213 protein-coding genes, 8 tRNA genes and 1 pseudogene (2 of these 222 only partly in view) are annotated in these 228,773 nt (G+C 56.3%); 84 read left to right on the forward strand and 138 right to left on the reverse strand.

Translation table 11 applies throughout. The annotated features are described in order from the left end of the window. On the forward strand, window positions 1-643 hold the 3' portion of the coding sequence (locus PUP35_RS05070) for an inosine/guanosine kinase (RefSeq protein ID WP_045909745.1). 662 nt of this gene lie to the left of the window's left edge; the window shows 643 of its 1,305 coding nt (coding positions 663-1,305); its start codon lies beyond the left edge, outside the window; it ends in the stop codon at window positions 641-643. A gap of 92 nt (window positions 644-735) precedes the next feature. Here PUP35_RS05070 and ybaL read toward each other — a convergent pair whose 3' ends face one another. Next, window positions 736-2,412 carry a YbaL family putative K(+) efflux transporter gene (ybaL, locus tag PUP35_RS05075; RefSeq protein ID WP_045909744.1) on the reverse strand — a complete coding sequence of 559 codons (1,677 nt, stop codon included), beginning with the start codon at window positions 2,410-2,412 and terminating at the stop codon, window positions 736-738. Window positions 2,413-2,642: 230 nt separating this feature from the next. Next, window positions 2,643-3,851: an MFS transporter gene (locus PUP35_RS05080; protein WP_274242243.1), complete on the reverse strand. Its 1,209-nt coding sequence runs from the start codon at window positions 3,849-3,851 to the stop codon at window positions 2,643-2,645. A gap of 169 nt (window positions 3,852-4,020) precedes the next feature. Here PUP35_RS05080 and ushA point away from each other — a divergent pair, with 169 nt between their 5' ends. Next, on the forward strand, window positions 4,021-5,673 hold the full coding sequence (ushA, locus tag PUP35_RS05085) for a bifunctional UDP-sugar hydrolase/5'-nucleotidase UshA (RefSeq protein ID WP_143344776.1): 1,653 nt from the start codon (window positions 4,021-4,023) through the stop codon (window positions 5,671-5,673). Window positions 5,674-5,763: 90 nt separating this feature from the next. Here ushA and ybaK read toward each other — a convergent pair whose 3' ends face one another. From ybaK to copA, 3 genes are all read right to left on the reverse strand, one after another. Continuing rightward, complete coding sequence (gene ybaK / locus PUP35_RS05090; RefSeq protein ID WP_248172712.1) at window positions 5,764-6,243, reverse strand: Cys-tRNA(Pro)/Cys-tRNA(Cys) deacylase YbaK; 480 nt, start codon at window positions 6,241-6,243, stop codon at window positions 5,764-5,766. A 199-nt stretch (window positions 6,244-6,442) separates the two neighbouring features. Further along, complete coding sequence (locus tag PUP35_RS05095; protein ID WP_274242244.1) at window positions 6,443-7,237, reverse strand: TraB/GumN family protein; 795 nt, start codon at window positions 7,235-7,237, stop codon at window positions 6,443-6,445. A gap of 50 nt (window positions 7,238-7,287) precedes the next feature. Next, window positions 7,288-9,786 (reverse strand): copper-exporting P-type ATPase CopA, encoded by a 2,499-nt coding sequence (gene copA, locus PUP35_RS05100; protein WP_274242245.1) that lies wholly within the window; start codon window positions 9,784-9,786, stop codon window positions 7,288-7,290. A 108-nt stretch (window positions 9,787-9,894) separates the two neighbouring features. Here copA and cueR point away from each other — a divergent pair, with 108 nt between their 5' ends. Further along, window positions 9,895-10,305 carry a Cu(I)-responsive transcriptional regulator gene (cueR, locus tag PUP35_RS05105; RefSeq protein WP_021241620.1) on the forward strand — a complete coding sequence of 137 codons (411 nt, stop codon included), beginning with the start codon at window positions 9,895-9,897 and terminating at the stop codon, window positions 10,303-10,305. Here the strand turns inward: cueR and PUP35_RS05110 are convergent. Genes PUP35_RS05110 through PUP35_RS05120 form a run of 3 tightly spaced genes read right to left on the reverse strand, consistent with a single transcriptional unit; the run spans window position 10,302 to window position 12,561 of the window. Then, window positions 10,302-10,754: an NfeD family protein gene (locus PUP35_RS05110; protein ID WP_032656590.1), complete on the reverse strand. Its 453-nt coding sequence runs from the start codon at window positions 10,752-10,754 to the stop codon at window positions 10,302-10,304. The two genes, cueR and PUP35_RS05110, sit on opposite strands and share 4 nt — an antisense overlap. Continuing rightward, window positions 10,751-11,665: an SPFH domain-containing protein gene (locus tag PUP35_RS05115; RefSeq protein WP_008499312.1), complete on the reverse strand. Its 915-nt coding sequence runs from the start codon at window positions 11,663-11,665 to the stop codon at window positions 10,751-10,753. Before PUP35_RS05115 ends, PUP35_RS05110 begins: the two co-directional genes overlap by 4 nt. 44 nt (window positions 11,666-11,709) lie before the next feature. Next, on the reverse strand, window positions 11,710-12,561 hold the full coding sequence (locus tag PUP35_RS05120) for a hypothetical protein (RefSeq protein ID WP_274242246.1): 852 nt from the start codon (window positions 12,559-12,561) through the stop codon (window positions 11,710-11,712). A gap of 143 nt (window positions 12,562-12,704) precedes the next feature. Here PUP35_RS05120 and fetA point away from each other — a divergent pair, with 143 nt between their 5' ends. Together fetA and fetB are read left to right on the forward strand one after the other, a co-directional pair. Continuing rightward, entirely contained in the window at window positions 12,705-13,376 is a 672-nt protein-coding gene (gene fetA, locus PUP35_RS05125; protein ID WP_274242247.1) for an iron efflux ABC transporter ATP-binding subunit FetA, read from the forward strand. Then, window positions 13,369-14,151 (forward strand): iron efflux ABC transporter permease subunit FetB, encoded by a 783-nt coding sequence (gene fetB, locus PUP35_RS05130; RefSeq protein WP_115874387.1) that lies wholly within the window; start codon window positions 13,369-13,371, stop codon window positions 14,149-14,151. Before fetA ends, fetB begins: the two co-directional genes overlap by 8 nt. Window positions 14,152-14,202: 51 nt before the next feature. Here the strand turns inward: fetB and PUP35_RS05135 are convergent, their stop codons facing one another. Genes PUP35_RS05135 through tesA form a run of 3 tightly spaced genes read right to left on the reverse strand, consistent with a single transcriptional unit; the run spans window position 14,203 to window position 16,538 of the window. Further along, on the reverse strand, window positions 14,203-15,057 hold the full coding sequence (locus PUP35_RS05135) for a co-chaperone YbbN (protein ID WP_023310624.1): 855 nt from the start codon (window positions 15,055-15,057) through the stop codon (window positions 14,203-14,205). A gap of 58 nt (window positions 15,058-15,115) precedes the next feature. Next, window positions 15,116-15,886: an SDR family oxidoreductase gene (locus tag PUP35_RS05140; RefSeq protein ID WP_023617270.1), complete on the reverse strand. Its 771-nt coding sequence runs from the start codon at window positions 15,884-15,886 to the stop codon at window positions 15,116-15,118. 28 nt (window positions 15,887-15,914) lie between these two features. Beyond that, window positions 15,915-16,538 (reverse strand): multifunctional acyl-CoA thioesterase I/protease I/lysophospholipase L1, encoded by a 624-nt coding sequence (tesA, locus tag PUP35_RS05145; RefSeq protein WP_032661743.1) that lies wholly within the window; start codon window positions 16,536-16,538, stop codon window positions 15,915-15,917. Between tesA and ybbA the strand changes: the two genes are divergently transcribed. The 3 genes from ybbA to PUP35_RS05160 all read left to right on the forward strand — a co-directional run bounded on the left by ybbA (window position 16,509) and on the right by PUP35_RS05160 (window position 20,936). Beyond that, window positions 16,509-17,195, forward strand: a complete 687-nt coding sequence (gene ybbA, locus PUP35_RS05150) for a putative ABC transporter ATP-binding protein YbbA (protein WP_149366094.1) — start codon at window positions 16,509-16,511, stop codon at window positions 17,193-17,195. The two genes, tesA and ybbA, sit on opposite strands and share 30 nt — an antisense overlap. Then, window positions 17,192-19,606, forward strand: a complete 2,415-nt coding sequence (ybbP, locus tag PUP35_RS05155; protein ID WP_274242248.1) for a putative ABC transporter permease subunit YbbP — start codon at window positions 17,192-17,194, stop codon at window positions 19,604-19,606. Before ybbA ends, ybbP begins: the two co-directional genes overlap by 4 nt. Window positions 19,607-19,790: 184 nt before the next feature. After that, the gene (locus tag PUP35_RS05160; protein ID WP_274242249.1) at window positions 19,791-20,936 is read left to right on the forward strand and encodes a porin; all 1,146 of its coding nucleotides are present in this window, start codon (window positions 19,791-19,793) and stop codon (window positions 20,934-20,936) included. Window positions 20,937-21,023: 87 nt separating this feature from the next. Here the strand turns inward: PUP35_RS05160 and mnmH are convergent, their stop codons facing one another. The 6 genes from mnmH to ppiB form a co-directional block, all read right to left on the reverse strand. Further along, window positions 21,024-22,094, reverse strand: coding sequence for a tRNA 2-selenouridine(34) synthase MnmH (mnmH, locus tag PUP35_RS05165; RefSeq protein ID WP_274242250.1), 1,071 nt, complete (start codon window positions 22,092-22,094; stop codon window positions 21,024-21,026). A gap of 85 nt (window positions 22,095-22,179) precedes the next feature. Next, a complete protein-coding gene (purK, locus tag PUP35_RS05170; protein ID WP_115874393.1) occupies window positions 22,180-23,247 on the reverse strand; it encodes a 5-(carboxyamino)imidazole ribonucleotide synthase in 1,068 nt (355 codons plus the stop codon). Further along, the gene (gene purE / locus PUP35_RS05175) at window positions 23,244-23,753 is read right to left on the reverse strand and encodes a 5-(carboxyamino)imidazole ribonucleotide mutase (RefSeq protein WP_252002517.1); all 510 of its coding nucleotides are present in this window, start codon (window positions 23,751-23,753) and stop codon (window positions 23,244-23,246) included. Before purE ends, purK begins: the two co-directional genes overlap by 4 nt. 171 nt (window positions 23,754-23,924) lie before the next feature. Next, window positions 23,925-24,134: a YdgH/BhsA/McbA-like domain containing protein gene (locus PUP35_RS05180; RefSeq protein WP_111963370.1), complete on the reverse strand. Its 210-nt coding sequence runs from the start codon at window positions 24,132-24,134 to the stop codon at window positions 23,925-23,927. A 138-nt stretch (window positions 24,135-24,272) separates the two neighbouring features. Beyond that, on the reverse strand, window positions 24,273-24,995 hold the full coding sequence (lpxH, locus tag PUP35_RS05185; RefSeq protein ID WP_127729838.1) for a UDP-2,3-diacylglucosamine diphosphatase: 723 nt from the start codon (window positions 24,993-24,995) through the stop codon (window positions 24,273-24,275). A gap of 3 nt (window positions 24,996-24,998) precedes the next feature. Beyond that, on the reverse strand, window positions 24,999-25,493 hold the full coding sequence (gene ppiB, locus PUP35_RS05190) for a peptidylprolyl isomerase B (RefSeq protein WP_111963369.1): 495 nt from the start codon (window positions 25,491-25,493) through the stop codon (window positions 24,999-25,001). Between the two features lie 174 nt (window positions 25,494-25,667). Here ppiB and cysS point away from each other — a divergent pair, with 174 nt between their 5' ends. Continuing rightward, entirely contained in the window at window positions 25,668-27,053 is a 1,386-nt protein-coding gene (gene cysS / locus PUP35_RS05195; protein WP_127729843.1) for a cysteine--tRNA ligase, read from the forward strand. A gap of 86 nt (window positions 27,054-27,139) precedes the next feature. Here cysS and PUP35_RS05200 read toward each other — a convergent pair whose 3' ends face one another. The 5 genes from PUP35_RS05200 to folD form a co-directional block, all read right to left on the reverse strand. Next, the gene (locus PUP35_RS05200; RefSeq protein ID WP_127729846.1) at window positions 27,140-27,661 is read right to left on the reverse strand and encodes a metal-dependent hydrolase; all 522 of its coding nucleotides are present in this window, start codon (window positions 27,659-27,661) and stop codon (window positions 27,140-27,142) included. Window positions 27,662-27,734: 73 nt separating this feature from the next. Next, the gene (gene malI, locus PUP35_RS05205; RefSeq protein ID WP_274242251.1) at window positions 27,735-28,751 is read right to left on the reverse strand and encodes a Mal regulon transcriptional regulator MalI; all 1,017 of its coding nucleotides are present in this window, start codon (window positions 28,749-28,751) and stop codon (window positions 27,735-27,737) included. Between the two features lie 83 nt (window positions 28,752-28,834). Beyond that, entirely contained in the window at window positions 28,835-30,334 is a 1,500-nt protein-coding gene (locus PUP35_RS05210; RefSeq protein WP_024906880.1) for a PTS transporter subunit EIIC, read from the reverse strand. Window positions 30,335-30,568: 234 nt separating this feature from the next. Next, window positions 30,569-30,781, reverse strand: a complete 213-nt coding sequence (gene ybcJ, locus PUP35_RS05215) for a ribosome-associated protein YbcJ (protein WP_023334767.1) — start codon at window positions 30,779-30,781, stop codon at window positions 30,569-30,571. A gap of 1 nt (window position 30,782) precedes the next feature. Continuing rightward, window positions 30,783-31,649, reverse strand: a complete 867-nt coding sequence (gene folD / locus PUP35_RS05220) for a bifunctional methylenetetrahydrofolate dehydrogenase/methenyltetrahydrofolate cyclohydrolase FolD (RefSeq protein ID WP_008499332.1) — start codon at window positions 31,647-31,649, stop codon at window positions 30,783-30,785. 310 nt (window positions 31,650-31,959) lie between these two features. On the opposite strand from folD, the gene fimA reads away from it, so the two are divergent. The 6 genes from fimA (at window position 31,960) to sfmF (ending at window position 37,971) form a co-directional block, all read left to right on the forward strand. Then, on the forward strand, window positions 31,960-32,523 hold the full coding sequence (gene fimA / locus PUP35_RS05225) for a type 1 fimbrial major subunit FimA (protein WP_023310641.1): 564 nt from the start codon (window positions 31,960-31,962) through the stop codon (window positions 32,521-32,523). 68 nt (window positions 32,524-32,591) lie between these two features. Beyond that, a complete protein-coding gene (fimI, locus tag PUP35_RS05230) occupies window positions 32,592-33,137 on the forward strand; it encodes a type 1 fimbrial protein subunit FimI (RefSeq protein ID WP_111963365.1) in 546 nt (181 codons plus the stop codon). Between the two features lie 34 nt (window positions 33,138-33,171). After that, window positions 33,172-33,864 carry a type 1 fimbria chaperone FimC gene (gene fimC, locus PUP35_RS05235; protein ID WP_115874399.1) on the forward strand — a complete coding sequence of 231 codons (693 nt, stop codon included), beginning with the start codon at window positions 33,172-33,174 and terminating at the stop codon, window positions 33,862-33,864. A 14-nt stretch (window positions 33,865-33,878) separates the two neighbouring features. Continuing rightward, the gene (locus tag PUP35_RS05240; RefSeq protein ID WP_143344780.1) at window positions 33,879-36,440 is read left to right on the forward strand and encodes a fimbrial biogenesis usher protein; all 2,562 of its coding nucleotides are present in this window, start codon (window positions 33,879-33,881) and stop codon (window positions 36,438-36,440) included. Then, the gene (fimH, locus tag PUP35_RS05245) at window positions 36,433-37,440 is read left to right on the forward strand and encodes a type 1 fimbria D-mannose specific adhesin FimH (protein ID WP_115874401.1); all 1,008 of its coding nucleotides are present in this window, start codon (window positions 36,433-36,435) and stop codon (window positions 37,438-37,440) included. Before PUP35_RS05240 ends, fimH begins: the two co-directional genes overlap by 8 nt. Window positions 37,441-37,449: 9 nt before the next feature. After that, window positions 37,450-37,971: a fimbria assembly protein gene (gene sfmF, locus PUP35_RS05250; protein ID WP_115874402.1), complete on the forward strand. Its 522-nt coding sequence runs from the start codon at window positions 37,450-37,452 to the stop codon at window positions 37,969-37,971. 51 nt (window positions 37,972-38,022) lie between these two features. Here sfmF and fimZ read toward each other — a convergent pair whose 3' ends face one another. The 3 genes from fimZ to PUP35_RS05265 all read right to left on the reverse strand — a co-directional run bounded on the left by fimZ (window position 38,023) and on the right by PUP35_RS05265 (window position 40,906). Continuing rightward, window positions 38,023-38,655, reverse strand: coding sequence for a fimbria biosynthesis transcriptional regulator FimZ (gene fimZ, locus PUP35_RS05255; protein ID WP_008499339.1), 633 nt, complete (start codon window positions 38,653-38,655; stop codon window positions 38,023-38,025). 799 nt (window positions 38,656-39,454) lie between these two features. Continuing rightward, the gene (locus PUP35_RS05260; protein ID WP_274242252.1) at window positions 39,455-40,183 is read right to left on the reverse strand and encodes a helix-turn-helix transcriptional regulator; all 729 of its coding nucleotides are present in this window, start codon (window positions 40,181-40,183) and stop codon (window positions 39,455-39,457) included. Window positions 40,184-40,207: 24 nt separating this feature from the next. Next, a complete protein-coding gene (locus tag PUP35_RS05265) occupies window positions 40,208-40,906 on the reverse strand; it encodes an EAL domain-containing protein (protein WP_274242253.1) in 699 nt (232 codons plus the stop codon). A 278-nt stretch (window positions 40,907-41,184) separates the two neighbouring features. On the opposite strand from PUP35_RS05265, the gene PUP35_RS05270 reads away from it, so the two are divergent. The 8 genes from PUP35_RS05270 to pheP all read left to right on the forward strand — a co-directional run bounded on the left by PUP35_RS05270 (window position 41,185) and on the right by pheP (window position 50,482). Next, window positions 41,185-41,261, forward strand: a tRNA-Arg gene (locus PUP35_RS05270). Window positions 41,262-41,363: 102 nt separating this feature from the next. Next, window positions 41,364-42,194 (forward strand): CPBP family intramembrane glutamic endopeptidase, encoded by an 831-nt coding sequence (locus PUP35_RS05275; protein ID WP_274242254.1) that lies wholly within the window; start codon window positions 41,364-41,366, stop codon window positions 42,192-42,194. Between the two features lie 354 nt (window positions 42,195-42,548). After that, window positions 42,549-43,565 carry an iron ABC transporter substrate-binding protein gene (locus PUP35_RS05280; protein ID WP_133293927.1) on the forward strand — a complete coding sequence of 339 codons (1,017 nt, stop codon included), beginning with the start codon at window positions 42,549-42,551 and terminating at the stop codon, window positions 43,563-43,565. Window positions 43,566-43,589: 24 nt separating this feature from the next. Beyond that, window positions 43,590-45,164 (forward strand): ABC transporter permease, encoded by a 1,575-nt coding sequence (locus PUP35_RS05285; RefSeq protein WP_274242255.1) that lies wholly within the window; start codon window positions 43,590-43,592, stop codon window positions 45,162-45,164. Window position 45,165: 1 nt separating this feature from the next. Beyond that, on the forward strand, window positions 45,166-46,197 hold the full coding sequence (locus PUP35_RS05290; RefSeq protein WP_271367014.1) for an ABC transporter ATP-binding protein: 1,032 nt from the start codon (window positions 45,166-45,168) through the stop codon (window positions 46,195-46,197). 149 nt (window positions 46,198-46,346) lie between these two features. Continuing rightward, on the forward strand, window positions 46,347-46,622 hold the full coding sequence (gene yahO / locus PUP35_RS05295) for a DUF1471 family periplasmic protein YahO (protein WP_023310654.1): 276 nt from the start codon (window positions 46,347-46,349) through the stop codon (window positions 46,620-46,622). A 184-nt stretch (window positions 46,623-46,806) separates the two neighbouring features. After that, window positions 46,807-48,990, forward strand: coding sequence for a TonB-dependent receptor (locus PUP35_RS05300; protein WP_274242256.1), 2,184 nt, complete (start codon window positions 46,807-46,809; stop codon window positions 48,988-48,990). 103 nt (window positions 48,991-49,093) lie between these two features. Next, entirely contained in the window at window positions 49,094-50,482 is a 1,389-nt protein-coding gene (gene pheP / locus PUP35_RS05305; protein ID WP_115874408.1) for a phenylalanine transporter, read from the forward strand. Window positions 50,483-50,568: 86 nt separating this feature from the next. Here the strand turns inward: pheP and PUP35_RS05310 are convergent, their stop codons facing one another. Both PUP35_RS05310 and PUP35_RS05315 read right to left on the reverse strand, forming a co-directional pair. Further along, window positions 50,569-51,813 carry a mechanosensitive ion channel family protein gene (locus PUP35_RS05310; protein WP_115874409.1) on the reverse strand — a complete coding sequence of 415 codons (1,245 nt, stop codon included), beginning with the start codon at window positions 51,811-51,813 and terminating at the stop codon, window positions 50,569-50,571. A 65-nt stretch (window positions 51,814-51,878) separates the two neighbouring features. Beyond that, complete coding sequence (locus PUP35_RS05315; protein ID WP_274242257.1) at window positions 51,879-53,315, reverse strand: MFS transporter; 1,437 nt, start codon at window positions 53,313-53,315, stop codon at window positions 51,879-51,881. Window positions 53,316-53,422: 107 nt separating this feature from the next. On the opposite strand from PUP35_RS05315, the gene PUP35_RS05320 reads away from it, so the two are divergent. Then, window positions 53,423-54,292, forward strand: a complete 870-nt coding sequence (locus PUP35_RS05320) for a helix-turn-helix transcriptional regulator (RefSeq protein ID WP_111963351.1) — start codon at window positions 53,423-53,425, stop codon at window positions 54,290-54,292. A 30-nt stretch (window positions 54,293-54,322) separates the two neighbouring features. On the opposite strand, the gene PUP35_RS05325 is transcribed toward PUP35_RS05320, so the two are convergent. The 6 genes from PUP35_RS05325 to PUP35_RS05350 all read right to left on the reverse strand — a co-directional run bounded on the left by PUP35_RS05325 (window position 54,323) and on the right by PUP35_RS05350 (window position 61,878). Then, window positions 54,323-54,931, reverse strand: coding sequence for a helix-turn-helix domain-containing protein (locus PUP35_RS05325; RefSeq protein ID WP_274242258.1), 609 nt, complete (start codon window positions 54,929-54,931; stop codon window positions 54,323-54,325). Between the two features lie 397 nt (window positions 54,932-55,328). Further along, a complete protein-coding gene (locus PUP35_RS05330; RefSeq protein WP_407719097.1) occupies window positions 55,329-56,993 on the reverse strand; it encodes a ShlB/FhaC/HecB family hemolysin secretion/activation protein in 1,665 nt (554 codons plus the stop codon). A gap of 94 nt (window positions 56,994-57,087) precedes the next feature. Then, window positions 57,088-59,745, reverse strand: coding sequence for a filamentous hemagglutinin N-terminal domain-containing protein (locus PUP35_RS05335; protein WP_274242260.1), 2,658 nt, complete (start codon window positions 59,743-59,745; stop codon window positions 57,088-57,090). A gap of 410 nt (window positions 59,746-60,155) precedes the next feature. Then, window positions 60,156-60,809 carry an oxygen-insensitive NAD(P)H nitroreductase gene (gene nfsB, locus PUP35_RS05340; RefSeq protein WP_021241586.1) on the reverse strand — a complete coding sequence of 218 codons (654 nt, stop codon included), beginning with the start codon at window positions 60,807-60,809 and terminating at the stop codon, window positions 60,156-60,158. A gap of 120 nt (window positions 60,810-60,929) precedes the next feature. Further along, window positions 60,930-61,298 carry an MmcQ/YjbR family DNA-binding protein gene (locus tag PUP35_RS05345; protein WP_274242261.1) on the reverse strand — a complete coding sequence of 123 codons (369 nt, stop codon included), beginning with the start codon at window positions 61,296-61,298 and terminating at the stop codon, window positions 60,930-60,932. Further along, window positions 61,288-61,878: a TetR/AcrR family transcriptional regulator gene (locus PUP35_RS05350; protein ID WP_133293937.1), complete on the reverse strand. Its 591-nt coding sequence runs from the start codon at window positions 61,876-61,878 to the stop codon at window positions 61,288-61,290. Before PUP35_RS05350 ends, PUP35_RS05345 begins: the two co-directional genes overlap by 11 nt. Before the next feature lie 190 nt (window positions 61,879-62,068). Between PUP35_RS05350 and PUP35_RS05355 the strand changes: the two genes are divergently transcribed. Together PUP35_RS05355 and PUP35_RS05360 are read left to right on the forward strand one after the other, a co-directional pair. After that, window positions 62,069-63,172 carry an MBL fold metallo-hydrolase gene (locus tag PUP35_RS05355; RefSeq protein ID WP_274242262.1) on the forward strand — a complete coding sequence of 368 codons (1,104 nt, stop codon included), beginning with the start codon at window positions 62,069-62,071 and terminating at the stop codon, window positions 63,170-63,172. A gap of 32 nt (window positions 63,173-63,204) precedes the next feature. Then, complete coding sequence (locus PUP35_RS05360; RefSeq protein ID WP_047650664.1) at window positions 63,205-63,546, forward strand: RamA family antibiotic efflux transcriptional regulator; 342 nt, start codon at window positions 63,205-63,207, stop codon at window positions 63,544-63,546. A 56-nt stretch (window positions 63,547-63,602) separates the two neighbouring features. Here PUP35_RS05360 and PUP35_RS05365 read toward each other — a convergent pair whose 3' ends face one another. After that, on the reverse strand, window positions 63,603-63,851 hold the full coding sequence (locus PUP35_RS05365; RefSeq protein WP_013097677.1) for a DUF1158 domain-containing protein: 249 nt from the start codon (window positions 63,849-63,851) through the stop codon (window positions 63,603-63,605). 479 nt (window positions 63,852-64,330) lie between these two features. Here PUP35_RS05365 and PUP35_RS05370 point away from each other — a divergent pair, with 479 nt between their 5' ends. The 3 genes from PUP35_RS05370 (at window position 64,331) to PUP35_RS05380 (ending at window position 71,408) form a co-directional block, all read left to right on the forward strand. Beyond that, the gene (locus PUP35_RS05370) at window positions 64,331-67,039 is read left to right on the forward strand and encodes a cation-transporting P-type ATPase (protein WP_274242263.1); all 2,709 of its coding nucleotides are present in this window, start codon (window positions 64,331-64,333) and stop codon (window positions 67,037-67,039) included. Window positions 67,040-67,178: 139 nt separating this feature from the next. Continuing rightward, entirely contained in the window at window positions 67,179-68,243 is a 1,065-nt protein-coding gene (locus PUP35_RS05375; RefSeq protein ID WP_115874420.1) for an efflux RND transporter periplasmic adaptor subunit, read from the forward strand. Between the two features lie 9 nt (window positions 68,244-68,252). Further along, a complete protein-coding gene (locus PUP35_RS05380) occupies window positions 68,253-71,408 on the forward strand; it encodes an efflux RND transporter permease subunit (RefSeq protein WP_274242264.1) in 3,156 nt (1,051 codons plus the stop codon). Here PUP35_RS05380 and PUP35_RS05385 read toward each other — a convergent pair. After that, a complete protein-coding gene (locus PUP35_RS05385) occupies window positions 71,338-72,459 on the reverse strand; it encodes a YbdK family carboxylate-amine ligase (RefSeq protein WP_274242265.1) in 1,122 nt (373 codons plus the stop codon). The genes PUP35_RS05380 and PUP35_RS05385 overlap by 71 nt on opposite strands. Before the next feature lie 104 nt (window positions 72,460-72,563). Here PUP35_RS05385 and PUP35_RS05390 point away from each other — a divergent pair, with 104 nt between their 5' ends. After that, window positions 72,564-73,454 (forward strand): oxidoreductase, encoded by an 891-nt coding sequence (locus PUP35_RS05390; protein WP_274242266.1) that lies wholly within the window; start codon window positions 72,564-72,566, stop codon window positions 73,452-73,454. Here the strand turns inward: PUP35_RS05390 and PUP35_RS05395 are convergent. Next, window positions 73,451-73,552, reverse strand: a pseudogene (locus PUP35_RS05395) (AraC family transcriptional regulator); the annotation flags it as partial. The gene PUP35_RS05390 and the pseudogene PUP35_RS05395 overlap by 4 nt on opposite strands. A 166-nt stretch (window positions 73,553-73,718) precedes the next feature. Here PUP35_RS05395 and PUP35_RS05400 point away from each other — a divergent pair. Further along, window positions 73,719-73,988 carry a DUF6678 family protein gene (locus PUP35_RS05400; RefSeq protein WP_274242267.1) on the forward strand — a complete coding sequence of 90 codons (270 nt, stop codon included), beginning with the start codon at window positions 73,719-73,721 and terminating at the stop codon, window positions 73,986-73,988. 115 nt (window positions 73,989-74,103) lie between these two features. Here the strand turns inward: PUP35_RS05400 and PUP35_RS05405 are convergent, their stop codons facing one another. From PUP35_RS05405 to PUP35_RS05435, 7 genes are all read right to left on the reverse strand, one after another. Beyond that, entirely contained in the window at window positions 74,104-74,403 is a 300-nt protein-coding gene (locus PUP35_RS05405; protein WP_274242268.1) for a hypothetical protein, read from the reverse strand. A gap of 230 nt (window positions 74,404-74,633) precedes the next feature. Then, the gene (locus PUP35_RS05410) at window positions 74,634-75,137 is read right to left on the reverse strand and encodes a DUF2569 domain-containing protein (protein WP_274242269.1); all 504 of its coding nucleotides are present in this window, start codon (window positions 75,135-75,137) and stop codon (window positions 74,634-74,636) included. Window positions 75,138-75,418: 281 nt separating this feature from the next. Beyond that, window positions 75,419-76,009, reverse strand: coding sequence for a hypothetical protein (locus tag PUP35_RS05415; protein WP_115874426.1), 591 nt, complete (start codon window positions 76,007-76,009; stop codon window positions 75,419-75,421). A gap of 110 nt (window positions 76,010-76,119) precedes the next feature. Continuing rightward, window positions 76,120-76,530 (reverse strand): Imm63 family immunity protein, encoded by a 411-nt coding sequence (locus PUP35_RS05420; protein ID WP_115874427.1) that lies wholly within the window; start codon window positions 76,528-76,530, stop codon window positions 76,120-76,122. 69 nt (window positions 76,531-76,599) lie between these two features. Next, window positions 76,600-77,019 (reverse strand): helix-turn-helix domain-containing protein, encoded by a 420-nt coding sequence (locus PUP35_RS05425; RefSeq protein ID WP_115874428.1) that lies wholly within the window; start codon window positions 77,017-77,019, stop codon window positions 76,600-76,602. Beyond that, on the reverse strand, window positions 77,016-77,327 hold the full coding sequence (locus tag PUP35_RS05430) for a type II toxin-antitoxin system HigB family toxin (RefSeq protein ID WP_115874429.1): 312 nt from the start codon (window positions 77,325-77,327) through the stop codon (window positions 77,016-77,018). The genes PUP35_RS05425 and PUP35_RS05430 overlap by 4 nt, the downstream gene beginning before the upstream one ends. A 325-nt stretch (window positions 77,328-77,652) precedes the next feature. Next, entirely contained in the window at window positions 77,653-78,549 is an 897-nt protein-coding gene (locus PUP35_RS05435) for a LysR family transcriptional regulator (protein ID WP_274242270.1), read from the reverse strand. 129 nt (window positions 78,550-78,678) lie between these two features. On the opposite strand from PUP35_RS05435, the gene PUP35_RS05440 reads away from it, so the two are divergent. Then, window positions 78,679-79,251: a flavin reductase family protein gene (locus PUP35_RS05440; protein WP_115874431.1), complete on the forward strand. Its 573-nt coding sequence runs from the start codon at window positions 78,679-78,681 to the stop codon at window positions 79,249-79,251. Between the two features lie 183 nt (window positions 79,252-79,434). Here PUP35_RS05440 and PUP35_RS05445 read toward each other — a convergent pair whose 3' ends face one another. From PUP35_RS05445 to PUP35_RS05485, 9 genes are all read right to left on the reverse strand, one after another. Beyond that, window positions 79,435-79,890, reverse strand: coding sequence for a hypothetical protein (locus PUP35_RS05445; protein ID WP_115874432.1), 456 nt, complete (start codon window positions 79,888-79,890; stop codon window positions 79,435-79,437). A gap of 231 nt (window positions 79,891-80,121) precedes the next feature. Further along, window positions 80,122-81,153 (reverse strand): C45 family autoproteolytic acyltransferase/hydolase, encoded by a 1,032-nt coding sequence (locus PUP35_RS05450; RefSeq protein WP_115874433.1) that lies wholly within the window; start codon window positions 81,151-81,153, stop codon window positions 80,122-80,124. A gap of 21 nt (window positions 81,154-81,174) precedes the next feature. Beyond that, window positions 81,175-81,897, reverse strand: a complete 723-nt coding sequence (gene glnQ / locus PUP35_RS05455) for a glutamine ABC transporter ATP-binding protein GlnQ (protein ID WP_024906944.1) — start codon at window positions 81,895-81,897, stop codon at window positions 81,175-81,177. 2 nt (window positions 81,898-81,899) lie between these two features. Then, complete coding sequence (gene glnP / locus PUP35_RS05460) at window positions 81,900-82,556, reverse strand: glutamine ABC transporter permease GlnP (protein WP_024906945.1); 657 nt, start codon at window positions 82,554-82,556, stop codon at window positions 81,900-81,902. Window positions 82,557-82,606: 50 nt separating this feature from the next. Then, complete coding sequence (glnH, locus tag PUP35_RS05465) at window positions 82,607-83,359, reverse strand: glutamine ABC transporter substrate-binding protein GlnH (RefSeq protein WP_111964458.1); 753 nt, start codon at window positions 83,357-83,359, stop codon at window positions 82,607-82,609. A gap of 125 nt (window positions 83,360-83,484) precedes the next feature. Further along, window positions 83,485-84,039: a carboxymuconolactone decarboxylase family protein gene (locus tag PUP35_RS05470; protein WP_181574023.1), complete on the reverse strand. Its 555-nt coding sequence runs from the start codon at window positions 84,037-84,039 to the stop codon at window positions 83,485-83,487. Further along, window positions 84,036-85,364, reverse strand: coding sequence for an aspartate aminotransferase family protein (locus tag PUP35_RS05475; protein WP_274242272.1), 1,329 nt, complete (start codon window positions 85,362-85,364; stop codon window positions 84,036-84,038). Before PUP35_RS05475 ends, PUP35_RS05470 begins: the two co-directional genes overlap by 4 nt. 127 nt (window positions 85,365-85,491) lie before the next feature. Then, window positions 85,492-86,349: a MurR/RpiR family transcriptional regulator gene (locus PUP35_RS05480; RefSeq protein ID WP_274242273.1), complete on the reverse strand. Its 858-nt coding sequence runs from the start codon at window positions 86,347-86,349 to the stop codon at window positions 85,492-85,494. Between the two features lie 228 nt (window positions 86,350-86,577). Beyond that, window positions 86,578-87,459: a LysR family transcriptional regulator gene (locus PUP35_RS05485; protein WP_274242275.1), complete on the reverse strand. Its 882-nt coding sequence runs from the start codon at window positions 87,457-87,459 to the stop codon at window positions 86,578-86,580. 105 nt (window positions 87,460-87,564) lie between these two features. On the opposite strand from PUP35_RS05485, the gene budA reads away from it, so the two are divergent. The 4 genes from budA to PUP35_RS05505 all read left to right on the forward strand — a co-directional run bounded on the left by budA (window position 87,565) and on the right by PUP35_RS05505 (window position 91,433). Continuing rightward, window positions 87,565-88,344 carry an acetolactate decarboxylase gene (budA, locus tag PUP35_RS05490; protein WP_115874438.1) on the forward strand — a complete coding sequence of 260 codons (780 nt, stop codon included), beginning with the start codon at window positions 87,565-87,567 and terminating at the stop codon, window positions 88,342-88,344. 13 nt (window positions 88,345-88,357) lie between these two features. After that, entirely contained in the window at window positions 88,358-90,037 is a 1,680-nt protein-coding gene (alsS, locus tag PUP35_RS05495) for an acetolactate synthase AlsS (protein WP_223581518.1), read from the forward strand. A gap of 20 nt (window positions 90,038-90,057) precedes the next feature. After that, window positions 90,058-90,828 (forward strand): (S)-acetoin forming diacetyl reductase, encoded by a 771-nt coding sequence (locus PUP35_RS05500; protein ID WP_023618768.1) that lies wholly within the window; start codon window positions 90,058-90,060, stop codon window positions 90,826-90,828. Between the two features lie 131 nt (window positions 90,829-90,959). Beyond that, a complete protein-coding gene (locus PUP35_RS05505; RefSeq protein ID WP_111964451.1) occupies window positions 90,960-91,433 on the forward strand; it encodes a cold-shock protein in 474 nt (157 codons plus the stop codon). A gap of 60 nt (window positions 91,434-91,493) precedes the next feature. Here the strand turns inward: PUP35_RS05505 and PUP35_RS05510 are convergent, their stop codons facing one another. The 5 genes from PUP35_RS05510 to PUP35_RS05530 all read right to left on the reverse strand — a co-directional run bounded on the left by PUP35_RS05510 (window position 91,494) and on the right by PUP35_RS05530 (window position 96,526). After that, window positions 91,494-92,198 (reverse strand): ABC transporter ATP-binding protein, encoded by a 705-nt coding sequence (locus PUP35_RS05510; protein ID WP_115874440.1) that lies wholly within the window; start codon window positions 92,196-92,198, stop codon window positions 91,494-91,496. Continuing rightward, on the reverse strand, window positions 92,185-93,021 hold the full coding sequence (locus PUP35_RS05515; protein WP_274242282.1) for an ABC transporter ATP-binding protein: 837 nt from the start codon (window positions 93,019-93,021) through the stop codon (window positions 92,185-92,187). The genes PUP35_RS05510 and PUP35_RS05515 overlap by 14 nt, the downstream gene beginning before the upstream one ends. After that, window positions 93,014-93,847, reverse strand: coding sequence for an ABC transporter permease (locus tag PUP35_RS05520; protein ID WP_274242284.1), 834 nt, complete (start codon window positions 93,845-93,847; stop codon window positions 93,014-93,016). Before PUP35_RS05520 ends, PUP35_RS05515 begins: the two co-directional genes overlap by 8 nt. Beyond that, window positions 93,847-94,860, reverse strand: a complete 1,014-nt coding sequence (locus PUP35_RS05525; protein WP_111964447.1) for an ABC transporter permease — start codon at window positions 94,858-94,860, stop codon at window positions 93,847-93,849. The genes PUP35_RS05520 and PUP35_RS05525 overlap by 1 nt, the downstream gene beginning before the upstream one ends. Window positions 94,861-94,957: 97 nt before the next feature. Then, entirely contained in the window at window positions 94,958-96,526 is a 1,569-nt protein-coding gene (locus tag PUP35_RS05530; RefSeq protein ID WP_274242287.1) for an ABC transporter substrate-binding protein, read from the reverse strand. Between the two features lie 201 nt (window positions 96,527-96,727). On the opposite strand from PUP35_RS05530, the gene PUP35_RS05535 reads away from it, so the two are divergent. After that, window positions 96,728-97,426, forward strand: coding sequence for a GNAT family N-acetyltransferase (locus PUP35_RS05535; protein ID WP_274242289.1), 699 nt, complete (start codon window positions 96,728-96,730; stop codon window positions 97,424-97,426). A 33-nt stretch (window positions 97,427-97,459) separates the two neighbouring features. Here the strand turns inward: PUP35_RS05535 and PUP35_RS05540 are convergent, their stop codons facing one another. The 8 genes from PUP35_RS05540 to betI all read right to left on the reverse strand — a co-directional run bounded on the left by PUP35_RS05540 (window position 97,460) and on the right by betI (window position 105,912). After that, a complete protein-coding gene (locus PUP35_RS05540; RefSeq protein WP_274242291.1) occupies window positions 97,460-99,154 on the reverse strand; it encodes a thiamine pyrophosphate-binding protein in 1,695 nt (564 codons plus the stop codon). A 33-nt stretch (window positions 99,155-99,187) separates the two neighbouring features. Further along, window positions 99,188-99,928 carry an SDR family oxidoreductase gene (locus PUP35_RS05545; protein WP_274242293.1) on the reverse strand — a complete coding sequence of 247 codons (741 nt, stop codon included), beginning with the start codon at window positions 99,926-99,928 and terminating at the stop codon, window positions 99,188-99,190. 273 nt (window positions 99,929-100,201) lie between these two features. Continuing rightward, on the reverse strand, window positions 100,202-100,849 hold the full coding sequence (locus PUP35_RS05550; protein ID WP_274243230.1) for an anti-sigma factor: 648 nt from the start codon (window positions 100,847-100,849) through the stop codon (window positions 100,202-100,204). Continuing rightward, window positions 100,846-101,400 carry an RNA polymerase sigma factor gene (locus tag PUP35_RS05555; protein ID WP_115874447.1) on the reverse strand — a complete coding sequence of 185 codons (555 nt, stop codon included), beginning with the start codon at window positions 101,398-101,400 and terminating at the stop codon, window positions 100,846-100,848. Before PUP35_RS05555 ends, PUP35_RS05550 begins: the two co-directional genes overlap by 4 nt. Before the next feature lie 43 nt (window positions 101,401-101,443). Continuing rightward, complete coding sequence (locus tag PUP35_RS05560) at window positions 101,444-102,007, reverse strand: fasciclin domain-containing protein (RefSeq protein ID WP_274243232.1); 564 nt, start codon at window positions 102,005-102,007, stop codon at window positions 101,444-101,446. A 153-nt stretch (window positions 102,008-102,160) separates the two neighbouring features. Then, window positions 102,161-103,825 carry a choline dehydrogenase gene (gene betA / locus PUP35_RS05565; RefSeq protein WP_274242295.1) on the reverse strand — a complete coding sequence of 555 codons (1,665 nt, stop codon included), beginning with the start codon at window positions 103,823-103,825 and terminating at the stop codon, window positions 102,161-102,163. Between the two features lie 13 nt (window positions 103,826-103,838). Further along, the gene (gene betB, locus PUP35_RS05570) at window positions 103,839-105,311 is read right to left on the reverse strand and encodes a betaine-aldehyde dehydrogenase (RefSeq protein WP_274242296.1); all 1,473 of its coding nucleotides are present in this window, start codon (window positions 105,309-105,311) and stop codon (window positions 103,839-103,841) included. A 13-nt stretch (window positions 105,312-105,324) separates the two neighbouring features. Beyond that, window positions 105,325-105,912, reverse strand: a complete 588-nt coding sequence (betI, locus tag PUP35_RS05575; protein WP_115874451.1) for a transcriptional regulator BetI — start codon at window positions 105,910-105,912, stop codon at window positions 105,325-105,327. A gap of 128 nt (window positions 105,913-106,040) precedes the next feature. Between betI and betT the strand changes: the two genes are divergently transcribed. Then, window positions 106,041-108,074, forward strand: a complete 2,034-nt coding sequence (betT, locus tag PUP35_RS05580; RefSeq protein ID WP_029741651.1) for a choline BCCT transporter BetT — start codon at window positions 106,041-106,043, stop codon at window positions 108,072-108,074. 111 nt (window positions 108,075-108,185) lie between these two features. Here the strand turns inward: betT and entD are convergent, their stop codons facing one another. Next, the gene (gene entD, locus PUP35_RS05585) at window positions 108,186-108,842 is read right to left on the reverse strand and encodes an enterobactin synthase subunit EntD (RefSeq protein ID WP_274242297.1); all 657 of its coding nucleotides are present in this window, start codon (window positions 108,840-108,842) and stop codon (window positions 108,186-108,188) included. 114 nt (window positions 108,843-108,956) lie between these two features. Beyond that, window positions 108,957-111,206, reverse strand: coding sequence for a TonB-dependent siderophore receptor (locus tag PUP35_RS05590; RefSeq protein ID WP_274242298.1), 2,250 nt, complete (start codon window positions 111,204-111,206; stop codon window positions 108,957-108,959). Between the two features lie 144 nt (window positions 111,207-111,350). On the opposite strand from PUP35_RS05590, the gene fes reads away from it, so the two are divergent. The 3 genes from fes to entF are packed head-to-tail and all read left to right on the forward strand — an operon-like array spanning window position 111,351 to window position 116,627. Further along, window positions 111,351-112,550, forward strand: coding sequence for an enterochelin esterase (gene fes, locus PUP35_RS05595; protein WP_274242299.1), 1,200 nt, complete (start codon window positions 111,351-111,353; stop codon window positions 112,548-112,550). A gap of 10 nt (window positions 112,551-112,560) precedes the next feature. Beyond that, window positions 112,561-112,773 carry an MbtH family protein gene (locus PUP35_RS05600; protein ID WP_274242300.1) on the forward strand — a complete coding sequence of 71 codons (213 nt, stop codon included), beginning with the start codon at window positions 112,561-112,563 and terminating at the stop codon, window positions 112,771-112,773. Then, complete coding sequence (gene entF, locus PUP35_RS05605) at window positions 112,770-116,627, forward strand: enterobactin non-ribosomal peptide synthetase EntF (protein ID WP_274242301.1); 3,858 nt, start codon at window positions 112,770-112,772, stop codon at window positions 116,625-116,627. The genes PUP35_RS05600 and entF overlap by 4 nt, the downstream gene beginning before the upstream one ends. A gap of 82 nt (window positions 116,628-116,709) precedes the next feature. Here the strand turns inward: entF and fepC are convergent, their stop codons facing one another. From fepC to fepD, 3 genes are read right to left on the reverse strand one after another with little or no spacing between them, the layout of a single operon-like run. Further along, window positions 116,710-117,504 (reverse strand): iron-enterobactin ABC transporter ATP-binding protein, encoded by a 795-nt coding sequence (fepC, locus tag PUP35_RS05610; RefSeq protein WP_274242302.1) that lies wholly within the window; start codon window positions 117,502-117,504, stop codon window positions 116,710-116,712. Continuing rightward, window positions 117,501-118,490 (reverse strand): iron-enterobactin ABC transporter permease, encoded by a 990-nt coding sequence (fepG, locus tag PUP35_RS05615; protein ID WP_274243234.1) that lies wholly within the window; start codon window positions 118,488-118,490, stop codon window positions 117,501-117,503. The genes fepC and fepG overlap by 4 nt, the downstream gene beginning before the upstream one ends. Beyond that, on the reverse strand, window positions 118,490-119,494 hold the full coding sequence (gene fepD / locus PUP35_RS05620; protein WP_274242303.1) for a Fe(3+)-siderophore ABC transporter permease: 1,005 nt from the start codon (window positions 119,492-119,494) through the stop codon (window positions 118,490-118,492). The genes fepG and fepD overlap by 1 nt, the downstream gene beginning before the upstream one ends. Window positions 119,495-119,602: 108 nt before the next feature. On the opposite strand from fepD, the gene entS reads away from it, so the two are divergent. Further along, window positions 119,603-120,850 carry an enterobactin transporter EntS gene (gene entS, locus PUP35_RS05625; RefSeq protein ID WP_274242304.1) on the forward strand — a complete coding sequence of 416 codons (1,248 nt, stop codon included), beginning with the start codon at window positions 119,603-119,605 and terminating at the stop codon, window positions 120,848-120,850. A 46-nt stretch (window positions 120,851-120,896) separates the two neighbouring features. Here the strand turns inward: entS and fepB are convergent, their stop codons facing one another. Continuing rightward, a complete protein-coding gene (fepB, locus tag PUP35_RS05630) occupies window positions 120,897-121,856 on the reverse strand; it encodes a Fe2+-enterobactin ABC transporter substrate-binding protein (protein WP_274242305.1) in 960 nt (319 codons plus the stop codon). A 188-nt stretch (window positions 121,857-122,044) separates the two neighbouring features. On the opposite strand from fepB, the gene entC reads away from it, so the two are divergent. The 7 genes from entC to PUP35_RS05665 all read left to right on the forward strand — a co-directional run bounded on the left by entC (window position 122,045) and on the right by PUP35_RS05665 (window position 129,431). Continuing rightward, the gene (entC, locus tag PUP35_RS05635) at window positions 122,045-123,220 is read left to right on the forward strand and encodes an isochorismate synthase EntC (protein WP_143344813.1); all 1,176 of its coding nucleotides are present in this window, start codon (window positions 122,045-122,047) and stop codon (window positions 123,218-123,220) included. A 9-nt stretch (window positions 123,221-123,229) separates the two neighbouring features. Next, entirely contained in the window at window positions 123,230-124,840 is a 1,611-nt protein-coding gene (gene entE, locus PUP35_RS05640; protein WP_274242306.1) for a (2,3-dihydroxybenzoyl)adenylate synthase EntE, read from the forward strand. Window positions 124,841-124,850: 10 nt separating this feature from the next. Then, the gene (locus PUP35_RS05645; protein WP_274242307.1) at window positions 124,851-125,705 is read left to right on the forward strand and encodes an isochorismatase; all 855 of its coding nucleotides are present in this window, start codon (window positions 124,851-124,853) and stop codon (window positions 125,703-125,705) included. Then, a complete protein-coding gene (gene entA, locus PUP35_RS05650; RefSeq protein WP_127729975.1) occupies window positions 125,705-126,460 on the forward strand; it encodes a 2,3-dihydro-2,3-dihydroxybenzoate dehydrogenase EntA in 756 nt (251 codons plus the stop codon). The genes PUP35_RS05645 and entA overlap by 1 nt, the downstream gene beginning before the upstream one ends. After that, window positions 126,461-126,874, forward strand: a complete 414-nt coding sequence (gene entH, locus PUP35_RS05655) for a proofreading thioesterase EntH (RefSeq protein ID WP_136195332.1) — start codon at window positions 126,461-126,463, stop codon at window positions 126,872-126,874. A 149-nt stretch (window positions 126,875-127,023) separates the two neighbouring features. Further along, the gene (gene cstA, locus PUP35_RS05660) at window positions 127,024-129,129 is read left to right on the forward strand and encodes a pyruvate/proton symporter CstA (protein WP_274242308.1); all 2,106 of its coding nucleotides are present in this window, start codon (window positions 127,024-127,026) and stop codon (window positions 129,127-129,129) included. A gap of 104 nt (window positions 129,130-129,233) precedes the next feature. Beyond that, a complete protein-coding gene (locus PUP35_RS05665; RefSeq protein ID WP_006809671.1) occupies window positions 129,234-129,431 on the forward strand; it encodes a YbdD/YjiX family protein in 198 nt (65 codons plus the stop codon). On the opposite strand, the gene PUP35_RS05670 is transcribed toward PUP35_RS05665, so the two are convergent. The 4 genes from PUP35_RS05670 to PUP35_RS05685 all read right to left on the reverse strand — a co-directional run bounded on the left by PUP35_RS05670 (window position 129,428) and on the right by PUP35_RS05685 (window position 132,182). Further along, window positions 129,428-129,832, reverse strand: a complete 405-nt coding sequence (locus tag PUP35_RS05670) for a helix-turn-helix domain-containing protein (RefSeq protein ID WP_127729982.1) — start codon at window positions 129,830-129,832, stop codon at window positions 129,428-129,430. The genes PUP35_RS05665 and PUP35_RS05670 overlap by 4 nt on opposite strands. Next, window positions 129,813-130,109 carry a type II toxin-antitoxin system RelE family toxin gene (locus PUP35_RS05675; protein WP_023303272.1) on the reverse strand — a complete coding sequence of 99 codons (297 nt, stop codon included), beginning with the start codon at window positions 130,107-130,109 and terminating at the stop codon, window positions 129,813-129,815. The genes PUP35_RS05670 and PUP35_RS05675 overlap by 20 nt, the downstream gene beginning before the upstream one ends. 183 nt (window positions 130,110-130,292) lie before the next feature. Then, on the reverse strand, window positions 130,293-131,036 hold the full coding sequence (locus tag PUP35_RS05680; RefSeq protein ID WP_045909613.1) for an SDR family NAD(P)-dependent oxidoreductase: 744 nt from the start codon (window positions 131,034-131,036) through the stop codon (window positions 130,293-130,295). A 57-nt stretch (window positions 131,037-131,093) separates the two neighbouring features. After that, window positions 131,094-132,182: an oxidoreductase gene (locus PUP35_RS05685; RefSeq protein WP_274242309.1), complete on the reverse strand. Its 1,089-nt coding sequence runs from the start codon at window positions 132,180-132,182 to the stop codon at window positions 131,094-131,096. A gap of 158 nt (window positions 132,183-132,340) precedes the next feature. On the opposite strand from PUP35_RS05685, the gene PUP35_RS05690 reads away from it, so the two are divergent. Genes PUP35_RS05690 through PUP35_RS05705 form a run of 4 tightly spaced genes read left to right on the forward strand, consistent with a single transcriptional unit; the run spans window position 132,341 to window position 137,157 of the window. Further along, window positions 132,341-133,843 carry a sugar ABC transporter ATP-binding protein gene (locus PUP35_RS05690; RefSeq protein WP_127729989.1) on the forward strand — a complete coding sequence of 501 codons (1,503 nt, stop codon included), beginning with the start codon at window positions 132,341-132,343 and terminating at the stop codon, window positions 133,841-133,843. Further along, a complete protein-coding gene (locus tag PUP35_RS05695; protein ID WP_136195336.1) occupies window positions 133,840-134,835 on the forward strand; it encodes an ABC transporter permease in 996 nt (331 codons plus the stop codon). The genes PUP35_RS05690 and PUP35_RS05695 overlap by 4 nt, the downstream gene beginning before the upstream one ends. 19 nt (window positions 134,836-134,854) lie before the next feature. Then, on the forward strand, window positions 134,855-135,919 hold the full coding sequence (locus tag PUP35_RS05700; RefSeq protein ID WP_274242310.1) for a sugar ABC transporter substrate-binding protein: 1,065 nt from the start codon (window positions 134,855-134,857) through the stop codon (window positions 135,917-135,919). After that, a complete protein-coding gene (locus PUP35_RS05705; protein ID WP_274242311.1) occupies window positions 135,916-137,157 on the forward strand; it encodes an LVIVD repeat-containing protein in 1,242 nt (413 codons plus the stop codon). Before PUP35_RS05700 ends, PUP35_RS05705 begins: the two co-directional genes overlap by 4 nt. A gap of 52 nt (window positions 137,158-137,209) precedes the next feature. On the opposite strand, the gene mtnK is transcribed toward PUP35_RS05705, so the two are convergent. Continuing rightward, a complete protein-coding gene (gene mtnK, locus PUP35_RS05710; protein ID WP_271367104.1) occupies window positions 137,210-138,409 on the reverse strand; it encodes an S-methyl-5-thioribose kinase in 1,200 nt (399 codons plus the stop codon). 104 nt (window positions 138,410-138,513) lie between these two features. Between mtnK and mtnA the strand changes: the two genes are divergently transcribed. Together mtnA and PUP35_RS05720 are read left to right on the forward strand one after the other, a co-directional pair. After that, the gene (gene mtnA, locus PUP35_RS05715; RefSeq protein WP_047173405.1) at window positions 138,514-139,530 is read left to right on the forward strand and encodes an S-methyl-5-thioribose-1-phosphate isomerase; all 1,017 of its coding nucleotides are present in this window, start codon (window positions 138,514-138,516) and stop codon (window positions 139,528-139,530) included. A gap of 42 nt (window positions 139,531-139,572) precedes the next feature. Beyond that, on the forward strand, window positions 139,573-140,043 hold the full coding sequence (locus tag PUP35_RS05720) for an SRPBCC family protein (protein ID WP_143344822.1): 471 nt from the start codon (window positions 139,573-139,575) through the stop codon (window positions 140,041-140,043). 53 nt (window positions 140,044-140,096) lie between these two features. Here the strand turns inward: PUP35_RS05720 and PUP35_RS05725 are convergent, their stop codons facing one another. From PUP35_RS05725 to PUP35_RS05735, 3 genes are read right to left on the reverse strand one after another with little or no spacing between them, the layout of a single operon-like run. Further along, on the reverse strand, window positions 140,097-140,639 hold the full coding sequence (locus PUP35_RS05725) for a 1,2-dihydroxy-3-keto-5-methylthiopentene dioxygenase (RefSeq protein ID WP_023293046.1): 543 nt from the start codon (window positions 140,637-140,639) through the stop codon (window positions 140,097-140,099). Beyond that, window positions 140,636-141,325 carry an acireductone synthase gene (mtnC, locus tag PUP35_RS05730; RefSeq protein ID WP_271367108.1) on the reverse strand — a complete coding sequence of 230 codons (690 nt, stop codon included), beginning with the start codon at window positions 141,323-141,325 and terminating at the stop codon, window positions 140,636-140,638. The genes PUP35_RS05725 and mtnC overlap by 4 nt, the downstream gene beginning before the upstream one ends. Beyond that, window positions 141,322-141,936, reverse strand: a complete 615-nt coding sequence (locus PUP35_RS05735; RefSeq protein ID WP_271367109.1) for a methylthioribulose 1-phosphate dehydratase — start codon at window positions 141,934-141,936, stop codon at window positions 141,322-141,324. Before PUP35_RS05735 ends, mtnC begins: the two co-directional genes overlap by 4 nt. A gap of 122 nt (window positions 141,937-142,058) precedes the next feature. Here PUP35_RS05735 and PUP35_RS05740 point away from each other — a divergent pair, with 122 nt between their 5' ends. Further along, entirely contained in the window at window positions 142,059-143,219 is a 1,161-nt protein-coding gene (locus tag PUP35_RS05740) for a pyridoxal phosphate-dependent aminotransferase (RefSeq protein WP_115874479.1), read from the forward strand. On the opposite strand, the gene PUP35_RS05745 is transcribed toward PUP35_RS05740, so the two are convergent. From PUP35_RS05745 to citR, 3 genes are all read right to left on the reverse strand, one after another. Continuing rightward, a complete protein-coding gene (locus PUP35_RS05745) occupies window positions 143,220-143,846 on the reverse strand; it encodes an IbrB-like domain-containing protein (RefSeq protein WP_271367111.1) in 627 nt (208 codons plus the stop codon). It lies immediately after the preceding gene. After that, window positions 143,831-145,054 (reverse strand): phosphoadenosine phosphosulfate reductase, encoded by a 1,224-nt coding sequence (locus PUP35_RS05750; protein WP_274242312.1) that lies wholly within the window; start codon window positions 145,052-145,054, stop codon window positions 143,831-143,833. The genes PUP35_RS05745 and PUP35_RS05750 overlap by 16 nt, the downstream gene beginning before the upstream one ends. Window positions 145,055-145,226: 172 nt before the next feature. Continuing rightward, complete coding sequence (gene citR / locus PUP35_RS05755) at window positions 145,227-146,126, reverse strand: DNA-binding transcriptional repressor CitR (RefSeq protein WP_127730016.1); 900 nt, start codon at window positions 146,124-146,126, stop codon at window positions 145,227-145,229. A gap of 622 nt (window positions 146,127-146,748) precedes the next feature. Here citR and ahpC point away from each other — a divergent pair. Continuing rightward, complete coding sequence (gene ahpC / locus PUP35_RS05760) at window positions 146,749-147,312, forward strand: alkyl hydroperoxide reductase subunit C (protein WP_014882974.1); 564 nt, start codon at window positions 146,749-146,751, stop codon at window positions 147,310-147,312. A 127-nt stretch (window positions 147,313-147,439) separates the two neighbouring features. Continuing rightward, complete coding sequence (ahpF, locus tag PUP35_RS05765; RefSeq protein ID WP_047648423.1) at window positions 147,440-149,005, forward strand: alkyl hydroperoxide reductase subunit F; 1,566 nt, start codon at window positions 147,440-147,442, stop codon at window positions 149,003-149,005. Between the two features lie 60 nt (window positions 149,006-149,065). Here the strand turns inward: ahpF and uspG are convergent, their stop codons facing one another. Then, the gene (gene uspG, locus PUP35_RS05770) at window positions 149,066-149,494 is read right to left on the reverse strand and encodes a universal stress protein UspG (RefSeq protein WP_127730022.1); all 429 of its coding nucleotides are present in this window, start codon (window positions 149,492-149,494) and stop codon (window positions 149,066-149,068) included. Window positions 149,495-149,674: 180 nt separating this feature from the next. Here uspG and PUP35_RS05775 point away from each other — a divergent pair, with 180 nt between their 5' ends. Next, window positions 149,675-150,913 carry a zinc-dependent alcohol dehydrogenase gene (locus tag PUP35_RS05775; protein WP_274242313.1) on the forward strand — a complete coding sequence of 413 codons (1,239 nt, stop codon included), beginning with the start codon at window positions 149,675-149,677 and terminating at the stop codon, window positions 150,911-150,913. Window positions 150,914-150,921: 8 nt separating this feature from the next. Here the strand turns inward: PUP35_RS05775 and yldA are convergent, their stop codons facing one another. Both yldA and rnk read right to left on the reverse strand, forming a co-directional pair. Next, window positions 150,922-151,011 (reverse strand): small membrane protein YldA, encoded by a 90-nt coding sequence (yldA, locus tag PUP35_RS05780; protein ID WP_271367125.1) that lies wholly within the window; start codon window positions 151,009-151,011, stop codon window positions 150,922-150,924. A gap of 139 nt (window positions 151,012-151,150) precedes the next feature. Beyond that, window positions 151,151-151,561, reverse strand: a complete 411-nt coding sequence (rnk, locus tag PUP35_RS05785; protein WP_033144918.1) for a nucleoside diphosphate kinase regulator — start codon at window positions 151,559-151,561, stop codon at window positions 151,151-151,153. Between the two features lie 246 nt (window positions 151,562-151,807). Between rnk and PUP35_RS05790 the strand changes: the two genes are divergently transcribed. Further along, window positions 151,808-152,425 carry a flavin reductase family protein gene (locus tag PUP35_RS05790; protein WP_111964405.1) on the forward strand — a complete coding sequence of 206 codons (618 nt, stop codon included), beginning with the start codon at window positions 151,808-151,810 and terminating at the stop codon, window positions 152,423-152,425. Here the strand turns inward: PUP35_RS05790 and rna are convergent. Both rna and dcuC read right to left on the reverse strand, forming a co-directional pair. Further along, the gene (gene rna, locus PUP35_RS05795) at window positions 152,419-153,228 is read right to left on the reverse strand and encodes a ribonuclease I (protein ID WP_274242314.1); all 810 of its coding nucleotides are present in this window, start codon (window positions 153,226-153,228) and stop codon (window positions 152,419-152,421) included. The two genes, PUP35_RS05790 and rna, sit on opposite strands and share 7 nt — an antisense overlap. 94 nt (window positions 153,229-153,322) lie before the next feature. After that, entirely contained in the window at window positions 153,323-154,690 is a 1,368-nt protein-coding gene (gene dcuC / locus PUP35_RS05800; protein WP_127730028.1) for an anaerobic C4-dicarboxylate transporter DcuC, read from the reverse strand. A gap of 393 nt (window positions 154,691-155,083) precedes the next feature. On the opposite strand from dcuC, the gene pagP reads away from it, so the two are divergent. Beyond that, entirely contained in the window at window positions 155,084-155,701 is a 618-nt protein-coding gene (pagP, locus tag PUP35_RS05805) for a lipid IV(A) palmitoyltransferase PagP (protein ID WP_274242315.1), read from the forward strand. Window positions 155,702-155,891: 190 nt separating this feature from the next. Then, entirely contained in the window at window positions 155,892-156,101 is a 210-nt protein-coding gene (cspE, locus tag PUP35_RS05810) for a transcription antiterminator/RNA stability regulator CspE (protein ID WP_002439184.1), read from the forward strand. 219 nt (window positions 156,102-156,320) lie between these two features. On the opposite strand, the gene crcB is transcribed toward cspE, so the two are convergent. After that, window positions 156,321-156,704: a fluoride efflux transporter CrcB gene (crcB, locus tag PUP35_RS05815; RefSeq protein WP_008501029.1), complete on the reverse strand. Its 384-nt coding sequence runs from the start codon at window positions 156,702-156,704 to the stop codon at window positions 156,321-156,323. A 67-nt stretch (window positions 156,705-156,771) separates the two neighbouring features. Between crcB and PUP35_RS05820 the strand changes: the two genes are divergently transcribed. Both PUP35_RS05820 and tatE read left to right on the forward strand, forming a co-directional pair. Next, window positions 156,772-157,560 carry a deaminated glutathione amidase gene (locus PUP35_RS05820; protein ID WP_115874488.1) on the forward strand — a complete coding sequence of 263 codons (789 nt, stop codon included), beginning with the start codon at window positions 156,772-156,774 and terminating at the stop codon, window positions 157,558-157,560. Between the two features lie 125 nt (window positions 157,561-157,685). Continuing rightward, window positions 157,686-157,889, forward strand: coding sequence for a twin-arginine translocase subunit TatE (gene tatE / locus PUP35_RS05825; RefSeq protein ID WP_023310742.1), 204 nt, complete (start codon window positions 157,686-157,688; stop codon window positions 157,887-157,889). An 81-nt stretch (window positions 157,890-157,970) separates the two neighbouring features. On the opposite strand, the gene lipA is transcribed toward tatE, so the two are convergent. From lipA to leuS, 14 genes are all read right to left on the reverse strand, one after another. Continuing rightward, entirely contained in the window at window positions 157,971-158,936 is a 966-nt protein-coding gene (lipA, locus tag PUP35_RS05830) for a lipoyl synthase (RefSeq protein WP_028019480.1), read from the reverse strand. 207 nt (window positions 158,937-159,143) lie between these two features. Then, complete coding sequence (locus PUP35_RS05835) at window positions 159,144-160,097, reverse strand: YbeF family transcriptional regulator (RefSeq protein ID WP_115874489.1); 954 nt, start codon at window positions 160,095-160,097, stop codon at window positions 159,144-159,146. A gap of 291 nt (window positions 160,098-160,388) precedes the next feature. Next, a complete protein-coding gene (gene lipB / locus PUP35_RS05840) occupies window positions 160,389-161,030 on the reverse strand; it encodes a lipoyl(octanoyl) transferase LipB (protein WP_274242316.1) in 642 nt (213 codons plus the stop codon). A 94-nt stretch (window positions 161,031-161,124) separates the two neighbouring features. Beyond that, the gene (gene ybeD / locus PUP35_RS05845; RefSeq protein WP_006177135.1) at window positions 161,125-161,388 is read right to left on the reverse strand and encodes a DUF493 family protein YbeD; all 264 of its coding nucleotides are present in this window, start codon (window positions 161,386-161,388) and stop codon (window positions 161,125-161,127) included. A 106-nt stretch (window positions 161,389-161,494) separates the two neighbouring features. Beyond that, on the reverse strand, window positions 161,495-162,706 hold the full coding sequence (gene dacA / locus PUP35_RS05850; RefSeq protein WP_032638844.1) for a D-alanyl-D-alanine carboxypeptidase DacA: 1,212 nt from the start codon (window positions 162,704-162,706) through the stop codon (window positions 161,495-161,497). A gap of 139 nt (window positions 162,707-162,845) precedes the next feature. Beyond that, window positions 162,846-163,958, reverse strand: coding sequence for an endolytic peptidoglycan transglycosylase RlpA (gene rlpA / locus PUP35_RS05855; protein WP_274242317.1), 1,113 nt, complete (start codon window positions 163,956-163,958; stop codon window positions 162,846-162,848). A 16-nt stretch (window positions 163,959-163,974) separates the two neighbouring features. Next, window positions 163,975-165,087 carry a peptidoglycan glycosyltransferase MrdB gene (mrdB, locus tag PUP35_RS05860; protein ID WP_023310746.1) on the reverse strand — a complete coding sequence of 371 codons (1,113 nt, stop codon included), beginning with the start codon at window positions 165,085-165,087 and terminating at the stop codon, window positions 163,975-163,977. A 2-nt stretch (window positions 165,088-165,089) separates the two neighbouring features. After that, entirely contained in the window at window positions 165,090-166,991 is a 1,902-nt protein-coding gene (gene mrdA / locus PUP35_RS05865; protein ID WP_008501038.1) for a peptidoglycan DD-transpeptidase MrdA, read from the reverse strand. A 28-nt stretch (window positions 166,992-167,019) separates the two neighbouring features. Further along, complete coding sequence (gene rlmH, locus PUP35_RS05870) at window positions 167,020-167,487, reverse strand: 23S rRNA (pseudouridine(1915)-N(3))-methyltransferase RlmH (protein ID WP_274242318.1); 468 nt, start codon at window positions 167,485-167,487, stop codon at window positions 167,020-167,022. 3 nt (window positions 167,488-167,490) lie between these two features. Next, window positions 167,491-167,808: a ribosome silencing factor gene (gene rsfS / locus PUP35_RS05875; RefSeq protein ID WP_023334893.1), complete on the reverse strand. Its 318-nt coding sequence runs from the start codon at window positions 167,806-167,808 to the stop codon at window positions 167,491-167,493. A gap of 269 nt (window positions 167,809-168,077) precedes the next feature. Continuing rightward, complete coding sequence (gene nadD, locus PUP35_RS05880) at window positions 168,078-168,743, reverse strand: nicotinate-nucleotide adenylyltransferase (protein ID WP_136195347.1); 666 nt, start codon at window positions 168,741-168,743, stop codon at window positions 168,078-168,080. After that, a complete protein-coding gene (gene holA / locus PUP35_RS05885) occupies window positions 168,736-169,767 on the reverse strand; it encodes a DNA polymerase III subunit delta (RefSeq protein ID WP_115874492.1) in 1,032 nt (343 codons plus the stop codon). The genes nadD and holA overlap by 8 nt, the downstream gene beginning before the upstream one ends. Continuing rightward, window positions 169,767-170,336 (reverse strand): LPS assembly lipoprotein LptE, encoded by a 570-nt coding sequence (gene lptE, locus PUP35_RS05890; RefSeq protein ID WP_274242319.1) that lies wholly within the window; start codon window positions 170,334-170,336, stop codon window positions 169,767-169,769. Before lptE ends, holA begins: the two co-directional genes overlap by 1 nt. 14 nt (window positions 170,337-170,350) lie before the next feature. Continuing rightward, window positions 170,351-172,933 carry a leucine--tRNA ligase gene (leuS, locus tag PUP35_RS05895; RefSeq protein WP_146749031.1) on the reverse strand — a complete coding sequence of 861 codons (2,583 nt, stop codon included), beginning with the start codon at window positions 172,931-172,933 and terminating at the stop codon, window positions 170,351-170,353. A 214-nt stretch (window positions 172,934-173,147) separates the two neighbouring features. On the opposite strand from leuS, the gene PUP35_RS05900 reads away from it, so the two are divergent. Further along, window positions 173,148-173,630, forward strand: a complete 483-nt coding sequence (locus tag PUP35_RS05900) for a zinc ribbon-containing protein (RefSeq protein ID WP_115876039.1) — start codon at window positions 173,148-173,150, stop codon at window positions 173,628-173,630. Window positions 173,631-173,693: 63 nt separating this feature from the next. Here PUP35_RS05900 and rihA read toward each other — a convergent pair whose 3' ends face one another. The 10 genes from rihA to miaB form a co-directional block, all read right to left on the reverse strand. Further along, on the reverse strand, window positions 173,694-174,632 hold the full coding sequence (rihA, locus tag PUP35_RS05905; protein WP_127730037.1) for a pyrimidine-specific ribonucleoside hydrolase RihA: 939 nt from the start codon (window positions 174,630-174,632) through the stop codon (window positions 173,694-173,696). 120 nt (window positions 174,633-174,752) lie between these two features. Continuing rightward, the gene (locus tag PUP35_RS05910) at window positions 174,753-175,478 is read right to left on the reverse strand and encodes an amino acid ABC transporter ATP-binding protein (RefSeq protein WP_014883001.1); all 726 of its coding nucleotides are present in this window, start codon (window positions 175,476-175,478) and stop codon (window positions 174,753-174,755) included. Continuing rightward, window positions 175,478-176,152, reverse strand: a complete 675-nt coding sequence (gene gltK, locus PUP35_RS05915; RefSeq protein WP_111964391.1) for a glutamate/aspartate ABC transporter permease GltK — start codon at window positions 176,150-176,152, stop codon at window positions 175,478-175,480. Before gltK ends, PUP35_RS05910 begins: the two co-directional genes overlap by 1 nt. Further along, a complete protein-coding gene (gene gltJ / locus PUP35_RS05920) occupies window positions 176,152-176,892 on the reverse strand; it encodes a glutamate/aspartate ABC transporter permease GltJ (RefSeq protein WP_008501048.1) in 741 nt (246 codons plus the stop codon). The genes gltK and gltJ overlap by 1 nt, the downstream gene beginning before the upstream one ends. Before the next feature lie 155 nt (window positions 176,893-177,047). Beyond that, window positions 177,048-177,953, reverse strand: a complete 906-nt coding sequence (locus PUP35_RS05925) for an amino acid ABC transporter substrate-binding protein (protein ID WP_023334902.1) — start codon at window positions 177,951-177,953, stop codon at window positions 177,048-177,050. 354 nt (window positions 177,954-178,307) lie between these two features. Further along, a complete protein-coding gene (lnt, locus tag PUP35_RS05930; protein WP_274242320.1) occupies window positions 178,308-179,846 on the reverse strand; it encodes an apolipoprotein N-acyltransferase in 1,539 nt (512 codons plus the stop codon). A gap of 5 nt (window positions 179,847-179,851) precedes the next feature. After that, window positions 179,852-180,730 (reverse strand): CNNM family magnesium/cobalt transport protein CorC, encoded by an 879-nt coding sequence (gene corC, locus PUP35_RS05935; protein WP_021242574.1) that lies wholly within the window; start codon window positions 180,728-180,730, stop codon window positions 179,852-179,854. 89 nt (window positions 180,731-180,819) lie between these two features. Next, on the reverse strand, window positions 180,820-181,287 hold the full coding sequence (gene ybeY, locus PUP35_RS05940; RefSeq protein ID WP_008501052.1) for an rRNA maturation RNase YbeY: 468 nt from the start codon (window positions 181,285-181,287) through the stop codon (window positions 180,820-180,822). Then, the gene (locus PUP35_RS05945) at window positions 181,284-182,330 is read right to left on the reverse strand and encodes a PhoH family protein (protein ID WP_274242321.1); all 1,047 of its coding nucleotides are present in this window, start codon (window positions 182,328-182,330) and stop codon (window positions 181,284-181,286) included. Before PUP35_RS05945 ends, ybeY begins: the two co-directional genes overlap by 4 nt. A 163-nt stretch (window positions 182,331-182,493) precedes the next feature. Continuing rightward, complete coding sequence (miaB, locus tag PUP35_RS05950) at window positions 182,494-183,918, reverse strand: tRNA (N6-isopentenyl adenosine(37)-C2)-methylthiotransferase MiaB (RefSeq protein ID WP_111964387.1); 1,425 nt, start codon at window positions 183,916-183,918, stop codon at window positions 182,494-182,496. A 135-nt stretch (window positions 183,919-184,053) separates the two neighbouring features. Here miaB and ubiF point away from each other — a divergent pair, with 135 nt between their 5' ends. Beyond that, a complete protein-coding gene (gene ubiF / locus PUP35_RS05955) occupies window positions 184,054-185,229 on the forward strand; it encodes a 3-demethoxyubiquinol 3-hydroxylase (RefSeq protein WP_274242322.1) in 1,176 nt (391 codons plus the stop codon). Window positions 185,230-185,326: 97 nt separating this feature from the next. On the opposite strand, the gene PUP35_RS05960 is transcribed toward ubiF, so the two are convergent. The 12 genes from PUP35_RS05960 to nagB form a co-directional block, all read right to left on the reverse strand. Next, window positions 185,327-185,401: transfer RNA gene (locus PUP35_RS05960), tRNA-Gln, on the reverse strand. A 36-nt stretch (window positions 185,402-185,437) separates the two neighbouring features. After that, window positions 185,438-185,512, reverse strand: a tRNA-Gln gene (locus tag PUP35_RS05965). Window positions 185,513-185,552: 40 nt separating this feature from the next. After that, window positions 185,553-185,629 (reverse strand) — tRNA-Met (locus PUP35_RS05970). A gap of 17 nt (window positions 185,630-185,646) precedes the next feature. Continuing rightward, window positions 185,647-185,721: transfer RNA gene (locus PUP35_RS05975), tRNA-Gln, on the reverse strand. A gap of 32 nt (window positions 185,722-185,753) precedes the next feature. After that, window positions 185,754-185,828 (reverse strand) — tRNA-Gln (locus PUP35_RS05980). A gap of 23 nt (window positions 185,829-185,851) precedes the next feature. After that, window positions 185,852-185,936, reverse strand: a tRNA-Leu gene (locus PUP35_RS05985). Between the two features lie 8 nt (window positions 185,937-185,944). Next, window positions 185,945-186,021 (reverse strand) — tRNA-Met (locus PUP35_RS05990). Between the two features lie 226 nt (window positions 186,022-186,247). Further along, entirely contained in the window at window positions 186,248-187,912 is a 1,665-nt protein-coding gene (gene asnB, locus PUP35_RS05995) for an asparagine synthase B (protein WP_010428626.1), read from the reverse strand. A 249-nt stretch (window positions 187,913-188,161) separates the two neighbouring features. Beyond that, a complete protein-coding gene (gene nagD, locus PUP35_RS06000) occupies window positions 188,162-188,914 on the reverse strand; it encodes a ribonucleotide monophosphatase NagD (protein ID WP_023310763.1) in 753 nt (250 codons plus the stop codon). A gap of 45 nt (window positions 188,915-188,959) precedes the next feature. Beyond that, the gene (gene nagC / locus PUP35_RS06005) at window positions 188,960-190,180 is read right to left on the reverse strand and encodes a DNA-binding transcriptional regulator NagC (protein ID WP_274242323.1); all 1,221 of its coding nucleotides are present in this window, start codon (window positions 190,178-190,180) and stop codon (window positions 188,960-188,962) included. A gap of 8 nt (window positions 190,181-190,188) precedes the next feature. Continuing rightward, window positions 190,189-191,337, reverse strand: a complete 1,149-nt coding sequence (gene nagA, locus PUP35_RS06010; protein WP_127730047.1) for an N-acetylglucosamine-6-phosphate deacetylase — start codon at window positions 191,335-191,337, stop codon at window positions 190,189-190,191. A 55-nt stretch (window positions 191,338-191,392) separates the two neighbouring features. Beyond that, on the reverse strand, window positions 191,393-192,193 hold the full coding sequence (nagB, locus tag PUP35_RS06015; protein ID WP_013097568.1) for a glucosamine-6-phosphate deaminase: 801 nt from the start codon (window positions 192,191-192,193) through the stop codon (window positions 191,393-191,395). A 328-nt stretch (window positions 192,194-192,521) separates the two neighbouring features. On the opposite strand from nagB, the gene nagE reads away from it, so the two are divergent. From nagE to chiQ, 4 genes are all read left to right on the forward strand, one after another. Then, window positions 192,522-194,543 (forward strand): N-acetylglucosamine-specific PTS transporter subunit IIBC, encoded by a 2,022-nt coding sequence (gene nagE, locus PUP35_RS06020; RefSeq protein WP_274242324.1) that lies wholly within the window; start codon window positions 192,522-192,524, stop codon window positions 194,541-194,543. Between the two features lie 169 nt (window positions 194,544-194,712). Then, the gene (gene glnS, locus PUP35_RS06025; protein ID WP_111964383.1) at window positions 194,713-196,380 is read left to right on the forward strand and encodes a glutamine--tRNA ligase; all 1,668 of its coding nucleotides are present in this window, start codon (window positions 194,713-194,715) and stop codon (window positions 196,378-196,380) included. Between the two features lie 446 nt (window positions 196,381-196,826). Next, window positions 196,827-198,224: a chitoporin ChiP gene (chiP, locus tag PUP35_RS06030; protein ID WP_111964382.1), complete on the forward strand. Its 1,398-nt coding sequence runs from the start codon at window positions 196,827-196,829 to the stop codon at window positions 198,222-198,224. Window positions 198,225-198,271: 47 nt separating this feature from the next. Continuing rightward, window positions 198,272-198,598 carry a ChiQ/YbfN family lipoprotein gene (chiQ, locus tag PUP35_RS06035; protein ID WP_252093102.1) on the forward strand — a complete coding sequence of 109 codons (327 nt, stop codon included), beginning with the start codon at window positions 198,272-198,274 and terminating at the stop codon, window positions 198,596-198,598. A gap of 92 nt (window positions 198,599-198,690) precedes the next feature. On the opposite strand, the gene fur is transcribed toward chiQ, so the two are convergent. From fur to ybfF, 4 genes are all read right to left on the reverse strand, one after another. Beyond that, a complete protein-coding gene (fur, locus tag PUP35_RS06040) occupies window positions 198,691-199,137 on the reverse strand; it encodes a ferric iron uptake transcriptional regulator (protein WP_014169146.1) in 447 nt (148 codons plus the stop codon). A gap of 291 nt (window positions 199,138-199,428) precedes the next feature. Continuing rightward, window positions 199,429-199,959 carry a flavodoxin FldA gene (fldA, locus tag PUP35_RS06045; RefSeq protein ID WP_274242325.1) on the reverse strand — a complete coding sequence of 177 codons (531 nt, stop codon included), beginning with the start codon at window positions 199,957-199,959 and terminating at the stop codon, window positions 199,429-199,431. Window positions 199,960-200,114: 155 nt separating this feature from the next. Further along, window positions 200,115-200,402, reverse strand: coding sequence for a LexA regulated protein (ybfE, locus tag PUP35_RS06050; RefSeq protein WP_023334913.1), 288 nt, complete (start codon window positions 200,400-200,402; stop codon window positions 200,115-200,117). 128 nt (window positions 200,403-200,530) lie between these two features. After that, a complete protein-coding gene (gene ybfF / locus PUP35_RS06055) occupies window positions 200,531-201,304 on the reverse strand; it encodes an esterase (RefSeq protein WP_115874502.1) in 774 nt (257 codons plus the stop codon). 183 nt (window positions 201,305-201,487) lie between these two features. Between ybfF and seqA the strand changes: the two genes are divergently transcribed. Both seqA and pgm read left to right on the forward strand, forming a co-directional pair. Then, the gene (gene seqA / locus PUP35_RS06060) at window positions 201,488-202,036 is read left to right on the forward strand and encodes a replication initiation negative regulator SeqA (protein WP_008501070.1); all 549 of its coding nucleotides are present in this window, start codon (window positions 201,488-201,490) and stop codon (window positions 202,034-202,036) included. A gap of 24 nt (window positions 202,037-202,060) precedes the next feature. Continuing rightward, window positions 202,061-203,701 carry a phosphoglucomutase (alpha-D-glucose-1,6-bisphosphate-dependent) gene (gene pgm, locus PUP35_RS06065; protein WP_111964379.1) on the forward strand — a complete coding sequence of 547 codons (1,641 nt, stop codon included), beginning with the start codon at window positions 202,061-202,063 and terminating at the stop codon, window positions 203,699-203,701. Between the two features lie 90 nt (window positions 203,702-203,791). Here the strand turns inward: pgm and potE are convergent, their stop codons facing one another. The 9 genes from potE to kdpF form a co-directional block, all read right to left on the reverse strand. Next, window positions 203,792-205,105, reverse strand: coding sequence for a putrescine-ornithine antiporter (potE, locus tag PUP35_RS06070; protein ID WP_127730053.1), 1,314 nt, complete (start codon window positions 205,103-205,105; stop codon window positions 203,792-203,794). Beyond that, window positions 205,102-207,300 (reverse strand): ornithine decarboxylase SpeF, encoded by a 2,199-nt coding sequence (gene speF / locus PUP35_RS06075; protein ID WP_127730055.1) that lies wholly within the window; start codon window positions 207,298-207,300, stop codon window positions 205,102-205,104. Before speF ends, potE begins: the two co-directional genes overlap by 4 nt. A gap of 254 nt (window positions 207,301-207,554) precedes the next feature. Further along, window positions 207,555-207,659 carry a leader peptide SpeFL gene (speFL, locus tag PUP35_RS06080; RefSeq protein WP_003858645.1) on the reverse strand — a complete coding sequence of 35 codons (105 nt, stop codon included), beginning with the start codon at window positions 207,657-207,659 and terminating at the stop codon, window positions 207,555-207,557. Between the two features lie 279 nt (window positions 207,660-207,938). Beyond that, window positions 207,939-208,616 carry a two-component system response regulator KdpE gene (kdpE, locus tag PUP35_RS06085; RefSeq protein ID WP_111964377.1) on the reverse strand — a complete coding sequence of 226 codons (678 nt, stop codon included), beginning with the start codon at window positions 208,614-208,616 and terminating at the stop codon, window positions 207,939-207,941. Beyond that, entirely contained in the window at window positions 208,613-211,300 is a 2,688-nt protein-coding gene (gene kdpD, locus PUP35_RS06090) for a two-component system sensor histidine kinase KdpD (RefSeq protein WP_127730057.1), read from the reverse strand. The genes kdpE and kdpD overlap by 4 nt, the downstream gene beginning before the upstream one ends. Then, the gene (kdpC, locus tag PUP35_RS06095) at window positions 211,301-211,876 is read right to left on the reverse strand and encodes a potassium-transporting ATPase subunit KdpC (RefSeq protein WP_271367158.1); all 576 of its coding nucleotides are present in this window, start codon (window positions 211,874-211,876) and stop codon (window positions 211,301-211,303) included. It abuts the gene before it with no gap. Window positions 211,877-211,888: 12 nt separating this feature from the next. Continuing rightward, the gene (kdpB, locus tag PUP35_RS06100) at window positions 211,889-213,937 is read right to left on the reverse strand and encodes a potassium-transporting ATPase subunit KdpB (protein WP_274242329.1); all 2,049 of its coding nucleotides are present in this window, start codon (window positions 213,935-213,937) and stop codon (window positions 211,889-211,891) included. Window positions 213,938-213,955: 18 nt separating this feature from the next. Next, window positions 213,956-215,635 (reverse strand): potassium-transporting ATPase subunit KdpA, encoded by a 1,680-nt coding sequence (gene kdpA / locus PUP35_RS06105; protein ID WP_136195357.1) that lies wholly within the window; start codon window positions 215,633-215,635, stop codon window positions 213,956-213,958. Continuing rightward, the gene (gene kdpF / locus PUP35_RS06110) at window positions 215,635-215,724 is read right to left on the reverse strand and encodes a K(+)-transporting ATPase subunit F (RefSeq protein WP_014069365.1); all 90 of its coding nucleotides are present in this window, start codon (window positions 215,722-215,724) and stop codon (window positions 215,635-215,637) included. Before kdpF ends, kdpA begins: the two co-directional genes overlap by 1 nt. A 309-nt stretch (window positions 215,725-216,033) precedes the next feature. On the opposite strand from kdpF, the gene PUP35_RS06115 reads away from it, so the two are divergent. The 7 genes from PUP35_RS06115 to nei all read left to right on the forward strand — a co-directional run bounded on the left by PUP35_RS06115 (window position 216,034) and on the right by nei (window position 222,137). Continuing rightward, window positions 216,034-216,240 carry a YbfA family protein gene (locus PUP35_RS06115; protein ID WP_008501079.1) on the forward strand — a complete coding sequence of 69 codons (207 nt, stop codon included), beginning with the start codon at window positions 216,034-216,036 and terminating at the stop codon, window positions 216,238-216,240. A gap of 596 nt (window positions 216,241-216,836) precedes the next feature. Beyond that, on the forward strand, window positions 216,837-218,249 hold the full coding sequence (gene phrB, locus PUP35_RS06120; protein ID WP_274242330.1) for a deoxyribodipyrimidine photo-lyase: 1,413 nt from the start codon (window positions 216,837-216,839) through the stop codon (window positions 218,247-218,249). 10 nt (window positions 218,250-218,259) lie between these two features. Further along, window positions 218,260-219,003, forward strand: coding sequence for a type 2 GTP cyclohydrolase I (locus PUP35_RS06125; RefSeq protein ID WP_048226137.1), 744 nt, complete (start codon window positions 218,260-218,262; stop codon window positions 219,001-219,003). Between the two features lie 14 nt (window positions 219,004-219,017). After that, window positions 219,018-219,674 carry a 5-oxoprolinase subunit PxpB gene (pxpB, locus tag PUP35_RS06130; protein WP_115874510.1) on the forward strand — a complete coding sequence of 219 codons (657 nt, stop codon included), beginning with the start codon at window positions 219,018-219,020 and terminating at the stop codon, window positions 219,672-219,674. Then, window positions 219,668-220,600 (forward strand): 5-oxoprolinase subunit PxpC, encoded by a 933-nt coding sequence (gene pxpC / locus PUP35_RS06135; protein ID WP_274242331.1) that lies wholly within the window; start codon window positions 219,668-219,670, stop codon window positions 220,598-220,600. The genes pxpB and pxpC overlap by 7 nt, the downstream gene beginning before the upstream one ends. Beyond that, entirely contained in the window at window positions 220,587-221,327 is a 741-nt protein-coding gene (pxpA, locus tag PUP35_RS06140; RefSeq protein ID WP_274242332.1) for a 5-oxoprolinase subunit PxpA, read from the forward strand. The genes pxpC and pxpA overlap by 14 nt, the downstream gene beginning before the upstream one ends. Before the next feature lie 18 nt (window positions 221,328-221,345). Continuing rightward, window positions 221,346-222,137, forward strand: a complete 792-nt coding sequence (nei, locus tag PUP35_RS06145) for an endonuclease VIII (protein WP_115874511.1) — start codon at window positions 221,346-221,348, stop codon at window positions 222,135-222,137. A gap of 99 nt (window positions 222,138-222,236) precedes the next feature. Here nei and PUP35_RS06150 read toward each other — a convergent pair whose 3' ends face one another. Further along, on the reverse strand, window positions 222,237-223,520 hold the full coding sequence (locus PUP35_RS06150; RefSeq protein WP_045909567.1) for a citrate synthase: 1,284 nt from the start codon (window positions 223,518-223,520) through the stop codon (window positions 222,237-222,239). 639 nt (window positions 223,521-224,159) lie between these two features. Between PUP35_RS06150 and sdhC the strand changes: the two genes are divergently transcribed. From sdhC to sucA, 5 genes are all read left to right on the forward strand, one after another. Further along, on the forward strand, window positions 224,160-224,564 hold the full coding sequence (gene sdhC, locus PUP35_RS06155) for a succinate dehydrogenase cytochrome b556 subunit (RefSeq protein WP_020684965.1): 405 nt from the start codon (window positions 224,160-224,162) through the stop codon (window positions 224,562-224,564). Then, window positions 224,558-224,905 carry a succinate dehydrogenase membrane anchor subunit gene (gene sdhD, locus PUP35_RS06160; protein ID WP_008501088.1) on the forward strand — a complete coding sequence of 116 codons (348 nt, stop codon included), beginning with the start codon at window positions 224,558-224,560 and terminating at the stop codon, window positions 224,903-224,905. Before sdhC ends, sdhD begins: the two co-directional genes overlap by 7 nt. Continuing rightward, a complete protein-coding gene (gene sdhA, locus PUP35_RS06165; protein WP_024908800.1) occupies window positions 224,905-226,671 on the forward strand; it encodes a succinate dehydrogenase flavoprotein subunit in 1,767 nt (588 codons plus the stop codon). The genes sdhD and sdhA overlap by 1 nt, the downstream gene beginning before the upstream one ends. A gap of 15 nt (window positions 226,672-226,686) precedes the next feature. Next, a complete protein-coding gene (gene sdhB, locus PUP35_RS06170) occupies window positions 226,687-227,403 on the forward strand; it encodes a succinate dehydrogenase iron-sulfur subunit SdhB (protein WP_008501090.1) in 717 nt (238 codons plus the stop codon). Window positions 227,404-227,622: 219 nt separating this feature from the next. Then, window positions 227,623-228,773 carry the start of a 2-oxoglutarate dehydrogenase E1 component gene (gene sucA, locus PUP35_RS06175; protein ID WP_274242335.1) on the forward strand. The gene runs 1,657 nt beyond the window's last position, so only the first 1,151 of its 2,808 coding nucleotides appear in the window; its start codon is at window positions 227,623-227,625; its stop codon lies beyond the right edge, outside the window.

Below are 228,773 nucleotides of genomic sequence, written 5' to 3' on the forward strand. Positions count from 1 at the left end.
GCCCGTCGTTCTTACACTGGGTACTAAATTCGTTATCGCCGATAATCCTGAATGGTGGCAGGCGTTCCTGAAAGAGCACGTCTCGATTCTGGCGATGAACGAAGAAGAGGCCGAAGCGCTGACCGGCGAAAGCGATCCGCTGCTGGCGTCTGACAAAGCGCTGGACTGGGTGGATCTGGTGCTCTGCACCGCGGGCCCGGTTGGGCTGTATATGGCAGGCTTCACGGAAGAAGAGAGCAAACGCAAAACCCAGCACCCGCTGCTGCCCGGCGCGATTGCCGAGTTTAACCAGTACGAGTTCAGCCGCGGCATGCGTTATAAAGATTGCATTAACCCGCTGCGCATCTACTCGCACATCGCCCCTTACATGGGCGGACCGGAGAAGATCATGAACACCAACGGCGCGGGCGACGGTGCGCTGGCCGCGCTGCTGCACGACATTACCGCCAATGCCTACCACAAAACCAACGTGCCGAATTCCAGCAAGCATAAGTTCAGCTGGCTGACCTATTCGTCGCTGGCGCAGGTATGCAAGTACGCCAACCGCGTAAGCTATCAGGTGCTGAACCAGCACTCACCGCGCTTAACGCGTGGCCTGCCTGAACGGGAAGACAGCCTCGAAGAGGCTTATTGGGACAGGTAAAATCAAAACGGCAACCCAGGTTGCCGTTTTTAGTGTTTATTCCCTCTCCCTGTGGGAGAGGGCAAGGGTGAGGGGACCAGATCGCACCAAACTTACCCCGTCACCGCCTCTTCAACCGGTGGTTTCTCCAGCAGCGTCAGCATGGTGTTAGCAATCTCGCGCTCGCCCATCACCACTTTATCTGCACCGCGCTCGGTAATGTACTCCACCTCGTCGTCATAGTGCGCCCGGGCGATAATCTCAATCGTTGGGCACTTCGCGCGCGCGGAGGCCACAATCTCACCCGCTTCATAGCCGTTGGGTATGGTCAGCAGCAGCCAGCGGGCGCAGTCCAGATGCGCCAGATTCATGATCTCTTCGTTCGCCGCGTTGCCCAGTACCGCACGAATACCGCGCTCGCGAAGCTCGTCGACGCGGGTGCGTGAGGTTTCAATCACCACCAGCGGAATGCCCTGCGCCATCAGCTTCTCGCCGAGCAGGCTGCCCACGCGGCCAAAGCCGACCAGCAGGGCATGATTGCAAATATCAACCGGGATCTGCTTCTCTTCTTCAATGGCTTCTTCAAGCGTCTGCTCTTCCAGCGTTTCGGTTTTATCGAGGTATTTTTCCAGCAGGGCAAACAGCACCGGGTTCAGCATAATCGACAGGATCGCCCCCGCCAGCACCAGGTTTTGTCCCGCCTGCGGCAGCAGGTTCAGGGCCATGCCCAGACCGGCCAGAATAAAGGCGAACTCACCGATCTGCGCCAGGCTGGCGGCAATGGTCAGCGCCGTACGCGGGGAGTGGCCGAACATCCGCACCAGGAAGAAGGCGGCAAGCGACTTACCAAAAATAATGATTGCCAGCGTGCCCAGCACGGCCAGCGGCTGCTGGATCAGCACCAGAGGATCGAACAGCATCCCGACGGAGACGAAGAACAGCACGGCAAACGCATCGCGCAGCGGCAGCGTGTCGTGCGCCGCACGGTGGCTCAGCTCTGACTCGTTTAACACCATCCCGGCGAAGAACGCACCCAGGGCAAAGGAGACATCAAACAGCTCAACGGCACCAAAGGCGATACCCAGCGCCAGCGCCAGCACGGAGAGGGTGAACAGCTCGCGGGAGCCGGTTGCCGCGCTGCGGGACATGATCCACGGTACCAGACGGCGGCCCACCAGCATCATGATGGCGATAAACGCCACCACTTTACCGATGGTGATGCTCATATCCAGCGCCAGCGAGGCGAAGCCGACGTTGTCTTTTTCCATCATCCCGGCGACGGCGGGCAGCAGCACCAGCGTCAGGACCATGACCAGATCTTCAACAATCAGCCAGCCAATCGCGATCTGCCCGCGCTGGCTGTCAATCAGCTGTCTCTCCTCAAGCGCGCGCAGCAGCACCACGGTACTGGCGGTTGAGAGACACAGCCCAAATACGATGCCGGTCATCAACGACCAGCCCAGCACGGCCGAAAGCGCCATCCCAAGCAGCGTCGCCACCCCTATCTGGGCGATCGCTCCCGGTATGGCAATCGACTTTACCGCCATCAAATCCTTCAGGGAAAAATGCAGACCGACGCCAAACATCAGCAGAATCACGCCCAATTCCGCCAGCTCAGGGGCCAGTTTGGTATCCGCAACAAAACCTGGGGTAAACGGTCCCGCCAGCACACCTGCCAGCAGATAACCGACAAGAGGAGAAATACGCAGTTTATTGGCAATCATGCCGAGGATAAAAGCGAGCACAAGTCCACCAACAATGGTGGTGATAAGCGGTGTGGCGTGGTGCATTCCGTCTCCTTTCGTTGTGGGTGTTCCTTTTTGGTGAAAAACCAAAAAACCGAGTAATAGTTTATGACAATTTTTACCCTTATGTTTATGAATAATTGTTGAAGTTTGAATAAAACAGCAATATGCACGTAAAAAAGCGCATTTTGATAAATTCAGCGAGTGGAGAAAGAAGAAACCCTTATGGCATCAGGGTGTCAGGCAGCCAAAGTCAAACTTTGGCTGCCCGTAATTTACGCTTTGTGGCGGTTATCAGGCAGGAATATGGTCAACATCCCAAGAAGTGGCAGGAAAGCGCAGATTTTATAAACCAGGAAGATGCTGGTGTGATCCGCAACCATTCCTAAAACCGCTGCCCCAAGCCCCCCCATGCCGAAAGCGAAACCGAAAAACAGTCCGGAAACCATACCGATACGTCCGGGCAGCAGCTCCTGGGCATAGACCAGAATGGCGGAAAACGCGGAGGCGAGGATAAAACCAATAATCACGGTTAAAATGCCCGTCCATTCAAGGCTGGCGTACGGCAAAATGAGGGTAAAGGGCGCCACGCCGAGGATAGAGCCCCAAATGACATATTTCCGCCCGATCTTATCACCCACGGGCCCGCCAATGACCGTACCGGTCGCGACGGCGAACAGGAAGGCAAACAGGTGGATCTGCGCGTTTTGTATCGATAATCCGAATTTTTGCATCAGATAAAAGGTGTAATAGCTGCTGATGCTCGCCATATAGAAGTATTTCGAGAAAATCAGCACCAGCAGGACGGAAACCGCCAGGATAACCTTATTGCGCGGCAGGGGATTGATAACCTTCGCTTTAGGTTTTCCTTTATTCACGCGATGCTGAGCGGCATACCAGCGGCTAATCTGTGCCAGCACGATAATCGCCAGCAGCGCGGCCAGCACAAACCACGCCACGTTGCCTTTACCGTACGGGGCAATAATCACCGCGGCCAGCAGCGGGCCGAGAGAGCTACCAAAATTACCGCCCACCTGGAAAAGTGACTGCGCCAGGCCATGACGACCGCCGGACGCCATGCGCGCCACGCGGGAAGACTCCGGATGGAACACGGACGAGCCGGTGCCTACCAGCGCGGCGGCAATCAGCACGGCTTCAAAACTCCCGGCCATGGCCAGCAGCACCAGCCCGCTTAAGGTAAAGCACATGCCAACCGGCAGCGACCAAGGCATCGGGTATTTATCCGTCCAGTAGCCCACCACCGGCTGCAGCAGCGAGGAAGCCAGCTGGAAGGTCAGGGTGATCATCCCGATCTGCACGAAGGTTAACGAAAATTCGGACTGCAGTAGCGGGTAAATTGCCAGAATCAACGACTGGATCATATCGTTGAGCAGGTGCGAGAGACTGATTGCGCCTAAGACTTTAAAGGAGGTGCGCGACGCCGGCGCGCCCGGAACGGGCTGAGTTGATTCACTGATTGCCATAGAGAGAAGTACCACGTCTTTAGTTATTAGAGGTGCAGGGTGTAATTATTATCCGACTAACATACCCGCCCGGGACATTTGAAGAAAGTCGCAATTCTGAAAACTTATTTGTCTATTCTTATTAGTCACTGTAATTTCTGCCTTTGTCTATTGGTCAGGGAGAGAGAAGATGAAGTTAATGAAGCGGGGCGTCGCGCTGGCGCTCATCGCGGCGTGGGGGCTGGTAAGCCTGCCCGCGCAGGCGTATGAAAAAGACAAAACCTATAAAATCACCATTCTGCATACCAACGACCACCACGGCCATTTCTGGCGCAGTGAATACGGCGAATATGGCCTGTCGGCGCAAAAAACGCTGGTGGACGGCATTCGTAAAGAGGTGGCAGCCCAGGGTGGCAGCGTGCTGTTGCTCTCAGGCGGCGATATCAATACCGGCGTGCCGGAATCCGACCTGCAGGACGCCGAGCCCGATTTCCGCGGCATGAACCTGATTGGCTACGACGCGATGGCCGTCGGTAACCATGAGTTTGATAATCCGCTGAGCGTCCTGCGTCAGCAGGAGAAGTGGGCCAAATTCCCGTTCCTCTCCGCCAACATTTACCAGAAAAGCACCGGCGAACGCCTGTTCAAGCCGTGGGCGCTGTTTAAGCGTCAGGATCTGAAGATCGCGGTCATCGGCTTAACCACCGACGACACGGCGAAAATTGGCAATCCCGAGTTCTTTACCGATATCGAATTTCGCAAACCGGCAGACGAAGCGAAGCTGGTGATTCAGGAGCTGCAGCAAAACGAAAAGCCGGACGTGATTATCGCCACCACCCACATGGGGCACTACGACAACGGTGAGCACGGCTCCAATGCGCCGGGCGACGTGGAGATGGCGCGCAGCCTGCCGGCGGGCTCGCTGGCGATGATTGTGGGTGGTCACTCACAGGATCCGGTATGCATGGCATCCGAGAACAAAAAGCAGGTGGACTATGTCCCGGGGACGCCGTGCGCGCCGGACCGTCAGAACGGTATCTGGATCGTACAGGCGCACGAGTGGGGCAAATACGTGGGCCGGGCGGACTTTGAGTTCCGTAACGGCGAGATGAAGCTGGTTCATTATCAGCTTATCCCGGTCAACCTGAAGAAGAAAGTGACCTACCCGGACGGGAAGAGCGAGCGCGTACTTTACACGCCAGAAATCGCAGAAAACCAGCAGATGCTCTCCCTGCTGACGCCGTTCCAGAACAAAGGCAAGGCGCAGCTGGACGTGAAAATCGGCACGCTGAACGGGCGTCTGGAGGGGGACCGCAGTAAAGTTCGCTTCGTGCAGACCAACATGGGGCACCTGGTGCTGGCGGCGCAAATGGCGCGCACCGGGGCTGATTTTGGGGTGATGAGCGGCGGCGGTATTCGAGATTCCATCGAAGGTGGAAACATCACCTATAAAGACGTTCTGAAGGTGCAGCCGTTCGGCAACGTAGTGGTTTATGCTGACATGAGCGGGAAAGAGGTTGTTGAGTACCTGACCGCCGTGGCGCAGATGAAGCCGGATTCCGGGGCCTATCCACAGTTTGCCAACGTGAGCTTCGTAGCGAAAGACGGCAAGCTTAACGACCTGAAGATCAAAGGCGAACCGGTTGACCCGGCGAAAACCTACCGTCTGGCAACGTTAAGCTTTAATGCCACCGGCGGCGACGGCTATCCGCATATTGATAATAAGCCGGGATACGTGAATACCGGCTTTATCGATGCGGAAGTGCTGAAGCAGTATATCGAGCAGAATTCGCCGATTGACGTGAATGCGTATGAGCCGAAAGGTGAGGTGAGCTGGCAGTAGTGCGGTTGTGTTGCCGGGTGGCGACTTCGCCTTACCCGGCCTGCATTCGAATCGTAGGCCCGGTAAGCGCAGCGCCACCGGGCAATTTGCTCAATCCCGTCGCGCAATATCCGCAAACTTCGCGTCCAGCATTTTCGCCAGATCTCCCGCCGCCAGCTCAATGTCCAGCCCGCGCTTGCCGCCGGATATAAAGATGGTGTCAAATTCCTGTGAAGGAGAATCGATCAGCGTCGGCAGGCGTTTTTTCTGTCCGAGCGGACTGATCCCGCCCACCAGGTAGCCCGTGGTGCGTTGCGCCACCATGGGATCCGCCATATCCACCTTCTTCGCCCCCAGCGCTTTGGCGACCTTCTTCAGATCCAGCTGTCCTGCCACGGGCGTCACCGCGACGGCGAGGTGCTTCATATCGCCGTTCACCGCCACCAGCAGCGTTTTATAAACCTGGTCAGCGTTCAGCCCCAGCTTGCGCACCACTTCATCACCAAAGTTGGTTTCATTCGGATCGTGATCGTAGGTGTGGATCCGGAAAGAAATGTTGTTTTTTTCGAGTAATTTAACGGCGGGAGTCATAGCTATCCTTCTTACGACAGACAATTCATGCAGCCAGCATACGCCTGACGTTTGTCTAAAAAATAGCACCATCTTGCGCAATAGTATTGGCAGTGATGGTCACTTTGAGCGACAATCGGCTCAACCGAAGGTCTCCTTCGGCATAATAAAAACGATGAAATTCCTCTTTGACGGGCCAATAGAAATATTGGCCATTTTTTTATTTCAGCAACGACGGCAAGTTCCCTTCCCCGTACAAATGTAACGCCCCAACCGCCACCACGTAATGCCCCGCAGGTAAAGCATGCAGCGTCTCTCGCCAGGCTTTGTTACGCGCATTCATCAGCACATCATACAGCGATTCGCTGAACGTTGATGGTAACGCCAGCCTGCCGTCCGCTGGCGGCGCATCCAGCCACCAGCCAATCATCGTTTGCAGCAGGCGCGCGTTGGTGTGCCAGTGGGTCAGCGTATCATCCAGCAGCATCAGGCCGTCGTCGGGAAGCTGTCTCAGGAGGGCAATCTGGCTGTCCGTTCCTTCCAGCTCGATGATGGGCAGGCTGCGCGCCCTTGCCGCGTTCAGCAGCTGGTAATCAATGCCGTAGTCACCGCGCAGGCCCAGACGCTGCGCCTGCGTGGCCTGCAGTATCATCGCGATTTGCCACAGCGGCAGGGTGTCAATCATGGAGAGCGAGACGCCCGTCTCATCGGCGACGCGCGTCAGTTCCGCAAGCTTGGCATCATCCAGACGTTCCGCCAGGCTGAGATCGCTTTCGAGCCCGGCAAACGGCGACTCCTGACCCGAAATGTCCGCCTCAACGACCAGCGCGTCGGCGTGTTTAAGCAGTTTTATCAGGCCCGAGGGCAGGGGAGACATATCCTGCGTGCCCATATGGATGCTGCCGACCAGGTGCAGGTGCTGCCCGCCGGGAAGCGAGATATCCAGACCGGGCCAGGCATAACGGCGAGGAAAGAGGGCGCGAAACGATGTTTTTATACGATGAAACAGACCCATACGCGCTCCATGAACGGAAAGGCTCATGCTAGCGCGTACGGGTACAAGGTTCAATCCTTCGGTTTAAACCGCAGCAGGCGGTTGGCGTTACTTACCACGGTAATGGAGGAGAGCGCCATTGCCGCACCCGCGACCACCGGGTTAAGCAGCGTGCCGGTCAGCGGCCACAAAATGCCGGCAGCAATCGGGATGCCGAGCGAGTTGTAGATAAACGCCCCCAGCAGGTTCTGCTTCATGTTGCGCAGCGTGGCTTTTGAAATGGCCAGCGCGTCGGCAACGCCCATCAGGCTGTGGCGCATCAGCGTGATGGCTGCGGTTTCGATGGCGACATCGCTCCCGCCGCCCATTGCGATCCCCACGTCCGCCTGGGCCAGCGCCGGGGCATCGTTAATGCCGTCGCCGACCATCGCCACCTCACGACCCTGGCTTTGCAGTTTCTTGATGGCGTCCGCTTTGCCGTCCGGCAGTACGCCTGCAATGACCTCATCAATTCCTGCCTCTTTCGCGATGGCGTTGGCGGTGGTGGGGTTATCCCCGGTCAGCATCACCAGACGGTAGCCCGCACGGTGCAGGCGCTGTAAGGCATCCACGCTGTCCTGGCGAAGCGGATCGCGCACGGCCAGCAGCGCGGCGGCTTTGCCATCCACCGCCAGCAGAACCGGGGTGGCGCCCTGTGACGCCTGCGCCTTCAGCTCGTTTTCCAGCGCGGCGGTATCAATACCGTTTTCATTGAGCAACGCCTGATTGCCCAGCAGCAGCGCGTGGTCTTCTGCTTCACCGCTCACGCCGAGCCCGCGCAGGGTGCGGAAATTGCTCACCTGCGGCAGGGCAGACGCATTGGCTTTATCGAGAATGGCGCGCGCCAGCGGATGGCTTGAGCCTTGCTCCAGCGCGGCGGCAAGCCGCAGCGCCTCTTCTTCGGTAATGCCAGCGGTCGTAACGGCGACCACCTGTGGTTTACCTTCGGTCAGCGTGCCGGTTTTATCAAACACCAGCGTGTCCAGGGTGCTGGCCCGCTGCAGCGCGTCCGCGTCCCGCACCAGTACGCCAAATTCGGCCGCGCGGCCTACGCCGGAGATAATCGACATCGGCGTCGCGAGGCCCAGGGCGCAAGGACAGGCGATGATCAGCACCGTGGTGGCGATCACCAGGGTGTAAACAATCTGCGGTGCCGGGCCGAAAAAATACCAGATAGCCGCGCTCAGCAGGGCAATGCCGACCACCACCGGCACAAAAATGGCCGAGATTTTATCAGCAAGCTGGCCAATCTCCGGCTTGCTGCTTTGCGCCTGGCGCACCATGCGAATAATACGCGACAGCGTGGTGTGGCTGCCGACGGCGCTGGCGGTAAACAGCACGCTGCCGTCCTGCACCACCGTACCGGCATGCACGGCGTCGCCATCTGATTTCTGCAGGGGAATAGGCTCCCCGGTCAGCATCGCTTCATCCAGCCAGGCTTCGCCCTGGGTTATCTTACCGTCAACGGGAACGCGGTCCCCCGTGGTCAGACGCAGCGTCATGCCGGGCTGAACCTCGGCCAATGGAACGCTCTTTTCCCCCTCGTCCGTGACCACGCGGGCCGTCGGCGGGGTTAAATCAAGCAATCTTTCCAGCGCTTTCGAGGAGCGCTGGCGGGCGCGGGCTTCCAGCATATGGCCTAAGTTGATCAGGCCGATAATCATTGCGCTCGCTTCATAATAGAGATGCCGCGCTTCCATCGGGAACCACTGTGGCCAGACGTTGACGCTCATCGAATAGAGCCACGCCGCGCCGGTACCGAGCGCAACCAGCGTATCCATCGTCGCGGTGCGGTTTTTCAGGCTCTTCCAGGCGCTGGTATAGAAATGACCGCCTGCGAATACCATCACCGCCAGGGTAATCAGACCGATCGCCAGCCACAGGGTGCGGTTGTCAGCGGTGACCATCATATTGTCACCCATCATGCCCCACACCATCACCGGAATACCCACCAGCAGGGCGACGATGGCCTGCCAGCGGAAGCGCTTCATGGTGGCGATAGCCGTTTCCTGCTGGCGCTCGCGACGCTCTGCATCATCTTCGATGGCCTCCGCGCCGTAGCCCGCTTTCTCAACGGCCTGCACTAATTCTGCGGCGGAGGCACTGCCCATCACCAGCGCAGTACGCTCCGCAAGATTAACCCGTGCCTGGGCGACGCCCGGTACCGCCTGCAGGGCGTTTTGTACCCGGGAGACGCAGCTGGCGCAGCTCATGCCGTTGATCAGCAGCTGTTGGCTGTCATCAATATCATCCGCTGCCGGAAGCTCAGGAGTGGCCGCTGTCAGTGCTTCCGACGGGGATGATGACTCTGCCAGCGGTTTAGCCTTTGGGTGGCTTAACTCCGCCCCGTAACCGGCCTGCTTGATGGTATCGATCAGCGCATCCGCGCTGGCGCTGCCGGTGACGGCGGCATGATCGATAGTCACGTCAGCGCTTTCCACATCAGGGCGCTGTTCCAGGCTTTCTTTAACGCGTTTGACGCAGTGGCCGCAGGAGAGGCCGTCCAGCGTCAGGTCGATAGTGTGAGACATAACAAAACTCCCGTATAATGAACTGGTCAGTAGTTGACCGGAGTAACGCTTTTCGCTAACTGTTATGAAGGTTAAACCTTCCATCAAGGGGAAGGTCAAGGGGGAATTGTGAATATCAGTGACGTGGCAAAAAAAACCGGCTTAACCAGCAAAGCGATTCGCTTTTATGAAGAGAAGGGGCTGGTCACGCCGCCGCTGCGCAGTGAAAACGGCTACCGCAGCTACACGCAGCTGCATCTGGATGAGCTGACGCTGCTTCGCCAGGCAAGACAGGTTGGTTTTAATCTGGAAGAGTGCGGCGAGCTGGTTAATCTGTTCAACGATCCGAAGCGTCACAGCGCCGACGTGAAAAAACGCACGCTGGAAAAGGTGGCCGAAATTGAACGCCACATCGTCGAGCTGCAGGCGATGCGCGAACAGCTGCTGCAGCTCGCGGACTCCTGTCCGGGGGATGACAGCGCCGACTGCCCGATTATCGATAACCTTGCCGGCTGCTGCCACCGAAAAACCCACGCTTAGCAGGCTTTTACCCGCAGGGTAATGCCTTCTACCGCAATGACCTCCACCCGCGTGCCGGCGCTGAGGTCATCGTCGGCCACCACTGGCCACGAGCTGTCGCCCACCCGCATGTGCCCGCGCCCGTTCACCAGCGCGGTGTCGAGCGTAAAACGTTTGCCGACAATCTGCTGTCCGCGCTGGTTAAGGTGGGCGTCGACCGGTTTCTGCTCTTTGACCCGCCGGTTAAGCCAGCGCCACCACAGCCAGGCGGCCACCAGCGTCAGCGCGGCGAACAGCGCGCCCTGCCACGCCCAGTCCAGGGGAAGGATCCAGACCAGAAGACCCGTAATGACGGCGGCAACACCGCTCCAGAGCAGGTAGCCGTTGCCGCCCAGCATCTCCGCCGCCAGCAATAAGCCACCGAGGCTTAGCCAGAAGGCGTGAGGATGTGCAACGATGAGCTCAATCATTTTTTACGCTCGTTTCCGCTGTCCTTGATCAGTTCGGCTATGCCCGCGATAGAGCCCATCAGGCTGCTGGCGTCCAGCGGCATCATCACCACTTTGCTGTTGTTCGCCGAGCCAATCTCTTTCAGCGCGTCGGTATATTTTTGCGCGACAAAGTAGTTCACGGCCTGGATATCACCGGCGGCGATTGCCTCGGACACCATCTGGGTGGCGCGGGCTTCCGCTTCGGCTGAACGTTCACGCGCTTCCGCCTGCAAAAACGCGGACTGACGGTCGCCTTCCGCTTTCAGGATCTGCGACTGTTTTTCACCTTCCGCTTTGAGGATCTCTGCCTGGCGTACCCCTTCGGCTTCCAGAATATAGGCGCGCTTGGTTCGCTCGGCCTTCATCTGGGCGTTCATGGAGGCAATCAGCTCCGCTGGCGGGCGCACGTCGCGGATCTCAATACGGGTAACTTTGATCCCCCACGGGTTGGTGGCCTCATCGACAATGTGCAGCAGACGGGTGTTGATGCTGTCGCGCTGGGAAAGCATCTCGTCCAGCTCCATCGAGCCGAGCACGGTACGGATGTTGGTCATCGTCAGGTTGACGATCGCCAGCTCCAGGTTGCTGACCTCATAGGCCGCCTTCGGCGCGTCAATCACCTGAATAAAGCAGACGGCGTCGATGGTGACGTTGGCGTTATCCTTGGAGATTACTTCCTGGGACGGAATATCCAGAACCTGCTCCATCATGTTGATCTTGCGACCAATTCTGTCCATGAACGGAACAATCAGGCTTAAGCCTGGCTGGAGGGTATTGGTGTAGCGACCGAAACGCTCGACGGTCCACTGATAGCCCTGAGGGACAATTTTGACGCCGGCGCCTACGATAACCAGCGCAACGAAAATAAGGACAGGAACAACGATAAGCATAAAAACCTCCTGTTTTGCATGCTGTGACGAGTGAAAGTGTGTGTTTATTGCTCGTAAGTATAGGTAAAGTCAGAGATGAATCCATCACCCGCTTCGGCAATGGCTTTCGATAATCCCTGGTAGTAATTCTCCAGCCCCAGCGCTTCGATACGCTGGATCTGTTCGCGAATGGGGGCGCAGAACAGAACGGCATTTCCCGCCTCAACGCGTTTGTTATTCGGTGGAAGGTCGCCCGCGATGGCTTTAAACCAGGTTCTGATACCCTGCTTTAAATTATGCGGCGCTTTTGCCAGGTTATCCATGCCCGTCAGGATCTGCAGGGTAGGGAACTCATCGGCCAGCACGGCGGTTTTCATGCGCGCAAAGAACTGGCTGAACAGCTCGAACGAGCCCAGATCGGTGACGCGGGGCTTGGTGGTTTTTCCGTTTTTATTGCCGATTTTGCCTGCCGCTGACGCCGCGGCCGGAACCGCATTCACCTTTTCCAGCTCCAGCCCGAATAACAAATTACAGTGCGCACGGCGCGCTTTCAGCGGGTAGGACATCAGGACCTCAATGAACCGGGTGGCTTTCACATCCGCAAGATCGTGGTTGATAAGCCACTGTGTGCGTGAAAATTCCGCCGGAGAGACGAACCAGTCCGGCACCTCATTGAAGCGTTTTGATTTGCCTTTACCGTCAAATTCAAGGAAGTGTGTCCCGTTGTCGAAGGCAAAATAGCAATTTTTGAAGCTGGCGATCGTGGTGTTCACGATGAGCGCCTTCTTAACAAAGTCCACCACCTCTGCACCAATGACAAAACGCGTGAGTTCCGACGATTTGATGACTTCCATTAATGTTTCGACATCAGGAACACCAGGCTTCATGGAGGGAAACTCATAAAAGATATGTGCCATGCTGCATACTTCCTGTAGTGATGGTGGTGACAATTTATAAACAAAAAGTTTAACACTTGCTTCAGCGTGAGGCTATTCGCGCTGTGCGGGCGAAAGGATTATGCTACAGGCGGTTATTACACGAAGCGGTTAACGGAAGCGCAATGAACGATAAAAAAAACCTTTTGCATCTCAGGGACGTCGGGTTTCGAGTCGGGGAAAACACGATCCTGCAGCACGTCGGGTTTAGCCTGTCGCCGGGCGAGTTTAAATTAATCACGGGTCCCTCAGGCTGTGGTAAAAGCACGTTGCTGAAAATTGTGGCGTCACTCCTCAGCCCGACGGAGGGAGCCATTCTGTTTGAAGGCGAGGATATCGCGTCGCTTTCCCCGGAAAGCTATCGCCAGCAGGTCTCGTACTGCGTGCAAACGCCCGTGCTTTTTGGCGATACGGTTTACGACAACCTTATTTTCCCGTGGCAAATCCGCAATAAAACGCCGGAGCCGGAAAAGTTTATCCAGGATCTGGCCCGCTTTGGCCTGGCGCAGGAGACGCTGACCAAATCCATCAACGCGCTGTCGGGCGGCGAAAAGCAGCGGGTCTCGCTGATCCGCAACCTGCAGTTTTTACCGAAGGTGTTGTTGCTGGACGAAATCACCAGCGCGCTCGATGACGTCAACAAGCGCAACGTTAACGAGATTATTCATCGTTATGCCCGGGAGCAGAACATTGCCGTGCTGTGGGTGACGCACGACGCTAACGAAATAACCCATGCGGATGATGTGATTACGCTCCAGCCGCACGGCGGAAAAATGCAGGAGGCAAACCATGGGTGAACATAACATTACCAACGAATCTCTGGCCTTTTCGATGGTGCTGGTGCTGATTGCGATTGTGGTCAGCTACCGGGAAAAGCTGGGGCTGGAAAAAGATATCGTGTGGAGTATCTGCCGCGCGGTGGTTCAGCTCATCATCGTCGGCTATGTGCTGAAGTATATCTTCAACGTTAACCACGCGGTGCTGACGCTGCTGATGGTGCTCTTTATCTGCTTTAACGCGGCGTGGAATGCGCAAAAGCGCAGTAAATACATTGATAAGGCGTTTGTTTCATCGTTTATCGCGATTACCACCGGAACGGCGCTCACGCTGGCAGTGCTGGTGCTCTCCGGCTCGATTGAGTTTACGCCGATGCAGGTTATCCCTATCTCGGGGATGATCGCGGGGAACGCGATGGTGGCCGTTGGGCTCTGTTACAACAATCTCGGCCAGCGTTTCAGCAGCGAACAGCAGCAGCTGCAGGAAAAGCTAAGCCTGGGGGCGACGCCTAAAGTGGCCTCGGCGCGGCTGATTCGCGAGAGCATTCGCTCATCGCTGATCCCGACCGTGGATTCCGCCAAAACGGTGGGGCTTGTGAGCCTGCCGGGCATGATGTCGGGGCTGATTTTTGCCGGTATCGATCCGGTAAAAGCGATTAAGTATCAGATCATGGTGACGTTTATGCTGCTTTCCACGGCAAGCCTGTCGACCATCATTGCCTGCTACCTGACCTATCGGAAGTTCTACAACGCGCGCCACCAGCTGGTGGTGACGCAGTTGAAAAAGACGGGGTAATATCGGCATTTCCAGGCCCGGTAAGGCGAAGCCGCCACCGGGCTTTTTTTATCAGTACAGCAGCGCGTACAGCTGACGACGATACTTCGACGCCAGCGCGTCTCCGGTGCCCAGCGCGGCCAGGATCTCCTGGAACATCTTGCGCGCCTGACCGTCCGCGGCGGCTAAATCTTTTTGCAGATGGCTGAACAGCAGCTCAAGCGCTTCTTCGTTACGCCCCACCTGATGCAGCTGCAGCGCCAGCTGGCTTGCCAGCGCGGCATCGGCCGGGTTGTCGGCAACCTGCTGCTGCAGCTGCTGAATTTCAGGGGTGTCCGCCGCCTGTTTCAGCAGCTCAATTTGTGCAACCAGCCCCTGATAGCGGGTGTCCTGATCCTGGAGCGGAACCGTCTTGAGTACGGCTTCCGCGTCTTCTGAGCGGTGCAGGGCGATCTGCGTTTCCGCCAGCAGCAGGCCAATCTGGCTGTTCTGATTCGACAGCTGCCACGCCTCTTTGAGCAGCGGCAGCGCCTCGTCGTATTTGCCTTCCTGCATCAGCGCCATGCCTTCCTGCGCTTTCAGCTCTTCTTCGCGCGGCAGCACTTTATCCAGCAGGGCGCGAATCGCCTCTTCCGGCTGCGGCCCCTGGAAACCGTCAACAGGCTGGCCGTTCTGGAACAGATAGACGGTTGGAATGGCGCGCAGACCAAACTGAGACGCGACCATCGGCTCGGCGTCGCAGTCCAGCTTCGCGAGAATGAACTGACCGTTGTACTGGGCGGCAAGGCTTTCCAGCACCGGCGTCAGCTGCAGGCAGTGTTGGCTGCGTTCAGACCAGAAGTAGAACAGGACCGGTTTGGTCATCGACTGTTCAAGAGTCTGTTGCAGGTTAGCTTCTGTGATATTGACGATATTCTGTACGGACATGCGGCTTTCTCTTTTGTCGGTTTGTTCTTTACATGGGGATGAGCGTCGTCGCTTCAACTCAACCGTGCAAAATTTTGTCCATTATCCGGCCCGGCAGCAGGCGCTTTAACCAGCCTACGGCGTGGGTGACCAGCGTTACCGGATAGCGCATTTTGGGATGTTCACTCTCAAAAGCATGGCGCACTTTGGCTACCACCGCCTCTGGCCCGAGGGTAAAACGCGCGGCGATGCCGGGGTTTTCGACCGGTTTATCCGCCTGCGTCTGGTTCACGTTTTCGGTAAAGCGGGTGCGGATCGGGCCGGGCTCAATCAGGCTGACCTTAATGCCGCTGTGGCGTAACTCCATGCGCAGGGCGTCGGACCAGGCCTCCAGCGCATATTTACTGGCGGCGTAGGCGCCGCGGCCCGGGGTGGAAATCAGTCCCATCACCGACGACGTCATCACGATGCGCCCTTCACCGTGCGGCAGCATCGCGGGGAGCAGACGCATGGTGAGCTGATGCACGCCGAAGAAGTTGGTCGAAAACTGCTTCTCCAGCGTTTCGCGGGAGAGGGTATCCAGCGGGCCATACACGCCGTAGCCGGCATTATTAAAGAGCCCGTACAGACGATTACCGGTCAGCGCGATCACCTCATCGGCGGCGCGCTCAACGCTTTCCGGCGAGTCCATATCCAGCAGCACGCCGGTAAAGCCCAGACCGTTCATGCGTTCGACGTCGTCAGGTTTACGACAGGCCGCCAGAACCCGAAACCCCTGGCGCTTCAGTTCGAGCGCGCTTTCCAGGCCGATTCCACTGGAACATCCTGTAATTAAGACCGATTTTTGCATAACTTTACCTGTCAGGATCTCCGCTTAATCAGGAGTCATGTTTAACTAAAGGAGCCAGCCGCGTTGCCATCCAGTCGGCAATAAACGGCTGCGCATCGCGATTGGGGTGGATCCCGTCGTCTTGCATCCACTGGGGTTTGAGATAGACCTCTTCCATGAAAAATGGCAGCAGCGGAATATCAAACTCTTTGGCAAGCTTAGGGTAGATCGCGCTAAAGGCCTCATTATACCGACGACCGTAGTTGGCGGGCAGGCGAATTTGCATCAGCAGCGGCTGGGCGTTTGCCGCCTTGATGTCCTGCAGAATGGTGCGCAGCGTTTGCTCGGTTTGCTGAGGCTGGAAACCGCGCAATCCATCATTACCGCCAAGCTCAACCAGCACCCAGCGCGGCTGATGCTGTTTGAGCAGCGCAGGCAGGCGCGATAAACCCTGCTGCGAGGTATCGCCGCTGATGCTGGCGTTGATTACAGACGTTTTGCTCTGCCATTTGTCATTGAGCAGGGCGGGCCAGGCCGCGCTGGCCGCCATGCGATAGCCTGCGCTCAGGCTGTCGCCGAGAACCAGTAACGTGTCCGCTGCCGCCGCGCGGAAGGTCATCAGAATCAAAAACAGGAAGGGCAAATGCCAGCGGAAAACAGTGTTGAAGTTCATCATCTTAAGAAGTCCGTCGGTCAGGGGGAGCACGAGCTTTCCATCCTTACCGGAGTTGAACTCGTTGTCAAACGCGCTGAAACCATCGCGCTGATTGGCGAATCCGGTTCCGGCAAGTCCACGCTGCTGGCGATTTTAGCCGGTCTGGACGACGGCAGCAGCGGCGAGGTCCACCTTGTCGGGCAGCCGCTGCATCAGCTTGATGAAGAGGCGCGCGCCGCGCTGCGCGCGCGTCACGTTGGTTTTGTCTTTCAGTCCTTTATGCTGATCCCGACCCTGAACGCGCTGGAAAACGTCGAGCTCCCGGCGCTGCTGCGCGGTGAAAATAGCCGTGAAAGTCGCGCTCACGCGAAGGCGCTGCTGGAACAGCTCGGTCTGGGTAAACGTCTCGACCATCTTCCCGCCCAGCTTTCCGGCGGTGAACAGCAGCGCGTGGCGCTGGCCCGCGCGTTTAACGGCCGCCCTGAGGTGCTGTTTGCCGATGAGCCTACCGGCAACCTTGACCGTAAAACCGGAGACCGGATTGCCGACCTGCTATTTTCGCTCAACCGCGAGCACGGCACTACGCTTGTCCTCGTGACCCACGATCCGCAGCTCGCGGCGCGCTGCGACCGTCGCCTGCGGCTGGTGAACGGCGTTCTGCAGGAGGAAGCATGATTACCCGCTGGTTCTGGCGCGAGTGGCGCTCGCCCTCGCTGCTGATTGTCTGGCTGGCGCTCAGCCTGGCGGTGGCCTGCGTGCTGGCGCTCGGCAGCGTCAGTGACCGCATGGAAAAAGGGCTCAGCCAGCAGAGCCGGGAGTTTATGGCGGGAGACAGGGCGCTGGAAAGCTCCCGCCCCGTGCCGTCGGGCTGGATTGAAGCAGCGCGCAAAGAAGGGCTGAAGGTGGGGGAACAAATCACCTTCCAGACCATGACCTTCGCGGGCGACACGCCGCAGCTGGCGAGCGTCAAGGCCGTCGATGATATCTACCCGATGTACGGTGACTTACAGACCAGCCCGCCGGGATTAAAGCCGACGCCCGGTACGGTGCTGCTGGCATCGCGTCTGATGGCGCTGCTGAACCTGAAACCTGGAGACAGTATCGACGTGGGCGACGCCACGCTGAAAATCGCCGGAGAAGTGGTGCAGGAGCCCGACGGCGGTTTTAACCCGTTCCAGCTTGCGCCTCGCCTGTTGATGAACACCGCTGATGTCGCGGCCACCCATGCCGTACAGCCGGGCAGCCGCGTCACCTGGCGCTATAAGTTTGGCGGCACGCCCGCCCAGCTTGCCGCGTATGAAAAATGGCTTCAGCCGCAGCTCAAACCAGAGCACCGCTGGTACGGGCTGGAGCAGGATGAGGGGGCGCTGGGTAAATCTCTGGAGCGCTCTCAGCAGTTCCTGCTGCTTTCGGCCCTGTTGACCCTGCTGCTGGCGGTGGCGGCGGTGGCCGTGGCGATGGGGCACTACTGCCGCAGCCGCTACGACCTGGTGGCGATCCTCAAAACCCTCGGGGCGGGCCGGGCGCAGCTGCGTAAGCTGATTGTCGGCCAGTGGCTGATGCTGCTGGTCCTGTCCGCGCTGACCGGCGGAATAATAGGGCTGCTGTTTGAAAAACTGCTGATGGTGATGCTGAAACCGGTGCTCCCGGCCGCACTGCCGCCGGCCAGCCTCTGGCCGTGGCTGTGGGCGATGGGCGCGATGACGGTGATCTCGGTGCTGGTGGGGCTCCGACCCTACCGCCTGCTGCTCGCCACTCAGCCGCTGCGCGTGCTCCGCAACGATGTCGTGGCGAACGTCTGGCCGCTGAAGTTCTACCTTCCGGTGATTATTGCGGTGACGGTGGGGCTGCTGGCGTGGCTGATGGGCGGCAGCACGCTGCTGTGGGCGGTGCTGGCCGGAGCGGTTGTGCTGGCGCTGCTGTGCGGCGTGCTGGGCTGGATCCTACTCAACCTCCTGAAAAGGGTGACGGTAAAATCGCTGCCCGTGCGCCTGGCGGTCAATCGTCTGCTGCACCAGCCCTGGTCTACGCTCAGCCAGCTGTCGGCGTTCTCGCTGTCGTTTATGCTGCTGGCGCTGCTGCTGGTGCTGCGCGGCGATCTGCTCGACCGCTGGCAGCAGCAGCTTCCACCGGAAAGCCCGAACTATTTCCTGATCAATATCGCGCCTGAGCAGGTTACGCCGCTGAAGGGCTTCCTGGCGGAGCATCACATTATTCCCGAGTCGTTCTACCCCATCGTGCGTGCGCGTCTGACGCAGATCAACGGGCAGCCAACGGAGGGGAACAAGGACGAGTCGCTTAACCGCGAGCTGAACCTGACCTGGCAGGAGAAACGCCCTGACCACAACCCGATAACCGCCGGCACCTGGCCGCCAAAAGCGGGGGAGGTGTCGATGGAGGAGGGGCTGGCGACGCGCCTGAACGTGAAGCTGGGGGACAGCGTCACCTTTACCGGCGATACCCAGGATTTTACCGCGAAGGTCACCAGCCTGCGTAAAGTGGACTGGGAAAGCCTGCGGCCCAACTTCTTCTTTATCTTCCCGCCGGGGGCGCTGGACGGTCAGCCGCAGAGCTGGCTGACCAGCTTCCGCTGGGAAAACGGCAACGGCATGCTGACCCAGCTCAACCGGGAGTTTCCGACGGTCAGCCTGCTGGATATCGGCGCGATCCTCAAACAGGTGGGGCAGGTGCTGGAGCAGGTGAGCCGTGCGCTGGAGGTCATGGTGGTGCTGGTAACGATCTGCGGCGTGCTGTTGCTGCTGGCCCAGGTGCAGGTGGGCATGCGCCAGCGCCATCAGGAGCTGGTGGTTTACCGTACGTTGGGGGCCGGAAAGCGGCTGCTGCGAATGACGCTCTGGAGCGAGTTTGCGCTGCTGGGGCTGGTGGCCGGTCTGGTGGCCGCCATTGGCGCAGAGACGGCGCTGGCGGTGCTGCAGACAAAGGTCTTCGACTTCCCTTGGGAGCCTGACTGGCGTCTTTGGTTGATCCTGCCTCTGTGCGGCGCTGCGCTGCTTTCTCTCTGCGGAGGCTGGCTCGGCACGCGGCTGTTAAAGGGCAAAGCCCTGTTCCGTCAGTTTGCCAGTTGATTTAGCACTGTGATAATTACGCGTCGGTTTTTAATTCCGGCGCGTAGTATTAAAATGGCACAAAGTGATAATACCCACTCATTTAGTAGCACAAAACATTAAAAAACCGACCACACGGCCCGATTATTTCCAGTTAATATTCACCCGCTAAATATTTAGCAGCGTGTCTATTAAGGGAAAAATAATGACTATAAAAAAATCAGCGCTGGCGGCAACGATCGGCGCGGCAGTGGCATTGACTACCTTCGCTTCTCAGGCGGAAATCACGGTTCTTAAGCAGGATCCTCAGGCGGGTAACCCGCTGAGCCGCCTGAACTTCACCGTTGGCGGCAGCATTCGTCCTCAGTTCCAGAACATGACCGGCGACGACGGTAAAAACAGCTACAAGCGTAACGGTTTTGACGGCGGTACCCGCTTCCGTTTCGCTGCAGATTACTACCTGTTTGATGATATCAGCTGGGTAAGCTACTACGAGCTGGGCGTGAACTTCCCTGCAATGTTCAACTGGGATAACCACTACAGCGAGAGCGATCACGACACGACGCGTCGTATGCTCTACACCGGTCTCAAGAGCGATACCTGGGGTACGCTGACCTTCGGTCAACAGAACAGCGTTTACTATGATGTGGTGGGCGCGAAAACCGATATCTGGGACTACGACATGATTGGTCAGGCGCCGGGTAACGGGATCAAAGGCGATTACGACGGTTCTTACCGTTCACGTAAAATGCTGAAATATAAGAAAACCGTGGGCGATGCTGACATTTATGCATCCTACCTGTTTGAAGACAGTGAATACCTGCCGGGCAACGGCCTGCGCTACAAGCGTAAAGGCGGCGGCTCGCTGGGCCTGGATTACCACCTGACTACCGACCTGACCTGGGGCGCCGCGTGGAACTACACCCGCGCCGACATGCGTAACCCGGACAACGGCGACAGCAAAACCTACGACCAGAACATTCTCGGTACCGCGCTGAGCTGGACCCCGGACAACTGGACCTTCTCCGCAGGCGGCGGCTGGTACCAGAACTTCCTTACCACCAAAAAAGTGTCTGTTAACGATTACTTTGCGGGCGACGCGTGGGGTATTGAGTACTTCGCAGGTTATAAATTCCTAGTCGGTCAGTACGCGGTTAAATCCATCCAGCCTTACTTCATGGGTGACCGCATTGAGTACGTGAACGGCCGTAACTACCAGCGCATCGACAACGGCGTGGGTATCAGCTTCCAGCTGGATTACGGTTTCCGCGTGGATTACGAACACGTGTTCACTTCCAGCACCGACAACCTGGGCGACATGAACCTGGTGCGTCTGCGTTACGACTTCTAAGCCGTCTGTTCCCCGGTGGCGCTGCGCTTACCGGGGCTACAAATGCACGCGTAGGCCGGGTAAGGCGTAGCCACCACCCGGCTTTTTTCAGCGATTAAGCCAGTCAGCGACCTCGCCGTACGTCCCGCGATAGACAATCTTTTCCGCCTTTTTCTCCAGCTGATAGCCGTACATCGGGTCGTAATAGTCGTTCAGCAGCGGCGCAAGCCAGCTGAAGTGCGCGTCCGTACGGCCAGATCGTTGCTGTTCCAACAGCGCGGAATCTAACAGCGCGGTAAATTCCGCAAAGCGCTGCAGCCCCAGGCGGCGGCGAATGGCGAACAGGCCGTGATGCAGGTACTCGCTGTATTCTTTCCATCCCGCTTCTTCACCGTAGGCCGCAGAAAAATCCGCCCACATGTGGTCGAAATACTCTTCGCGCAGGCGCTCAAGACGGACTTCAAACGGGTCTTCGACAACAACGATAGGGGCTTCAACCATGCGGTCGCGCAGGCACTCCGGCAGGTGGTTGGAGCCAATCATCCGGCCTTCATCTTCCAGCACCCAGCGTGCGGCGTCTTTTTTCAGGAGCTCAGCCGCAAGGTGATTTTCAAAGCTGGCCTGGGAAAGCTGCGGCGTGAGCGTGCGGCCAAACGACGAACCGCGATGGTGCGCCAGCCCTTCTAAATCAATACCCTGCGAGTGCTGCTTCACCAGCAGGGTTTTACCGTTCCCGGTACAGCCGCCAATAAGCACCATCGGCTTTTGCGACTGCTCAATGGTCACCTGAATCGCCGTCTGGCGCAGGGCTTTATAGCCGCCGCGGATCAGCGGGTAGTCGATACCCGCCTCTTTCAGCCAGGCCTGCGAGATATGCGAGCGCTGGCCGCCGCGCGCGCAGCAGAGAAAGCCCTCAGGATGGGCAAGACTGGCTTCCCGCCAGGCGTTGGTGCGTGCTTCACGCGTGTCGCCGTTCACCAGACGATGGCCGAGCGCCAGCGCGGCCTCGGGGCCCTGGCGTTTATAGCAGGTGCCGACGGCGGCGCGCTCGTCGTCATTCATCAACGGCAGATTAATGGCGGCGGGCATCGCACCCTGGGCAAATTCGATCGGCGCGCGAACGTCGATTAAAGGGGTATCAGACGCGAGGATCGCGCGATAGTCCGTTCCATCGTTCATGGTTATTCCAGAAGAAAACTCAGCAGCAATGGGCGGGGATTTTACGCCGGGGAAGGGGAAGGTCAACTCCCCGGCGGAGGGAGAACTATTTTAGCTTTGACTGTGCCCAGACAATACCGCTCGCGTATTCCGGCGGCAGGAGCGGGATCATGGCTTCCAGGGTGGCGCTCAGGCGGCCCGTGTCGCTGTCATTCAGGTTCAGGTGACCGACCTTACGACCCGCGCGAACCTCTTTGTCATACCAGTGCAGATGCACGAGCGGCAGCTTCAGCCAGTCGTAGTTCAGATCGGTGCCGATCAGGTTGATCATCACCGACGGGCTGTTGACCACCGGCTGCGGCAGCGGCAGGTCGGTGATGGCGCGCAGGTGCAGTTCGAACTGGCTGATGGACGCGCCATTTTGCGTCCAGTGGCCGCTGTTGTGCACGCGCGGTGCCAGCTCGTTGATTAGCAGACCAGACGGCGTCACAAAACACTCCATCGCCATGACGCCCACGTAGCCCAGCTCGTGCATGATGGCAGAGAGCATCTCTTCCGCCTGCGCCTGCTGGTCAGCATTGGCGTGCGGGAAGGCGACGCTGGTGCGCAGAATGCCGTCCTGGTGCAGGTTATGCGTCAGCGGATAAAAGACGGTATGCCCGTCGTGCCCGCGCGCGCCAACCAGCGAGACTTCACCGCTGAAGTTAATGCCCTGCTCAACAATGCATTCGCCGTAGCAGTCGTCCGGAAGCTCGGCGGTGTCGTTTGCGCGCAGGCGCCACTGGCCGCGGCCGTCGTAGCCGCCCACGCGGCGCTTCACGATCGCCAGCTCGCCCAGCATGGCGAAGACGTCGTTCCACTCGCTTTTATCGGACAGGAGCTGCCACGGTGCGGTCGGCAAACCGAGCTTGTCGAACAGCTGCTTTTGCGTCAGACGGTCGGCAATGATTGGGAACACGTCGCGGTTAACAAAAGCGTTGTGACGCGCCAGCTCGCGGGTCAGAGCGGTCTCCGGCCAGCGTTCGATCTCGGCGGTGATCACGCTCTGGTGGAATGGGACGGCTTCCGGCTCGGCGTCCAGCCCGACGGGCCAGACGGCAATCCCCAGAGGTTCACCGGCCTGACGCAGCATGCGGCCTAACTGGCCATTACCGAGGACGCAAACCTGCTTCATGCCGCACCCCGCGGGTCTGGATTGTCCAGCACTTCGTCGGTCTGGGCTTTACGCCACTCCGCCAGACGCTGATGCAACGTTTTATCGTGTGTCGCCAGGATCTGCGCAGCCAGCAGGGCGGCATTGGCGGCACCCGCTTTGCCAATCGCCAGCGTGCCGACAGGAATACCGCGCGGCATCTGGACGATGGAGTAGAGGCTATCCACACCGCTTAACGCGGCGCTTTGTACCGGGACGCCCAGAACCGGTACCAGGGTTTTGGCGGCAATCATGCCCGGCAGATGTGCTGCGCCGCCCGCGCCGGCAATGATCACCTCATAACCATTCTCTTCGGCGCTTTCTGCGAAGCTGAACAGTTTGTCAGGCGTACGGTGCGCGGAGACCACTTCAACGTGGTGCGGAACATTCAGGATTTCAAAGATTTCGGCGGCGAACTGCATGGTAGCCCAGTCGCTTTTGGACCCCATCACGATGGCGACACGCGCCGGATTATTGCGGGAAGACATGCGTCTTAAAACTCCTGTGGTGCGAAACACACTGCTTTCGAGGGCACAGAGAATAGCATGTTATACGGGCAAGGAAAACGGTTGCGCGGTTAAATCTTGAGCCGTTGTTGCCGTCAATTCATAACAAAACAGACCGCATTCTGGCGGTCTGTTTTCGTCGATGGGCAATCATTATTTCGTCAGTTCTGCGGTCATATAGACGCGGTTGTCGACCTTCGCGCTGGTGATTTTGTAAGACGCACCCTGTTCAGCAGCCTGTGCAGCGATTTTCGCTTCTGCGCGGTCAAGGGTAGAGGCAGTTGCGCTCACGCTTTGAGCGAAAGAACCGAAAGAAGCCAGAGAAAGAGCAGCAACTGCAACGAAAGTTTTGATGGATTTCATGGTCGTATTCCTTAAGTATTTTGTTTGGGATAGGGTGTTTTGCCCTGATGTGATAAATAGTAGACCGACCATGGACTGATTAAAATCGAAACAATTTGCCAATATTGTTCAAAAAAATAGAATGAATTTTGAGGGGGATTAAAACGGGAAAGCGATCAGCTCGACGCCCTCTGGCGTGACTTTGACCATGGAGCCTTCGGTGTGCCAGGCACCCAACACCACGCGATGGGCCGGTTCGCCGTTGGCGATAAGGGAATGGACGTCTGGACGATGGGTATGACCGTGTATCAACCACTGAACGCCATGCTTTTCCATCACGCTCACCACGGCCTGCGGATTCACGTCCATGATGGTCATGGATTTGCTGCTGTTGGCGGCTTTGCTGCCCGCACGCATTCTGGCGGCGATACGGTTGCGGATAAACAGCGGCAGGGCAAGGAACACCTTCTGGATCCACGGGGTGTGGACCTTGGCGCGAAACGCCAGGTAGCCGGTATCGTCGGTGCAGAGCGTGTCGCCGTGCATGATCAGGACCTTGCGGCCATAGAGATCGAGCACCCGTTCTTCCGGCAGCAGCGTCATGCCGCTTTCGCGGGCGTAGCGCTTGCCGATCAGAAAATCACGGTTGCCGTGAATGAAGTAGCAGGGGACACCGGAATCTACCAGCGCGTGAATGGCGGCGGCCATTTCACGGTGCAGCGGGTTAGGGTCGTCGTCGCCAATCCAGGCTTCAAACAGGTCGCCCAGGATGTACAGCGCATCGGCGCTTTTCGCTTCACCGCGTAAAAAACGCAGAAAACCGGCGGTAATCGCCGGTTCTTCTGTTTGCAGATGCAGATCTGCAATAAAGAGTGTCGCCACCAATTACTCGCTGACGGTCACGCTTGTAATCACAACGTCTTCTTTAGGAACGTCCTGGTGCATACCGCTGCGGCCAGTAGCGACGGCTTTGATCTTGTCAACCACGTCCATACCTTCAACCACTTCTGCGAATACGCAGTAGCCCCAACCCTGCAGGCTTTCGCCGGAGAAGTTCAGGAAGTCGTTGTCAGCCACGTTAATGAAGAACTGCGCGGTAGCAGAGTGAGGTGCCTGAGTACGCGCCATCGCCAGCGTGCCACGGGTGTTTTTCAGGCCGTTGTTCGCTTCGTTTTTGATCGCTTCTTTGGTGGCTTTCTGGTTCATGCCAGGTTCGAAACCGCCGCCCTGGATCATAAAACCGTTGATCACGCGGTGGAAAATGGTGTTGTTGTAGAAACCTTCGCGGCAGTAGTCCAGGAAGTTTTTAACTGTTTCAGGCGCTTTGTCATCAAAGGTTTTGATTACGATATCGCCATGATTAGTGTGGAAAGTAACCATTTTTGCATCCTGTTCCGTTATTGTGGTACGTCGACCCGCCTTCGGGTCATCTATAGGGGCTTGTTATAGCATAACCACAGGATGCGATCACCTTGCATTGTGTGCTGCTTCGGGTTTGAATTACGGGTAGAATAGCCGGTTTTCAACCACACACGTGTTTACATGGAATCTTCGATGTTAAAAATCTTTAATACAATGACGCGCCAAAAAGAGGAATTTAAACCTATCCATGCCGGGGAAGTTGGCATGTACGTGTGTGGTATTACGGTTTACGATCTCTGTCATATTGGCCATGGCCGTACCTTTGTCGCCTTCGACGTGGTGTCTCGCTACCTGCGTTTTCTGGGGTACAACCTGAAATACGTGCGCAACATCACCGACATCGACGATAAGATCATCAAGCGCGCCAATGAAAACGGCGAAAGCTTTGTCGCGCTGGTGGATCGCATGATCGCTGAGATGCACAAAGACTTCGACGCCCTGAATATTCTGCGTCCGGACAGCGAGCCGCGCGCGACCCACCATATTCACGAAATCATCGAGATCACCGAAAAGCTGATCGCCCGCGGTCATGCCTACGTTGCGGACAACGGCGACGTCATGTTCTCCGTGCCGACGGACCCCACCTACGGTGCGCTTTCCCGTCAGGATCTGGATCAGCTCCAGGCCGGTGCCCGCGTTGACGTGGTTGACGTGAAGCGTAACCCGATGGACTTCGTGCTGTGGAAGATGTCCAAAGAGGGTGAACCAAGCTGGCCATCCCCGTGGGGCGAAGGCCGTCCGGGCTGGCACATTGAATGTTCCGCGATGAACTGCAAACAGCTGGGCAAACACTTCGACATTCACGGCGGCGGCTCAGACCTGATGTTCCCGCACCACGAAAACGAAATCGCGCAGTCCACCTGCGCCCACGGCGGCGAGTACGTGAACTACTGGATGCACTCCGGGATGGTTATGGTTGACCGCGAGAAGATGTCGAAATCGCTGGGTAACTTCTTCACCGTGCGCGACGTGCTGAAGTACTACGACGCGGAAACCGTTCGCTACTTCCTGATGTCCGGCCACTATCGCAGCCAGCTGAACTACAGCGAAGAGAACCTGAAACAGGCGCGCTCGGCTCTGGAGCGCCTGTATACCGCGCTGCGCGGTACCGACAGGTCTGTTCCTGCTGCAGGCGGCGAAGCGTTCGAAGCTCGCTTCGTTGAGGTGATGAACGACGACTTCAACACACCGGAAGCCTACTCCGTGCTGTTCGACATGGCGCGCGAAGTGAACCGCCTGAAGTCAGAAGATGTGGCGGCCGCGAATGCGCTGGCGTCCCATCTGCGTAAGCTCTCTTCCGTGCTTGGCCTGCTGGAGCAGGAGCCGGACGCGTTCCTGCAGAGCGGTGCGCAGGCAGATGACGGTGAAGTGGCGGAAATTGAAGCGTTGATCAAGGCGCGTCTGGAAGCGCGTCAGGCGAAAGACTGGGCGGCGGCAGATGCGGCTCGCAACCGTCTGACCGAGATGGGCATCATCCTGGAAGACGGCCCGCAGGGAACCACCTGGCGCCGTAAGTAAGTCTGTAACGCCCGGAGGCGCTCACGCTTGCCGGGCCTACAGGCAAAAGTAGGCCGGGTAAGGCGCAGCCGCCACCCGGCTTTTTTTTACCTTCTTTTCCACCACAACATTCCCATCAGCACCACCCCCGGCAGCCACACCCACAGCAGTTCCGAGATAATGACCTCATGCCCGTACGGCGTGGTATAGCGCGACAGCGCAAACGGCGCCACCTTAATCATCTGCCAAGGCGCAAAGAAACGTTCATCTGACCACGGCCACAGCCAGCCGACGCCTTTCCCGCCCGTGGTAATCGAATCCAGCAGGCTGTGCGACAGCAGTGACACGGTTAAAAACAGCCAGCATCGCGTCAGGCTGGTCCTGAACCATCGTCGTCCAGTCAGCACGCAAAGTATCGGCACCACGAAGGCAAACAGCAGGGAGTGGGTAAAGCCGCGGTGGCCGAAAACATTGCCGTACGCGACGCCAAATTTAAATGCCAGCACGTCGGCATCCGGAAGCATGGCGAGGATAATCCCGGCAAACAGCAGGCGGGGAGGAATCACTTTGGTTCCCAGGCCTAAGCCCAGGCAAAGCGGAACAGCAGCGTGCGTAATAACGGTAGGCATTGTAATTATCCATGGCAAATCATGGAAATATAGCAGTCATCCCGCGCTAAAAAACCTGTGCGAAATTCTGAATTTACGCCGACTCGCGAGCGATAAGCTGCCCGGAGAGCGTAATACGCTGGGTTTGCAGCGTCGGCTCCTTCAGCGTGCGGATAATCAGCCCGGCCGCCTGACGCCCCGTCTCTTCGCTGGCGGACGAGACGTAGGTAAACGAGGGTGAGGTGAGGTTAACGTGGAGCATATCTTCGAAACCGACCAGCGCGACCTGCTGCGTCAGAAAGACATCTTTACCCACCGTACGCCCGACCTGATGAATACCGGAGATGGAGCCGATCATGGCATCCGGCGAGTGGCAGAGCAGGGCGGTGATGGTATTGTTTTTTTCCAGCAGCTGGCGGGTGGCGAAACCCGCGGCCAGCGTGTCATCGCTGCAGGCCGGAGAGTATTCATCGCGCCAGACCAGCCCGTTTTGCGCCATCGCGCTGCGAAAACCGAGCAGGCGCTGTGCGCGGATAAGGCAGCCTTCGCGTCCGCCAATGTAGGCAATATTGCGGTGACCGCGCTCGATAAGATAACGCACCGCCAGACTGGCCGCCTGTCGGTTATCGCGCATCACCAGATTGCATTTTTCATCCAGCAGCGACTGCGAGACCACCACCAGCGGCAGCGGGCAGCGGCGAATCTGTTCCGGCAGGGTAGACGTGCGGGTATCCGAGGCCAGATAGATAACTCCGGCGACGCCCTGCTGCTTAAACGACAGCAGGCAGCGCTCAAGATGGTCATGGTCGTTCTGGGGCTGACCGAGAAAAACCATATACCCCTGTTTTTCGAGATCCTGAACGATGCTCGCCATCACCTTGATGGAGAAACTGTCGCTAAAGTCACGGAGGATCAGGCCAATCAGGTTGGACGTATTGGCGCGGAGGTTGGCAGCGGCAACGTTATGAACATAGCCCAGCGTATTGATGGCAGCGTTGACCTTCTCGATCGTTGCCTCTGAGATTTTCCCTTTCTGGCGCAGCACCAGCGAGACGGTTGAGACCGACACGCCCGCGTGCTTTGCGACATTAATAATGCTGACTTTCTTCAAAACCGCTCCCTGAAATTTACCGATTATCAGCCAGATAAAACACGTCTCCCAGCGTACAGGAGACGTGTCGTTCAGGCATCTTATTATTTGCCGATCATGGTGGACATGGTCTGGGCGATAAACTGTGCTCTGGCACCGAAAATCACCTGAATACCGTTGTCGCCGACAAACACCACGCCGCGCGCGCCGAGTCCGTTCAGACCGTCTTTATCCACCACCTCGCTTTTTGTCACTTCCAGGCGAAGACGGGTGATACAGGCGCCGACGGAGTCGATGTTATGCGCACCGCCCAGCAGGGTGATGATCTCTGTCGCGAGTTCGGAATCCGATTTCTCATCCGCGTTAGCGGTCACTTCAGTGCGGCCCGGCGTTTTCACGTCGAAACGACGGATCACAAAGCGGAACGTGAAGTAATAAATCAGGCCCATTGGAATGCCGATGATAATGGCGCTCAGGAAGTGGGTCTGGTAGCCGTTAAAGGACGGCAGGATCCCGAATGACAGATAGTCAATAAAGCCCGCGGAGAACGACTTGGCGATATGCGCATGCAGCAGGTACATGGTCATGTAGGCCAGGCCCGCCATGATGGCGTTAAAGACGTACAGGATCGGCGCCACGAAGATAAAGGTAAACTCAACCGGTTCGGTGATCCCCGTCAGGAAGCAGGTCAGCGCCGCGGAGAACAGAATACCGGCCGCGATTTTCTTATTCTTCGTATGGGCTTCGTGATACATCGCCAGGCATGCCGCAGGCAGCGCGAACAGCATCAGCGGGAATTCACCCTGCATGAACTTACCAGCGTTCTGGTAGGTGTCGCTGCTGAAGGATTTCACCCCTTCTTCCAGCATCTTGAACCAGATGGTCTGGTCGCCGTGGATCACCTGGCCTGCCTGGGTGGTGTAATCCCCAAACGAATACCAGAAGGACGGATACCAGATATGGTGCAGACCTAGCGGGATCAGCGCGCGCTCTACCAGACCGAAGATAAAGGTCGACGCCGCCTGATTATCACCGTTCACCACCACGGAGAGCGCGTCGATACCGGCCTGAATATGCTGCCAGACGTATGGCAGCAGCAGCCCCATCAGGAACGAGAGGAACGCCGTTGCAATCGCCACGAAGCGCTTGCCGGAGAAGAAGCCGAGGAACTCCGGCAGCTGCATGGTGTGGAAGCGGTTATAGCACCAGGCCGCGAGAATACCGCAGATTAGGCCGCCGAAGACGCCCATCTGCAGCGTCGGAATGCCCACCACCATGGCGTATTTCCCGCCCTGAGAGGCCATTTCCGGCGTGATGCTCAGCACGGTGCTGATGGTGATATTCGTGACAAACACCGATACCGCCGCAGACAGCGCCGCGATGCCGGATTCTGACGCCAGACCCACGGCGGAGCCAATGGCAAACAGCATCGGCAGGTTATCAAAAATAACCCCGCCCGCGTTCATCATCAGCGGCAGGTGGAACTTATCGCCGAAGGCCAGCAGCAGGCCCGCAGCGGGGAGCAGTGAAATTGGCAGCATTAAGGCGCGACCAATCATCGATAACTTAGACAGCGATTTAACAAACCCTGATATCAGACTCATGCTGATTTCCCCCGAGTAGCGCTTTTTTTGCGCTGTTATTGTAAGTAGAACGTTTTAGTAGAACGTTCTACTTATCGTGGGCAAAGAGTGAAAAACGCGCAACTGAATTTTCACTTTTCAACAGATGAAATAGTGATTATTTGAAGTGGATCGATAAATAACCGCGATGGGTGTGAGGGGATTTTATATCCCCTCTCCCTGTGGGAGAGGGTTAGGGTGAGGGCATCAAACGGCTCAGGCCGTAACGGTTACGCTCTGTCCTTCAAAGCTCACGGTCTGGCCCGCGACAATCTTGCAGCGCTTGCGCGTTTCTACCACGCCGTCGACTTTTACCAGCCCGTCGGCGATAACGATTTTCGCCTGTGCGCCGCTTTCGCTCCAGCCTTCCAGCTTGAGCAGGTCGCACAGCTCAACGTGCGGGTGTTTACCTAATGAAAAAGTCGCCATCTTACGCGTCCTCTACGTCGTGATATTCTTCGCACGCCTGCAGCGTATTCTGAATCAGCGTTGCTACGGTCATCGGGCCTACGCCGCCCGGTACTGGGGTAATGTAAGAGGCGCGCGCGGCGGCATCTTCATACACCACGTCGCCGACCACTTTGCCGTTTTCCAGACGGTTAATTCCGACGTCCACGACAATCGCGCCCTCTTTGATCCACTCGCCCGGAATAAAGCCCGGCTTGCCGACCGCGACGATCAGCAGATCGGCGTTCTCGACGTGGTGACGCAGGTTTTTGGTGAAGCGGTGGGTGACGGTGGTGGTGCAGCCGGCCAGCAGCAGCTCCATGCTCATCGGACGGCCCACGATGTTGGACGCGCCGATGACCACGGCATTCAGACCGTAGGTGTCGATATTATAACGCTCAAGCAGCGTCACGATACCGCGCGGCGTGCACGGGCGCAGACGCGGCGCACGCTGGCACAGGCGGCCAACGTTGTACGGGTGGAAACCGTCCACGTCTTTATCCGGTGCGATACGCTCCAGCACCTTCACGTTGTCGATACCGGCGGGTAGCGGCAGCTGAACCAGAATACCGTCGATTTCTTTATCGGCGTTCAGGGTGTCAATAAGTTCCAGCAGTTCTGCTTCGCTGGTGGTTTCCGGCAAATCGTAAGAGCGGGAGACGAAGCCCACTTCTTCACACGCTTTGCGCTTGCTGCCGACATAAATTTGCGATGCCGGGTTGCTGCCAACCAGCACAACGGCCAGCCCGGGGGCGCGTTTTCCGGCAGCTTTACGCGCCTTCACTTTTTCCGCGACCTCAGAGCGCACCTGCTGCGCAATCGTTTTACCGTCAATAATCTTTGCTGCCATCAGAGAGAAGATTCCGTCTGTAACGTTTGAAAGGGGGGATGGCGTGTATTTTGTCAGAAGCGAGCGTCGCTGTCAGTCACCCTTTACGCGTTTTTATCAGCGTGACGCAAAAACCCTTCTTAAGGGATGGTCAATTTCTTAGGCGGGATTAGGATGTGACCTGGCGAAATGGCAGCGTTTTGACATATTTAAAAACCGTGTACTGAGCTACTTTGTCTCCTCCGAAATAAGCTTTCAATTCATCAATTGAACGTATTTCTTATTCCCGATTATTCGCGGGAAGGGTTATTTACATTTTAAAGGAATAGACATGAAACTCAGCAACATTGCTTCTACTGTTATTGCAACTTTGGCCCTGGTTGCGGGTGCCGCAAATGCAGCGGATCCTGCTGCGCCGGTTTCCGTAAATGGCGGTACCGTACATTTTAAAGGTGAGCTGGTTAATGCTGCTTGTTCAGTAAATACTGATTCTTCCGAGCAGACCGTTAATCTGGGTCAGTATCGTACCGCGAAATTCACCAAAGTGGGCGACACCACCTCTAATATCCCATTCAACATTGAACTGAACGATTGCGATCCGCTGGTTGCCAAAACTGCAGCCGTTGCGTTCACCGGTCAGATCGACCCAACCGACAAAACCCTGCTGGCCGTCACCTCCGGTAACAACGACAACACCGCGAAAGGCGTGGGTATCGAGATCCTCGACAGCAAATCCAGCGTTCTGACCCCGGACGGCGCGACCTTCTCTGCTGCGCAGACGCTGATCGAAGGGACGAACACCCTGAAGTTCACCGCGCGTTACAAATCAACGGCTGCCACCACTGAGCCAGGCCAGGCGAACGCTGACGCCACCTTCGTAATGAAATACGAGTAATTCCTCCGCACAGGGATGTTCAGGCCTCAGGGACGAGGCCCGTCATACGCTAATGCCAGGAACGAAGGATGACAAGGACTGGAACACTACTGCTGTTAACCCTTGCGATGGCTTGCCCGGCATCAGCGCATACCGTGGTGATCGAAGGCGGCAAGGTTCATCTCAGAGGTGAACTGGTGAACGGCGGCTGCGCCGTGGCGCCCGACAGCCAGAATATGCGCATCGACATGGGCCAGTACCGAACCAATTCATTTTCCGGTGTGGGCAGTTTTTCCACGGTGAATGTGCCTTTCACCGTACGGCTGCTGGACTGCAGCGTTGATGTTTCGCGCACCGTGGGGATCCAGTTTCAGGGCGTCACGCCCGCAGAGGATCCGCAGGTCTTTCTGGCGACATCGCGGCCGGGTGAAACATCCGTCAGCAGCGGCGTCGGGCTGGCGCTCTTTGACGAACAGCAACGTCAGATAATCCCAAACGCTACGGCCGTCAGCTGGCTGCCTGTCGATACCCGCGAGCTCGCGTTCCATTTTAGCGCCCGCTATCGGGCTATTTCCGAACATCTCGAGCCAGGCAAAATTCAGTCGGATGTCTGGTTTACGTTGATTTATCCGTAACACCTGCGAACACATTATTAAAGGTACGGTTGTGATGAATACCCTAATTAAACCAGGACTTTTTTTATCGTTTATTTTGATGATGGTTTCTGCATGCGCAAATGCATCCGGCGGTATTGCACTGGGGGCCACGCGCGTTATTTATCCGGCAGAGGCGAAGCAAACGTCGCTGGCGATCACCAACAGCAACAAACAGGAACGTTATTTAATTAACGCGTGGATCGAAAATGCGAGCGGGCAAAAAGAAAAAACGTTTGCCGTCACTCCGCCCCTGTTTGTTAGCGAGCCGAACAGCGAAAACACGCTGCGTATTATTTACGCCGGGCCGGCGCTGCCTGCCGATCGCGAATCGCTCTTTTACATGAACGTGAAGGCGATCCCGTCGGTGAACAAAGCGAAAACGGAAAACAATAACGTGCTGCAGCTGGCTATCCTTTCACGCATCAAGCTGTTTGTGCGCCCGAACAACCTGGCGATGCAGCCGGAAGAGGCGCTTTCCCAGCTGCGGTTTGAGCGCGCGGGCAACCATCTCAAAGTCAGCAACGCGTCGCCGTATTACATCACGCTCGTTAATCTGAAGCTGGGCGGGCAGACGCTGGACAACCTGATGGTTGCGCCGAAAAGTTCGTCTCAGCAGGTGCTGCCAGCCGGTGCCAGCGGTACGCTTTCCTGGCAGAGCGTGAATGACTACGGTGCCATCACCCCGGCGCGTAGCGTCAACCTGTGAGCAGAGTCAGGGCGATGAAAAACCACCAGGGACGTTACTGCCCGGTTGCGCTGGCGCTGATGGCTGCGCTCTGGCCGCAGGCTGGCTGGAGCGAAAGTTATTTCAACCCGGCCTTTTTGTCCGACGATACCGCCAGCGTGGCGGATTTGTCGCGTTTTGAACAGGGACACCAGCAGGCACCCGGCGTTTATCGCGTGGATATCTGGCGTAACGATGAGTTTATCGGTACCCAGGACGTGCGTTTTGAGCAGGCAGAGAACACGCCGCCGGTGGCGGGCGGTTTGTCGGCGTGCATTACGCGCGCGATGCTCGATCGCTTTGGCGTCAACGTCGCGGCGTTTCCCGAGCTGGCGAAGGTGCAGGGCGAGACCTGCGTTCCGCTGACCACGGCTATACCCGGCAGCGAAACGGTATTCAACTTTGCCTCGCAGCGTCTGGACGTCAGCCTGCCGCAGGTGGCGTTGCAAAACAGCGCCCGGGGCTATATTCCGCCTGAACAATGGGATGAAGGTATCCCCGCCGCACTGGTGAACTACAGCTTCTCCGGTAACCGGGGAAGCGAAGACGACAGCTATTACCTCAACCTGCAAAGCGGATTGAACTATGGCGCCTGGCGTTTACGTAACAACGGCGCATGGCGGTACACGGAGAATAACGGGCAGCGGCACAGCGAGTGGCAGAATATTGGCACCTGGGCGCAGCGCACCGTCATCCCGCTGAAAAGTGAACTGGTGCTGGGCGACAGCAATACCGGGAATGACGTCTTCGACAGCATGGGTTTTCGCGGCGGGCGGCTTTTCTCGTCTGACAGCATGTACCCGGACAGCCTGCAGGGCTACGCGCCGACCGTGCGCGGGATCGCCCGTACGCCCGCCAAAGTGGTCGTTCGACAGAATGGCTACGTTATCTATCAAAGCTATGTGCAGCCGGGCGCATTTGCCATCACCGACCTTAACCCCACCTCCTCAAGCGGTGACCTGGAAGTCACGGTCGAAGAGAAAGACGGCACCCAGCAGCGCTATACCGTGCCGTACTCCACCGTGCCGCTTCTGCAGCGTGAAGGGCGCTGGAAGTATGACCTCGTGGCGGGGGATTACCGCAGCGGTAACAGCGATCAGGATACGCCATTCTTCACCCAGGGAACCCTGATTACCGGTCTCGCCAACGGTTACACGCTCTACGGCGGAACTCAGCTGGCATCGCGCTATACCGCGGTGGCCGTCGGGGCCGGAAAAAACCTGGGCGACTGGGGCGCGGTCTCGCTCGATATCACCCACGCCCGCAGCCAGCTCGCGGACGACAGCAAGCATGAAGGGCAGTCTCTGCGCTTCCTCTACGCGAAATCCCTTAACGGCTTCGGCACCAACTTCCAGCTGCTGGGCTACCGCTACTCCACAAAAGGGTTTTACACCCTTGACGATGTGGCCTGGCGCTCAATGGAGGGCTATCAGTATGCCGATAGCAAGAACGATAACGATGTGCCGGACGTGCAGAGTTATCACAACCTGACGTGGAATAAAAAAGGCCGCTTCCAGCTCAACGTTTCTCAGTCGCTGGGGGACTATGGCTCGGTCTATATCTCCGGTAGCGAGCAGACCTACTGGGGAACAGACGAGACGAATCTCTGGTACCAGCTGGGCTACGCGGGAGGCATGAAGGGGATCAACTACTCCGTCTCGTGGTCGTGGAACAAATCCGTCGGGATCGACGGCACCGACCGCATCGCGTCGTTTAACGTCTCCGTGCCGTTCAGTATCTTTACCCGTCAGGGCTATCGCCGGGACAGCGCGATTGACCGCGCCTACGCTACGGCATCCGCCAGCCGGAACAGCGATGGCGATACAAGCTGGCAAACCGGCGTCAGCGGCACGCTGCTGGAAGACCGCAACCTGAACTACAGCGTGACCCAGGGACACACCAGCACCAACGGCTCAAGCGGAAGCGCCAGCGCCAACTGGCAGGCGACCTACGGCACGTTGGGCGTCGGCTACAACTACAGCGACGATCAGCACGATCTCAACTGGCAGCTCTCCGGCGGGGTGGTCGGCCACGCCGATGGCGTGACCTTCAGCCAGCCGTTGGGGGACACCAACGTGCTGATCAAAGCTCCGGGGGCATCTGGCGTCAGCGTGGAAAACCAGACCGGCGTGAGAACCGACTGGCGTGGTTACGCGGTGATGCCGTATGCCACTGTCTACCGCTACAACCGTGTGGCGCTGGATACCAACACCATGAGCAACAACACCGATATCGAAAACAACGTGAGCAGCGTGGTGCCGACCAAAGGCGCGCTGGTGCGCGCCAGCTTTGATACCCGCATCGGCGTGCGCGCCCTGCTGACGGTGATGCGCGGCAACCAGCCGGTGCCGTTCGGCGCGGTGGTTCGCGAAAACCGAAGCGGCGTGACCAGCATGGTGGGGGATGACGGGCAAATTTACCTGAGCGGGCTGCCGCTGGAAGGCGAACTGCTGATCCAGTGGGGCGACGGGGCGCAGTCCCAGTGTCGCGCGCCTTATAGCTTGCCTGAAAAGAGCCTGCAACAGGCAATCACACTTAAGGGGATCGGCTGTGATTAAAACTCAAATCTTTGCTTTGTCGCTTCTGGCGTTACTGCCCGCGACAAACGCATTAGCGACCGTGTGCGTCAATGAAAAAGGCGTGCCGACGGAAGTGCATTACGATCTGACGGATAAATTCAACAGCTCGAATAACCAGATCGGACAGGTCGTGACGCTCAGCGAGAAGTCGCAGTGGGTAGGGGTCAATGCCGTCTGCCCGAAGGGCACCGTCGGGAATACCACCAAGCGTAGCTATGTGACCGATTATCAGGTAACGGGAACGAGCGATGGCTACCAGTATCTGAAGCTTAACGACTATCTGGACGGGGCCATGAAAATCACGGACAGCTATGCTGGCGTGTTTTATCCGCCTAAAAGCTATATCCAGATGGGGAGCCATCCTAACGTCTCCAAAAACAAACCGTTTGGCGTTCAGGACTCCAGCCTTGTCTTCCGCCTTAAGGTGACCCGGCGTTTTATTAATATGGTCGTTATCCCGCGCGCCACCATGTTCCGCGTCTACGTCACCACCACCTCATCCGATCCGTTAACCACGCCGGTTTATACCATTAGCTACAGCGGAACCATTCAGGTGCCGCAAAGCTGCGCCATTAATGCCGGTAACGTGGTGGAGTTTGATTTCGGCGACATTGGCGCCTCCCTGTTCAGCAAGGCGGGCGTAGGTAACAAACCGGAGGGCGTCTCATCGCAGAGTAAAACCATCGCCATTAAATGCACCAACGTAGAGGCGAACGCCATGCTGACGATGCGCGTCGAGGCGGAAAAAGTCTCTGATAATGTTTTGGTATCGGATAACCCGGATGTGGGATTCATCATTGCTAATCAGAGCGGGGCGCCGCTGACGCCTAACAACCTGACAAGTAAAATTCCGTTCCGCCTTGACGACAGCGCGCAGGCGCAGGTGGGGATCCGGGTCTGGCCGGTGAGCGTGACGGGCAACAAGCCTGCGGAAGGGCGCTTCACCTCGCGCGGGTATTTGCGCGTGGATTACGATTAAGGAGCCGATATGCGAAACGGGATCCGTTTAATCACCGTGGCGCTCTTTGCGCTTTGCACACAGGCCCAGGCGGACACCGCGTTGGGCGAGATCAACATTCGGCTCTACGGCAATATTGTCGATTTTACCTGCGTCGCGGAAGGCAGCGACAGCGACAAGACCGTCACGCTGGGCACCTGGCCCACCAAACAGCTCAGCACCACCGGGAGCCGCACGCAGCCCATGCCGTTTACGCTGAAGCTGACCGGCTGTCCGCCGGGCTCGGCGTCCATCACGTTTTCGGGTAAAGCCGACGGGAGCAATAGCGGCCTGCTGGCGCTGAATGACGCCAGTACTGCAAGTCGTGTCGCGGTAGAGATCAGGGATGCGGATAAAACGCGCCTGGCTCTCCAGCAGGCCAGCCAGCCGGTCTCGGTTGATGCGCAGGGGAATGCGATACTGTCGTTTTATGCTAATTATATTGCCACTGCCGATAACCCTCAGCCCGGACGAGCCGATGCGGATGCCACCTTTATGATTAACTATAATTAGCACTGACCGCACTCCCTGCAGCTCAGATAAGCTGCAGGGAGTGAATTCAGGTTAAAGCAGTTCGTGCGCTTTGGCGTAATCAATTAATTCCACGATGCTTTGCACACCCAGCTTGGAATAAATATTGGATTTATGCGCGCTAATGGTTTTGTTGCTTAATAGTAGCTGTTCTGCAATTTCCTTATTGGATAAACCATTCGCCAGATATCGTAATACCGTGACCTCGCGGTTCGATAATGGCATATCTACTGCCATCCCTTTCCCTGAACCCAAATGGTTTATAAAGTTCAGCGTTTCTGACGGGAAAAAGGAATAGCCCATCAGGATCATTTCTACGGCGTTGTAGATCTCACCCAAATCTTTACGCTTACTGACGAAGCCATTTGCCCCGGCGCGAATGGCGCGACCCGCGTAAAATAACTCTGATTTAGACGAGAGAAACAGAACCTTAATGTCTTTGTTTAAGTTTCTGATTCTCTTAAGCAAAGCGAAAGCATCCGTGCCCGTGAGTTCAATGTCAAGGATCACCAGGTCGATAGGGTGATTGCGGATACAGTCAAGAACTTCATGGCTATCGCCAGACTTGAGCTTGACTGTGATATTCTTATTTTTCTGTAGCAGGACTTCTATCGACATTCTGACGATAGGATGTTCGTCCATAATGATAACGGATGCCGGTTTCATTTTTAATGCCTCAGATTGTTAAAAGCGTTGTGCAGAGTTTGTAAAACTCTCGAAATGCCGGAAGGATATAATGTGCAGATCCCTATACCGTAGTATTTCCCTGGAAAGAGCGAAAGCATCCTTGTTTACGTAATGAAAAGAACTATGCCTCAGCGCGGTCATCTCATTAGGCTGGTGTTGGCAAAAAGGTTTTTCTTATTCAGATTTGATACGCATCTTATTATACAGGGTAAGTTTTTTCCGAAAACCCTGTAAATTAATATCCGCTTATGGGTTTGTATTATCTTCTGGATCTGAATCGCTATTTTTTTAAATTTAGCGGAAATATCCTGTTATCTCATTTACCGCATATTTTCATCTTTATGTAATAACAAAAAATAACAGATATCTCTTTATGTTGATTAATTGTTAACGAAAATACCCATCATTTAGGGGGACTAACCCACGCTGATGAGCTCAACAATTGCCCTCGCAGGCCGCCAGTCCTTCATCTGAAAGCGCGCTGGTTGATTAGAGGGTCCGCATCTCCTGCACAGGAGAACATGCTATCCGCTTTGCTTTTTCCTCCCGGACGTTGTCGCTAAGCTGCTTGTTTTTACATCATTATCATCTTGTTAACGCTATCTGCATTCACTTAACGGATGGAGTAAAGTGCTGCCGTTTGTTCATTCTGTGGCATTTCACAATGTTCGCGTCCTTAAATTAGGAATAGTTATAAATTCGATTTAATTGTTAAAAATTAACATTTATGCAACGCAAGTGGTAAGTAAATTCCTAAACAGCTTTAGGAAATAAGGGGTTAGGACGTGAGTGAAAATGTGCAGTCTGAGAGGTTATTAAGAAGATGTAGCAATTCCTGACGATGGCTCAGCCCCAGCTTCACCAGGATGCAGCTGAGACGATAGATAATACGGCTATAGGGACGATTCTGCATAAGGGCAATCTGACGTAATGTCTTGCCCCGGGAAAGCTCCTGCAGGATGGGCCATTCGTTGCGTGAAAACCAGTCTTTCTCCGTACCCTGCGGAGGGAGGGTATCCAGCAGGCTCTGCTGGAGCGCAGCGGCATTCAGCTGGCGTTCGAGAACATGAAAGGGACCTGCCGCTTTGCAGAAGAGGCGGGTGTCGTAATTATCGGCCCTGACCAACAGCCAGGGCGTCAGGAACGGAGGAAACAGACTATGCCGTCTCAACTGATCCAGTTTCTCCAGAAGCCCCGTGGACCGGCTTTCAATATCCACGACCAGACGGGCTGAGGGCCACTGCGTCTGAGCGATGAGGGCATCTTCCAGCGTGGCGTAGTCGCAGCAGCTGCTCAGGGGAAATTGCCCGTTGAGAAAACCGGTGCGCAGGTAGTGATCCTCAGTCACCAGAAGGATAAAAGGGGCGTCTGTTTTGCGGGGCTGGCTGATGGACTGGCTCAAGAATTCGAGCCGGTCGAAAAAGGGGGGAGCAAAAGGTGAGCGCGTAAATCCCAGTGCATCACTTCCTGTACGCCGCCGCCGGTAACGGCGCACTGTCATTCGCATGGTCTCCCTCCTGGAAATGGCTTTCTAATCCTCCGGCCATGTCCAGGACAGCCAGTAATACCCCTGGCCGAGATCTGCGCCTGCCTGCAGTGCACAGGTACGATCGCGTTCAGTCTCAATACCTTCAATAAGCACTTTCCCGGCAAGCTGAAAGCAAAGGGAAACCAGTTGCCTCAACTCAGGGGTGTCGCGTAAACGCCAGAATGCTTCCTTATCTATTTTGATGCCGCTTAACGGGAGTCGAAAGGATAAAAACGACTGCACTAAGACGTCATCGATGTCGTCCAGCCAGATTGCGTGCCCTCGTCTGCTCAACTGATGGAGATTCTGAACCACTAACTGCTTCTGTGCGACGGAAAGCGCCAAAATGGACGCGGGGTCGACAAACTCAATATTGAGCGGCACGCAGGATAATCTTATAAGTCGCTGAAAAGATGTGGGCTCTGTCAGAACGGTTATCGGCAGATTAATAAAAAGGTTATGACCGTGCGGCGTATTTTTTAACGCGGCAAGCTGCGCTTCAAGCAGCGTTATCGACCAGTCTGCGGACCGATCGCAAAAAAAGTCCTCACTGTGCCGCATGTCGGCCAGAACGCTAAGGACCTCGACGCCAACCTGGCGCAAGGAGGTAAGGGCGACGATGGGCTCAAGCTTAATGCCGACGATGTCCTGAGATATGTACTGTAACCGGGGGGGCGTATCGATCAGGTTTTGCGCTGTCACTCCATTGTCCTGTTGTCTGTCAGCCTCCAGGCGGCCGGGATACCTGACTCTAGTGTGACGAGCTGACGTTCGGGAAAACAGTAGGCGTTACTTAAATGCAACTAAGCCTTTTCGCAGCGCTAAATTTTACGGTGAAACAGGACAAAATGTTGAGAAAATAGCCGTATTTACAATCGGCTAGCGGTAATTGACTCTGAAAACGGAAAAGGCATTGACTCACCTGCCATTGACCGTATAATTCTTCGCGTTTCACCACCGCGAAGTACACACTTCTCAGTGCGCCCTTAGCTCAGTTGGATAGAGCAACGGCCTTCTAAGCCGTAGGTCGTAGGTTCGAATCCTACAGGGCGTGCCATTTAATTTCATAGAGTTACGCCTCCTTCACATCCTCCTGATTTCCATTGTGGGACATATTTGGGACAGCACCCCTAAAATTTACCGGTCATGAAGGACATTTATGTGGTATCTACTCGCAACTTCGCTTGCCGCACTCTCTCTTAATAAAAGCCTGGCTTACCTGATGCTGGGATTAACGGCATTTCTCGGCTGGAAACAGAGTATTCTTGACGCCCCGGCGCTGCTGGTTATTGCATCAATCGTTGTTGGCTGGTCTGTTGTTGAATGGCTACGTAATAAAAATAATAAATACACATATCTGGTCGAAGGCCTGTGCGTGGTCATCGCCGTTGCCCTGGTTTTGCATGTGATCCCGGGTTTTCATAACCCAAAGGTGCTGGATGCTGTCGTCGTTGGTCCGCAAAGCAAACCGTTCAGTATGTACTTTAATATGGACAAGGCGGTGGTGCCGTTCTTTTTAATTACGTGTATGCCAACGTTATTCGTAGCAAAACCCCTCTATAAAGCTGGCAAGGTCGGCTGGGCGATATTGGTTCTTGCGGTACCCGCGCTGTTACTTCTGGCTGTGGCGTTGGGCGGGCTGAGAATTGAGCCACATGCGCCAGAATGGTTCGCGCAATTTGCCCTTGCGAATATTTTCTTCGTCTCTTTGGCCGAGGAAGCCTTGTTCAGAGGCTACCTTCAGCAGCGATTGTCCCGGATCGTTCATCCTGTTGTCGCGCTGTTGATTGCCTCAGTCATCTTTGGGCTGATGCATTATAGCGGCGGTTTACTGCTGATTATTTTTGCCAGCCTCTCAGGCATTATTTACGGCCTGGCGTGGATGTGGAGCGGCAGGCTCTGGGTTGCAACGTTATTCCATTTTGGGCTGAACGGCCTGCATTTATTGTTCTTCACCTATCCTGTGTATGCCCCTCATGCGGTTATGTGATGCTTTTTAAATGAGTAGCCTTATAAATTTAACTACCTCCGGATAAGCATACAAAGCCCCGCAATATCGGGGCTTTTATATCTGCCGGGCGCATGAATAACAGATTTACCTTCGCGTTATAATAAATAGAAGGCTAATTAATTCATTACAGGCAGGCTTAAGGTTTTCTTAATCTAAGAATTATCTCTCATTAAAATTTGGATTTTTATCATTTTAAAATCTGCTAAAAAGAAATTTTACACTTTTACGACTAAACTCGATTGATACTAATTATCATTAGCGTTGTTGTATGCTTTAATCCTGTCCCACAAAGCTATGAGTGGTTACTCCCGTTGGTCTATTAAGGATATGTTCATGAATTCTCGCCTGCTGTCCTGCTTCTCGCTTGCCTTGTTGTCTTCCTCCCTTTTCCTTTCCGCACAAGCGGTTGCCGCCGATAACAACGAAGGTATCGTTGTTTATAACGCGCAGCACGAAAACCTGGTGAAGTCGTGGGTTGACGGTTTTACTAAAGAAACCGGTATTAAAGTCACTCTACGTAATGGTGATGACAGCGAGCTGGGTAACCAGCTGGTGCAGGAGGGCAGCGCGTCGCCGGCAGACGTATTCCTGACGGAGAACTCGCCGTCCATGGTGCTGGTGGATAATGCAAACCTGTTTGCGCCGCTGGATCCAGACACCCTGAAGCAGGTACCGGCGGAATATCGTCCTGCGCACGGCCGCTGGATCGGCATTGCCGCCCGCAGCACGGTATTTGTGTATAACCCGGCAAAACTCAGCGAACAGCAGCTGCCTAAGTCGCTGATGGATCTGGCGAAACCCGAGTGGAAAGGCCGCTGGGCGGCATCTCCTTCAGGCGCGGATTTCCAGGCCATCGTGAGCGCGATGCTGGCCCTGAAGGGCGAGAAGGCCACCCTGGAATGGCTTAAAGCGATGAAAGCCAATTTCGTTGCCTATAAAGGCAACAGCACCGTGATGAAGGCAGTCAATGCCGGCCAGATTGATGGCGGCGTGATTTATCACTACTACCGCTTTGTCGACCAGTCCAAAACCGGTGAAAACAGCAAAAACACTCAGCTCTACTACTTCAAACACCAGGATCCGGGCGCGTTCGTAAGCCTTTCCGGCGGTGGCGTGCTGGCGTCCAGCAAACACAAAGCGCAGGCGCAGGCCTTCATCAAGTACATTACCGGCAAAGAAGGTCAGGAAAGTCTGCGTACCAACAACGCCTTTGAGTATGCAGTGGGCGTGAACGCGGCCTCCAACCCGAAACTGGTTCCGCTGAAAGATCTTGATGCACCGAAAGTTGAACCTTCAACGCTCAACAGTAAAAAAGTTATCGAGCTGATGACGCAAGCCGGTCTGCTGTGATCCTGAGAGTGAAGTGAACGTCTTATGTCTGGTCTGAGTCTCGACATCGGAAAAAACAGAGTGCAGGAGCCTGTCCGCAGGCGTCCTGCACTGCCGATGGTTGCGTTAGCTGTGTTGTTTTCATTAATGGCGCTTCTGCCTTTGGGTTTTATCATTGCCATTGGCATTGAGACCGGCTGGGAAACCATTAAGGCGCTGGTGTTTCGCCCGCGTGTGGCTGAGCTGCTCGGCAACACGCTGTGGCTGACGGCCCTGGCGGTTCCGCTGTGTATCGTGACGGGCGTGGTGATAGCCTGGCTCACAGAGCGCACGCAGCTTGCCGGACGGGGCATCTGGTCCGCGCTGGCGGTCGCTCCGCTGGCCATTCCGGCGTTTGTGCAAAGCTATGCCTGGGTGAGCGTTGTCCCGTCCATGCATGGGCTTTCCGCGGGCGTGTTCCTCTCGGTTCTTGCGTACTATCCGTTTATCTATATGCCGGTTGCGGCGGTGCTGCGTCGCCTTGATCCGACGCTTGAAGATGTCGCCGCGTCGCTCGGCACGCCGCCGTGGAAGGTCTTTTTCCGCGTGGTGCTGCCCCAGCTCAAGCTGGCTATCTGCGGCGGCGCGCTGCTGGTGGCGCTGCACCTGCTGGCGGAATATGGCCTGTACGTGATGATCCGCTTTGATACCTTCACCACGGCAATTTATGACCAGTTTCAGTCTACCTTCAGCGGCCCGGCGGCAAACATGCTGGCGGGCGTGCTGGCCTTGTGCTGCCTGGCTATATTAATGCTGGAAGGCGTGACGCGTGGAAAAGCCCGCTACGCGCGAATTGGCGCCGGGGCCGCGCGCGAGCAGAAACGCTGGCCGCTGAAGCCTGCGGCGGCCGCGCTGGGTCAGCTGTTTTTCATCGTGCTGATCGTGCTGGCGCTGGGCGTGCCGTTAATTGTTCTATGTCGCTGGGTTTGGCTCGGCGGCGTGCAAAACTGGATGAGTGCCGATCTCTGGCACTCCCTGCGCCAGACGCTGATGCTCGGCGTGGGCGGCGCACTTCTGACGACCGTGTGCGTGATCCCCATCGCGTGGCTCGGTATCCGCTATTCACACCGCATCTTCCGGATGCTGGAAGGGTGCATCTATATCACCAGTTCGCTGCCGGGCATAGTCACGGCGCTGGCGCTGGTCACCGTCACTATTCATTACGCCCGTCCCATTTACCAGACGGAAATTACCCTGTTCCTGGCCTACCTGCTGATGTTTATGCCCCGTGCGCTCATCAACCTGCGGGCGGGGATTGCTCAGGCGCCTGTTGAGCTGGAAAACGTGGCGCGCAGCCTGGGCAGCACGCCCGCGAAGGCGCTCTGGAGCGTCACGATGCGGCTGGCCGCGCCGGGTGCGGCAGCGGGGGCTGCGCTGGTTTTCCTCGGCGTCAGCAACGAGTTGACCGCCACGCTGCTGCTCTCTCCGCTGGGCACGCGCACGCTCTCCACCGGATTCTGGGCGCTAACCAGTGAAATTGACTATGTTGCCGCCGCCCCTTACGCGATGCTGATGATCCTGATTTCACTCCCGCTGACCGCCATTCTCTATATGCAGTCAAAGAAAATTGCAGGGCTATGACATGCTTGAATTAACCGCCATTTCTAAATCGTTTTCTGATGTGCAGGTGCTCGACAGCTTAAACCTGAGCGTTGCGCCGGGGAGCAGGACGGCGATTGTCGGGCCGTCCGGGTCGGGTAAAACCACGCTGCTGCGTATTCTTGCCGGCTTTGAAACGCCCGACACGGGGCGCATTGTCATGCAGGGGAGAACGCTGTTTGATGAAAACAACTTTGTTCCCGCCCACCTGCGCCGGATCGGTTTTGTACCTCAGGAAGGGGCGCTTTTCCCTCACCTCAATGTGGCAGACAACATTGCCTGGGGGCTGGACGGTACCCGCCACGAGAAGCGCCAGCGCGTTGAGGCGCTGATGGAGATGGTCTCTCTGGACAGGCAGCTCGCAACGCACTGGCCCCATGAGATTTCCGGCGGACAGCAGCAGCGCGTGGCGCTTGCCCGTGCGCTGGCCCAGCGTCCTTCACTGATGCTGCTGGATGAACCTTTCTCGGCGCTGGACACCGGCCTGCGCGCCATGACCCGTAAAGCCACGGCCGATCTGCTGGCCGAAGCGGGCGTGGCCTCGATTCTGGTCACCCACGATCAGAACGAAGCGTTGTCCTTTGCCACGCAGGTCGCGGTCATGCGCTCCGGGCGCTTCACCCAGGTCGGGACGCCTTATGACGTCTACACCCGTCCCGTTGACGAAGAGACGGCGCTGTTTCTTGGCGATGCGCTGATCCTGCCTGCGCAGCTCACCGCGGGCTACGCCCTGTGCGCCCTGGGTGAGGTGCCCACGGACAACGCGCAGGCTACAGGGCAGGGCAGAGTGATGCTGCGCCCGGAACAGCTGAGCGTGACGGCATGTGCCTCCCATGAAAGCCCAATCTCGATTCTTGATGTGGACTTCACCGGCCAGCTGTCGACGCTCACCCTTGGGCTCGCCGGGCAGCACGAGCCCGTGACCCTGAAGACCGTCAGCCAGCCTGGATGGAACCCTGGCACGGCGGTACGCATTGATATTGCTGGCACCGCGCGTGTATTCGAATATTCTTAATATTCGTTAGTAATTTCATGCAACGGGTTGTTATAAAAGATTTTTCCCGAACGTATAGCATTCTCTGAGATTCTCTACCATGCTCATAAAACCTCACCGCAATGCGTGAGGTTTTTCGTAGTTGCTGATTAATCTCAAGGAAAAAGGTTATGAAAAAGACGACTGCTATTTTGTTGGGAACGGCGTTACTGTTTACAACCAATGCTTTTGCTGCACAGCTACTCACTAAAAGCGAGTTCAAAAAAGTTGCATCTCAATATAAAAAAATCGGTACGGTAAACACCTCGAATGAAGTATCGGTGGATGATGCAAAAAAAGAACTGATTGAGAAAGCCGATAAGAAAGGCGCGGATGTCCTGGTGCTCACTTCAGGGAACACCAACAATAAAATTCACGGTACGGCCAATATCTACAAGAAAAAATAACGTCATTGCAGCCACCCCGAAACGGGGTGGTTGTTCACCCTCTTTTCTCGCCATACCTCCTCATGAACGCGGTTACACTTGCTAATGCATTTATAATGCGTATAGTTCTCATTTGCATTTCAGCAAACACATTCTAAGGCCCGACAACGGGTCATTTTTGCGCGCACTTTCAAATGAGTTAACGATGAACAACACCAACATACACAAAACGCTGCTGGCGCTCGCCGTTGGCGCAATAACACATTCCGCCTTCGCGGCTGACGATCAAAAAGAAGATACCCTCATCGTGCAGGCTAAGCCTGCCAGCGAGTTCAAACCCGGTGGCGACCAGCTGGTACCGGCCTTCCTTGACGGACAGGTGGCGAACGGCGGACGCATGGGAATGCTGGGCCAGCAGAACGCCATGGACGTGCCGTTCAACATCATCAGCTACACCTCAAAGCTGGTGGAAGATCAGCAGGCGAAAACCATTGCTGACGTGGTCGCTAACGACGCGGGCGTGCAGTTCGTTCAGGGGTATGGCAACAGCGCGGAAACCTACCGCATCCGCGGCCTGAAGTTTGACGGTGACGACATGACCTTTGGCGGTCTGTCCGGCGTGCTGCCGCGGCAGGTAGTAGATACCCAGATGGTCGATCGCATCGAGATCTTCAAAGGTGCCAACTCGCTGATGAACGGCGCGGCGAGCTCCGGCGTGGGCGGGATGATCAACCTTGAGCCCAAACACGCGGGCGAACTCCCGCAGGCGAAAGTGGGCATCGACTATACCTCTGATTCCCAGATTGGCACCACGCTGGATGCGGGCCGTCGCTACGGCGACAGCGACCAGTTTGGCGCGCGGGTGAACCTGGTCCATCGAGAAGGGGAAACCGGCATACCGAATGACCGCCGCCGCACCACGCTGCTCTCTACCGGCCTGGATTACAGCGGTGACCGCTTCCGCACCTCGCTGGATCTCGGCTATCAGAAGAAAACCTTCCACGGCAGCCCGACCAGCGTCAATATCTCCGCGGTGGATTTCGTACCCGAGCCGCCGAAAAACGATCGCAACTTCTCTCAGAAGTGGGCCTACAGCGACATCGAAAACGAGTTTGGGATGTGGCGCAGCGAGTACGACATCACCGACGGCTGGACCGCCTACACCGGCCTGGGCGCGCAGCACGCGCACGAGGAAGGGATCTACAGCGCGCCGAAGCTGGTGGATAAAAGCGGCAAGGCAACGGTCAGCCGCCTTGATACCAACCGTATCAGCGATTCCGTCAGCGGCATGGCGGGCATTCGCGGTAACTTTGATACCGGTTTTATCTCGCACAAGGTCAACGTCGGCTATTCTGCGATGACCAAAAACGAAAAAATCGCGTGGAAAATGTCGGCTGCGAAGGATAACCCGACCACCAACATCTACCACAATACCGGCGTCGATATGCCGGACAGCACTAACTTCAACGGCTCCGGCGGAAAGTACAGCGACCCGCTGACCAGCGGACGCACGCGCACCCAGGGCTGGCTGCTGAGCGATACGCTGGGCGTGCTAGACGACAAACTGCTGTTCACCGCAGGCGCCCGCCATCAGAAGGTGGTCATTCGCGGCTATAACAAAATTACCGGTGCGGAAAACGCGGCGGATGGCTTCGACGGCAGCCGCTGGATGCCAACCTATGGCGTGGTCTACAAGCCGTGGGAGACGATCTCCCTCTATGCCAACCATACCGAAGCGCTGCAGCCGGGCAAAACCGCGCCTAATACCGCCACCAACTACGGCCAGAGCACCGGTATCGTTCACTCTAAGCAGAATGAAGTGGGCGTGAAGGCGGACTTTGGCCGCGTGGGCGGATCGCTTGCGCTGTTCGAAATCAAAATGCCGTCGGCGATCCTCGACGACAGCGGTCACTACGGCCTTGACGCTGAACAGCGTAACCGTGGCGTGGAGCTGAACGTCTTCGGCGAGCCAATGCTGGGGATGCGTCTGAACGCCAGCGCTACCTGGCTGCAGGCTGAGCTAACCAAAACCAAAAATGGCGTGAATCAAGGTAACGATGCGATCGGTATTCCGAACTTTTACGCCGTGCTGGGCGCAGAGTACGACATTAAGCCGATTGACGGCCTGACTGCCACCGCCCGCGTGAATCACTCCGGCGCGCAATATGCTGACCTTGCAAACACCAAAAAGCTGGACAGCTACACCACGCTGGATCTGGGGATGCGTTATCGCTTCGCGGTGAACCACAATGCAAACCAGATGACCGTTCGCGCGGGAATCGACAACGTGACCAATGAAAACTACTGGTCCAGCGTGGACGATTCCGGTACCTATATTACGCAGGGCGAACCGCGCACCTTTAAGGTTTCGGTTGGCTACGAATTCTAAGCGTTCCATCTCGTTATCCGGGGCAGGGATGCCCCAATCCCTTGCTACCTCCAGCATGAAGTGTTAAAACGTGCCCCTTCTAAAAAAGAGACAGGGGTAGGACGTGAAAGACGCGTCATCCGCTTCAGGCCATGGTAGCGCCGAAGCCTCGTCGGATCAGAATCCGACGCTGCAACGTGGGTTGCAAAATCGACATATTCAGTTAATTGCCCTTGGCGGCGCAATCGGTACCGGGCTGTTTCTCGGCATCGGCCCCGCTATTCAGATGGCTGGCCCGGCGGTTCTGCTGGGTTATGGTATCGCCGGGATTATTGCCTTCCTGATCATGCGCCAGCTTGGCGAGATGGTCGTTGAAGAGCCGGTTTCAGGCTCCTTCGCGCACTTTGCTTATAAATACTGGGGCCCGTTTGCCGGCTTCCTGTCCGGCTGGAACTACTGGGTAATGTTCGTGCTGGTGGGGATGGCGGAGTTAACCGCCGCAGGCATCTATATGCAGTACTGGCTGCCGGATGTCCCGACGTGGGTCTGGGCGGCGGCCTTCTTCATCATTATTAACGCCGTTAACCTCGTCAACGTCCGCCTGTATGGCGAAACCGAATTCTGGTTTGCGCTGATCAAGGTGCTGGCGATTATCGGCATGATCGGCTTTGGCCTGTGGCTGCTGTTCTCTGGCCACGGCGGCGAGCGCGCCACGATCGACAACCTGTGGCAGCACGGCGGCTTCCTCGCCACCGGCTGGAAAGGGCTGATTCTCTCCCTGGCGGTGATCATGTTCTCCTTCGGTGGGCTGGAGCTAATTGGCATTACCGCCGCCGAAGCGCGCGACCCGCATAAAAGCATTCCAAAAGCGGTTAACCAGGTGGTGTATCGGATCCTGCTGTTCTACATCGGCTCGCTGGTGGTCTTGCTGGCCCTCTATCCGTGGGTGGAAGTGAAGTCCGACAGCAGCCCGTTCGTGATGATTTTCCACGATCTGAACAGCAACGTGGTCGCCTCGGCGCTGAACTTCGTCATTCTGGTGGCGTCGCTGTCGGTCTATAACAGCGGCGTTTACTCCAACAGCCGTATGCTGTTTGGCCTCTCCGTACAGGGCAACGCACCGCGCTTTTTAACCCGCGTTAGCCGTCGCGGCGTGCCGGTGAACTCTTTGTTGCTGTCAGGGGCCATCACGTCGCTGGTGGTGCTGATCAACTACCTCCTGCCTAAAGAGGCCTTCGGCCTGCTGATGGCGCTGGTTGTCGCCACGCTGCTGCTGAACTGGATCATGATCTGCCTGGCGCACCTGCGCTTTCGCGCCGCGATGCGCCGCAAGGGACGCGAAACGCAGTTCAAAGCGCTGCTTTACCCGGCGGGGAACTACATCTGTATCGCTTTCCTGGGGCTGATTCTGGTGCTGATGTGCACCATGGATGAGATGCGCCTGTCCGCGATGCTGCTGCCGGTGTGGGTTATCTTCCTGTTTGTGGCGTTTAAGCTATCCCGAAAAAAGTGATCTGCTTTTCACCCTCTCCCCGTGGGAGAGGGTCGGGGTGAGGGCACCAGACCGCACCTGCCTTCACGCCCGGTGTCCGAAACTGATTATCTGACGATGACCCCCGACAGGGAGCGAATATCATTCCCCGTCGGCGACTGGTGAATACGCAAACCAAATTCATCCACCACCGCGAAAATATGGTCGAAGATGTCGGCCTGTATCTCCTCATATTCTGCCCAGACCACCGTATTGGTAAAGGCATATATTTCAATCGGCAAGCCATTCGCGTCAGGCGCCAACTGACGCACCATCAGCGTCATATCTTTGCGAATGCGAGGGTGGTTACGAAGATATTCGTTCAGGTAGGCGCGGAAGGTGCCAATATTGGTCATCTTGCGAAGGTTTAATACCGATTCCCCTTCACCGTTCTTCTGATTCCACAGGTTTATTTCCTCATGTCGCGCGGCCAGATAGGGTTTAAGCAGTTTCGCCTGAATAAGTTTCTGCTGTTCCTGCTCGTCGAGAAAATGAATGCTGGTGGTATCAATGCTCAGGCTGCGCTTAATGCGTCGACCGCCGGAGGCCGACATGCCGCTCCAGTTGATAAAGGCGTCGGAGACCAGCGCCCACGTCGGAATGGTTGTAATCGTATTATCAAAATTTCGCACCTTAACGGTGGTCAGGCCGATGTCCGTCACCGTGCCGTTGGCACCGTATTTCGGCATCTCCAGCCAGTCGCCGAGCTTGAGCATGTCGTTGGCGGAAAGCTGAATCCCCGCCACAAGTCCGAGTATCGGGTCTTTAAACACCAGCATCAGGACGGCGGCCATGGCGCCCAGACCGCTGATCAGAATCGCCGGGGACTGACCAATCAGCAGGGAGATAATCAGTATTCCCACCAGGATGGCGCTCACCAGCTTGATGCCCTGGAAAATCCCCTTCAGCGGCAGCTGTGATGCGGTGGCCATTTTCTGCGACAGATTGAAAATCACGTCCAGCAGCGAGAAGAAGGAGAGCAGGGCATACACCATCACCCACAGCTTCGCGCAGGTGGTGAGTATTTCCGCCGCTTCGCTGCCTTTTTGCAGCCACAGTACCGCCTGGACGTTGACGATTATCCCCTGCAGGGTAAAGGCCAGACGGTGAAATAATTTATTCTGGGTGATGATCTGCAGCCATAAATGGCTGCTGGCCTGCGCGCGTTTTTCGAAAGCGCGAAGCACGCCTTTGTGCAGAATAAAATGAACGATGATGGCGGTAAGAAAAATAATACCAAAGATAATCACTAATGAGGTGGTGTGATTAATTTCAATGCCTAACTCTTCAACCTGAGCAATCAATTCCTGCATAACGTCTCCTGTATTTTTGCAGCCCCATAATGGCGGCTGCGGATCTATTATGCAAATTCACAGGCTTATTTGGTGGCCTGGCAGATCTTCGCCACCGGCAGACACAGGCGATGGCGGATGCGCAGCGTCGCCAGGGCAAGCACCACCATCATCGCCGTTTCCACCATCAGGAAGACGTTAACTGCCTGGGTGTAATCCCCGTGATGGTTTTGAAGCGCGTGCAGCAAAATCGCGCCAAAAATGGCCGGGCCAAGCCCCAGCGCGGCCTGCTGCAGCGTGCTGAGAATGGCGCTCGCGGCTCCCGCGTCGTCAGGCTGAATATCGCGCATCCCGATGCGGTAGAAGCTGTTCACGATCAGCGCCTGCCCGTAGCCCACCAGTCCGGTCGCGGGTGCCAGCGTCAGGGTGGTATTTTCCACGCCCCAAAAGCGGAACGTGGCGATCAGAGCCAGCAGGCCGATAATCTGGATCGCCAGACCCGTCAGCAGAATAGTGCTGATGCTGTAGCGGGCAATCAGCCGCGGCGCGAACCAGGCCGAAACAAAGTAGGTCACGCCAAGGGCGATAAAACTGTTTCCGGACTGCCATGGGGCCATCCCCAGACCGGTTTGCATGGTGAGCGCCATACAGAACATAAAACCGGACCAGACGCTGAAAAAGAGCATCGCAATCAGAATGCCAAAGCGCACGCTGCGAAGCGAAAGCAGGCGCGGCGGGATCAGCGGGTGGGTATTCTCACGCTCCTTTTTGCGCGCATTCAGCGCCATCAGCCAGGCCAGCGGGACAAGGGCGAGCAGCATCGTCTTCAGCGGCCAGGACCACTGCCACTGCGGGCCGAGCGCCATCGGGAACAGCAGGCAGCAAAGCATAATGGCCAGCAGCACGGTACCCGGCCAGTCGATGCGTGACGGCGTCTCGCGACGGGTTTCCGGTACGAAGCGGCGGCTCAGCGCCAGCACCACCAGACAAATCGGCACGTTGATAAAGAAGGCGTTTCGCCAGCCCAGCCCGGCGATATCCGCCGATACCAGCCAGCCGCCGCCCATCTGCCCGACGATAAACGCAATCCCGCCGATACCGCCGAACAGGCTGATGGCTTTTGCATGGGCCGTACCTTTCAGCGTTACGTGCAGCGTGGCAAGAATTTGCGGCATGATCAGTGCGGCACCCGCGCCCTGAACGATGCGCGCGGCCAGTAGCTGTTCAATGTTCCCCGCCATCCCGCACAGCAGCGAGGCCAGGCCAAAGCTCGCTACACCCCACATGAACAGACGCCGACGGCCAAAGTTATCCCCCAGCTTGCTGCCGAGCGCTAGGCAGACGGCGAAGGCCACGCCGTAAAGGGCCACAATCAGCTCCAGCTCGGTGGCGGTAGCGTGCAGCGAATGGGTGATGGCGTCCAGCGCCACGTTGGTGATTGAGGTATCAATCATCGGCAGCATCTGGCCAGTTAGCAGCAATATCAGGCCAGCGCGGCCCGGTGAAACAACTGACGTATTCATGGTAACTCCATTGCGTCATTCAACAGATGGTCGTAGCATCTACCATCAAATAAACGGGTACCAGTTCTTGCTTATACTGGTACTGGCACTACCATGCAGGGGGATTTATGGCGCTGATGTCTGAACCTGTCGTCTCACTTCAGGATGACACCCGAAAACAGCTCGGGGCATTTTTACGCGCCCGGCGTGAAAGCCTCGATCCGCAGCGTCTCGGCCTGCCGCGCAGCGGCCGCCGCCGCACGCCGGGTCTTCGTCGGGAAGAGGTGGCGATGCTCGCGGACGTGGGCGTGACCTGGTACACCTGGCTTGAGCAGGGCAGGGACGTCAATCCGTCCAGCGCGGTGATGGCGGCCGTGGCAAAAGCGCTGCAATGTACCCCAACTGAAGCCCGGCACCTGTTTGTATTAGCCGGCTTACCGCCGGGTGAAGCGCCGCAGGCGGTCTGCTGCGAGGGCATCAGCGAAGGCACGCGCCGCCTGCTGGATACGCTGATGCCGAAACCCGCCAGCATTCAGAAACCGAACTTCGATATCGTGGCGTGGAACGACAGCTTCGGGCATCTGATGGGCGTCGATTTCAATGACATCCCTCCCGAAGATCGCAACTGTATTTATCTGTTCCTCACCCATCCGGCTTGGCGCGCGCGCCTCGGCAGACGCGACGACGTGCTGCCCATCTTTGTCTCCTATTTCCGGGCGGCGATGGCCGAACACCGGGGCGATCCGCTGTGGGAGGCCAAACTGGCGCGCTTCTTCGCGGTCTCCGAAGAGTTCAAAACCCTGTGGCACCAGCGCAACGACGTGCGCGGCGTGGAGAACCAGCTCAAGCTGTTTACCCATCCCGAGCTGGGGGATTTTACGCTGCAGCAGATGTACTGGTATTCCGCGCCGCGAAACGGCTCGCGGCTGCTGGTGTATCTGCCGGTGGATGAAGCAGGGGAGCGGGCGATGGCATGGCTGGAGAAAAAAAAGATTTAGCACCGCGAGTGGCTTCGCGCCAGGTGTTAACTAGTACTTTTCTGGCAGTTTATGCACTGCTATAAGTATGCCGCGTTTAATGTCTATATGACCATCGATGCGCAGATCGCTCAGAATTTTCATGACGCGGCTGCGCGAAAGACGTGTTTTTTCCTGGATATAATCGCAGACATTAACTGTCAGGCGTAAATCGTCTTTCTCATTTATTAATGCAATGATGTTTTCTCGTATTATCTCATAAGTTGACAGGCCTACAGAGACGTTATTGATTTCAATGAGTCGCTTGATTCCAAACATATAGAGTAGAGCAGCCTCTTTCCAGAGGTGTTCCCGGTCGATGATATTCAATACTTCATTTCGTGGAATGATTTCATATTTAACCTCACCGCAGGCTTTAAAATAGAAATTCGCATTCATGTCCATCAGGGCGTTCATACCCACTAATATCGGGCCCTGAAAGTATTTCATGAGCAATTTTCCTCTGGTGCGATAGGCTGCCAGCATCCCCTCATGGATAACCAGCGTCATCGGTTCGGGATATTTCTCCATAGTGATTATTTGCCGTGAAACTGCTTGTCGGACACGGTGTGGATTTGTAATTGTTGCAATTATTCTTTTTTCTTCATTTTCAGGTTTCATGATTTTGTATTATTCCTGGGAGTGCTTGCATTTAATCAAAATAACTGAATGTGTAGAACACAAATTACATATTCCTGCGAGTTGCTAAGATCATTACTGATGAAAATATACCGTCCTTAAAACGCTGAGGATAACAAAGGACAAAAACATAGAGAAGATAACGTGTCGGGATCGGCTATTAGCAAGTCAGAATTATGGGCGAAGTGATGTTTATATTTTGACTGTAAACACTTTCCGCATAAGGTGTTGCGGTAATAGGTTAAGCTGCCAGTGGTGTTCAGATTACAGCAGAGGTGAACATCGCTGCGCAAACGAGTAGCCTGAAGAGGGTAAAAACACGTTTTAACCCTCTCAGGGAGTGACTGATCCTGATATGTCTCGAGTGAGCGGTCAGGCATCAGTATTGCCACTGGAGCGAAACACCCAGCGTGACGGGACTGGTATGCAGTTCATCCGGCTTTGAAAGCGGGGTACCGATGAAAAAGTCATAGCCAAATTGACCTTTGACGCCTCGAATGCCAGCCACTGCCCCGGCAAGGTGTGCGCCACTCCAGTAATCATTTTCAGAGCCGCTAACCTCACCGTAATCCACGCCAATATAGGGCTGCATCCCCCACTTTGGCAGGTTAAGAGCAATGTCATTGCGTAGATACCAGCCCTTATCCGCATAGATCGACATTTCTCCATCAAACCCTCGCACAGTCCAGCGGTTGCCAATAGTGAACTTATCCGGTTGGGTGAGCCGATCTGGTGACGTTTGCTGCATAAAATGCGGCTCGTAGCTAAAAGCATTTCCGGCCAGTTTGAAAGGGAATACCCCATCAACTTTAAGCGTAAGGATCCTTGCCAGTGGATCAGCGCTGCCCACCAGCTCTTCTGCATCAGGTTGTTCGCCAAACCACGGAGCCGCATGCTGGTATCCGAAACTGGTCGTAAGTTGACCCGCTGAAAAATAGGCAATGTTATTCAGGCTTAACTGCCAGCTGCTGGTATCCCGATGCTGTACTTCCACTTCCACGTCATTAAGGTCATAGCGTGAGTCACGCTTGATCGTTTTAAAAGCCAGCGTGGTTTTCTGACTGGCGCTGCGGAAGATCACGCGGTTCAGGACAGCCGTCATTAATTTTTCGTCGCTGCTGTACTGGTAGCGAAATTCACCGTTGCGGAGAGTTTGCGTGGAACGATAATGGCTGGCATAAAGGTCAAGCGACCAGTATCCCAATGGAACAGAATAAAAGGCCGAGCTGTTATCGCTGCGACGTCCATCTTCATTTTTGAACCCCCCACCATAAGCAATGTAAAACATGTCATTTAATGAAGTTGGGTTATCAACATAAAAAGCGAGCCCTCCCTGATAACGTCCGGTGTGTTTACTGCCTGAATCATCAAACCAGGAGCCCAGGCGCCATGATTGTGGCTGTGTGCGGGTCACTTCAATACGTGTATCCCCGGGACGATTGCCCGGTAGCAAACGTATACTCGCCTGAGTGCCGGGTATGCGCTGCATATTCTCTAAGCCTTGCTCCAGCCCTCGTAAATCGAGAAGGTCGTTTTGGCCTTCCGGAATGTTGTTCCACGCATTTAAAGAATGACCGTTTAACTCTTTTATGTCTATTTCGCTGATGCGGCCAGGCAGAATTGTAAAATGCAAAATACCATTACGTAAATTCTGCGTGGGCACTAATATGCGAGTAGTAATAAATCCATGAGAAATCAGGCGATTCTGCATCGCAGTATGAAGGTTTTTAATACCCCTGATACCAACACACTGTTTTTCTGTTTGCTTTATGAGATCGCGAAAAGTCAGCCAATGTGGAAGTGACTCTGCGCCATCAATAACGACGTGCTGGATATCATAGCAAACAGCTTCTTTGGTCAGAATCAATGTATCACTTGCGCGCGTTCCTTCTGCAGAAAGTAGCGACTTACTTTGAGGCGCAAGCTGGTCATGCCTGGCCTGATCCTGTTGCTGAGTGGTCGCAGACTCAGCCTTTACGTAACAGGGCGACGTTACGAGGAGCGACGCTAAAACGGCGGCGAGACGAGGGTAAGAGATAATCATGTTATTGGCTTCAGATATTCTGAGGATGTTTAACCCTGGTTTAAAGAAATAAAAAGCCCCATAACTAAAATGGGGCTTTGAGAGCCATGGATTATTACATGGCGGTGTTAATGCCATATCCGCCAGGGAAATAGACTATTTCAGTAATGGTTCTGCCGAAGTAGGTATCACCGGGATAAAAGACCATGCCATTTTCCCAAACACCATTACCCTCGGGGGTGCCGTTTGGTTTAATTGAATTATAGCTGATGCTATTATTCATATTATTTCCATTCCAGCTGTTATTATCATTAATAAAGCCGGAGTTGTCGGTGGAAGTATTGTTACTATCAGGTGTAATTACACCATTGTTCGGATTGTCAGCGCCAGTCTGATTAATTACTCCCATGTTATTTACGAAACCAGTGGTTCGGACATACTTGCCAGTGATAATTCCACTCTTTTCGTTACTTATACCATTGTAAGTGTTTAACTGAACATCATCGGCACTGGTTATGTTACCGCTATTCGTCAAAGAGTTGCTGGTGACATTGATACCATTTTCTGCCGACAGCGTTCCTCCGTTGATAAGGTTGATCCGTTCCATCTGAGCATTCAGCTTATTGCCAGCGCTGATAACACCTGTGTTATAAACTGAAGACGGATAGTAGCCGTAGCCGCCGGAAATGAACATGTTGATATCATTCGCAGAGCGGATTTCACCATCGTTTTGCAGGTTATTCATCAGGTAAAGTGTGGTGTCACCTCCTGCCTGGATCTGGCTGCCCGCTTCTGTAGTCACAGCTGAGGCATTGATTGTGATGTTACGGTCGGACTTGATGTCTCCGCTGCGCAGATTATTCAGATTATTTAGGTTTAAATTGATGTCGTTTTTACTTGCAATGGAACCACTGTTATTCAGATCGGACAGCTGAAGATCCATCTGATCGGCGGTCAAGGTACCGCTATTTTCCAGTGCGCTGCTGTTCATCTGAATTGCAAGATGACCCTTTGCAGTAATATTACCGCTATTGGTCACTGGACCAGCGTAATTATTCCAGCCATTCGAACCAATGTTCAAAGCCAGGTCCTGGCCAGCAGCGATAGTCCCTGCATTCTGGAACGTACCGGTAACGGTCATATCAATATTATGACCTGCCCGAAGTGTGCTGTTGAGGTCAGAGCTATAGGCCCTTGCATACATGAAAATATCATTGTCAGCGGTGATGGCACCCGAGCTATTATCCAGTGCGCCATTTATGGAAAGTGAACCTTCACTATGAATAGACCCATTATGGTTAGAAAGCAGATCGTCGCCACTCAACTGCAGTTGGCCATCGTGACCAAAGGACTGAATAATACCATCATTGTTATTGAGTACATTGGCGCTGAGCGTATTCCAGCCATTACCGGCTGAGATCAGCCCATTTTCGTTGTTTAGCGCGCGGGTAGTTACGTTCATTGACGCGTTACTGGCGAGCTGTCCAGATGTATTATCGAGGTTGGTGGTATCTACGCTAAGAGCACCCTTCGCGACAATCTTGCCATGAGTATTGGTTATGCCACGGGCGTCCGAATTACTATAGCCATAAGACGCGCGTTGAACAGACAGGTCGCCATTACTGAGTATTTCCCCCTGCGCATTATCCAGTGAATCAGCCATCACCAGGGTGCTGGCATTTCCCTGTACGGAGCCGGCTGTGTTGAGAGTAGTTTTACCCGCCAGGTTAACCATATCCGCTTTGATAAGGCCATGGCTGTTATCAACCATTTCATCTGCTGTGATGGAGACAACGCCGTCGGAGGTAATTTGACCGTTATGGTTTATTACGCTGGTACCCTTGATCATTGCCGCGTTTCCAGCATTCACATGGCCGCCATTGTTTTCGACGGTACCATTAACGTCGATCGAAAGCGTGTCGTTTGCGGTAAGATCGGTATGGTCAAGACGAACGCCGACACCGGTATCCGTACCTTCCATAAAGATTTTATTGGCATACATTGAGCCCAGCGCAGATACATCTAGTGCTAATTCGGGAGCTTTGCTGTCATCATATCTTTTCTGAACTCGACCCTTTTTATCAATATGGTTGTTACCCGTGATAATATTCAGCTCATTGGCCTGCAGCTTCGCGTTAACTTTGACTGACCGGGAGATAATATCTGTATATTGAACCGCGCGGATATCCATACCTTTTCCGGTAATGTTAACCTCGCCTTTGCTAATATCCAGTCCTGTTACATTACCGTTTGCATCAAAATTGGCGGTACCGGTGGTTAAGGTCGCGTGATTCGTATTAATAAAACCGCATCCATCACAGGTAATCCCGGATGGGTTAGCAATAATAACCTGAGCAGATTTTCCAGCGACTTCAATCATGCCATTTAACTGGCTTGGGTCGGAAGAGCGTACTTCATTTAGAATAACTTTTGCGCTACCGCTTGCCATATTTGTATTGCCATCAATCATACCTGCTAGCTGAGTGTTAGACGCCGCGCCACTGTTATTAAGAATAACACCGTGAGTGTCAACGTTAAATTCAGAGTAAACGTTATGAGAGACACCTTCTGCGCTGGCTTTATTAATATCAACAATCGTTGTACCGTTTGAATTAGTGTGGATACCGGGTTGTTCCGTATTTCCTGCAACAACGGCAGCGTGAACAGGCATGATCATGCCCAGAGCTAACATAGTAGCGAAACAGGTCGGCGCGAGTTTGGCGTGCAAAACCTGACGTGTGAGGTGGGTGCTTACTGCACATTTATTTTTCATATCTCTATCCTTGTATTCCTTGAAATAATAACGCCCATCGTGTGTTAAAATGGGTTTTAAATGGAATCATGCGAAATCAAAAATCCTTTAAAAGACATGTAATTATTTATTTCAATATGTCTTTTTATTACGGTGTGCCGTTAGTGATAAAACTAAATTGATTTGTTTGAATTTTGCACAATGGATTCGTGGAGTTTATGAAACTAAAGGGGAGTGTTGATTTGCATTAATAAAAAAAGGCTTACGGAAAGAATATTATATAAAAAATATATGATGGATTTTATGAATAAGTATTTCTATGCTGTTACAAATTGCTGGGGGTATTTGTGAACTTTATCGAAGGAAGAATCATAACCCAAAGAAAGCGTCACTGAAAGCAGGCACGCCGGAACCCGACGTGCCAGAAGGGATCAGCACTCGGTCACAATCGTGCTCAGCGGCAGGCGAGATTTTGGCAGCGTGGCGTTGAAATCTTCCACGCTGTGATGCCCAACCGGCACCACCACCAGGCTGGTGAAGCCCTTCTCTTTCAGGCCAAACTCTTCGTCGAGGATCGCGGCGTCGAAACCTTCAATCGGTACTGCGTCCAGGCCCAGCGCAGCAACGCCCAGCAGGAAGTTACCGACGTTCAGGTAAACCTGCTTCGCCATCCACTGGTCGTCATCCTTCAGATCCACGCGGTGCATGTCGGCGAAGTAGGTGCGGCCCTTATGGTTCGCGGCTTTAGCTTCCGGCGTGTTGAAACGGCCATCGGCCTCTTCCTGGTCGACAACGCGCTCCAGCCATGCATCGTCCATCGCGGTTTTCGCGCAGAACACCACCACATGAGAGGCATCCAGCATTTTGCGTTCGTTGAACACATAGGTGCCCGCAGCGGATTTCGCCACGCGCGCTTTTCCTTCCTCGGTGCTGGCCACGATGAAGTGCCACGGCTGGGAGTTGGTGCTTGACGGGCTGTACTGCAGCAGGGTTTTGATTTTTTCCGCTTCTTCAGCGGTCAGTTTTTTGCTTGCGTCGAACGCCTTGGTGGAGTGGCGTTTCAGCGCAACAGAAATAATATCCATAACAACTCCTGATGATGAAATTCGCCCGCGTGCGGGCGCGAAAGGTGAGCAGATTACAGCGGGACGCGGAAAAAGATAAGGGCAATTCGAGCGCTTAATCTGTTCGTCTCAGACGAACAATCAGACCGGCCGGATCCACTTCTGGTCTTTTTTCGGCAGTTTATCCACCACCAGATGCCAGGAATCATTAATGAGATCGGTAACCAGTTCCGGCGTCACGTCTTCAGTGCCGTAAAGGGAAATCCAGTGCTTTTTGTTGAGGTGATAGCCCGGTTCAACGCCGCGATAAATCTGCTGATTTAACAGCGATTTTTCCGGGTCTGACTTCAGGCTGACGTGCGGCCGCCCGTGTGCGGCGGCCACAATCATGAAAATTTTTCCACCCACTTTAAACACGTCAAACTCCGGCCCGAACGGCCAGCAGTGTTCGGTAAACGGCAGCTCCAGCGCCACGCGTTTTGCGTGCTCCTGCAACGTTTTACTGTCCATCGCTCTCTTCCTGGGCAAGCCCGCGCCACATCACCTCAAAGCCGAGCGCTTTAAACTCAACGGCGCGGGACGGATCGCGGGTGGCAAATTCCATCGTGGATTCGGCCAGCGATAAGAAAAGCGCATCGCCAAACGTTTTAAATTCATCAGACATAAACACCTGACGCACCGAGCGGCGGCAGAGTTCATGCAGCTCCGGGAACATCTCTTTCACCGCCTGTTCCGTTTCGGTGCTCAGCTTTTCACTGACGCCAATCTGGCGGATCGCCGCATGCGCAACGGGGTTACGAATACCCCAGTCCACATAGCTGTTCCAGATATTGCGGGTATGTTCTTTAGGCAGCGTGATGGTGCGATCGAGGTTCGCGAGCATGGTCTGGCAGAGATCTTGCTTCAGGTGCAGATAGAGGGCATTCAGCAGATCGTCTTTCGTAGCAAAGTAGCGGAACAGGGTGCCTTCGGCGACGCCCGCCTTACGGGCAATAAGCGCCGTTGAGGCGGCAATACCTGACTGTGCAAACGCCACCGTTGCGGCTTCCAGTAAGGCCTGTTTTTTATCTTCACTCTTCGGACGTGCCACTAAATTTTTCCTCCTGTCAATTATAAAAACCTTGATTGAAACACGTGCTTTGACACGCTGCAACGCGGAATGTCAAAGATCGAAAACGTCTTGACGACTTTATCATCATATCTATAATGAGTGCTTACTCACTCATAATCAAGTTTACCCTGCGCACGCTATCGGATGGGGCGCGTTTTCGGGTCAGGATATGAAAAAAACTCTCTTCATCTGCGTGGTGTTAATCATGATTATTGCTTCAGCCGCGAGTTTACCGTTTGTTCTGAATGCCGGATTCGGCCAGCCGCCGCAGGGTGAACGACTTACTGAAGTGGAGGCCTCCCCACAGTATCGCGAGGGGAAATTCCACAATACGCTGCCGACGCCGGGTTATAACGGTGACAAAAATATGCTGGTCGCGATGTGGGAGTTTCTGACCAAAAAAACCGAAAACGCCCGCCCGACCCGGCCGCTGCCGCTGGTGAAAACCGATCTTGCGAGCCTGCCGCTGGAGCAGGACACCCTGGTGTGGCTCGGTCACTCATCGTGGTATCTGCGGCTCGCGGGTAAACGCATCCTGATTGACCCGGTTCTTGGCAACTATGCCGCGCCGTTCTCGTTCCTCAATAAGGCCTTTGCCGGCGAGTATCCGTGGCGCGCTGAACGCATGCCGGAGATCGACCTGCTGATTATTTCGCACGATCACTACGATCATCTGGATTACGCCACTATCAAGGCGCTACTGCCGAAGGTGAAGCGCGTAGTGACGCCGCTGGGCGTGGGATCCCACCTGCGCTACTGGGGGATGAAGCCCGAGATTATTGACGAGCGCGACTGGAACCAGTCGGTACGCATCAGCGATGAATTGACGGTGCAGGTTCTGCCAGCGCGTCACTTCTCCGGTCGCGGCATCAAACGCGATCGCACCTTGTGGGGCAGCTTCATGTTCGTCACGCCAGAGCAGAAGGTTTACTACAGCGGGGATTCCGGTTACGGCCCGCACTTCAAGGCCATCGGTGAACAGTTTGGCGAAGTGGACGTCGCCATCATGGAAAACGGCCAGTACGACCAGGACTGGAAGTACATCCACATGCTGCCGGAGGAAACGGCGCAGGCCTCGGCGGACCTGAACGCGAAAGCCGTGGTGCCGGGGCACAACGGACGCTTCGTGCTGGCGAAACACGCCTGGAACGATCCGCTGATCCAGCTGGCAAAAGCCAGCAAGGATAAAAATTATCGGTTGCTGACGCCGGAACTGGGCGAGCCCGTCCGGGTAAGCGACAGCGCACAAACCTTTCGTGCGTGGTGGGAATAATGTTTAAGCGAGAAGCAGAGGGGGACTGCAGTATGACCATTTCCGCTCAAGTCATCGACACTATCGTCGAATGGATCGACGACAATCTGCACCAGCCATTACGAATTGAAGAGATTGCCCGCCACGCGGGTTACTCGAAATGGCACCTGCAGCGGCTATTTATGCAGTACAAAGGGGAGAGTCTGGGGCGTTATATTCGTGAACGTAAGCTGCTGCTGGCGGCGCGCGATCTGCGAGAATCCGACGCCCGGGTGTACGACATCTGCCTGCGTTACGGGTTTGACTCGCAGCAGACGTTTACCCGTATCTTCACCCGTACGTTCAACCAGCCGCCTGGAGCGTACCGCAAGGAGAACCACAGCCGGACGCATTGAACGCAAACCAAAACAAGCCGGGCCAGGCGAAGCCGCCACCCGGCTTTTTTATTGGCTCAGGATGCCAGGGAAAACCACCGTCGCCAGACGAAACGCAGCACGAAGAATTCAATCGCCCCGAGCAGTAAAAACCACACGCAGAACAGAATGGTGTAAAGCTGGTTAAGATCGACCATGTGAAAGGTCTGAACCAGCTTCTGCGCCAGCACCAGCCCAAGCGAAGGCGCCGGGAGCAGCAGGCACGAAAGCAGGGCCAGTAATAAAATGCCGCCTGCGGTGAGCAGCGATTCTAGCGGGTGTTTCATCGTAATGTTAATCGTCAGTTAAAAATGTCATTGTCCGGCATTCTGTAACGTAAAGCAATATCAGCCCCGCTGACCCTTTTGAATAAAACAAAGACATTATTACTGCGCACAAATAACAACATACGACCCGGCGTTTATATTAATATCGCGTTATGTAAATAAACGTCCGTATCAGGAAAATAATTTTACAAATGTATAGGTGCTATAACCAATTAACGTGGCAATAACAATGGCCGCGATAACGTATAACACCAGTCTGCGCCCGCGATAAATACCCCACATGGTTCCCCCTCGTTTAGTTTTGGTTTAGAAATATTTTGTAAAAATCAGATCATCGAAATAGTTTTAATCAGTTTTGAATAACCGAGAAGTCATTATATTGCGGTAGATCAATTTTACCCGCAAGACTTTAAAATGAATTTATTTAAGCCCGAAAGGAATTCAGGCTTCTGTTCACCGGAAATTGAAGGAAAAATACGATGACTGAAAAAAAATTGACTCCTAACGTGCCGCCTTCCGGCGGGCTGGCATACCAGCAGACCGTAGAGCAGGCTCTTGCACATGCGCAGAGCCAGGCAAGCGGTCTGGACCGTGCAGAGGCGCAGGCGCGTCTGCAAAAAACAGGTCCGAACGCGCTGCCGGAGAAAAAAGGCAAACCCGCCTGGCTGCGTTTCTTAGCCCATTTTAATGATGTGCTGATTTATGTCCTGCTGGCCGCCGCCGTATTAACGGCAGTAATGGGCCACTGGGTTGATACGCTGGTTATTTTGGGCGTCGCGGTAATCAATGCCCTAATTGGTCATATTCAGGAAAGCAACGCGGAAAAATCCCTGAAGAGTATTCGTAATATGCTCGCCAGCGAGGCGCGCGTTATTCGTAACGGCAGTCACGAAACAATCCCCACAACTGAAATCGTCCCGGGCGATATTATTGTATTACGCGCGGGGGATCGTATTCCGGCGGATATGCGTTTAATCGAAGCGCATAATTTACGCGTGGAAGAGGCGATTCTGACCGGTGAATCCACCGTGGTGGATAAACACGTTAATCCACTTAGCGGGGAATTACCGCTGGGCGATCGCACCAACATGGTCTTCTCCGGGACGACCGTCAGCGCGGGCGGCGGTATCGGTGTGGTCACCGCGACCGGTAAAGATACGGAACTCGGCCACATCAACCAGATGATGGCGGGTATCGAAAAGCACCGTACGCCGCTGCTGGTGCAGATGGACAAGCTGGGTAAAGCGATTTTCGTGATTATTCTGGCGATGATGGCCGCGCTGTTTGTCTTCAGCCTGGCGTTCCGCGAGATCCCGATGGGCGAGCTCCTGCTCTCCCTGATTAGCCTGGCGGTGGCCTCCGTACCGGAAGGTCTGCCGGCCATTATCTCCATCATCCTTTCGCTGGGCGTGCAGGCGATGGCGCGCAAGCGGGCGATTATCCGCAAGCTGCCGACGGTTGAAACGCTCGGCGCGATGACCGTGGTCTGCTCGGATAAAACCGGCACCCTGACCATGAACGAGATGACGGTTAAAGCGATCATCACCGCCGACGCCTGCTACCGCGTGGACGGCAACAGCTACGAGCCGGTAGGCAACATCTATCTGGAAGGTAGCGACGAGCCGGTCCACATCCAGCCGGGCACCGTGCTGGAGCAGTACCTGCGTACCATCGACCTGTGTAACGACAGCCAGCTGATTCAGGACGAGCGCGGCCTGTGGGGCATCACCGGTGGGCCGACCGAGGGCGCGCTGAAGGTGCTGGCGGCGAAGGCCAGCCTTGAGCCGGTAATGACCACGCTGGTTAACAAGATCCCGTTCGACTCGCAGTACAAGTACATGAGCACCCACTACCAGATTGGCAGCGAGGAGCAGATCCTGATCACCGGCGCGCCGGACGTGATTTTTGCCCTGTGTTCGCAGCAGCAGACCCGTCACGGTACGGAAGCCTTCAACCGCACGTACTGGGAAAGTGAGATGGAGCGCTATGCGCGTCAGGGGCTGCGCATGGTCGCCGCGGCGTTCAAGCCGGCGAACGGCGAGCAGGAACTGACGCACGATGACCTGAGCCACGGCCTGATCTTCCTCGGCATCGCCGGGATGATGGATCCGCCGCGTCCGGAAGCGATTGACGCGATTAACGCCTGCCAGCTGGCGGGGATCCGCGTGAAGATGATCACCGGGGATCACCCGCAGACGGCGATGAGCATCGGCCAGATGCTGGGGATCGCCAACAGCGAGCAGGCGGTCACCGGCTACGAGCTGGAGAAGATGGACGACGCCGCGCTGGCGGAAGCCGCGGTGAAGTATGACATCTTTGCCCGTACCAGCCCGGAGCATAAGCTGCGCCTGGTGAAAGCGCTGCAGGACAAAGGCGAAATCGTTGGCATGACCGGCGACGGCGTAAACGACGCCCCGGCGCTGCGTCAGGCGGACGTGGGCATCGCGATGGGCATCAAGGGCACGGAAGTGACCAAAGAGGCGGCGGATATGGTCCTTACGGACGATAACTTCGCCACCATCGCCAGCGCGGTGAAAGAGGGGCGTCGCGTTTACGACAACCTGAAGAAGACCATCCTGTTCATCATGCCGACCAACCTGGCGCAGGGGCTGCTGATTGTGATTGCGCTGCTGGCGGGGAACATTATTCCGCTGACGCCGGTGCTGATTCTGTGGATGAACATGGCCACCTCAGCCACGCTCTCCTTTGGCCTGGCCTTCGAAGCTGCCGAGCGCAACATCATGCGCCGCCCGCCGCGTCAGACCGGGCAGCACGTGATGGACGCCTACGCCGTCTGGCGCGTGGCCTTCGTCGGTACCATGATTGCCATCGCCGCCTTTGCGCTGGAAGCCTGGCTCGCCCCGCGCGGCCACAGCGCGGAGTTCATCCGCACCGTGCTGCTGCAGATGCTGGTCTGCGCCCAGTGGGTATACATGATTAACTGCCGCAACATCGAAGGGTTCTCCCTCAACCGTGGTCTGCTGGCAAACAAAGGGATCTGGCTGGTGACGGGCGTGCTGTTCCTGCTCCAGGCGGCGATTATCTACCTGCCGTTTATGCAGATGCTGTTCGGTACCGAAGCCCTGCCGCTGCGCTACTGGTTTGTGACCCTGGCCGTTGCAGGCGTGATGTTCTTCGTCGTCGAAATTGAGAAGCGACTGACCCGCAGGTTCCGTAAGTCTGCATAACTAAAACCTTACCCCTCACCCTAACCCTCTCCCCACAGGGGAGAGGGGACAGTCTGGTACTCTCCCCTGGGCTCGGTTTTCTCCCTCGCCCCTCAGGGGAGAGGGCCGGGGTGAGGGGAGACAACGCTGAGGTACTCCCATGAAACTTCCACTCCTGTTCGCACTTCTTGTCAGTACCCTGCAACCCGTCTTCGCCGCTGCGATCCCCGTTCGGGTCGCCACCGTGGAGCAAACCGCCCACGCCGCCGAGCGCCAGATCCCGGGCCGCATCGAAGCCATCCACACCGTTGAGCTACGGGCGCGTACGGAAGGCATGATTACCAAAATTAACTTCCGCGACGGGCAGTACGTGAAAAAAGGCGACGTGCTGTTTGAGCTGGACGACGCCGAGCCGCGCGCTGCCCTGCGCCTGGCGCAGGCCGAAGTGAAAAGCACCGAAGCCACGCTGCGCCAGGCGCAGCAGCAGCTTTCCCGCTTTGAAAGTCTCGGCAGCAGCAACGCCATCAGCCGTCACGACGTGGACAACGCCCGCATGCAGCGCGACGTCGCCAGTGCCGCTCTCGAGCAGGCGAAGGCCCGGCTCGAAGCCCGCAACGTCACCCTGGGCTACACCCGAATCACCTCGCCAATTGACGGCCGCGTGGGCCACAGCAGCTTCCACGTGGGTAGCCTGGTCAACCCAGCGAGCGGCGTTTTGGTGGAGGTGGTGCAGCTTGACCCGATACGTATCGCCTTTGCGCTGGAAGAGGGGGCATTTTCCACCAAAGCCGGACAGCATGCGGATATCAACGCCATGAAGCGTGCCTGGCAGGCGCTGATCGACAGCAACGGCCAGCGCGTCAGCGGCGAGCTGACGTCAGTGGATAACCGCATTGACCCGCGTACCGCCAGCGTGATGCTGCGCGCCGAGTTTGCCAACCCGCGCCATCAGCTCCTGCCCGGCGGCAATGTGAACGTGTTTTTGCGTCCGGCAAGCGAGCAGCCGGTGCTGACCCTGCCTGCCGCAGCGGTGCAGCAGAACGGCGACGGGTTCTTTGCCTGGGTGGTTAATGCCGACGGAAAAGCCGAAATGCGCCCGCTGAAGGTCGCCGGACAGATCGGCCAGCAGTTCCGGATTTTATCCGGCGTGAAGTCCGGTGAGCGAGCGATTACTGACGGTGCGCAGCGCGTGCAGCCCGGCGCTGCTGTCCAGATACTGAATTAAGGAGCCATCATGCTGACGTTTTTCATCAAACGCCCGCGCTTCGCGATGGTGATTGCGCTGGTCATCACCCTGCTGGGGGCCATTGCGCTGAGGATTATTCCGGTGGAGCAGTACCCGCAGATCGCGCCGCCGGTGGTGAACGTCTCTGCCAGCTGGCCGGGCGCCAGCTCGGCTGACGTGGCGGAGGCCATCGCCACGCCGCTGGAGACGCAGCTGAACGGCGTGGACCATATGCTCTACATGGAGTCAACCAGTTCGGACGAAGGCACTTACAGCCTGAACATTACCTTTGCGGCGGGCACGGATCCGGATCTCGCGGCCATCGACGTGCAAAACCGCGTGGCGCAGGCCGTGGCGCAGCTGCCGACCGAGGCGCAGCAAAATGGCGTGCAGGTGCGCAAGCGTGCCACCAACCTGATGATGGGGGTAAGTCTTTACTCACCGAACAACACCCACACGCCGCTGTTCGTCAGCAACTACGCCAGCACCCAGGTGCGCGAGGCGCTGTCGCGTCTGCCCGGGGTGGGGCAGGTGCAGATGTTCGGCGCGCGCGACTACAGCATGCGCATCTGGCTGCGCCCGGACCGCATGAACGCCCTGAACGTCACCACCGACGACGTGGCGCAGGCGCTGCGCGAGCAGAACGTGCAGGGGGCGGCGGGCCAGGTGGGCACGCCGCCGGTATTCAACGGCCAGCAGCAGACCCTGACCATCAACGGGCTGGGGCGCTTAAGCCAGGCCGACGACTTTGCCGACATCATCATCCGCGCGGGGGATATGGGCCAGCTGGTGCGCCTGAAGGACGTCGCCACCATCGAGCTCGGCTCGCGCAGCTACAGCTCCGGCGCGCAGCTGAACGGGCACGACTCCGCTTATCTCGGCATCTACCCTACGCCGTCCGCCAACGCCCTGCGCGTGGCCGACGCGGTGCGCGCGGAGCTGGAGCGTCTCTCGACGCGCTTCCCGGATGACCTGGTCTACGAGGTGAAGTTCGACACCACCTCCTTTGTTGCCGCGACCATTAAAGAGATCGGCGTCTCGCTGGCGCTGACGATGCTGGCGGTGGTGGTCGTGGTGTCCCTGTTCCTGCAGAGCTGGCGAGCGACGCTGATTGTCGCCCTCGCCATTCCGGTGTCGCTGGTGGGCACCTTCGCGGTGCTCTACACGCTCGGCTACTCCGCCAACACCCTCAGCCTGTTTGCCATTATTCTGGCGCTGACCATGGTGGTGGATGACGCCATCGTGGTGGTGGAGAGCGTCGAAACGCTGATGGCGGAAGGGCAGAGCCGCACGGCGGCGACCGCGCTGGCGCTGCGCCAGATTGCCGGGCCGGTCATCGCGACGACGCTGGTGCTGCTGGCGGTATTTGTGCCGGTGGCGCTGCTGCCGGGCATTGTCGGCGAGCTGTACCGCCAGTTCGCGGTTACGCTTTCCACCGCCGTGACGCTCTCAAGCCTGGTAGCGCTGACCCTGACGCCCGCCCTGTGCGCGATGCTGCTGCGTCCGCGCCCGGTGAAACCGGCGGCAGTCTATCGCGCCTTTAACCGCGGGCTGGACGCCACGCGCGGTTTCTACACCCGCATCGTGAATGTCTTAAACCTGCGTCCGTGGCTGGCGCTGCTGGTCACCGCAGGCGCGGCGGCAGTCGTGCTGTTCAGCTTTACGTCGATGCCAAAAGGCTTCCTGCCGCAGGAGGACCAGGGCTACTTCTTCGCCAGCGTCCAGCTGCCGGAAGCGGCCTCGCTGGAGCGCACCGAAGCGGTGATGACCACCGCGCGGGAGCTGATCGCCAAACATCCGACGGTGGAGGACGTGATTCAGGTCTCCGGGTTTAACATCCTCAACGGCACCAGCGCCTCCAACGGCGGGTTTATCTCCATCATGCTGAAGGACTGGAGCGAGCGTCCGCCGCTGGAGGAGGTGATGGGCACCCTGCAGCGCCAGCTGCTGGCCCTGCCGGAAGCCACCATCATGACCTTCGCGCCGCCGACGCTGCCGGGGCTGGGCAACGCCTCCGGCTTTGACCTGCGCATCCAGGCTCAGGCGGGGCAGAGCCCGGCGGAGCTGGAGCGCGTGACGCGAGAGGTGCTGGTGAAAGCCAACCAGCACCCGCAGCTGACCCGCGTGTTCACCACCTGGAGCAGCAACGTGCCGCAGCTGACGCTGACCGTTGACCGCGAGCGCGCCGCCCGCCTCGACGTGCCGGTATCGCGCATCTTCAGCAGCCTGCAGACCGCCTTTGGCGGCACGCGCGCCGGGGATTTCAGCATCAATAACCGCGTCTACCACGTGGTGATGCAGAACGAGATGCAGTGGCGCGAGCGCGCCGAACAAATCAGCGAGCTGTTCGTGCGCAGCAACAGCGGCGAGCGGGTACGCCTGAGCAACCTCGTCACCATCACGCCGACCGTCGGCGCGCCGTTCCTCCAGCAGTACAACCAGTTCCCGTCCGTGTCGGTGAGCGGCTCGGCAGCAACTGGGGTGAGCAGCAGCACCGCGATGGCGGTGATGGGCGAGATCCTGGCGGCAAGCTTGCCTGCGGGGTACGACTACGCCTGGAGCGGCATGTCTTATCAGGAGCAGCAGACCGGCAATCAGGCAATATGGATCGTGCTGGCGGCGGTGGTGATGGCGTGGCTGTTCCTCGTCGCCCAGTACGAGAGCTGGACGCTCCCGGCGAGCGTGATGCTCTCGGTGCTGTTCGCCCTCGGCGGGGCGCTGGTCTGGCTATGGATGGCGGGCTACGCCAACGACGTGTACGTGCAGATTGGTCTGGTATTGCTGATAGCATTAGCGGCCAAAAACGCGATTCTTATCGTCGAGTTCGCCCGTGCGCGGCGGATGGACGGAATGGCGATTGTCGATGCCGCGCGGGAAGGGGCCTCGCGCCGCTTCCGTGCGGTGATGATGACCGCCGTATCGTTCATTATCGGCGTTCTGCCGATGATGCTGGCGACCGGCGCAGGAGCCCAGAGCCGCCGCATCATCGGCACTACGGTCTTCAGCGGCATGCTGGTGGCGACCGTGGTGGGGATCCTGTTCATCCCGGCCCTGTTCGTGCTGTTCCAGCGCCTGCGCGAGTGGGGCCACGGCCTTACGGACTCGTCGCCCACAGCTCGCAGTGCTTCTGCACCAGAGAAATTAGCGAGCCGCCGTCGGCAATAAAGTCCCGCATGCGCTGCGCCTCGCTCTTGCCCTGCTTTAACAGCAGGGCAATTTCATTGATTGCGCTCGTCGCGCCGAGCTTATCGGCCGACGGCGCCACCTGCTCCAGCAGCCAGGCGATGTCTTCCGCCACGGTTCGTTGCTCGCCGGTATGCACGTCCGTCAGGATCCCCTCCAGCCCGTAGCGACACGCCTGAAAACGGTTAAAGCGGTAGAGCAGAAAATCCCGTTCCTGATGCTTATACGGCCGCGAGGTCAGCAGCCAGTGGGACGTCGCCTGAATAAGCCCGGCGATGTTAATCGCGTGGCCGAGCGTCAGCGGCGTATCCATCACCCGCACCTCCACGGTGCCGAAGTGCGGGCTGGGGCGAATATCCCAGTGCAGATCCTTGATGCTGTCGATCATGCTGGTGGAGCTCAGGCGGCGGAACAGCCCCTCGAACTCCTGCCAGCTGTTGACCCACGGCATCTGTCCGTTATCCGGGAACCCGGAGAAGATATTGAGCCGCGACGAGGAGAACTTCGTGTCGGTGCCTTGCATGTACGGCGAGGCGGCCGCCAGGGCAATAAAGTGCGGCACAAAGCGCGACAGGCCGTGCAGGAGGTAAATGGCGTCATCCCCGGTCCGGCAGCCGACGTGAACGTGCTGACCGAATACCGTCGCCTGCAAAATCAGATAGCCAAAGCGCTCCAGCGTGACGTTATAGCGCTCGTCGTCGCACACCTCCTGGCGCTGCCATTTCTGGAACGGGTGCGTCCCACCGCCGCAGATCTGGATATGCTGCTCCGCCGCCGCGCGCAGGATGCTCTGCTGCATCACCGAGAACTGCGCCGCCGCCTGGTCGATGGTCTGACACACGCCGGTGGCGATTTCGAGCATGCTTTCGGTGATATCGTGTTTGACTTCACCGCCTTTGATGTCGTCTTTGACGGCGGCGATGAGCGCGGAGGAGTCCTGGCTGAGATCGTAGCCCGGCGGGTTAACCACCTGCAGTTCGAGCTCGATGCCAAGGGTGAACGGTTCAGAGGATTTGAAATCGGGTAAAGGCATGGCGCACTCCGTTGTCTGTGAATGTTGAGTATAGACAACGGGAGTGGCGCGCTCGTCTCAGGGTGGTATAACTGATAGCAGGCTTAGCAAAAGGGGAGTGACTCATGTCTGACTATCCAACCATTGCGCTGATAGGACCCGGTGCGATTGGCACCACCATTGCCGCGGTACTGCATGACGCTGGCCGCACGCCATTGCTCTGCGGACGGACCGCGCATCCGGAATTACGCCTGCGCCATGACGAAGGTGAAACGGTGGTGCCCGGTCCGGTACTAACCGACCCGACGGCCATCACGCGCCCCGTCGATCTTGTTTTTGTGGCGGTGAAAACGACGCAAAACGCCGACAGCGCCGGATGGCTGCGCGCGCTGTGCGATGAAAATACGGTGGTCTGCGCCCTGCAAAACGGCGTAGAGCAGAAGGCTCAGCTTGAGCCTTTGGTCAGTGGCGCGACTGTGCTGCCGTCGGTGGTCTGGTTCCCGGCGCAACGCGAGCCGGATGCCTCCGTCTGGCTGCGCGCCAAACCGCGCCTGACGCTGCCGGACGTGCCTCAGGCGCAGCGGGTGGTGCAGGCGCTTCACGGTACGCGCTGTGAAGTTGAGCTCTCGGCAGATTTCCCTACCGTCGCCTGGCGCAAGCTGCTGCAAAATGCGGTCGCCGGGCTGATGGTGCTCGCCAACCGCCGCGCCGGAATGTTCAGGCGCGAGGATATTAGCGAACTTTCGCTGGCCTACCTGCGCGAGGGGCTGAGCGTCGCCCGCGCCGAAGGGGCGAAGCTGAACGATGACGTAGCGCAGGAGATCCTGGCGAACTTCCAGCGCGCGCCTGAGGACCTCGGCACGTCGATTCTCGCTGACCGTCAGGCGGATCGTCCGATGGAGTGGGATATCCGCAACGGCGTGATCCAGCGCTACGGCCGCAAACACGGCATTGCGGTGCCCATCAGCGACGTGGTGGTACCGCTGCTGGCGGCGGGGAGCGAGGGGCCGGGTTAACGGTTACTGTTTTTCCGTTCGGCAAAGTAATGGGCGGGCGTGCTGCCCATCGCTTTTCTGAACATGGTGATAAACGCGTTCACGGATTCGTACCTGAGAGTGGGGGGCGATAGAGAGGCGGGAAGATAAGTGAATATGAATTTCAGCTTTGTGCCATAATTTTACGTGGTTATCCTGGTAGCGTGTTAATCTGTCGGGAGCAGAACCCGGGAGGTTCAAATGCTTTATAGCTGCATGAATAATACAAAATGGAATGAGATCCGCATGGCAATGGTTAGCATGGAATCTCCCCCCTTATGGAAAATCACTTTTCTCAATGGCTATGAATCTGCAGTTGATGGCGAGTGGTTTTACCATTTCTGTGAAGGTGGCTATTTGGATATCAAGTATCTTGATATTATGACACACTCAGTAGAACAACATACCATGGTAGGTACTATTCTTCGCGCTATTCATCTCCCTGGAATCGAGGTATCAACTGGTTATAGAATTTGGGGATACGCAGATTCGGTCAGCTATGTAGATTATCTTTAACTAGATAAAATCGTTTCATGGCTAACAGGAATAAGTTAGTCTTTGCGTAGAATTGGCCTCTACTCCTCACTGTCTAAGCGTTACGCTGAAAGTTATTAATTCAAAGTCAATACAATCAGACATCTTCCCATAGCGGCATCAATTCTCCAGGTAATTGTTCCTTATCAAACCCCTCAAACCAATACACTGAGCCTTGCGGTCCAATAATCGGCACTTCTCCCCACCCCGGATGAAACAATGCGCGACTCCAGTCAGGCTTGAGACGACCACGCCGTTTAAGGCGCTGACCATTACACGCAGTTGCTCGTATTGAAGGAAAATTAATAAAGAAACTTAACGGCATTTTCTCTTTGCGCGCACGTTGTAATTGCCTTGATATCCAGTCCTGGTTACGTCTGCGAAGTTTTTGTTTCATTGGCTACTGTTCTGATTCTACTCACTTATCAATCAATGCTCTCACTGTAATCCGACGCCATGCTTTCTACAAGAGTGTCCGTTCTTAACTCAGTGCGGACCTTACCCACTTTTCTGCCCTTTCCGTATCATGAGCAGACGGTGATAGCGTCCGCTCAATGTTGATGACTGTATGTGCATTAGTATAGCCATGCATCTTCTGTCATCAAAATGATGAAGCCACTCGTGCTTTTATCGGATAAACGTTCTTTTTACGCGAACAGAGGTTATGAAATAGGGAATCCAAATTAAAGCCGTAATTACGTTTCTAAAAACAGGTACAAGCTCATTATATCCAATTTCAGCGCCAGGAATTAATGTGTAAAGCAGATAGGTATTAAATGACATTGTCGTCACGATTGATATTAAAAACAAAATGTAAAGCTTTGGTAGCGATTTCTTCTTTCTTAGGAAAAATGAAAGGACGGTGGCTGTAAAAAGAAACTCGCCAATATAAATAACCAGGGAAACTATGAAGAAAATTTTTGCATTTGCATTCAGGTGCCAATAATTATCTATCGTAAATTTAAATGCATCTGTCATTGCAAAAAGATAGGAAGCAGCAGTAACCACTAATCCTATAAGGGGGAGAAAAAGAAATCCTCCAATTTTCCTGAAATTTTTATCTTCACAACTGTCGCAAAACTCTCTGTCCTGAGGTATTTCGACCCCACACTTTATGCATCCCCATTCCATATATGGACCTTTGAAGTATTTTATAATTTACAATAGATTAAACGAAGTCTATTACAAACGCAACTGACTGATAAATAAGTATGCTGTGCAGGTAACTTTTTCGAGTAAATTTGTGTTAAGGGGAGATTCCCGCAGCACAGATATTCATTCTAAGTTCCTACCACGGACCGCGCTTTGCTAATAACGGTTCCTAAAACATTTCTTTCCGACAGTTCCCGACCGGAAACGAATATTTAAAGTAAAGTGCTACCGCTGAACACCATAAGGTTCTCTGTTGCACTTCAGTCCAGCTTCTCGATACTCATCCTAACCGCTTTCAGCGTTCTCCTGCGGATCCAGCCGCTGCCCGCCCGTATTACCAGCCAGTAAGCCACCATCATGAGCCGGGTGCTCCTGTCCGGGCAAAAGACGAACGTTTCCGTACTGAGTTCATGCTGGCCTGGCGCCAGTTCCTTTACCTGGTAGCGCAGCAACAGTGTCGCGCTGCCCGGCACGGCAGGCGTCTGAAACGCGCTGGCATCCGGCACGCTTTCCAGACCGAAATCTGCACGCCAGAATTGCCCTCTTAAGCCATAGCAAAGCTCCGATGCTGAATCTTTCAAAAGGGTGAAACTGTGTAGACCAAAGTTGCTGATTGAATCAGCCTGCTGATCGCGCAGAAGTTTTTGCGGTAATTGCCGCAAAGCCATCAACCGACGAATCACAGCATCTTGCCGGACGTCAAAGTTGGCAATCAACGGCAGAATATATTCAGGGTGCGCAGTATGAATGACCGTTCGGTGTTTTTCATGAAACTGGAACTGAGGTAAAAAAGCGGGGACATCCTGCCACTGAGCAAGCGCTTTGCGGGTTACGAATCCAGGATTCAGCATTTCTCTTCCTTGTCATCCCTTGAGTGCAGCCAGAGTATCAGATGGCGTGCTGCAGGCAATCACCAGGAAAAGAGAGGGGGTAGGGCAGTAAATGTAACAAGCCGGTTGGGTTAACGATGTTCGCTTCTTTGCGAATTGAGCAGCTGAGTGATTTCTTTGCGCTTTCTTGTTGCCCATTCGGGCTTGACTGAGAGCATTAAACTGTATTCCTTTCTGAAATAAACTTCTCTGTATTCCCGTTCAGATGAATGTTTTGCTGCATAGGTTGAGGCCAGCCCCGCCACGGCACTCTCCACAAACCAATAAAGAATTTCATCGTCACTGAGCGTTACTTTTCGCTGTATTTCAAGACCCCTTTCACTGATGATAAAATGATATTCTTTCCCGTGAATTTCCAGATAGGGAGTTGCAACCCCATCAGGTAGGTCAGGGATAAAGAAGTAATGATTTGGTCTTGTGCCTCCCCCAAGTTGCTCACCTATTTTTAGAAGTTCGTTTCGTAGTTCTTCAATCGTTTTCATCAGCATTCCTTTGTTATTTTATGTGAACCACTCATTTTCGCAGAATGGGTGCACAGAGTCTGCTCGCGATCACTTCCCCACAAACGCACTCACAGGCAAACCGAAACGCTTCGCCAGCGCACGCATATGATCCAGGGTCAATGTGCGCTGTCCATTAAGGATCCGACTTACCAGAGACTTTTTGCCAATCTCGTTCTCGAAATCGCTCTGAGTGAGTTGGTACTGATCCATCAATGTTCGTAATAACGCAACGCCTGACGGAATGCGGGCAACACGCGCGTTAAATTCTGCAAACTCCGGAGACTCGTTTTCGTATTTATCGATTTTCGCGGTAAGCATCTCTACCAGCGGGCTATCGGGTTCGTGCTCAATAAGATGTTCCACCATCGCCAGAGCATCCTCGTAATCTTGTCGCGACGGGCTTGAGCCCAGGAAGGGAAGCTCGTTAGTCAGCTCGTTTGCCGCTTTGATGGCTGCTGCATAATTCATTCTTTCGTTCTCCGGTAGAGGTCCGTGAGCTTGTCATACTCTGCGTGCGTGCTGATGTGTTTAATGAAGATCTTTCCCCGCTCAAAATCAGCAAAAAATATTACTCTTAAATGTCCGCCACCTACATCAATGACCCACCATTTTTCCCGGTATTTCATCCGGTCCAGGGTGGGAAAGCGCTTTCGCATGTCGCCTGGTGACGAGTAGTGTTCCTTCTTTAGTACCCGGTAAAGATCGTCCAGGGCGAGTGCTTGATTGGGAAAATGTCTGGTCGCCGTATCGAAAGGCGCTCTTGAGACTACGTGCATCCTTGCCCTTTGTTTCCAGATTGGAAACATTATAGGTTGTGGTTGGTGAGTTGACAATGTGGAAACAACGATGGGCTGCAGTTTCCACATGCTCGTGATTACGGTTCTCATCTATTGAGTGCGCACACTTTAAGAGGTAGTGGTGAGAAATCAAAGTGAATGGCATGGTTAGGTTTTGGGTATTTATTTGATTTGCGTAGCGTATTCAGTAATTATTGAATGAGAAGGATTTCAGTGGGTGAAGGTTTTGCATACAGGAGTATATGGAAGTGTGTGAAAGATGCGTCCGCTTTGTGCCAGCAGCGGACGTTGCGCGGTATGTTAGTTATGATACGAAATGTTTGCGTAAGATTTTTTCTAATAGTGAAAAAATTACTGTGACCCTTTTTGGAGTAACCGTCTGATAAGGCCGATATAAATAAAATTGCCATTTCTCCTGTCGCAGTTCTGGCAGGGGTTTTATGAGTTGACCATTTGCTAAGTACTCTCTACAGATAAAATCGCTGGACTGTACAACCGTTTTGCCAGCCAAAGCGGCCTGAATTTCTGCGTATGGGTCCGTAGTATAAAATTTAATATGACGAGGGACAAAGGTATTCACTGCGTCACTCATAAATTCAAAGATTTTTCCCGTTTCAGGATTAAGTAAACCACTGAATGGATAACGTTGCCGAAGATCTTCTAAATCCGTTGGAGCTCCCAGGCGCGCAACGAGTTCTGGGGATGCTACTAAAATATGTTCCACCTGCGTGATATTTTTAATGATAAAGTTTGGATTAGGTTCTCGCCCGACGCGTATACCTATATCGATACGATGCTCGACAGTATCAAGTTTCATCATGTCTAAACGCCAGTCGATAAATAATTCAGGATATGGGCGTAGCGCAGTCAATAGTTCATATAATACTTGTTCATGCTTTGGAAATCGAAGCGACGTGATACGGACAATGCCCTTCATTTCATTATCATCTTTCGCCGTCTGAAATAGTTTTTCCGAATCCTCAAGCAGTCGCCTGGCTTGAGGTAAAAAAAGCTCACCGAAGCTTGTGAGAAAGATCGAGCGAGTATTGCGTCTGAAAAGGGGTTCATCAAGCTGTTTCTCCAGCTCAGCGATTGTTCGTGTTACAACCGATGGTGAAACCGAAAGCTTTATAGAGGCTTCGCGGAAGTTGAGGGTCTCAGCGGCGATGATAAAAAACTTCAGAGCATCAAGTTTGTTCATGATTGTTGTGAAAGTTGCAATAATGTTTTTTGATATTAGCAATTAATTTGCAATTATTCCAATCGTATAATCAAACCATCAAACAAGTAATCTATCGTATCCTTTTATCAGAACTTTGAAGAGTAATTTATGGCAATACAACCAGTAGAATTAAACAAAGCCTATCGTTTATTGCAGCTCGGGCCAACGACGATGATATCGGCTAAAAATAATGGTATTGAAAATGTCATGGCTGCTGCCTGGGTGGGATTAGTAGGCAATAACAAAGTGATGGCTTTTATAGGTCCACAGGCATTTACACGCGGCCTTGTCGAAAAAAGTGGATATTACGTTGTCCAGGTCCCAGTAGTAAATCAGATGGAAATGGTTTTATATGCAGGCGGTCACAGTTATTCTGACACACCCGAAAAAAACAATAAAATCCCACTTTTTTATCAGAAAGAGTTTGATCTGCCTTTAGTTGTAGGTTGCGCTGGCTGGCTAGTCTGTAAGGTTATACCCAATGAAGAAAATGAAAAGCAGCACAACTTGTTCATGGGGGAAATTGTCGGAGCATGGAGTGATGACCGCGTTTTCAGGAATGGGCACTGGATTTTTGATGATGCGCCTGATGAACTACGTACTGTCCATTACGTAGCTGGCGGACAGTTTTACGCCATTGGCAAAGGTACAAAATTTAATTATGGTCCGGGAAAAGACTAATCCTTACTTCTGTATAAATGTAGCCATAGAAAATAGCTACATAGAGGTAAGAACACCAAAATCAACCCATTAAAGATGTCCGCTCTTCGCTCTTAACAGACAATCAATAAATAACATTGTATTTTGTATGAGGCCGAAATTCTGCTTCTTACCCAGCAGAATTCCAGCCTTCCATCACCCGTCTCAGTGCGCCGTGATATACGGCTCCTTCACAAACTCCGCCAGCAGCCAGACCATATCATGCAGCAGCCCGGTCAGTTCTTTCGCCACGCTCATGGGCAGTGTTCCGCCCATCACCGCCAGCGTTAACGCTACGGCATAATCCACCTGCAACGTCGTTTCCTGCCAGCAGTCCGGCACGCAGGAGTTTATCTTTTCCCCCGAAATTAGCTGTTCAACCAGATACGGCGGAAGTTCCGAGTCACAGCACTCGCGCAGCCGTTTCAGCGCAGCCAGTAATCGCGTACAGTGCATGGCAAACGTCACCGCGTCGTCAGTTTCCACCAGTACGCTTACGTAAGCGGCGCAGGCATCGGACAGTTCGAAGAGATCCGCGGAATCGGAATTTGGGTGGTTGATGAGATGATGAACAGCGCTTTCCTCAGAAAGCGCGTAGGAAAATTCAGGGATAGTCGCCATTTAGCATCCTCTTTGTCCAAAAATGTCATGTCATGCTAACGGGTTCCTACGCCCGGTTACGGATGTGCCGCAACGCAGGCACTTTACGGCGGTGAAAAAAGGAAGGAAAGGGGATGCCCCTGAATTACATAAGGTTGCTTGCAGGTTTGCGAGGCGGCTTCCAGAACGGCATTGCCGGGTGGCGGCTACGCCTGACCCGGCCTACAAAAATCACAGCCCTGTAGGCCCGCGCTAGCGCAGCGCCGCCGGGCATTCCTGCTGTAAAACGGGTTTTTGCCGATCGTGAGTGAATATCTGCCATTTTATGTCCGACGTACTCAGGGTAAAAATGGCCGTGGCCAGCGTGTTCTCTTCATCCGGGTCCTGTGGCGAGAGACGATAAATCGGGAGCGCGGGATCATGCTGGTCTGAAAGAATACCCAGAGCCGCTGCAGCATCAAGGTGAGATTGCGTCTCCAGCCAGGCGTTTAGCCGCTGCTGGCGTGACCGGGAGCTGTCAGTGATTACCTGCTCAACCGCATCAAGCTGAGGGTGGATAAGGTGATTAGCATGGGCGAAAACGTCCCGCAGCGGCGTGACGGAACAGCCTGTTCCCGTCGCCTCCACGCTGAACAGCCGGTTGTCTCCCATTTGTCCCAGCGTATGATGAAAGGCTCCGGCGCGTGGTGATGAGGTCAGTATAGTGATAGCTTCATCCAGGCTGGCGGCATTCAGCGCAGCGCGGGCAAGTATCTGGCGCGGCATGCCGTCCGGACGGTGCAAAGCGCGTATGTTATTCACCGTATTCACTACGCCCTTTTCGTTTACGGCGAAGGTATGTCCGCAAATCGATCCCGGATAAGCAAAACTGGTGAACGCCAGGCCGTCATCCGGGGTGATGCTGACGATGGCGCAGTCATTGCGAAGCTGCGGGAAACCGTCTTCATTATGCGCGATAATCAGCTCTCCCACAGCGGTGCTTCCCGCTACCGTGGTGCAGCCATCAGAGGTTGAGCGCACCAGATCGCCGCGGCAGTTCCAGGCAAACACCTCATCAAACGGTGCATCCAGGCCCTCGGCCAATCCCTCCAGCTCCTGCCAGATTAGTGGATACGCAGACTGCACCAGCGAGCGCATGCTCCGGGTCTGTTCTGCGTCTTTCATAGCGGTAACGGTTTGCCACAGCGCCGTTTGCGTCAGTTTTGCATGCCAGGCCTCGCGTCCGAACGCCCCAAGCGCCTGACCTACTGCAAAAGCGGAACCACGAATGTCGATTTTTTTCATAGGGTTATCATTCACTTCTGTTCAGGATACGTGTTGCAAAAATTCTTTCAGGCGTGGATTGCGACTGCTATTCAGCAGCATATCAGGTGGACCATCTTCGGCAATGGTACCGCCATCAATAAAGATGAGCCGCGATGCCACATCGCGGGCGAAGCCGATTTCATGGGTCACAATCACCATGGTCATGCCTTCTTCGGCCAGCGAGCGCATGACTTTCAGCACCTCATGCCGTAATTCGGGGTCCAGGGCTGAGGTCGGCTCATCGAACAGCATCATTTTCGGCTTCACCGCCAGGGCTCTGGCGATGGCCACGCGTTGCTGCTGACCGCCAGATAGCTCTGATGGGTAGTGACTGGCGCGTTCGCGTAAGCCAACGCGGTCCAGCAGCGCCAGCGCCTGTTCCCGCGCGGCGGCTTTGCTCTGTTTGCGTACGCGAACCGGACCAAACATCACATTCTCCAGCGCCGTCAGGTGGGGAAACAGATGGAACTGCTGAAACACCATCCCGGCTTCACGGCGGATATCACATTCGTTAGCGTGAGGATCGGTAATATGCATTCCCGCTACCAGCAGCGTGCCGGAGGAAATTTCCTCCAGCTTGTTAATGCAGCGCAGCAGCGTCGATTTGCCCGAACCGGAAGGTCCGATGATCACCACGACTTCGCCAGCATCAATTTTTAAATTGATGTCGTGCAGCACCTGAGTGGCGCCGAAATTTTTCGACACCGCGCTAAATTCAACCATGCTCATAAAATATGGATCCTCTTCTCCAGTTGCTTCAGCAGGAAACTCAGGCACAGCGTCACCAGCAGGTAGATCATTGCCACTGCGGTCCAGACTTCCAGCGCGCGGAAATTACCGGCAATAATTTCTTGCCCCTGACGAGTCAATTCCGCCACACCAATCACAATAAACAGCGAGGTGTCTTTAATACTGATAATCCACTGATTGCCTAGCGCAGGGATCATACGGCGTAATGCCAGCGGCATAATGACATGCCATAGCGTGCTGCGCTGGGATAATCCCATTGCCAGGCTGGCCTCTCTAAAACCTTTATTAATTGAGAGGATCGCTCCTCGGGTGATTTCTGCAATATAAGCACCCGAGTTAATCACAATGGTCGTAATGGCCGCCGTTACCGGGTCGATATGAATCGGTAACACCATGGGGAGTGCGAAGTAAATAAACATCACTTGCACCATAATAGGCGTTCCGCGGATTAACTCGACAAAGACTAAAGAGACTGTCTTTGATATTTTTCCTCCGAGCGCCCGGCAGGTTCCCGCCAGCAGGCCAATAACAAAACCACCCAATAAACCTGATAATGAAATAATCAGCGTCAGCTGTAGTCCTTGCAACAGCAGCGGCAGGGACTCCCAAATATATTTACTGTCGAAATTCATATGTTACCCGTTAAGATGCAACGAGGTCGGATCGCTCCGACCTGGCGGGATTATTTTGGCTGTTTAGCAAACCACTTCACGTAAATCTTGCTGTACGTCCCGTCCGCACGTAACGCCTGCAGCGCAGCGTTGATCTTCGGCGTCAGAGCGCTGTTCTTCTGCATGGCAAAACCGTAGTGCTGCGGCAGAATGCTGTCAGTCTCGCCGGTCGATTTCACTTTGCCATCGCCCGCCGTTTTTACGTAATAGAGCACGTTGGGGGAATCGTGCACCACCGCATCAAGGTTACCGGCCTGCAAATCAAGATAGGCGTTATCGATATTCGGGAATTCAACATAGTTCGCCTTGTATTTGCTTTTCATAAAGCTGGCCGCCGCCGTTCCCTGCTTTAATCCCACTTTCTTTCCTGCTAAATCGCTGAATTTAGTAATGGTGTTATCGCTGCTTTTCACCGCCATTAATAAATCAGCATCATAATAACCGTCGCTGAAATCGACGACCTGTTTACGCGCGTCGGTTATCGTAATGCCCGCCATGGCGACATCCAGATTGCGTGATTGTAAACCCGGGATCAGTCCCCCAAAATCCATCGGGCGTAATTCGTAGCTGACATCCATTTTTTTAGCTATGGCATCCCACAAATCAATATCAAAGCCGACGTATTTATCGCCTTGTTTAAATTCAAAGGGGACAAAGGCGGTATCCACGCCAACCGTTAATTTATCCTGCGCTTGTGCCACAAAACTGGCGGAGCAAGCGACCAGCGCTAACGTAACTTTTAATTTAGTGAATAATCCAGACATGATAACCCTCGGCGTCAGTGAAGAAGCGTGCATGAATGTCACCCGGCGAAATACATCGGCGGAATGGGAAAATAAAACGTTGATATGCAGGGCGCACTTTCATGCGCCAGATTTAAAGTGAAAGCTTATGCGGGAATAATCTCATCCCGGCTGTCGGGTACCGGCGTCTGTGCGCCGTTCATTACCATTGAGAGAAAACTGTAATAGCCATTGATGCCGATCAGATCCACCACGCCTTTCTCGCCCCAGAGCGCGATAGCGTGCTGCCAGGTGGCATCGCTGACCTTCTGCTGCTCCTGTAACTCCTTGCAAAAGTGATAGACCGCCCATTCATCCGGCTGCAGATCCTCTGGAAGACGCTTTTCATTAATCGCCTGCACCGACGCGGCAGAAATACCCTTCTCGCGCGCTATCGGCGCGTGAATCGCCCACTCAACAGGCTGCGACCAGTGCCGCGCGGTCATCAAAATCGCCAGTTCCGACAGGCGCTGTCCCAGCGCGCTGCGATAACGCAGATATTCCCCCATGCGTTGCGCATGCGCCATGAGCTCTGGACTGCGCAGCAGCGGCTCGAAAGGTGGCAGCAGCGCACCGCGAGGCCCGTTGATTATCTCTTCGGCCAAAGCGCGCTGCTGGTCGTCCCACTCATGCTCCGCCAGCGGCGGTAAACGATTGATCATAATTTGCTGGTCTCTTCGCGAATCACGGTGTTCAGCGTGTCCACCACAAAGTCGAGCTGGCCAGGCGTGACGATAAACGGTGGTGCGATCAGGATATGGTCGCCGTACTGTCCGTCAATGGTTCCACCCATTGGATAGACCATCAGCCCACGTGACATACAGTTTGCTTTGATTGCTGCATGCAGCTTCAGGGCAGGATCGAAGGGGGTTTTGCTGGCTTTATCGCGCACCAGCTCAACCCCCGCAAACAAGCCGCGCCCGCGCGTATCACCGACGTGGGGTAATTCCCCCAGTACTTCACGCAATGCGTTGTGCAGGTAAGCCCCCTGTTGCCTGACCGCCTGCAGCAAATTATCGCGCTCAATCACCTGCTGCACGGCCAGGGCTGCGGAAGCGGCGGTCGCGTGGCAAATGTAGGTGTGCCCGTGCTGGAACAGACCGCTACCGGCCTGCAGCGCTGAGACAACCTTCTCGCTCGCTAATACTGCGCCAATCGGCTGATAGCCGCCCCCCAGCCCCTTCGCGATGGTCACCAAATCCGGCACCACATCATCCTGTTCAAACGCATGCAATGTGCCTGTGCGTCCCATGCCGCACATGACTTCATCCGCGATATAGAGGATGCCGTATTTATCACACAGGTTGCGCACGCCTTTAAGATAGCCCGGGGTGGGCGGCGTGGCGCCGGTGGTAGCCCCCACCACGGTTTCAGCACAGAAACCAATAATGGTGTCGGGACCGGCCTCAATAATGGCTTGCTCCAGCTCGTTGAGCAGGCGCGTGGTGTATTGCTGCTGGGTTTCGTCATCGCGGCGGTCGCGATATTCATTGCAGGCCGAAACGCGGATCACGTCGATCAGCAAGGGGGCAAACTGGCGGCGACGCCATTCGTTGCCTCCTACCGCGAGCGCCCCAAGGGTATTGCCATGATAGCTCTGCTTACGGGCGATAAATTTGGTGCGCGACGGCTGTCCGATCTCAACAAAATACTGGCGCGCCAGCTTAAGCGCGGTTTCAACCGCTTCCGAACCGCCCGAAACGAAATAGGCATAGTTAAGATCGCCAGGTGCGGTGCGCGTCAGATGTTCAGCAAGCTGTTCAACGGTGTCGCTGGTAAAAAAACTGGTGTGGGCATAGGCCAGCCGATCGATCTGGCGATGCATCGCAGCCAGCACGTCCGGATGCGCGTGGCCTAAACAGGAAACGGCGGCGCCACCGCAGGCATCCAGATACTGTTTTCCCTGTGCATCAAAAATGTACGCCCCCTGGGCGCGTACCGCCACGGCGGGCGTGCTGCGTAAACTGCGGTGAATGATATGGGTCATGCGGGTCCTGCTCCTGAATGCGCTGTGCTAATAAAGCGCATCTTGCAGGATTCATTTGTATCGCGTCAATTTCATTTTGATGCAAATGTATTCTGTTTTCTTATGCCGAATGCAAATGAATCATTTTTCAGGGTTTCCCGGGCACCACATAGGCACCAGAGTCGATAAGATAGCGTTCAGCATTTTCGATTTTATTCACTGCATCCCGACCATGTCGCGCGACCAGCATCGCCAGTAAACACTCGGCGAGCCCCATGCCGGACACTACGGAAGGGAAAAATGACGGGCTGTCGACAGAGAATAGCAGCGTGCAATCGGCAGCCTGGGCTAATGGCGAGACGGGAGAATCCGTGATGGCGACAATTGTCGCGCCCGCCTGCCGGGCCGCGCGCAGGACATCCAGCGACTCACGGGAATAGGGGGCAAAACTGGTGAGTAACAGGCAATCTTGTGCTGTTAATTCACGCGTGAACACTTCGATGTTGCTCGCCAGACCATCAATGAGCGACGCTTGACGATTAAACAGTCGATAGACATAAAACAGCGACCAGGCGATAGGAAAGCTGGCCCGGAAGCCGCAAATATAGACATTCGCGGCCGCGTCCAGCAGCGATACGGCCTGCTCCATCGCCTGATGGTTTTCGTGCTGTGTAAAAGCCAAATTTGCCTGATGCGCCTGAAACACCTCTTCATACAGCTGCGGCTGAGTGCCTTTGGCGATCAGCTTCTCGGCCTTTGATACATATGTATCATTGCGCAGTCCGAGTTCATCAATGAATGCGTCCTTGAGTTCACCCCAGCCGTTGTAGCCTAATCGTTGCGCCAACCGCAGCAGCGTAGCGGGTTTTACACCGGCTTCACTGGCGAAGGCGCGCATCGATAGCACGACCAGTTGATTGGTATTCTGTAGCGAGAACTCGGCAGCACGCTGTAATTCCGCAGACAACTCACTGAATGTACTGACAATATTTTCCCTTGGATTCATAGCAAATAGTCCCGCTGTTTAAGGTTAGCGCTGCAGTTGTCAAGTGACGTTCGATCTTTGCAGACTGAACGGACTCGCGTTGTCCCGGAAACGGATGATGAAAACACAGCGTAAATAAGTCAACGGGGAGCTGAACAGAGAGCATCAGGCGTGTGAAACCCAACCTGACCGCGTCCCCAACCGTAGGCCCGCGCAAGCGCAGCGCCGCCGGGCACAGCCGCGCTGCCGTCACCCCTCGTTCAGCATCGTCAAAAACCGCTTCACCGTCCGCGAGCGTTCAAACCGCCGCCAGCACAGTGCGATATCGGTATAAAGCTCCGGCGAGCTCAGCGCGTGGTAGGTGACATTCGGCGGAGAAATGGCCGCCATGGATTTCGGCACCAGCGCGAACCCGCCGCCGGCGGAAACCATGCTCAGGGAGGAGGAAAGCTGCGACGACTGCAGCGCGTGCTGCACGTCGATTCCGGCCCGCTCGCAGCAGCCGTGAACCCGCTCGTACAGCCCCGGCGCGACCTCCTGCGGGAACAACACTACTGGCGTATCCCGAAGCCGCTCTAACGCCAGCGAACCGCACGCTGCCAGCGGATGATCGCGATGCAGCGCCACCACCATCGGCTCCCGGTCGAGGATTTTTAACTCGAACGCCTTGCTGCTCTCGCACGGCAGGCGCACGAAGGCGATATCCAGTTCACCCTCCGCCAGCATCGTCGTCAGCGACGACATATTGGCTTCCACCTGGTGAACCTGCACCGCCATATTCTGCACCTGAAACTGGCGAATCAGCGCGAAAATTTTGGGATGAAAAGCGTCGGAGCTGGTGATGCCAATCGACAGGTTTCCGTTCAGCCCGCGCGCGATGCCGCGGGCTTTTTCCAGCGCGGCGTCGCTCAGCGCCAGGATCTTGCAGGCGTCCTCGTAGAAGGCTTCTCCCGCCTCGGTCAGCTCCACGCCCCGCGTCAGGCGCCTGAACAGCGGCGTGCCGACTTCCTCTTCAAGCCGTTTGATCTGCTGACTCAGAGGAGGCTGTGAAATACCCAGCGCTTCGGCCGCCCTGGTGAAGTGTCGCTCGCGTGCAACCGCGACAAAATACCGCAGATAACGAAGTTCCATATCTAAAACGTCTCAAACCAGCATGGTTTCTATATTGGAACTCTCTGCTGAATCGGGTCAACATTTATTTAACCTTTCTAAATAAAGTTGAAGAGGACGAGCACGATGATGCATTCATCTGCCTGCGACTGTGAGGCCAGCTTGTGCGAGACCCTGCGCGGGTTTTCCGCCCAGCATCCTGACAGCGTGATCTACCAGACATCGCTAATGAGCGCCCTGCTAAGCGGCGTGTACGAAGGGGAGACCACCATCGCCGATCTGCTGGCGCACGGTGATTTTGGCCTGGGCACCTTCAACGAGCTGGACGGCGAAATGATTGCCTTCAGCAGCAAGGTATACCAGCTGCGCGCCGACGGCAGCGCCCGGGCCGCGAAGCCGGAGCAGAAAACGCCGTTCGCGGTGATGACCTGGTTCCAGCCGCAGTATCGTATCACCTTCAATGCGCCGGTCAGCCGTCAGCAGATCCACGACGCGATCGACCAGCAGATCCCCTCCGATAACCTGTTCTGCGCGCTGCGCATTGACGGCAATTTCCGCCACGCCCACACCCGCACCGTACCGCGCCAGAAGCCGCCGTACCGCGCGATGACCGACGTGCTGGACGACCAGCCGGTGTTCCGCTTTAACCAGCGTGAAGGGGTGTTGGTCGGGTTCCGCACGCCACAGCATATGCAGGGCATCAACGTGGCGGGCTACCACGAACATTTCATCACCGACGACCGTCAGGGCGGGGGCCATCTGCTCGATTACCAGCTGGAGAGCGGCGTGCTCACCTTCGGTGAAATTCACAAGCTGATGATTGACCTGCCCGCCGACAGCGCGTTTTTACAGGCCAACCTTCACCCCAGCAATCTGGACGCAGCGATCCGTTCCGTCGAAAACTAACAGGAGAACTATCGTGAACAGTGAGAAACAGTCACGTCAGTGGGCGCACGGCGCCGATTTGGTTGTCGGCCAGCTGGAAGCGCAGGGCGTGAAGCAGGTGTTCGGGATCCCGGGGGCGAAAATCGACAAAGTCTTTGACTCCCTGCTGGACTCCTCCATCGAGATTATTCCGGTGCGTCACGAAGCCAACGCGGCGTTTATGGCGGCGGCGGTAGGGCGTCTGACCGGCAGGGCCGGGGTGGCGCTGGTGACCTCCGGGCCCGGCTGTTCGAACCTGATCACCGGCATTGCCACCGCCAACAGCGAAGGCGACCCGGTCGTGGCGCTGGGCGGGGCGGTGAAGCGGGCAGATAAAGCCAAACTGGTGCACCAGAGCATGGACACCGTCGCCATGTTTAGCCCGGTCACCAAATACGCCGTCGAAGTGAGTGCGCCGGACGCGATCGCTGAGGTGGTTTCCAACGCGTTTCGCGCCGCCGAGCACGGCAGGCCGGGGGGCGCGTTTGTCAGCCTGCCGCAGGATATTGTCGACCAGCCCGCCACGGGAGCAATTTTGCCTGCCAGCGGCCCGGCGCTGATGGGCCCGGCACCGGAATCCGCCATTAACGACGTGGCGAAGCTTATCGAAAAGGCCAAAAACCCGGTCATCCTGCTGGGGCTCATGGCGAGCCAGCCCGCCAACAGCGCCGCGCTGCGCAAGCTGCTGGAAAAAAGCCGTATTCCGGTCACCAGCACCTATCAGGCCGCCGGGGCGGTGAATCAGGAGCACTTCACCCGCTTCGCCGGACGCGTCGGTCTGTTCAATAACCAGGCGGGCGACCGGCTGCTCCATCTGGCGGATCTGATTATCTGCATCGGCTACAGCCCGGTGGAGTACGAGCCGTCCATGTGGAACAGCGGCGACGCCACGCTGGTGCACATTGACGTGCTGCCTGCCTATGAAGAACGTAACTACGTGCCGGATCTGGAGCTGGTGGGGGACATTGCCGAAACGCTGAATCTGCTCGCTAACCGTATCGACCATAAGCTCGAGCTGAGCCAGCGGGCCTCCGAAATTCTGGTCGATCGCCAGCATCAGCGCGATCTGCTCGATCGTCGCGGCGCCTCGCTCAACCAGTTTGCCCTGCACCCGCTGCGCATCGTGCGGGCCATGCAGGACATCGTGAATAACGACGTGACGCTCACCGTGGATATGGGCAGCTTCCACATCTGGATCGCCCGCTACCTCTACAGCTTCCGTGCGCGTCAGGTGATGATCTCCAACGGTCAGCAGACCATGGGCGTCGCGCTGCCGTGGGCGATTGGCGCGTGGCTGGTCAACCCGCGCCGCAAGGTGGTTTCGGTCTCCGGCGACGGCGGCTTCCTGCAGTCAAGCATGGAGCTGGAAACCGCGGTGCGCCTCAACGCTAACGTGCTGCACATCATCTGGGTGGATAACGGCTACAACATGGTTGCCATTCAGGAAGAGAAAAAATACCAGCGTCTTTCCGGCGTCGAGTTCGGCCCGGTCGATTTCAAAGTCTATGCCGACGCCTTTGGCGCGAAAGGCTTTGCCGTGGAGAGCGCCGACGCGCTCGAACCCACGCTGCGTGCGGCGATGGATGTGGATGGTCCGGCCGTGGTGGCCATTCCCGTTGACTACAGCGATAACCCGCTGCTGATGGGCCAGCTCCATCTCAGCCAGATTTTGTGACTCAACATAAGGACAGAGAAATGCAAAAAGTTGCTCTCGTAACAGGCTCAGGCCAGGGGATTGGTAAAGCGATTGCGCTTCGCCTGGTGAAAGATGGCTTTGCCGTCGCCATCGCCGACTATAACGCGGAAACGGCCAGAGCCGTGGCCGATGAAATTATCCGCAACGGCGGTAACGCCGTCGCCGTGAAGGTGGACGTCTCTGACCGCGAGCAGGTATTTGCGGCGGTGGAGAAAGCCCGCACCGCGCTGGGCGGTTTCCACGTGATCGTCAATAACGCCGGGATCGCGCCGTCTACGCCAATCGAATCCATCACGCCGGAGATTGTCGACAAGGTCTACAACATCAACGTGAAAGGGGTGATCTGGGGCATTCAGGCGGCGATTGACGCGTTCCGCAAAGAGGGGCACGGCGGCAAAATCATCAACGCCTGCTCCCAGGCGGGCCACACCGGTAACCCGGAGCTGGCCGTCTACAGTTCCAGTAAATTCGCGGTGCGCGGCCTAACCCAGACCGCCGCGCGGGATCTTGCTCCGCTGGGGATCACCGTTAACGCCTACTGCCCGGGCATCGTGAAAACGCCGATGTGGGCGGAGATCGACCGTCAGGTCTCCGAGGCGGCGGGTAAACCGCTCGGCTACGGTACCGAAACCTTTGCCAAACGCATTACGCTTGGCCGCCTGTCCGAACCGGAAGATGTCGCCGCCTGCGTTTCATACCTGGCAGGACCGGATTCCGACTACATGACCGGCCAGTCTCTGCTCATCGATGGCGGGATGGTGTTCAACTAAATTCTAATAAGCTCTGACATGAGTTTTCCCCTGCACCCGTGCAGGGGCTTTTTTTTGTCTCCTCATCCATTGTGCATTACACTGCGCGCTGCAAAACTTTAGTCATTACGATCTGACAGGCGGTAACAGCGATGAACGGTACAATCACAACGTGGTTTAAAGATAAAGGCTTTGGATTTATCAAAGATGAAAACGGCGACAACCGCTATTTTCATGTGATTAAGGTCGCGAACCCCGATCTGATTAAGAAAGATGCCGCGGTGACCTTTGAGCCAACGACCAACAACAAAGGCCTTTCCGCCTACGCGGTGAAGGTCATCCCCGAAAGCAAACATCTCTATATCGCAGGCGAGCGCGTGAAGCTCAGCTCGATCAAGTCCTTCGTGGTGTTCAGCGAAGAAGAGCCTGCCGATACCAAAATCGACAAAGAGAATGCGGTGCTGTCGGTGGGGCTGCTGATGAACAGCATCAAGCCGAAATCTGATAAAAAGCCGGGCGAAATGCGCACGGTGAAGAAGCTGGCGATCACCACCTTCCAGAACACGACGCTGATCTTCACCGAAGATGAGATCGACATTGATGCCACGGTGAAGCTGCTGAAGTAATTATAGGCCGGGTGGCGGCGATGCCTTACCCGGCCTGGAAAACCCGCGCCGCCGCACGGTTTACCCCATCCTGTGCTCGCCTCTTAACATAGCCTCACGGTCAAACACCTTCTGGATCGCCCCGTGCGCCATAAACGCCGCCCGGTCGGACATATGGGCAATCACGTCCGCGTCGTGGCTCACCAGCAGATAGGTCATCTCGTGCTCGGCCTTAAGACGGTTGAGCAGGTTCAGGATCTCCGCCTGCACCGACATATCCAGCGCCGAGGTCGGCTCGTCCAGCAGCAGAAGCTGCGGGCGCAGCAGCAGCGCGCGGGCAATAGCCACGCGCTGGCGCTGGCCGCCGGAAAGCTGGTGCGGGTAGCGCCTGCCCGCGTCGGCGGAAAGCCCCACCTGCTGCAGCGCATCCGCCACCTTTTCGGCAATCTGCGTTTCGCCGTGGATTTTTAACGGCTCCGACAGAGTGCGCGCAATGGTGTGGTTCGGGTGCAGCGACGCCCACGGATCCTGAAATACCATCTGCACGTTGCGGCGAAGCTCGCCTTCAAAACGTCGTCCTGGCGTTAACGCTTCTCCCAGTAGCGCAATACTGCCGCGCCACTCGCGCTGCAGCCCAGCCAGCACGCGCAGAAGGGTCGATTTGCCGCAGCCGGATTCACCGATCAGGCTGAACGTCTCGCCTCTCTCAATGCTAAAGCTGGCGGCCGAAACCGCCGTTTTTTCCCCGAAGGTGACCTGCACCTGGTTAACCTCAACGAGCGCCATCGTTGGCCTCCTTCCACGGCTGCGAACGATCGAGCGTCGGCAGCATCTGCCCATAGGTATTGGCGTCTGGACGACAGGTCCACAGGGTTCGCGTGTACGGATGCGTCGCCTGCGGGAGATGGCTTGCCGCCATCTCATCAACCTTTTCGCCCTGATACATCACCAGCACGCGGTCGCAGTGTTCCGCCACCAGCGGCAGATCGTGGCTGATTAACAGCATCGCCATCTGGCGTTCTTCGCACTGCTGCACCAGCAGCTCGAGGATCTGGTTGCGCAGGCGGGCGTCCAGCGCGGAGGTGGGTTCATCGGCAATCAGCACCTGCGGGTTGTTGATCAGCGCCATCGCAATCATCACCCGCTGGCCCATGCCCCCTGAGAGTTCGCCGGGGTAGCGCTGGAGGACATGTTCGTTGAGTCCGACGGCGCGGAGGATGTCGTGAATGCGCGCCAGGCGTTCAGCGCGGGGCAGGCGCTGATGCAGGGTCTGCGCCTCATCAAGCTGAGCGACGACGTTTTTCGCCGGATTCAGCGCGTAGCGCGGGTCCTGCAGGACCATCGCAATCCCGTTACCGCGCAGCGCCTGCCAGCGGCGGGCGTTCAGGGACAGCAGGTCGTTGCCAAGCACGTTAAGCCGGTTGGCGCTCACGATACCGGGTTTTCGCACCAGACCCATCAGCGCGCGGGCGGACATGGACTTGCCGGAGCCGGATTCCCCCACCAGCGCCAGCCGCTCGTTGCCAAGCGTAAAGCTCAGGTTGTTGACCACGCGCGCGGCGGGGTAGTCGATATTCAGCGCATCGACGATGACGCGGGGTTCAGTCATGCTGTGGCTCCAGTACGTCGCGCAGGCCATCGCCCAGCAGGTTAAACGCCAGGCTGGCAAACAGGATGGCCCCGCCCGGAATGGCGGCAATCCACCACTGGTCGAAAATCACCTGCATGCCGTCGGCAATCATCGCTCCCCATTCGGCCATGGGCGGACGTGCGCCAAGGCCGAGGAAGCCGAGACCGGCGGCGGCCAGAATAATGCCTGCCAGATCCAGCGCCAGCCGCACAATCGCGGACGGCAAACACAGGGGCAGAATATGGCCGACCAGCAGGCGCGGGCCGCGAATGCCCATCATCCCGGCGGCGGCCAGGTAATCGCTGTGGCGCAGGCGCTGAATTTCACTCCGCGCCTGACGCGCGTAGGCGGGCCAGGTGGTTAAGGCCAGCGCCAGCGCGCCGTTGACCAGCCCCGGGCCAAGCATTGCCACAAACGCGAAGGCGAGGATCAGGCGCGGCATCGACATCACCACGTCGGTAAAGCGCATCAGGATGCGCTCCAGCCAGCCGCCGTAGTAGCCGGACAAAATTCCCACCAGCAGCCCGGCGGGCAGGGTAATAACGGTGACTAACGCCACCAGCCCGAGCGCCGGACGGGTGCCGTAAATCAGGCGCGAAAGCAGGTCGCGACCGTAGCTGTCTGTGCCCAGCCAGTGCTGGCCGTTCGGTGCCTGCAGGCGCGCGGCGGCGTCCTGCCAGTTCGGGTCAACCGGGGCCAGCCACGGCGCGAACAGGGCAATAACCCCCAGCAGCGCGATGGCTACCAGCCCGCAAAATGCGGCAGGGGAGCGGCGCAGCCGGCGTAAGAAGAGATAAAACGGCATCAGCGCACCCTGGGATCGGTTGCCCGCACGAGCAGGTCGGTAAGGTTATTGATGAGGACAAAGCAGACGCCAATCAGCAGCGTGCCGCCCATGACCGCGGTGGTGTCTCCGGCGAACAGGGCGGTGGTGAGATAGCGCCCGATCCCCGGCCATGAGAAGACGGTTTCGGTTAATACCGCGCCCTCCAGCATGCTGGTGTAGGCCAGCGCGATCACCGTCAGCAGGGTGCCGCGAATGTTCGGCAGCACGTGTCGCAGCAGGATGGTCATCTCCCCGGCACCTTTTGCGCGGGCAAGCAGGATGTACTCTTTGTTCATCTCGCTCAGGCAGGCCGAGCGCGTCAGGCGGGTAATGCTTGCCAGCGAGTAATAGGCCAGCAGCAGCACCGGCAGCACCAGGTGGCTGAGGGCGTTGCGGAACGCCTCGCGATCGCCGGAAAGCCAGGTATCTATCAGCGCAAAGCCGGTGCGCGGCTCGACGGTGAACTGCCAGATATCGTCCAGCCTGCCGGGGCCCGCGCTCCACTGCAGCTTCGCGTAGAACAGGGCCAGCATCAGCAGGCCGAGCCAGAAGATCGGCACCGAGTTGCCGAGCAGGGTGAGGGTTCTGATGGCTAAATCGAGCGGCGAACCGGCGTAGCGAGCGCACAGCACTCCGGCAGTCACGCCGAGCACGGCGCCGATGATTAACGCCAGCGTTGCCAGCTCCAGCGTGGCGGGGAATGCGTGCAGCAGATCCTGCAGCACCGGCTGTCCGGTGGCGCTGGCGGTGCCTAAATCCCCGTGGGCGAGGTTTTGCAGGTAGTGCCAGAACTGCACGGGCAGGGGACGATCCAGCCCAAGCTGGTGGCGAACCTGATCGTACGTCGACTGGCTGGCGTGATCGCCGACGATCTGCAGCACGCGATCGACCGGTGAAAACGCCGAGAGCGCAAACGTGACGAGCAGCAGCCCGAAGAGCGTGAGCAGCAGGGTCAGCAGGCCCTGAAGCACGCGGGTGGAAAGATGTGGCATGGGAAATCTCTTCATGCCGGGTGCGGCTTCGCCTTACCCGGCCTACAAAAACCGATAACACAGGCCGGGTCAGCGCAGCGCCACCCGGCAACAAGGGCTACTTCGTGACGCGATCGTACCAGACCATATCCGCGTTCAGCCCCTGCTGATACCCCTTCACGTTATCGCGCACCACGATCTGGGTTTTGCCCTGATCGACGAACACGTACGGCGAGCTCTGCTGCAGCTGTTCCTGCATTTTCTTGTACAGGTCCAGACGCTTCGCCGGATCCGGCTCGGCAACCGCCGCCAGCGTGGCCTTGTTCAGCTCCGGGATTTTCCAGCCGTTCAGACCGGCCACGGTGCTGGACTTCCCGTCGTTCCACGCGAAGGCGCTGGCATTGGAGTGCGCATCGAAGTAGTCAGGGATCCACAAACGAATCGCCGCCTGATGCTGCTTAGCGCGCACGCGGGCATAGACCTGGCTCCCGGCTGCAGGCAGCAGATCCACCTTCACGCCGCCCTGCGCAAAGCTCGCCTGCATTGACTGGGCAATGGTGATAAACGGCGGCTTGTTCTCCACGTCCAGCGTGAAGTGCGCGTCCTTAATGCCCGCTTTGGCGAGGATGTCTTTCGCTTTTGCAGGGTCAAACTTAAACGGGTTGTCTTCCAGCGCGCCCGGCAGGCCGACCGGCAGGAAGCTCTGATGAACAAAATACTGGCCTTTCAGCAGATTTTTGGTGATGCCTTCATAATCGACCAGCCAGCGCGAGGCTTCCCAGAACGCCGGGTTGTTCAGAAGCGGGTTGGCGCTGTTGCCGGTGTTAAACACCAGGTAATTCTGCTCCGCAGACGGGATGCTCAGCACCTTCACGCCCGGCTTGCCGTCCAGGGCGCTTATCTGATCTGCACCGAGATCGCGCGCCACGTCCGCATCACCCTGCTGGATCAGCAGGCGGCGCGAAGCCGGATCGGGGACGTTTTTAATGATGATGCTTTTCAGCTTCGGCGCGCCGCCGGGGGCGGAGTCGTTGGCTTCCAGCACGATGGCCTGATGCGGCTGATAGACGCGCATTTTGAACGCGCCGCTGCCCGCCGAGTGCATTTTTAGCCACGCGTTACCGAAGTCATTATCCTTCACGTTCGCGGCGACCTCTTTTTCATCAACGATAGAGGCAATCGGCGTGGAGAGAATATTCAGCGCCACCGACGGGCTCACGTCCGCCGTCCAGTGAAGCTGGAGGGTGTGATCGTCCACCTTTTTCAGCTGGCTGGCGATGTTGCTCGCGTCCCAGCCCAGCACGTTGAGAATAAAGGCCGGGGATTTGTTCAGCGTCACGGCGCGGGTGTAAGAGAAAATTACGTCTTCCGGGCGCAGCGGATTGCCGGAGGCGAATTTCGCATCGGGCTTGAGCTTGATGGTCAGGGTTTTTGCTGCCGCGTCCGCTTCCCAGCTTTCTGCCAGAATCGGCGTGATTTTTTCCGGATTATCGCGGTCCGGCTGCACCAGACGCTGGTACAGGCTCGGGACGGTCTGGATGCTGGAAAGCTCGTTGGCTTCGGCCGGGTCGAGGCTCACGATATCATCGAGCCCCTGGGCAACAACCAGCGTGTTGGGCGGAGTAGCGGCGTGGACAGCGCCTGAGAGCGCAGCCAGCACCAGTAACGGCAACAGTTTTTTTGTCATAGCGATCCCTGAGAAGAATATATTGTGATTGTTTTATGCTCCGCTACGTTAGGTCGAGTGTGACATTCCGCAAAGTCGAAATTCAGCTTTACTTATGCCTTCCGGGAATATCGCATGCGCTCGGGCTATTAAAACACGCTGCTTTTCGCCTGCTTTTTAACCTGCTATAACAAACTCCTTACCTTTCAGGGAGTCACCGCCGTGCCCGAAATCAATCAACATGGTCAAACCGTTAACGATATCGTTCCCGACTGGAGAGGCGCGCGCGTATTAACCCGCACGCCACTGTTCGGCCAGTATTGTCGCCTGGAGCCGCTGGATGCCGAACGCCACGCTGCCGATCTCTTTGAGGCCTACGCGCTGGGCGACGACAGCGACTGGACGTGGCTTGCCAGCACGCAGCCCACGAGCGTGGAAGCCACCGTCCACTGGATCGTGGCGAAGGTGATGGACGATGAGCTGGTGCCGTTTGCCGTCATTGATTTACGCACCGAGCAGGCGGTGGGGCTGGTGAGCTATATGGCCAACGAGCGGCTGCTCGGGTCGGTGGAGATAGGACACGTCACCTGGTCGCGTAAAATGAAAGGATCCCGCATTGGCACCGAAACGGTGTGGCTGCTGCTGAAAAATGCGTTTGAGCACGGCTACCGGCGCGTCGAGTGGAAGTGCGATTCGATGAACGTTGCCTCACGCAGGGCGGCGGAGCGGCTGGGGTTTGTCTGGGAAGGGCGCCTGCGCCAGAAGCTGGTGCGCAAAGGGCGCAACCGCGACAGCGATATGCTTTCTGTTATTGACGGCGAATGGCCACAAAGAGACGCGGAGCTGCGCGCCTGGCTGGCGGCGGAGAATTTTGACGACGACGGGCGGCAGATAAAGCGTCTTGAGGCGTTTCGGTTATAAGTTTTTTATGTAGGGTACAGCGTAAGCGCGCGGCTAATCCGCGGAAATCGCGATTTCAATCAGGCTGGTTTTTCCTGACTGTAGCCCGCGCGTTACCGCTTCGGCGATATCTGCAGCCTCGGTTACCCGGCAGCAGTGGACGCCCATGGCGGTGGCAAGCGACTGAAAATCAATATGCGGATTCACGAGGTCCATCCCGATAAAACGCCCCAGCCGCGTTGAGCTGTAGTCAGCCTGGCTCTTCATAAAGTTTTTCAGGATGTTGTACTCCCTGTTATTCATGACGATAAAGGTGACCGGCAGATTTTCGTGTGCCGCCGTCCAGAGCGCCTGCGGCGAATACAGGGAGGCCCCGTCGCCTATCAGGCAGACCACCGGCTCCCGCCCGCGTCCCAGCGAGTGCCCTACTGAGGCAGGCATCCCCCAGCCCAGTCCGCCGCCGCGCATAAAATAGTAGCGCTGGTGCTGCTGGTCAGAGATGAACCGGCGGACATGCCTGGCGGTCGCTATCGCCTCATCAACGATGGTGGTACCCGCCGGAATGGATCGGATGACTTCCCAGGCCGCGACCATCGGGGAGATCGCCGGGCGTAGCCGCTCGGCGGCCAGACGTTCCTCCTGCTGCTGCCACTCCTTCTCCCGTTCGTCGCGGGCCGCAACCAGCAGCCGCTGGTGGACCAGCGTGCTGGCGATCAGTCGCTGCTTAAGCTTTGGCAGCAGTTCGTGCAGGGACAGTTTGATATCCCCCATCACTGAAAGGCGAGTGGCATAGGTGCGGCCAAGCTCGTGCATATCCGCCGAAAGCTGATATACCGCACAGGTTTCCGGAATGGCCTCGCCCTCGCTGTACAAAATGGTGATCAGGCTTCTGCCGCCGATGATAAATACGGCATCGTAGGCGTTGATGATGCTGGCGATTTCGCTGGCGGTGGTGGGCATATTGCCCCGCCAGAGCGCATGCTGCGTAGGGAAGGGCAAATTCAGGGGCCAGGAGGAGCCGTAGACATGGGCGCTGAGCGCTTCAGCAAGCTGGACAATCTCCTGCGTCGAGCCGCTGGAGTGCACTTCATCTCCCGCCACAATCATGATCCTGCCGGGCGTAACCTGGCTCAGTTCTTCGGCCAGTTCGTCCAGCGAGCCCGCCACGGTGTGGTAGTTCACTTTTGAGGCCGTCTGTATCCCGGCGTCGCTCAGCTCTTCCATGACGTTCATCGGGAGTGAAAGCAGGACCGGGCCACCCGGAGGGTAGCTGGCCGCGTGAAACGCACGTCGCACCAGCACCGGGAGCTGGTCGGCGCTGGTAACCTCCTGCGCCCATTTCATGACCGGGGAGCCTATGGACACAATATCGTCATACAGAAGCGGGTCGCGGACGTAGTGCCGCGTGTCCTGCTGTCCGACGGTGACCACCAGCGGAGTTTTCATGATCCGCGAATTAATGAGGTTCCCCATGCCGTGCCCCAGGCCGCTGGCGGTATGCAAATTAATAAAGCCCGTTTTGCCGGAGGCTTTTGCGTAGCCGTCGGCAATGGCCACTACGGTGCTTTCCTGAAGCGCGAGAATATAGTGAATATTTTCATGGCGAAGCAGGGCATCAATGAGCGGAAGTTCGGTTGTTCCGGGGTTACCAAAAATATATTCCACCCCTTCACTCTCCAGCACTTCAAGAAGAATGTCGGCACCCGATCGCATATTTAAATCTGATAAGGACGTTAATGATTTAATCATAATGACACCTCATTCAGCATTATTTAACGCAGGCTAAAATTCTTCCTGCGTCGGACGAACAACAATTTCATTAATATCAACGTCGCCCGGCTGTTCGATGGCAAATAAAACGGAGCGGGCAATCGCGTCAGCCGAAATAGCCTGCTTGTAAAATTCATGCAGGAACTGTTTGCTTGGGGCATCAGAGCTGCCGAACTGCAGTTCGCTTTCGACGGCACCGGGAGAAATAAGCGTCGTGCGGATGGTTTTACCCGCCTCCTGACGTAAGCCTTCGCTCAGCGCGCGGACGGCGAATTTCGTGGCGCTATACACCACGCCGCCAGGGGCCAGCACTTTGATGCCCGCGACGGAGGCAACGTTAATAAAATGCCCGCTGTCCTGGCGCTGAAACACCGGGAGCGCGGCAGCGATGCCGTACAGCACCCCTTTCAGATTGGTATCAATCATCTTGTCCCATTCATCGGTTTTCAGCTCGCTAAGCGGGGCGATAGCCATAAAGCCCGCGTTGTTGATCAGCACATCCACGCGCTGGTAGGCGGCAACGGCTGCGTCAATGGCGCGCTGCACCTCTTCCTGACGGGTAACATCGGCCTTTACGGCTATCGCCTGGCCACCCTGCTGGATGATGCGGTCCACCAGGGCATTAATTTTCTCCAGACGACGGGCAACCAGCACCAGTGAAAAAGGTTTATCTGCCAGATGAAGGGCAATGGCCTCACCAATACCGCTGCTGGCACCGGTGATAACAACAACTTTGTTTGCACTATTATTCATGATCTTATCTCGCTATTGAGTGATGCAAAAAATAAAAGGCAGAGAAGCGTTAATGAATAATAAAAAAATTCATTAACGCGGTTTTTGATATATTGTGTATCGGGAATAAATGATGTTCGTATAAAACTTAATGGAGTACGGAAGAGTCTGTCAATGTCGTTTTTTAATAATTAAACTAATTGCAGGTCTAATATTTAATTCTTATAGGTAATCGAGGATATTATATAAATGAAATGGGTTAACGATAGCGGCCCTGCGAACAGGGCCTGAGGATTACAATTTGCCACTGTAAAGCACCGGACCAGTCGGGAGGCCAGTAGGCGAGCCGCCCTCTGGTTCAAGGCTTATGGCTATCGTGGCGTCAGGAGGGAGCGTTGTGTTCCTGAGGGTGACGCGTGTGGGTATGTCGTTATGCAGCAGCCCCATGGAAACCGGCGCCTGCCCGCCGGGGATCAGCCAAAGCTGCAGGCTGTGTTGCGCCGCGACAGCAGTTGGTCGAAGAGGGGCAATGCTCATATGCTGGCGGCTGGCGTCCGCGCTGACGACCCACTGCCCGTGCTGTTGGGCATCGTTGAGGACCATCAGCGGAGCGAGTTCAGGCGCACGGGTGGAATACCAGGCAACGACCGCCAGGGCGGCGAGTGAGGCGGCAACCATCCAGCCGACATAAGGCCGACTTTTGCGTAAAGGCTTTTTAGGCGGCAGATCGAGGGCGATTTTTTTCCACACCGTCTCGGGTGGAGGGACGGGCACAAGATGGCTATCCAGCGTGCTGAACATTTCCTGCCAGTACGCGACGCGGGCGGCCAGGGCGGGTTCATGGGCAACCCGTTTCTGGAACTGAAGCCGTGCTCCTCCCCGCAGCGTGCCGAGGGCATACTCTGCTGCCAGCATGTCGTCGCGTTTTTCTGCGTCATTCATAGCCCGACACACTCCCGAAGATGGTCCATTGCCCGACGTATCCAGCTTTTCACCGAGCCAAGAGGCTGCTGGAGCCAGTCGGCAATGTCGCTGTGAGACATTCCCTGATAGTAGGCGAGCGTAATGCTCTGGCGCTGCTCGCTGCTTAAATGTTCGAGACACTGCCTGAGCCGTGCTGCCTGCCCATCGTCGTGCCAGTTATTCTGCTCATCGTTCTCGCAAGGCAAAAGCGCTTCGTTATACGGCGTCTCGCGGTCGGCAGCCCGCGTTTGCCCGCTGCGCAGCCAGTCGATACACCGGTTGCGCACAATATGCGTAAGCCAGGTCATCGGGGAGCTCAGTGCAGCGTTGTAGGTTTCAGCTTTACTCCAGACGGTGATAAAACAGTCGTGAAGGATCTCTTCTGCCCATGCGCGGTCGTGCAGCATGCGCAGCGCGACGGCAAACAGGTGTGGCGATGTGAGTCGATAAAGTTGTTCAAATGCACGGCGATCGCCGTTTGCGACCGCCTGCATTAATTTCAGCTGCTGTTCAGCCAGCGCGTTATCCATATTATTCCCGGAAGGCAACGTCACACTTCCGAAGTATAGACAACTACTTAGGCATCAGGACGGTATCAATCACATCGATCACGCCGTTTTTTTGATGAACGTCATAGGTGCTAATGTTCGCCACATTACCTTTACCATCCTTAAGCTGAATATTGTGCGGGCCGTTGCTCATGATCCACAGCGGCTGACCGCTAACGGTCTTCAGCTCCGCGCGGCCGCCGCCCTGTTTAATTTTCTGCTCCAGCGCTTTCATATCGTAATTACCGGCGACCACGTGATAGGTCAGGATGCTGGTGAGCGTGGCTTTGTTTTCGGGTTTGACCAGGTTCTCGACGGTGCCGGCAGGCAATTTTGCAAACGCCGCATTGGTTGGGGCAAACACGGTGAATGGCCCTTTGCTCTGGAGCGTATCCACCAGCCCGGCCGCTTTGACGGCGGTCACCAGCGTGGTGTGATCTTTCGAGTTCACGGCGTTTTCAACAATATTTTTGCTCGGGTACATTTCCGCTCCGCCCACCATCACGGAGCCTGACGTCATGGCTGCTGATGCGCCTGCACAGAAGAGTAAAGCGCTGGTTACGAATGCAACACGGGTTAGCTTTTTCATCATCTTTCCTCGGATTAGGGAGCAAAGGGGTTGCTCACATATGCATATACGAGGGGAGGGGGGAAACTGGATGCAGGAAAATACAAAAATTTTGGGTGGGAAGATAAACGCCCTCTCCCTTGAGGGAGAGGGCTCGGGTGAGGGGAAATATCCTCAGCGGCGAACCGGCGCCCCGTTGGCCACATAATACGCGGCCGTACTTTTTGCCAGCGGCTCGCGCCCGCGAATGGCGTCGGCAATCTTTTCACCGATCATAATAGTGGTGGCGTTCAGGTTGCCGGTGATGATCTGCGGCATAATCGACGCATCCACCACGCGCAGCCCTTCCAGCCCGTGAACGCGGCCTTCGCCGTCGACCACCGCCATCTCGTCGTAACCCATCTTGCAGGTGCCGCACGGGTGGAACGCGGTTTCGGCGTGGTTACGCACGAACTCGTCCAGCTGCTCGTCGGTCTGGCAGTCAATACCCGGACTGATTTCACGACCGCGGTACTTGTCCAGCGCGGGCTGGTGCATGATCTCGCGGGTGATGCGGATCGCGTCGCGGAACTCCTGCCAGTCCTGCTCGTGGGACATATAGTTGAACAGGATCGCCGGATGCTGGTGCGGATCGCGCGACATAATGCGCACGTGCCCACGGCTCGGGGAGCGCATGGAGCCAACGTGGCACTGGAAGCCGTGCTCTTTCACCGCGTTCGAGCCGTTGTAGTTAATCGCCACCGGCAGGAAGTGGTACTGAATGTTCGGCCACTCGAACTCCTCGCGGCTGCGGATAAACCCGCCCGCTTCGAAGTGGTTGCTCGCGCCCACGCCGGTGCCGCCAAACAGCCACTCGGCGCCAATCTTCGGCTGGTTCCACCACTGCAGGGCAGGGTAGAGAGAGACCGGCTCTTTGCATTCATACTGGAGGTACATCTCCAGGTGATCCTGCAGATTTTCCCCCACGCCGGGCAGGTCGTGCACCAGCGGGATATCAAACTGCTTCAGCAGGTCAGCATTGCCCACGCCGGAGCGCTGGAGTATCTGCGGGGAGGCAATCGCCCCGGCGCTCAGCAGCACTTCTTTCTTCGCCGTTGCTTTGGACGGAATGGTGCTTTCGCCCTCCAGCCACTCGACACCCACGGCGCGCTTGCCGTCAAACAGAATGCGATCGGTCATGGCGTGGGTGCGGATGGTCAGATTCGGACGGGGTTTCGCCTGATCCAGATAGCCGCGCGCGGTGCTGGCGCGTCGGCCCTGCGGCGTGACCGTGCGGTCCATCGGGCCGAAGCCTTCCTGCTGATAGCCGTTGAGATCGTCGGTGCGCGGATAGCCCGCCTGCACGCCCGCTTCCACCATCGCCTCAAACAGCGGGTTCACGCCCGGCTTCGAGGTGGTGACGCTCACCGGACCGTCGCCGCCGTGATAGTCGTTCGGCCCCACGTCGCGGGTCTCTGCCTTGCGGTAGTAGGGCAGGCAGTTGAGGTAGCTCCAGTGCTCCAGGCCCGGCTCTTTTGCCCAGTGGTCGAGGTCCATCGCGTTACCGCGGATGTAGCACATGCCGTTGATCAGCGACGAGCCGCCCAGCCCTTTGCCGCGCCCGCACTCCATGCGGCGGTTGTTCATGTACGGCTCTGGCTCGGTTTCGTACGCCCAGTTATAGCGCTTGCCCTGCAGCGGGAACGCCAGCGCGGCGGGCATCTGGGTGCGGAAGTCAAAGCGGTAGTCCGGCCCGCCTGCCTCAAGCAGCAGGACGGTAGTGTTCGGATCTTCAGTCAGTCGTGTAGCCAGCACGTTGCCGGCAGAGCCGGCCCCGATAATGATGTAGTCAAATTGCAAATAAACCTCCCGGTTAAAATATGGACTGGAATTTACCCATCTCAACCTGGATGGACTTCACCTGGGTGTAGCTCTGCAGCGTCATGACGCCGTTCTCGCGGCCAATGCCGGAGTGCTTGTAGCCGCCGACCGGCATCTCTGCGGCGGATTCACCCCAGGTGTTGATCCAGCAGATGCCCGCTTCGAGCTGATGAATGGCGCCGTGGGCGCGGTTCAGGTCGGCCGTTACGATGCCCGCCGCTAGACCGTAGTCGGTATCGTTGGCGCGGCGAATCGCTTCTTCATCGGTGTCATAGGTCAGGATGGACATCACCGGGCCGAAGATCTCTTCGCGCACGATGGTCATCTTGTCGGTGCAGTCGGTGAACACGGTCGGGGCCACCCACGCGCCGTTATCGAAGCCTTCGCCCTTCAGCACGTCGCCGCCGCACAGCACGCGCGCGCCTTCCTCTTTGCCTTTGGCGATGTAGCGCATCACGCTGTCGCGGTGCGGGAAGCTGACCATCGGACCAAAGTTAGTGGTTTCATCGAACAGATCGCCCGCTCGGATGCGGCCCACGCGCTCAACGATTTTCTGCTCAAACGCGGCTTTGAACTTAGCCGGAACAAACACGCGGGTGCCGTTGGTGCACACCTGGCCGGAGCTGAAGAAGTTGGCCATCATGGCGATGTCCGCCGCGAGATCGAGATCGGCATCGTCGAAAATAATCAGCGGGGATTTGCCGCCCAGCTCCATCGTCACCTCTTTCAGGGACGAGGCCGCCGAGTTGGCCATCACTTTTTTGCCGCTGGCGACGCCGCCGGTAAAGGAGACTTTGGCGATGCCCGGATGCTCGGTCAGGTACTGACCGGTCTCCGCGCCCACGCCCGGCAGGACGTTAAACACGCCGTCTGGAACGCCCGCTTCGGTGTAGATCTCTGCAAGCTTCAGGGCGGTAAGCGGCGTCACTTCGCTCGGCTTGAAGATCATTGCGTTGCCCGCCGCCAGCGCCGGGGCGGATTTCCACAGGGCTATCTGGATCGGGTAGTTCCACGCGCCGATACCCGCCACCACGCCCAGCGGCTCGCGGCGGGTGTAGACGAACGAGGTCTCACGCAGCGGGATCTGGCTGCCTTCCAGCGCCGGGATCAGCCCCGCGTAGTACTCCAGCACGTCCGCGCCGGTGACGATGTCGACGGTGGAAGTTTCGGAATACGCTTTACCGGTGTCGAGAGTTTCCAGCTTTGCCAGCTCGTCGTTGCGCTCGCGCAGGATGTCGACGGCGCGACGCAGGATGCGCGAGCGCTCCATGGCGGTCATCGCCGCCCAGACTTTTTGCCCGCGCGTTGCGCTTTCTACGGCGCGATCGACGTCCTCGCGCCCGGCGGCCTGTACGGTCGCCAGGACTTCACCGTTGGCCGGGTTGATGGTCTCGAAGGTGCGACCGCTGGTGGCCGATGTATAACCACCATTAATATAAAGCTGCTGTTCTGCCATTCGGGACATAAATTCTCCTCGGTTATTCGGTCGGTAAATGCTGGCTGATAAAGTGGCTGGTCAGTGACTGGGCCTGGGTCTTATCCAGCGGTTTGCCACTCAGCGCGGCGCGCAGCCACAGCCCGTCGATCAGCGCCGCCAGCCCGTAGCCCGCCTCCTGAGCCTGTTCGCGCGGAAGCTCGCGGCGGAACTCGTACACCAGGTTCGACAGCAGGCGGCGGCTGCTCACCTGCTGCAGGCGGTAGAGCATCGGCTGGTGCATGCTGCTCGCCCAGAAGGCCAGCCAGGCCTTCATTGCCGCGCCGCTGGTCTGGGTTTCATCAAAATTGCCGGCGACAATTGCTTGCAGGCGCTGCTCCGCGCTGGCGTCCGGCAGGGCGTGCAGGCGGCTCAAAACCGCGTCGCGCAGCTGGCCGGTGATGTCGCGCATGGTCGCTTCCAGCAGACCGTTTTTGTCTTTGAAGTAGTGACTGATGATCCCCGTGGAAACGCCCGCCCGACGGGCGATCTGCGCGATCGTCGCGTCATGCATTCCCACTTCATTTATTGCTTCCAGCGTGGCGTCGATAAGCTGCCTGCGCCGGATCGGCTGCATCCCCACTTTGGGCATTGTTGCCACTCCATTCATCAGCGTTGGTTATACATTAAAGCGGTTTTTGATTGGACGTTCAATATAAAATGTGTCTTAATTGTTGCGGATTTGGATTTTAATAGTTACAAAAACAGTGAGGATACTGGATGACAGACCTTTCACAGGACAGAGAAAAAGACAAAATCAACCCGGTCGTTTTTTATACGTCCGCCGGGCTGATTTTGTTGTTTTCCCTGACAACGATCTTCTTTCGTGATTTTTCTGCCGAGTGGATTGGGCGCACCCTGAACTGGGTGTCGAAGACCTTCGGCTGGTACTACCTGCTGGCGGCGACGCTCTATATTGTCTTCGTGGTCTGCATTGCCTGCTCGCGCTTTGGTTCGGTAAAGCTCGGGCCTGAGCAGTCCAAGCCCGAGTTCAGCCTGCTGAGCTGGGCCGCAATGCTGTTTGCCGCGGGCATCGGCATCGACCTGATGTTCTTCTCCGTGGCGGAACCGGTCACGCAGTATATGCAGCCGCCGGAAGGGGCAGGGCAGACGATGGAGGCCGCGCGCCAGGCGATGGTCTGGACGCTGTTCCACTACGGACTGACGGGCTGGTCGATGTACGCCCTGATGGGCATGGCGCTCGGATACTTTAGCTATCGTTATAATTTACCCCTCACCATTCGCTCTGCGCTCTACCCGATCTTCGGTAAAAAGATTAACGGCCCGATTGGCCACAGCGTCGACATTGCGGCGGTGATCGGCACTATCTTCGGCATCGCGACAACGCTCGGGATCGGCGTGGTGCAGCTCAACTACGGGCTGAGCGTGCTGTTTGATATTCCGGACTCGATGGCGGCGAAAGCGGCGCTGATCGCGCTCTCCGTCATTATCGCCACCATTTCGGTGACGTCGGGCGTCGATAAGGGCATCCGCGTACTCTCCGAGCTGAACGTGGCGCTGGCGCTGGGCCTGATCCTGTTCGTGCTGTTTATGGGTGATACCTCGTTCCTGCTCAATGCCTTAGTGCTGAACGTGGGCGACTACGTGAACCGCTTTATGGGCATGACGCTGAACAGCTTCGCCTTCGACCGCCCGGTAGAGTGGATGAACAACTGGACGCTGTTCTTCTGGGCGTGGTGGGTGGCGTGGTCGCCGTTTGTTGGCCTGTTCCTCGCGCGCATTTCGCGTGGCCGCACCATTCGTCAGTTCGTAATGGGCACGCTGATTATCCCGTTCACCTTTACCCTGCTGTGGCTGTCGATTTTCGGCAACAGCGCGCTGCACGAGATCATCCACGGCAATGCAACCTTCGCGCAGGAAGCGATGGCGCACCCGGAGCGCGGCTTTTACAGCCTGCTGGCGCAGTACCCGGCGTTTACCTTTAGCGCCTCCGTGGCGACCATCACCGGCCTGCTGTTTTACGTCACCTCGGCGGACTCCGGCGCGCTTGTGCTGGGCAACTTCACCTCGAAGCTCAAAGACATCAACAGCGACGCGCCGAACTGGCTGCGCATCTTCTGGTCCGTTGCCATCGGCCTGCTGACGCTCGGCATGCTGATGACCAACGGCATCTCGGCGCTGCAGAACACCACGGTGATCATGGGGCTGCCGTTCAGCTTCGTCATCTTCTTTGTCATGGCCGGGCTGTATAAATCGCTCAAGGTGGAAGACTACCGCCGCGTCAGCGCCAGCCGCGACACCGCGCCGCGTCCGATGGGGGCGCAGGACAGGCTGAGCTGGAAGAAACGCCTGTCGCGACTGATGAACTACCCGGGCACGCGCTACACCAAACAGATGATGGAGACCGTCTGCTTCCCTGCGATGGAAGAGGTGGCGCAGGAGCTGAAGCTGCGTGGCGCCTACGTGGAGCTCAAAAATCTGCCGCCGGAGGAGGGCGAGACCCTGGGTCACCTGGATCTGCTGGTGCACATGGGCGACGAGCAGAACTTTGTCTACCAGATCTGGCCGCAGCAGTACTCGGTGCCCGGGTTTACCTACCGGGCGCGCAGCGGGAAGTCGACCTACTACCGGCTGGAGACCTTCCTGCTGGAAGGAAGCCAGGGGAATGATTTGATGGACTACAGCAAGGAGCAGGTGATTACGGACATTCTGGATCAGTATGAACGGCACCTGAACTTTATCCATCTCCACAGGGAAGCGCCGGGTAATAGCGTGATGTTCCCGGATGTTTGAGCCTTGATCTGAAGAACGTATAAAGGCATCGCCGCTGTCCTCATGCCGGGTGGCACTGCGCTTACCCGGCCTACAAACCGCTTTACTGTAGGCCTGATAAGCGTTGCGCCATCAGGCTTTTAGCAGTGTCCACACGCTCGTATCATTATTCTGCCAGATGAGGGTGAAGCGTTTACCCTCAGGATAGTCTCCAACCGGGTGCGAAAGCGCCAGCGTGATTGTTTTTTCCGTTAACTCTGTGACTCTCGCCCACTCAAACCCCATAAAAGTCTTCACCTGCGGAAAGAACGCCTTAAATAAACTTTCTTTGGCGCTAAAAGTGAGCGTCAGCGCCAGCGCAAAAGGGTAGCCCGAGTGCGTCAGGCACATCGCTTCCTGTGCATCAATGATACCGTCCTGGATTTCGCGGGCTTCACGGTCTGGAAGAATGGCTTCGCAATCAATACCCACAAGCGCATCTGGATGACTGACGACAACCGCCATTGCCTGCGTGCCGCTGTGGGTGATGCTCCCTGAGACGCCTTCCGGCCAGAGCGGTTCACCGCTGGGGCCGATACCGGGAATTACGCGTTCATTTATCGCACTGAGGGCATGCGCGGCGGCAGTGCGGCCTGCCAGATGCTCGGCTTTGCGTTTGCGTCCGGCGTTTGAAAGCTCTGCGTGATGGGGGAGCCAGAGAAGATCGGCGTCGGTGAAGGTGGTAGGGTCGAAGATGACGTGGTGGACGGTGTGGCCGGCGAGAATGAACGTGGTGTGGGTTGTGCGCATGTTTTCCCCTCTATCAACAAATAGTGCGGCCTGATGCCCTCACCCCGGCCCTCTCTCACGGGGAGAGGGAGCAAACACTAAAAACGGCAACTGGGTTGCCGTTTTGTTTTTACCTTAGAAACGCGTATTTATGCTCATGTACCAGGTTCGACCCGGTTCATTATACGTGTAGGCCCCTGCGCCGTACATATACGCACCGGTGGTAGCATTCCCGGTCGTCTGGGCATTCCCCGCACGCCACTGGCGCTTGTCGAAGACGTTATCCACGCCGCCGGTCAGGCTGACGTTTTTCGTCATGTCCCAGGTTGCGCTCAGACCAACGATGCTGTACGGACTGACTTCGTCTTTCTCAGACCCTGTCACAGGCTGACCTTTGTAGTTGTACTTCTTCGGCTGCTGCTTGCCGTACCAGGTAAAGGTCGACTGGAGCGACACGTCCTGATGCACCTGCCAGCTCAGGGTCGAGTTCAGCGTGTACTCTGGAATAATCGACAGACGATCGCCGGTCTCCTTGTTCTTGCTCTGCAGCATGTATGTAATATTGTTGGTCCAGTTAATGGTGTCGCTGACCGGTACGTTCAGGGAGCCTTCCAGGCCCTCGACCACCGCCTTCGGTACGTTTTCCCACTGGTAGATATCCGTCTTCACTTTACCGGACGAGGTGTGACCGATCGGCGCGTAGCCCGCTTCGATCTTGTCGCGGTAGTCGTTACGGAACCAGGTCACGCCCGCCAGCCAGCCGTCGCGTTTCCACTCCAGGCCAATCTCTTTGTTGATGCTGGTTTCGGCCTTCAGGTCGTCGTTACCCATCATGTAGCAGCCCACGCCGTCGGAGCTGGCGTAGCAGCCCTGACCTTTGCTGTAGAGCAGGTAGTTCGGGTTGGTCTGGTACAGGCTCGGCGCTTTGTAGGCGCGGGCGATCCCCATCTTCAGCGTGAAGTCATCCCCCAGACCCTGCGACAGGTTAAGTGACGGGCTCCAGTTGTTGCCGACGATGGTGTGATGGTCGAAGCGCAGGGCAGGGGTCAGCATGGTGCTGTCGGTCAGCTCCATGTTGTTCTCGGCGAACAGCGAGAAAATCTCTGCCGAGGTGTACGGGCTGCGGTCGTTGCTCATGCCCGGAATGATGCCGCCCTGCTGGGTTTGCGTGAAGGAGGTGGAGTCCTTCATACGCTGCTGGTTCCACTCGGTGCCCAGCGTCAGGTTCTGGTTAACGAGGAAATCAATCGGCAGGTTGATTTCGCTGTGCAGCATCACGTCGGCCAGGTCGGTGTCGGTAAATTTATTGCTGTTGAACAGGCCTTCCAGACCGCCCGCCAGCCCTTCGCCCAGACGGGAGTTGCGGGTGTGCTCGTACTGTGCCCAGTTGCTGGTCGTGATGCCGTTATCCCAGCCGCCGTTCCAGGTCACCGCGAAGTTCTGGCGATAGATACGGTTGGTCTCTTTGCCGTAGTTCTTCTTCACCAGGCCGCTGGAGCTGTTGTCGTTGTTGGTGTTCTGGGTATCACCGGCGTAGAGGTTATTCTGACGGCTGTAGCCCGCCTCAAATTCCAGGGACTGCATCGGCGCAAAGTCCCAGCGCACCACGCCGTTGATGTCTTTATTTTCCACCCCTTCACGGCCCGCGGGCAGCGTGTCGGCGTAGGCACCGGTTCGGTCAGACTGGTGACCCTGGTTGATGTCCCACGCGTCGGCCTGGGTTTTGTCCAGATTGCCGAACATGCGGAAGCTGAAGTCGCCGCCCAGCGGGCCGCTCAGGCTGAAGTTGGTGCGTTTGGTGGAACCTTCATCCTTGTGCTCAGGCGCATTCAGGTAGGTGTTCCAGGATCCGTGCCACTGGTCGTCGAATTTTTTGGTGATGATGTTCACTACGCCGCCTGCCGCGCCGTTGCCGTAGCGCGCGGCGGCCGGACCGCGGATCACTTCGATGCGCTCGATCATCTCCGGCGGCACCCAGCCGGTATCGCCGCGGGTGTCGCGCTCGCCGCGCCAGCCCAGACGGATGGAGTTACGGCTGGTCACCGGCTTGCCGTCGATTAGGATCAGGGTGTTTTCTGGCCCCATGCCGCGGATATCAATCTGACGGTTATTCCCGCGCTGGCCGCTGGTGGAGTTACCGGTCAGGTTAACGCCCGGCATGGTGCGGATGATTTCAGCCACGTCCCGCGCGGGCGGGTTTTTGCGGATCTCATCGGCCGTAATGGTCGATACCCCCGGCGCCTGCAGATTCTGCTCGGCGGCGGTGATCACCATCGTATCTTCGTGCTGCGCAGAGGCGGTGTTGTCGTCTGCCAGAGCGGGCAGCGCGACGCCGTAAATCCCTAAATTGACCAGCAAGGCCAGAGAGTGAATCTTCTTATTCATTGTACGTCCTGCTTTTGTGGTTGTTTTATGAGCGCTTCCCACAGCGCGGGCACTACGCTATTGCAAATGCAAATAGTTATCAATAATATTATCAATAAAATTTGCTCTGAAACAAAAAAGACTGTTAAACATGAGGTTATAAGGGTGACGGCGTTAACAACGGGAAGTGAGGCGTGGTGGCAGTCGAAAAACGGGCCTGAATGGAAGCCGGAAAAGGGAAAATATCGCGTCACGTTCTGGTGGCGTGACCCGGCAGGAACGCAAACAACGTCACCGATCAAACGCGTCTGGCTCTACGTCACCGGCGTGACCGATCATCACCAAAATGCCCGTCCACAGTCCCTCAAACGCATTCCCGATACCGACGTCTGGCAGTGGCAGGGTGAGTTCAGCCCCGAGTGGCGCGGGAGCTACTGTTTTATCCCTTCTGAAAATGAAAACGATTTTGCCGATACAGTGTTTGAAGGCGAACTGCCAGACCGCTTGGCGCTGCGCGAGGGCTGGCGCAGGCTGCTGCCGCACGCGGTTTCAGACCCGCTGAATCCGCAGAGCTGGCGCGGCGGGCGCGGCCATGCCGTCTCCGCGCTGGAGATGCCGGACGCGCCGGTTCAGCCGGGCTGGAATCATCCCGATACGCCGTATCAACCTCCGATTTGCATTGAGTGGGAAAGCGCGCGCCTGAAAAATCGCCGCCGCGTCTGGATTTTCACCACCGGGGGCGACAACCTGGAACGTCCGCTGGCGGTGCTGCTCGACGGGCAGTTCTGGGCCGAAAGCATGCCGGTCTGGCCTGCGCTGGCGTCTCTCACCGCCGAGCGCAAATTACCGCCTGCGGTCTACGTCTTAATCGATGTTATCGACATGCAGCATCGCAACCGCGAGCTGCCGTGCAATCCCGATTTCTGGCTGGCGGTGCAGGAAGAACTTCTCCCCCTTGTCCAAAAACGCGCGCCGTTCAGCGACCGCGCCGACCGTACGGTGGTCGCAGGGCAAAGCTTTGGCGGGCTCGCGTCTCTTTATGCAGGCCTCAACTGGCCGCAGCGTTTTGGCTGCGTGCTCAGCCAGTCCGGCTCCTACTGGTGGCCGCACCGCGGCGGGCAGCAGGAAGGGCTATTAATCGAACAACTTAAAGCCGGTGAAATAACCCCTCGCGGGCTACGCATCATTCTTGAAGCCGGGCGCAACGAGCCGCTCATCTTCCGCGCGAATCAGGCGATTTACGCCGCGATGCAGACGCACCAACCGGTTATCTGGCGTCAGGTTGACGGCGGACACGACGCGCTTTGCTGGCGCGGTGGGCTGACGCAGGGGCTGATGACCCTCTGGCAGCCGCTTATTCACTAACGGAGTCTGTATGGAATTCAGCAATCCTTTCGATAATCCGCAGGGACAGTTCGCCATTTTGCAAAATGACCAGGGGCAGTACAGCCTGTGGCCGCAGCAGTGCGAACTGCCGGCAGGGTGGCGCGTGGTGTGCGAAGCACAGTCTCAGGAGGCGTGCCAGCAGTGGCTGGCGGAACACTGGCAAACGCTTGAGCCGTCTCACTTTTCGGGGGAGAACGCATGAACCGTCTTCCTCTCGTCGCTGCCCAGCCGGGTATCTGGATGGCGGAACAGCTGTCAACGCTGCCAAACGCCTGGAGCGTGGCGCACTACACCGAGCTGAAAGGCGATATTGATGCGCCACTGCTGGCAAAAGCCATTGCCGCAGGCATGATGCAGGCCGATACCCTGCGCATGCGCTTTGCGGAAGAAAACGGTGAGGTGTGGCAGTGGGTGGATGACACCTTCATTCTGCCGGAACCGCCCGTTGTTCGCGTTGATTCCCACGCCGCCGCCGTGGCGCTGATGGAATCCGATCTTAACCAGAACCTGCGCGTCGACAGCGGCCAGCCGCTGGCATTTCACCAGCTGATTCAGGTCGGTGAAAACCACTGGTACTGGTATCAGCGCTATCATCATCTGGTAGTGGATGGCTTCAGCTTCCCGGCCATTACCCGCCAGATCGCCGCAATTTATGCCGCGTGGAAAAAGGGCGACCCCACGCCGGAATCCCCGTTTACCCCATTTGCAGAGGTGGTGGACGAGTACCAGCGCTATCGCGACAGCGAGGCGTACCGGCGCGACGGCGCCTTCTGGGCCGAGCAGCGTAAACAGCTGCCTTCTCCGGTCTCGCTCTCCTCCGCGCCGCTGCCTGGACGCGCCGCCACGACCGATATTCTTCGCCTGAAGGTTGACGCCGACGGTCGCGCCTTTAGCCAGCTTGCTCAGGCGGCAGGGCAGACGCAGCGTACTGAACTGGCGCTTGCGCTGGTGGCGCTGTGGCTGGGCCGTCTTACCGGACGCCTGGACTACGCCGCCGGGTTTATCTTTATGCGCCGCATGGGGTCTGCCGCGCTGACCGCGACCGGCCCGGTGCTTAACGTCCTGCCGCTGGCGGTCAATATCAATGCGCAGGAAAGCCTGCCCGCGCTGGCGCTGCGCCTGGCGAACCAGCTGAAAAAAATGCGCCGCCACCAGCGCTACGACGCCGAGCAGATCGTGCGAGACAGCGGGAAAGCGGCGGGTGATGAAGCGCTGTTTGGTCCCGTGCTGAACGTTAAGGTGTTTGATTATCAGCTGGATATCGACGGCGTGGAGGCCATCACCCACACGCTGGCGACCGGACCGGTGAACGATCTGGAGCTGGCGCTGTTCCCGGACGAGCAGGGCGGGTTGGGCATTGAGATCCTCGCCAATAAGCAGCGTTACGATGAAGCGACGCTGAAGCGTCACGTCGCTCGCCTGAACGCGATGCTGATTCAGTTTGCGGCCAACCCGGACCTGCGCTGTGGTGAAGTGGAAACCGTTTCTGAACAGGAATACGCGCAGCTTGAGCGCATCAACGATACCGGACTGGCGCTGCCGTCCACCACGCTCGCGGATCTGGTGGCGGAACAAGCGAGCAAAACGCCGGACGCCCCGGCGCTGGCGGATGCGCATATTGAGCTGAACTATAGCCAGATGCGCGAGCAGGTCGTCGCGCTGGCAAACCAGCTGCGCGAGCGCGGCGTGAAGCCGGGCGACAGCGTGGCGGTGGCCCTGCCGCGTTCGGTATTCCTGACGTTAGCATTACACGGCATTGTGGAGGCGGGCGCCGCGTGGCTGCCGCTCGACACCGGCTACCCGGACGATCGCCTGCGGATGATGCTCGAGGACGCGAAGCCGTCGCTGCTCATTACCACTGACGAACAGCTTCCGCGCTTTAGCGATCTGCCGATTACTGCCTTTAGTTACAACACACTCTTACCGGCCACCGATGCTGAACCGCTGCGTCTGGCGAAGCCGGAGCAGACGGCGTATATCATCTTTACCTCCGGTTCGACCGGGCGTCCGAAAGGGGTCATGGTCGGCCATACCGCTATCGTCAACCGCCTGAAGTGGATGCAGGATCGCTACCCTCTGAACGCGAACGACGTGGTGGCGCAGAAAACGCCGTGCAGCTTTGACGTGTCGGTGTGGGAGTTCTGGTGGCCGTTTATCGCCGGGGCGAAGCTGATGATGGCCGAGCCGGACGCGCACCGCGATCCGCAGGCAATGCAAAGCTTCTTCGCCCACTACGGCGTGACCACCACCCACTTCGTGCCGTCGATGCTGGCGGCGTTTGTTGCCTCACTGACGCCGGAAAACGTCGACTGCTGCAAAACGCTTAAGCAGGTGTTCTGCAGCGGCGAAGCGCTGCCGACGGAACTGTGCCGCGAGTGGGAACAGCTGACCCACGTGCCGCTGCACAACCTCTATGGCCCGACGGAAGCGGCGGTAGACGTCAGCTGGTATCCGGCGTATGGCCCTGAGCTGGCGGCAGTTGCAGGCAACAGCGTGCCGATCGGCTTCCCGGTGTGGAACACGGGCCTGCGCATTCTGGATGCAATGATGCGCCCGGTGCCGTTCGGCGTGGCGGGGGATCTTTATCTCACCGGCATTCAGCTGGCGCAGGGATATCTGGGCCGTCCGGACCTCACCGCCAGCCGCTTTATTGCTGACCCGTTCGCTCCCGGCGAGCGCATGTACCGCACCGGCGACGTTGCCCGCTGGCTGGACAACGGCGCGGTGGAATATCTCGGCCGCAGCGACGATCAGCTAAAAATTCGCGGTCAGCGCATTGAGCTGGGCGAAATCGACCGGGCGATGCTGTCGCTGCCGGACGTGGCCCAGGCCGTGGCGCACGCCTGCGTCTTCAACCAGGCGGCTGCAACGGGTGGCGATGCCCGTCAGCTGGTGGGGTACGTGGTTTCTGGATCCGGTTTACCGCTGGATCGTGACGCTCTGCTGGAATCACTCAAAGCCCAGTTGCCGCCGCATATGGTGCCGGTTGTGCTGCTGCAAATCAGCGCGCTGCCGCTGAGCGCCAACGGCAAGCTTGACCGCAAGGCGCTGCCGCTGCCGGAACTGACCCGCAATACCTCCGGGCGGGCGCCGGAAAGCGAAACCGAAATCGCCGTCGCGCGGGCTTTTACCGCGCTGCTGGGCTGCGAGATCAATGACATCGAGGCGGATTTCTTTGCCCTCGGCGGCCACTCGCTGCTGGCCATGCGTCTGGCGGCGAAGCTTAGCCGCACGTTCAACCGCAAGGTGACGCCGGGGCAAATTATGGTCGCCTCCACGGTGAGCAAGCTTAGCGCGCTGTTGGATTCTGCGATGAGCGACGAGCAGGCGCAGCGTCTGGGGTTTGAAACGCTTCTGCCGCTGCGTGAGAGCGACGGCCCGACGCTGTTCTGCTTCCATCCGGCGTCCGGCTTCGCCTGGCAGTTTAGCGTCCTGGCGCGCTATCTCAGCCCGCACTGGTCAATCGTCGGCATTCAGTCGCCGCGCCCGGACGGCCCGATGCAGCAGTGCGCGGATCTTGATGGGGTGATCGACCATCATCTGAACACGTTGCGTAAGCAGCAGCCGCAGGGGCCGTATTATCTGTTCGGTTATTCCCTCGGCGGCACGCTGGCGCAGGGTATTGCGGCCCGCCTGCGCGAGCAGGGTGAAGAGGTGTCGTTCCTCGGCCTGCTGGATACCTGGCCGCCGGAAACCCAGAACTGGGCGGAAAAAGAGGCTAACGGTCTCGACCCGGCGGTGCTGGCGGAGATCGAGCGCGAGCGTCAGGCGTTTATCGCCGCCCAGCAGGGACAGGGCTCCAGCGAGTTGTTTAACGCCATTGAGGGCAACTACGCCGATGCGGTGCGGCTGCTCACCACGGCGCACAGCGCGCGCTTTAACGGCAAAGCGACGCTGTTTGTCGCCGAGCGCACGCGCACGATGGATCCGCAGGCCGCATGGGCGCCGTGGGTGGCGGAACTTGAGGTGAACAGCCAGGACTGCGCCCACGTGGATATCATTTCACCGCAGGCGTTTGAAAAGATTGGGCCGGTACTGAAGGAAATTTTAGGATAGTGCAAATGCCCGGTGGCGCTGCGCTTACCGGGCCTACGGGAGCTAAATGTAGGCCGGGTAAGGCGTAGCCGCCACTCGGCAATTACCGCCGACCTAACGGCACCACCAGCGGCGTACCCGCCACCGGATCGTCGATTATTATGCAGCGCATGCCGTAGATCCGCTCTATAAGCTCCGGCGTGACAATCTCTTTCGGCGCACCCTGGGCCACAATCTCACCGTCCCGCAAGGCAATCAGGTGCGTGGCGTAGCGGCATGCCTGGTTTAAATCGTGCAGTACCGCCGCCAGGGTGTACCCCTGCGTGCGGTTCAGCTCGCTCAGCAGCTCCAGCAGGTCAATCTGATGGCTGATGTCCAGCCACGTTGTCGGCTCGTCCAGCAGCATGATCGACGTCTCCTGCGCCAGCACCATCGCAATCCACGCTCGCTGACGCTGGCCGCCGGAGAGGGTGTCCACGCTCTGCCGGGCGAGATCGGCGATCCCCGTCGCCTGCATCGCGCGGTTCACCGCCTCGTCGTCCTCTTTACGCCAGCGGGTAAACAGCGGCTGGTGCGGGTAGCGCCCGCGCGAGACCAGCTCCTGCACCGTGATGTCCCCCGGCGTGGTGGCGTTTTGGGCCAGCAGCCCGATGCGGCGTGCCACCTCTTTGCTGGCGAAGCGCTGGATCTGCTCCCCGTCCAGGAAGACGCTACCTTCCACCGGCGTCATCAGGCGGCTCAGCGTGCGCAGCAGGGTAGATTTCCCGCAGCCGTTCGGGCCGATAATCGCGGTGAAGTGGCCGTCCGGAATGGCAACGGTTAAGTCTCGGGCAATGATTTTTTTGCCGTAGCCGAGGGTGAGATGTTCGCCGCGCAAGCGAGTGGTTGTGTCTGTCATTTCTTGCGTGACTCCTTAACGAGCAAGACGATGAGGTAAATCCCGCCGAGGCTGACGGTCACTACGCCCACCGGCAGTTGATAAGGCATAAACAGCTGCTGGGCGCAGAGATCGGCGGCCAGCAGCAGCAGCGCGCCGCACAGCGCCGCCTGGGTTAATCCCCAGCGCGCCGTCCCGCTAAGACGTCGCGCGATATGCGGTGCCACGAGGGCGATAAACGAGATTGGCCCGGCGATCGCCGTAGAGGCTGCGGTCAGCAGTACGGCGACCAGCATCAGCATCAGGCGCGAGCGCTCGACGCTCACGCCCAGCGCGCAGGCGCTGTCGTCGCCCATCTCCAGCAGCCGCATGCGGCGAACCAGCAGCAGCGCGCCGATAAACATCAGCACAATCAGCGGCGCGGCGGGCCAGGTTTTGCCCCACGTCAGGCCGTTAAGGGAACCTGCGTACCACAGCCCGGCGGAAAGCGCCGTTTCCAGCGAGGCCTGCAGCAGCAGCCAGGTGTTAAAGGCCATCAGCATCGCACGTACGCCGATACCGATAATGATCAGCCGGAAGGTGTCGATGCCGTTGCGCCAGGCCAATAGCCAGATAACCAGCGACGTCAGAATGCCGCCCGCCATTGCCGTAAAGGTAATGGCCGTCAGGTGCTGACCGAGCAGCACCATCGCTACCAGCACGCCGCTCCAGGCCCCGGTATTGAGTCCCATCACGTCCGGGCTACCGAGCGGGTTGCGCATCAGCGACTGGAATATCGCACCGCTGACGCCGAGCGCCGCACCTACGAGAATTGCCATCGCCACGCGCGGCAGGCGCCATTCGGTGACAACCAAGGTGATATTGCGCGGCGCGCTGCCGAGCAGGGCGTTAAGCACCTGAGAAAAATCGAGCGTCACCGCGCCGCTGCGCAGGCTCCAGACCGCCAGCAGCAGAATGAGGATACTTAGCAGCGAGACGCTGGTGAGTAAACGACGGGACGGGGCCATCATGCGCCACCTCCGCGTCTACGTCGTACCAGGAAGATCAGCACCGGCGCGCCGATAAAGGCGCTGACCACCGAGACGCGCAGTTCGCCCGGCACCAGCAGGCGACCCAGCACGTCGGCAAACAGCAGCAGCGCAGGCGTCGCCAGCAGCGTGACCGGCAGCGACCAGCGGTGATCCGTCCCCACCAGCCAGCGCGACATGTGCGGCATCATCAGGCCGATAAAGGCAATCGGGCCGACCACGGCGGTCGCGCTGCCGCACAGGACGGTGATGGCCAGCAGGCCAATCAGCTGCGTGCGCGCGACGCGGTTGCCTAGAGCGGTAGCGGTGTCGCTGCCGAGGCTCAGGCTGTTCAGCGCCCGGCTTAAAAACAGCGCCACGGCGGCAGCAATAATGACCGGGAACGCCACCACTTTCAGGGTTTCAAGGGTGCGGATATCCAGCGAGCCGGCCTGCCAGAAGCGCAGCTGGTCGTAGACGTCCGGGTTGAGCAGGGCGATGCCGTTAGATAAGCCTTCCAGCACCGCCGCGAGCGCCACGCCCGCCAGCGTCAGGCGTACCGGACTCAGCTGGCCGCCGCCCTGGCTGCCGGTAAACGCCACTAGCAGCGAGGCGGCCAGCGCGCCGCAGAAAGCCATCGCCAGCTGTTCAGAGGGAGAAGTAAACCCAAACAGCGCCGCTCCGAGCACGATGGCAAAGCTGGCGCCAGAATTAACGCCGAGAATGCCGGGGTCCGCCAGCGGATTGCGGGTGAGGGTTTGCATCAGGGAACCGGCAAGGCCGAGTGCGCCACCGGCCAGCAGCCCGGCAAGGGTGCGGGGCAGGCGAGCGTCGAGCACGATAGTGCAGTCAGCGCTTTGGCAGGTGCCAGTGAGCGCATCAACGATGACGGACGCGGGAAGCGGCTTCGCGCCGACCAGCAGGCTGAGTACAGTCGCAAGGATCAACAGCAGCAATAAAACGGGCACGGCAATCGCGCGCACCGAAGAAGAGGAAAACGACATAGCAACATCCATGATTTGATAATGATAGTGATTATCGTTATCTATCTTATTTGGCTATGTTAGCATGTGCGCCCATGGAATGGGTAGAATTACACTCAAGGCTTTGTCATGAATCAAAAATCCTGGCTGCTTAACCTCAGCCTGCTCAAAACGCACCCGGCCTATCGAGCCGTGTTTATCGCTCGCTTTATCTCCATTTTATCCCTCGGCCTGCTCGGCGTGGCCGTGCCGGTCCAGATCCAGACCATGACGCACTCCAGCTGGCTGGTGGGGTTATCGGTTACCTTAACCGGCGGGGCGATGTTTATCGGCCTGATGGTTGGCGGCGTGCTGGCGGACCGCTACGAGCGCAAGAAGCTGATCCTGCTGGCGCGCGGCACCTGCGGCGTGGGCTTTATCGGGCTGTGTCTGAACGCCATGCTGCCTGAGCCGTCGCTGATCGCCATTTATGCCCTGGGGCTGTGGGACGGCTTTTTCGCCTCGCTGGGCGTGACGGCGCTGCTGGCGGCCACGCCCGCGCTGGTCGGGCGAGAAAATCTGATGCAGGCGGGGGCGATCACCATGCTCACCGTGCGCCTCGGCTCGGTGATTTCACCGATGGTGGGCGGCCTGCTGCTGGCGACCGGCAACGTGGCGTGGAACTACGGGCTGGCGGCGGCAGGGACCTTTATCACCACGCTGACGCTGCTGCGCCTGCCGCTGCTGCCGCCTCCGCCGCAGCCGCGCGAGCATCCCCTGAAATCGCTGATGGCCGCGATTCGTTTCCTGTTCAGCGACCCGCTGATTGGCGGCATTGCGCTGCTCGGCGGCCTGCTGACCATGGCGAGCGCCGTGCGCGTGCTGTATCCGGCATTAGCGGGAGAGTGGCAGATGAGCGCCTCGGAGATTGGCATTCTCTACGCGGCCATTCCGCTCGGCGCGGCGTGCGGGGCGCTGACCAGCGGCAACCTGGCGCAGAGCGCGCGTCCGGGGCTGATTATGCTGCTTGCCACTCTGGCGTCGTTTATCGCCATCGGCTTCTTTAGCCTGATGCCGGCGTGGGCGCTCGGGGTGTTGTGCCTGGTGATTTTCGGCTGGCTGAGCGCCATCAGTTCGCTGCTGCAGTACACCCTGATCCAGACCCAGACGCCGGAAGGGATGCTCGGGCGCATCAACGGCCTGTGGACGGCGCAGAACGTCACGGGCGATGCGATTGGCGCGGCGATCCTCGGCGGGCTGGGGGCGATAATGACCCCGGCGGCGTCGGCGAGCAGCAGCGGGTTTGCGTTAGCGATGGTTGGCGTGATTTTGTTAGTGGCGTTGGTGAAATTGCGGCGGTTCAGGCAGGAGGTTGTGTTGAACGACGGTGTGGCCTGATGCCCTCACCCCGGCCCTCTCCCACAGGGAGAGGGTGGGAAAATGCCTACTTAAACAACGTATTCAATCTGTCTAACACCAGCATCGCGCTGTAATAATCCAGGCGGAACGTCTCGGTTCCCAATGCCCAAACCCGTTTGTTTTTCACCGACGGCAGATGCGCCAGCAGCGGGTTGGCGTAAATCGCATCCACATCTTTCTGGTCGCCGGCAAACACGAACAGCCCTTCGCCGTTCAGTCCCGTTGCCAGGTTTTCACCGCCCAGCTGGATAATATCGTGCCGCTTGCCCTGGCTTGTTGAGGTCTGCAAACCGGAGGGCAGGTCCGCCAGCGTAAAGCCCAGCTGGTGCAGCAGCTTGCCCTGCGCCGATTCTGCGGTCCACAGGTTGGCGCTGTGCGCGGCGGCGGTGTAGACGATGGCGTTCACCGGCTGCGGCGGCAGCTTCATCTGCTGTTTCACCTGCGCGAGCTGTTTATCAAACGCGGCAATGCGCTCTTCGGCCTGTTTTTCCTGCCCGGTGATGGTGCCCAGTTGCGTCAGCAGTGCCTGCCAGCTCTTGTCGTCGTAGTTGATGATAAGCGTCGGCGCAATGGCGGAAAGCTGATCGTACAGTGCCAGCGCGGAATCACCGCCGGTGGCGCTGATCAAAATCAGATCCGGCATTTGTGCGGCGACCGCTTCGGCGCTCGGTTCGCCAATATACATCCGCGCAACCTGACGCTGTTTCGCAATATCGCCCCACTGGCGCAAAAAGCCCTGCGCATCGGCCACGCGGTTGTTCGGCGTGGTCGCGCCGCTGGCGACGACCGGGGCGTCAATCGCCAGCAGGGAGCCGGTTAAGGTCACGCTGGTAGAGACAATGCGCGTCGGTTTGCTCTCTAGCGTGTGAATGCCGCGGCTGTCGGTCACCTGACGCGGCCAGTCGGCGGCAGCGGCTGAGGTAAGTCCTAAAACAAAAAGTGCCAATAAAAGCAGGGGATTACGGGAAGCAGCAGGGAATTTCACAGCGCGGGATCCTGTTTTCGTTGAAGATAATGCTTCTCATTTTCATAGTTACCGCACCGGGATGCAAGCTTTTGTCGCACAAGTTATTTGCCCGACGGTTGACAGCGGAGCGATGTGGGATTAGGTTAGCCGACGAAAATATAAATGATAATCATTATTGCTTCTTTTATCATTTTAAGGAGGATGATATGGATACGTCCCTGGCTGAGGAAGTTCAGCACGCCGCAACCACGCTGGAATCAGACCGTTTTTTCTTTATGTCGCCTTACCGCAGCTTTACTACGTCCGGCTGCTTTGCCCGCTTCAGTGAACCCGCAGTTGGCGGTGACGATCCGGCGGGTCGCTTCCAGCAAAAATTAGCCCAGGCCTTCCTGAATGCGAAAGCCAGCGGTATCGCTCATCCGGTGATGGTAGGGGCTATCCCGTTCGATACCCGCAAGCCGTCCTCTCTGTTTATTCCCCAACGCTGGCAGACCTTTTCCCGTCCGGCACGTCAGCAGTCTGCACGCTATTTTTCCGGCTCGCAGGCACTGAAGGTGGAACAACGCACCGAGATCCCGCCGCAGCCCGTTTTCGAAGAGATGGTGGCTCGCGCCGCGTCGCTCACCGCCACACCGCAGGTGAACAAGGTGGTGCTGTCGCGCCTGATTGATATCGCGACCGACAAAAACATGGACAGCGGCGCCCTGATGGAGCGCCTGATCGCCCAGAACCCGGCGAGCTTCAACTTCCACGTGCCGCTGGAAGACGGCGGCGTGCTCCTCGGCGCCAGCCCTGAACTGCTGCTGCGCAAAGAGGGCGCGCACTTTAGTTCGCTGCCGCTGGCAGGCTCGGCGCGTCGTCAGCCCGATGATGTATTAGATCGCGAAGCGGGCAATAAGCTGCTGGCCTCTGAAAAGGATCGCCACGAGCACGACCTCGTGACCCAGGCGATGAAGGCTATTCTGGCACCGCGCAGCCACCATCTCAGCATGCCAGATTCTCCTCAGTTGATTACCACGCCCACGCTGTGGCATCTGGCGACGCCGGTAGAAGGCGAGGCGCGTGAAAACGAAAACGCCCTGACCCTGGCCTGCCTGCTGCACCCGACCCCGGCGCTGAGCGGCTTCCCGCATCAGGCGGCAAAAGAGCTGATTGCCGAGCTAGAGCCGTTCGACCGCGAGCTGTTCGGCGGCATCGTCGGCTGGTGCGACAGCGAAGGCAACGGCGAGTGGGTGGTGACCATCCGCTGCGCGCGTCTGCATAAAAATACCGTTCGCCTGTTTGCCGGCGCGGGCATTGTGCCTGCCTCCTCGCCGGTGGGCGAGTGGCGCGAGACGGGCGTGAAGCTCTCCACCATGCTCAACGTATTTGGTTTGCACTAAGGAAGACTCATGACCATTCCCTTTACCCGCTGGCCTGAGGCATTTGCCCGCCGCTACCGTGAAAAAGGCTACTGGCAGGATCTGCCGTTGACCCACATCCTGACGGATCGCGCGGACAGCGATGCCGTGGCGATAATTGACGGCGAGCGGCACATCACCTACCGTGCGTTTAATCAGGCGGTGAACAACCTGGCCTCAGCCCTTCAGGGGCGTGGGCTGCATCGCGGCGAGACCGCGCTGGTGCAGCTTGGCAACGTGGCCGAGTTCTACATCACCTTCTTCGCGCTGCTGCAAATCGGCGTCGCGCCGGTCAACGCGCTCTTTAGCCATCAGCGCAGCGAGCTGAACGCCTACGCGGCGCAGATCAACCCCGCCGTGCTGATCGCCGATCGCGACCATGCGCTGTTTGCGGGCGATGACTTCCTCAACGCTTTCGTGGATGAACACCGTTCGGTACGCGTCGTGCTCCTGCGCGGCGATAAGGGTGAACATGCCCTGGAAGCGGCGATGGCCCGTCCCGCGGACAACTTTATCCCGAACCCGACGCCCGCCGACGAAGTGGCCTTCTTCCAGCTCTCCGGCGGCAGTACCGGCACGCCGAAGCTGATCCCGCGCACGCATAACGACTACGACTACAGCATCCGCCGCAGCAACGAGATCTGCGGCATTACCGCCGAAACCCGTTACCTGAACGCGCTGCCCGCGGCGCACAACTACGCCATGAGTTCGCCGGGATCGCTGGGCGTCTTCACCGCGGGCGGCTGCGTGGTGCTGGCGAACGATCCGAGCGCCACGCTCTGCTTCCCGCTGATTGAACGACATCAGATTAACGTCACCTCGCTGGTCCCGCCGGCGGTGAGCCTCTGGCTGCAGGCGATTGCCGACGGCGCGGGCAGCGCGCAGCTTAAATCACTGAAGCTGCTGCAGGTGGGCGGCGCGCGCCTCTCCGCCACGCTCGCGGCGCGCATTCCGGCGGAAATCGGCTGCCAGCTTCAGCAGGTGTTCGGCATGGCGGAAGGGCTGGTGAACTACACCGCGCTCGACGACGCGCCGGAGCGCATCATCAACACCCAGGGCCGCCCGATGTGCCCGGACGACGAAGTGTGGGTGGCCGACGAGCATGGCAACCCGCTGCCGCGCGGGGAGGTCGGACGCCTGATGACGCGCGGCCCGTATACCTTCCGCGGTTATTTCAACAGCCCGGAACACAATGCCAGCGCCTTCGACGCCGACGGCTTTTACTGCTCCGGGGATCTGATCGCCATCGACGAGCAGGGCTATATCACCGTGCAGGGTCGTGAGAAAGATCAGATCAACCGCGGCGGGGAGAAGATCGCCGCCGAAGAGATCGAGAACCTGCTGCTGCGCCATGAGTCGGTGATCCACGCCGCGCTGGTGAGCATGGAGGACAGCCTGCTGGGCGAGAAGAGCTGCGCGTATCTGGTGGTGAAACAGCCCCTGCGCGCGGTCGAGGTGCGTCGCTTCCTGCGCGAGCAGGGCGTTGCCGAATTCAAGCTGCCGGACCGCGTGGAGAGCGTGGATGCGCTCCCGCTAACGCCGGTCGGCAAAGTCGATAAGAAACAGTTGCGCCTGTGGCTTGCTGAACGCGCCCGGGGCTGAGGAACAGAGTATGGCCATCCCAAAATTAACCGCTTACGCGCTGCCAACCGCCGCAGAGTTGCCGACCAACAAGGTGAACTGGGCGTTTGAGCCCGAGCGCGCGGCGCTGCTGATCCACGATATGCAGGAGTATTTCCTGAACTTCTGGGGCGAAAATAGCGCGATGATGCAGCAGGTAATAGCGAACATCGCTAAACTGCGCACGTACTGCAAAGAACACAATATCCCGGTTTACTACACCGCGCAGCCAAAAGAGCAGAGCGATGAAGACCGCGCCCTGCTGAACGACATGTGGGGGCCGGGCCTGACCCGCTCGCCGGAGCAGCAGCGCATCGTCGCTGAGCTGACCCCGGACGAAGCGGACACGGTGCTGGTGAAGTGGCGCTACAGCGCATTTCACCGCTCGCCGCTGGAGCAGATGCTGAAAGAGACGGGCCGCAACCAGCTGCTGATTACCGGCGTGTACGCTCACATCGGCTGCATGACCACCGCCACCGACGCCTTTATGCGCGACATTAAGCCGTTCTTTATTGCCGACGCGCTGGCAGATTTCACCCGTGACGAGCACCTGATGTCCCTGAACTACGTGGCCGGGCGTTCTGGCCGCGTGGTGATGACCGACGAGCTGCTGCCGTCCGTTCCGGCCTCGAAAGCCGCGCTGCGCGAGCTGATCCTTCCGCTGCTGGACGAGTCCGACGAGCCGATGGATGACGAAAACCTGATCGACTACGGCCTGGATTCAGTGCGCATGATGGCGCTGGCCGCCCGCTGGCGCAAAGTGCACGGCGATATCGACTTCGTGATGCTGGCAAAAAATCCCACTCTCGACGCCTGGTGGGCGCTGCTTTCCCGCGAGGTGAAGTAATGGCGGGATTCGATTTTACCGGCAAAACCGTCTGGGTGACGGGCGCGGGGAAGGGGATTGGCTACGCGACTGCACTGGCGTTTGCCGAAGCAGGCGCACAGGTGACCGGGTTCGATCTGGCCTTCCCGCAGGATGACTATCCGTTTGCCACCGAAACGCTGGACGTGGCGGATGCCGCACAGGTACATGAGGTGTGCGGGCGCGCGCTGGCTTCGCTCGAACGGCTGGACGTGCTGGTCAACGCCGCGGGCATTCTGCGCATGGGGGCGACGGACCAGCTCTCGCAGGAGGACTGGCAGCATACCTTCGCGGTCAACGTCGGCGGCGCGTTCAACCTTTTCCAGCAGACGATGGGCCAGTTTCGCCGCCAGCAGGGCGGGGCGATGGTCACCGTGGCCTCCGACGCGGCGCACGCGCCGCGCATCGGCATGAGCGCCTACGGCGCATCGAAAGCGGCGCTGAAAAGCCTGGCCCTGACCGTCGGGCTGGAGCTGGCGGGCAGCGGCGTGCGCTGTAATCTGGTGTCGCCGGGCTCAACGGACACCGATATGCAGCGAACCCTGTGGAAAAGCGACGATGCGGAGCAGCAGCGCATTCGCGGCTTCGGCGAGCAGTTTAAGCTCGGCATTCCGCTGGGCAAAATTGCCCGCCCGCAGGAGATAGCTGCGACCGTGCTGTTCCTTGCCTCCGATGCCGCCAGCCACATCACCCTGCAGGATATCGTGGTGGACGGCGGCTCCACGCTGGGGGCATAAATGATCTGGAAACGTCATTTATCGCTTGAAGAACTGAACGCCACCAGCGTGAATACCCTGGTGGCGAACCTGGGCATCGTCTATACCCGCCTCGGGGATGACACGCTGGAAGCGGAGATGCCGGTGGATGCACGAACCCATCAGCCGTTTGGCCTGCTCCACGGCGGTGCCTCGGCGGCGCTGGCGGAAACGCTCGGCTCAATGGCCGGATTTCTGATGACCCGCGACGGGCAGAGCGTGGTGGGAACGGAGCTGAACGCCACGCATCATCGGGCAGTTTCCCACGGTAAGGTTCGCGGCGTGTGTCAGCCGCTGCATCTTGGGCGTTCGAGCCAGAGCTGGGAGATTGTGGTCTTCGACGAGCAGGGGCGGCGGTGCTGCACCTGCCGGTTAAGTACGATGGTGCTGGGCTAACCCAGGCAGATCAAAGTGATCGGCTTAACACTGTGGTGTAAATCTCTGGTTTGACCACGCATTATTGCGTTTCAAAGTTGTTAAATTTTTCCGGTTGTTCTAGAAACAAAATGTAACATCTCACTGTTTCACAACAACGGACAACAACTATGAACAACTCAGGGAAATACCTTACATGGGCAGGGCTCTCCGTTGTGGGAGCCTTTGCCCTGGGCTATATCGCCCTCAACCGGGGGGAGCAGATCAACGCGCTCTGGATCGTCGTTGCCTCGGTCTGCGTTTACCTGATCGCCTATCGTTTTTATGGCCGCTATATCGCTAAAAATGTTCTGGCGGTCGATAGCACCCGCATGACGCCTGCCGTCCGCCATAACGACGGTCTGGACTACGTGCCGACCGACAAGAAAGTGCTGTTCGGTCACCATTTTGCGGCGATCGCCGGGGCAGGCCCGCTGGTGGGCCCGGTGCTGGCGGCGCAAATGGGCTACCTGCCGGGGATGATCTGGATCCTGGCGGGCGTGGTGCTGGCAGGCGCGGTGCAGGACTTTATGGTGCTGTTCGTCTCCACCCGCCGCGACGGACGTTCGCTGGGGGAGCTGGTGAAAGAGGAGATGGGGGCCACTGCCGGGGTGATTGCGCTGGTGGCGACCTTTATGATCATGGTGATCATCCTCGCGGTGCTGGCGATGATCGTGGTGAAAGCGCTGACCCACAGCCCGTGGGGAACGTATACCGTAGCCTTTACCATTCCGCTGGCGCTGTTCATGGGGATCTACATCCGCTACCTGCGTCCGGGCCGGATTGGTGAAGTGTCGGTGATTGGCCTGGTATTCCTGGTGTTCGCCATTATCTCCGGCGGCTGGGTGGCGGAAAGCCCGACCTGGGCGCCGTTCTTCGACTTTACCGGCGTACAGCTGACCTGGATGCTGGTGGGCTATGGCTTTGTGGCGGCGGTGCTGCCGGTATGGTTGCTGCTGGCGCCGCGTGATTACCTCTCCACCTTCCTGAAAATCGGCACTATCGTCGGGCTGGCGATCGGCATTCTGATTATGCGCCCGACCCTGACCATGCCTGCATTAACCAAATTCATCGACGGTACCGGCCCTGTCTGGACCGGCAATCTCTTCCCGTTCCTGTTTATCACCATCGCCTGTGGTGCGGTGTCGGGCTTCCACGCGCTGATTGCCTCCGGTACCACGCCGAAGATGCTGGCGAATGAAAATCAGGCCTGCCTGATCGGCTACGGCGGTATGCTGATGGAGTCCTTCGTGGCCATTATGGCGCTGGTCTCCGCCTGCATTATCGACCCGGGCGTGTATTTCGCGATGAACAGCCCGATGGCGGTCCTGGCCCCGGCCGGCACCGTTGACGTGGTAGCGTCTGCCGCGCAGGTGGTGAGCGGCTGGGGCTTTGCGATTACGCCTGAAACGTTGACGAGCATCGCCAGCGAAGTGGGCGAGCAGTCGATTATCTCCCGCGCGGGCGGGGCGCCGACGCTGGCGGTCGGCATGGCGTATATTCTCCACGGTGCGCTGGGCGGGCTGATGGACGTGTCGTTCTGGTATCACTTCGCCATCCTGTTTGAAGCGCTGTTTATCCTGACGGCGGTGGATGCGGGAACCCGTGCGGCGCGCTTTATGCTGCAGGATCTGCTGGGCGTCATCTCCCCGAACCTGAAGCGGACCGATTCGCTCCCGGCTAACCTGCTGGCGACAGCGCTGTGCGTGCTGGCGTGGGGGTACTTCCTGCATCAGGGCGTGGTCGATCCGCTGGGCGGGATTAACACCCTGTGGCCGCTGTTCGGTATCGCCAACCAGATGCTGGCGGGTATGGCGCTGATGCTCTGCGCGGTGGTGCTGTTCAAGATGAAGCGCCAGCGTTACGCCTGGGTGGCGCTGGTGCCAACCGCGTGGCTGCTTATCTGTACCCTGACGGCGGGCTGGCAGAAAGCCTTCAGCCCGGATAACAAGGTGGGCTTCCTGGCGATTGCCAACAAGTTCCAGGCGATGATCGACAGCGGCAAGATCCCGGCACAGTACACCGAATCGCAGCTGTCGCAGCTGGTGTTTAACAACCGTCTGGATGCCGGGCTGACCATCTTCTTTATGGTGGTGGTCGTGGTGCTAGCGTTGTATTCTCTCAGGACCGCGCTGGCTGCGTTGAAAAATGATAAGCCAACGGCGAAAGAGACGCCGTACGAGCCAATGCCTGAAAACCTGGAAGAGATTGTGACCCAGGCGAAAGGGGCGCACTAACCTGTGTGCCTGGTGGCGGCTTCGCCTTACCCGGCCTACATTTCTTATCCTCCCTCTCCCTTTGGGAGAGGGGCGGGGTGAGGGAAACAAACGAGAAATGACCTATGTTCGACACTCTATCCAAAGCAGGTAAGTACCTGGGCCAGGCCGCCAAAATGATGATTGGCGTGCCGGACTACGACAACTACGTCGAGCATATGCGCGTCAACCATCCGGACCAGACGCCCATGACCTACGAAGAATTTTTCCGCGACCGCCAGGATGCCCGCTACGGCGGCAAGGGCGGAGCGAAGTGCTGTTAACCCTCTTTCGGTAAATAGAGGCTGATCTGCTCCTGCTTACAGCCGTAGATCGCCGCGAGCTTTTCGCGGGTGCGCTTTTGCGGACGGGAGTCCAGCGCTTCCAGCTGTGACACGGCGGACTGGCTGATGCCGAGTTTCTCCGCCACCTCCTGCTGGGATAGCCCGCGCAGGATACGCCACGCGGCCTGCAGGCTGACGTTCTCGTTATGCATGACGTCGCATACTTCACCAGGTAATCCTACGTCATCATAACAATCGTGTTCGACTTCAATATCCTCTAGATCATCATCGGTTTCGTCGTCAATTTCTGCCATCTGTAAGCACATACGAAAGTATTCATCATAGGGAATAACGACGTACTGCGCTTTTCCGTCATCGTCCTTAATTAGCTGAACAGCCATAGGGGGCTTTCTCCTCGTGAAGGTAGGTCGTTGATGTTCTGCGCTTGACGGCCAAAACATAACAATGGTTATCGGGATCGTCCCGAAGTGTAATCAGAATGCGGTAATCGCCAACGCGTAGCCGAAAATGATTTTCTGTTGCCGATATTTTTTTGATATCGGGCCGGGGAGCTGAGCGATCGTCCAGCTCAGCAAGTTTTGCTTTGATTCTTCGCTGATATCGGCCATCGATTTTGGAAAACTCTTTCTTTGCATTCTTTGACCAGACAATCTTCATCCGTACCTCCACTGTACGCCCACACAAAATATAAGGAAATAATAAGACTATTAGATAAATTCCGAATTTCTTATGGGGTACTGTAGAGCGGAGAAAAAATACAGGTAAGAGGCAAAACGCATACCGTCGAGGCGGCTCGAAAAGGCCTCTGCCGGGCGACAGAGGCTTGCATGGAGATTGCGATCAGGCGTTCAACCCGCCGTCCACATCCAGGCCGGTACCGGAGATCTGCCCGGCGGCTGGGCTGGCAAGAAACGTGACTGCCGCCGCGATGTCTTCCGGCTGGCCGTAGTGGCCGACGGCGATCATCTGGCGCTGAGCTTCCGCCTGTTCGCCGTCTTCCGGGTTCATATCGCTGTTGGTGGGGCCGGGGTGGACAAGGTTAACGGTAATACCGCGCGGCCCCAGATCGCGAGCCAGCCCGCGGGTGAGGGAGTTGAGTGCAGACTTGGTCATCGAGTAAACGGCAATACCCGGCATCGCCACGCGGTTGGCCAGACAGCTGCCGATGTTGATAATGCGCCCGCCGTCAGACATGTGCACCAGCGCTTCCTGAATGGCGATCACCACGCCGCGAATGTTGACGTTGATGAGCGCGTCGATGTCCGCCAGGGTCATGGATTCCAGCGGGCCGCCGCGCGCGATCCCGGCGTTGTTGACCAGGATGTCCAGCCCGCCAAGGGAACGCGCCGCATGGGTGACGGCATCCTGAATCGCCTGCGCGCTGGCGCTGTCGGCCTGCACGGCTTCGCTGTGTCGTCCCAGCGCCTTAATCTCCTCAGCGACCGCCTGGGCTTTATCGGCAGATTTTTCATACGTAATAATCACATCCGCACCGGCGCGCGCCAGCGACAGTGCAATAGCCCGACCCAACCCGCGGCTGGCACCGGTAACCAGTGCCTTTTTACCTGTTAAATCGATCTGCATGATGACCTCGTTACGAGAGTGGTAAGAATCATCATTAGGTATAGACGGTCAGGGAGATTAACGGCTGAAGTATTCCACCTTCTCAAACGCCGCGCGCAGAACGTCGGGCGTTAACGTCACCGGCAGATAATGAATTGATTCCACCGGACGCAGGGTGTGGGCAATCACCTTATCCAGCTCCTCTCGGTTGTTAATATCGACCTCCAGCGCGCGAAGCGTGGTCGGCAGGTTAAAACGCCGATACGCCGAGACCAGCTGTGACAGCACGTCGTCCTGGCCGAGCAGGGCGCTCTGCACGAGAATGCCGTAGGCCACCTTGGTGCCGTGGAGGTATTTTTCCGTCTGCGGCAGCACGGTCAAACCGTTGTGCACCGCATGCGCCGCCGCCACGCGGGTATAGCGTTCGCCCAGACCGCCGACCATCCCGCCGCCTGCGATAATCGCATCCACCACGTCCCGGAACGCCTGCGTCTGTTCACCGCGCTGCTGGTCAGCCAGGGCTTCCTCACTGTGCTCCAGCAGCACGTCGCGGATAGCCAGCGCGCCGTTGATGCCCAGCCGCACGGTCAGCGGCAGCTTTTCAGGCTGCGGGGCGAGCACTACCGCTTCGTACCACTTCGCCAGCGTATCGCCGATGCCCGCCAGCAGATACTCCGCCGGGGCGTTAAGGACGATCTGCGGCTCCACCAGCACCAGGAAGTTGGCGTCGTCGAAGATCTCAAAATGCAGCGCCTGACCGGCATCGTTGTACCAGACGGAGAGCGGGGTCCACGCCGCGCAGGTGGCGGCAATAGTGGGGATGCCCACGAACGGCACTCCTAAGCGGCGCGCCACGGCCTTGACGGCATCGAGCACCGCGCCGCCGCCAACGCCAATCACCACGCTGGCGTCGCTGCCGGATTCATTCACCAGATGGGTGACGTCGCGCTCGCTGCAGTGGCCTTTAAACAGCAGGTGTTTCGCCCCCGGCGCATTAAAGCTCTCCGGCAGGAAAGGGCGCGCGCCTTCGATCGCGCGCTCGCCGTAGATCCACACCGCGCGGGAAAGCTGTTCAGGGGTAAAGAAGTCATTCAGATGCGCAAGGCTTCCGGAATGAGAGAAGTAGTTCGCCGGGCCAGGCACGACGCGGATATCGGTGTTGCTCATGATGGTGTCCTTTTTGGGAAGCGCTAACCCGATGTTATGTCTGGACATCCGGATGGCTAATAATATTTCGCTTTAACTTATGCCTTTTCCGTCGTTGTCAGTCAACCGGAGCTGTGAAAAATTCGATAAATCAGAAGAGTAATGAAGGATTTACGCGGATGGTTTCCAGTCGCCTTGAAATGCGCGGTATCAGCCTGGCCTTTTCCGGCTTTCAGGCGCTGTCGCGCGTGAATTTCACCTTATCCGGCGGCTCCGTACACGCGCTGACCGGCGCCAACGGCGCGGGAAAATCGACGCTGATGGCGGTGCTGTGCGGGACGCACGACCACTATGAGGGCGAGATCAGCATTAACAACCAGCCGGTAAACATCCGCGAACCGCTCGATGCCAAACGGCTGGGGATCCACCTTGTGCAGCAGGAGGTGGACGTGGCCCTGATCCCGGGGTTAAGCATCGCCGAGAACATCATGCTCGACCAGCTGGCGCAGCCGGGGCATCGCTTCAGCTGGCGCGCGATCCGTCAGCAGGCGAGACAGGCGCTGGCGCAGCTGGATGTTTCTCTGGACGTACGCCGTTCCATCGACAGCTGCACGCTTGCCGAAAAGCAGCAGATTTTGCTGGCGCGGGCGCTATCCCACCACTGCCGTTTTTTGATTCTTGATGAGCCCACCGCGCCGCTGGACGCGCACGAGAGCGAGCGCCTGTTTGCGGTAGTCAGACGCTTAAAGCAGCAGGGCATCGGCGTGGTGTTTATCTCCCACCGCATTCACGAGCTGAAGGCCATCTGCGACACCCTGACGGTGCTGCGCGACGGCAAGCTGATTGAGTCCGGACCGATGGCCGATCTCAGCGGTGAAGCGATCGTTGAGAAGATGCTCGGCCACGTGCTGAGCGATATCTATCCGCCCGCGCGGCCGCCGCACGGCGAAGAGACGCTCCTGCGGGTAGAAGGTCTGCACGACGACGCGCTGCTGAAAGATATCTCCCTGCACCTGCGCAAGGGCGAAATTCTTGGTATTGCCGGGCTGGCGGGGGCGGGAAAAACCGAACTCTGTAAAGCGCTGTTTGGCGCCAGCAAAAGCCGCGTGGCGCGCGGTGAGCTGAATCAACAGCCCTGGCAGCCGCGCGATCCGGCGGACTCGGTGCTGCGCGGGCTGGCGCTGGTGCCGGAAGAGCGGCGCAAAGAGGGTATTTTTATCGACGAGCCGGTAAGCATGAACCTTGCCGTGTGCGCCGATAACAGCTTCTCGCGCTGGAGCCTGTTCGGTCATCGTCAGGCGTGGCGCTGGGCGGAGGAGGTGATCGCCCGCGTCGGCGTTCGCGCCCGCGGTCCCGGGCAGGTTTTGCGACGTCTCTCCGGCGGTAACCAGCAGAAGGTGGCTATCGGCAAGTGGCTGCGCAATGACGCGAGCGTGCTGATCTTCGACGAGCCGACCAAAGGCGTGGACGTGAAGGCCAAAACCGATCTTTTCCAGCTGATTGACGGCCTGGCGCGCGAGGGCAAAGGGGTAATTTACGCCTCCGGCGAATTTGCCGAGCTGGTCGGGCTGTGCGACCGCATCTGCGTGCTGTGGGACGGGCGCATCGTGGCGGAAATCGCCGGGACCGAGGCCCGTGAAGAGACATTACTTTATTATTCAACCGGAGGAACGGCGTCGTGAGCAAGGTCCTTTCAGTAAACGCGACGGCGTCTGGCCGTCAGCAGATTTTCGATTTTCTCTACAGGTGGGGCATGTTGCTGACCGTCGTCGCGCTGGTGGCCGTCTTTGGCCTGGCGTCGGACAGCTTCCTCGATCCGAACAACATCATCAACATTCTGCGCTCGATTGCCATCGTGACGGTGATTGCCATTGGCGTGTCGATCTCGCTGACCATCGGCGGATTCGATCTCTCCGTGGGGTCTACCGCGTCGCTGGCGAACGCGCTGGTGATTTCCCTTTTCGTCTGGCACGGCTTTGGCACCACCGAGTCGATTCTGATTACCCTCGCGCTCTGCACGCTGGTGGGACTGTTTAACGCCTTTCTGATCGTTATCCTGCGCATTCCGGACATGCTCGCGACGCTGGCCAGCCTGTTTGTGATCCAGGGCGTGGCGATGACCTACAGCTACGGCGGGTCGATTACCGAAAACATGGTGCTGCCGAGCGGCGATATGGCCGAAGGGACTATTCCGGCGGCGTTCAGCCTGCTGGGACAGGTGCCGACCATCGTGATCGTCATGCTGGTGGTGACCGTGCTGGCACAGCTGGGGCTGTCGCTCACCACTCATGGACGCCGGATGTACGCCATTGGCGGTAACCCGGAAGCGGCGCGTCTCTCCGGCATTCGCACCACCCGCTACAAGGTGGCGGCCTACGTGATTGCCTCGCTGCTGGCGGGCCTGGGCGGGATTTTGCTGGCCTCGCGCATCGGGTCGTCGCAGGTGAACGCGGGCGGCGGATATCTGATGGATGCGGTAGCGGCGGCGTGGATTGGCTTCTCGCTGGCCGGGTCCGGCAAGCCGAACGCGCTGGGGACCCTGGTCGGGGCGGTTATTCTCGGCGTGCTGTCGAACGGGCTGGTGATGCTCTCCGTGCCGTATTACGCCATGGACATTATAAAAGGGCTGGTGCTCGCGGTAGCGCTGGCGATTACCTACATACAAAAACGCTGACAACACAACGGGATAAAAAATGAAAAAGATTGCACTCTCTTTGGTGGCATTAGGGTTATTCACCGCTCTGCCTGGCTTTGCGGCCACGCCTGCACCGCTTCCGGCGGCCATTGCCAACCATGACGGCCCGATCCGCATCGCGGTGATCCGTAACCTCGGCTCAGACGACAACACCACGCAGTTTATTGCCGGGGCCATTCAGGAAGGGAAGAAGCTCGGCTTTAAGGTCAGCACCTTTTTAAGCAACGGGGACGACGCCAAATTCCAGGACTTCGTGAACCAGGCCATCAGCCAGAAGTACGATGGGATTATCCTGTCTCAGGGCCGCGATCCGTACTCCACCGCGCTGGTGAAGAAGGCGGTGGACGCCGGGATTAAGGTCGCGGTATTTGATACCGCCGTCAACGGCGAGATCCCGGGCGTGACCGTTACCCAGCAGGATGATGCCTCCCTGACGAACCTCTCCTTCGGCCAGCTGGCGAAAGATTTCAACGGCAAGGCCAATATCGTCAAGCTGTGGGTGGCGGGCTTCCCGCCGATGGAGCGTCGTCAGGCGGCGTATAAAGAGTTGCAAAAACAGTATCCGGACATTAAAGAGCTGGAGTCTATCGGCGCAGTCTCTTCCGACGTGCAGGGCGACACCGCCAACAAGGTGGGCGCAATCCTCGCGAAATACCCGAAAGGTAAAATCGACGCCATCTGGGGAACCTGGGACGCCTTCAGCCAGGGCGCGTATAAGGCGCTGAAAGAGAACGGCCGCACCGAGATTAAGCTCTACAGCATCGACATCTCTAACCAGGATCTGCAGCTGATGCGCGAGCCGGGCAGCCCGTGGAAGGTGAGCGTGGCGGTGGATCCGAAGCTGATTGGCGCGACCAACGTGCGTCTGGTGGCGAACAAGATTGCCGGGGAAGCGACGCCAGCGACCTACGATTTTAAGGCAGCCGCCATTCCTCAGACGCTGCTGACCGCCCAGCCGGGCGCGGTGAACGTGGCGTCGCTGGGCAAAATCATTCCGGGCTGGGGCCAGACGGAAGATTTTATCGCGCCGTGGTTTGCGACGCTGGAAGCGAAGAATAAATGAGCGAGCTCCCTACGCCAGAATACAGCCGCAATATGCGGCTGATCGGCCATAGCGACCAGGGCGGTCGCCCGGACGGCGTGCAGCTGATGGTGCATCGCGGTTTCGCCTATATCGGCCATATGGTGTCGCAGGGCTTTTCGATTGTCGACGTGCGCGATCCGAAAAACCCGAAAGCGGCGGGATACGTGCCCGCACCGCCGGGCACCTGGAACGTGCACCTCCAGGCGCATGACGATCTCCTGCTGGTCATCAACGCGCGGGATCTTTTTGCCGATGCGCGTTTTGCCGACGAGAAGGTCTACTACACCCGGCAGGTGGGCGAGACCGTCAGCGACGTGCAGGACAAAGGCTGGAGCGCGGGTTTGCGGGTGTTTGATATCTCCACGCCGGACAAGCCGTGCGAAATCGGTTTTCTGTCGCTGAGCGGTATCGGCATCCACCGCATCTGGTACGTCGGCGGACGCTGGGCGTACGTGTCGGCGCTGATCGACGGCTTTACCGACTACATCTTTTTGACGATCGACCTAGCCGACCCGCGTAAGCCTGAGGTGGCAGGGCGCTGGTGGCTGCCGGGGATGAATCAGGCAGAAGGGGAGAGGCCTAACTGGCCGGAAGGGAAACGCTACGCGCTCCACCATGCGATTATTGCAGGCGATACCGCGTACGGCAGCTGGCGCGACGGCGGCCTGACGCTGCTGGACGTGAAGGATCGTACCCAGCCTAAGCTCATTAGCCACCGTAACTGGAGCCCGCCGTTTGGCGGCGGCACGCACACCGCGCTGCCGCTGCCCGACCGCGATCTGCTGGTGGTGCTGGACGAAGCGGTGCTCGATAACCAGGAAGACGGCGAGAAGCTGATCTGGCTGTTTGATATCCGCGAGCCGTCGAATCCGATAAGCATCTCTACCTTCCCGCAGCCGGATGAAACCGACTACGTGGCGAAAGGGGCGCATTTTGGGCCGCACAACCTGCACGAGAACCGGCCGGGGAGCTTCGTCAGCTCGACGCTGATTTTTGCGACGTATCAGAACGCGGGCGTGCGCGCGTATGACATTTCCAATCCGTATCGTCCGGTGGAAACCGGCGCGCTGGTGCCTGCGGCACCGGAGAAAATGATGGATACCCGCCCGAATCGCCCGCAGGTGATCCAGTCGTGTGACGTGTTTGTGGATGCGCAGGCAATTATCTACAGCACGGATTATAACGGCGGGCTGTCGGTGATTGAGTATTTGGGGTAAGCGCAGTTTGATGCCCTCACCCCGGCCCTCTCCCGCAGGGAGAGGGAGAAAATCAACTGTACTGCCGCACCCGCGCCACCAGATCTTCCGCACTGTCGATGCGGTCGGCAATCGCAATCAGCGCTTTACCGAGCGTTATCGCGTGGCGCAGGCATTCGTGGCGCATCGCCTCGTCCTGAATGGTGTCGATATCCGCGACGTGGGAAAGCCCGACGCTGCGGCGAACGAGTTCGGTGCCGCAGAAGCCGATGGCGTCATGCCAGACCTTTTTCAGAAACGCAGAGGCGTAACCCGGCGCGCCGAGCGCGGCGTCGCGCGTTTTCTGGTGTGCCAGCGCCTGGAAGCGTTCCGCGAAGGTGTTCCACAGCTCCTGAATATCGGTCAGGCGCTGCTCGCGCGCGGCGGCGGCATCGCGAATGCCCAGGTGCCCCGGCAGGCCGCAGAAGTTCAGCAGCAGGTTGCCGATGGCGGTACCGACGTCAAAGCCAATCGGGCCAAAGTAGCCAAACTCGGCGTCGATGGCCTTCAGGCTGCCGTGCGCCACAAAAATCGACCCGCTGTGAATATCGCCGTGCAGGAGCGCTTCGGCGTGCGAGAAGAAGCGGTGCTTCAGGGAGGCCACGGCAATTTTAAGTTGGGCGTCGTCGCGCAGCGCCGCGACGTCATTTTCCAGCTCGGCCGGGTAGCTGTTGCGCTCGTGGATCTGGTACGGATCGTTGAAGAACAGATCTTCGGTGATCTCGCACATCTCCGGGTTGATGAATTTCGCCACCTGCGCTTTCTTCTCGTGCGGGTGCAGGTAGAAATCGCTGGTGTAGAACAGCGCGTGCGCGAGGTATTCACCCAGCTGACGCGCCGCCAGCGGGTAATAATTATTTTTGATCAGCTCGCCGCGCCAGATGCGATGGCTGGAGAGATCTTCCATCACCATCACCGCCAGCTCCGGATCGAAGTGGTGGATTTTCACGGTGTGCTGCGGGCTGTGCCGGTAGTGCTCGACCAGGGTTTGCGCCTCCAGACGGGCGCGGTCCAGCGTCAGCGGCCAGGACTCGCCGACGCAGCGCACGTAGGGTAGCGCCTGCTTAACGACGATGCGGCTCACGCCCGCGCTGTCGAAAATTTTAAAGACCAGATTGAGGTTGCCGTCGCCAATCTCCTGCGCCTCTACCAGCGATGAAGGATCGTCAAGTCCGCCAAACTGCCTGGCATACTCCACGGCATCCTGAGCGGTAAAGGTACGGTATTGCGACATGGCCTGCTCCTCACGAGTTTTTAAATTAAGACATGTAGACGTCTATACATCTGGATTTCATCCTGACACAATGTGCTACAACAACGCAACAGGGAATTAACGACATGCAGACATTACAGACGACCAGCCTGCGGGTGGCGAATAATCAGCTCTTTATTCTCGACCAGCAGGCCCTCCCGCAGGAGAAACGCTGGCTGGATGCCTCGACCGTAGAGGCGCTGGTTGGGCATATCCACGCCCTGCGCGTGCGCGGCGCGCCGCTGATTGGTCTCTCTGCAAGCCTGCTGCTGGCGCTGCTGGCGGAAAACGGCAAAAACCGTGACGAGCTGGCGATTGCGCTGGAAACCCTGCGCGCGTCCCGCCCGACGGCGGTGAACCTGATGAACAATCTCGACCGCATGAAGATTGCGCTGTGGCAGGAAGAGTATGTTCCGGCGCTGGTGTCGGAGGCGCTGCGCCTGATTGATGAAGATAAACGACTCTGTGATGCCATTGCGAAAGCGGGCAGCGCGCTGGTGAAGCCCGGCAGCCGCCTGCTGACCCACTGCAACACCGGCGGACTGGCAACGGCGGGGGTCGGTACGGCGCTTGGGGTCATTGCTCGCGCGCACCAGGAAGGCAACGTCAGCAACGTCTGGGTCGATGAAACCCGCCCGCTGCTGCAGGGCGGTAGATTGACCGCGTGGGAGCTTGGCGAGCTGGGTGTGCCGTATCAGCTGATTACCGACTCCATGGCCGCCAGCCTGATGGCGAAAGGGCAGGTAGACGCCGTGTGGGTGGGCGCAGACCGCATTGCGGCTAACGGCGACGTGGCGAACAAAATCGGCACCTACTCCCTGGCGGTGCTGGCAAAATTCCACGGCATTCCGTTCTATGTGGCCGCGCCGCAAACGACCCTCGACCCGGAATGCCCGAACGGCGACGCGATCCCGATTGAGCAGCGTGCCGCCAGCGAGGTGACGGGCGTCGCCGGAAGCTTTGGCGCGGTTCAGTGGGCGCCGGAAAACGCGCAGGTCTACAACCCGGCGTTTGACGTTACGCCAGCCTCGCTGATTAGCGGCTGGGTGCTGGATACGGGCGTGGTCACGCCGGAAGAGGTTGCGGAAGGGAAATTTGCCTGAGTCCGGCTATCCTTTAAGGGGCTCCCTTAAGAGGACAACATCGTGACGCTCGATCCTGAAACTGACTTAAAACTGGAGCGCGTGGTGGATGCACCGCGCGACCTGCTTTGGCTCTGCTGGACTACGCCGGAACACATCAAAAACTTCTTCATTCCTGCTCCCCATAAGGTGACCGAATGCGATCTCGACCTGCGCGTGGGCGGGCGGTTCAACACCGTGTTTGAGGTGGACGGTCAGCGGATGGATAACCGGGGCGTCTTCCTGGAAATCGATCCCGGTAAAAAGCTGGTCTTTACCGACGGCTATACCGAAGGCTGGAAACCGGCCGAGAAGCCGTTTATGACGGCGATTTTATTGCTGGAAGATGTCGGGGAGGGGAAAACCCGCTATACGGCGATTGCGCGTCATCCGACGAAGGAGATCCGCGAGCAGCATGATCAGATGGGCTTCCACGAAGGATGGGGGATTGTGCTGGATCAGCTGGTGGGATATGTGAAGGGATTGAAGGTGTAACGCGCTCGGATGCCCTCACCCTTACCCTCTCCCACAGGGAGAGGGAGAAAAGATCATGCCAACCGTGGATACGCATCCGCAATCGCATCACCGGTAAACTGGGCCACCCAGCCTTCCGGGTTATCGAAAATACGAATGGCGGTAAAGTTCGGCTCTGAGCCCATATCAAACCAGTGCGGCGTGCCCGCGGGGACGGAGATCAGGTCGTTTTTCTCGCACAGCACCTGATACACCTCATCGCCAATGTGCAGGCAGAACAGCCCCGCGCCTTCCACGAAAAAGCGTACCTCGTCTTCGCCGTGGGTGTGTTCGTTCAGGAACTTCGCGCGCAGCGCATCTTTCTGCGGATTGTCGGCGCGCAGGCTGATCACGTCCCAGCTCTGGTAGCCTTTTTCCGCCACCAGTTTGTCGATCGCATGTTGATATGCCTCGATCACGGCTTCAGGGGCGGGATCGTGTCCTAAATCGCGATCCGCAGCCCAGCGTTCAAACCGAACGCCTTTCGCGTTGAGCTGTTGGGCAATCTCGGCGGCGTCGGTGCTGTGCCACTGGTGTTGACTGGCGTCTTTGTCGGAATAAATGGTCAATGCGCTCATGAAGGGATCTGCTCCGGGTTAATCTCGTCAAACTGGTGGACCTGATGGTGGTGGCTTGCGCCGTCATCATCACCGCGAATCAGCTGCAGGGTACGAAAACCTGCCTGTTCAGCCGCATCCAGCTCCTGATGAATATCGGACAGGAACAGGATCTGCGACGGGGCAATGCCCGTTTGCGCCGCGATGTTCTGATAAGACTGCACCTCGCGCTTGGCGCCGATGTGGGTATCAAAATAGCCGCTGAACAGATGAGTAATATCACCTTCGTCGCTGTAGCCAAATAACAGTTTCTGCGCGGCGACGGAGCCAGAGGAATAAACATAGAGATCAATCCCTTGCGCTTTCCACTTTTCCAGCGCAGGCAGCACGTCGGGGTAGAGGTGTCCGGTAAAATCGCCGTTAACGTAGCCGTCGTGCCAGATGATCCCCTGCAGGGCTTTGAGCGCGGTCGATTTGCGGTCTTCGTCCATAAAGGCAAACAGAGCGTCGACAAGTTCGCCGACGCTGGCGTGCGGGTTATCGATTTCATCACGCAGGTTGTCCAGAATGGATTTGACCGGCTCGGCGTACTGCTGCGCGGTCACGAAGGCCGCCAGCCGCTCACGCGCGTAGGGGAACAAAACGTTATGGACAAAACGAATATCGCTGGTGGTCCCTTCAATATCCGTCACAATCGCGCGAATCATATTCTCTCCAGTTGTCGTAAACGCATTTCGCATTCAAATAAGAATTCTAGCCCTTCCAGATGACGGCGGGCCTCGGCCACATCGCGGCCCCAGCAGGTTAAGCCATGACCGCGCAGAAGAAAACCATAATTAAGCGGGCGTTCCTCTGCGTAATGGGCGATTCGGGAGGCGAGGGCGTCCATATCCTGGTCGTTATCAAAGATCGGGATAGCCACCGTGTCCATATGCGTGGTCTGCCCGGTGAGGGATTTTTGCATCTCAAAGCCGCTGATGTTGAGCTCGGCTTCTTTGACCAGACGGGACAGCACCGTGGCGTTAACCGTGTGAACGTGAAGGACGGCGTTGGCTTCAGGAAACAGACGATAGATAAGGGTGTGCAGCCCGGTCTCCGCCGACGGTTTACGACCGGACGGGGCGCGATTGGTGGCAATCTCGACCTGCAGGAAGTCATCGGTGGTGAGGCTGCCTTTGTCCTTTCCGGATTCGCTGAGCCAGCACAGATGTTCGTCCTGACGCACCGACATATTGCCGCCTGTGGCGGGGGCCCAGCCTTTGGCACCAATCCAGCGGCAGGCGTCGACCAGATGCGTGAGTTGCAGGTTATCTCTCATTTCCTTTTACCCTCTCGGCCAGGAATATTCATATGGTTTAGACGTCTAAGCGTCTTGATTGCCAAAGACTAACATCGTGTTATAGTGGCAGCAACATAAGTATTACAGGCAGGCACGACACAATGAGCAATAACGCATTGATTCCGCAGAGTAAACTTCCCAATCTCGGTACCACCATCTTTACGCAGATGAGCGCTCTGGCGCAAAAGCACAACGCCATTAACCTTTCTCAGGGGTTCCCGGATTTCGATGGCCCGACGTATTTGCAGGAGCGTCTCGCGTACCACGTGGCGCAGGGGGCAAATCAGTATGCACCGATGACGGGCGTGCAGGCGCTGCGGGAAGCCATTGCGGATAAAACGGCGGAACTGTATGGCCATAAGCCCGATGCGAACACCGACATCACGGTGACGGCAGGGGCAACCGAAGCACTGTATGCGGCCATCACCGCACTTGTGCGCGCGGGGGATGAAGTCATCTGTTTTGATCCGAGCTACGACAGCTATGCGCCTGCGGTTGAACTCTCCGGCGGCGTGGTGAAACGCGTGGCGCTCCAGCCGCCGCATTTTCGCCCTGACTGGCAGGCGTTTGCTGCGCTGCTGAGCGACAAAACCCGCCTGGTGATCCTGAATACCCCGCACAATCCGTCGGCGACGGTGTGGCAAAAAGCCGATTTCGCCGCGCTGTGGCAGGCAATTGCGGAACGCGAGATTTACGTGCTGAGCGATGAGGTCTATGAGCACATTTGCTTTGCTGAAGAGGGACACGCCAGCGTGCTGGCCCATCCGCAGCTTCGCGAGCGTGCTATCGCCGTCTCTTCGTTTGGTAAGACCTACCATATGACCGGCTGGAAGGTAGGGTACTGCGTGGCCCCGGCGGCCATCAGCGCTGAGCTGCGCAAGGTGCATCAGTACCTGACGTTTGCCGTGAACACGCCGGCTCAGCTGGCGCTGGCGGATATGCTGCTCGCTGAGCCCGCGCATTACCGCGAGCTGCCGCACTTCTATCGTGAACGTCGGGATCTGTTTGTGACGGCATTAAGCAAAAGCCGTCTGGAAATTTTGCCCTCAGAAGGCACCTATTTCCTGCTCGCCGACTACAGCGCGATATCGGAGCTGGACGACGTGAGTTTCTGCCAGTGGCTGACGAAAGAGGTCGGCGTGGCCGCCATTCCGCTGTCGGTGTTCTGCGCCGATCCCTTCCCGCATAAGCTGATCCGTCTTTGCTTTGCGAAGCAGGAATCGACGCTGTTGGCGGCGGCAGAGCGCCTGAACACGCTCTGATTATTTCACCGTCCAGGCTTCTGAGTAACGGCGGTCTGCAAACAGCTCCAGCAGACCGTTGATTTGCTTGAGGCGCAGCACCTCATCGCTGTCCATGCCCAGCTCTTTGCCTATTCGCTCATCATTCCAGCCGAGCTGCGCCAGTTCGCGCACGATATCTGACATGGCGTTGATTTGATGCCGACCCCGCGCCCGATTGTGGCGAATCGTGGCGGCCATACGGTTATGTTTATCCTGCCGATCCCGACGCAGGCAGGTGACGGGGAGATATCCCTTAAGCTGACGCTTCAACGCCGCCCGATTTTTACCGATTTCATGGCGATGAAAACCATCCACGATTTCGTAGTGTTGCGGTTCACTTTCTGTCACAACGATAGGTTGGGTGAATCCATCGAGTTCCAGCGACTTACTGAGCAGCCGTTTTTCTGGGGGGGCAACGTTATTGGGATTGTAATCGTTAGCGGTAATAGCGTCCTGTCTTATCCAGAGGACGCAGTCTATCGGTTGCTCGCGAAACGGACTGTGTTTATGGATTGCCTCACGAAAAGCATTTATGGCGTTAATGCGGTCCTCTTCTGAAAGTGACTGAAGGTACGTTTCCATCTCGGTGATTAGTCTTTGTCGCATAATATGCCCCACTCCTTGCGTTTAGCCTTCACTCTGTCGCTGTAGCGCTGATAATGTTTGGGTTTGTTCGGGCTGAACGATAGCGCCCTGCACCAGTAGTCGTTATTCAGGAGAACTTTGCAAATACGGCGCCATGAGGGAATGTCTTTGGCTCCGATATCACCGTCCTGAGTATCGGGAATATCCTCCATGCCTCTCTTCTGATACCAGTGCAGATAAATGGCGATTTTATTGCGGTAATGCTCAGCCGTATTTTGCGGCATGCTTTCGAGGAGCAACATGGCATATTCGCGCCAGCAGAGGTGTTCGGGTTTCAAAATTTTTCGGTGACCATAAAAATGATTATCGTGTCCGGCGTACATTCCTCCGCTGCGTGCACCGCTCACGCGCTCGCACATGGCCGCCCAGCGATCGGGCTCAACAACGTGGTAGAGCCATAGTCCCTGGCGCTGTTCTGGGCCAAAGGGTTCACAAATACGCATGTAGCGTAGCGGCACGCCAGCCTGAAACATCAGGTCATAAAGTGGGTTATAGCAACAACCTGATTTGGCGAACCAGGTCCATATATCGGCGGTTTTCCAGTCGTAGAGGGGATAGATATACCAGGCATGTCCTCCCGGTGCGACGGTAGTCCAGGGTTTATCGTCGGCAAACCGCTGCTTACGCGCCGATGCAATAGCCAGGAAACGGTTGTAAGACTCATCGGCGCGGATGCCAATCAGTACCGCCGCCGGGCGATTGAGAGAGAACCAGTCGCAGAAACTGCGGACAAAGGTTTCAAACGTCATGCCAGGCTGGTAGAAAGGAAAATAAGCGGGATCGGTTATCGCATCGTCAGGAGGCTGGCGGACCCATTGGGTACCGGGTACCCAGCATTGCCATTCCGGCTGGAATTGCGAAAGTGAATTTTGCGTTGTCAGGGGAAGCGCGACCCACCAGAAATGATCGATGACATCGCTGTACAATTCACGCATATGTTGCACATGGTTAATGGTATGGGAAAACTGCGCCTCCCAGTCAATAAAGAGCACATCTATTTTGACTTTCATCTGTCGCGCCTGTTGGGCAACCAGATGCAGCATGACGGTGGAGTCTTTTCCACCTGAAAAAGAAACACAGGTTCTGGGAAAATTTTCGAGAGTCCATTTTATTCGCTCCCGAGCAGCAGTAAGAACATCCTGGTTTAAAGGGTATTTATAAATTGACATGCTTATTCTCATCCTGAGGAATAAATACCAGACTGTAGCTTCAATACTAAAGAGAGGGTTATATTAATCAATAATTAATTGAATATATGACGGTTATGTTGCGTAGTTCTATAACGGTGGTGTATGTTTTAAAAGTATGTTTCCCATTTGGTGCGAAAGCCCCATCAATATCTCACGGTAATGATATTTCTTCAATAAAACTGGCGAATGCCGAGCTATTGAGCGCAGAACGATTATACATCATGTAAATATCAATGCTGGGGAAATGAATGTCTGTTTCCACTTTGCGCAGGTTGAGGGCGGGCCCATATTGTTCGAAGGCCGACGTGGGTACTAAACCTATGAGATCGGATGAACCGATCATCGACAGAAGGGATATAAAAGAGTCGCTACGATAGACGATATTTCTTTCGAATAACAGGTTATCGGCCTTGTCCTGATAGCCTTTGAAGCTGTTCTCACCGTTCAGGCAGGCGGTGAAGTTTTCATTCAGAATTTCTTCACGCGTAGGATTTTCACCGAGACGGGGATGACCCTCCCGACAAACGAGAACGAAAGGAAGTTTATGGTAGAGGCTACAGGCGACAGAATGACTGTTAGAAGAGGAATACGAGAATATCAAGTCCGCTCTTCTGTAGGCCAGGAGATCTTCCGCTGAATCAGGAGAAAGAAAAATATCATGTAATTCAATTGAATAGTTATGGTTGTTCATGAGCAGTTTTATAGGGTCAAGGGTTGCTTTCGTACTCATAAAATGCGGGCAATAAATGACAAAATTCTTCTTCAACCCGCTGCTGTGCATGATATTGATAGTCTGCTCTAGCTGGTTCAGGTTCTGTTCCAGATGATGATGCAAATTGACGCCGACGGTCGTGGGCGTGATCCCTTTTCCGGAACGGATAAACAGAGGATCGTTAAGTTGTCCTCTCAGGCGTTGCAGTGACTGGCTCACGGCAGAGGGCGTGATATACAGCGTCTCGGCGGCTTTACTGATACTAAGGTGTTGGTAAATACACTCGAAAATGACTAACAGATTAAGATCGAATTTTTTAAGGTCATAGAGGTTTGCCATGTTTCGTCCTGAGATGCTGCGTTTGCTGTGGTTATCATATAACTGATAACAATAGTTTGAAGCTAACCATTAACAATTCGTTCGGTTAACTTTCTTAGTTTTAAATTAAAATCATCTTAATATATCACGGTGCCAGATTATTGATATAGCGCTTCGAAGACGATTAGGATAATTTTATCCTCGAGGAGGGAGTGAGCGTATTAAATGACAATTGTCACTTATATATTGTGATTGTTTTATAATAAAAATAAATTTATAACGCTCCGCAATGATGTTCGACGTAGCCTATCACAGCCATAGGCAGGAATGCCTCTCTTGTGGATTGCTCAATCCCAGCGCGGGTGATGTAATCAAACGGCTGTTACCGCCTTGATATAAAGGGTTGTAGAGCGCAACGCAACGCCAGTTTCGGCTGGCACTGAATGTACCTGCGGGGAATTCAGGTATCAGGGCCGCCCGTTGAGGCGGCCTTTTTACTTTTAGGCTTTCCTGTAAAAGGTTCACCTTGTTGTCTTGTCGACGTTGTAAGGTTTGGCTGATTGATTTGATAAAGCATACGCATTAGCCCCGATGAATAAAGTTGGTTACCTTACATCTCAACGAAAACACGGAGGAAGTACAGATGTCTTTGATTAATACCAAAATTAAACCTTTCAAAAACCAGGCGTTCAAAAACGGTGAGTTCATCGAAGTTACCGAGAAAGATACCGAAGGCCGCTGGAGCGTCTTCTTCTTCTATCCGGCTGACTTTACCTTCGTTTGCCCGACTGAACTGGGCGACGTGGCAGACCATTACGAAGAACTGCAGAAGCTGGGCGTAGACGTTTACTCTGTCTCTACCGATACCCACTTCACCCACAAAGCATGGCACAGCAGCTCTGAAACCATCGCCAAAATCAAATACGCGATGATCGGCGACCCGACTGGCGCCCTGACCCGTAACTTCGACAACATGCGTGAAGATGAAGGCCTGGCTGACCGCGCCACCTTCGTTGTTGACCCGCAGGGCATTATCCAGGCTATCGAAGTTACCGCTGAAGGTATCGGCCGTGATGCTTCTGACCTGCTGCGTAAAGTGAAAGCCGCTCAGTACGTGGCTTCTCACCCAGGCGAAGTGTGCCCGGCGAAATGGAAAGAAGGCGAAGCAACGCTGGCTCCATCCTTAGATTTGGTTGGTAAAATCTAAGTTTTGCCCATTCGGTAATCAATGGGCGCACCCGCGCCCATTTCATTCCAGCACCATGATGCAAGTTGCATTCAGGCCGCCCGTATAAGGCAGCTTGCATGATGACGTCTTAAGAGAGGGAAGAACAATGCTCGACACAAACATGAAAACCCAGCTCAAGGCCTACCTTGAGAAACTGACCAAACCCGTTGAGCTGATTGCTACGCTTGACGACAGCGCCAAATCGGCAGAGATCAAGGAACTGCTGGCGGAGATCGCCGAGCTGTCGCCAAAAGTGACCTTCAAAGAAGACAACGCGCTGCCGGTCCGTAAGCCCTCTTTCCTGATTACCAACCCAGGGTCCGATCGGGGACCACGCTTTGCCGGTTCTCCGCTGGGTCACGAGTTTACCTCACTGGTGCTGGCGCTGTTGTGGACCGGTGGTCATCCGTCAAAAGAAGCGCAGGCGCTTCTGGAGCAAATCCGCGATATCGACGGCGATTTCGAGTTTGAAACCTATTACTCACTCTCCTGCCACAACTGCCCGGACGTGGTGCAGGCGCTGAACCTGATGTCGGTCCTGAACCCGCGCATCAAGCACACGGCGATTGATGGCGGTACCTTCCAGAATGAAATCACCGATCGCAACGTGATGGGCGTTCCGGCGGTCTACATGAACGGCAAAGAGTTCGGCCAGGGCCGCATGACGCTGACTGAAATCGTTGCCAAAGTGGATACCGGTGCTGAAAAACGTGCGGCGGAAGAGCTGAACAAACGCGATGCCTACGACGTGCTGATCGTCGGTTCCGGCCCTGCCGGCGCGGCAGCAGCGGTGTATTCCGCGCGTAAAGGTATTCGTACCGGCCTGATGGGCGAACGCTTTGGCGGCCAGGTGCTCGATACCGTGGACATCGAAAACTACATCTCCGTGCCGAAGACCGAAGGCCAGAAGCTGGCGGGGGCGCTGAAGGCGCACGTCAGCGACTATGACGTGGACGTGATCGACAGCCAGAGCGCCAGCAAGCTGGTTCCGGCAGCGGTCGAGGGTGGTTTACACCAGATTGAAACCGCTTCCGGCGCGGTGCTGAAAGCCCGCAGCATTATCATTGCCACCGGTGCGAAATGGCGCAACATGAACGTCCCGGGTGAAGATCAGTATCGCACCAAAGGCGTGACCTACTGTCCGCACTGCGACGGTCCACTCTTCAAAGGTAAACGCGTGGCGGTGATCGGCGGCGGTAACTCCGGCGTGGAAGCGGCCATTGACCTGGCGGGGATTGTTGAACACGTAACCCTTCTGGAGTTCGCTCCGGAGATGAAAGCCGACCAGGTTCTTCAGGATAAAGTTCGCAGCCTGAAAAACGTCGACATCGTACTGAACGCGCAGACGACGGAAGTGAAGGGCGACGGCAGCAAAGTGACCGGTCTGGAATATCGCGACCGCGTGAGCGGCGACGTGCACAGCGTTCAGCTGTCAGGGATCTTTGTGCAGATTGGTCTGCTGCCAAACACCACCTGGCTGGAAGGCGCGATTGAGCGCAACCGCATGGGTGAAATCATCATTGATGCGAAGTGTGAAACCAGCGTGAAAGGCGTGTTTGCGGCGGGCGACTGCACCACCGTGCCGTACAAACAGATCATTATCGCCACGGGCGAAGGGGCGAAGGCGTCTCTGAGTTCATTTGACTATCTTATTCGCACCAAAACCGCATAAGAAAAGAAAGTAAGGCTACACCTGCAATAGCGAGAGGCCACCGAAAGGTGGCCTCTTTTTTTATCTGACGACCATCACCGGTATATGGGTGTGGCGGATGACGCTGGAGGCGTTAGAGCCCAGCAGATGCGTGGTAATGGAAGGGTTGCGCGAACCGATGACCACCACGTCTGCCTTCAGTTCGTTCGCCAGTTCGTTTACCGCATCGCGAACGCTGCCGAATCTGACGTGCGTTTTGATTCGTGAAGAGTCGATGCTGAAGTGGCTGACCATGGTTTGCAGGCGCGTTTCCGCCTCGTGCTGCAGATGCTCTTCGAAGCGACGCACGTCGGCAGCAAAGCGGTGCAGGCTCAGGCTGGCGGAGCCTGGCAGTACGTGTAAAAGATGGATAACACCGTCCTGCTGCGCCAGGAACTCCGCATGGCGAACGGCCTTGTCGCTCAGCTCCATCTCAAAAACATCAACCGGCATAATGATTCTCTGATACATACCCGTTTCTCCTTGTTTATAAACGCTGAACTCATTTAACCATAAAATATTAATGGTTTCTGTAAGCGCTCCGTCAGTTTTCTTATCTCACCAGGATAAATCTCAAAAGCCCCGTATTCACGGGCAGATCTTCAGGGGTAGCTACCCTTATACACTTACCTGAAGCCTTTCGGAGGTCGCATGAAAGCACTTACGTATCACGGTCCGCACCATGTTCGCGTCGAGAATGTCCCCGATCCCATCATCGAACAGCCTGACGATATCATTCTGCGCGTTACGGCCACGGCTATATGCGGCTCCGATTTACATCTTTATCGCGGAAAGATCCCGAAGGTGCAGCACGGCGACATTTTTGGCCATGAGTTTATGGGGGAAATCGTCGAGTGCGGCACAGAGGTGAAGAATTTGCAAAAAGGCGATCGCGTGGTGATCCCCTTTGTCATCGCCTGCGGAGACTGTTTCTTCTGTCGTCTGCAGCAATACGCGGCCTGTGAGAATACCAATGCCGGGCAGGGTGCCGCGCTGAACAAAAAGCAAATACCCGCACCGGCCGCGCTGTTTGGCTATAGCCATCTCTACGGCGGCGTGCCGGGGGGGCAGGCGGAATATGTCCGCGTGCCAAAAGGCAACGTCGGGCCGTTTAAGGTCCCGCAGCTTCTTTCCGATGATAAAGCGTTATTCCTTTCCGATATTTTGCCCACGGCCTGGCAGGCGGCAAAAAATGCGCAGATTGAAAAAGGCTCAAGCGTAGCGGTTTTCGGTGCCGGGCCGGTGGGGCTACTGACCATTGCCTGCGCGCGACTGCTGGGGGCTGAGCAGATCTTTGTTATCGATCATCATCCGTACCGGTTGCGATTTGCAGAGGTGCGTTACGGCGCAATCCCTATCAACTTTGATGATGATAACGACGCGGCGGAAAAAATCATCGAACAGACCGCGGGCCATCGCGGCGTTGACGCCGTGATTGATGCAGTCGGGTTTGAAGCGAAAGGTAGCACCACTGAAACGATCCTCAGCAATCTTAAAATTGAAGGTAGTAGCGGCAAAGCGTTGCGTCAGTGCATTGCTGCCGTACGGCGCGGTGGGGTGGTCAGCGTACCCGGCGTGTACGCTGGGTTTATTCATGGCTTCCTGTTTGGCGATGCCTTCGATAAGGGGCTGACGTTTAAGATGGGCCAGACGCACGTCCATGCATGGCTGGGTGAACTGTTACCGCTGATCGAAAAAGGGCTGCTTACCCCGGAAGAGATCGTGACCCATTATCTTCCCCTTGCGGATGCGGAACGCGCCTATAAGGTATTCGAAAAACGGGAGGAAGAGTGCCGGAAGGTGATTCTGGTCCCTGGTGCAGAAACGCCCGAGGCCGCAGAGCAGAAAGTTAAGGGCCTGGTAAATGCTTTCCCGGGTGGGGTTGCATGAGTTCTCGCTTAACTGTGGCGTTCAAGATAAAGCACGGCCGCGACGATAATCGCCACAATAATGAGAAAAATAAGTGTGATAGCCAGTATCTCACTCATGACCGTCCCCGCGGCACCAAAACAGATTAAGCGTGGGTTAAGGGTCTTTTGCGCGATATAAGAAAATGGGGTGAATTTACGGAAAGAGGATGCGGCTGCATCCTCTGTGCAAAGCGGGTGGGCGCTTGTTCAGAAGTGTTTAACGCAGGTAATCGCCCGCAGCTTCTGGCTGGTAGAGCAACGCCAGTACTTCCAGATGGGCAGAGGCGCCGCCCGGCAATTCCCAGTGGATCGTATCTCCCGTACGCAGCCCCAGCAGTGCGGCACCCACAGGGGCCAGAACAGAAAGCTGTGTGCTGCTGTCGGTCATCTGAGCCGGATAAACCAGCGTACGGGTCAACTCTTCACCGGTGGTCAGGTTGCGGAATTTCACCTGGCTATTCATAGTGACCACGTCATGCGGCATCGTCTCAGGCGTGCACATCTGTGCCCGGTCGAGCTCCTCATTAAGGGCGTCGGCCACGGGGAGCGAGGCGAACTCCGCTTTTTCCAGCAGCCTGTCGATACGTTCTGCGTCGAGCTCATTGATGATAATGGTAGGTCTGGACATTTTTTACTCCATGTCGTTAATGCTGCGTCTAACGCAGAAACTGATCCAAAAGAAAACCCTCGCCGTCTGGCAGCGAGGGTTTAACTCTCCCGATGATACTGGCTGAGCGCGCAAGTTTGAAGTGATGAAGGTCACATTCATGGCCCATATGAATTTTCGCTGAAATTTATTCAGTCTTCATTCCCGGCGGAATACGTTACGCTGAGTGTCCTGAATCCGGGCGTTGCCCGCCAACGAGAGAGCGCTATGTACTTCTATCAACCGTCCCAGGGGCACGGCCTGCCGCATGACCCGCTAAACGCCATTATTGGTCCACGTCCGATTGGCTGGATCTCCTCCTGCGATAAGGCCGGTCAGCTCAATCTCGCGCCGTATAGCTTCTTTAACTGCTTTAACTATCGCCCGCCGATCATCGGCTTTTCCAGCAACGGCTGGAAGGACAGCGTGCGTAATATTACCGAAACAAAGGAATTTGTCTGGAACCTGGCAACGCGCGATCTCGCGCACGCGATGAATCAAACCTCTGCAATGCTTCCGCACGATCGGGATGAATTTAGCTTTGCCGGGCTCACGCCAGCGGCAAGTCAACTGGTTAACGCGCCCCGCGTCGCAGAAAGCCCGGTGAACTTTGAGTGCCGCCTGTCGCAGTGCATTCAGCTTACCGGTGCCGACGGCACACCGGTCGATACCTGGCTGGTGTTGGGGGAGGTGGTCGGTATCCATATTGCCGAAACGCTGCTGGAAGAGGGGATATACCAGACGGCGAAAGCGCAGCCCATCCTGCGTGCAGGTGGGCCGACGGCGTATTATGGCATCAGTGACGAAAACCGGTTTGATATGGTGCGCCCGACTGTGGGTCAGTAACCTGCTTTATCAATCACGAATTGATTTCCGCAGTTACCTGGATGTGGCTGCGGCGCAAATGACGCTGCAGAAAGCGGGTTGTTGATAGTGTCAGCCTTCAGCGAAATCTGCATCTCGGTCAGATACGCCGGGTTGCCGTTGCATGTCAGCTTGATCGCTTTGATGTTCTCCCTGCCCCAGCTTCTGGCAACGGCACTGTCAAAGTCGCTGCGATTGACGGGTTTTCCGTAGTTATCGGCAAGGAATTTACCGACCGCACTGTTTTTAACTTCCTGGTTCATTCGCACCATCGTGCCGAAATAGGCATCCGGATCGAAACCAAAGCAGACGCCATGTTTGGCGTATTCGTAGCGTTCCAGGCAGGAATTACCGCCTGCACCCGGCATCACGTCGTTGAGCTTTGCGGCAGCGGAAAGCGACAGCCCGGTTTCGGCGGCATCGCATTTGCGGCTGGCCTTCACTTCCGGCATGTTTGGAATGGGGCGCGTGGCGCAGCCAAAACGCATCCATCGACGCTCATCCACCCCGCGTGCGGCGATGGATTTTGGCAGGCCGGGCCATAGTCCGTGAACGGTCAGAAAATCGGCTTTATTATCACGCTCTTTTTGCAGGCGACATTCGTCAGGTTCATTGCGGTTGCGTTCGACCATGCTCTGGCAAAACCCGGTTTGCCAGGACAGAGCCAACACATAGCGATCGAAATCGCCGTACTGTGTTGCCTTCAGCGGTTCCGCCTGTGCGGAGAAGATACAGAGAGCAAGCGCCATTGCGCCAGACGGGACGACGATATCCTTCCTGAACATATGATTTCCTGATCGAATGAGCACGATTAATTTCTGGAAGTTATTAAAGCACAAAAAGCGCCCGCAGGCGCTTTTTGGATATCAGTAATTTAGCTTAGGCCGCGCCGGGAACCAGCACTTCCGTGGCGATAATCACGATAATCAGACCAACCAGAACGGGTACTGAGGTGCGCTTGACGACTTCAAATGGCGAGATTTTCGCCATTCCGGCAACGGCAACGACCACGCCCGACACCGGCGAAATGGTACGGCCCAGGTTTGACGCCTGCAGCATGGGAATGGAGAGATAGGCCGGGTTAATACCGGACGAGTGAGCCAGCTTCGGGATCATCTCAACGAAAGCGTAGAAAGGGGCATTGCCGGAACCGGTGGTCATCGCCGCCAGCATGGTCAGCACCACCAGAACCAGCATCAGGATAATACTGGCCGAGCCGAACGAGGTGGCGATAGAGATCAGGCTCTGGATAAAGCCGATCGTGCTCAGACCCTGGGCAAAAACGCCCGCTGCAACCAGCAGAATCACCACGCCAGCGAAGGCATCCGCCATACCGCGATACGCTACTTCCAGACCCGAGAAGACCTTTTGCGTGTTAAAACCGCGCACAAACTCCAGCGCGGCGGCAAGCAGCATACAGATAACCAGAATGGTGATGATGTGCAGCTGTGGACCCCATTTGCCGTCAAAAATCAGCACTCCGACGATCGGAGTGAACGGCAGAATGGCATAGAGCGCGGGAGCGGTGGTGGTGATTTCACTCACATCCATCATTTCATGGCTAATGTTTTCTTTCTTATCGAGATAGCGTTGCCAGAAGAAATGCGCGATCCCCATGCCCACTATGGCAACGATTGAGATCGGTAACGTGGTTTTAAAGGCGAAGTCGATGAGTGACATCTCCGCCGCCTTTGCCGCCAGCACAACGTCGCCGGAGGTCGGGGAGAGAATAATGGCTGCCGGAGACGCACAAATTGCCGCGGCCGCGCCACGGCTGATGCCCACGTTCACCATAACCGGGAACAGCGTGGCCATCAGCAGTACGCCAAGTCCGGTAGCCGACGAAACGGCCAGCGACATCAGGCAGGCGAGGAAATAGGCCGCGACCATAAGCAGATATGGCGAATTGATGTATTGCAGAGGTTTGGAGGCAAGCTTAACGACCATATCGTTAGCGCCGATGTGGGTCATATAGGCCGCAAAACCACACAGCATCATGATCATCATGCCCAGATCGCCGCCGCGGCTCATGAGCAATATTTTAATGTATTCAACAATATCTGTAGCGCTGTAACCGGTGCTGGTCGCGCTGGCAGGTAACACCTGATGCCCCATTATTGCGCTGATAATCAGCAGTGTTAAACCGCCAACAAATAATACGCCCGTGGCCGAGTAGCCTTTAATGATGTAGCGTGCGACGCCGACAATGACGACGACTCCAATAAGGAGTTCGAATAGCGTAAGCATGATTTCCCCTGTATCTCTGCTGCAATGGAGCACAAAAAATCAATAAAAAAAAGAATGATGAAAATGTGCCGAATAATTGGCCTGTTCTTGCTGATTAAAATCAATAAACAGACGACTAGAGAACAGAACAACCGTGTTTTTGCCATGGTTCATACATTTATGTCATGAGGCCCTTGACCGTCAGAAATAGCGCAACATGACCCAATAATGATAACAAATTGTTAATGCTTTGTGTGGTTTTGCATGTCACTGATTAAGAAGGCTAAAGTATAAGACCACACTCCGAATGGGTTTATTTGAGCGTGCTGCATGCTTTCTTTAAGAATATTCCCGGAAAGAGGCCGAATAATTAGGAATAACGCCGATGTCGTTAAGACTTGATTCAACTACTTTATGGTAAACTTTGCTTCGAATACTAAGAATGGTAATTGCATTGTGATCGTACGTAATACATTTCTCTCTATTTTGTTGTTTATTTTTGGGCAGTTAACGTTTTCTTCTGTTGCACAGGCAGAAGGCAAAGAGGCGGATAAAGGCTGGTTCTCAACCTTTACGGATAATGTTTCCCAGACATGGACTGCACCTGAACATTATGATCTCTATGTTCCGGCAATAACGTGGCATGCGCGGTTTGCTTATGACAAAGAGAAAACCGATAAATACAACGAGCGTCCATGGGGTGCGGGTTTTGGTCAGTCGCGCTGGGATGAGAAGGGAAACTGGCATGGCATCTATCTGATGGCCTTCAAAGATTCGTTTAATAAATGGGAGCCGATTGGTGGTTATGGTTGGGAGAAAACCTGGCGCCCGCTAGCGGACGAAAACTTCCACGTCGGTTTGGGCTATACCGCCGGGGTCACTGCACGTGACAACTGGAACTACATCCCGATCCCAGTGCTGCTGCCTTTGGCCTCTATTGGCTATGGCCCCGCAACGTTCCAGATGACCTACATTCCGGGTACGTACAACAACGGTAACGTTTACTTCGCCTGGATGCGTTTTCAGTTTTAACTGATAAAACGTTACATGCTGGTGAAAAAACGCGCAGACGTTGATTCATAAGCGATAAAAATCTGTCAGTGAAAATTAACGCGACTTTAGTCACTTTTTATTAAAGATCCGCTGGACAAAAGGTCCCACAATTGATGTACTGATAACCGACACAGCATTTGTGTCGTTTTTTAATGTAAAGGTAATTTTGATGTCTAAGATTAAAGGTAACGTTAAGTGGTTTAATGAGTCCAAAGGATTCGGTTTCATTACTCCTGAAGATGGCAGCAAAGACGTGTTCGTACACTTCTCTGCAATCCAGTCTAATGGTTTCAAAACTCTGGCTGAAGGTCAGCGTGTAGAGTTCGAAATCACTAACGGTGCCAAAGGCCCTTCTGCTGCTAACGTAATCGCTCTGTAATTCAGACGCATCAGCAAGAATTTCAAAACCCGCTCAACGAGCGGGTTTTTTTCGTGTTGAATCAGCCAAGCAGATACATTTTCAGGAAGCTGGCAACGATCAGCACGCTCAATAACACCATTCCTGCGCTCATCAGACTCTGTTTCATTCTGTCACCCTCGTTCAGTACTGCATTCAGAGTGACAGAGAAAAATTAAGCCAACATTAACGGTTCGGCTGTTAATGCGCGCTTGCGGAAGAAAATAGCCAAAATGCGATCCCCGTCATCGCAAAAGAGCCGAGCATATTGATCGCCATATTCATCAGCGCCCAGCCGATACGGCCTTCCTGAAAGAGAAAAACTGTCTCCGCAGAAAAGGTTGAGAAGGTGGTCAAACCGCCGCAAAATCCGGTGGTAATCAATACTTTCCACATTGGGTCGATGTGCGTCATTCGGTTAAACCAGGCCAGCCCCATGCCAATGATAAAAGCACCAATCAGGTTAGCGGCAAGCGTCCCCATGGGAATCGCCTGATGCAGGGGATTAAACCGCATACTCAGAAACCACCGCGCAACGCTACCCGTTCCCCCACCAATAAAAACGGCTAAAAGTAGTTGTAACACGCTAAATACCTGCTATTTGATGTGTAAGAGAAGCGAGTTTAACGCCGTTTATGATAAGGGGACAAATATGTATGTTGCGGTAGGGCAGTTTGTGGTCACGCCTGAGTGGCATAAAAATGCGCTCACGTGCGTCAACCTGATGAAGCAGGCCGGGCAGAAAGGGGCGTCGCTGCTGGTTCTTCCCGAGGCGCTGCTGGCCAGGGATGATAATGACCCGGATTTATCCGTGAAGTCCGCGCAGCCGCTGGACGGCGAATTTTTACAACATTTGCTCGCCCAGAGCGCGGGCAATACGATGACGACAATCTTAACGATCCATGTCCCCTCCACGCCGGGTCGCGCAGTGAATACGCTGGTGGCGATTCGTGACGGGGCCATAGTCGCACATTACGCCAAGCTTCATCTCTATGACGCGTTCAGCATCCAGGAGTCGAGGCTCGTTGACCCCGGAGACAATATCCCACCGCTGCTGGAGATTGACGGATTCAGGATCGGGCTGATGACCTGCTATGACCTGCGTTTTCCCGAGCTGGCGCTGCATCTGGCGCTGCAGGGTGCGGACATGCTGGTGCTGCCTGCCGCGTGGGTCAAAGGGCCGTTAAAAGAGCACCACTGGGCAACGCTGCTTGCGGCACGCGCGCTGGATACCACCTGCTATGTCGTTGCCGCAGGAGAATGTGGCACGAAAAACATCGGGCAAAGCAGGGTGGTTGATCCGCTGGGGGTGACGATAGCCGCCGCCGCTGAAGCCCCGGACTTGCTGGTTGCGGAGATAAAACCAGAGAGAATTGCGCTTGCGCGTCAGCAATTACCCGTTCTTCTTAATCGTCGGTTTGCGCCACCGCAATTATTGTGATGTTTTTTTCAACAATGCTTGATTCACCTTGTTACAGATTGCTATTGTGTGCACGCGCTAAATGACCGTTAATACAATCAGGTTTTGGCGCTGAATGCAGCCTGTTATAAGTAAAGAAGGTATCTATGGGTGAGATTAGTATTACCAAACTGCTGGTGGTTGCCGCACTGGTCGTCCTGCTGTTTGGTACCAAGAAGTTACGCACGCTGGGTGGTGACCTGGGGGCTGCCATCAAAGGCTTTAAGAAAGCGATGAACGATGATGATGCAGCGGCGAAGAAAAGCGCCGAGGATGACGTCCCGGCAGATAAGCTTTCTCACAAAGAGTGACAGCATCGCCCAAGGGCTTGCGAAAAAAAACCGGCTCATGTGGCCGGTTTTTTTGTATTACTGTAAATGAATATTACAGCATTATTTCACTTCTTCGCCTTTAGCCTGCATATCGGCATGGTATGAAGAGCGAACAAATGGGCCGCATGCTGCGTGGGTGAAGCCCATCGCCATCGCTTCGGCTTTCATTTCATCGAACTCGTCCGGGCTCACGTAGCGCTGTACCGGCAGGTGGTGACGGCTTGGCTGGAGATACTGTCCCAGGGTTAACATGGTCACACCGTGGCGGCGAAGATCGCGCATCACCTCGATGATTTCGTCGTTAGTTTCACCCAGACCCACCATCAGACCAGACTTAGTCGGAATATGTGGATGCGCTTCTTTGAAACGCTCCAGCAGTTTCAGAGACCAGTTATAGTCAGCACCCGGGCGTACCTGACGGTAGATACGCGGCACGTTCTCCAGATTGTGGTTAAACACATCTGGCGGCGTAGCGGTGAGGATATCCAGCGCGCGGTCCATACGGCCACGGAAGTCAGGCACCAGCGTCTCGATTTTGATGTTTGGACTTTTCTCGCGAATGGCCGTAATACAGTCGGCGAAGTGCTGCGCTCCGCCGTCACGCAGATCGTCACGGTCAACGGAGGTGATAACTACGTAACGCAGCGCCATGTCGGCGATAGTCTGCGCCAGCTTCTGGGGTTCGTTAGCATCAGGTGCGACTGGACGGCCATGAGCAACATCGCAGAACGGGCAGCGACGGGTACAGATAGCACCCAGAATCATAAACGTCGCGGTACCGTGATTGAAACATTCAGCAAGGTTCGGACAAGAGGCTTCTTCACAAACGGAGTGAAGGCCATTCTTGCGCATCGCCGCTTTGATCCCCTGGATACGCGAAGAGTCGGCCGGAAGTTTGATTTTCATCCATTCCGGTTTTCTTAACAGCGCCTCGCGCTCTGTAGCCACGTTTTTAACCGGGATAAGGGCCATTTTATCGGCATCGCGGTATTTAACACCGCGTTCCATCACAATGGGTTTACTCATAGCGTGCGTGTTCCAGTTGCGAATATCGAAGGAAAGCGTTTCAATTCAAGGGAATGTTGTATTTATCAACTATTTTTGAACGAACGACAGGCAGTATATCATTGAAACGGTCGTTAAAGCAGCCTGCCAGATCGCCAATTTGTAAAATAGTTGTTGTTTTGTGCCTTTTGCCCTGCCCGTTGCAGGGACTTGTGCTGGGTAAACCTGTCAGAAGGCCTGACGGATAATGCGGATAACGTTTTCCAGGACCGGATCGCGCAAACTCAGCTTGTTATAATGCAGTGAAATCTCGATAGATTCCGCATTAAGCTGGCTGAGCGGAATGCTTTCCAGCGGCCAGCATTTTCGTAGCAGACTGTACAGGCGTGATGGCATAACGCACAGCATGTCGCTGCTACCGATCAGGGATGCGGTGGTAAACATATTGTAGCTGCTGAAGCTGATCTGTCGTTCAGGGAAAATTTCATCAATGCGCTGACGAAGTGCATGGTTAGACTGCCCTTCGGTCATGAAAGACGAATGGTCGTAGTTGCGAAGGTTTTCGATGGTCAACGGCTCGCTAAGAGCAGGATGCTGCTGGCGGCAAACCAGCACCAGATTATCTGCATAGAGCACATTTTGACCCAGCGCTCTGGCACTGAAGCTGCCGCTTTCTATAATCAGGTCCGTCTGGAACTGGGCAAGTTGAATGTCAGGTTCATTGAGAGGCACATTGCGAAGCAGGAGCTGCGGAGCATGCTCTTTCACGGCCTGAAAGATCGCAGGCATGACCAGTACACCCACAGAAGGGGAACAGCCGATGGTGATGGTTCTTTGCTTATCATAGCTCCCGGTTAAATCCAGTGCGCCCAGAATCGACTCCAGACCCTGGCTGATGTACTCATGCAGATGCGTGGCGTAAGCCGTCGGCGTTACCCCCTGGCCCTTACGGATAAATAACGGGTCAGGAAATATAGCGCGCAGCTTTTGGATTGACTGGCTTATTGCTGAAGGCGTGAGATTAAGAATTTTCGCAGCGTTAACGATACCCTTATGGACATATACTGCCTCAAAAATAGTCAATAAATTGAGATCAATATTACGTAAAGTCCGAAAAATTTGCGGCTTGTCTTCGCCACCAGGTTCATTCAGTCGTTTGGCTGGTAAATTATTATACTCCACGCTTTCACTCCGTATACATTCACAATATGAATGATAGTTGAATTTATTTATTATGCTTGTAGAGATTCGTAAAGTGTTGGTTTTGTTTCACTTGTTTATCAAAAGCAAACACTTGTGTGATAATTGCTCACGTTACTTATGCCGTGTTTGCCGTACTTGCTGGAGGCTAAATAATATGTAGCGGTAATATTCGGGCGCTTCGAAAATATAGAATCTGTGGATTATTGTAAAGCGCAAAAACGGTAAATAAACGGTGGCCCGCCAAATTAGCGAGCCATGTTGTATGATATATTAAGCAACGATATATTCGTGTGGGGGATTGTTAAGTAGTGCTAAAACATTCTTCAAAAGCACGGGACGAATACTGTCTGGCGTAGCGGTTTCAACCCACTGACGCACTTGCGTCATTTCCATGCCGGCGTAGCCGCAGGGGTTTATGCGCTGGAAAGGGGCGAGATCCATATTAATGTTCAATGCCAGGCCGTGGAACGAACAGCCTTTACGAATACGCAGCCCCAGAGAGCAGATCTTCATTTCCCCAACGTACACCCCAGGCGCATCGGCTCGCGGATGCGCATCAATACCATATTCCGCCAGCGTGTTGACGACAGTTTGTTCCAGTAAGGTAACCAGTTCGCGGACGCCCAGCTTTCTGCGCTTCAGGTTGAGCAGGACGTACATCACCTGCTGCCCGGGTCCATGGTAAGTGACCTGACCGCCGCGATCGCTCTGAATAACCGGGATATCTCCCGTCATTAACAAATGTTCTGCTTTACCCGCCTGACCCTGAGTAAATACCGGCAGGTGTTCGACAAGCCAGATCTCATCCGGGGTGCTGTCATCGCGTGAATCGGTGAAGTCATGCATAGCCTGGGAGACAGGCTCATAAGGTTGCAGCCCGAGGTGACGGACCAGAATTTTATCCTGATACAAAACTGCGTCTCCGAAGACGAGGGACAAAAGGTGTGCGGGATTATATCACAGCGGGGAGAGGGGTTACCCGGCAAACCGGGTAACCGCGAAGGGGCTACAGCACCATACGAACAATTTCGATATTGCCGAGTTCTTCGTAAAGCGTTTCAACCTGCTCAATATGTGTCGCAGTGATGGTAATAGAAACCGAGTGGTAGTTGCCCTTGCTGCTTGGTTTTACTGACGGAGAGTAGTCACCGGGCGCATGGCGCTGTACCACTTCAACCACCTGATCAACCAGCTCAGGTTTCGCCAGACCCATTACTTTGTAGGTAAATGAGGTAGGGAATTCAAGCAGTTCGTTAAGTTTGGTTTTCATGTCAGCTCCGGCGTAACGTCAAAAAATAATAACTCCCACGTCAGGTGGGAGTTATCAGGATACTTAGTATATGGGGATCAAAATCACACTTTCAAGTGTTCAATTTTTAACCAAACCAGTGGTGGAACATCAATTTAATGTAATCAATGATTTTGCCGAAGAAATTGCCTTCAGGAATTTCTTGCAGGACCACCAGCGGACGCTGATCGATCGTTTTGCCATCCAGCTGGAAGTTGATGGTGCCCACAACCTGGTTCTTCTGCAGCGGGGCGTGCAACTCGGTGCTGTTCAGTACGTAGCTGGCTTTCAGATCCTTCATACGACCACGCGGAATGGTCAGGTACAGGTCTTTATCAACGCCGAGAGAAGCACGGTCGTTGTCGCCGAACCAGACGGGTTCAGACGCAAACTCTTTGCCTGCTTTCAGTGGATTCACGGTTTCGAAGAAACGGAAGCCCCAGGTCAGCAGTTTCTTGCTTTCTGTTTCACGACCTTTGAAGGTGCGGCCGCCCATCACGGCAGAGATCAGACGCATCTGACCTTCAGTGGCAGAGGCCACCAGGTTGTAGCCCGCTTTGTCGGTGTGGCCAGTTTTGATGCCGTCAACGTTCAGGCTGTTATCCCACAGCAGACCGTTACGGTTGGTCTGACGAATACCGTTGAAAGTGAACTCTTTCTCTTTATAGATAGAGTATTCATTGGGGACATCGCGGATCAGCGCCTGACCAATCAGCGCCATGTCACGCGCGGAGCTGTACTGGCCGTCTGCATCCAGGCCGTGTACGGTCTGGAAATGGCTATTTTTCAGACCCAGCGCGTTCACGTAGCTGTTCATCAGGCCCACGAAGGCGTCCTGGCTACCGGCGGCGAAATCGGCCATTGCCACGCAGGCGTCGTTACCCGACTGCAGGTTGATACCGCGAATCAGCTGGGAAACAGGAACCTGCATACCCGGCTTCAGGAACATCAGAGAGGAACCTTTGAAAACAGGGTTCCCGGTTGCCCACGCATCGTTACCGATGGTGACCAGATCCGATTCTTTGAATTTACCCGCCTTCATCGCCTGGCCGATAACGTAGCTGGTCATCATTTTGGTCAGGCTGGCCGGGTCACGGCGGGCATCGGCATTCTGTTCTGCCAGCACTTTGCCAGAGTTGTAATCGATCAGGATGTAGGATTCCGCGTCGATTTGCGGAACGCCAGGGATCATGGTCTTGATATTCAGGTCATCGGCGTGAGCTGCAGAGAGCGCAGCCGCGCAAAGGGCCGTGGTCAGCGCCATGCGCTGCACAAAACGAGCAGAAAAAGTGGTCTTCATGGTCAGAACTACGACATCCGTGATGGAATTAAAAAAAGTGCCTTACTATAGCAAATGCTATTCAGGCAGGCATCCGACTTTAAGCATGAGTTTGTGAATGCGTTTTACACAAACTGACAATTCGGATACCGCCGGTTAATTATTTTGCAACAGCGATAAATGACTGAAGCTGAGCTTCATTCTGCAGACGCTGCTGCAAGGATGCGGCCTGCGATTTGCTGGCAAACGGCCCCATCTGAATGCGCCAGACCGCACCGTTCTGCTCAACGCGTCCTGGTACGCTAAATTGCTGGCTCAGACGCTGCTGATACTGTTTGGCACGGGCCTGATCGCTCACTGCACCAACCTGAACCACATAGCTGCCGCTGGCTGCTGTTGGAGCCACCACCGCCGCACTTTGCGTGGCCGCGGGCGCCGTTACGGGAGCTTGCTGGGTCGCTGGTGCAGCAACGGGAGCTGGGGCTGGGGTAGGCTCACTGCCTTCCAGCACGCCCGAGGCTAAGGTCGTTGGGGCGCCAAGAAAACCGCTACTCTTTACCGGCGCGCCGGTAGAATCCTCGCTTTGCAGCGTATCATTACTGATCGGGCGGATTTCTCCCCCCGGCTGAGCAGGCTCTGCCGGAGACGAGACGCTTCCCATTCCGCCGTCAAGATTTGGGCGGTCAGGAAGGGCATAGGTTTGTTTTGCGACCGTCGTACACGCGGTTCCCGGCCCGGAGAGCGAACCATCCTGCGCGACGATAATCGGGTCAATACGGACCTTGGTGTTGTTCGAGGTGTTCAGGCGATCGGCAGACGCGCGCGACAGGGAAATCACCCGGTCATTCCCGTACGGGCCGCGGTCGTTGATGCGCACGACGATCATACGGCCGTTCGCCAGGTTGGTGATACGGGCGTAGCTCGGGATAGGCAGCGTCGGATGTGCTGCCGTCAGCTGCATTGGGTCAAACGCTTCCCCGGATGCCGTCAGGTTACTGCCTGGCTCGGCATCATAAATGGCGGCAAAGCCCGCCTGACTGAAACGGGAAGGGTCCTGAACAATTTTATAGCTTTTGCCGTCGCGCTCGTAATCCTGATTGGCACTGGCATTCAGCGGTTCATAAACGGGATCGGCACCGCTGATTTCAACGATCGGGCCATTACACACCGCAGGCTGCGGCGGCGCGACGGTTGCCTGTTGCTGACCATCATCACTTGTGCAGGCCGCAAGTAAACTTGCCGCAATGCAGATCCCCAGCCACTGCTTACGCATTCCGATCCCCTTATTTTTATACGCTTTTTGACAACATTTTTCTGTGGGTATGGATCGACATCACGATACCAAACCCGGCCATCAACACGATCAGTGCCGAGCCTCCGTAACTCACCAGCGGCAGCGGTACGCCTACCACCGGCAGAATACCACTCACCATACCAATATTTACGAAGACATAAACGAATAAAATCAGCATCAACCCGCCAGCCATGACGCGACCAAAGGTGGTTTGCGCGCGTGCTGCAATCCACAATCCACGCATGATCAGCAGTACATAAAGCGCCAGCAATATTAAGATGCCAACCAGTCCCAGTTCTTCCGCCAGTACGGCAAAGATAAAGTCGGTGTGGCGTTCCGGTAAAAATTCCAGCTGAGACTGCGTGCCGTGCAGCCAGCCTTTACCGCGCAGCCCGCCGGAGCCAATCGCAATCTTTGACTGAATAATATGATAGCCCGCGCCCAGCGGATCGGTTTCCGGATCGAGCAGCATCATAACGCGCTGGCGCTGGTAGTCATGCATCAGGAAGAACCACAGGATAGGAATGAAAGCCGCAATCAGCACCACCGCGATACCAATCAGGCGCCAGCTCAGTCCCGACAGGAACAGGACAAACAGGCCGGAGAGGGCAATAAGGATTGAGGTCCCCAGGTCAGGCTGTGCCGCAACCAGCAGCGTTGGCAGGAAAATCAGCACCAGCGCGATAGCGGTATTCTTCAGAGACGGCGGACAGACGTCGCGGTTGATAAAGCGTGCCACCATCAGTGGAACGGCGATTTTGGCAATTTCAGAGGGCTGGAAGCGGACAACGCCCAGATCCAGCCAGCGCTGCGCCCCTTTTGAAATGGCGCCAAACGCATCGACCGCAACCAGCAGAATAATACAGAAGATGTAGAGATAGGGCGCCCAGCCTTCGTAGACGCGCGGCGGGATCTGCGCCATCACCACCATGATAATTAGACCCATGGCGATCTGGCCGATTTTGCGCTCCATCATCCCGATGTCCTGGCCGCTGGCGCTCCAGATAACCAGCGCGCTGTAAACCAGCAGAGCCAGCAGGATCAGCAGCATGGCTGGGTCGATGTGGATTTTGTCCCACAGCGATTTTTTATTTGGATTATCCGTCATGATTATTGGTCCTCCGCCGCAGCGGCGGCCGGGTTTTCAGCCGGCAGTTCGGTGTTGTTATCACCCAGCATAATGTGGTCAAGGATCTGGCGCATGATGGTCCCTACTGCAGGCCCGGCACCGCCGTTCTCGAGAATCATTGCCACCGCGACCTGCGGGTTGTCATAAGGAGCAAACGCCGTCATCAGCTTATGGTCACGCAGACGTTCAGCAATGCGGTGCGCGTTATAGGTTTCATTGGCCTTAAGACCAAACACCTGCGCAGTACCGGACTTCGCCGCCACTTTGTACGGCGTCCCGGCGAAATACTTGTGTGCGGTACCGTTCGGACGGTTTGCCACGCCGTACATACCGTCTTTCGCAATTTCCCAGAAGCCTGAATGTATGTCACCCACCGGGGCTTCATGCGGCTGGTTCCACGGCACTTTTTTGCCGTCTTCAACCGTACTCTGCAGCAGATGCGGCACTTTCACCACGCCGTCATTGATGAGGATCATCATGGCTTTGTTCATCTGAAGCGGCGTTGCCGTCCAGTAGCCCTGACCGATACCCACCGGAATGGTGTCGCCCTGATACCACGGTTTTTTAAAGCGCTTCAGCTTCCATTCGCGCGTCGGCATGTTGCCGGAGCGTTCTTCTGCAAGGTCAACGCCGGTATAGTGTCCGTAGCCGAATTTGCTCATCCATTCTGACAGGCGGTCGATCCCCATGTCATACGCCACCTGATAGAAGAAGGTATCCGCAGACTCCTCCAGCGATTTGGTGACGTTCAGATGACCGTGGCCCCATTTTTTCCAGTCACGATAGCGCTTATCTGAGCCGGGTAGCTGCCACCAGCCTGGGTCAAACAGGCTGGTATTACGGTTGATGACGCCGGCACTCAGCGCAGAAACCGCGACGTACGGTTTAACCGTTGATGCCGGCGGGTAAACCCCTTGCGTTGCACGGTTCACCAGCGGCGTGTTCGGATCGTTCAGCAGACCGGAATAGTCTTTACTGGATATGCCGTCAACGAAGAGGTTCGGGTCATAGCTAGGCATGGAGACCATCGCCAGGATGCCGCCGGTACGAGGATCGGTGACCACAACGGCTGCACGACTGCCCGCCAGCAGGGTTTCAATATACTGCTGAAGCTTGAGGTCGAGCGTCAGATAGACGTCATGCCCCGCCTGAGGCGGCACTTCTTTCAGCTGGCGGATCACGCGGCCACGGTTGTTAACCTCAACCTCTTCATAGCCGGTTTGCCCGTGCAGAACGTCTTCGTAGTAACGTTCGATCCCCAGCTTACCGATATCGTGCGTTGCGGCGTAGTTGGCCAGCTTGCCGTCTTTATCAAGACGGTCAACGTCTTTGTCGTTAATCTTGGAAACGTAGCCAATCACATGCGTCAGCGCGGAGCCGTAGGGATAGTAGCGACGCTTATAGCCCTTCACTTCCACGCCGGGGAAACGGTACTGGTTCACCGCAAAGCGGGCCACCTGGACTTCCGTCAGATTGGTTTTAACCGGAATGGAGGTAAAACGGTGAGAGCGGGCGCGCTCTTTTTTGAAGGCGGCGATATCGTCATCGTTAAGGTCGACAACGCTCTTTAGCGCTTCCAGCGTATCCTGAACGTTATCGACTTTTTCCGGCATCATCTCGATTTGATAGATGGTGCGGTTTAGCGCCAGCGGGGTGCCGTTACGATCGTAAATAATGCCGCGGCTGGGTGCGATAGGCACCAGCTTAATACGGTTTTCGTTTGAACGCGTCTGGTAGTCGGTAAAGCGGACAATTTGCAGATTATAAAGGTTGGCGATCAGCACGCCGGTAAGCAGCAAAATCCCGGTAAAGGCGACCAGCGCCCGGCGCACAAACAGCGCGGACTCAGCCGTATAGTCGCGAAAAGAATTCTGTAGTTTCATCCGCTGCTTAATCTACCCTGGTCAGTCATTACTCGCGGTGATAGGGGTGGTTGGTAGTAATGCTCCACGCGCGATACAGGCTTTCAGCCACCAGTACCCGAACGAGCGGATGGGGAAGCGTCAGCGCGGAGAGGGACCAACTTTGTTCAGCCGCCGCTTTGCAGGCAGGGGATAACCCTTCTGGCCCGCCAATCAACAGACTGACGTCACGGCCATCCTGCTTCCAGCGCTCCAGTTCTTGCGCCAGCTGCGGCGTATCCCAGGGTTTACCTGGAATATCGAGGGTGACGATGCGGTTCTTGACTGCGGCAGCCAGCATCAGTTCGCCCTCTTTATCGAGAATACGTTTGATATCAGCGTTCTTGCCGCGCTTACCGGCGGGAATTTCCACCAGCTCGAACGGCATGTCTTTTGGAAAACGACGCAGATATTCAGTAAAACCGGTTTGTACCCAGTCCGGCATTTTGGTGCCGACGGCGACCAGCTGCAACTTCACGCATTAACCCCAGAGTTTTTCCAGCTCATACAGGCGACGACTCTCGTCCTGCATGACGTGGACAATCACATCGCCGAGGTCGACTACCACCCAGTCAGCCGTCGCTTCACCTTCAACGCCCAGCGGCAACAGCCCTGCTGCACGCGATTCCTGGACCACGTGATCGGCAATCGAAACAACATGACGCGTCGATGTACCGGTGCAGATGATCATGCAGTCGGTGATACTGGATTTACCCTTAACGTCGATAGCGATGATGTCCTGACCTTTCAGGTCATCAATTTTGTCAATAACAAAATCCTGGAGTGCTTTACCCTGCAAGTTTTCCCCCTGGGGTGAATGAGATTGTAAAACTTTGAATTCGTAGCCAGACAGTATACCTGAACTCACGCCTGTGTCGGGACAAATGTCTCCGGTCGGGCTTCAGAAGGCGGGTATCATCCCACCCTCCGCCTGAGATTGCATCGCCATTTTTGTAAAACAATTTCTGTAAAGCAATTATCGGCGGGAAAGTCTGGCAGCGGAGAATAACAGTATGGCTTACCCTGTCAAGGCAGGATAAACAATAAGCCCCTTTTTATGCCCTCCGGCTATTCATCTGCGCTTTTCTGATACAAACCGTGCGCATGGATATAGGCTAACACCGGTGCGGGGAGCAGATCGTCACACGCTAAACCCTGCTGTAAACGCTCACGAATGAGGGTCGCAGAGATATCGAACCACGGCGTTTCCGCAAGATAGATCTTCCCGGCAGGCTGATTATGAAGATCTTCAACATTATCGGTGAGATGGTCTTCCAGCCACTGCTGGTACTGCGCTTCGCGCATGGTCAGCGGATAGCCCGGACGGCGGCAGACCAGCAGGTGGCTGTTGTCCAGAATAGTTTCATACTGATGCCATGTGGGGAAATTCAGCAGGGAATCCTGGCCGATGATAAACGCCAGCGGCTGGTCAGGCCCTTGTTCGGCGCGCCACTCCTGAAGCGTCTGAGATGTCCAGGAGGGTGTGTCGCGACGCAGCTCACGCTCGTCAAGTCGGAAGAGGGGTTTATCTGCAATGGCAAGGGCAAGCATCTCTTTTCGCTGCTCGCTGGTCGCCTCGGGCTGTGGACGATGGGGCGGGACATTGTTGGGCATAATGGTGACGCGCTGAAGGCCGATCAGATTCGCCAGAATTTCAACCGGCTTCAGATGCCCGTAATGTACCGGGTCGAAGGTGCCGCCATATAAGGCCTGTAAAGAATGCATGCTATCCATCAATAAAAACGTCTGCCAGCGCCTTGTGGCAGAGCAGCAGAGAAAGGCTTTCCAGCTCCGCCCACACCGACTGGCCGTAATCTTGTTTTAACGTGAGCTCTGCGCGCATCAGAAGCTGTACAGCCTGACGAAGCTGTTCATGACTCAGGCGGTTGACGGCCTCGGTGGTCAAAGCCCGGCGATTTTGCCACACGCGGTGTTTATCAAACAGCGAACGCAGCGGCGTATGGGCAGACTGACGCTTGAGCGTAATCAGCAGCAGTAATTCGCGCTGCAGCGTACGCAGCAGAATAACGGGTTCGCTCCCTTCGAGACGCAGCTGTTGCAGAATATGCAGGGCGCGTTTGCTTTTCGCCGACAGCAGCGCGTCCACCCAGTGGAACGGCGTGAAGTGTGCCGCGTCGTTAACGGCCTGCTCGACGCGCGGCAAGGTCAGCTTGCCATCCGGCCAGAGCAGGGAGAGTCTGTCCAGCGCCTGTGCCAGTGCAAGCAGATTGCCTTCATAGCAGTAGCAGAGCAGTTGGTTCGCCGCATCATCCAGCTCAAGGTTGTTCTGCTTCGCTCTCGCTGCGACCCATTTTGGCAGATGCGCCTGTTCAGGCGTCTGACAGGTGACCTGCACTGCGTGGGCTGCGAGTTGTGTGAACCACGCCGCGTTTTCCTGCGCTTTGGTGAGCTTGTTACCGCGCACAATCAGCAGCAGATCGCTGTGAAGCAGGCTGACCAGCGTGGCCAGCTGTTCATTGATGGCCGCGTTAGGGCCGTTCTCCGGCAGCAGGATCTGAATAGTCTGGCGCGACGCAAAAAGGCTCATCGCCTGACAGAGTGAGAAGAGGGCATTCCAGTCGGTGCTGTTATCCAGCTGGACGGTGTGGTGTTCATCAAAGCCCTGAGAAGCGGCCTCATGCCGCACGGCATCAAGGCTTTCCTGAAGTAATAACGGATCGTTTCCAAGAAGCAGATACGCCGCGCGCAGCCCTTCTTTGAGCTGCGCGCGGAGTTGTTCAGGATATAGCCTGATCATCATTTACCCAGAGAGTTAGCAGCAGGAAGCGTGCCGGCAAACGGTTTTTCAACAATGTCAGAGCCTTGTTTGGTAGACGCTGCAATACTTGGCAGTTTACGGATCAGCTGTTCCGCCGCCTTGTCGTACATTTCGTTGATGATAATCTGCTGTTCGGCATCTTTTGCCAGCGCCGTCTGCGGGTTATCGAAGAACGAACGGTACACTTTAGCGCTGATTGGGTAGATGTCTTTACCCGGGATCAGGACTGCCGCGTTGACCGTCAGCACCATCTGATACTCTGCGGTACGCCCATCCTGGAAGATAGAGGCTGTATCTCGCGCCAGACCACCTCCTAGCAGACGTAGGGACGGTACATCCTGGCGCAGCGTTTGTTTTTCAACAAGCTCAACGCCGTTCAGACGTAGCTGATTACGAATTGCCCGGCTGAGTGGGCCATTCGGATCTGATGAGTCGAAAATCATCGTTTTCATCTCAGCAGGCACCGCCGTGGTATTGCGCAGGTGCCATCCGCAGCCAGCGGTGACAAGCACCGCCAGTGATAAGAGTATTGTTGCCAGTTGTCGCACGTTTCCTCCCGCGCTTAGCCAACGACCAGATTGAGCAGTTTACCCGGTACGTAGATCACTTTACGTACGGTAACGCCCTCAAGATATTTTGCGACCAGAGGTTCCTGACCCGCGCGCTCGCGAACCTGTTCTTCGGTTGCATCGACCGCCACGGTAATTTTACCGCGGACTTTACCGTTCACCTGAACCACTACCAGCGTGGTGTTTTCCACCATCGCGGCTTCGTCAGCCTGCGGCCACGGCGCGTTGTCGATATCGCCTTCGCCTTTCAGCTCCTGCCACAGGGTAAAGCTAACGTGCGGCGTGAACGGGTTCAGCATGCGAACGACGGCCAGCAGTGCTTCACGCATTAAGGCGCGATCCTGCTCACCGTCCTGCGGGGCCTTCGCCAGCTTGTTCATCAGTTCCATAATAGCCGCAATTGCGGTATTGAAGGTCTGACGACGACCAATATCATCGGTCACTTTCGCAATCGTTTTATGAACATCGCGACGCAGCGCCTGCTGATCTTCAGTCAGTGCGGCGGCGTTCAGCGCCGGGGCATCACCCAGAGCAGTATGTTCATAAACCAGTTTCCAGACGCGTTTCAGGAAACGGTTAGCGCCTTCAACGCCAGATTCCTGCCACTCCAGAGTCATATCAGCCGGAGAGGCAAACATCATGAACAGACGAACGGTGTCAGCACCGTAACGCTCAACCATCACCTGTGGGTCGATACCGTTGTTTTTCGACTTGGACATCTTGCTCATGCCGGTATAAACCAGTTCATGGCCTTCGGCGTCTTTCGCCTTCACGATACGGCCTTTCTCGTCGCGCTCGACAATGGCATCAACCGGAGAAACCCAGTTACGCTCGCCGTTGGCGCCGACGTAATAGAATGCATCTGCCAGCACCATGCCCTGACACAGCAGCTGTTTGGCCGGTTCGTCAGAGTTCACCATGCCCGCATCGCGCATCAGCTTGTGGAAGAAGCGGAAGTAAAGCAGGTGCATGATGGCGTGTTCAATGCCGCCGATGTAGATATCTACCGGCAGCCAGTAGTTTGCCGCTTTGGAATCCAGCATGCCTTCCTGATACTGCGGGCAGGTGTAGCGCGCATAGTACCAGGATGACTCCATAAAGGTGTCAAAGGTGTCGGTTTCGCGCAGCGCAGGCTGACCGTTGACGGTGGTTTTTGCCCACTCAGGATCGGCTTTGATCGGGCTGGTGATGCCGTCCATGACGACGTCTTCCGGCAGGATAACCGGGAGCTGATCTTCCGGCGTTGGCATCACGGTGCCATCTTCCAGCGTCACCATTGGGATCGGTGCACCCCAGTAACGCTGACGGGATACGCCCCAGTCGCGCAGACGGAAGTTAACCTTACGCTCACCCACGCCCAGAGAGGCCAGCTTATCGGCGATGGCGTTGAAGCCCTCTTCGAAGCTCAGACCGCTGAACTCGCCGGAGTTGAACAAGGTACCTTTTTCGGTCAGCGCTTGTTCAGACAGGTCTGGTTCTGAACCGTCAGCCGCCAGGATAACAGGCTTGATGGTCAGGCCATATTTGGTGGCAAATTCGTAGTCGCGCTGATCGTGACCCGGAACGGCCATCACGGCGCCCGTGCCGTATTCCATCAGTACGAAGTTGGCGGCCCAGACAGGGATCGCTTCGCCAGTCAGCGGGTGAATGGCTTTAAAGCCGGTATCAACGCCTTTTTTCTCCATCGTCGCCATATCGGCTTCGGCCACTTTGGTGTTGCGGCACTCGTCGATGAAGGTGGCCAGTTCCGGATTGTTTTCCGCTGCTTTCTGCGCCAGCGGGTGACCTGCGGCCACGGCCAGGTAGGTCGCGCCCATGAAGGTGTCCGGACGGGTGGTGTAGACGGTCAGGGTCTGGTCGTAGTTCTCAACGTTGAAGGTGATTTCCACGCCTTCGGAACGGCCGATCCAGTTGCGCTGCATGGTCTTAACGGTATCTGGCCAGTGGTCCAGGTTATCCAGATCGTTCAGCAGCTCATCAGCATAAGCGGTGATTTTGATAAACCACTGCGGGATCTCTTTACGCTCTACTTTGGTGTCACAGCGCCAGCAGCAGCCATCAATAACCTGTTCGTTCGCGAGAACGGTCTGGTCGTTCGGGCACCAGTTAACGGCAGAGGTCTTCTTATACACCAGCCCTTTTTTGTACAGCTCGGTGAAGAACTTCTGCTCCCAGCGATAGTATTCTGGGGTACAGGTTGCCAGCTCGCGGCTCCAGTCATAGCCAAAGCCCAGCATTTTGAGCTGGTTTTTCATGTACGCGATGTTGTCGTACGTCCACGGTGCCGGTGCGGTGTTGTTTTTGACCGCTGCGCCTTCCGCAGGAAGACCGAACGCATCCCAGCCGATAGGCTGGAGCACGTTTTTGCCGAGCATGCGCTGGTAACGCGCAATCACATCGCCGATGGTGTAGTTACGCACGTGGCCCATGTGTAGTCGACCAGAAGGATAGGGAAGCATCGACAGGCAGTAATACTTCTCTTTGCTCTCGTCTTCGGTTACTTCAAAGGTGCGCTTCTCGTCCCAGTGTTGCTGGACTTTTGATTCTATCTCTTCCGGGCGGTATTGCTCTTGCATGGCAGCCAGTGGTCCTGTTTTCAATACAGCTACAAATGTAGCCAATGGATGTGGTAATTCAGATCCGCATAGCATAGCCCAAACGCCCGCGTCAAAACAGCCTTTCGCACAAATGCGCTTTGCAGGAATTTACCGGGTCTGTGCTTCACCTGACAAAGCGGCGGTGAAATAAGGTCTATTATTAGAAATAGTTACTTACCCGGGAGGCAAAATGATGAACAAGGTTGCTCAATTTTACCGCGAACTGGTGGCGACACTGACGGAGCGGCTGCGTAACGGCGAGCGCGATATCGATGCGCTGGTGGAGCAGGCGCGTGCCCGCGTGTCGCAAACGGGTGAGTTAACGCGAACCGAAGTGGAAGAGGTGACGCGTGCCGTGCGTCGCGATCTGGAGGAGTTCGCGCGCAGCTACCAGGAGAGCCAGGAGGAGGTCACGGACAGCGTTTTCATGCGGGTGATCAAAGAGAGCCTGTGGCAGGAGCTGGCCGATATCACGGATAAAACGCAGCTGGAGTGGCGCGAGGTCTTTCAGGATTTGAACCACCACGGTGTGTACCACAGCGGTGAGGTGGTCGGGCTGGGAAATCTGGTGTGCGAGAATTGCCACCACCATATTGCGGTGTATACGCCGGAGGTTCTGCCGCTATGTCCGAAATGCGGCCACGATCAGTTCCAGCGTCGGCCGTTTGAGCCCTAAGTAAAGCGCAGGTTTGCGCCCTCTCCCTGTGGGAGAGGGCCGGGGTGAGGGCATCAGGCCGCACTACGCACTATAGTAAGCCAGCCTCTCCGCCAGCAAATCCACAAACGCCTCCCGGTCAATATCCACCATCACCGTAGTATTCGGCTTATTTCCCGTCAGCGAGTAGTAGTCCACCACCGTCATGCCCTGGGTGTATTTCCCCTGCGTTTCGACGCCAACCCATCTGTGAACAGTAGTAAACATCTCCGGTTTTAACAGCCAGGCAATGGTGCACGGATCGTGCAGCGGCGCGCCGTGGAAGCCCCACTTCTCGGCTTTGTGATACTCCATAAAGAAGTCGAGCAGCTCAGCCACGGTTGTCGCGACCGGATTACCTACGGCACGGAAGCGCTCAATGTCGTCTGCCATAATCTGTGCGCGATGGGTCACGTCCAGCCCTGCCATCACAACTGGCAAGCCTGACTGGAACACAATCTCCGCCGCTTCCGGGTCGACAAAAATGTTGAATTCTGCGGACGGCGTCCAGTTTCCCAGCCCCATGGCTCCGCCCATGATGACGATACGGGCGATTTTACCGTGCAGTTCAGGATGGCAGTTCAGCAGCAGCGCGACGTTGGTTTGCGGTCCCGTTGCCACCAGCGTGACGGGCTCCGCGCTCTCGCGCAGCACCTTCGCCATCAGCTCCACGGCGGTACAGTTTTGCGGCGTAAAGCCCGGCTCCGGCAGTGCCGGACCGTCCAGCCCGCTTTCACCATGCACGTTATCCGCGATAATTAATTCACGCATCAGGGGCTTGAGGGCGCCACCGGCGACGGGAATATCGGTGCGCCCAAGCAGCGTCAGCATGCGCAAAACGTTACGCAGGGTTTTATCCGGCGTCTGGTTTCCGGCGGAAGAGGTGACGGCTTTGACGTCGAGTTCAGGGGAGGCAAATGCAAGAACGAGCGCGATCGCGTCATCATGACCCGGATCGCAATCGAAAATGATGGGTTGTGCCATAGCGTTCTCCATTCATAGCGTTATTTTGTGACAAGGTTAACGCTGCAATGTGACGCCGAATAGATAAAGAGAGTTAAAGCGTGAAGCAGTGCGCAATCCGCAGATTGCGCACCGGGAAGATTAATGCAGGATTTTGGCGAGGAAATCTTTTGCACGTTCAGATTTCGGGTTGGCGAAGAACTCCTCTTTCGGAGAATCTTCGACAATTTTCCCTTCGTCCATAAAGATCACGCGGTTGGCCACCTTACGGGCGAAGCCCATTTCGTGGGTCACAACCATCATGGTCATCCCTTCGTGCGCCAGCTCGACCATCACGTCCAGCACTTCGTTGATCATCTCTGGATCGAGCGCCGACGTTGGCTCATCAAACAGCATCGCCACCGGATCCATGCACAGCGCGCGGGCGATCGCCACACGCTGCTGTTGGCCGCCGGAGAGCTGCGCCGGGAACTTATCGGCATGCGCAGAGAGGCCAACGCGTTCCAGGAGCTTCAGACCTTTCTCGCGCGACGCTTTTTTATCACGCTTAAGCACTTTTACCTGCGCCAGCGTCAGGTTCTCAATAATGGAGAGGTGTGGGAACAGCTCAAAATGCTGGAACACCATGCCAACGTGAGAGCGAAGCTGGGCGAGGTTGGTTTTCTTGTCGTTGACTTTGGTGCCGTTGACGACGATCTCACCCTGCTGGACCGGCTCCAGTCCGTTAACGGTTTTGATCAGCGTCGATTTACCGGAACCGGACGGTCCGCACACCACTACCACGTCGCCTTTTTTTACCTCGGTGGAGCAGTCGGTCAGCACCTGAAAGTGCCCATACCATTTAGAAACATTTTTCAGGGAAATCATTATACCGTCCTTTTCTTCAGCCAGCTGACCAACAGCGACGCGCTTAAACTAATCACAAAATAGACCGCACCCGCAAAGAGCACCATCTCAACCTGCGTACCATCACGTTCACCGATGGTTGACGCGGTACGGAAGAAGTCTGCCAGACTCAGAACGTAGACCAGCGAGGTATCCTGGAACAACACGATACCCTGGGTAAGCAGGAGCGGAACCATGGCGCGAAACGCCTGCGGCAGAATAATGAGCTGCATGGACTGCCAGTGCGTCATCCCCAGGGCCAGCGCGGCGCTGGATTGCCCACGGGAGATACTCTGAATGCCCGCTCGGATAATCTCAGAGTAGTAAGCGGCCTCAAACATTGAGAACGCCACCATGGCGGAGATCAGACGGATATCGGTTTTCGGCGACAGCCCCAGCACGTTTTGCAGGAAGCCGGGCACAATCAGGTAAAACCACAACAGCACCATCACCAGCGGGATGGAGCGGAACACGTTAACGTAGGCGGTTGCAAACCATGCGAGCGGCTTAAAGCTCGACAGGCGCATGACGGCCAGCAGGGTGCCCCAGACGATACCGACGATGATGGCAATGACGGTGATTTTTAAGGTAATCATCAGTCCATCAAGCAGGTAAGGCATGGATGGAACGACAGAACTCCAGTCAAATTCGTACATTATTTGCCCCCCATATTGCCCGGCAGGCGAATTTTGCGTTCAACCAGGTTCATCACCAGCATGATGAAAGCGTTAATCAGAACATACGCGAGCGTGATCGCGGTGAAGGATTCCCACGCGTGAGCGGAGTAATCCAACAGTTTGCCCGCCTGCGCGGCCATATCGACCAGGCCGATAGTCGAGGCGATGGCCGAGTTTTTCACCAGGTTCATCATCTCTGAGGTCATCGGTGGAACGATAACGCGGTAGGCGTTTGGCAGCAGCACGTAGCGGTAGGTTTGGGGCAGCGTCAGGCCCATCGCCAGGCCCGCATTTTTTTGTCCGCGCGGCAATGACTGAATGGCGGCACGCACCTGCTCGCAAACGCGCGCAGCGGTAAACAGCCCCAGACACATCATGGAGGAGACAAAAAACTGCACGTTCGGATCCAGTTCCGACTTGAACCACATCCCAATATTTTCCGGCAGTAGTTCCGGGATAACCAGATACCAGGTAAAGAATTGCACGATCAGCGGAACGTTACGGAACAGTTCCACATACAGGGTGCCAAGTGTTGAAAGAAAGCGGTTAGGGACGGTGCGCAGAATACCGAACAAAGAACCGACAAGAAACGCGATAATCCACGCCGTTATCGATAATGCCACGGTGACCTGAAAGCCGCTCCACAGCCAGCCAAGATAGGTGGTGTTGCCGAACGGGGCTTGTTGCAGGAATATGCCCCAGTTCCAGTCGATTGACATAATAAACTCCAGAAAAAAAAGGGTAGCAGCGCTACCCTCGAAGATTGGTGAGAAGCTTATTTTTCGCGCTGAGTGGGGAACGACCACTCAACGTATAGTCTGTCCATGCTTCCCGACAATCGAGAGGGCAGGAGATCCCGCCCCTGTTGTTCTAATTAGTTAAGAGCCTTGTCATTTGGAGATTTGAACAGTGCTTTCATGTCCTCAGACAATTCAAAATTCATGTTCAGGTTTTTCGGTGGAATCGGGTTCTTGAACCATTTGTCGAACCATTTTTCCGCTTCGCCGGAGGTCTGCACCTGAGCGATGGTGTCATCGATCAGCTTTTTAAACTGCGGATCGTCTTTACGCAGCATACAGCCGTAGGCTTCTTTCGACTGCGCGGTACCGACGATATCCCAGTTGTCTGGTTTTTTCGCTTTCGCACGCTCGCCCGCCAGCAGGGCGTCATCCATCATAAACGCGACGGCGCGACCGCTTTCCAGGGTACGGAAGGAGTCGCCATGGTCTTTCGCGCTGATGATGCGCATGTCCATTTTCTTCTCGTCGTTCAGCTTGTGGAGCAGCACTTCTGACGTGGTTCCGGAGGTCACGACAACCGCTTTACCTTTCAGGTCAGCGAAGTCTTTGATCTCACCGCCTTTCTTCGTCAGCAGGCGGGTACCCACGACAAAGATGGTGTCAGAGAAAGCTGCCTGTTTCTGACGCTCCAGGTTGTTAGTGGTGGAGCCACACTCGAAGTCAAAGGTGCCGTTTTGCAGCAGTGGAATACGGTTCTGTGAAGTGATTGGGATCAGCTTCACCTGCAGGTCAGGTTTGTTCAGCTTTTTCTTCACGGCTTCAACGATGGCGTTGGAGTAATCCTGTGAATAGCCCACGACTTTTTGCGTGTTGTCGTAGTAAGAGAACGGGACAGAAGATTCACGGTGGCCGACCACGATAACGCCGTTTTTGGCAATCTTGTCGAGAGTACTGCCTGCTGCAGGCGCATCTTCAGCGTGAACCACGCCTGCAGACATTCCCATAACCAGCATTGCTGTGGCCAGTTTACGTAATTGCATACCCAACTCCTTTTTTATCAGCGCCAGCGACGCATTGATACCCATTGTGATGTTGTTATATCTCGCGCAATGCGAGTGCAGTGTTATGCAAGCTTGTTAACATTTAGTCTGGCTTAATGTAAAGATTTTGCTGCGTTATTGTTTATTTTTGCGAAGCGCGCCGCACCATTCAGAGGCAAATATCTCCCGTTGCACCGTTACGGTGCTACCGGTGATCTACGCTGGTGCGACAAAGTTGCACGTTAAGCCAAACTGCGTTTACCTGAATAAACAAAGCAATAGGCGTGCCAGTTTTAAGATTTGGGAGGGATTGCCGGGTAAGGCGTAGCCGCCACCCGGCAACAGAAGGGAAGGTTATTTACGACGCTGGCGCAGGCTCATCAGCACCGCGCCAAAGCCGAATAGCGCGGTCAGGATCCACAGCGGCCAGTTGCCGGTGCGCGCATATGGCGTCAGCCCGGTGGTTGGCGTGACATTCGTGGTCAGCACCTCTCGGGTAAACTGCGGGATCATCGCCTGGATTTCACCCTGCGGACCAATCACAGCGGTGATGCCGTTGTTGGTGCTGCGCAGCAGCGGACGCGCCAGCTCCAGAGAGCGCATACGTGCCATCTGGAAGTGCTGCCACGGGCCGATAGACTTACCAAACCAGGCATCGTTGGAGATGGTCAGCAGATAGTCTGTATCAGGGCGGAAGTTATCGCGCACCTGCTCGCCGAGGATGATTTCGTAGCAGATAGCCGCCGTCAGGGCTGCGCCGTGCGCGTGCAGCTGAGGCTGTACGTACGGGCCGCGGCTGAAGGAGGACATCGGCAGGTCGAAGAACGGGGCCAGCGGGCGCAGAATCGACTCCAGCGGGACAAATTCACCGAACGGCACCAGATGGTTCTTGTTGTACCGGTCAGTGGAGTGGTAGCTGTATTCGCTGTCTTTTCCGAGCGTAATGATGGTGTTGTAGGTGTCGTAGCGGTTTTGCTGATTCAGACGCGCATCGACAATCCCGGTGATTAGCGTGCTGCCACGCGAGAGCAGCAGGTCGTTCATCATGTTGAGGAACGGCTGCTGGTTGATCTCCAGATCGGGAATGGCAGACTCCGGCCAGATAATCAGCTGCGATTTACCCATCACCTCTTCGGTGGCGTTGGCGTAGATCTTCAGCGTGTTCAGCAGCTCTTTCTCGTCCCACTTCATGGACTGCGGGATGTTCCCCTGAACCATGGAAACCTGCATAGCGCGATCGGGCTCAGGCGTGAACCACTGGATATAGCGCAGCGGGAAGGGCAGGGCGAACAGCACCAGCGCCACAACCAGCGGCTTCCAGCCGCGCGTGACCAGCGCCAGGACCAGCAGGCCGCTGACCACCATCAGCAGGAAGTTAATGGCCTCAACGCCCATGACCGGCGCCAGGCCCTTGAGCGGGCCGTCAATCTGACTGTAGCCGAACTGCAGCCACGGGAAGCCGGTCAGCACCCAGCCGCGCAGGAATTCCGTGATTTGCCAGACCACCGGTGCGGCAATGGCGAGGCGCAGCCAGCTGGTTTTGGGCCACAGGCGAGAAAGGATGCCGGCGAACAGACCGGTATAGAGCGAGAGATACGCGGCGAGCAGTACCACCAGGAAGACGTTAACCGGGCCCGGCATACCGCCAAACTGGGCGATGCTGACGTAGACCCAGTTAATACCTGAGCCAAACAGCCCCAGTCCCCAGAAGTAGCCAATAGCGGCAGCCTGTACCGGACGACGATGCAGGGTCAGACCCTGAAGCCCCATCAGGGAGAGTATGGCCGCAGGCCAGATGTCGTAAGGAGAAAAAGCCAGCGTACCGCTGGCTCCGAGTAACAGCGCCAGCAGCAAACGGACGCGCTGGCGTTCAAGCAATGGGGCAAATGCCATTTACATTAATCTTCCAGTTTTGGCACCGGTGAGTCGTCCGGCGTTCTGACGTGAACCTGTATAATACGTCGGCTGTCGGCCATTGCCACTTTGAACTGGTAACCGTCGATGTCAACGGTCTCACCGCGCGCAGGGAGGTGGCCAAAGGCCTGCATCACCAGTCCGCCAATGGTATCGACCTCTTCATCACTGAAGTGGGTCCCGAAGGCGTCATTGAAGTCCTCAATGGAGGCAAGCGCACGAACGGTCCAGGTGTGACGGCTGAGCTGACGGAAGTCGATATCTTCTTCTTCGTCGTACTCGTCTTCGATTTCGCCCACAATCAGCTCAAGAATATCCTCGATCGTGACCAGACCGGAAACGCCACCAAATTCATCAATAACAATCGCCATGTGGTAACGCTGAGAGCGAAACTCTTTCAGCATCCGATCCACACGTTTACTTTCCGGTACAACCACGGCCTGGCGTAACACTTTTTCCATGCTGAAGGCTTCTGCATCGCTGCGCATAAACGGCAGCAGATCTTTCGCCATTAAAATCCCTTCGATGTGATCTTTGTCTTCGCTGATGACCGGGAAACGCGAGTGGGCGGATTCGATGATGACATCGAGGCACTCGTCCAGGGTCTGGTTACGTTTCAGGGTGATCATCTGCGAGCGGGGGATCATGATATCGCGAACGCGCTGGTCGGCGATGTCCATGACCCCTTCGAGCATTTCGCGCGTATCTTCGTCGATAAGGTCGTTCTGCCCGGAATCACGAATCAGCTCCAGCAGTTCATCACGGTTTTTGGGTTCGCCGTGGAAAAGCTGGTTCAGAATGAGGGAGAAAAATCCCTTTTTACTGGTTGTCGTGTCGCTACTGTGTGAATTGTCGTCGCTCATGGCGTTTGTTAAGGGTTCTCTTGTTAGTTCAACGTTTACCGCCACGCGATATCCTTTCGTGGCGGCAGGGGAGTCAGTCAGGTGACGGACTATTCTTTCTCGGCAATGTACGGATCCTCATAGCCCAGAGCAAGCATTATCTCTGTCTCGAGGGACTCCATCTCTTCCGCTTCGTCATCTTCAATGTGATCGTAGCCGAGCAGATGCAGGCTGCCGTGTACAACCATATGCGCCCAGTGGGCCTCAAGCGGCTTTTGCTGCTCTTTGGCTTCCTGTTCAACCACCTGACGGCAGATGATCAGATCGCCCAGCAGCGGCATCTCGATGCCCGGCGGCGCTTCGAACGGGAAAGAGAGCACGTTGGTCGGCTTATCTTTCCCGCGATAGGTCAGGTTAAGCTCATGGCTTTCTGCTTCATCCACCAGGCGAATCGTAACTTCTGATTCTTCCTGAAACTGAGGAATAACGGCATCCAGCCATTTCTGAAACTGTGCCTCATCTGGCATGCCGGAATTGTCTTCACAGGCCAGCTGTAAATCGAGGATCACCTGACTCATTTCTGTTCTTGCTCCTGCGCTTCGCGCTTACGTTCTGCGGCCAGTTCGGCCTTACGCTTCTGATCCGCCTCTTCCCAGGCTTCATAGGCGTTAACGATACGCGCGACCACCGGGTGGCGTACCACGTCTTCGCTGTGGAAGAAGTTAAAGCTGATTTCGTCGACCTCGGCCAGCACCTCAATGGCGTGGCGCAGGCCGGATTTGGTGCTGCGCGGCAGGTCGATCTGGGTGACGTCGCCGGTAATGACCGCTTTCGAGTTAAAGCCGATACGCGTCAGGAACATCTTCATCTGTTCAATGGTGGTGTTCTGGCTCTCATCGAGAATGATGAACGCATCGTTCAGCGTACGGCCGCGCATGTAGGCGAGCGGGGCCACTTCGATAACGTTACGCTCAATCAGCTTCTCGACCTTCTCAAAGCCCAGCATTTCGAACAGCGCGTCGTATAAAGGGCGCAGATACGGGTCGACCTTCTGGCTCAGATCGCCCGGCAGGAAGCCCAGCTTTTCGCCCGCTTCAACGGCCGGACGGGTCAGCAGAATTCGACGGATCTCCTGACGTTCCAGCGCATCGACCGCCGCGGCAACGGCCAGATAGGTTTTACCCGTGCCCGCCGGACCCACCCCGAAGGTGATGTCGTGGTCGAGGATATTGGCGATGTACTGTGCCTGGTTTGGCGTACGCGGCTTAATGACGCCACGTTTCGTCTTGATATGGATTGCCTTACCGTAGTCCGGCACGCTTTCCGCGCTTTGCTCAAGCACGCGCGCCTCTTTAATAGCGAGGTGAATTTGTTCCGGTTCGATATCCTGAATTTCGCCGCGCATCGGGGAGGTATCGACATACAGGCTACGCAGAATGTCCGCAGCGGCATTGACGCAGATAGGGCGTCCGGTAAGTTTGAAATGATTATCGCGACGATTGATTTCGATACCCAGACGTCGCTCCAGTTGTTTGATGTTGTCATCAAACGGCCCGCACAGGCTCAGCAGGCGAGCGTTGTCTGCTGGCTCAAGGCTAATTTCACGCGTATCTATGTTCAAACTGTTCCTCTTTGATTGGTTAACTGACCCGCTGCCACACGGCGCAATAAAACGGTCATTACCGAAATTATTCACGCCACAGAATAAAGGCGCAAGCGTTGCGGAAGATATTGGGGACGATGAGAGGAAATACAAGGCCTGCCGGAAGGGCAGGCCAGAAGGATTATGGCTGGTAAATCCCAACGCCAGAATCGTTTTCTTTGCGAGTACGAGAGATGACGGATTCCGGTGACTCGGCAATACGCAGGCCCATTTCGTCCTCGGTGCGGACCACTTTCGCGCGCAGCGAGTTGGTCAGCACTTCGATAATCTCGACGTCCACGAATTTACCGATCATATCCGGAGTGCCTTCAAAGTTCACCACGCGGTTGTTTTCAGTACGACCGGACAGCTCCATAATGCTCTTACGGGAAGTGCCTTCCACCAGAATGCGCTGAACGGTGCCGAGCATGCGGCGGCTCCACGCGTTGGCCTGCTGGTTAATACGTTCCTGCAGAATATACAGACGTTGCTTTTTCTCTTCTTCCGGCACATCGTCAACCATATCGGCCGCCGGTGTCCCGGGACGCGCAGAGAAGATGAAGCTGTAGCTGACGTCAAAATTCACTTCGCCGATGAGCTTCATGGTGCGCTCGAAGTCATCAGCGGTTTCGCCAGGGAAGCCGACGATAAAGTCAGAGCTAATCTGGATATCCGGACGCGCTTCACGCAGCTTGCGAATGGTGGACTTATATTCCAGCACCGTATGCGGGCGGCCCATCAGGTTCAGCACGCGGTCAGAGCCGCACTGAATCGGCAGGTGCAGGAAGCTCACCAGCTCTGGCGTATCGCGATAGACGTCAATGATGTCATCGGTAAACTCCATCGGATGGCTGGTGGTAAAGCGAATGCGGTCGATGCCGTCAATCGCGGCCACCAGGCGCAGCAGCTCAGCAAAGCTGCCGGTGGTACCGTCGTAGTTTTCCCCGCGCCAGGCGTTAACGTTCTGGCCCAGCAGGTTAACTTCGCGAACGCCCTGCGCGGCAAGCTGTGCGATTTCAAACAGAATATCGTCTGCCGGACGGCTGACTTCTTCACCACGGGTGTAAGGCACCACGCAGTACGTGCAGTATTTGTTGCAGCCCTCCATGATGGAGACGAAGGCGGTTGGGCCATCGGCTCGCGGCTCTGGCAGACGGTCGAATTTTTCGATTTCCGGGAAGCTGACGTCAACGACCGGGCTACGGTTGCCGCGAACCTGATTGATCATCTCCGGCAGGCGGTGCAGGGTCTGAGGACCAAAGACAATATCCACATACGGGGCTCTCTGGCGGATCAGCTTGCCTTCCTGCGACGCGACGCAGCCGCCCACCCCGATGATCAGGTCCGGATTTTTTCGTTTGAGAAGTTTCCAGCGCCCTAATACGTGAAAGACTTTTTCCTGCGCTTTTTCACGAATCGAACAGGTGTTCAGCAGCAGCACGTCCGCTTCTTTCGCATTTTCAGTCAGCTGGTATCCGTGGGTGGTATCCAGCAGATCGGCCATCTTGGATGAATCGTATTCGTTCATCTGACAGCCCCAGGTTTTTATATGGAGTTTTTTAGTCATCGACTTGCTCAGCTCAGGATTGCAAGCCGCGTATTGTAATGCTTTGGTGGGGTTGTGACCAGTATGAAGGTTGTGTGTCTCAGGACCGCAAAAATCCGGTAAACTTAAGGGATTCTCCAATAAGGAAAATTGACCATGACACTCCTACACACCGAAGTTGCCGTTGTCGGCGGCGGTATGGTCGGCGGCGCGCTGGCGCTGGGGCTGGCAAAGCAGGGATTTGAGGTAACGATAATCGAACAGGCGGCTCCGCCAGCCTACGATCCCGCCAGTAAACCGGATGTGCGCATTTCCGCGATCAGCGCGGCGTCCGTCGATCTGCTGCGCGGGCTGGGCGTCTGGGAGGCGGTGCTGGAAATGCGCGCGCACCCCTATAGCCGTCTTGAAACCTGGGAGTGGGAAAATGCCCACGTCGCGTTTGATGCCGCTGAGCTGAAGCTGCCGCGCCTGGGCTATATGGTGGAAAACAACGTGCTCCAGCGGGCGCTCTGGCAGTCGCTGGAGGCGCATCCGCAGGTGACGCTGCGCGTGCCTGCGTCGCTTAAGGCGCTGCATCCTCACGAGAGTGGCTATCTACTGACGCTCGATAGCGGCGATGAGCTGGCCGTGAAGCTGGTTATCGGGGCGGACGGCGCCAACTCGCAGGTCAGACAGATGGCGGGTATCGGGGTGCATGCCTGGCAGTACGAGCAGTCCTGCATGCTGATTACCGTCCAGTGCGAGAATGCGCCGGGCGAGAGTACCTGGCAGCACTTTACCCCGAATGGCCCGCACGCCTTTTTACCGCTGTTCGATAACTGGGCGTCGCTGGTGTGGTACGACAAACCGGCGCGCATTCGCCAGCTGCAGGGGCTTTCAATGGAACAATTGCAGCGGGAAATTCTGCTGCATTTCCCGAGCCGTCTGGGCAACGTCACGCCGGTCGCCGCAGGGGCATTCCCGCTCACGCGTCGTCATGCGTTGCAGTATGCCCGTGAAGGGCTGGCGCTGGTGGGCGATGCGGCACACACCATTCATCCGCTGGCCGGGCAGGGGGTCAACCTGGGGTATCGTGATGTCGATGCGTTACTGGATGTGCTGGGCAGCGCCCGCAAACACGCGGAAAACTGGGCCAGCCATCAGGTCCTGAAGCGTTATCAGACGCGACGCATGGCGGATAACTTTATCATGCAGTCGGGAATGGATCTGTTCTATGCCGGGTTCAGCAATGATTTAGCCCCGGTGCGCATTCTGCGTAATATTGGATTGATGGCAGCGGAGCGTGCCGGTGGTCTGAAGCGTCAGGCGCTGAAATACGCCCTGGGACTTTAATATTTATGCCCTCTCCCCGTGGGAGAGGGCATCAGGCTACTCGATTCTGAACAACAAAAACAAAAAAGCCCGCAGAGCGGGCTTGTTTGTTACTAAGTGGCTGGGGTGCAGGGATTCGAACCCCGGAATGCTGGTATCAGAAACCAGAGCCTTACCGCTTGGCGACACCCCAATTGCGTTAAACAAACTGCTTAACGACTTTTTAAATTGGCTGGGGTACGAGGATTCGAACCTCGGAATGCCGGAATCAGAATCCGGTGCCTTACCGCTTGGCGATACCCCAACAATTTGTCTTGATTACCGAAAAATCGACAATCTTAATTTGGTGGCTACGACGGGATTCGAACCTGTGACCCCATCATTATGAGTGATGTGCTCTAACCAACTGAGCTACGTAGCCAGTACTGCAATCTTCGATGGCTGGGGTACCTGGATTCGAACCAGGGAATGCCGGTATCAAAAACCGGTGCCTTACCGCTTGGCGATACCCCAATACCGCGGAGAACCGCAAAATCGAAGAAATATGGCTGGGGTACCTGGATTCGAACCAGGGAATGCCGGTATCAAAAACCGGTGCCTTACCGCTTGGCGATACCCCATCCGTGCAACGCTTACCCGGGAATGGTGCGGGAGGCGAGACTTGAACTCGCACACCTTGCGGCGCCAGAACCTAAATCTGGTGCGTCTACCAATTTCGCCACTCCCGCAAAAAAGATGGTGGCTACGACGGGATTCGAACCTGTGACCCCATCATTATGAGTGATGTGCTCTAACCAACTGAGCTACGTAGCCATCTTTTTTCGCGTTACCTTATCGGCGTTGCGGGGCGCATTATGCGTATAGACCCTTGCAGCGTCAACACCTTTTTCAACGAAAATAGCCGGAATGTGACTGTTTGGTTAGGTTGCGAACAGCGTGACCGAATATTCGGCAATTATTGGTTATTTATCAGATTTAGGCGGTGAAATGTGAGGCAAAAAAAACAGGCCCCTGAGGGGCCTGATTGCGATCTAGGTGATTATTTGTAGGCTGACTGATGAACGCCTACCGCGCGTCCTGATGGATCGTTCATGGATTTGAACGATTCATCCCATTCAATCGCTTTGGCAGAAGAGCAGGCGACGGAAGGGCCACCCGGTACGCACTCCGCAGCACTCGGCACCGGGAACAATTCTTCAAAAATTTCACGGTAGAGATACGCTTCTTTCGAGCCCGGCGTGTTGTACGGGAAGCGGAAGCTTGCGGTTTCCAGCTGTTGGTCAGAAACCTGTTTCGCAGCGACCTCTTTCAGGGTGTCGATCCAGCTATAACCTACACCATCGGAGAACTGCTCTTTCTGACGCCATGCCACGCTCGCCGGCAGGTAGGATTCAAAACATTCACGCAGGATATGTTTTTCCATTTTGCCGTTGCCGCACATCTTGTCCTGCGGGTTGATGCGCATTGCCACGTCGAGGAATTTCTTATCCAGGAACGGCACGCGCGCTTCTACGCCCCAGGCAGACATTGCTTTGTTGGCACGCGCGCAGTCGAACATGTGCAACGCCTGCAGCTTACGCACGGTCTCTTCATGCAGCTCTTTAGCGTTTGGCGCTTTGTGGAAGTACAGGTAGCCGCCAAACACTTCGTCAGAACCTTCACCGGAGAGCACCATCTTGATGCCCATCGCCTTGATCTTACGCGACATCAGGTACATCGGCGTTGAGGCTCGGATGGTGGTCACGTCATAGGTTTCAATGTGATAGATCACATCGCGGATCGCATCCAGACCTTCCTGCACGGTGAAATGAATTTCGTGGTGCACGGTGCCGAGGTGGTTTGCCACTTCCTGCGCGGCTTTTAGATCCGGTGCCCCTTCCAGACCCACGGCAAAAGAGTGCAGCTGTGGCCACCAGGCTTCTGAGCGCTCCTGATCCTCCACGCGACGAGCCGCAAATTTCTTGGTGATTGCCGAGATCACGGAGGAGTCCAGGCCGCCGGAGAGCAGCACGCCGTAAGGTACGTCTGACATCAGGTGGCTTTTCACGGAATCTTCCAGCGCCTGACGCAGCTCAGCTTTGTCCGTGACGTTGTCTTTTACCGCGTCGTAGTCGAACCAGTCACGCTGGTAATACTGACGGATCTCGCCGTCTTTGCTCCACAGATAGCTGCCTGCCGGGAACTCTTTAATGGTGCGGCAGACCGGTACCAGGGCTTTCATCTCAGAGGCCACGTAGAAGTTGCCGTGCTCATCGTGACCCATGTACAGCGGGATAATACCGATATGGTCACGGCCAATCAGATAAGCGTCTTTTTCGCTGTCGTACAGGGCAAAGGCAAACATACCCTGCAGGTCGTCCAGGAACTCGGGACCTTTCTCCTGATACAGCGCCAGGATCACTTCACAGTCAGAACCGGTCTGGAATGCGTAGCGGTCGCCGTATTCGGCGCGCAGCGCCTGGTGGTTGTAGATCTCACCGTTGACAGCCAGCGCATGCGTTTTTTTCTCGTTATACAGCGGCTGTGCACCGGCGTTGACGTCAACAATAGACAGACGTTCGTGAGCCAGAATTGCTTTGTCACTGGCGTAAACGCCTGACCAGTCCGGGCCGCGATGGCGCATCAGGCGGGACAGTTCGAGTGCCTTTTTACGCAGTTCGCCCGCGTCAGTTTTAATATCCAGTACGCCAAAAATTGAACACATAACCTTCTCCGTTAACCCTGTTGCTTTGTAATGTTGCTTGCTTATGAAAATGCCGCAAAGGGGCAGGGCGCGCAAGCGTTTTACGGGTGAAAACGGAAATAGTGCAATAGTGATTGCGGAATAGTGAAAAAAGAGTACGCCATGAGTTCTTTTATTGATGATTATGCAATGAAATGTGCTTTTCGTTAGATAGGGTTTTATTTGTGTAGGCCATAAATTAAAAACCACGCCCTGAGGCGTGGTTCGGTATCAGATGATGTCAATTTCATCGACGGAGGGGTAAATCCAACTCGGCCGGAACGGCATCGAATCAATGTCATCAAGTTGAGAGACGCCGGACAGGACCAGAATCGTCTCCAGACCCGCCTGGAAACCTGCCAGAATATCGGTGCGCAGGTTGTCGCCGACAATAACGGTTTCTTCAGAGTGGGCCTGCATCTTGTTGAGCGCGGCACGAATGATCCACGGGCTCGGTTTACCGACCACGAACGGCTGACGCCCTGAGATTTTCTCGATACCGGCGCAGAGCGCGCCGCAGGCCGGATAAAAACCACGGCCATGCGTATCCGGGTTGGTGGCGATAAAGCGCGCACCGCTGGCGACAAAGTATGCTGCTTTATGCATCATCTCCCAGTTAAAGGAACGCGTCTCGCCGACAATCACAAAGTCCGGGTTCACGTCAGTGATGGTAAAGCCTGCTTTGTAGAGCTCGTGTATCAGCGCACCTTCACCCACCACGTAGGCTTTCTTTCCTTCCTGACGCTTCAGAAAATCCGCCGTGGCCATCGCCGAGGTATAAAACACGCTGTCCGGGACGTCGACGCCTGCGGTGGCAAAGCGGTTTGCCAGATCCTGACCGGTTTGAGAAGGGTAGTTCGTGAGCAGAACCAGTGGCATTCCTTTGTCGATGATACGGTGAAGAAACTCCGCAGCACCCGGCACGGCAACGTTGTCGTGCATCAGCACGCCGTCGATATCACAAATTACGTTCTTAATGGTCATGGATATTCCGACATCAAAAAAAGAAGGCGTTACTATAAGGTTCGATCAGCTTTCCAGCAAATGCTGGAGCAGAATTCCGTTGAGCATGGCGCGTTTGACCAGCGCGAACGCGCCAATCGCCGAGCGATGGTCAAGCTTTGAACGAACCACCGGAAGATTCTGGCGGAATGCTTTCAGCGCCTGGGTGTTAATACAGCCTTCAATCGCAGGGAGCAGAACCTTTTCCGCCTCCACAATTTCACCGGCGATCACCACTTTTTGTGGGTTAAACAGGTTAATGGCGATGGCGATGGTTTTCCCCAGATGGCGCCCCACCTGCTCGATCACTTCACAGGCCAGCGCGTCGCCTTTATTAGCGGCTTTGCAGATGGTGCCTATCTTGCAGTCGTCCAGCGTGATGCGGCTTTGATAACCCTGTTCAAGCAGATGGCGAACGCGCTGCTCGATGGCCGTGTTGGCGGCGATCGTTTCAAGGCAGCCAAAGTTGCCGCAGTGGCAGCGCTCCCCGAGGGGTTCAACCTGAATGTGGCCGATCTCTCCGACGTTACCGTTGCGCCCAATAAAAATCCGGCCGTTAGAGATAATGCCTGCACCCGTACCGCGGTGGACGCGCACCAGAATAGAGTCTTCACAGTCCTGGCTCGCACCAAAGTAGTGCTCTGCCAGCGCCAGAGAGCGGATGTCGTGACCCACAAAGCAGGTCACTTTAAAACGCTTTTCCAGCGCGTCGACCAGCCCCCAGTTTTCAACCTGAATGTGCGGCATATAGCGGATCACGCCGCTTTCCGGGTCGACCAGGCCGGGCAGGATCACGGAGATGGCGATGAGTTCGCGGATCTTGCGCTGACAGCTTTCAATAAACTGCGCGATGGTATTGAGCAGCGCATGTTCCAGCGTCTCCTGGGTGCGTTCCGGAAGAGGGTAGTGTTCTTCCGCAATGGCTTTACTGCTCAGATCGTACAGCGTGAGGGTAGTGTCATGGCGGCCCAGACGGACGCCAATAGCCTGAAAATTGCGGGTTTCGGTAATAATAGAGATGGCGCGGCGGCCCCCGGTGGAGGCCTGCTGATCGACTTCTTTGATCAGACCGCGCTCAATGAGCTGGCGGGTAATTTTTGTCACGCTGGCGGGAGCAAGCTGGCTTTGTTCGGCTATCTGAATCCGCGAGATGGGGCCGTGCTGGTCAATCAGGCGGTATACCGCCGCACTGTTAAGTTGTTTAACGAGATCGACATTACCGATTTGAGCTTGTCCGCCAGGTGTCATACTTTTACTTACTCAGTGACGACCTCGTTACCATTAACGATGGTCTTAATAATTTTATAATCGTGTGTGAATGCCGTCAGGTTTGCAACCATACCTGGTGCAATTCCGCCGAGCTGTTTATCCACGCCCATTGCGCGAGCCGGATACAGGGTTGCCATACGCAGGACTTCATCAAGCGCAATCCCGCAATGTTCTACCAGGTTACGCACCCCTTCAATCATGGTCAAAGAGGAACCGCTCAGCGTACCGTTTTCATCCACACACAGTCCATTGCGGTAGTATATTGTTTTACCGGCAAAAATGAACTGCTCAATATTTGCACCTGCCGGTGCGGTGGCATCCGTCACCAGACAAAGCTTGTCACCTTTCAGCCGCTTAGCGTTGCGAATGTTGGTGTAATCGACGTGTAAGCCGTCAGCAATAATGCCGCAGTAGACGTCTGGCTCATCCAGAATCGCCCCGACCAGACCCGGTTCACGGCCTGTGATATACGGCATGGCGTTGTAAAGGTGAGTTGCGAAAGTAATTCCCGCGCGGAAACCGGCTTTCGCTTCTTTCAGCGTTGCGTTTGAGTGGCCTGCTGAAACGATAATCCCGGCGGCGGCCAGCTTGCTGATGACATCCGTACCCGTCATTTCAGGCGCCAGCGTCACTTTGGTGATCACATCGGCGTTGGCACACATGTAGTCAACCAGCTCTGCATCAGGTTTACGCACGTAGTCCGGGTTATGCGTTCCTTTCTTGACCATATTCAGCCATGGCCCTTCAAGGTGCAGACCCAGCGCCTGGTTAGGATGTTTGGCCAGGTATTCTCGCATCACGCGGATACCCTGCTTCATAAGGTCATCACTGCTGGTGATGAGCGTTGGCAGATAGCTGGTGCAGCCCGATTTCTCGTTGGCTTTCTGCATGATCTCCAGCGTTTCTACCGTCACCGCATCCGCGGTGTCATTGAATTGCACACCGCCGCAGCCGTTGAGCTGCACGTCGATGAAACCGGGGGAGATTACTGCTCCATTGAGTGAGCGCTGTTCAATCTCCGGCGGCAGTTCTGCCAGCGGGCAAACACGTTCAATCAGGCCATCAGCGATAACAATCGCATGGTCATCCAGAATATCATGGCCGGTATAAATCCGACCGTGGGTTAAAGCGTACATAACGACCCCCGGTTAAAAAAAGCGGCCGCCTCTTGATGAAGAGGCGGTTATTCAATTACAGACCTTTGATGTTCTCAGCTTCTAACTCGTTGAAGTACTTCAGCGTTTTAACCTTCAGCTCCATCGTGGACGGCTCGTCGCAGACGATGACTGATTTCGGATGCAGCTGCAGGCAGCTTATGGTCCACATATGGTTTACGTTGCCTTCAACGGCAGCCTGGAGCGCCTGGGCTTTCACGCTGCCCAGCACCAGAATCATCACTTCTTCAGCATCCAGCAGGGTGCCTACGCCTACGGTCAGGGCGTATTTGGGAACCTGGTTAACATCGCCGTCAAAGAAGCGGGAGTTTGCCACACGCGTGTCATGGGTCAGCGTTTTAATACGGGTGCGGGAAGCCAGAGATGACGCCGGTTCGTTAAACGCGATGTGACCATCATTACCTACACCACCCATAAACAGATGGATCTTACCGTAAGAACGGATTTTTTCTTCATACTGACGGCATTCTGCGTCAATATCAGGCGCGTTTCCATTCAGCAGGTTAATATTTTCAGCTGGAATATCAACGTGATCAAAGAAATTACGGTGCATAAAGCTATGGTAGCTTTCCGGGTGGTCTTTCGGTAAGCCAACGTATTCATCCATGTTGAATGTCACAACATGCTTGAAGCTAACCTGGCCTGCTTTATGCATCTCAACCAGCGCCTTGTAGGCAGTCAGCGGTGTGCCGCCTGTCGGAAGTCCAAGAACGAAAGGACGATCGGCAGTTGGTTTAAAGGCGTTGATACGGTTAACGATATGGCGAGCGGCCCATTTACCAACTTGTTCAGCAGTTGCCAGGGGAATCAGTCTCATTGTTCACCTCAAGAGTTAAAGTAGAAGAGTGGGCGGATAGCTATCGGAACCTGATACTTAAGCGTAACCTGGAAACTTTCAGGCCGGATCAATCCGTCTTGATTTTTTGAATGATAAAATAAGTTTTCACTGTTAGCCAGTGTAAGGGAGGGTTGATAACGATATTTGGTGACAAAAATCACAAAAAGTACGCGTTTAATTTGCGATACGAATTAATTTTTCACACACTCACAATGCCAGTGAAGCATCAACTGTATCTATAGTTCGTGACACAATAAAAAACAGAGCTGAGAACATGCCTTAAACGGGGTCTCATAGGGGGAAGAAAGTGAGTATTCTAGGTTATTTACAAAAGGTTGGCCGCGCACTTATGGTGCCGGTCGCCACGCTGCCTGCCGCAGCCATCCTGATGGGTGTCGGCTACTGGATCGACCCCAACGGCTGGGGTAATACCAGCGCGCTGGCGGCGTTCTTTATCAAGTCAGGTTCCGCCATTATCGACAATATGTCCGTGTTGTTCGCGATTGGTGTGGCTTACGGTATGTCCAAAGACAAAGACGGTGCCGCTGCGCTAACCGGTTTTGTCGGTTTCCTCGTCTTAACCACTCTCTGCTCACCTGCAGCAGTGGCCATGATCCAAAAAATTCCGGCGGACCAGGTTCCGGCGGCATTCGGTAAGATCAGCAACCAGTTTGTCGGTATCCTTGTGGGTATCATCTCTGCCGAACTGTATAACCGCTTCAGCAGCGTAGAGCTGCCAAAAGCGCTCTCCTTCTTTAGCGGCCGCCGTCTGGTCCCTATCCTGACCTCGTTTGTGATGATCGTTGTCGCGTTCATCATGATGTACGTCTGGCCGATGATTTTCGACGGTCTGGTGAACTTCGGTGAGCACATCCAGAAACTGGGTTCTGTCGGTGCGGGCGTGTACGCGTTCTTCAACCGTCTGCTGATCCCGGTTGGTCTGCACCACGCGCTGAACTCCGTGTTCTGGTTCGACGTTGCCGGTATTAACGATATCCCTAACTTCCTGGGTGGCGCACAGTCCATCGAAGCAGGTAAAGCGGTTGTCGGTATCACCGGTCGTTACCAGGCGGGCTTCTTCCCGATCATGATGTTTGGTCTGCCGGGTGCTGCGCTGGCTATCTACCACTGCGCGCGTCCAGAGAATAAAGCGAAAGTGCTGGGTATCATGATGGCGGGCGCGTTCGCGGCCTTCTTCACCGGTATCACCGAGCCGCTGGAGTTCTCCTTTATGTTCGTGGCGCCGGTTCTGTATGTGATCCACGCCGTGCTGACCGGTATCTCCGTGTTCATCGCTGCCAGCATGCAGTGGATTGCCGGTTTCGGCTTCAGCGCCGGTCTGGTGGATATGGTGCTTTCGTCCCGTAACCCGCTGGCGACCCACTGGTGGATGCTGATCCCGCAAGGTCTGGTGTTCTTCGCGATCTACTACGTAGTGTTCCGTTTCACTATCACCAAATTTAACCTCATGACACCGGGTCGTGAACTGGCCGTGGCCGGTAGCGAAGCGGATGGTCAGGATGTGAACGTGAGCGGTGCTCAGGACCAGGACGTTTCAGGTCTGGCGCGTCAGTACATCGCCGCAGTAGGCGGTTCTGACAACCTGACCGGTATCGATGCCTGTATCACTCGCCTGCGTCTGAACGTCAAAGACTCTTCCCTGGTGAATGAAGCGCTGGCCAAACGTCTGGGCGCGTCCGGTGTTATCCGTCTGAACAAAACCAGCGTGCAGATTATCGTTGGCTTTGTGGCAGAGAAAATTGCTAATGCCATGAAAACTACCGGCCCGGTAGCCGCAGCAGAAGCTTCTGCCGCACCTGCCGCCGCGCCAGGGGCTGCAAAACCGCAGGCGGTACCCAACGCCAAAACGATAGCCGCGCTGGTTTCACCGGTAACCGGTGAAGTCGTTGCGATTGAGCAGGTGCCTGACGAAGCCTTCGCCAGCAAAGCGGTCGGTGACGGTGTGGCGGTGAAACCAACGGACAAAACCGTTGTGTCTCCGGCTGCCGGTACCATCGTGAAAATCTTCAACACCAACCATGCGTTCTGCCTCGAAACCGAAAATGGCGCGGAGATCGTTGTCCATGTGGGTATCGATACCGTTGCGCTGAACGGCCAGGGCTTTACTCGTCTGGTGGAAGAGGGCGCTGAAGTGGTGGCAGGGCAGCCGATTCTGGAAATGGATCTGGACTTCCTGAACGCCAACGCGCGCTCCATGATAAGTCCGGTCGTTTGCAGCAACATCGACGACTTCAGCGGCCTGGTCATTCAGGCGAAAGGTCAGGTTGTTGCGGGTCAAACACCGCTGTACGAGATTAAAGGCAAGTAATCGCTCCTGAGTAGAGTCATGCCTTAAGCGGCGGGGGAGATCCTCCGCCGCTTTTTTTTGCAGCAAATGCCCCCATTATTTTCTTCAGAGACGTTTTAAGGGTTGTCACTACGTCCGGCTTATAAGATCATATGCCGTTATACGTTGTTTACGCTTTGAGGAATCCACGATGAGTGAGGCTGAAGCCCGCCCGAGTAACTTTATTCGTCAGATCATCGATGAAGATCTGGCCAGTGGTAAGCACACCACAATTCATACCCGCTTTCCGCCGGAGCCGAACGGCTACCTGCATATCGGGCATGCGAAGTCCATCTGCCTGAACTTTGGCATTGCGCAAGACTACCAGGGACAGTGCAACCTGCGTTTCGATGACACCAACCCAGTAAAAGAAGACATCGAATACGTTGAGTCCATTAAGAACGACGTGCAATGGCTGGGCTTCAACTGGTCTGGCGATATCTGCTACTCCTCTGACTATTTTGATCAGCTGTACGCCTATGCGGTAGAGCTTATCAACAAAGGTCTGGCGTATGTCGACGAGCTGTCTGCTGACGAGATCCGTGAGTATCGCGGTACGCTGACCGCACCGGGCAAAAACAGCCCGTTCCGCGACCGCAGCGTGGAAGAGAACCTGGCGCTGTTTGAAAAAATGCGTGCCGGTGGCTTCGAAGAAGGCAAAGCGTGCCTGCGTGCCAAAATCGACATGGCGTCTCCGTTCATCGTGATGCGCGATCCGGTGCTGTACCGCATTAAGTTTGCGGAACACCACCAGACCGGCAACAAGTGGTGCATCTACCCGATGTACGACTTTACCCACTGCATCAGCGATGCGCTGGAAGGCATTACGCACTCCCTGTGTACGCTGGAGTTCCAGGACAACCGTCGTCTGTACGACTGGGTTCTGGATAACATCACCATTCCTGTGCATCCGCGCCAGTACGAGTTCTCTCGCCTGAACCTGGAATACACCGTGATGTCCAAGCGTAAGCTGAATCTGCTGGTGACCGACAAGCACGTTGAGGGCTGGGATGATCCACGTATGCCTACCATTTCTGGTCTGCGTCGTCGTGGTTACACTGCCGCCTCTATTCGTGAGTTCTGCAAACGTATCGGCGTGACCAAGCAGGACAACACCATCGAGATGGCGTCCCTTGAATCATGCATTCGCGAAGATCTCAACGAAAACGCTCCGCGCGCGATGGCGGTTATCGATCCGGTGAAACTGGTTATCGAAAACTATCCGCAGGGTGAAAGCGAGCTGGTCGCCATGCCTAACCATCCGAACAAGCCGGAAATGGGAAGCCGTGACGTGCCGTTCAGCGGCGAGATCTGGATTGACCGCGCTGACTTCCGCGAAGAAGCCAACAAGCAGTACAAGCGTCTGGTGCTGGGTAAAGAAGTGCGTCTGCGTAATGCCTACGTCATCAAAGCCGAGCGCGTAGAGAAAGATGCAGAAGGGAATATCACCACCATCTTCTGTTCTTATGACGCTGAAACGCTGAGCAAAGATCCTGCGGATGGCCGCAAGGTGAAAGGCGTTATCCACTGGGTGAGCGCATCCCACGCGCTGCCGGTAGAAATTCGTCTGTACGATCGTCTGTTCAGCGTGCCTAACCCTGGTGCTGCGGAAGACTTCCTGGCGACCATCAACCCGGAATCTCTGGTGATCAAGCAGGGTTATGCGGAGCCTTCTCTGAAAAACGCTGAAGCAGGCAAAGCGTTCCAGTTCGAACGTGAAGGTTACTTCTGCCTGGACAGCCGTCACAGCACGGCAGAAAAACCGGTATTTAACCGTACCGTAGGTCTGCGTGATACCTGGACGAAGATCGGCGAATAATATTGCTGGTCTGGTCAATGAGAGACAAACGCCGCACTATGCGGCGTTTTTTTATTTAACGTTCAGGGTATTAAGCCAGGGCCTAAAAAGGTGTGATAAAAATATCAGGTCAATGAGGTGCTACTTATTTTTCAAAAAAAAGTTTGTGTCATTAGGAAAAACAAAAAGGTTATAAGAAAGGGAAGATGTTTCTCGTCTAGCCACTGAAATACTTGAAAATTCCCCGCCATTCCTCGCCTCCCTGCAAATGTTACAAAGCACTACTAATTATGTGCACTTCGTCATAATCCTGACTTTTGTCCGCTAAAAATCATTGATAATTCGCGTCGCGAAAAATAACCTAACGACGGTAGTTAATTCGAGGGTATTTAAAACTACCCCTGACCATTTGGTCTTTTTTATTTACGCCGTTTCAGGCGTTTTAATTCGTCAAAGAGGAATAATCTATGCGTACGTTCAGTGGCAAACGTAGTGCGCTGGCGCTGGCTATTGCCGGTGTGACAGCAATGTCGGGCCTGGTGGTGACACCAGAGGCAAAAGCGGCGGGCTTCATCGACGATTCTACCCTCACGGGCGGTATCTATTACTGGCAGCGTGAACGTGACCGTAAAGACGTCACCGAAGACAAATACAAAACCAACCTTTCTCATTCCACCTGGAACGCCAACCTGGACTTCCAGTCAGGCTATGCCGCGGATATGTTCGGTCTGGATATTGCTGCGTTTACCGCGATTGAAATGGCGGAAAACGGCGACAGCGCCCACCCGAACGAAATTGCCTTCTCCTCCAGCAATAAAGCGTATAAAGAAGACTGGTCCGGGGATAAGAGCGGCATCAGCCTTTACAAAGCCGCTGCAAAATTTAAATACGGTCCGGTATGGGCGCGCGGTGGTTATATTCAGCCAACTGGCCAGACCCTGTTAGCACCGCACTGGAGTTTTATGCCGGGTACCTATCAGGGTGCGGAAGCCGGGGCGAACTTTGACTACGGTGATGCGGGTGCGTTGAGCTTCTCCTATATGTGGACCAACGAGTACAAAGCACCCTGGCACATCGAGATGGACAAGTTCTACCAGAACGATAAGAAAACCAAAGTCGATTATCTCCACTCGCTGGGGGCGAAATACGACTTCAAAAACGATCTGGTTCTCGAAGCAGCATTTGGCCAGGCGCAAGGGTATATCGATCAGTACTTTGCCAAGGCCAGCTATAAGTTTGATGTCGCGGGTAGCCCGCTGAGTACCAGCTATCAGTTCTACGGTACGCGCGACAAAGTCAGCAACGGTGGCATCAATGACATTTATGATGGCACCGCGTGGCTGCAGGCGCTAACCTTCGGCTATAAGGTCGGTCAGGTTGATTTACGTCTGGAAGGAACATGGGTGAAGGCGGAAGGGCAGCAGGGCTACTTCCTGCAGCGTATGACCCCGACCTATGCCTCATCCAACGGTCGTCTTGATATCTGGTGGGATAACCGCTCAGACTTCAACGCCGACGGCGAGAAAGCGGTCTTCTTCGGCGCAATGTACGACCTGAAAAACTGGAACCTGCCTGGCTGGGCGGTGGGCGCTTCTTACGCTTACGCCTGGGATGCAAAACCTGCCGATATGGCAACTCCGGACGCATACTACGATCCCAACTATCGCCTGAAAGAGTCTTCTTACAGCCTCGATGCTATCTATACCCTGCAGGATGGCCGCGCGAAAGGCACAATGTTCAAACTGCACTTCACTCAGTATGACAACCACTCCGATATCCCGAGCTACGCGGGCGGTTACGGCAACATCTTCCAGGATGAACGTGACGTGAAATTCATGGTTATCGCACCGTTCACTATCTTCTGATGAATCTTCCGGCGGGTTAGATCCCGCCGGACCGGAGACTGCATATGATGAAAAAAATCGTAATCGTCGCGTTACTGGCATCAGGGCTGGTGGCGTGTGCTCAGAGTGAGGCACCGAAAGAAGATTCCCGGCTGAAGGAGGCCTATAGCGCCTGTATTAATACAGCAGAAGGATCGCCGGAGAAAATTGAAGCCTGTCAGAGCGTGCTGAACGTGCTGAAGAAAGAGAAAGCGCATGAGCAGTTTGCGACGCGGGAGAATGTCCGCGTGATGGATTACCAGGCCTGTATCCAGGCGCGTAAAACCGGTAACGATCAGGAAGTGGCCAAGCGTTGCGATAAGATCTGGAACGAGATACGCAACAATAATAAATAAGTTGTTTTACGCCCGGTGGCGCGGTGCTTACCGGGCTTTTTTCTGGCAAAAAAAAGCCAACCTTTCGGCTGGCTCAGAGTATGAACACTTGATTATTTTGCGTCGTGCGCGTGGTCATCTTCGCGGCAGTCGCCTTCAGCGCAGTGACCGTAAAGATACAGGCTGTGGTTGGTCAGGCGGATACCGTGACGCGCGGCGATTTCACGCTGGCGCGCTTCGATGGAATCATCGCTGAATTCAATGACCTTGCCGCAGTCGAGGCAGATCAGATGATCGTGGTGCTGCTGCTGGGTCAGTTCGAAAACAGATTTACCGCCTTCGAAATTATGACGGGTGACAATGCCCGCGTCATCAAACTGGTTCAGCACGCGATAGACGGTAGCCAGCCCAATCTCTTCACCCATGTCGATAAGACGTTTATAAAGGTCTTCCGCACTGACATGGTGATTGTCTGGACCCTGAAGCACTTCGAGGATTTTTAACCGAGGAAGCGTAACTTTCAGGCCAGCCTTCTTTAATGCGGTATTGTTGTCAGTCATGCGGAATCTGTCCTGTTGCTAAACGATTCACTTCTGTAGGAAGTGACAGAAAATGCACCTGGGATAATGCGTCTCATTATAGAACTGCCATGGCTAAATGAAAACTGCAAGTCTCAGGCAAAATATGCTTATAAAAATGGGGCATCACCAACAAACTTGCTCAATGGAAAACCACATTTTATCAGGGAGACATTGTACAGGTCTGGGCGAAAAAGTTAAAAGATTGTAGCAATTAATTTAATCGGTTTGACCTGGTGCGCGGGCGCAACCGCCGTTGCGCCGCGAGAAAAATCAGGCGTTAAGAATATCGTCCAGGTGCAGTTCTTCACGGATCTGCTTAACCCATTTCTCAACGCGCTCTGCGGTCAGTTCTGGCTGACGGTCTTCGTCGATGGCCAGACCCACGAAATGATCGTCATCGGCCAGGCCTTTAGACGCTTCGAAGTGGTAACCAGCGGTCGGCCAGTGGCCTACGATAACCGCGCCGTTCGGCTCAATGATGTCGCGGATGGTACCCAGCGCGTCACAGAAATACTCAGCGTAGTCTTCCTGGTCACCGCAGCCAAACAGGGCAACCAGCTTACCGTTGAAGTCCACTTCTTCCAGCGTCGGGAAGAAATCATCCCAGTCGCACTGGGCTTCACCGTAGTACCAGGTTGGGATACCCAGCAGCAGAATATCATAGCCTTCCAGATCTTCTTTGCTGCTCTTGGCAATGTCATGCACATCAGCAACGTTTTTACCGAGCTGTTTTTGAATGTTTTTTGCGATATTTTCGGTATTGCCGGTATCACTGCCAAAGAAAATGCCGATGATTGCCATGAGTAAAATAACCTCTTGAAACTTAATAGTATGGTGGCGCAATTCGGCCACGGATAAGGGCAATAATAGCAGAACTGGCAACCCTGCGGAAACAGCTATCGCGCAGGACTGCACTCTGTGCTACATGAAAAGGGTAATAAAGGGGATTTTCAGACTTATGCCTGGCTGCGTAACGTCTCAAGCTGGGCGATTAACATCTCTTCAATGAGCTCGCTGCGGCTGATATTTCGCGCGTCAGCCAGCTCGTTCAGCGCATCGACGGCGTCGGCGTTAAGCTTCAGTTCGACACGCTTAAGCCCGCGATTTTTATCGCGTTTAAGCTGATTGCGTTTATTGATACGCAGCTGTTCATCGCGCGAAAGCGGATTCGTCTTCGGTCGTCCCGGGCGACGCTCATTCGCGAACAGATCTAGTGTCGTACGGTCCGTTTGTTCTTTGGCCATGATTCTGAGACTTCGGGGGAAACACGCCGCCCTGCTAATGCCCGGGCGATAAGCGCGCCATCATACATCACCAAAAACGGCACGCCAACGACTGGAAGCCCGCAGCCTTCCAGTCGCTTTCTTTTTAATCAATTTGTCGTATCAGCGAGATAGCGGCGAATGGCGCGCAGCACGGCATCGGGTTTTTCTGCGTGCACCCAGTGTCCGGCACCGGCAATCACGTGGGCGCGAGCCTGCGGGAATTGGGCCAGCAGCGTGTCGCGGTACGCGTCGGTAACGTAAGGAGAGTTACCGCCGCGAATAAAGAGGGTAGGGTGCGGCCAGGCGGGGACGGTTTCCCATCCCACGATGTTGTTGTACTGGTTCCAGAGCACCGGCACGTTAAAACGCCATTGGCCGTCAACAAACGACTTCAGCAGGAACTGGACTACGCCTTCTTCATCAAGATGCTCACGCATGACGGCAGCCGCCTGTTGGCGAGTCGCGACGCCTGCTTCGGTGACCGCATTGATGGCGGCAAAAATTTCGTCGTGGCGGCGGACGTCGTAATCCACGGGCGCAACATCAATTACAATCAGGCCGTTAATACGCTCCGGGGCCAGTGCCGTAAGGGCCATCACCGCTTTGCCACCCATTGAATGCCCGATGAGGGTCACCTTTTGCAGGTCGTTGGCATCCAGCGTATCCAGCAGATCCTGCGCCATTGCCGCGTAGGTCATCTCGTCGGAACGGCCGGAAAGACCGTGATTGCGCATATCGACCTGTAAAATATCGTGGTCAGTAACCAGATCGCGCGCCAGCACGCCCAGGTTATCCAGGCTGCCAAAAAGCCCGTGAACCAGTACGATGGGAGAATTATTGTTCGGCGATTGTGCAGTTTGCGCTCGGGTATTCAATTTCATGGCAAAGTTCTTTTTTTACGTATGTCAGGTTAGGGTATCATGTTGACCATTCTGCCGCCCGGCTGCAAGGTTCCAGTTTAATCTGACTTTTGCCGCCAACCTGGTTTGACGCTATCCGCTGTTGGGATTTGACCTTATAATCCCAATGACTTGTATTCAGATAAGATATCGCACTGGATTAAGATGAAAACAATCGAAGTTGATGACGAACTCTATCAGTATATTGCCAGCCAGACGCGGCATATCGGGGAGAGCGCGTCCGACATTTTACGGCGCATGCTTAAAATTTCCGCCGCTTCACAGCCTGCTACCCCAGTCACCAAAGATGTCGTGTCTCAGCCAAGCGTTGTTGCACAAGCAAAACCTGCCGTGACGCCGGCAAAAGATAAAGTGCGCGCGATGCGCGAGCTGCTCCTTTCCGATGAATACGCGGAGCAGAAAAAGGCGGTTAACCGCTTTATGCTGGTGCTGTCTACACTTTACTCACTGGATAACAAAGCGTTTGCTGAAGCGACCGAGTCGCTGCACGGTCGTACTCGCGTCTATTTCGCGGGCGACGAGCAGACGCTGCTGCAAAATGGCAATCAAACCAAACCCAAACATGTTCCTGGCACCCCGTACTGGGTGATCACCAATACCAATACGGGCCGCAAGTGCAGCATGATTGAACACATCATGCAGTCCATGCAGTTCCCGGCGGAATTGATTGAAAAGGTTTGCGGTACAATTTAACCCTTGCATCAGAAGGACCCGGTAATGGCAAATCACAGCCGTGCAGGCCAACCTGCACAACAAAGCGATTTGATTAACGTCGCTCAGCTGACCGCGCAGTATTACGTGCTGAAGCCGGTCGTGGGCAACGCAGAACACGCAGTGAAGTTTGGTACATCTGGTCACCGCGGCAGCGCGGCGCGCCATAGCTTTAACGAACCGCACATTCTGGCCATTGCTCAGGCCATTGCGGAAGAGCGCGCTAAAAACGGCGTTACCGGTCCGTGCTACGTGGGGAAAGATACCCATGCCCTGTCTGAACCGGCGTTCATCTCTGTGGTGGAAGTGCTGGCGGCAAACGGCGTTGATGTGATTGTTCAGGAGAACAACGGCTTCACCCCAACGCCTGCGGTCTCTAACGCCATCCTGGTGCACAACAAAAAAGGTGGCGCGCTGGCTGACGGTATCGTTATCACGCCATCCCACAACCCGCCGGAAGACGGTGGTATCAAATATAACCCGCCTAACGGTGGCCCGGCAGACACCAACGTCACCAAAGTGGTGGAGGATCGCGCGAACGCGCTGCTGGCTGATGACCTGAAAGGCGTGAAGCGCATCTCTCTGGATGCGGCCATGGCGTCCGGTCACGTGAAAGAGCTGGATCTGGTTCAGCCGTTCGTGGAAGGCCTGGCGGATATCGTCGATATGGCGGCCATCCAGAAAGCCGGCCTCAAGCTGGGCGTGGATCCGCTGGGCGGCTCCGGTATCGAATACTGGAAACGTATCGCCGAGCACTACAAGCTGGATCTGACCATCGTCAACGATCACGTCGATCAGACCTTCCGCTTTATGCACCTGGACAAAGACGGCGCGATCCGCATGGACTGCTCCTCCGAGTGCGCGATGGCGGGCCTGCTGGCGCTGCGTGATAAATTCGATCTGGCGTTTGCTAACGACCCCGATTATGACCGTCACGGTATCGTCACCCCTGCCGGGCTGATGAACCCGAACCACTATCTTGCGGTCGCAATTAACTATCTGTTCCAGCACCGCCCGCAGTGGGGTAAAGAGGTGGCCGTCGGTAAAACGCTGGTTTCCTCCGCGATGATCGACCGCGTGGTTGAGGCGCTGGGCCGCAAGCTGGTGGAAGTGCCGGTGGGCTTCAAATGGTTTGTTGACGGTCTGCACGACGGCAGCTTCGGCTTCGGCGGTGAAGAGAGTGCGGGCGCATCTTTCCTGCGTTTCGACGGCACGCCATGGTCAACCGATAAAGACGGCATCATCATGTGCCTGCTGGCGGCGGAAATCACCGCGGTCACCGGTAAGAACCCGCAGGAACATTACAACGAGCTGGCGGCACGCTTTGGTGCACCAAGCTATAACCGTATTCAGGCCAGCGCGACGTCAGCCCAGAAAGCGGCCCTCTCCAAACTCTCACCGGAGATGGTCAGCGCAAGCACCCTGGCGGGCGACCCGATCACCGCACGTCTGACGGCGGCACCGGGTAACGGCGCCTCCATTGGTGGACTGAAAGTGATGACTGAAAACGGCTGGTTCGCCGCTCGGCCATCCGGCACGGAAGATGCGTATAAAATCTATTGCGAAAGCTTCCTCGGCGCTGAGCATCGTCAGCAGATTGAGAAAGAAGCGGTAGAGATTGTCAGCGAAGTGCTGAAAAACGCGTAAGTGCGGTTTGTGTGCCGGGCGGCACTGCGTTTGCCCGGCCTACAACAACGATCGTAGGCCCGGTAAGCGCTAGCGCCACCGGGTTTTTTTTCAACTGTGCTTATTCTTCAATTCAAACCGTGGTGACACCAGACCGTACAGCGTCCAGCCCATAAAGGTTACCATTGCCCCGTAGAGCATCGCTTCCTGGCCCGATGAGTAGAGCGCATAGAAGCTGTAGATTGCCCCAATCAGCGCCACGATATTGGCCGCGCGCGCTTTGCGCGGATCCACCTTCGCCACCTTCTGAATGATCACCAGCGCCGCCATCGACAGAATATACGGAATGATGTTCGTCACGACCGCCAGGTTGACCAGCACGTTGAACTGGCTGTTCAGCGACGGGCTAATGGTCATCAGCGACAATCCGCTCTGGAAGATGACAATCGCCAGCATGCCCTGCACCGGCGCATCGGCTTTGGTCACGCGGGAGAAGATTTTTGGGAAGTACCCTTCATCAGCCGAGGATTTAAACACCTGCGCGATGGTGAACTGCCAGCCAAGGAGTGAACCGCAGCACGACATGACCATCAGACCCATAATCACTTTCCCGACTTCCGGCGTGAACATCTGCGCGAAGGCCAGTCCGAACGGTGCCGTAGAGTTAGCAAGTTCCATGTTTGGCACAATCCCGGCAATCACGTTAGTCGAGACGATATAGATCACCGCCGCGCCCAGCGTACCGCCGAGGACCGCAATCGGGACGTTCTTTTCCGGATTATCAACGACTTCTGCGTTCGCACAGGCGGATTCCAGACCGAGGAAGGCCCAGAGCGTCATGGCGATAGAAGAGCCGACTGCGCTGAAGAACGGCACATGGTGCGGGTTCCAGGAGTTGGCGTACAGGGTCGGGCTGAACCAGAACCAGCCGATGATGCACAGGCCGACAACGGGAATAATTACCCCCCAGACGGTGATGCTGGAGAGCTGTCCGGTGATACGCGCCCCGCCAAAGTTAGCCACGGTGCAGATCCACAGCACGCCGATGGTGGCCAGGCCAATCTGTACCGGGCTGAGCGTCGCGCCAAACAGCTCCGTACCGTAGCCCACGGCGGAGATGGCAATCGCCACGTTGGCGATCAGCAGCGACACCCCGTAGGTATAGTTGGCCATAAAGTTGCCAGACTTACCAAAGGCATACTCGGCGTAGCCCCCCATGCCGCCTGACTTGCGGCTGAACATCCCGCACTTGGCAAACGCCCACGCCAGCGCCATTGAGCCTACGGCGGTCACCAGCCAGGAGATGATAGAGATGGTACCCACCTCAGCCAGTTTGGTTGGCAGCATGATAATCCCGGAGCCCATCATGTTCACCATGGTGAGGATAGTTAGCTGCACCACGCCCATCTTATTGGACTTACTCATAATTTCTCTCCTTTCAGCAGCGCGGGCTGAGTGGCGGGTTGTTTGATGACGTTACAGCGAACCTGTTTGCGGCCCTCGCACTCTTCGACGTACACACCCTGCAGCTCCGGCGCGAAGCCCGGCAGCAGGTTGATGCCTTCTTCCAGCGCCGCGAAGTAGCGCAGCACGGAGCCGCCCCAGACCTCCCCAGGGACCACGCACAATACCCCCGGCGGATAAGGAAGGGCGCCTTCCGCGGCGATGCGGCCTTCCGCGTCGCGCAGTGAAACCAGTTCAACTTCACCGCGCAGATAGGCGTAGTTGGCGTCCTGCGGGCTCATCATCACGCGTGGGAAATGGGACTTGCGGAACATCTCTTTCTGCAGCTGCTTCACGTTGTGGCGGGCATACAGGTCATGCATCTCCTGGCAGATCTGGCGCAGGGTGTAATCCGCGTAACGTTCCGGATGCTGTTTGTAGAGAGAAGGCAGGACGTCTTTCAGCGGAACATCGCTCTCGAGCAGTTTTTCGAAGCGCACCAGCTGCGCCACCAGCTGCTGCAGTTTGCCCATATCTTCCGCAGGCGTGAGCAGGAACAGGATCGAGTTGAGATCGCATTTTTCCGGCACGATGCCGTTTTCACGCAGGAAGTTAGCGAGGATAGTGGCGGGCACGCCGAAGTCGTCATACTCCCCGGTGCGGGCGTTAATGCCCGGCGTGGTTAGCAGGAGCTTGCACGGGTCGATAAAATACTGATGCTCGGCGTAGCCTTCAAAGGCGTGCCAGTTTTCACCCGGTACGAAGTGGAAGAAGCGCAGATCGGTCGCAATTTCCGCCGTGTCCCAGCTTTCCCACGGACGGCCATCCACCGTCTCCGGCACGAAGGGGCGCAGATAATGGCAGTTTTCCAGAATCAGCTTGCGCGCTTCGATACCGTTCACCACGCAGTCCATCCACATGTTGCGGCCGCTCTGGCCTTCATGCATCTTGGCGTTAATGTCCAGCGCGGCGAACAGCGGATAAAACGGGCTGGTGGAGGCGTGCATCATAAAGGCATTATTCAGCCGCTTGTGCGGGACATAGCGTTGCTGTCCTTTGATGTGGCTGTCTTTTTTATGGATTTGCGAGGTCTGGGAGAAGCCCGCCTGCTGTTTATGCACGGACTGGGTAACCAAAATCCCCGGGTCGTTTTCGTTCAGCTCCAGCAGCAGCGGAGAGCAGTCGGCCATCATCGGGATAAACTGCTCGTAACCCACCCAGGCGGAGTCAAACAGGATGTAATCACACAGATGCCCAATCTTATCCACCACCTGACGGGCGTTATAGATGGTGCCATCGTAAGTACCCAGCTGGATCACCGCCAGGCGGAACGGACGCGCATCGCGCGCACGGCTCGGCGCCACCTCCGCCACCAGCTCGCGCAGATAACTTTCTTCAAAGCAGTGGGCGTCAATGCCGCCAATAAAGCCGTACGGGTTGCGCGCGGTTTCCAGATAGACTGGCGTTGCGCCTGCCTGGAGTAGGGCACCGTGATGGTTGGATTTGTGGTTGTTGCGGTCGAACAGCACCAGGTCGCCCGGCGTGAGCAGGGCGTTAAGTACCACTTTGTTGGATGACGAGGTGCCGTTCAGCACGAAGTAGGTCTTATCGGCATTAAAGACCTTCGCCGCATGTTGCTGCGCAATGCACGGCGCGCCTTCGTGAATCAGCAGATCGCCCATCGCCACGTCGGCGTTACAAAGGTCGGCGCGGAAAAGCGTCTCGCCAAAGAAATCCACAAACTGATTGCCGGCAGGATGGCGGCGGAAGAACTGGCCACCCTGATGCCCCGGGCAGTCAAACGCGCTGTTGCCCTGCTTCACGTAGTCGACCAGGGCGCGGAAAAACGGCGGGCGCAGCTGGGTTTCATACTTTTGGGCTGCCGCTTCCAGCTGGCGTCCATAAAAGTCGTTGCTGGTGTCTGAATACTCAAATACGCCATGAATGCGCGATAAATAGTCTGCCGGAATGAATTCTTCTTTCTGCGTCGCGACAAATACGGGAATGCCAAAACCGGTGGCTTCTATTTCGTCCAGTATCCCGCCGGTAATATCACTGACCGCCAGAACAATAGCGGCGACATCGATATAATCAGAGGCTCTGACATCCACCAGTTCACGCTGGGTGGTAAAGCAATCAGGACAAGCGCGGCTGGCTGCGATTTTTAAACTTTTCATCTTTCTCTCTTTATTTTAGGTAATAAGCGTCCCTCGATTTCTTGCAAGAAAGAAATCGATAATTTTCCGGAAAAAAAGCAAAGGGTGGCCGCTGATTAAAATCAGTACATTGCTTTTTTGATGATTGAAATTCAGTCCGCCCGGTGCGGATGAGTCTGAATCAAGATGAATGAGCGCACGAGTTCACAGGCAAAGACCTGTAAAATAAGATGTTTCAGGATAACCTGTAAGCGAGTGCGCCAGAAGTCGAAGGACTACCGGGCATTAAAGAGATGAAAGTCAAAGCAGTTTCGGTGGGCAAACATCATGATATGCGTTGTCCGCCTTATATGGGGCATTAAGCGATTGTTGTTTTCCATGTTTCATTTTCCTTTCAGTAATTGAAAGCATGGTCATTTTATCCAGGAAAAAGCGATTAACTGTGAACAAGATCACCGTTAACCGATCAAATCAGAAATAAATATTCGTTTTTGATGAATATCGCAGATCAAAATTCTGATTTGTTGGTGTTGCGTTAACAGGTTGTATTATCAATGTTTTAAATGAGCAAAAATAGCCCGTAAAAATAACTTATGGGTTATTTGTGAAATATTGTCTGAGGTATTTCGGTTTTATTTAAAAATAAAATGAATAGTTATTCAAAGCATAAACCGATAACCGATACCGGTTTCAGTTAATAAATGGCGAGGGCGAGCGGGGTCGACTTCGAGTTTCTGACGAAGATGTCCCATATATATGCGTAAATAGTGACTATGCTCCACGGCGTTGGGTCCCCACACCTGACTTAACAGCTGGCGCTGGGTGAGAACCTTGCCGTGGTTGTTGAGCAGCACGGCGAGCAGGCGAAACTCAATGGGCGTAAGATGAATTTCCTCTTCGCCGCGCAAAATGCGCCGCGCGGCCAGGTCAACCCGGATATCCCCAAACGCGTAGGTTGGATCGGCAGGCGTGGTGGCGCTGTGGCGACGCAGCGCCACGCGAAGGCGAGCCTGAAGCTCGCCGATACCAAACGGTTTAATCAGATAGTCATCCGCCCCGGCATCCAGCGCGGCGATTTTATCCGTCTCTTCAGTACGGGCGGAGAGCACGAGGATCGGCATCTGGCTCCACTGGCGGACTTCACGAATAAAATCGATGCCGTCGCCGTCCGGGAGTCCCAGATCGAGGATCACCAGGTCCGGCTTGCGGGTAGCGGCCTCAATTAAACCCCGCTGAAGCGTACCCGCATCATGAACGCGCAGACCGTCTCCTTCCAGCGCAGCGCGCAGAAAACGGCTAATGGCGATCTCATCTTCAACAATCAGAACGTTAATCACAAATCCTCTGGTAATTCATTAAGTTCTGGCGGGGTTTCCAGAGGAAGTGTAACACAAAACCGCGCGCCGCCTTCGGGACGATTCTCCGCGGAAATGGAGCCGCCATGCACGTCAATGATCGCCTGACAAATCGCCAGCCCCAGCCCCACGCCCGGAATGGCCGACTCCTTGTTGCCGCGTGCGAATTTCTCGAAAATAGCCAATTCCTGCCCGGCTGGAATGCCGGGGCCGGTATCCCAGACGTTAAGGCGAAGGGTGCCCTCTTCCACCGTCGCATCAACCCCAATCTGAGCACCGGCGCCCGCATATTTGCCGGCATTTTCCAGCAGGTTGATCAGCACCCGTTCAAACAGCGGACCATCGACATGAATTAAGGTCAGGGGCTCGGGCATGTTCAGCACGATATGTCGCCCGCCCAGACCGGGTTCGAGCATTTTCAGCGCGCTGCCCACCACCTCTTCCAGCGTGAGCCACTCTTTTTTGAGGTTAAAACCGCCCGACTGGATACGCGCCATGTCGAGCAGGTTATTCACCAGGCGCGTGGTATTCAGCACGTGCTGGCGGATCTCGCTGGCCTGAAGGGCATGTTTAGAGCCTTCCGCCGCCAGGTCCAGCGTCAGAATTTCTGACTGGCCAAACAGGACGGTGAGCGGGGTACGCAGATCGTGAGACAGCGCCGCCAGCAGCGAGTTACGAATGCTTTCACGCTCGCTCGCCAGACGGGCCTGTTCCTCGCTGGCGGTGAGGGCCAGCCGCTCCAGCGCGCTGGCAACCAGCAGCGTAAAGGTCTCCAGCAGTCGCTGCTGTTCGGGGATCATCAGCTGGCGCAGGTTGGAAGGCTCCACGATGACCAGCCCCTGATTTTTATCGGCGCTGCGCAGGGGCAGAATTTGGTAGGGCACGCCGGGGAGGGTGTCGGTCCCTGCGCCCGCCGGTAAGCCTTTGTCAAAGCTCCAGCGCGCGATGGCTTCGTCCCAGGGCGTCATGCCTGAGGCCGACGTCAGCGGGCGCAGCTTGCCGTGTTCGTCCGGGAGTAAAATCAGGTTGCTGGCATGAAACGTCGAGCGGATAAACTGCTCGCTGGTCTGTACGATATCCAGCGGCGTGCGGCCCACCGCCAGCGATTTCGACATCTCATAGAGATGGCGCGTGCGCTGTTCGCGATAGCGGGCGATACGCGCCTGATAGCGCACGCCCGCCGTCAGATTGCCGATCACCAGCCCGACGGTGAGCATCACGGCAAAGGTGAGGATGTACTGCACGTCCGAGACGGCGAGCGTCCCGCGGGGAGCAATAAAGAACAGATCGAAGCTGATGACGTTAATCACCGTCGCCAGGACCGACGGCCAGCGCCCGTAAAAGAGCGCCACCACTACCACGCCGAGAAGGTAGATCATCACCAGGTTGGCGGCGTCAAACGCAATCAGCCACTGGCTGGCAATCACGGTAATCAGGGCGCAGAGCACGACGGCGACAAGACAGCCGCGAAGCTGAATGCGCCATTTATCGCTGAAGGTGCGGCTGTCCGGCGCACGATTGGGTAAGGGGGTAGGTTTGTCGTCCAGCGCCACGATCACCAGATCCAGATCCGGCGCGCGACGGGCCAGCTTGTCGGCAAATGATTCGCGGCTAAACCAGCGGCGATGCTGACGACGACCAATGACGATTTTCCCCAGGTTATGCTCGCGCGCGTAGCGCAGAATGGCTTTATCTTCCTGAGGATCGGAAAGGGTGGCGGTTTCCGCACCCAGCTCCTGCGCAAGGCGCAGCGAACTCAGTATCGCGCGACGCTGGTTTTCGGGCAGCGCGTGCAGCTGCGGCGTTTCGACATACACCGCATGCCAGACGCTGCCAAATTTGGCAGCCAGGCGCGCGGCGGTGCGGACAAGCTTTTCATTGCCGCTGCCGTGGCCCACGCACAGCAGGATGGCGTCCCGCGTGTGCCAGACGCGTTCCTGGCCCTGCAGGTCGCGCCAGGCGCGCATCTGATCGTCCACCCGGTCGGCGGTTCGGCGCAGGGCCAGCTCGCGCAGGGCTATCAGGTTGCCTTTACGGAAGAAATGTTCGATGGCGCGCTCGGCCTGACCGGCGATATAGACTTTGCCTTCGTGCAGGCGCTGGCGCAAATCATCGGGCGGCAGGTCGACCAGCACCACCTCGTCTGCGGAATCGAAGAAGGGATCGGGCACTGTTTCGCGCACCTGAATGCCGGTCACGCCGCTGACCACGTCGTTCAGGCTTTCGAGATGCTGAACGTTAACCGTCGTGAACACATCGATACCGGCTTCAAGTAACTCTTCAACGTCCTGCCAGCGTTTGGGGTGGCGCGAGCCTGGCGCATTGCTGTGCGCCAGCTCGTCCATCAGGATAAGCGCGGGGCGGCGGGCGAGGGCGGCATCGAGATCGAATTCAGTGACTAACCGACCGCGATGGCTGATGCGGCGGGGCGGCTGGGTTGCCAGCCCCTTCAGCAGTGATGCCGTCTCTTTACGTCCGTGGGTTTCAACCACGCCGATCAGAATATCGAGCCCCTGCGCCCGAAGCCGCTGGGCTTCCGTCAGCATAGCGAAGGTTTTCCCGACGCCCGCGCAGGCGCCGAAGAAAATTTTCAGTTTGCCGCGATGGGCTTCAGCCGTCTGTTCAAGCAGCCTGTCCGGATCCGGGCGCATGGGCTCGTCGGTCATTTAGTTTTTCCTTAGCGCGTCCAGCGCCAGATTCAGCTCAACAATATTTACCACGGGCATGCCGATGAAGCTGACCAGCGGCTTTTGCGTGTGCACGGCAATCAGCTGGCTCACCTGTTCGACGGTCAGCTGACGGGCGGCGGCGACGCGCGGGATCTGCCATGCCACGGCTGCTGGCGTCAGGCTGTAGTCCAGCCCGCTGGCCGAGGCGGTCACCAGCTCCACGGGAACGTCACGGCTGGCCTGTGGATTCGCGGCACGCAGGGCAGCCACGCGCTCAGTAACGGCTTTATCAAGCTCGGGGTTGCTGCCCGCCAGGTTACTGCCGCCGGATGCCATCGGATTATACGGGCTTTCGGCAGTGGCGGAAGGGCGTCCCTGGAAGTAGCGGGCATCCGTAAAGTTCTGACCAATCAGGCGAGACCCGCGGTTTTCACCGTTTTGCATAATCAGCGAGCCGTTAGCCTGATCCTTAAACCACCACTGGCCCAGCGCGGTGGTCACCAGCGGGTACAGCCCGCCGGTAATGAGAGACAGCAGAATAAACAGAAGTATAGCGGGGCGTAACATCGTCATTTGATTCACCTTTTAAACCAGGCCGAACAGCGTCAACAGCAGGTCGATAACCTTGATGCCGACGAAGGGCACCACCAGCCCGCCCAGGCCGTAAATCCACAGGTTGCGGCGCAGCATGGCCGCCGCCGTGAGCGGCTTATAGCTCACGCCCTTCAGCGCCAGCGGGATCAGGAAGACAATAATCAGGGCGTTAAAGATCACTGCGCTCAGAATGGCCGAGGCCGGAGAATGCAGGTGCATTACGTTCAGGGCGTTTAATTGCGGATAGGTCGCAGCAAACGCGGCCGGAATGATGGCGAAATACTTCGCCACGTCGTTAGCGATACTGAACGTGGTCAGCGAGCCGCGCGTCATCAGCATCTGCTTGCCGATGTGTACCACTTCAATCAGTTTGGTCGGGTTAGAGTCGAGGTCGACCATGTTGCCCGCCTCTTTGGCTGCCTGCGTACCGGAGTTCATCGCCACCGCCACGTCGGCCTGCGCGAGGGCTGGAGCATCGTTGGTCCCGTCACCGGTCATCGCCACCAGACGGCCTTCCGCCTGATACTGACGAATCAGTGCCAGCTTGGCTTCCGGTGTGGCTTCGGAAAGGAAATCATCCACGCCCGCTTCGGCGGCAATCGCCGCGGCGGTAAGACGGTTATCCCCGGTGATCATCACCGTTTTGATCCCCATCTTACGCAGCTGGGCAAAGCGCTCCTTGATGCCGCCTTTGACGATATCCTTCAGCGCAATCACCCCGAGTACGCGCGCGCCTTCGGCCACCACCAGCGGCGTTGCCCCCTGACGGGCCACGCTTTCAACCAGGTTGTCCACTTCCGGTGGGAAGTGACCGTTGTTGGCCTCGATGTGGCGGCGGATCGCGTCAACCGAGCCTTTACGGATCATGCGATCCTGGATGTTGATGCCGCTCATGCGGGTTTGCGCCGTGAAGGGTACGAACGTGGCGTGCAGGCTCTGAACGTCGCGCTGGCGCAGGTTAAAGCGCTGCTTGGCGAGGATCACAATGCTGCGGCCTTCCGGGGTTTCATCAGCAAGCGAGGAGAGCTGCGCGGCATCCGCCAGCGTTTTTTCATCCACGCCCGGTGCGGGTAGGAAATCTGACGCCTGACGGTTACCGAGGGTAATGGTCCCGGTTTTATCCAGCAGCAACACATCCACGTCACCGGCGGCTTCTACAGCACGCCCGCTGGTGGCGATGACGTTGGCACCGAGCATGCGGCTCATGCCGGCCACACCGATGGCCGACAGCAGGCCGCCGATGGTGGTGGGGATCAGACAAACCAGCAGCGCCACCAGCACCGTGACGGTGACCGCGGTACCGCCATACGCAGAGAACGGCCACAGCGTCGCGGTTGCCAGCAGGAAGACAATGGTCAAGGCCACCAGCAGGATGGTCAGGGCAATTTCGTTTGGCGTTTTACGGCGCTGTGCGCCTTCCACCATGGCGATCATCCTGTCGAGGAAGGTTTCACCCGGGTTAACGCTGCACTGGATCACCAGCCAGTCGGAGAGAATGCGCGTCCCGCCCGTCACGGAGGCGAAATCACCGCCGGATTCACGGATAACCGGCGCGGATTCCCCGGTGATGGCGCTTTCATCCACCGATGCGCCCCCTTCAATGACTTCGCCGTCGCAAGGGATGATGTCACCGGCTTCAACCAGCACCACATCGCCTTTACGCAGTTCATCTGCCGGAACGTGGTCCATCTGAGCGCCGCATTTCGGTTCCCGTAGCTTGCGCGCGAAGGCGGTTTTTTTCACCCCTTTCAGGCTGTTGGCCTGGGCTTTACTCCGGCCTTCCGCCAGCGCTTCCGCAAAGTTGGCGAACAGCACGGTAAACCACAGCCACAGGCTGATGGCGCCGGTAAACATCGCATTTCCCGGCATATGGCCCGTTCCCATGGCAATCGCCAGGGCGGTGGTCAGGACGCTTCCCGCCCAGACGATAAACATCACCGGGTTGTGCCACTGCACGCGCGGGCTCAGCTTTTTCAGCGCATCCATGAGCGCCTGGCGAACTAATGACGGTTCGAACAGGGCCAGTTGTTTACGACTCATGACAATTTCTCCGCAAAATCAGCGTAAAGAGAGGTATTCCGCGACCGGGCCTAACGCGAGGGCGGGGATAAAGGTCAGGGCGCCGACCAGCAACACGGTGCCCGTCAGCAGGCCGATAAACAGCGCGCCGTGGGTCGGTAATGTCCCGGTAGTGGTCGGTTGGATTTTTTTGTTCACCAACGATCCGGCTATCGCCATAACCGGCACAATGATCCCGAAGCGGCCCACGAACATGCAGAACGCCAGCAGACAGTTCCAGAACGGAGAGTTGGCGCTTAGGCCTGCAAAGGCGCTGCCGTTGTTGTTGGCGGCAGAGGAGACGGCATACAGCACTTCACTAAAACCGTGAATGCCGGGGTTAAAGATGCCGCTGCGTCCGGCCTCGGTCATCAGCGCCAGCGCGGTGCCGAGCAGCACGAGAGCCGGGGTGACCAGGATTGCCAGCGCGGTTAATTTCATCTCGCGGACGTCGATTTTTTTACCCAGATATTCCGGGGTGCGGCCAATCATCAGACCGGCAATAAACACCGCCAGCAGCACGAACAGCAGCATGCCGTAAAGACCGGAGCCCACGCCGCCAAACACCACCTCGCCAATTTGCATTAGCCACATCGGGATCATGCCGCCCAGCGCCGTAAAGGAATCATGCATGGCATTGACGGCCCCGCACGACGCTGCCGTGGTGACCACTGCATACAGGCTGCTGGCGAGAATGCCAAAGCGGCTCTCTTTACCTTCCATGTTGATGGCGCTATCGGCACCGAGTGAGAGGAAGTGCGGGTTACCCTGCCATTCGGCCCACATCACCAGCGCAACACAGACCACAAAGATCAGCGACATGGTCCAGAGCAGGGTGCGGCCCTGACGGCGATCGTTAACTACGTCACCAAAGGCAAAGCAGAGCGCGGCGGGGATAAGGAAAATCGCCAGCATCTGCACAAAATTAGTCAGGGCGGTCGGGTTTTCAAACGGGTGCGAGGAGTTGGCGTTGAAGAAGCCCCCGCCGTTCGTTCCGAGCATTTTGATGGCTTCCTGCGACGCCACTGGCCCCATCGGCAGGAGCTGTTTTGCGCCTTCCAGCGAGGTATATGGCGCGTAAGGCAGCAGGTTTTGCAGGCTGCCCTGCTGAATGAAGAACAGCGCGATCAGCAGCGCAATCGGCAGCAGGATCCACAGCGTAATGCGCGTCAGGTCTACCCACGCGTTACCCAGCGTACTCACTTTCTGACGCGCAAACGCACGCGTCAGCGCGAAGATCACCGCAATACCGCTGGCGGCAGAGAGGAAGTTCTGCACGGTTAGCCCGACCATCTGGCTGAAGTAGCTGAGCGTGGTTTCACCAGCATAGGACTGCCAGTTGGTGTTAGTGACAAAACTGACTGCCGTGTTAAGCGCGAGATGCCAGGACAGGCCCGGCAACTGTTGCGGATTCAAAGGCAGGATACCCTGCAGCATCAGCATGGCAAAAAGCGCAATGAGCCCGACGATGTTCAGCAGCAGAATGGCGATCAGATAGTCACGCCAGTTCATTTCCCGATCGTCTATACCCAGTACGCGCCAGATCCCTTTTTCAACGCCTCCCGTGCCGGGCAGGGGAACGTTATTGATTAGCCGTGCCAGCCCCGAGCCCAGTGGCCTTGCCAGAAAGAACAACACCACTAAGAAACTGGCAATAAGCAAAAACGCCTGAGCAGCCATCAGAATGCCTCCGCATTAATCAGGGCATAAACCAGATAACCCAATAACAGGAACACCAGCACGATGCCGGCAATAAGACCTGCACTCACAATCCACCTCCGGGTGACTTTTGTTGTTGTGCTAACGGTAGGATTTCTGGCGCAAAGATTTCGCAAAAATGAGAAGGGCGGGTGTAAAAAAAGTATAAAAATGGCAAAGCCCACAATTTAACTATTGATAAGTAAATCGTTAACTTTTTTGTAACTTAATTACGGCGTGAATGTAAATTTTCGCTAAACGGACGAAAATAAGTGGTCGGATGAGTAGTAAAATTACAAACAAAGCGATATTATTTTAGCCAGGTCACAGATTTTGAATTTTCCGGATAACGTTTCCGGCCAACTATAGGGGAGAAAAATATGGATCTTTATAAAGAGTTTCCGGCTCATATCGTGTTCATGCGCCGCGCTTTCGCCGTAGTGGCTGGCGTGCTGGCTCTGCCGGTGATGCTGTTCTGGAAAGATCGTGCGCGTTTTTATAGCTATCTGCACCGCGTCTGGGCGAAAACCAGCGAGAAGCCGGTATGGATGGATCAGGCCGAGAAAGCGACCTGCGACTTTTACTAAGACTACACACAGCAATAAAAAAACCGCCAACAGCAATGTGGCGGTTTTTTTGTCCCTCCGGATTCGCGGTCCGTTGGGTAGTCTTGCAGCCCCTACCCGGGATTTTTATCATACCCTCCTGTAAGCAGATGGCAATCCCTGGAAGCCTTTATAAGATCCTAATTTTCTTCGAGTATCTTACCTTTGCAGCGGATGTTCATTATGATGCGGCGTCCCTTTCCGCCATCTCGCAAATGGGCATCGGTCCTGGGAAAGGTATTTTTACAGCCGTAAAGCAGTCCGCCTACCCGGGCTTGTGTCCACCGACTTATCACCGGTGGTGAACGGTGGAGCGGTTAGCAGCAGGGACCGCATAATGAAACGCTATTTTTGCATCGCGTTCATTGTCGCCAGCGTACTCGTTGTCAAAAGTGATGAACCGATCGGGTTTGTCGCTTTAGCCACGATAGCGCAGGACAAGTAGCGTTAAGGCCGCCTCGGGCGGCCTTTTTTATTTCATCCGGTCTACACTTCATGGCAAAGTACAGTAAAAGCGCGCCGCTTTTTCCTTTGGTGGCGAGCCCTTACGGACATAATGGATATTTGCCTGGAGTTTTATGCCCACCCATCTGGTTTGGTTTCGCGCGGACCTGCGCGTACATGACAACTTCGCACTCGCGGCAGCCTGCCGTTCCGATGACGCCAGCGTGCTGGCGCTGTTTATCGCTACGCCTGAACAGTGGCACCAGCATGATATGGCCCCGCGTCAGGCCGCTTACCTCAAATCGCATCTGAACGATCTGCAACACTCACTTGCTGAAAAAGGTATCCCGCTGATCTACAAAGAGGTCAGTGACTTTGCCGCGCAGCTTAAGATGTTGCGGGAGGTATGTCAGCAGAACGGCGTCACGCATCTTTTTTATAACTACCAGTACGAGCTGAACGAACGGCTGCGGGATCGCCAACTGGAGAACATTCTGGGCGAGGTGGTTTGTGAAGGATTTGATGACAGCGTAATGCTGGCACCGGGCAGCGTCATGACCGGCGGCCATGAAATGTATAAAGTGTTCACGCCGTTTAAAAATGCTTTTGTTAAACGTCTGAAAGAGGCGCTGCCGGAGTGCGTACCCGCACCCGCAGCCAGAGAGGAAGCCATAACCACGCTGCCTGAATTAACGTTTAACTATCCCCAACAGACATTCGATGAGCTTCTGTTCCCCGCAAACGAGAAGGCAGCAATTGCGAAGCTGCGCCAGTTTTGCAAACAGGGCGCGGGAGAGTACGACGCGCGCAGGGATTTCCCGGCGATTGAAGGGACAAGCCGCTTATCGGCAAGCCTGGCGCTGGGCGTGCTCTCTCCTCGTCAGTGTCTACACCGTCTTCTGGCCGAGCAGCCGCAGGCGATGGACGGTGGAGCGGGTTCGGTGTGGCTGAACGAACTTATCTGGCGTGAATTTTATCGGCATCTGATGACGTATCATCCCGCTCTCTGTAAGCATCGTCCGTTCATTCCCTGGACCGACAACGTAAAATGGCAGCACGATGAGGCACTTTTACAGGCCTGGCAAAAAGGGGAGACGGGCTATCCGATTGTTGATGCTGCCATGCGCCAACTGAATGAAACCGGGTGGATGCACAACCGCCTGCGAATGATTACCGCCAGCTTTCTGGTGAAGGATCTGCTTATCGACTGGCGCAGCGGAGAGCGCTATTTTATCTCTCAGCTGATCGACGGCGATCTCGCTGCGAATAACGGCGGCTGGCAGTGGGCGGCCTCTACCGGCACCGATGCGGCTCCCTATTTCAGGATTTTTAATCCGACCACTCAGGGGCAGAAATTTGATGCCAACGGCGACTTTATCCGCCGCTGGTTGCCCGCGCTCAGGAACGTTCCTGCGAAAGCGATCCACGACCCGTGGGCATGGGCGGATAAACAGGGCGTAAAGCTCGATTATCCCCGCCCGATTGTTGACCATAAACAGGCGCGTGTCGCCACGCTGGCAGCGTACGAAGCCGCAAGAAAAGTTTGAGAGCATAAAGATGAAAAACAGCGAACTGGAACGCCTGATTAACGAAAAACTCAATACCGCCTCCTTTAGCGACTACGGCCCAAATGGCCTGCAGGTAGAAGGGCGCGAAACGGTGCAGAAAATTATCACCGGCGTCACGGCAAGCCAGGCGCTGCTGGACGAGGCTGTCCGTCAGGAAGCAGATGCGGTGATTGTCCATCACGGTTATTTCTGGAAAAACGAATCGCCGATTATTCGCGGCATGAAGCGCAACCGCCTGAAAACGTTGCTGGCAAATGACATCAACCTGTACGGTTACCACCTGCCGCTGGACGCACATCCGGAGCTTGGTAACAACGTTCAGCTTGCCCGACTGTTGGGGATTACCGTAATGGGCGAAATCGAGCCGCTGGTGCCGTGGGGCGAGCTGACGATGCCGGTTCCGGGGCTGGAACTGGCTTCCTGGATTGAAGCGCGCCTGGGGCGTCGTCCGCTGTGGAGCGGCGATACCGGTCCGGATACGGTGAAGCGTGTTGCCTGGTGCACCGGAGGCGGGCAGGGCTTTATCGACAGCGCCGCGCGCTTCGGTGTCGATGCCTTTATCACCGGCGAGGTTTCCGAGCAGACCATTCATTCGGCGCGTGAACAGGGGCTGCATTTCTACGCGGCCGGGCATCATGCCACCGAGCGCGGCGGCATTCGCGCCCTCAGCGAGTGGCTGACGGAAAATACCGATCTGGATGTGACCTTTATTGATATTCCTAACCCGGCCTGATGAGAGGTGCCTGAGTGCAGCGAGCGCGTTGTTATCTTCTGGGAGAAACGGCAGTGGTTCTGGAACTCGAGCCGCCGGTGACCCTTGCCACACAAAAGCGTATCTGGCGGCTAACCCAGCGTCTGGTCGATCTGCCGGATGTGGTTGAAGCCATTCCGGGGATGAATAACATCACGGTGGTGCTGCGTAGTCCGCATACGCTGGCGCTGGATGCCATTGAACGTTTACAGCGCTGGTGGGAAGAGAGCGAGGCGCTGGAGCCGGAATCGCGTGCCATTGAGATCCCTGTCGTTTATGGCGGTACGGGGGGACCGGATCTTGGTGTGGTCGCAGACCACTGCGGGCTCACCGAAAAGCAGGTTGTTGAGTTGCACAGTTCGGTTGACTACGTCGTCTGGTTCCTGGGATTCCAGCCCGGATTCCCGTATCTGGGGGGACTATCTCCCCGGTTGCATACGCCGCGCCGCGCTGAGCCGCGCCTGAGCGTACCGGCGGGGACGGTGGCTATCGGTGGCGAGCAGACCGGCGTTTATCCGCTGACATCGCCCGGTGGATGGCAGCTTATCGGGCATACCGCCACCCCGTTATTTGAACCCGGGCTGGAGACGCCGATACTCCTGCGGCCCGGCGACACCCTTCGCTTTATCCCGCAGAAGGAGGGGGTATGTTAACGCTTATTCGCGCCGGGCTTTACACCTCCGTACAGGATGCCGGGCGCTTTGGCATGCGTCAGTCCGGCGTGAGCTATTGTGGCGCGCTGGACCGTCCAGCGCTGGAAATCGCTAACGTGCTGGTGGGCAACCCCGGCAGCACGGCGGCGCTCGAAATTACGCTCGGCCAGTGTGTCATTGAGTTTGGTCAGGAGACCTGGTTCGCGCTCACCGGCGCAGGCTGTGATGCCACGCTGGACGGCAAAGCGGTGTGGACCGGCTGGCGTCTGCGGGCGAAAGCCGGACAGCGTCTGACCTTAAAGCGTCCTCTGCACGGCGTGCGTAGCTATCTTGCGGTGGCTGGCGGCATTGATGTGCCTGACGTGCTGGGCTCATCCAGTACCGATCAGAAAGCCGGGATTGGCGGTCACGAAGGACGGTTGTTGCGCGATGGCGATCGCCTGGCGATTAAGCCCTCTTCGCGTCACTTCTCGACGGCTCAGGGGGTAAAACAACTCCTCTGGGGAAACCAGATCCGCGCCTTACCGGGGCCGGAATATCATGAGTTCGACGAGGCCTCAAAAGAGTCCTTCTGGCGCTCGCCGTGGAAGCTCAGTCCGCAGAGTAACCGTATGGGTTATCGCCTGCAGGGGCAGCCGCTGATCCGGACGACCGACAGAGAACTGCTCTCCCACGGTTTACTGCCAGGGGTTATTCAGGTTCCGGGCAACGGGCAACCGATCGTCTTAATGAACGACGCGCAGACGACGGGGGGCTACCCGCGAATTGCCTGCATCATTGAAGCCGATCGCTACCATCTGGCGCAAATTCCCCTCGGACAGCCGATTCACTTCGTTCAATGTTCGCTGGAGGAGGCGCTAAAGGCGCGGCAGGATCAGCTGCGCTATCTCGAACAGCTGGCGTGGAGGCTCGATGGTAAAGATTGATTTAAACGCCGATCTGGGCGAGGGCGGCAGCGCCGATGCGGCGCTGATGACGCTGGTCTCCTCGGTCAATATCGCCTGCGGCTTCCACGCGGGCGATGCGCAAACCATGCTGGATAGCGTGCGTAACGCCATCAAAAACGGCGTCGCGATAGGCGCACATCCGAGCTTCCCTGACCGGGAAAACTTTGGCCGCACCGCGATGGACCTGCCGCCTGAGACGGTCTACGCTCAGGTGCTCTACCAGATTGGCGCGCTGGAGGCGATGGTGCGCGCTGAGAACGTTGTGGTGCGTCACGTGAAGCCGCACGGCATGCTCTATAACCAGGCGGCGAAAGATCCGGCGCTGGCGGAGGCGATTGCCCGCGCGGTACGCGATTGCAACCCGCAGCTGATTCTGGTTGGCCTGGCGGGCAGCGAGCTTATTCGTGCCGGAGAACGGCTGGGGCTGACCACGCGGCAGGAGGTGTTTGCCGATCGGGGATACATGCCTGATGGCAGCCTTGTACCGCGTACGCAGGCCGGTGCGCTGATTACCGATGAAGCGAAAGCGCTGGCCCAGACGCTGGAGATTGTGCGCTACGGGCGAGTGACCGCCGTGGATGGCACAACGGCGCACGTTCAGGCTGATACGGTATGTTTGCACGGCGATGGCGAGCATGCGCTCCAGTTCGCGCGCCGCCTGCGGGCCGCGTTCGTTGAAGAGGGTATTCTTGTCAGCGCAGATTAATCATAAAAGGATAGAAAAATGCCAGAAGGCCCGGAGATCCGCCGCGCGGCGGATAGCCTCGAGGCGGCGATAAAGGGCAAACCGCTGACGGAGGCCTGGTTTGCTTTTCCTCAACTGAAACCGTTTGAATCACAGCTGGTGGGGCAGTCGGTAACGCATATTGAAACGCGCGGCAAAGCATTGCTCACGCATTTTTCCCATAACCTGACGTTATACAGCCATAACCAGCTTTACGGCGTCTGGCGCGTGGTGGAGGCGGGTGAACAGCCGCAAACAACACGCGTGCTGCGCGTCAGGCTGCAAACGGCGGATAAGGCGATCCTGCTCTATAGCGCCTCTGATATCGAAATGTTAACGCCTGAGCAGGTGCTCACGCACCCGTTCTTACAGCGGGTTGGGCCGGACGTGCTGGATATGCGCCTGACGGCGAGCGATGTGAAGGCCCGGCTGTTATCGCCTGCATTCCGCAACCGGCAGTTTTCCGGCCTGTTTCTTGACCAGGCCTTTCTGGCCGGGCTTGGCAACTACCTGCGGGTGGAAATCCTCTGGGAAGTCGGGCTGGCGCCGCAGCATAAAGCCTCTCAGCTGAGCGATGAACAGCTGGAGGCGCTGTCCCATGCGCTGCTGGACATCCCGCGGCTGTCGTACAACACGCGTGGCGTAGTAGATGAAAACAAGCATCACGGGGCGCTGTTCCGCTTTAAGGTGTTTCATCGGGCGGGGAAAAAGTGCGAACGGTGCGGAGGGATTATCGACAGGATGATGCTCTCTTCAAGACCCTTCTACTGGTGCCCGCACTGCCAGAAATAAAAGTAAAACGGTAACCCTTGGGTTACCGTTTTTAATGTTTTCACCCTCTCCCTGTGGGAGAGGTCCGGGGTGAGGGCATCAGGCCGCACCCAACATCTTTTAGCGCTTCAGGTCAGACTTAAAATCACGCTGCTCGTAGCCGGTATACAGCTGACGAGGACGCGCGATCTTCATGCCTTCGCTGTGCATTTCGTTCCAGTGCGCAATCCAGCCTACGGTACGCGCCATAGCGAAGATCACGGTGAACATGGAAGACGGAATGCCCATCGCTTTCAGAATAATGCCAGAGTAGAAATCAACGTTCGGGTAGAGTTTCTTCTCGATGAAGTACGGGTCGTTCAGCGCGATGTGTTCCAGCTCCATCGCCACTTCCAGCAGATCATCTTTGGTACCCAGCTCTTTCAGCACTTCGTGGCAGGTCTCACGCATCACGGTGGCGCGCGGGTCGTAGTTTTTGTAAACACGGTGACCGAAGCCCATCAGGCGGAAGGAGTCATTCTTGTCTTTCGCGCGACGCACGAACTCAGGAATGTGCTCAACGGTGCTGATCTCTTCCAGCATCTTCAGTGCCGCTTCGTTCGCGCCGCCGTGCGCCGGTCCCCACAGGGAGGCGATGCCCGCAGCGATACAGGCGAACGGGTTCGCGCCTGAAGAGCCCGCGGTACGGACGGTAGAGGTAGAGGCGTTCTGTTCGTGGTCAGCGTGCAGGATCAGAATACGGTCCATCGCGCGTTCCAGAACCGGGTTCACTTCGTACTCTTCGCACGGCGTGGAGAACATCATGCGCAGGAAGTTACCCGCGTAGGAGAGGTCGTTGCGCGGATACACAAACGGCTGGCCGATGGAGTATTTGTAGCACATCGCCGCCATGGTAGGCATTTTGGACAGCAGACGGTAAGCGGCGATTTCACGGTGACGCGGGTTATTCACGTCAAGGGAGTCGTGGTAGAACGCTGCAAGCGCACCGGTAATACCGCACATCACCGCCATTGGGTGAGAGTCACGACGGAACGCATGGAACAGACGGGTAATCTGCTCATGGATCATGGTGTGACGGGTCACGGTGGTTTTAAATTCATCGAACTGGGCCTGCGTCGGTTTTTCGCCGTTAAGCAGGATATAGCACACTTCCAGGTAGTTGGATTCGGTGGCTAACTGATCGATAGGGAAGCCGCGATGGAGCAGGATACCTTCGTCACCGTCAATGAAGGTGATTTTGGATTCGCAAGATGCGGTAGAGGTAAATCCAGGGTCAAAGGTAAACATCCCTTTGGAACCCAGCGTACGGATATCAATAACATCCTGACCGAGCGTGCCTTTTAGCACATCCAGTTCAATAGCAGTGTCACCATTTAGGGTGAGCGTTGCCTTTGTATCAGCCATTTACGGTCTCCTTAGCGCCTTATGCTTAAGACTGCGCTTTACCGGATTTGCTTTCAGCTGTTAATCACCGTTACCAGATTGTTATTTGGCTTACCGCTCAGCTCACGAGGACAAACCAGGGTACAGAGCTATGGCGCCTTGCAGGTAAACGAATGAAATATCAGTGAAACAACAGCAAATCAGCGTTTTTGCAGTCCGAATTATTCAAACCTGTATATCACTAATAACTGTCCTGATAACTTCGGTCAATACCATCACACTGTTACATAACTATTTGTCAGGTGAAAGAGAGACCTCATAACTTTTGCGCATTATATGCCTTTTCTGATGACGTTTGTAACAATATTGTTTAACATTTGTCAAATCAGATGATTAAAAATTAAAAAGATGTTGTTATCGTGACCCTGATCACTGTTCCAGAGAAAACCCGACAAACTGTATGTAGGTTAATTGTAATGATTTTGTGAACGGCCTATACTGCCGCCAGGTCTCCGGAACACCCTGCAATCCCGAGCCACCCAGCGTTGTAACGTGTCGTTTAAGCATCTGGAAGCAGTGTTTTGCATGACGCGCAGTTATAGAAAAGGAACGCTGCTTGACCCGCATCGCAGTCCGGAGGAAGGAAACAATAAGAACAGCATGTGGGCGTTATTCATGATAAGAAATGTGAAAAAACAAAGACCTGTCAATCTGGATCTCAAAACGATCCGGTTCCCCGTAACAGCAATAGCGTCCATTCTGCACCGTGTTTCTGGTGTGATTACGTTTGTGGCGGTCGGTATTCTGCTGTGGTTACTGGGCACCAGCCTCTCTTCCCCTGAAGGATTCCTCCAGGCCTCTGCCATCATGAACAGCTTCTTCGTGAAATTCATCATGTGGGGCATTCTGACCGCGCTGGCGTACCACGTCGTCGTGGGTGTTCGCCATATGCTGATGGACTTTGGCTACCTGGAAGAGACTTTCGAAGCCGGGAAACGCTCCGCTAACATTTCATTTGTGATTACTGTCGTGCTTTCACTTCTCGCAGGAGTTCTCGTATGGTAAGCAACGCCTCCGCATTAGGACGCAACGGCGTACATGACTTCATTCTGGTCCGTGCTACCGCCATCGTTCTCACTCTTTACATCATCTATATGATCGGTTTCTTCGCGACCAGCGGCACGCTGACGTGGGAAATCTGGAGTGGGTTCTTCGGATCCGCCTTCACCAAAGTGTTCACCCTGCTGGCCCTGTTCTCTATCCTTATTCATGCATGGATTGGCATGTGGCAGGTGTTGACCGATTACGTTAAACCGCTGGCGATTCGCCTCCCACTGCAGCTGGCCATTGTGGTTGCACTGGTGGTTTACGTTATTTATGGATTCGTTGTGGTGTGGGGTGTGTAATGAAACTGCCAGTCAGAGAATTTGATGCTGTTGTAATTGGTGCCGGTGGCGCAGGTATGCGTGCCGCACTGCAAATTTCCCAGAGCGGCCAAACCTGTGCGCTGCTCTCTAAAGTTTTCCCGACCCGTTCCCATACTGTGTCCGCGCAGGGCGGTATTACCGTTGCGCTGGGTAACTCCCATGAAGATAACTGGGAATGGCACATGTATGACACGGTAAAAGGTTCCGATTACATCGGCGACCAGGATGCCATCGAATATATGTGTAAAACCGGTCCGGAAGCGATTCTGGAGCTGGACCACATGGGTCTGCCGTTCTCCCGTCTGGAAAATGGCACTATCTATCAGCGTCCATTTGGCGGCCAGTCGAAAAACTTCGGCGGCGAGCAAGCGGCACGCACCGCGGCGGCGGCTGACCGTACCGGTCACGCGCTGCTGCACACCCTGTATCAGCAGAACCTGAAAAACCACACCACCATCTTCTCCGAGTGGTATGCGCTGGATCTGGTGAAAAACGCCGATGGCGCGATTGTTGGCTGTACCGCGCTGTGCATCGAAACCGGTGAAGTGGTTTACTTCAAAGCGCGCGCTACCGTGCTGGCGACCGGCGGTGCAGGCCGTATCTATCAGTCCACCACCAACGCCCACATCAACACCGGTGACGGTGTCGGTATGGCTATCCGAGCGGGCGTGCCGGTGCAGGATATGGAGATGTGGCAGTTCCACCCAACCGGTATCGCCGGTGCAGGCGTTCTGGTAACAGAAGGCTGCCGCGGTGAAGGTGGCTACCTGCTGAACAAACACGGCGAACGCTTCATGGAGCGTTATGCCCCGAATGCGAAAGACCTTGCGGGTCGTGACGTGGTGGCGCGTTCCATCATGATCGAAATCCGTGAAGGCCGCGGCTGCGACGGCCCATGGGGTCCGCACGCGAAGCTGAAACTCGACCATCTGGGTAAAGAAGTTCTGGAGTCCCGTCTGCCGGGTATCCTGGAACTGTCCCGCACCTTCGCACACGTCGACCCGGTGAAAGAGCCGATTCCGGTTATCCCAACCTGCCACTACATGATGGGCGGTATTCCGACCAAAGTGACCGGTCAGGCGCTGACCGTGAACGAGCAGGGCGAAGACGTGGTCATTCCTGGCCTGTTCGCGGTGGGCGAAATCGCCTGCGTATCCGTACACGGTGCAAACCGTCTGGGCGGCAACTCCCTGCTGGATCTGGTGGTGTTTGGTCGCGCAGTGGGTCTGCATCTGCAGGAATCCATTGCCGAGCAGGGTGCGCTGCGTGACGCAACCGACGACGAAATTGATGCTTCTCTGGAGCGCCTCAACCGCTGGAACGGCAACCGTAACGGCGAAGATCCGGTGGAAATCCGCAAAGCGCTGCAGGAATGCATGCAGCACAACTTCTCGGTATTCCGTGAAGGCGACGCGATGGCCAAAGGTCTTGAGCAGCTGAAAGCGATCCGCGAGCGTCTGAAAAATGCCCGTCTGGACGACACCTCCAGCGAGTTCAACACCCAGCGCGTTGAGTGCCTGGAGCTGGATAACCTGATGGAAACCGCGTTCGCGACCGCGATGTCGGCAAACTTCCGTACCGAAAGCCGTGGCGCCCATAGCCGCTTCGACTTCCCGGAGCGTGATGACGAAAACTGGCTGTGTCATTCCCTGTATCTGCCAGAGTCGGAAACCATGACGCGTCGTAGCGTCAACATGGAACCGAAACTGCGTCCGGCGTTCCCGCCGAAGATTCGTACTTACTAATGCGGAGACAGGATAATGAAACTCGAATTCTCAGTTTATCGTTATAACCCGGATGTTGATGACGCTCCGCGCATGCAGGACTACACCCTGGAAGCGGAAGAAGGTCGCGACATGATGCTGCTGGATGCCTTAATCCAGCTGAAAGAAAAAGATCCAACGCTGTCGTTCCGCCGCTCCTGCCGTGAAGGGGTTTGTGGCTCTGACGGTGTGAACATGAACGGCAAAAATGGCCTGGCCTGCATCACGCCCATTTCAGCGTTGCAGCGTCCCGGTCAGAAAATTGTTATCCGTCCTCTGCCAGGCCTGCCGGTCGTGCGTGATTTGGTGGTAGACATGGGGCAATTCTATGCACAATATGAGAAGATTAAGCCTTACTTATTGAATAATGGGCAAAATCCACCGGCTCGCGAGCACTTACAGTCTCCTGAGCAGCGTGAAAAACTCGACGGTTTGTACGAGTGTATTCTCTGCGCATGCTGTTCTACGTCCTGCCCGTCGTTCTGGTGGAACCCGGACAAGTTTATCGGTCCGGCCGGTCTGCTGGCTGCCTATCGCTTCCTGATCGACAGCCGCGACACCGAAACCGACAGCCGTCTGGAAGGACTGAGTGACGCTTTCAGCGTATTCCGCTGCCATAGCATCATGAACTGCGTCAGTGTGTGTCCGAAGGGGCTGAACCCGACGCGCGCCATCGGCCATATTAAGTCGATGCTGCTGCAGCGCAGTGCGTAAGTAGTGAGAGGGGAGCGCTGTTCCCCTCACCTTAACCCTCTCCCACAGGGAGAGGGAATAGATTGCAGAAACCTTTAAAAACTGCCCTGAAGTCTAGACAGTTTCTAAAGGTTCCTTCGCGGGCCACAAAGAGCTCGCAGGTGAACCCCGGCACGTACACGTGGTGTGCGTGGTAGTTTCTACGGCGAAAGTAAGCATAAAAATGCTTAAGGGATCACGATGCAGAACGGCGCAATGAAAGCCTGGCTGGACTCTTCTTACCTCTCTGGTGCCAACCAGAGCTGGATAGAACAGCTCTATGAAGACTTCTTAACCGATCCTGACTCAGTGGACGCAAACTGGCGTTCCATGTTCCAGCAGTTGCCTGGTACAGGGGTCAAACCGGATCAATTCCATTCCAAAACACGTGATTATTTCCGTCGTCTGGCGAAGGATGCCTCACGTTACTCTTCTGCGATTTCCGACCCTGACACCAATGCGAAGCAGGTTAAAGTCCTGCAGCTTATCAACGCTTATCGCTTCCGTGGTCACCAGCATGCGAATCTCGATCCGCTGGGACTGTGGAAACAAGACCGTGTGGCCGATCTCGATCCGGCATATCACGATCTGACCGAGGCCGATTTCCAGGAAAGCTTTAACGTAGGTTCCTTTGCCATCGGCAAAGACACGATGAAGCTGGGCGATCTGATTGACGCGCTCAAGCAAACCTACTGCGGCTCCATCGGCGCGGAATACATGCACATTACCTCTACCGAAGAGAAGCGCTGGATCCAGCAGCGTATCGAATCCGTAGCGGGCCACGCGACCTTCTCGGCTGACGAGAAAAAGCGCTTCCTCAGCGAACTGACCGCAGCGGAAGGCCTTGAGCGCTATCTGGGCGCGAAGTTCCCGGGCGCAAAACGCTTCTCGCTGGAAGGCGGTGACGCCCTGGTGCCGATGCTGAAAGAGCTGATTCGTCACGCAGGCAAGAGCGGCACCCGTGAAGTGGTGCTGGGCATGGCGCACCGTGGTCGTCTGAACGTGCTGGTCAACGTGCTGGGTAAAAAACCGCAGGACCTGTTCGACGAATTCGCGGGCAAACATAAAGAACACCTCGGCACCGGCGACGTGAAGTACCACATGGGCTTCTCGTCGGATATCGAAACCGAAGGCGGTCTGGTTCACCTGGCGCTGGCGTTTAACCCGTCACACCTGGAAATCGTCAGCCCGGTGGTTATCGGTTCCGTGCGCGCGCGTCTGGATCGTCTGGACGAGCCAAGCAGCAATAAAGTTCTGCCAATTACCATCCACGGTGATGCGGCGGTAACAGGGCAGGGCGTGGTGCAGGAAACCCTGAACATGTCCAAAGCGCGTGGTTATGAAGTGGGCGG

The organism is Enterobacter sp. S-33 (assembly GCF_028735835.1).
Lineage (GTDB): Bacteria > Pseudomonadota > Gammaproteobacteria > Enterobacterales > Enterobacteriaceae > Enterobacter > Enterobacter vonholyi.

Bases quoted from the DNA above. Each gene is read 5' to 3' on its own strand.
- ybaL (WP_045909744.1), bottom strand. From the start codon at position 2,412: ATGCACCACGCCACACCGCTTATCACCACCATTGTTGGTGGACTTGTG.
- PUP35_RS05080 (WP_274242243.1), bottom strand. From the start codon at position 3,851: ATGGCAATCAGTGAATCAACTCAGCCCGTTCCGGGCGCGCCGGCGTCG.
- ushA (WP_143344776.1), top strand. From the start codon at position 4,021: ATGAAGTTAATGAAGCGGGGCGTCGCGCTGGCGCTCATCGCGGCGTGG.
- ybaK (WP_248172712.1), bottom strand. From the start codon at position 6,243: ATGACTCCCGCCGTTAAATTACTCGAAAAAAACAACATTTCTTTCCGG.
- PUP35_RS05095 (WP_274242244.1), bottom strand. From the start codon at position 7,237: ATGGGTCTGTTTCATCGTATAAAAACATCGTTTCGCGCCCTCTTTCCT.
- copA (WP_274242245.1), bottom strand. From the start codon at position 9,786: ATGTCTCACACTATCGACCTGACGCTGGACGGCCTCTCCTGCGGCCAC.
- PUP35_RS05110 (WP_032656590.1), bottom strand. From the start codon at position 10,754: ATGATTGAGCTCATCGTTGCACATCCTCACGCCTTCTGGCTAAGCCTC.
- PUP35_RS05115 (WP_008499312.1), bottom strand. From the start codon at position 11,665: ATGCTTATCGTTGTTCCTGTCCTTATTTTCGTTGCGCTGGTTATCGTA.
- PUP35_RS05120 (WP_274242246.1), bottom strand. From the start codon at position 12,561: ATGGCACATATCTTTTATGAGTTTCCCTCCATGAAGCCTGGTGTTCCT.
- fetA (WP_274242247.1), top strand. From the start codon at position 12,705: ATGAACGATAAAAAAAACCTTTTGCATCTCAGGGACGTCGGGTTTCGA.
- fetB (WP_115874387.1), top strand. From the start codon at position 13,369: ATGGGTGAACATAACATTACCAACGAATCTCTGGCCTTTTCGATGGTG.
- PUP35_RS05135 (WP_023310624.1), bottom strand. From the start codon at position 15,057: ATGTCCGTACAGAATATCGTCAATATCACAGAAGCTAACCTGCAACAG.
- PUP35_RS05140 (WP_023617270.1), bottom strand. From the start codon at position 15,886: ATGCAAAAATCGGTCTTAATTACAGGATGTTCCAGTGGAATCGGCCTG.
- ybbA (WP_149366094.1), top strand. From the start codon at position 16,509: ATGCCAGCGGAAAACAGTGTTGAAGTTCATCATCTTAAGAAGTCCGTC.
- tesA (WP_032661743.1), bottom strand. From the start codon at position 16,538: ATGAACTTCAACACTGTTTTCCGCTGGCATTTGCCCTTCCTGTTTTTG.
- ybbP (WP_274242248.1), top strand. From the start codon at position 17,192: ATGATTACCCGCTGGTTCTGGCGCGAGTGGCGCTCGCCCTCGCTGCTG.
- PUP35_RS05160 (WP_274242249.1), top strand. From the start codon at position 19,791: ATGACTATAAAAAAATCAGCGCTGGCGGCAACGATCGGCGCGGCAGTG.
- mnmH (WP_274242250.1), bottom strand. From the start codon at position 22,094: ATGAACGATGGAACGGACTATCGCGCGATCCTCGCGTCTGATACCCCT.
- purK (WP_115874393.1), bottom strand. From the start codon at position 23,247: ATGAAGCAGGTTTGCGTCCTCGGTAATGGCCAGTTAGGCCGCATGCTG.
- purE (WP_252002517.1), bottom strand. From the start codon at position 23,753: ATGTCTTCCCGCAATAATCCGGCGCGTGTCGCCATCGTGATGGGGTCC.
- PUP35_RS05180 (WP_111963370.1), bottom strand. From the start codon at position 24,134: ATGAAATCCATCAAAACTTTCGTTGCAGTTGCTGCTCTTTCTCTGGCT.
- ppiB (WP_111963369.1), bottom strand. From the start codon at position 25,493: ATGGTTACTTTCCACACTAATCATGGCGATATCGTAATCAAAACCTTT.
- cysS (WP_127729843.1), top strand. From the start codon at position 25,668: ATGTTAAAAATCTTTAATACAATGACGCGCCAAAAAGAGGAATTTAAA.
- PUP35_RS05200 (WP_127729846.1), bottom strand. From the start codon at position 27,661: ATGCCTACCGTTATTACGCACGCTGCTGTTCCGCTTTGCCTGGGCTTA.
- PUP35_RS05210 (WP_024906880.1), bottom strand. From the start codon at position 30,334: ATGAGTCTGATATCAGGGTTTGTTAAATCGCTGTCTAAGTTATCGATG.
- ybcJ (WP_023334767.1), bottom strand. From the start codon at position 30,781: ATGGCGACTTTTTCATTAGGTAAACACCCGCACGTTGAGCTGTGCGAC.
- folD (WP_008499332.1), bottom strand. From the start codon at position 31,649: ATGGCAGCAAAGATTATTGACGGTAAAACGATTGCGCAGCAGGTGCGC.
- fimA (WP_023310641.1), top strand. From the start codon at position 31,960: ATGAAACTCAGCAACATTGCTTCTACTGTTATTGCAACTTTGGCCCTG.
- fimI (WP_111963365.1), top strand. From the start codon at position 32,592: ATGACAAGGACTGGAACACTACTGCTGTTAACCCTTGCGATGGCTTGC.
- fimC (WP_115874399.1), top strand. From the start codon at position 33,172: ATGAATACCCTAATTAAACCAGGACTTTTTTTATCGTTTATTTTGATG.
- PUP35_RS05240 (WP_143344780.1), top strand. From the start codon at position 33,879: ATGAAAAACCACCAGGGACGTTACTGCCCGGTTGCGCTGGCGCTGATG.
- sfmF (WP_115874402.1), top strand. From the start codon at position 37,450: ATGCGAAACGGGATCCGTTTAATCACCGTGGCGCTCTTTGCGCTTTGC.
- fimZ (WP_008499339.1), bottom strand. From the start codon at position 38,655: ATGAAACCGGCATCCGTTATCATTATGGACGAACATCCTATCGTCAGA.
- PUP35_RS05260 (WP_274242252.1), bottom strand. From the start codon at position 40,183: ATGCGAATGACAGTGCGCCGTTACCGGCGGCGGCGTACAGGAAGTGAT.
- PUP35_RS05275 (WP_274242254.1), top strand. From the start codon at position 41,364: ATGTGGTATCTACTCGCAACTTCGCTTGCCGCACTCTCTCTTAATAAA.
- PUP35_RS05280 (WP_133293927.1), top strand. From the start codon at position 42,549: ATGAATTCTCGCCTGCTGTCCTGCTTCTCGCTTGCCTTGTTGTCTTCC.
- PUP35_RS05285 (WP_274242255.1), top strand. From the start codon at position 43,590: ATGTCTGGTCTGAGTCTCGACATCGGAAAAAACAGAGTGCAGGAGCCT.
- PUP35_RS05290 (WP_271367014.1), top strand. From the start codon at position 45,166: ATGCTTGAATTAACCGCCATTTCTAAATCGTTTTCTGATGTGCAGGTG.
- yahO (WP_023310654.1), top strand. From the start codon at position 46,347: ATGAAAAAGACGACTGCTATTTTGTTGGGAACGGCGTTACTGTTTACA.
- PUP35_RS05300 (WP_274242256.1), top strand. From the start codon at position 46,807: ATGAACAACACCAACATACACAAAACGCTGCTGGCGCTCGCCGTTGGC.
- PUP35_RS05310 (WP_115874409.1), bottom strand. From the start codon at position 51,813: ATGCAGGAATTGATTGCTCAGGTTGAAGAGTTAGGCATTGAAATTAAT.
- PUP35_RS05315 (WP_274242257.1), bottom strand. From the start codon at position 53,315: ATGAATACGTCAGTTGTTTCACCGGGCCGCGCTGGCCTGATATTGCTG.
- PUP35_RS05320 (WP_111963351.1), top strand. From the start codon at position 53,423: ATGGCGCTGATGTCTGAACCTGTCGTCTCACTTCAGGATGACACCCGA.
- PUP35_RS05325 (WP_274242258.1), bottom strand. From the start codon at position 54,931: ATGAAACCTGAAAATGAAGAAAAAAGAATAATTGCAACAATTACAAAT.
- PUP35_RS05330 (WP_407719097.1), bottom strand. From the start codon at position 56,993: ATGATTATCTCTTACCCTCGTCTCGCCGCCGTTTTAGCGTCGCTCCTC.
- PUP35_RS05335 (WP_274242260.1), bottom strand. From the start codon at position 59,745: ATGAAAAATAAATGTGCAGTAAGCACCCACCTCACACGTCAGGTTTTG.
- nfsB (WP_021241586.1), bottom strand. From the start codon at position 60,809: ATGGATATTATTTCTGTTGCGCTGAAACGCCACTCCACCAAGGCGTTC.
- PUP35_RS05345 (WP_274242261.1), bottom strand. From the start codon at position 61,298: ATGGACAGTAAAACGTTGCAGGAGCACGCAAAACGCGTGGCGCTGGAG.
- PUP35_RS05355 (WP_274242262.1), top strand. From the start codon at position 62,069: ATGAAAAAAACTCTCTTCATCTGCGTGGTGTTAATCATGATTATTGCT.
- PUP35_RS05360 (WP_047650664.1), top strand. From the start codon at position 63,205: ATGACCATTTCCGCTCAAGTCATCGACACTATCGTCGAATGGATCGAC.
- PUP35_RS05365 (WP_013097677.1), bottom strand. From the start codon at position 63,851: ATGAAACACCCGCTAGAATCGCTGCTCACCGCAGGCGGCATTTTATTA.
- PUP35_RS05370 (WP_274242263.1), top strand. From the start codon at position 64,331: ATGACTGAAAAAAAATTGACTCCTAACGTGCCGCCTTCCGGCGGGCTG.
- PUP35_RS05375 (WP_115874420.1), top strand. From the start codon at position 67,179: ATGAAACTTCCACTCCTGTTCGCACTTCTTGTCAGTACCCTGCAACCC.
- PUP35_RS05380 (WP_274242264.1), top strand. From the start codon at position 68,253: ATGCTGACGTTTTTCATCAAACGCCCGCGCTTCGCGATGGTGATTGCG.
- PUP35_RS05385 (WP_274242265.1), bottom strand. From the start codon at position 72,459: ATGCCTTTACCCGATTTCAAATCCTCTGAACCGTTCACCCTTGGCATC.
- PUP35_RS05390 (WP_274242266.1), top strand. From the start codon at position 72,564: ATGTCTGACTATCCAACCATTGCGCTGATAGGACCCGGTGCGATTGGC.
- PUP35_RS05400 (WP_274242267.1), top strand. From the start codon at position 73,719: ATGGCAATGGTTAGCATGGAATCTCCCCCCTTATGGAAAATCACTTTT.
- PUP35_RS05405 (WP_274242268.1), bottom strand. From the start codon at position 74,403: ATGAAACAAAAACTTCGCAGACGTAACCAGGACTGGATATCAAGGCAA.
- PUP35_RS05410 (WP_274242269.1), bottom strand. From the start codon at position 75,137: ATGGAATGGGGATGCATAAAGTGTGGGGTCGAAATACCTCAGGACAGA.
- PUP35_RS05415 (WP_115874426.1), bottom strand. From the start codon at position 76,009: ATGCTGAATCCTGGATTCGTAACCCGCAAAGCGCTTGCTCAGTGGCAG.
- PUP35_RS05420 (WP_115874427.1), bottom strand. From the start codon at position 76,530: ATGAAAACGATTGAAGAACTACGAAACGAACTTCTAAAAATAGGTGAG.
- PUP35_RS05425 (WP_115874428.1), bottom strand. From the start codon at position 77,019: ATGAATTATGCAGCAGCCATCAAAGCGGCAAACGAGCTGACTAACGAG.
- PUP35_RS05430 (WP_115874429.1), bottom strand. From the start codon at position 77,327: ATGCACGTAGTCTCAAGAGCGCCTTTCGATACGGCGACCAGACATTTT.
- PUP35_RS05435 (WP_274242270.1), bottom strand. From the start codon at position 78,549: ATGAACAAACTTGATGCTCTGAAGTTTTTTATCATCGCCGCTGAGACC.
- PUP35_RS05440 (WP_115874431.1), top strand. From the start codon at position 78,679: ATGGCAATACAACCAGTAGAATTAAACAAAGCCTATCGTTTATTGCAG.
- PUP35_RS05445 (WP_115874432.1), bottom strand. From the start codon at position 79,890: ATGGCGACTATCCCTGAATTTTCCTACGCGCTTTCTGAGGAAAGCGCT.
- PUP35_RS05450 (WP_115874433.1), bottom strand. From the start codon at position 81,153: ATGAAAAAAATCGACATTCGTGGTTCCGCTTTTGCAGTAGGTCAGGCG.
- glnQ (WP_024906944.1), bottom strand. From the start codon at position 81,897: ATGGTTGAATTTAGCGCGGTGTCGAAAAATTTCGGCGCCACTCAGGTG.
- glnP (WP_024906945.1), bottom strand. From the start codon at position 82,556: ATGAATTTCGACAGTAAATATATTTGGGAGTCCCTGCCGCTGCTGTTG.
- glnH (WP_111964458.1), bottom strand. From the start codon at position 83,359: ATGTCTGGATTATTCACTAAATTAAAAGTTACGTTAGCGCTGGTCGCT.
- PUP35_RS05470 (WP_181574023.1), bottom strand. From the start codon at position 84,039: ATGATCAATCGTTTACCGCCGCTGGCGGAGCATGAGTGGGACGACCAG.
- PUP35_RS05475 (WP_274242272.1), bottom strand. From the start codon at position 85,364: ATGACCCATATCATTCACCGCAGTTTACGCAGCACGCCCGCCGTGGCG.
- PUP35_RS05480 (WP_274242273.1), bottom strand. From the start codon at position 86,349: ATGAATCCAAGGGAAAATATTGTCAGTACATTCAGTGAGTTGTCTGCG.
- PUP35_RS05485 (WP_274242275.1), bottom strand. From the start codon at position 87,459: ATGGAACTTCGTTATCTGCGGTATTTTGTCGCGGTTGCACGCGAGCGA.
- budA (WP_115874438.1), top strand. From the start codon at position 87,565: ATGATGCATTCATCTGCCTGCGACTGTGAGGCCAGCTTGTGCGAGACC.
- PUP35_RS05500 (WP_023618768.1), top strand. From the start codon at position 90,058: ATGCAAAAAGTTGCTCTCGTAACAGGCTCAGGCCAGGGGATTGGTAAA.
- PUP35_RS05505 (WP_111964451.1), top strand. From the start codon at position 90,960: ATGAACGGTACAATCACAACGTGGTTTAAAGATAAAGGCTTTGGATTT.
- PUP35_RS05510 (WP_115874440.1), bottom strand. From the start codon at position 92,198: ATGGCGCTCGTTGAGGTTAACCAGGTGCAGGTCACCTTCGGGGAAAAA.
- PUP35_RS05515 (WP_274242282.1), bottom strand. From the start codon at position 93,021: ATGACTGAACCCCGCGTCATCGTCGATGCGCTGAATATCGACTACCCC.
- PUP35_RS05520 (WP_274242284.1), bottom strand. From the start codon at position 93,847: ATGCCGTTTTATCTCTTCTTACGCCGGCTGCGCCGCTCCCCTGCCGCA.
- PUP35_RS05525 (WP_111964447.1), bottom strand. From the start codon at position 94,860: ATGCCACATCTTTCCACCCGCGTGCTTCAGGGCCTGCTGACCCTGCTG.
- PUP35_RS05530 (WP_274242287.1), bottom strand. From the start codon at position 96,526: ATGACAAAAAAACTGTTGCCGTTACTGGTGCTGGCTGCGCTCTCAGGC.
- PUP35_RS05540 (WP_274242291.1), bottom strand. From the start codon at position 99,154: ATGATTAAATCATTAACGTCCTTATCAGATTTAAATATGCGATCGGGT.
- PUP35_RS05545 (WP_274242293.1), bottom strand. From the start codon at position 99,928: ATGAATAATAGTGCAAACAAAGTTGTTGTTATCACCGGTGCCAGCAGC.
- PUP35_RS05550 (WP_274243230.1), bottom strand. From the start codon at position 100,849: ATGAATGACGCAGAAAAACGCGACGACATGCTGGCAGCAGAGTATGCC.
- PUP35_RS05555 (WP_115874447.1), bottom strand. From the start codon at position 101,400: ATGGATAACGCGCTGGCTGAACAGCAGCTGAAATTAATGCAGGCGGTC.
- PUP35_RS05560 (WP_274243232.1), bottom strand. From the start codon at position 102,007: ATGAAAAAGCTAACCCGTGTTGCATTCGTAACCAGCGCTTTACTCTTC.
- betB (WP_274242296.1), bottom strand. From the start codon at position 105,311: ATGTCCCGAATGGCAGAACAGCAGCTTTATATTAATGGTGGTTATACA.
- betI (WP_115874451.1), bottom strand. From the start codon at position 105,912: ATGCCCAAAGTGGGGATGCAGCCGATCCGGCGCAGGCAGCTTATCGAC.
- betT (WP_029741651.1), top strand. From the start codon at position 106,041: ATGACAGACCTTTCACAGGACAGAGAAAAAGACAAAATCAACCCGGTC.
- entD (WP_274242297.1), bottom strand. From the start codon at position 108,842: ATGCGCACAACCCACACCACGTTCATTCTCGCCGGCCACACCGTCCAC.
- PUP35_RS05590 (WP_274242298.1), bottom strand. From the start codon at position 111,206: ATGAATAAGAAGATTCACTCTCTGGCCTTGCTGGTCAATTTAGGGATT.
- PUP35_RS05600 (WP_274242300.1), top strand. From the start codon at position 112,561: ATGGAATTCAGCAATCCTTTCGATAATCCGCAGGGACAGTTCGCCATT.
- entF (WP_274242301.1), top strand. From the start codon at position 112,770: ATGAACCGTCTTCCTCTCGTCGCTGCCCAGCCGGGTATCTGGATGGCG.
- fepC (WP_274242302.1), bottom strand. From the start codon at position 117,504: ATGACAGACACAACCACTCGCTTGCGCGGCGAACATCTCACCCTCGGC.
- fepG (WP_274243234.1), bottom strand. From the start codon at position 118,490: ATGGCCCCGTCCCGTCGTTTACTCACCAGCGTCTCGCTGCTAAGTATC.
- fepD (WP_274242303.1), bottom strand. From the start codon at position 119,494: ATGTCGTTTTCCTCTTCTTCGGTGCGCGCGATTGCCGTGCCCGTTTTA.
- entS (WP_274242304.1), top strand. From the start codon at position 119,603: ATGAATCAAAAATCCTGGCTGCTTAACCTCAGCCTGCTCAAAACGCAC.
- entC (WP_143344813.1), top strand. From the start codon at position 122,045: ATGGATACGTCCCTGGCTGAGGAAGTTCAGCACGCCGCAACCACGCTG.
- entE (WP_274242306.1), top strand. From the start codon at position 123,230: ATGACCATTCCCTTTACCCGCTGGCCTGAGGCATTTGCCCGCCGCTAC.
- PUP35_RS05645 (WP_274242307.1), top strand. From the start codon at position 124,851: ATGGCCATCCCAAAATTAACCGCTTACGCGCTGCCAACCGCCGCAGAG.
- entA (WP_127729975.1), top strand. From the start codon at position 125,705: ATGGCGGGATTCGATTTTACCGGCAAAACCGTCTGGGTGACGGGCGCG.
- entH (WP_136195332.1), top strand. From the start codon at position 126,461: ATGATCTGGAAACGTCATTTATCGCTTGAAGAACTGAACGCCACCAGC.
- cstA (WP_274242308.1), top strand. From the start codon at position 127,024: ATGAACAACTCAGGGAAATACCTTACATGGGCAGGGCTCTCCGTTGTG.
- PUP35_RS05665 (WP_006809671.1), top strand. From the start codon at position 129,234: ATGTTCGACACTCTATCCAAAGCAGGTAAGTACCTGGGCCAGGCCGCC.
- PUP35_RS05670 (WP_127729982.1), bottom strand. From the start codon at position 129,832: ATGGCTGTTCAGCTAATTAAGGACGATGACGGAAAAGCGCAGTACGTC.
- PUP35_RS05675 (WP_023303272.1), bottom strand. From the start codon at position 130,109: ATGAAGATTGTCTGGTCAAAGAATGCAAAGAAAGAGTTTTCCAAAATC.
- PUP35_RS05680 (WP_045909613.1), bottom strand. From the start codon at position 131,036: ATGCAGATCGATTTAACAGGTAAAAAGGCACTGGTTACCGGTGCCAGC.
- PUP35_RS05685 (WP_274242309.1), bottom strand. From the start codon at position 132,182: ATGAGCAACACCGATATCCGCGTCGTGCCTGGCCCGGCGAACTACTTC.
- PUP35_RS05690 (WP_127729989.1), top strand. From the start codon at position 132,341: ATGGTTTCCAGTCGCCTTGAAATGCGCGGTATCAGCCTGGCCTTTTCC.
- PUP35_RS05700 (WP_274242310.1), top strand. From the start codon at position 134,855: ATGAAAAAGATTGCACTCTCTTTGGTGGCATTAGGGTTATTCACCGCT.
- PUP35_RS05705 (WP_274242311.1), top strand. From the start codon at position 135,916: ATGAGCGAGCTCCCTACGCCAGAATACAGCCGCAATATGCGGCTGATC.
- mtnK (WP_271367104.1), bottom strand. From the start codon at position 138,409: ATGTCGCAATACCGTACCTTTACCGCTCAGGATGCCGTGGAGTATGCC.
- mtnA (WP_047173405.1), top strand. From the start codon at position 138,514: ATGCAGACATTACAGACGACCAGCCTGCGGGTGGCGAATAATCAGCTC.
- PUP35_RS05725 (WP_023293046.1), bottom strand. From the start codon at position 140,639: ATGAGCGCATTGACCATTTATTCCGACAAAGACGCCAGTCAACACCAG.
- mtnC (WP_271367108.1), bottom strand. From the start codon at position 141,325: ATGATTCGCGCGATTGTGACGGATATTGAAGGGACCACCAGCGATATT.
- PUP35_RS05735 (WP_271367109.1), bottom strand. From the start codon at position 141,936: ATGAGAGATAACCTGCAACTCACGCATCTGGTCGACGCCTGCCGCTGG.
- PUP35_RS05740 (WP_115874479.1), top strand. From the start codon at position 142,059: ATGAGCAATAACGCATTGATTCCGCAGAGTAAACTTCCCAATCTCGGT.
- PUP35_RS05745 (WP_271367111.1), bottom strand. From the start codon at position 143,846: ATGCGACAAAGACTAATCACCGAGATGGAAACGTACCTTCAGTCACTT.
- PUP35_RS05750 (WP_274242312.1), bottom strand. From the start codon at position 145,054: ATGTCAATTTATAAATACCCTTTAAACCAGGATGTTCTTACTGCTGCT.
- citR (WP_127730016.1), bottom strand. From the start codon at position 146,126: ATGGCAAACCTCTATGACCTTAAAAAATTCGATCTTAATCTGTTAGTC.
- ahpC (WP_014882974.1), top strand. From the start codon at position 146,749: ATGTCTTTGATTAATACCAAAATTAAACCTTTCAAAAACCAGGCGTTC.
- ahpF (WP_047648423.1), top strand. From the start codon at position 147,440: ATGCTCGACACAAACATGAAAACCCAGCTCAAGGCCTACCTTGAGAAA.
- uspG (WP_127730022.1), bottom strand. From the start codon at position 149,494: ATGTATCAGAGAATCATTATGCCGGTTGATGTTTTTGAGATGGAGCTG.
- PUP35_RS05775 (WP_274242313.1), top strand. From the start codon at position 149,675: ATGAAAGCACTTACGTATCACGGTCCGCACCATGTTCGCGTCGAGAAT.
- yldA (WP_271367125.1), bottom strand. From the start codon at position 151,011: ATGAGTGAGATACTGGCTATCACACTTATTTTTCTCATTATTGTGGCG.
- rnk (WP_033144918.1), bottom strand. From the start codon at position 151,561: ATGTCCAGACCTACCATTATCATCAATGAGCTCGACGCAGAACGTATC.
- PUP35_RS05790 (WP_111964405.1), top strand. From the start codon at position 151,808: ATGTACTTCTATCAACCGTCCCAGGGGCACGGCCTGCCGCATGACCCG.
- rna (WP_274242314.1), bottom strand. From the start codon at position 153,228: ATGTTCAGGAAGGATATCGTCGTCCCGTCTGGCGCAATGGCGCTTGCT.
- dcuC (WP_127730028.1), bottom strand. From the start codon at position 154,690: ATGCTTACGCTATTCGAACTCCTTATTGGAGTCGTCGTCATTGTCGGC.
- pagP (WP_274242315.1), top strand. From the start codon at position 155,084: ATGGTAAACTTTGCTTCGAATACTAAGAATGGTAATTGCATTGTGATC.
- cspE (WP_002439184.1), top strand. From the start codon at position 155,892: ATGTCTAAGATTAAAGGTAACGTTAAGTGGTTTAATGAGTCCAAAGGA.
- PUP35_RS05820 (WP_115874488.1), top strand. From the start codon at position 156,772: ATGTATGTTGCGGTAGGGCAGTTTGTGGTCACGCCTGAGTGGCATAAA.
- tatE (WP_023310742.1), top strand. From the start codon at position 157,686: ATGGGTGAGATTAGTATTACCAAACTGCTGGTGGTTGCCGCACTGGTC.
- lipA (WP_028019480.1), bottom strand. From the start codon at position 158,936: ATGAGTAAACCCATTGTGATGGAACGCGGTGTTAAATACCGCGATGCC.
- ybeD (WP_006177135.1), bottom strand. From the start codon at position 161,388: ATGAAAACCAAACTTAACGAACTGCTTGAATTCCCTACCTCATTTACC.
- dacA (WP_032638844.1), bottom strand. From the start codon at position 162,706: ATGAAGACCACTTTTTCTGCTCGTTTTGTGCAGCGCATGGCGCTGACC.
- rlpA (WP_274242317.1), bottom strand. From the start codon at position 163,958: ATGCGTAAGCAGTGGCTGGGGATCTGCATTGCGGCAAGTTTACTTGCG.
- mrdB (WP_023310746.1), bottom strand. From the start codon at position 165,087: ATGACGGATAATCCAAATAAAAAATCGCTGTGGGACAAAATCCACATC.
- mrdA (WP_008501038.1), bottom strand. From the start codon at position 166,991: ATGAAACTACAGAATTCTTTTCGCGACTATACGGCTGAGTCCGCGCTG.
- nadD (WP_136195347.1), bottom strand. From the start codon at position 168,743: ATGGATAGCATGCATTCTTTACAGGCCTTATATGGCGGCACCTTCGAC.
- holA (WP_115874492.1), bottom strand. From the start codon at position 169,767: ATGATCAGGCTATATCCTGAACAACTCCGCGCGCAGCTCAAAGAAGGG.
- leuS (WP_146749031.1), bottom strand. From the start codon at position 172,933: ATGCAAGAGCAATACCGCCCGGAAGAGATAGAATCAAAAGTCCAGCAA.
- PUP35_RS05900 (WP_115876039.1), top strand. From the start codon at position 173,148: ATGAACAAGGTTGCTCAATTTTACCGCGAACTGGTGGCGACACTGACG.
- rihA (WP_127730037.1), bottom strand. From the start codon at position 174,632: ATGGCACAACCCATCATTTTCGATTGCGATCCGGGTCATGATGACGCG.
- PUP35_RS05910 (WP_014883001.1), bottom strand. From the start codon at position 175,478: ATGATTTCCCTGAAAAATGTTTCTAAATGGTATGGGCACTTTCAGGTG.
- gltK (WP_111964391.1), bottom strand. From the start codon at position 176,152: ATGTACGAATTTGACTGGAGTTCTGTCGTTCCATCCATGCCTTACCTG.
- gltJ (WP_008501048.1), bottom strand. From the start codon at position 176,892: ATGTCAATCGACTGGAACTGGGGCATATTCCTGCAACAAGCCCCGTTC.
- PUP35_RS05925 (WP_023334902.1), bottom strand. From the start codon at position 177,953: ATGCAATTACGTAAACTGGCCACAGCAATGCTGGTTATGGGAATGTCT.
- lnt (WP_274242320.1), bottom strand. From the start codon at position 179,846: ATGGCATTTGCCCCATTGCTTGAACGCCAGCGCGTCCGTTTGCTGCTG.
- corC (WP_021242574.1), bottom strand. From the start codon at position 180,730: ATGAGCGACGACAATTCACACAGTAGCGACACGACAACCAGTAAAAAG.
- ybeY (WP_008501052.1), bottom strand. From the start codon at position 181,287: ATGAGTCAGGTGATCCTCGATTTACAGCTGGCCTGTGAAGACAATTCC.
- miaB (WP_111964387.1), bottom strand. From the start codon at position 183,918: ATGACTAAAAAACTCCATATAAAAACCTGGGGCTGTCAGATGAACGAA.
- ubiF (WP_274242322.1), top strand. From the start codon at position 184,054: ATGACACTCCTACACACCGAAGTTGCCGTTGTCGGCGGCGGTATGGTC.
- asnB (WP_010428626.1), bottom strand. From the start codon at position 187,912: ATGTGTTCAATTTTTGGCGTACTGGATATTAAAACTGACGCGGGCGAA.
- nagD (WP_023310763.1), bottom strand. From the start codon at position 188,914: ATGACCATTAAGAACGTAATTTGTGATATCGACGGCGTGCTGATGCAC.
- nagC (WP_274242323.1), bottom strand. From the start codon at position 190,180: ATGACACCTGGCGGACAAGCTCAAATCGGTAATGTCGATCTCGTTAAA.
- nagA (WP_127730047.1), bottom strand. From the start codon at position 191,337: ATGTACGCTTTAACCCACGGTCGGATTTATACCGGCCATGATATTCTG.
- nagB (WP_013097568.1), bottom strand. From the start codon at position 192,193: ATGAGACTGATTCCCCTGGCAACTGCTGAACAAGTTGGTAAATGGGCC.
- glnS (WP_111964383.1), top strand. From the start codon at position 194,713: ATGAGTGAGGCTGAAGCCCGCCCGAGTAACTTTATTCGTCAGATCATC.
- chiP (WP_111964382.1), top strand. From the start codon at position 196,827: ATGCGTACGTTCAGTGGCAAACGTAGTGCGCTGGCGCTGGCTATTGCC.
- chiQ (WP_252093102.1), top strand. From the start codon at position 198,272: ATGAAAAAAATCGTAATCGTCGCGTTACTGGCATCAGGGCTGGTGGCG.
- fur (WP_014169146.1), bottom strand. From the start codon at position 199,137: ATGACTGACAACAATACCGCATTAAAGAAGGCTGGCCTGAAAGTTACG.
- fldA (WP_274242325.1), bottom strand. From the start codon at position 199,959: ATGGCAATCATCGGCATTTTCTTTGGCAGTGATACCGGCAATACCGAA.
- ybfE (WP_023334913.1), bottom strand. From the start codon at position 200,402: ATGGCCAAAGAACAAACGGACCGTACGACACTAGATCTGTTCGCGAAT.
- ybfF (WP_115874502.1), bottom strand. From the start codon at position 201,304: ATGAAATTGAATACCCGAGCGCAAACTGCACAATCGCCGAACAATAAT.
- seqA (WP_008501070.1), top strand. From the start codon at position 201,488: ATGAAAACAATCGAAGTTGATGACGAACTCTATCAGTATATTGCCAGC.
- pgm (WP_111964379.1), top strand. From the start codon at position 202,061: ATGGCAAATCACAGCCGTGCAGGCCAACCTGCACAACAAAGCGATTTG.
- potE (WP_127730053.1), bottom strand. From the start codon at position 205,105: ATGAGTAAGTCCAATAAGATGGGCGTGGTGCAGCTAACTATCCTCACC.
- speF (WP_127730055.1), bottom strand. From the start codon at position 207,300: ATGAAAAGTTTAAAAATCGCAGCCAGCCGCGCTTGTCCTGATTGCTTT.
- speFL (WP_003858645.1), bottom strand. From the start codon at position 207,659: ATGGAAAACAACAATCGCTTAATGCCCCATATAAGGCGGACAACGCAT.
- kdpD (WP_127730057.1), bottom strand. From the start codon at position 211,300: ATGACCGACGAGCCCATGCGCCCGGATCCGGACAGGCTGCTTGAACAG.
- kdpC (WP_271367158.1), bottom strand. From the start codon at position 211,876: ATGACGATGTTACGCCCCGCTATACTTCTGTTTATTCTGCTGTCTCTC.
- kdpB (WP_274242329.1), bottom strand. From the start codon at position 213,937: ATGAGTCGTAAACAACTGGCCCTGTTCGAACCGTCATTAGTTCGCCAG.
- kdpA (WP_136195357.1), bottom strand. From the start codon at position 215,635: ATGGCTGCTCAGGCGTTTTTGCTTATTGCCAGTTTCTTAGTGGTGTTG.
- PUP35_RS06115 (WP_008501079.1), top strand. From the start codon at position 216,034: ATGGATCTTTATAAAGAGTTTCCGGCTCATATCGTGTTCATGCGCCGC.
- phrB (WP_274242330.1), top strand. From the start codon at position 216,837: ATGCCCACCCATCTGGTTTGGTTTCGCGCGGACCTGCGCGTACATGAC.
- PUP35_RS06125 (WP_048226137.1), top strand. From the start codon at position 218,260: ATGAAAAACAGCGAACTGGAACGCCTGATTAACGAAAAACTCAATACC.
- pxpC (WP_274242331.1), top strand. From the start codon at position 219,668: ATGTTAACGCTTATTCGCGCCGGGCTTTACACCTCCGTACAGGATGCC.
- pxpA (WP_274242332.1), top strand. From the start codon at position 220,587: ATGGTAAAGATTGATTTAAACGCCGATCTGGGCGAGGGCGGCAGCGCC.
- nei (WP_115874511.1), top strand. From the start codon at position 221,346: ATGCCAGAAGGCCCGGAGATCCGCCGCGCGGCGGATAGCCTCGAGGCG.
- PUP35_RS06150 (WP_045909567.1), bottom strand. From the start codon at position 223,520: ATGGCTGATACAAAGGCAACGCTCACCCTAAATGGTGACACTGCTATT.
- sdhC (WP_020684965.1), top strand. From the start codon at position 224,160: ATGTGGGCGTTATTCATGATAAGAAATGTGAAAAAACAAAGACCTGTC.
- sdhD (WP_008501088.1), top strand. From the start codon at position 224,558: ATGGTAAGCAACGCCTCCGCATTAGGACGCAACGGCGTACATGACTTC.
- sdhA (WP_024908800.1), top strand. From the start codon at position 224,905: ATGAAACTGCCAGTCAGAGAATTTGATGCTGTTGTAATTGGTGCCGGT.
- sdhB (WP_008501090.1), top strand. From the start codon at position 226,687: ATGAAACTCGAATTCTCAGTTTATCGTTATAACCCGGATGTTGATGAC.